Origin of the sequence: Acidovorax sp. WCS2018Noco2-16 (assembly GCF_031843945.1) — a bacterium.
Classification (GTDB): domain Bacteria; phylum Pseudomonadota; class Gammaproteobacteria; order Burkholderiales; family Burkholderiaceae_C; genus Paracidovorax.
The window spans coordinates 170448-401133 of sequence record NZ_JAVTJJ010000001.1 but is presented as its reverse complement, the minus strand read 5'-3'; the positions used below and the strand labels follow the sequence as shown (position 1 = coordinate 401133).

At 64.9% G+C, this 230686-nt stretch carries 198 protein-coding genes, 4 tRNA genes and 5 pseudogenes (2 of these 207 only partly in view); 104 read left to right on the top strand and 103 right to left on the bottom strand.

Annotation, left to right across the window (positions count from 1 at the left end; all coding sequences use genetic code 11):
* The 4 genes from RQI28_RS01800 to RQI28_RS01785 form a co-directional block, all read right to left on the bottom strand.
* Positions 1-154: the 5' end (the start) of a hypothetical protein gene (locus RQI28_RS01800; RefSeq protein WP_311220879.1), read on the bottom strand. Its footprint begins 1133 nt before the window's first position; only the first 154 of its 1287 coding nucleotides appear in the window; the start codon lies at positions 152-154; its stop codon lies beyond the left edge, outside the window.
* An 8-nt stretch (positions 155-162) separates the two neighbouring features.
* Positions 163-1968: a DUF4384 domain-containing protein gene (locus tag RQI28_RS01795; RefSeq protein WP_311220878.1), complete on the bottom strand. Its 1806-nt coding sequence runs from the start codon at positions 1966-1968 to the stop codon at positions 163-165.
* Positions 1969-2125: 157 nt separating this feature from the next.
* Complete coding sequence (locus tag RQI28_RS01790) at positions 2126-2569, bottom strand: hypothetical protein (protein WP_311220877.1); 444 nt, start codon at positions 2567-2569, stop codon at positions 2126-2128.
* A gap of 104 nt (positions 2570-2673) precedes the next feature.
* The gene (locus RQI28_RS01785; RefSeq protein ID WP_311220876.1) at positions 2674-3135 is read right to left on the bottom strand and encodes a hypothetical protein; all 462 of its coding nucleotides are present in this window, start codon (positions 3133-3135) and stop codon (positions 2674-2676) included.
* A 642-nt stretch (positions 3136-3777) separates the two neighbouring features.
* Here RQI28_RS01785 and RQI28_RS01780 point away from each other — a divergent pair.
* Complete coding sequence (locus RQI28_RS01780; protein ID WP_311220875.1) at positions 3778-4590, top strand: response regulator transcription factor; 813 nt, start codon at positions 3778-3780, stop codon at positions 4588-4590.
* A gap of 54 nt (positions 4591-4644) precedes the next feature.
* Positions 4645-5574 (top strand): ATP-binding protein, encoded by a 930-nt coding sequence (locus RQI28_RS01775; RefSeq protein WP_311220874.1) that lies wholly within the window; start codon positions 4645-4647, stop codon positions 5572-5574.
* 81 nt (positions 5575-5655) lie between these two features.
* Here the strand turns inward: RQI28_RS01775 and RQI28_RS01770 are convergent, their stop codons facing one another.
* Positions 5656-8088 (bottom strand): AsmA family protein, encoded by a 2433-nt coding sequence (locus RQI28_RS01770; RefSeq protein WP_311220873.1) that lies wholly within the window; start codon positions 8086-8088, stop codon positions 5656-5658.
* A gap of 277 nt (positions 8089-8365) precedes the next feature.
* Here RQI28_RS01770 and RQI28_RS01765 point away from each other — a divergent pair, with 277 nt between their 5' ends.
* Positions 8366-9286, top strand: a complete 921-nt coding sequence (locus tag RQI28_RS01765; protein WP_311220872.1) for a pseudouridine synthase — start codon at positions 8366-8368, stop codon at positions 9284-9286.
* A 98-nt stretch (positions 9287-9384) separates the two neighbouring features.
* On the opposite strand, the gene RQI28_RS01760 is transcribed toward RQI28_RS01765, so the two are convergent.
* A tRNA-Gly gene (locus tag RQI28_RS01760) sits at positions 9385-9458 on the bottom strand.
* A gap of 265 nt (positions 9459-9723) precedes the next feature.
* Between RQI28_RS01760 and RQI28_RS01755 the strand changes: the two genes are divergently transcribed.
* Entirely contained in the window at positions 9724-10284 is a 561-nt protein-coding gene (locus tag RQI28_RS01755; RefSeq protein ID WP_311220871.1) for a fasciclin domain-containing protein, read from the top strand.
* A 192-nt stretch (positions 10285-10476) separates the two neighbouring features.
* Here the strand turns inward: RQI28_RS01755 and RQI28_RS01750 are convergent, their stop codons facing one another.
* Positions 10477-10707 carry a hypothetical protein gene (locus RQI28_RS01750; RefSeq protein ID WP_311220870.1) on the bottom strand — a complete coding sequence of 77 codons (231 nt, stop codon included), beginning with the start codon at positions 10705-10707 and terminating at the stop codon, positions 10477-10479.
* A 247-nt stretch (positions 10708-10954) separates the two neighbouring features.
* On the opposite strand from RQI28_RS01750, the gene RQI28_RS01745 reads away from it, so the two are divergent.
* Positions 10955-11236 carry a DUF2789 domain-containing protein gene (locus tag RQI28_RS01745; protein ID WP_311220869.1) on the top strand — a complete coding sequence of 94 codons (282 nt, stop codon included), beginning with the start codon at positions 10955-10957 and terminating at the stop codon, positions 11234-11236.
* 338 nt (positions 11237-11574) lie between these two features.
* Positions 11575-11970, top strand: a complete 396-nt coding sequence (locus RQI28_RS01740; RefSeq protein WP_311220868.1) for a hypothetical protein — start codon at positions 11575-11577, stop codon at positions 11968-11970.
* A 63-nt stretch (positions 11971-12033) separates the two neighbouring features.
* Here the strand turns inward: RQI28_RS01740 and RQI28_RS01735 are convergent.
* Positions 12034-12110 (bottom strand) — tRNA-Arg (locus tag RQI28_RS01735).
* A gap of 223 nt (positions 12111-12333) precedes the next feature.
* Here RQI28_RS01735 and ybaL point away from each other — a divergent pair.
* Entirely contained in the window at positions 12334-14079 is a 1746-nt protein-coding gene (ybaL, locus tag RQI28_RS01730; protein WP_311220867.1) for a YbaL family putative K(+) efflux transporter, read from the top strand.
* Between the two features lie 193 nt (positions 14080-14272).
* On the opposite strand, the gene RQI28_RS01725 is transcribed toward ybaL, so the two are convergent.
* A complete protein-coding gene (locus RQI28_RS01725; protein ID WP_311220866.1) occupies positions 14273-16102 on the bottom strand; it encodes a M14 family metallocarboxypeptidase in 1830 nt (609 codons plus the stop codon).
* Between the two features lie 286 nt (positions 16103-16388).
* Here RQI28_RS01725 and RQI28_RS01720 point away from each other — a divergent pair, with 286 nt between their 5' ends.
* Positions 16389-17297: a rhodanese-like domain-containing protein gene (locus tag RQI28_RS01720; protein ID WP_311220865.1), complete on the top strand. Its 909-nt coding sequence runs from the start codon at positions 16389-16391 to the stop codon at positions 17295-17297.
* A gap of 184 nt (positions 17298-17481) precedes the next feature.
* Positions 17482-18609: an ROK family protein gene (locus RQI28_RS01715; RefSeq protein WP_311230407.1), complete on the top strand. Its 1128-nt coding sequence runs from the start codon at positions 17482-17484 to the stop codon at positions 18607-18609.
* A 134-nt stretch (positions 18610-18743) separates the two neighbouring features.
* Here RQI28_RS01715 and RQI28_RS01710 read toward each other — a convergent pair whose 3' ends face one another.
* Complete coding sequence (locus RQI28_RS01710) at positions 18744-19940, bottom strand: amino acid aminotransferase (protein WP_311220863.1); 1197 nt, start codon at positions 19938-19940, stop codon at positions 18744-18746.
* A gap of 108 nt (positions 19941-20048) precedes the next feature.
* Here RQI28_RS01710 and uvrB point away from each other — a divergent pair, with 108 nt between their 5' ends.
* The 15 genes from uvrB to RQI28_RS01635 all read left to right on the top strand — a co-directional run bounded on the left by uvrB (position 20049) and on the right by RQI28_RS01635 (position 31374).
* Positions 20049-22139, top strand: coding sequence for an excinuclease ABC subunit UvrB (gene uvrB / locus RQI28_RS01705; protein ID WP_311220862.1), 2091 nt, complete (start codon positions 20049-20051; stop codon positions 22137-22139).
* 248 nt (positions 22140-22387) lie between these two features.
* Positions 22388-22924 (top strand): Fe-S cluster assembly transcriptional regulator IscR, encoded by a 537-nt coding sequence (gene iscR / locus RQI28_RS01700; protein ID WP_311220861.1) that lies wholly within the window; start codon positions 22388-22390, stop codon positions 22922-22924.
* A 94-nt stretch (positions 22925-23018) separates the two neighbouring features.
* Positions 23019-24239 (top strand): IscS subfamily cysteine desulfurase, encoded by a 1221-nt coding sequence (locus tag RQI28_RS01695; RefSeq protein WP_311220860.1) that lies wholly within the window; start codon positions 23019-23021, stop codon positions 24237-24239.
* An 18-nt stretch (positions 24240-24257) separates the two neighbouring features.
* Positions 24258-24668 carry a Fe-S cluster assembly scaffold IscU gene (iscU, locus tag RQI28_RS01690; protein ID WP_311220859.1) on the top strand — a complete coding sequence of 137 codons (411 nt, stop codon included), beginning with the start codon at positions 24258-24260 and terminating at the stop codon, positions 24666-24668.
* 4 nt (positions 24669-24672) lie between these two features.
* Positions 24673-24996, top strand: a complete 324-nt coding sequence (iscA, locus tag RQI28_RS01685) for an iron-sulfur cluster assembly protein IscA (RefSeq protein ID WP_311220858.1) — start codon at positions 24673-24675, stop codon at positions 24994-24996.
* A 76-nt stretch (positions 24997-25072) separates the two neighbouring features.
* The gene (gene hscB / locus RQI28_RS01680; protein ID WP_311220857.1) at positions 25073-25591 is read left to right on the top strand and encodes a Fe-S protein assembly co-chaperone HscB; all 519 of its coding nucleotides are present in this window, start codon (positions 25073-25075) and stop codon (positions 25589-25591) included.
* 97 nt (positions 25592-25688) lie between these two features.
* Positions 25689-27581, top strand: a complete 1893-nt coding sequence (gene hscA, locus RQI28_RS01675) for a Fe-S protein assembly chaperone HscA (protein WP_311220856.1) — start codon at positions 25689-25691, stop codon at positions 27579-27581.
* Positions 27582-27641: 60 nt separating this feature from the next.
* Positions 27642-27980: an ISC system 2Fe-2S type ferredoxin gene (gene fdx, locus RQI28_RS01670; RefSeq protein ID WP_311220855.1), complete on the top strand. Its 339-nt coding sequence runs from the start codon at positions 27642-27644 to the stop codon at positions 27978-27980.
* Positions 27980-28693: a DNA polymerase III subunit epsilon gene (gene dnaQ / locus RQI28_RS01665; RefSeq protein ID WP_311220854.1), complete on the top strand. Its 714-nt coding sequence runs from the start codon at positions 27980-27982 to the stop codon at positions 28691-28693. Before fdx ends, dnaQ begins: the two co-directional genes overlap by 1 nt.
* A gap of 41 nt (positions 28694-28734) precedes the next feature.
* Positions 28735-28809 (top strand) — tRNA-Val (locus RQI28_RS01660).
* Positions 28810-28843: 34 nt separating this feature from the next.
* Positions 28844-28918: transfer RNA gene (locus RQI28_RS01655), tRNA-Val, on the top strand.
* A 118-nt stretch (positions 28919-29036) separates the two neighbouring features.
* Positions 29037-30152 carry an NAD(P)/FAD-dependent oxidoreductase gene (locus tag RQI28_RS01650; RefSeq protein WP_311220853.1) on the top strand — a complete coding sequence of 372 codons (1116 nt, stop codon included), beginning with the start codon at positions 29037-29039 and terminating at the stop codon, positions 30150-30152.
* A gap of 148 nt (positions 30153-30300) precedes the next feature.
* Positions 30301-30609, top strand: a complete 309-nt coding sequence (locus RQI28_RS01645; protein ID WP_311220852.1) for a YqjD family protein — start codon at positions 30301-30303, stop codon at positions 30607-30609.
* 49 nt (positions 30610-30658) lie between these two features.
* Positions 30659-31054, top strand: coding sequence for a phage holin family protein (locus tag RQI28_RS01640; protein WP_311220851.1), 396 nt, complete (start codon positions 30659-30661; stop codon positions 31052-31054).
* Positions 31055-31056: 2 nt separating this feature from the next.
* A complete protein-coding gene (locus RQI28_RS01635) occupies positions 31057-31374 on the top strand; it encodes a hypothetical protein (protein ID WP_311220850.1) in 318 nt (105 codons plus the stop codon).
* An 84-nt stretch (positions 31375-31458) separates the two neighbouring features.
* Here the strand turns inward: RQI28_RS01635 and RQI28_RS01630 are convergent, their stop codons facing one another.
* Positions 31459-32541 carry a quinone-dependent dihydroorotate dehydrogenase gene (locus RQI28_RS01630; protein ID WP_311220849.1) on the bottom strand — a complete coding sequence of 361 codons (1083 nt, stop codon included), beginning with the start codon at positions 32539-32541 and terminating at the stop codon, positions 31459-31461.
* Positions 32542-32575: 34 nt separating this feature from the next.
* Here RQI28_RS01630 and rpiA point away from each other — a divergent pair, with 34 nt between their 5' ends.
* Positions 32576-33265: a ribose-5-phosphate isomerase RpiA gene (gene rpiA / locus RQI28_RS01625; RefSeq protein ID WP_311220848.1), complete on the top strand. Its 690-nt coding sequence runs from the start codon at positions 32576-32578 to the stop codon at positions 33263-33265.
* Between the two features lie 63 nt (positions 33266-33328).
* On the opposite strand, the gene RQI28_RS01620 is transcribed toward rpiA, so the two are convergent.
* The 5 genes from RQI28_RS01620 to RQI28_RS01600 all read right to left on the bottom strand — a co-directional run bounded on the left by RQI28_RS01620 (position 33329) and on the right by RQI28_RS01600 (position 40308).
* Positions 33329-33982, bottom strand: coding sequence for a glutaredoxin family protein (locus tag RQI28_RS01620; RefSeq protein WP_311220847.1), 654 nt, complete (start codon positions 33980-33982; stop codon positions 33329-33331).
* Between the two features lie 62 nt (positions 33983-34044).
* A complete protein-coding gene (locus RQI28_RS01615; RefSeq protein WP_311220846.1) occupies positions 34045-36087 on the bottom strand; it encodes a M3 family metallopeptidase in 2043 nt (680 codons plus the stop codon).
* 90 nt (positions 36088-36177) lie between these two features.
* Complete coding sequence (gene folD / locus RQI28_RS01610) at positions 36178-37035, bottom strand: bifunctional methylenetetrahydrofolate dehydrogenase/methenyltetrahydrofolate cyclohydrolase FolD (RefSeq protein WP_311220845.1); 858 nt, start codon at positions 37033-37035, stop codon at positions 36178-36180.
* 94 nt (positions 37036-37129) lie between these two features.
* On the bottom strand, positions 37130-37756 hold the full coding sequence (locus tag RQI28_RS01605; protein ID WP_311220844.1) for a response regulator transcription factor: 627 nt from the start codon (positions 37754-37756) through the stop codon (positions 37130-37132).
* A complete protein-coding gene (locus tag RQI28_RS01600) occupies positions 37753-40308 on the bottom strand; it encodes a PAS domain S-box protein (RefSeq protein ID WP_311220843.1) in 2556 nt (851 codons plus the stop codon). Before RQI28_RS01600 ends, RQI28_RS01605 begins: the two co-directional genes overlap by 4 nt.
* 205 nt (positions 40309-40513) lie before the next feature.
* On the opposite strand from RQI28_RS01600, the gene aceE reads away from it, so the two are divergent.
* The 7 genes and pseudogenes from aceE to RQI28_RS01565 all read left to right on the top strand — a co-directional run bounded on the left by aceE (position 40514) and on the right by RQI28_RS01565 (position 54120).
* Complete coding sequence (gene aceE, locus RQI28_RS01595) at positions 40514-43237, top strand: pyruvate dehydrogenase (acetyl-transferring), homodimeric type (protein ID WP_311220842.1); 2724 nt, start codon at positions 40514-40516, stop codon at positions 43235-43237.
* Between the two features lie 21 nt (positions 43238-43258).
* Positions 43259-44932, top strand: a complete 1674-nt coding sequence (aceF, locus tag RQI28_RS01590) for a dihydrolipoyllysine-residue acetyltransferase (RefSeq protein ID WP_311220841.1) — start codon at positions 43259-43261, stop codon at positions 44930-44932.
* Between the two features lie 95 nt (positions 44933-45027).
* Positions 45028-46890 (top strand): dihydrolipoyl dehydrogenase, encoded by a 1863-nt coding sequence (gene lpdA, locus RQI28_RS01585; protein WP_311220840.1) that lies wholly within the window; start codon positions 45028-45030, stop codon positions 46888-46890.
* A gap of 221 nt (positions 46891-47111) precedes the next feature.
* Positions 47112-48533: an aspartate kinase gene (locus RQI28_RS01580; protein ID WP_311220839.1), complete on the top strand. Its 1422-nt coding sequence runs from the start codon at positions 47112-47114 to the stop codon at positions 48531-48533.
* A gap of 275 nt (positions 48534-48808) precedes the next feature.
* A pseudogene (locus tag RQI28_RS01575) lies at positions 48809-49265 on the top strand (substrate-binding domain-containing protein); the annotation flags it as partial.
* A 232-nt stretch (positions 49266-49497) separates the two neighbouring features.
* Positions 49498-52230 (top strand): DEAD/DEAH box helicase family protein, encoded by a 2733-nt coding sequence (locus tag RQI28_RS01570; RefSeq protein ID WP_311220838.1) that lies wholly within the window; start codon positions 49498-49500, stop codon positions 52228-52230.
* A 9-nt stretch (positions 52231-52239) separates the two neighbouring features.
* Positions 52240-54120, top strand: a pseudogene (locus RQI28_RS01565) (site-specific DNA-methyltransferase).
* A gap of 139 nt (positions 54121-54259) precedes the next feature.
* Here the strand turns inward: RQI28_RS01565 and RQI28_RS01560 are convergent.
* Together RQI28_RS01560 and RQI28_RS01555 are read right to left on the bottom strand one after the other, a co-directional pair.
* Positions 54260-55780, bottom strand: a complete 1521-nt coding sequence (locus RQI28_RS01560) for a TIGR01777 family oxidoreductase (protein WP_311220837.1) — start codon at positions 55778-55780, stop codon at positions 54260-54262.
* Between the two features lie 12 nt (positions 55781-55792).
* On the bottom strand, positions 55793-56554 hold the full coding sequence (locus tag RQI28_RS01555) for a DUF4166 domain-containing protein (protein ID WP_311220836.1): 762 nt from the start codon (positions 56552-56554) through the stop codon (positions 55793-55795).
* A 201-nt stretch (positions 56555-56755) separates the two neighbouring features.
* Here RQI28_RS01555 and RQI28_RS01550 point away from each other — a divergent pair, with 201 nt between their 5' ends.
* From RQI28_RS01550 to RQI28_RS01535, 4 genes are all read left to right on the top strand, one after another.
* On the top strand, positions 56756-58636 hold the full coding sequence (locus RQI28_RS01550) for a HAMP domain-containing sensor histidine kinase (protein ID WP_311220835.1): 1881 nt from the start codon (positions 56756-56758) through the stop codon (positions 58634-58636).
* Entirely contained in the window at positions 58633-60096 is a 1464-nt protein-coding gene (locus RQI28_RS01545; protein ID WP_311220834.1) for a sigma-54 dependent transcriptional regulator, read from the top strand. The genes RQI28_RS01550 and RQI28_RS01545 overlap by 4 nt, the downstream gene beginning before the upstream one ends.
* A 449-nt stretch (positions 60097-60545) precedes the next feature.
* On the top strand, positions 60546-61520 hold the full coding sequence (locus tag RQI28_RS01540; RefSeq protein WP_311220833.1) for a class I SAM-dependent methyltransferase: 975 nt from the start codon (positions 60546-60548) through the stop codon (positions 61518-61520).
* Between the two features lie 113 nt (positions 61521-61633).
* On the top strand, positions 61634-62095 hold the full coding sequence (locus RQI28_RS01535) for a carboxypeptidase regulatory-like domain-containing protein (protein ID WP_311220832.1): 462 nt from the start codon (positions 61634-61636) through the stop codon (positions 62093-62095).
* A gap of 10 nt (positions 62096-62105) precedes the next feature.
* Here the strand turns inward: RQI28_RS01535 and RQI28_RS01530 are convergent, their stop codons facing one another.
* Positions 62106-62702, bottom strand: coding sequence for a class I SAM-dependent methyltransferase (locus RQI28_RS01530; RefSeq protein WP_311230721.1), 597 nt, complete (start codon positions 62700-62702; stop codon positions 62106-62108).
* The gene (locus RQI28_RS01525; protein WP_311220830.1) at positions 62699-63232 is read right to left on the bottom strand and encodes an EVE domain-containing protein; all 534 of its coding nucleotides are present in this window, start codon (positions 63230-63232) and stop codon (positions 62699-62701) included. Before RQI28_RS01525 ends, RQI28_RS01530 begins: the two co-directional genes overlap by 4 nt.
* Before the next feature lie 125 nt (positions 63233-63357).
* Between RQI28_RS01525 and RQI28_RS01520 the strand changes: the two genes are divergently transcribed.
* Positions 63358-63975 (top strand): NUDIX domain-containing protein, encoded by a 618-nt coding sequence (locus RQI28_RS01520; RefSeq protein WP_311220829.1) that lies wholly within the window; start codon positions 63358-63360, stop codon positions 63973-63975.
* Positions 63976-64092: 117 nt separating this feature from the next.
* Here RQI28_RS01520 and RQI28_RS01515 read toward each other — a convergent pair whose 3' ends face one another.
* From RQI28_RS01515 to RQI28_RS01490, 6 genes are all read right to left on the bottom strand, one after another.
* Positions 64093-65010, bottom strand: coding sequence for a ZIP family metal transporter (locus tag RQI28_RS01515; protein WP_404976846.1), 918 nt, complete (start codon positions 65008-65010; stop codon positions 64093-64095).
* 100 nt (positions 65011-65110) lie between these two features.
* Entirely contained in the window at positions 65111-66076 is a 966-nt protein-coding gene (locus RQI28_RS01510) for a ferritin-like domain-containing protein (RefSeq protein ID WP_311220828.1), read from the bottom strand.
* A 242-nt stretch (positions 66077-66318) separates the two neighbouring features.
* Positions 66319-68913 carry a DEAD/DEAH box helicase gene (locus RQI28_RS01505; RefSeq protein ID WP_311220827.1) on the bottom strand — a complete coding sequence of 865 codons (2595 nt, stop codon included), beginning with the start codon at positions 68911-68913 and terminating at the stop codon, positions 66319-66321.
* A 100-nt stretch (positions 68914-69013) separates the two neighbouring features.
* Entirely contained in the window at positions 69014-69550 is a 537-nt protein-coding gene (locus RQI28_RS01500) for a hypothetical protein (RefSeq protein ID WP_311220826.1), read from the bottom strand.
* A 23-nt stretch (positions 69551-69573) separates the two neighbouring features.
* Positions 69574-69825 carry a GlsB/YeaQ/YmgE family stress response membrane protein gene (locus tag RQI28_RS01495; RefSeq protein WP_311220825.1) on the bottom strand — a complete coding sequence of 84 codons (252 nt, stop codon included), beginning with the start codon at positions 69823-69825 and terminating at the stop codon, positions 69574-69576.
* A gap of 329 nt (positions 69826-70154) precedes the next feature.
* Positions 70155-70721: a C40 family peptidase gene (locus RQI28_RS01490; protein ID WP_311220824.1), complete on the bottom strand. Its 567-nt coding sequence runs from the start codon at positions 70719-70721 to the stop codon at positions 70155-70157.
* A 278-nt stretch (positions 70722-70999) separates the two neighbouring features.
* Here RQI28_RS01490 and RQI28_RS01485 point away from each other — a divergent pair, with 278 nt between their 5' ends.
* From RQI28_RS01485 to RQI28_RS01475, 3 genes are all read left to right on the top strand, one after another.
* Positions 71000-72103 carry a PQQ-dependent sugar dehydrogenase gene (locus tag RQI28_RS01485; RefSeq protein WP_311221540.1) on the top strand — a complete coding sequence of 368 codons (1104 nt, stop codon included), beginning with the start codon at positions 71000-71002 and terminating at the stop codon, positions 72101-72103.
* A 114-nt stretch (positions 72104-72217) separates the two neighbouring features.
* On the top strand, positions 72218-72832 hold the full coding sequence (locus tag RQI28_RS01480; RefSeq protein ID WP_311220823.1) for an isochorismatase family protein: 615 nt from the start codon (positions 72218-72220) through the stop codon (positions 72830-72832).
* A gap of 114 nt (positions 72833-72946) precedes the next feature.
* A complete protein-coding gene (locus RQI28_RS01475; RefSeq protein ID WP_311220822.1) occupies positions 72947-74848 on the top strand; it encodes a propionate--CoA ligase in 1902 nt (633 codons plus the stop codon).
* A 21-nt stretch (positions 74849-74869) separates the two neighbouring features.
* Here RQI28_RS01475 and RQI28_RS01470 read toward each other — a convergent pair whose 3' ends face one another.
* The 5 genes from RQI28_RS01470 to RQI28_RS01450 all read right to left on the bottom strand — a co-directional run bounded on the left by RQI28_RS01470 (position 74870) and on the right by RQI28_RS01450 (position 84275).
* Positions 74870-77002 carry a PAS domain-containing protein gene (locus RQI28_RS01470; protein WP_311220821.1) on the bottom strand — a complete coding sequence of 711 codons (2133 nt, stop codon included), beginning with the start codon at positions 77000-77002 and terminating at the stop codon, positions 74870-74872.
* A gap of 187 nt (positions 77003-77189) precedes the next feature.
* Positions 77190-81050, bottom strand: a complete 3861-nt coding sequence (locus RQI28_RS01465) for an EAL domain-containing protein (protein ID WP_311220820.1) — start codon at positions 81048-81050, stop codon at positions 77190-77192.
* A 123-nt stretch (positions 81051-81173) separates the two neighbouring features.
* The gene (locus tag RQI28_RS01460) at positions 81174-82094 is read right to left on the bottom strand and encodes a DMT family transporter (RefSeq protein WP_311220819.1); all 921 of its coding nucleotides are present in this window, start codon (positions 82092-82094) and stop codon (positions 81174-81176) included.
* Entirely contained in the window at positions 82091-82666 is a 576-nt protein-coding gene (locus tag RQI28_RS01455) for a methylated-DNA--[protein]-cysteine S-methyltransferase (protein ID WP_311220818.1), read from the bottom strand. Before RQI28_RS01455 ends, RQI28_RS01460 begins: the two co-directional genes overlap by 4 nt.
* Before the next feature lie 55 nt (positions 82667-82721).
* Complete coding sequence (locus RQI28_RS01450) at positions 82722-84275, bottom strand: Ada metal-binding domain-containing protein (RefSeq protein ID WP_311220817.1); 1554 nt, start codon at positions 84273-84275, stop codon at positions 82722-82724.
* A 227-nt stretch (positions 84276-84502) separates the two neighbouring features.
* Between RQI28_RS01450 and RQI28_RS01445 the strand changes: the two genes are divergently transcribed.
* The 3 genes from RQI28_RS01445 to RQI28_RS01435 all read left to right on the top strand — a co-directional run bounded on the left by RQI28_RS01445 (position 84503) and on the right by RQI28_RS01435 (position 90175).
* On the top strand, positions 84503-85891 hold the full coding sequence (locus RQI28_RS01445) for a phosphomannomutase/phosphoglucomutase (protein ID WP_311220816.1): 1389 nt from the start codon (positions 84503-84505) through the stop codon (positions 85889-85891).
* Between the two features lie 42 nt (positions 85892-85933).
* Complete coding sequence (locus RQI28_RS01440) at positions 85934-87316, top strand: 3-deoxy-D-manno-octulosonic acid transferase (RefSeq protein WP_311220815.1); 1383 nt, start codon at positions 85934-85936, stop codon at positions 87314-87316.
* Positions 87317-87481: 165 nt separating this feature from the next.
* Positions 87482-90175: a bifunctional acetate--CoA ligase family protein/GNAT family N-acetyltransferase gene (locus tag RQI28_RS01435; protein ID WP_311220814.1), complete on the top strand. Its 2694-nt coding sequence runs from the start codon at positions 87482-87484 to the stop codon at positions 90173-90175.
* Here the strand turns inward: RQI28_RS01435 and RQI28_RS01430 are convergent.
* Entirely contained in the window at positions 90150-91106 is a 957-nt protein-coding gene (locus RQI28_RS01430; protein ID WP_311220813.1) for a LysR family transcriptional regulator, read from the bottom strand. The genes RQI28_RS01435 and RQI28_RS01430 overlap by 26 nt on opposite strands.
* A gap of 95 nt (positions 91107-91201) precedes the next feature.
* Between RQI28_RS01430 and RQI28_RS01425 the strand changes: the two genes are divergently transcribed.
* The 4 genes from RQI28_RS01425 to RQI28_RS01410 all read left to right on the top strand — a co-directional run bounded on the left by RQI28_RS01425 (position 91202) and on the right by RQI28_RS01410 (position 93498).
* On the top strand, positions 91202-91840 hold the full coding sequence (locus tag RQI28_RS01425) for a DsbA family protein (protein ID WP_311220812.1): 639 nt from the start codon (positions 91202-91204) through the stop codon (positions 91838-91840).
* 75 nt (positions 91841-91915) lie between these two features.
* Positions 91916-92815 carry an MBL fold metallo-hydrolase gene (locus tag RQI28_RS01420; RefSeq protein WP_311221539.1) on the top strand — a complete coding sequence of 300 codons (900 nt, stop codon included), beginning with the start codon at positions 91916-91918 and terminating at the stop codon, positions 92813-92815.
* Between the two features lie 5 nt (positions 92816-92820).
* Complete coding sequence (locus RQI28_RS01415) at positions 92821-93216, top strand: nuclear transport factor 2 family protein (RefSeq protein WP_311220811.1); 396 nt, start codon at positions 92821-92823, stop codon at positions 93214-93216.
* A gap of 21 nt (positions 93217-93237) precedes the next feature.
* Positions 93238-93498: a hypothetical protein gene (locus RQI28_RS01410; RefSeq protein ID WP_311220810.1), complete on the top strand. Its 261-nt coding sequence runs from the start codon at positions 93238-93240 to the stop codon at positions 93496-93498.
* A 54-nt stretch (positions 93499-93552) separates the two neighbouring features.
* Here the strand turns inward: RQI28_RS01410 and RQI28_RS01405 are convergent, their stop codons facing one another.
* The 4 genes from RQI28_RS01405 to RQI28_RS01390 form a co-directional block, all read right to left on the bottom strand.
* Positions 93553-94887 (bottom strand): TolC family outer membrane protein, encoded by a 1335-nt coding sequence (locus RQI28_RS01405; RefSeq protein WP_311220809.1) that lies wholly within the window; start codon positions 94885-94887, stop codon positions 93553-93555.
* A 74-nt stretch (positions 94888-94961) separates the two neighbouring features.
* On the bottom strand, positions 94962-95303 hold the full coding sequence (locus RQI28_RS01400) for a rhodanese-like domain-containing protein (protein WP_311220808.1): 342 nt from the start codon (positions 95301-95303) through the stop codon (positions 94962-94964).
* A 61-nt stretch (positions 95304-95364) separates the two neighbouring features.
* A complete protein-coding gene (locus tag RQI28_RS01395; RefSeq protein WP_311220807.1) occupies positions 95365-96075 on the bottom strand; it encodes a protein-L-isoaspartate O-methyltransferase in 711 nt (236 codons plus the stop codon).
* A gap of 23 nt (positions 96076-96098) precedes the next feature.
* Positions 96099-96800, bottom strand: a complete 702-nt coding sequence (locus tag RQI28_RS01390; protein ID WP_311220806.1) for a TetR/AcrR family transcriptional regulator — start codon at positions 96798-96800, stop codon at positions 96099-96101.
* 108 nt (positions 96801-96908) lie between these two features.
* On the opposite strand from RQI28_RS01390, the gene msrA reads away from it, so the two are divergent.
* The 9 genes from msrA to RQI28_RS01345 all read left to right on the top strand — a co-directional run bounded on the left by msrA (position 96909) and on the right by RQI28_RS01345 (position 104932).
* Positions 96909-97457 (top strand): peptide-methionine (S)-S-oxide reductase MsrA, encoded by a 549-nt coding sequence (gene msrA / locus RQI28_RS01385; RefSeq protein WP_311220805.1) that lies wholly within the window; start codon positions 96909-96911, stop codon positions 97455-97457.
* A gap of 107 nt (positions 97458-97564) precedes the next feature.
* Positions 97565-98041: a transcriptional repressor gene (locus RQI28_RS01380; protein WP_311220804.1), complete on the top strand. Its 477-nt coding sequence runs from the start codon at positions 97565-97567 to the stop codon at positions 98039-98041.
* Positions 98038-98760, top strand: a complete 723-nt coding sequence (locus tag RQI28_RS01375) for an ATP-binding cassette domain-containing protein (RefSeq protein WP_311220803.1) — start codon at positions 98038-98040, stop codon at positions 98758-98760. Before RQI28_RS01380 ends, RQI28_RS01375 begins: the two co-directional genes overlap by 4 nt.
* Before the next feature lie 5 nt (positions 98761-98765).
* Complete coding sequence (locus RQI28_RS01370) at positions 98766-100016, top strand: FtsX-like permease family protein (protein ID WP_311220802.1); 1251 nt, start codon at positions 98766-98768, stop codon at positions 100014-100016.
* A gap of 52 nt (positions 100017-100068) precedes the next feature.
* The gene (locus RQI28_RS01365; RefSeq protein ID WP_311220801.1) at positions 100069-100320 is read left to right on the top strand and encodes a hypothetical protein; all 252 of its coding nucleotides are present in this window, start codon (positions 100069-100071) and stop codon (positions 100318-100320) included.
* Between the two features lie 87 nt (positions 100321-100407).
* On the top strand, positions 100408-100986 hold the full coding sequence (locus tag RQI28_RS01360; RefSeq protein ID WP_311220800.1) for a hypothetical protein: 579 nt from the start codon (positions 100408-100410) through the stop codon (positions 100984-100986).
* 63 nt (positions 100987-101049) lie between these two features.
* Positions 101050-101448: a hypothetical protein gene (locus tag RQI28_RS01355; RefSeq protein WP_311220799.1), complete on the top strand. Its 399-nt coding sequence runs from the start codon at positions 101050-101052 to the stop codon at positions 101446-101448.
* 201 nt (positions 101449-101649) lie between these two features.
* Complete coding sequence (locus RQI28_RS01350; protein WP_311220798.1) at positions 101650-103782, top strand: TonB-dependent receptor domain-containing protein; 2133 nt, start codon at positions 101650-101652, stop codon at positions 103780-103782.
* A gap of 196 nt (positions 103783-103978) precedes the next feature.
* On the top strand, positions 103979-104932 hold the full coding sequence (locus RQI28_RS01345) for an AEC family transporter (protein WP_311220797.1): 954 nt from the start codon (positions 103979-103981) through the stop codon (positions 104930-104932).
* 12 nt (positions 104933-104944) lie between these two features.
* Here the strand turns inward: RQI28_RS01345 and pdxH are convergent, their stop codons facing one another.
* The 3 genes from pdxH to RQI28_RS01330 form a co-directional block, all read right to left on the bottom strand.
* The gene (pdxH, locus tag RQI28_RS01340; protein ID WP_311220796.1) at positions 104945-105637 is read right to left on the bottom strand and encodes a pyridoxamine 5'-phosphate oxidase; all 693 of its coding nucleotides are present in this window, start codon (positions 105635-105637) and stop codon (positions 104945-104947) included.
* A gap of 49 nt (positions 105638-105686) precedes the next feature.
* Positions 105687-106214 carry a superoxide dismutase family protein gene (locus tag RQI28_RS01335; RefSeq protein WP_311220795.1) on the bottom strand — a complete coding sequence of 176 codons (528 nt, stop codon included), beginning with the start codon at positions 106212-106214 and terminating at the stop codon, positions 105687-105689.
* Positions 106215-106309: 95 nt separating this feature from the next.
* A complete protein-coding gene (locus tag RQI28_RS01330; protein WP_311220794.1) occupies positions 106310-106909 on the bottom strand; it encodes a gamma-glutamylcyclotransferase in 600 nt (199 codons plus the stop codon).
* A gap of 69 nt (positions 106910-106978) precedes the next feature.
* Here RQI28_RS01330 and RQI28_RS01325 point away from each other — a divergent pair, with 69 nt between their 5' ends.
* A complete protein-coding gene (locus RQI28_RS01325) occupies positions 106979-107509 on the top strand; it encodes an OmpA family protein (protein WP_311220793.1) in 531 nt (176 codons plus the stop codon).
* A gap of 74 nt (positions 107510-107583) precedes the next feature.
* Here the strand turns inward: RQI28_RS01325 and RQI28_RS01320 are convergent, their stop codons facing one another.
* Positions 107584-108612, bottom strand: coding sequence for a LacI family DNA-binding transcriptional regulator (locus RQI28_RS01320; RefSeq protein WP_311220792.1), 1029 nt, complete (start codon positions 108610-108612; stop codon positions 107584-107586).
* A gap of 174 nt (positions 108613-108786) precedes the next feature.
* Here RQI28_RS01320 and RQI28_RS01315 point away from each other — a divergent pair, with 174 nt between their 5' ends.
* The 6 genes from RQI28_RS01315 to eda all read left to right on the top strand — a co-directional run bounded on the left by RQI28_RS01315 (position 108787) and on the right by eda (position 114902).
* Positions 108787-109365: a gluconokinase gene (locus RQI28_RS01315; protein WP_311220791.1), complete on the top strand. Its 579-nt coding sequence runs from the start codon at positions 108787-108789 to the stop codon at positions 109363-109365.
* Positions 109362-109901, top strand: coding sequence for a TRAP transporter small permease (locus tag RQI28_RS01310; RefSeq protein ID WP_311220790.1), 540 nt, complete (start codon positions 109362-109364; stop codon positions 109899-109901). The genes RQI28_RS01315 and RQI28_RS01310 overlap by 4 nt, the downstream gene beginning before the upstream one ends.
* Positions 109902-109911: 10 nt before the next feature.
* A complete protein-coding gene (locus tag RQI28_RS01305) occupies positions 109912-111192 on the top strand; it encodes a TRAP transporter large permease subunit (protein WP_311220789.1) in 1281 nt (426 codons plus the stop codon).
* Positions 111193-111276: 84 nt separating this feature from the next.
* Positions 111277-112284 (top strand): TRAP transporter substrate-binding protein, encoded by a 1008-nt coding sequence (locus RQI28_RS01300; protein WP_311220788.1) that lies wholly within the window; start codon positions 111277-111279, stop codon positions 112282-112284.
* Positions 112285-112419: 135 nt separating this feature from the next.
* Positions 112420-114228, top strand: coding sequence for a phosphogluconate dehydratase (edd, locus tag RQI28_RS01295; RefSeq protein ID WP_311220787.1), 1809 nt, complete (start codon positions 112420-112422; stop codon positions 114226-114228).
* Positions 114229-114236: 8 nt separating this feature from the next.
* Positions 114237-114902, top strand: a complete 666-nt coding sequence (eda, locus tag RQI28_RS01290; protein WP_311221538.1) for a bifunctional 4-hydroxy-2-oxoglutarate aldolase/2-dehydro-3-deoxy-phosphogluconate aldolase — start codon at positions 114237-114239, stop codon at positions 114900-114902.
* 142 nt (positions 114903-115044) lie between these two features.
* On the opposite strand, the gene phnX is transcribed toward eda, so the two are convergent.
* The 7 genes from phnX to phnC form a co-directional block, all read right to left on the bottom strand.
* Positions 115045-115899, bottom strand: coding sequence for a phosphonoacetaldehyde hydrolase (phnX, locus tag RQI28_RS01285; RefSeq protein WP_311220786.1), 855 nt, complete (start codon positions 115897-115899; stop codon positions 115045-115047).
* A gap of 25 nt (positions 115900-115924) precedes the next feature.
* Positions 115925-117073: a TIGR03364 family FAD-dependent oxidoreductase gene (locus RQI28_RS01280; RefSeq protein WP_311220785.1), complete on the bottom strand. Its 1149-nt coding sequence runs from the start codon at positions 117071-117073 to the stop codon at positions 115925-115927.
* A gap of 70 nt (positions 117074-117143) precedes the next feature.
* Complete coding sequence (gene psrA / locus RQI28_RS01275; protein ID WP_311220784.1) at positions 117144-118250, bottom strand: iron-containing alcohol dehydrogenase PsrA; 1107 nt, start codon at positions 118248-118250, stop codon at positions 117144-117146.
* A 7-nt stretch (positions 118251-118257) separates the two neighbouring features.
* Positions 118258-119505 (bottom strand): phosphonoacetate hydrolase, encoded by a 1248-nt coding sequence (phnA, locus tag RQI28_RS01270; protein WP_311220783.1) that lies wholly within the window; start codon positions 119503-119505, stop codon positions 118258-118260.
* A 90-nt stretch (positions 119506-119595) separates the two neighbouring features.
* A complete protein-coding gene (gene phnE / locus RQI28_RS01265; RefSeq protein ID WP_404976857.1) occupies positions 119596-120381 on the bottom strand; it encodes a phosphonate ABC transporter, permease protein PhnE in 786 nt (261 codons plus the stop codon).
* A 41-nt stretch (positions 120382-120422) separates the two neighbouring features.
* The gene (gene phnD / locus RQI28_RS01260) at positions 120423-121373 is read right to left on the bottom strand and encodes a phosphonate ABC transporter substrate-binding protein (protein WP_311220782.1); all 951 of its coding nucleotides are present in this window, start codon (positions 121371-121373) and stop codon (positions 120423-120425) included.
* 39 nt (positions 121374-121412) lie between these two features.
* Complete coding sequence (phnC, locus tag RQI28_RS01255) at positions 121413-122258, bottom strand: phosphonate ABC transporter ATP-binding protein (protein ID WP_311220781.1); 846 nt, start codon at positions 122256-122258, stop codon at positions 121413-121415.
* A gap of 192 nt (positions 122259-122450) precedes the next feature.
* Between phnC and RQI28_RS01250 the strand changes: the two genes are divergently transcribed.
* From RQI28_RS01250 to RQI28_RS01240, 3 genes are all read left to right on the top strand, one after another.
* Positions 122451-123335, top strand: a complete 885-nt coding sequence (locus tag RQI28_RS01250) for a LysR substrate-binding domain-containing protein (protein WP_311220780.1) — start codon at positions 122451-122453, stop codon at positions 123333-123335.
* Between the two features lie 64 nt (positions 123336-123399).
* Positions 123400-124602, top strand: coding sequence for an MFS transporter (locus RQI28_RS01245; RefSeq protein ID WP_311220779.1), 1203 nt, complete (start codon positions 123400-123402; stop codon positions 124600-124602).
* A 128-nt stretch (positions 124603-124730) separates the two neighbouring features.
* Positions 124731-125222: a GNAT family N-acetyltransferase gene (locus tag RQI28_RS01240; protein ID WP_311220778.1), complete on the top strand. Its 492-nt coding sequence runs from the start codon at positions 124731-124733 to the stop codon at positions 125220-125222.
* Positions 125223-125317: 95 nt separating this feature from the next.
* Here RQI28_RS01240 and gloA read toward each other — a convergent pair whose 3' ends face one another.
* Together gloA and RQI28_RS01230 are read right to left on the bottom strand one after the other, a co-directional pair.
* Positions 125318-125734: a lactoylglutathione lyase gene (gene gloA / locus RQI28_RS01235; protein ID WP_311220777.1), complete on the bottom strand. Its 417-nt coding sequence runs from the start codon at positions 125732-125734 to the stop codon at positions 125318-125320.
* Positions 125731-126282, bottom strand: coding sequence for a PaaI family thioesterase (locus RQI28_RS01230; protein ID WP_311220776.1), 552 nt, complete (start codon positions 126280-126282; stop codon positions 125731-125733). The genes gloA and RQI28_RS01230 overlap by 4 nt, the downstream gene beginning before the upstream one ends.
* Positions 126283-126332: 50 nt before the next feature.
* On the opposite strand from RQI28_RS01230, the gene RQI28_RS01225 reads away from it, so the two are divergent.
* From RQI28_RS01225 to RQI28_RS01210, 4 genes are all read left to right on the top strand, one after another.
* Positions 126333-126788, top strand: coding sequence for a MarR family winged helix-turn-helix transcriptional regulator (locus tag RQI28_RS01225; protein ID WP_311220775.1), 456 nt, complete (start codon positions 126333-126335; stop codon positions 126786-126788).
* Positions 126789-126848: 60 nt separating this feature from the next.
* Positions 126849-128147 (top strand): MFS transporter, encoded by a 1299-nt coding sequence (locus tag RQI28_RS01220; RefSeq protein WP_311220774.1) that lies wholly within the window; start codon positions 126849-126851, stop codon positions 128145-128147.
* Positions 128148-128158: 11 nt separating this feature from the next.
* A complete protein-coding gene (locus RQI28_RS01215; protein WP_311220773.1) occupies positions 128159-129601 on the top strand; it encodes an MATE family efflux transporter in 1443 nt (480 codons plus the stop codon).
* Positions 129602-129913: 312 nt separating this feature from the next.
* A complete protein-coding gene (locus RQI28_RS01210; RefSeq protein WP_311220772.1) occupies positions 129914-130123 on the top strand; it encodes a hypothetical protein in 210 nt (69 codons plus the stop codon).
* A gap of 21 nt (positions 130124-130144) precedes the next feature.
* On the opposite strand, the gene RQI28_RS01205 is transcribed toward RQI28_RS01210, so the two are convergent.
* The 4 genes and pseudogenes from RQI28_RS01205 to RQI28_RS01190 all read right to left on the bottom strand — a co-directional run bounded on the left by RQI28_RS01205 (position 130145) and on the right by RQI28_RS01190 (position 131682).
* The gene (locus tag RQI28_RS01205) at positions 130145-130378 is read right to left on the bottom strand and encodes a hypothetical protein (RefSeq protein WP_311230409.1); all 234 of its coding nucleotides are present in this window, start codon (positions 130376-130378) and stop codon (positions 130145-130147) included.
* 106 nt (positions 130379-130484) lie between these two features.
* Positions 130485-130763 (bottom strand): annotated as a pseudogene (locus tag RQI28_RS01200) (tripartite tricarboxylate transporter substrate-binding protein); the annotation flags it as partial.
* Positions 130764-131160: 397 nt separating this feature from the next.
* Positions 131161-131328 (bottom strand): annotated as a pseudogene (locus RQI28_RS01195) (ATP-binding protein); the annotation flags it as partial.
* A gap of 225 nt (positions 131329-131553) precedes the next feature.
* Positions 131554-131682: a histidine kinase dimerization/phospho-acceptor domain-containing protein gene (locus RQI28_RS01190; RefSeq protein ID WP_311220770.1), complete on the bottom strand. Its 129-nt coding sequence runs from the start codon at positions 131680-131682 to the stop codon at positions 131554-131556.
* 163 nt (positions 131683-131845) lie between these two features.
* Here RQI28_RS01190 and RQI28_RS01185 point away from each other — a divergent pair, with 163 nt between their 5' ends.
* Positions 131846-132868 (top strand): tripartite tricarboxylate transporter substrate binding protein, encoded by a 1023-nt coding sequence (locus tag RQI28_RS01185; protein WP_311220769.1) that lies wholly within the window; start codon positions 131846-131848, stop codon positions 132866-132868.
* Between the two features lie 14 nt (positions 132869-132882).
* Here the strand turns inward: RQI28_RS01185 and RQI28_RS01180 are convergent, their stop codons facing one another.
* The 9 genes and pseudogenes from RQI28_RS01180 to scpA form a co-directional block, all read right to left on the bottom strand.
* The gene (locus RQI28_RS01180) at positions 132883-133137 is read right to left on the bottom strand and encodes a hypothetical protein (protein ID WP_311220768.1); all 255 of its coding nucleotides are present in this window, start codon (positions 133135-133137) and stop codon (positions 132883-132885) included.
* A gap of 108 nt (positions 133138-133245) precedes the next feature.
* The gene (gene bioB, locus RQI28_RS01175) at positions 133246-134313 is read right to left on the bottom strand and encodes a biotin synthase BioB (RefSeq protein ID WP_311220767.1); all 1068 of its coding nucleotides are present in this window, start codon (positions 134311-134313) and stop codon (positions 133246-133248) included.
* Between the two features lie 343 nt (positions 134314-134656).
* On the bottom strand, positions 134657-135130 hold the full coding sequence (locus RQI28_RS01170; RefSeq protein WP_311220766.1) for a VOC family protein: 474 nt from the start codon (positions 135128-135130) through the stop codon (positions 134657-134659).
* A gap of 83 nt (positions 135131-135213) precedes the next feature.
* Positions 135214-137262 carry an acetyl-CoA carboxylase biotin carboxylase subunit gene (accC, locus tag RQI28_RS01165; protein WP_311220765.1) on the bottom strand — a complete coding sequence of 683 codons (2049 nt, stop codon included), beginning with the start codon at positions 137260-137262 and terminating at the stop codon, positions 135214-135216.
* Positions 137263-137315: 53 nt separating this feature from the next.
* Entirely contained in the window at positions 137316-137855 is a 540-nt protein-coding gene (locus RQI28_RS01160; protein ID WP_311220764.1) for an NYN domain-containing protein, read from the bottom strand.
* Positions 137856-137862: 7 nt separating this feature from the next.
* Entirely contained in the window at positions 137863-139395 is a 1533-nt protein-coding gene (locus RQI28_RS01155; protein WP_311220763.1) for an acyl-CoA carboxylase subunit beta, read from the bottom strand.
* Between the two features lie 34 nt (positions 139396-139429).
* Positions 139430-140440 (bottom strand): methylmalonyl Co-A mutase-associated GTPase MeaB, encoded by a 1011-nt coding sequence (gene meaB / locus RQI28_RS01150; RefSeq protein WP_404976858.1) that lies wholly within the window; start codon positions 140438-140440, stop codon positions 139430-139432.
* A 267-nt stretch (positions 140441-140707) separates the two neighbouring features.
* Positions 140708-140917: pseudogene (locus RQI28_RS01145) on the bottom strand (GIY-YIG nuclease family protein); the annotation flags it as partial.
* 161 nt (positions 140918-141078) lie between these two features.
* Positions 141079-143241, bottom strand: a complete 2163-nt coding sequence (scpA, locus tag RQI28_RS01140) for a methylmalonyl-CoA mutase (RefSeq protein ID WP_311220762.1) — start codon at positions 143239-143241, stop codon at positions 141079-141081.
* Between the two features lie 167 nt (positions 143242-143408).
* Between scpA and RQI28_RS01135 the strand changes: the two genes are divergently transcribed.
* From RQI28_RS01135 to RQI28_RS01110, 6 genes are all read left to right on the top strand, one after another.
* A complete protein-coding gene (locus tag RQI28_RS01135; RefSeq protein ID WP_311220761.1) occupies positions 143409-144047 on the top strand; it encodes a GntR family transcriptional regulator in 639 nt (212 codons plus the stop codon).
* Between the two features lie 274 nt (positions 144048-144321).
* Positions 144322-146106: a DUF1963 domain-containing protein gene (locus tag RQI28_RS01130; RefSeq protein ID WP_311230402.1), complete on the top strand. Its 1785-nt coding sequence runs from the start codon at positions 144322-144324 to the stop codon at positions 146104-146106.
* Positions 146107-146520: 414 nt separating this feature from the next.
* A complete protein-coding gene (locus tag RQI28_RS01125) occupies positions 146521-146949 on the top strand; it encodes a hypothetical protein (RefSeq protein ID WP_311220759.1) in 429 nt (142 codons plus the stop codon).
* Positions 146946-147194 (top strand): pyocin activator PrtN family protein, encoded by a 249-nt coding sequence (locus RQI28_RS01120; RefSeq protein ID WP_311220758.1) that lies wholly within the window; start codon positions 146946-146948, stop codon positions 147192-147194. Before RQI28_RS01125 ends, RQI28_RS01120 begins: the two co-directional genes overlap by 4 nt.
* Positions 147195-147212: 18 nt before the next feature.
* Complete coding sequence (locus tag RQI28_RS01115) at positions 147213-147779, top strand: hypothetical protein (protein ID WP_311220757.1); 567 nt, start codon at positions 147213-147215, stop codon at positions 147777-147779.
* Positions 147769-148140, top strand: coding sequence for a hypothetical protein (locus RQI28_RS01110; RefSeq protein WP_311220756.1), 372 nt, complete (start codon positions 147769-147771; stop codon positions 148138-148140). Before RQI28_RS01115 ends, RQI28_RS01110 begins: the two co-directional genes overlap by 11 nt.
* A 71-nt stretch (positions 148141-148211) precedes the next feature.
* Here RQI28_RS01110 and RQI28_RS01105 read toward each other — a convergent pair whose 3' ends face one another.
* Positions 148212-148466 (bottom strand): tyrosine-type recombinase/integrase, encoded by a 255-nt coding sequence (locus RQI28_RS01105; protein WP_311221535.1) that lies wholly within the window; start codon positions 148464-148466, stop codon positions 148212-148214.
* Positions 148463-149191 carry a hypothetical protein gene (locus RQI28_RS01100; RefSeq protein WP_311220755.1) on the bottom strand — a complete coding sequence of 243 codons (729 nt, stop codon included), beginning with the start codon at positions 149189-149191 and terminating at the stop codon, positions 148463-148465. Before RQI28_RS01100 ends, RQI28_RS01105 begins: the two co-directional genes overlap by 4 nt.
* 103 nt (positions 149192-149294) lie before the next feature.
* Between RQI28_RS01100 and dusA the strand changes: the two genes are divergently transcribed.
* Positions 149295-150356 carry a tRNA dihydrouridine(20/20a) synthase DusA gene (gene dusA / locus RQI28_RS01095; RefSeq protein ID WP_311220754.1) on the top strand — a complete coding sequence of 354 codons (1062 nt, stop codon included), beginning with the start codon at positions 149295-149297 and terminating at the stop codon, positions 150354-150356.
* Here the strand turns inward: dusA and RQI28_RS01090 are convergent.
* Positions 150340-153168 carry an EAL domain-containing protein gene (locus RQI28_RS01090; protein ID WP_311220753.1) on the bottom strand — a complete coding sequence of 943 codons (2829 nt, stop codon included), beginning with the start codon at positions 153166-153168 and terminating at the stop codon, positions 150340-150342. The two genes, dusA and RQI28_RS01090, sit on opposite strands and share 17 nt — an antisense overlap.
* Positions 153169-153371: 203 nt before the next feature.
* On the opposite strand from RQI28_RS01090, the gene RQI28_RS01085 reads away from it, so the two are divergent.
* From RQI28_RS01085 to RQI28_RS01075, 3 genes are all read left to right on the top strand, one after another.
* Entirely contained in the window at positions 153372-154493 is a 1122-nt protein-coding gene (locus tag RQI28_RS01085) for a RelA/SpoT domain-containing protein (RefSeq protein WP_311221534.1), read from the top strand.
* A gap of 180 nt (positions 154494-154673) precedes the next feature.
* The gene (locus tag RQI28_RS01080; protein WP_311220752.1) at positions 154674-156065 is read left to right on the top strand and encodes a polyhydroxyalkanoate depolymerase; all 1392 of its coding nucleotides are present in this window, start codon (positions 154674-154676) and stop codon (positions 156063-156065) included.
* Complete coding sequence (locus RQI28_RS01075; protein ID WP_311220751.1) at positions 156065-156742, top strand: RnfABCDGE type electron transport complex subunit B; 678 nt, start codon at positions 156065-156067, stop codon at positions 156740-156742. The genes RQI28_RS01080 and RQI28_RS01075 overlap by 1 nt, the downstream gene beginning before the upstream one ends.
* A gap of 22 nt (positions 156743-156764) precedes the next feature.
* Here the strand turns inward: RQI28_RS01075 and RQI28_RS01070 are convergent, their stop codons facing one another.
* A complete protein-coding gene (locus tag RQI28_RS01070) occupies positions 156765-158273 on the bottom strand; it encodes a methyl-accepting chemotaxis protein (protein ID WP_311220750.1) in 1509 nt (502 codons plus the stop codon).
* A 169-nt stretch (positions 158274-158442) separates the two neighbouring features.
* Here RQI28_RS01070 and dapC point away from each other — a divergent pair, with 169 nt between their 5' ends.
* From dapC to abc-f, 6 genes are all read left to right on the top strand, one after another.
* Positions 158443-159645 (top strand): succinyldiaminopimelate transaminase, encoded by a 1203-nt coding sequence (gene dapC, locus RQI28_RS01065; RefSeq protein WP_311220749.1) that lies wholly within the window; start codon positions 158443-158445, stop codon positions 159643-159645.
* A gap of 22 nt (positions 159646-159667) precedes the next feature.
* Positions 159668-160501: a 2,3,4,5-tetrahydropyridine-2,6-dicarboxylate N-succinyltransferase gene (gene dapD / locus RQI28_RS01060; RefSeq protein ID WP_311220748.1), complete on the top strand. Its 834-nt coding sequence runs from the start codon at positions 159668-159670 to the stop codon at positions 160499-160501.
* 76 nt (positions 160502-160577) lie between these two features.
* Positions 160578-161738, top strand: a complete 1161-nt coding sequence (locus tag RQI28_RS01055) for a PilT/PilU family type 4a pilus ATPase (protein ID WP_311220747.1) — start codon at positions 160578-160580, stop codon at positions 161736-161738.
* 56 nt (positions 161739-161794) lie between these two features.
* Positions 161795-162970 carry a succinyl-diaminopimelate desuccinylase gene (dapE, locus tag RQI28_RS01050; RefSeq protein WP_311220746.1) on the top strand — a complete coding sequence of 392 codons (1176 nt, stop codon included), beginning with the start codon at positions 161795-161797 and terminating at the stop codon, positions 162968-162970.
* Positions 162967-163875, top strand: coding sequence for a 50S ribosomal protein L3 N(5)-glutamine methyltransferase (gene prmB / locus RQI28_RS01045; protein ID WP_311220745.1), 909 nt, complete (start codon positions 162967-162969; stop codon positions 163873-163875). Before dapE ends, prmB begins: the two co-directional genes overlap by 4 nt.
* 243 nt (positions 163876-164118) lie before the next feature.
* A complete protein-coding gene (abc-f, locus tag RQI28_RS01040; RefSeq protein WP_311220744.1) occupies positions 164119-166119 on the top strand; it encodes a ribosomal protection-like ABC-F family protein in 2001 nt (666 codons plus the stop codon).
* A 486-nt stretch (positions 166120-166605) separates the two neighbouring features.
* On the opposite strand, the gene phbB is transcribed toward abc-f, so the two are convergent.
* The 3 genes from phbB to phaC form a co-directional block, all read right to left on the bottom strand.
* Entirely contained in the window at positions 166606-167343 is a 738-nt protein-coding gene (gene phbB / locus RQI28_RS01035; protein WP_311220743.1) for an acetoacetyl-CoA reductase, read from the bottom strand.
* Positions 167344-167547: 204 nt separating this feature from the next.
* Positions 167548-168726, bottom strand: coding sequence for an acetyl-CoA C-acetyltransferase (locus RQI28_RS01030; RefSeq protein ID WP_311220742.1), 1179 nt, complete (start codon positions 168724-168726; stop codon positions 167548-167550).
* Between the two features lie 115 nt (positions 168727-168841).
* The gene (phaC, locus tag RQI28_RS01025; protein ID WP_311220741.1) at positions 168842-170551 is read right to left on the bottom strand and encodes a class I poly(R)-hydroxyalkanoic acid synthase; all 1710 of its coding nucleotides are present in this window, start codon (positions 170549-170551) and stop codon (positions 168842-168844) included.
* Positions 170552-170707: 156 nt separating this feature from the next.
* Between phaC and RQI28_RS01020 the strand changes: the two genes are divergently transcribed.
* A complete protein-coding gene (locus RQI28_RS01020; protein WP_311220740.1) occupies positions 170708-171031 on the top strand; it encodes a hypothetical protein in 324 nt (107 codons plus the stop codon).
* Here the strand turns inward: RQI28_RS01020 and pgeF are convergent.
* A complete protein-coding gene (gene pgeF, locus RQI28_RS01015; RefSeq protein WP_311221533.1) occupies positions 170936-171775 on the bottom strand; it encodes a peptidoglycan editing factor PgeF in 840 nt (279 codons plus the stop codon). The two genes, RQI28_RS01020 and pgeF, sit on opposite strands and share 96 nt — an antisense overlap.
* A 14-nt stretch (positions 171776-171789) precedes the next feature.
* The gene (gene maiA, locus RQI28_RS01010; protein WP_311220739.1) at positions 171790-172458 is read right to left on the bottom strand and encodes a maleylacetoacetate isomerase; all 669 of its coding nucleotides are present in this window, start codon (positions 172456-172458) and stop codon (positions 171790-171792) included.
* A 133-nt stretch (positions 172459-172591) separates the two neighbouring features.
* Here maiA and RQI28_RS01005 point away from each other — a divergent pair, with 133 nt between their 5' ends.
* The 3 genes from RQI28_RS01005 (at position 172592) to RQI28_RS00995 (ending at position 175305) form a co-directional block, all read left to right on the top strand.
* Positions 172592-173287, top strand: a complete 696-nt coding sequence (locus RQI28_RS01005) for a fumarylacetoacetate hydrolase family protein (protein ID WP_311220738.1) — start codon at positions 172592-172594, stop codon at positions 173285-173287.
* A gap of 100 nt (positions 173288-173387) precedes the next feature.
* Positions 173388-173936, top strand: coding sequence for an NUDIX hydrolase (locus RQI28_RS01000; protein ID WP_311220737.1), 549 nt, complete (start codon positions 173388-173390; stop codon positions 173934-173936).
* A 43-nt stretch (positions 173937-173979) separates the two neighbouring features.
* Positions 173980-175305 carry a leucine-rich repeat-containing protein kinase family protein gene (locus RQI28_RS00995; RefSeq protein ID WP_311220736.1) on the top strand — a complete coding sequence of 442 codons (1326 nt, stop codon included), beginning with the start codon at positions 173980-173982 and terminating at the stop codon, positions 175303-175305.
* Positions 175306-175492: 187 nt separating this feature from the next.
* Here the strand turns inward: RQI28_RS00995 and RQI28_RS00990 are convergent, their stop codons facing one another.
* The 17 genes from RQI28_RS00990 to RQI28_RS00915 form a co-directional block, all read right to left on the bottom strand.
* Positions 175493-176287: a transporter substrate-binding domain-containing protein gene (locus RQI28_RS00990; protein ID WP_311220735.1), complete on the bottom strand. Its 795-nt coding sequence runs from the start codon at positions 176285-176287 to the stop codon at positions 175493-175495.
* A 285-nt stretch (positions 176288-176572) separates the two neighbouring features.
* Positions 176573-179209, bottom strand: coding sequence for a transglycosylase domain-containing protein (locus RQI28_RS00985; RefSeq protein WP_311220734.1), 2637 nt, complete (start codon positions 179207-179209; stop codon positions 176573-176575).
* A gap of 255 nt (positions 179210-179464) precedes the next feature.
* Positions 179465-180178: an SDR family NAD(P)-dependent oxidoreductase gene (locus tag RQI28_RS00980; RefSeq protein WP_311220733.1), complete on the bottom strand. Its 714-nt coding sequence runs from the start codon at positions 180176-180178 to the stop codon at positions 179465-179467.
* Positions 180179-180199: 21 nt separating this feature from the next.
* Positions 180200-181756 carry a cryptochrome/photolyase family protein gene (locus RQI28_RS00975; protein ID WP_311220732.1) on the bottom strand — a complete coding sequence of 519 codons (1557 nt, stop codon included), beginning with the start codon at positions 181754-181756 and terminating at the stop codon, positions 180200-180202.
* Positions 181753-183066, bottom strand: a complete 1314-nt coding sequence (locus RQI28_RS00970) for a DASH family cryptochrome (protein WP_311220731.1) — start codon at positions 183064-183066, stop codon at positions 181753-181755. The genes RQI28_RS00975 and RQI28_RS00970 overlap by 4 nt, the downstream gene beginning before the upstream one ends.
* Positions 183067-183285: 219 nt before the next feature.
* A complete protein-coding gene (ligA, locus tag RQI28_RS00965) occupies positions 183286-185502 on the bottom strand; it encodes an NAD-dependent DNA ligase LigA (protein WP_311220730.1) in 2217 nt (738 codons plus the stop codon).
* Between the two features lie 68 nt (positions 185503-185570).
* Positions 185571-186098, bottom strand: a complete 528-nt coding sequence (locus RQI28_RS00960) for a hypothetical protein (RefSeq protein ID WP_311220729.1) — start codon at positions 186096-186098, stop codon at positions 185571-185573.
* Between the two features lie 8 nt (positions 186099-186106).
* Positions 186107-187213 carry a cell division protein FtsZ gene (locus RQI28_RS00955; RefSeq protein ID WP_311220728.1) on the bottom strand — a complete coding sequence of 369 codons (1107 nt, stop codon included), beginning with the start codon at positions 187211-187213 and terminating at the stop codon, positions 186107-186109.
* Positions 187214-187263: 50 nt separating this feature from the next.
* Positions 187264-190797 (bottom strand): chromosome segregation protein SMC, encoded by a 3534-nt coding sequence (gene smc / locus RQI28_RS00950; protein WP_311220727.1) that lies wholly within the window; start codon positions 190795-190797, stop codon positions 187264-187266.
* 209 nt (positions 190798-191006) lie between these two features.
* Complete coding sequence (locus tag RQI28_RS00945) at positions 191007-191339, bottom strand: YnfA family protein (RefSeq protein WP_311221532.1); 333 nt, start codon at positions 191337-191339, stop codon at positions 191007-191009.
* 29 nt (positions 191340-191368) lie between these two features.
* Positions 191369-194512: an EAL domain-containing protein gene (locus tag RQI28_RS00940; RefSeq protein WP_311220726.1), complete on the bottom strand. Its 3144-nt coding sequence runs from the start codon at positions 194510-194512 to the stop codon at positions 191369-191371.
* Between the two features lie 127 nt (positions 194513-194639).
* Positions 194640-194987, bottom strand: coding sequence for a DUF3325 domain-containing protein (locus tag RQI28_RS00935; protein ID WP_311220725.1), 348 nt, complete (start codon positions 194985-194987; stop codon positions 194640-194642).
* Positions 194980-196692: a PepSY-associated TM helix domain-containing protein gene (locus RQI28_RS00930; RefSeq protein ID WP_311220724.1), complete on the bottom strand. Its 1713-nt coding sequence runs from the start codon at positions 196690-196692 to the stop codon at positions 194980-194982. The genes RQI28_RS00935 and RQI28_RS00930 overlap by 8 nt, the downstream gene beginning before the upstream one ends.
* Before the next feature lie 22 nt (positions 196693-196714).
* Complete coding sequence (locus RQI28_RS00925) at positions 196715-197011, bottom strand: iron uptake protein (protein WP_311220723.1); 297 nt, start codon at positions 197009-197011, stop codon at positions 196715-196717.
* A 183-nt stretch (positions 197012-197194) separates the two neighbouring features.
* The gene (locus RQI28_RS19690; RefSeq protein ID WP_404976847.1) at positions 197195-197410 is read right to left on the bottom strand and encodes a hypothetical protein; all 216 of its coding nucleotides are present in this window, start codon (positions 197408-197410) and stop codon (positions 197195-197197) included.
* A 21-nt stretch (positions 197411-197431) separates the two neighbouring features.
* Positions 197432-199573, bottom strand: coding sequence for a TonB-dependent siderophore receptor (locus tag RQI28_RS00920; RefSeq protein ID WP_404976848.1), 2142 nt, complete (start codon positions 199571-199573; stop codon positions 197432-197434).
* Between the two features lie 87 nt (positions 199574-199660).
* Complete coding sequence (locus RQI28_RS00915; RefSeq protein WP_311220722.1) at positions 199661-200998, bottom strand: sigma-70 family RNA polymerase sigma factor; 1338 nt, start codon at positions 200996-200998, stop codon at positions 199661-199663.
* Between the two features lie 161 nt (positions 200999-201159).
* Here RQI28_RS00915 and RQI28_RS00910 point away from each other — a divergent pair, with 161 nt between their 5' ends.
* From RQI28_RS00910 to RQI28_RS00895, 4 genes are all read left to right on the top strand, one after another.
* Entirely contained in the window at positions 201160-201630 is a 471-nt protein-coding gene (locus RQI28_RS00910; protein ID WP_311220721.1) for a CopD family protein, read from the top strand.
* 66 nt (positions 201631-201696) lie between these two features.
* The gene (locus RQI28_RS00905) at positions 201697-202398 is read left to right on the top strand and encodes a hypothetical protein (RefSeq protein ID WP_311220720.1); all 702 of its coding nucleotides are present in this window, start codon (positions 201697-201699) and stop codon (positions 202396-202398) included.
* Between the two features lie 77 nt (positions 202399-202475).
* Positions 202476-204311, top strand: coding sequence for an ABC transporter ATP-binding protein (locus tag RQI28_RS00900; RefSeq protein ID WP_311221531.1), 1836 nt, complete (start codon positions 202476-202478; stop codon positions 204309-204311).
* 318 nt (positions 204312-204629) lie between these two features.
* Positions 204630-204788 (top strand): DUF3309 family protein, encoded by a 159-nt coding sequence (locus tag RQI28_RS00895; RefSeq protein ID WP_092939462.1) that lies wholly within the window; start codon positions 204630-204632, stop codon positions 204786-204788.
* 94 nt (positions 204789-204882) lie between these two features.
* On the opposite strand, the gene RQI28_RS00890 is transcribed toward RQI28_RS00895, so the two are convergent.
* Positions 204883-205416, bottom strand: coding sequence for a hypothetical protein (locus RQI28_RS00890; protein ID WP_311220718.1), 534 nt, complete (start codon positions 205414-205416; stop codon positions 204883-204885).
* Between the two features lie 273 nt (positions 205417-205689).
* Here RQI28_RS00890 and RQI28_RS00885 point away from each other — a divergent pair, with 273 nt between their 5' ends.
* The 6 genes from RQI28_RS00885 to RQI28_RS00860 are packed head-to-tail and all read left to right on the top strand — an operon-like array spanning position 205690 to position 211211.
* Positions 205690-206532, top strand: a complete 843-nt coding sequence (locus tag RQI28_RS00885) for an STAS domain-containing protein (protein WP_311220717.1) — start codon at positions 205690-205692, stop codon at positions 206530-206532.
* A 19-nt stretch (positions 206533-206551) separates the two neighbouring features.
* Positions 206552-206926 carry an STAS domain-containing protein gene (locus RQI28_RS00880; protein ID WP_311220716.1) on the top strand — a complete coding sequence of 125 codons (375 nt, stop codon included), beginning with the start codon at positions 206552-206554 and terminating at the stop codon, positions 206924-206926.
* Positions 206916-207320 carry an anti-sigma regulatory factor gene (locus RQI28_RS00875; protein WP_311220715.1) on the top strand — a complete coding sequence of 135 codons (405 nt, stop codon included), beginning with the start codon at positions 206916-206918 and terminating at the stop codon, positions 207318-207320. The genes RQI28_RS00880 and RQI28_RS00875 overlap by 11 nt, the downstream gene beginning before the upstream one ends.
* The gene (locus tag RQI28_RS00870) at positions 207311-208327 is read left to right on the top strand and encodes an ATP-binding protein (protein WP_311220714.1); all 1017 of its coding nucleotides are present in this window, start codon (positions 207311-207313) and stop codon (positions 208325-208327) included. Before RQI28_RS00875 ends, RQI28_RS00870 begins: the two co-directional genes overlap by 10 nt.
* The gene (locus RQI28_RS00865) at positions 208324-209235 is read left to right on the top strand and encodes a sensor histidine kinase (RefSeq protein WP_404976849.1); all 912 of its coding nucleotides are present in this window, start codon (positions 208324-208326) and stop codon (positions 209233-209235) included. Before RQI28_RS00870 ends, RQI28_RS00865 begins: the two co-directional genes overlap by 4 nt.
* Positions 209236-209255: 20 nt before the next feature.
* Positions 209256-211211: a response regulator gene (locus tag RQI28_RS00860; protein ID WP_311220713.1), complete on the top strand. Its 1956-nt coding sequence runs from the start codon at positions 209256-209258 to the stop codon at positions 211209-211211.
* 166 nt (positions 211212-211377) lie between these two features.
* On the opposite strand, the gene RQI28_RS00855 is transcribed toward RQI28_RS00860, so the two are convergent.
* From RQI28_RS00855 to RQI28_RS00800, 12 genes are all read right to left on the bottom strand, one after another.
* Positions 211378-213015 carry a sigma 54-interacting transcriptional regulator gene (locus RQI28_RS00855; protein WP_311220711.1) on the bottom strand — a complete coding sequence of 546 codons (1638 nt, stop codon included), beginning with the start codon at positions 213013-213015 and terminating at the stop codon, positions 211378-211380.
* 71 nt (positions 213016-213086) lie between these two features.
* Positions 213087-213977: an MBL fold metallo-hydrolase gene (locus RQI28_RS00850; RefSeq protein WP_311220710.1), complete on the bottom strand. Its 891-nt coding sequence runs from the start codon at positions 213975-213977 to the stop codon at positions 213087-213089.
* 14 nt (positions 213978-213991) lie between these two features.
* Positions 213992-214810: a sulfite exporter TauE/SafE family protein gene (locus RQI28_RS00845; protein ID WP_311220709.1), complete on the bottom strand. Its 819-nt coding sequence runs from the start codon at positions 214808-214810 to the stop codon at positions 213992-213994.
* Positions 214811-214829: 19 nt separating this feature from the next.
* On the bottom strand, positions 214830-215273 hold the full coding sequence (gene cynS / locus RQI28_RS00840) for a cyanase (RefSeq protein ID WP_311220708.1): 444 nt from the start codon (positions 215271-215273) through the stop codon (positions 214830-214832).
* 37 nt (positions 215274-215310) lie between these two features.
* Positions 215311-216240 carry an ABC transporter ATP-binding protein gene (locus RQI28_RS00835; protein ID WP_311220707.1) on the bottom strand — a complete coding sequence of 310 codons (930 nt, stop codon included), beginning with the start codon at positions 216238-216240 and terminating at the stop codon, positions 215311-215313.
* On the bottom strand, positions 216230-217102 hold the full coding sequence (gene ntrB, locus RQI28_RS00830) for a nitrate ABC transporter permease (RefSeq protein WP_311220706.1): 873 nt from the start codon (positions 217100-217102) through the stop codon (positions 216230-216232). The genes RQI28_RS00835 and ntrB overlap by 11 nt, the downstream gene beginning before the upstream one ends.
* Positions 217103-217105: 3 nt before the next feature.
* Positions 217106-218503 carry a CmpA/NrtA family ABC transporter substrate-binding protein gene (locus RQI28_RS00825; RefSeq protein WP_311221529.1) on the bottom strand — a complete coding sequence of 466 codons (1398 nt, stop codon included), beginning with the start codon at positions 218501-218503 and terminating at the stop codon, positions 217106-217108.
* 44 nt (positions 218504-218547) lie between these two features.
* On the bottom strand, positions 218548-219804 hold the full coding sequence (locus RQI28_RS00820; RefSeq protein ID WP_311220705.1) for an FAD-dependent oxidoreductase: 1257 nt from the start codon (positions 219802-219804) through the stop codon (positions 218548-218550).
* Entirely contained in the window at positions 219801-220955 is a 1155-nt protein-coding gene (locus tag RQI28_RS00815) for an acyl-CoA dehydrogenase family protein (protein ID WP_311220704.1), read from the bottom strand. The genes RQI28_RS00820 and RQI28_RS00815 overlap by 4 nt, the downstream gene beginning before the upstream one ends.
* 21 nt (positions 220956-220976) lie before the next feature.
* On the bottom strand, positions 220977-221546 hold the full coding sequence (locus RQI28_RS00810) for an OsmC family protein (RefSeq protein ID WP_311220703.1): 570 nt from the start codon (positions 221544-221546) through the stop codon (positions 220977-220979).
* 660 nt (positions 221547-222206) lie between these two features.
* A complete protein-coding gene (locus tag RQI28_RS00805) occupies positions 222207-223034 on the bottom strand; it encodes an MBL fold metallo-hydrolase (protein WP_311220702.1) in 828 nt (275 codons plus the stop codon).
* 277 nt (positions 223035-223311) lie between these two features.
* Complete coding sequence (locus RQI28_RS00800; RefSeq protein WP_311220701.1) at positions 223312-224289, bottom strand: LysR family transcriptional regulator; 978 nt, start codon at positions 224287-224289, stop codon at positions 223312-223314.
* A gap of 46 nt (positions 224290-224335) precedes the next feature.
* Here RQI28_RS00800 and RQI28_RS00795 point away from each other — a divergent pair, with 46 nt between their 5' ends.
* Together RQI28_RS00795 and RQI28_RS00790 are read left to right on the top strand one after the other, a co-directional pair.
* Positions 224336-225331: a Bug family tripartite tricarboxylate transporter substrate binding protein gene (locus RQI28_RS00795; protein WP_404976958.1), complete on the top strand. Its 996-nt coding sequence runs from the start codon at positions 224336-224338 to the stop codon at positions 225329-225331.
* A 17-nt stretch (positions 225332-225348) separates the two neighbouring features.
* Positions 225349-226989 (top strand): FAD-dependent monooxygenase, encoded by a 1641-nt coding sequence (locus RQI28_RS00790; protein ID WP_311230403.1) that lies wholly within the window; start codon positions 225349-225351, stop codon positions 226987-226989.
* Between the two features lie 204 nt (positions 226990-227193).
* Here the strand turns inward: RQI28_RS00790 and RQI28_RS00785 are convergent, their stop codons facing one another.
* Positions 227194-228783, bottom strand: coding sequence for a methyl-accepting chemotaxis protein (locus RQI28_RS00785; protein WP_311220699.1), 1590 nt, complete (start codon positions 228781-228783; stop codon positions 227194-227196).
* Positions 228784-229246: 463 nt separating this feature from the next.
* The gene (locus tag RQI28_RS00780; protein WP_311220698.1) at positions 229247-230152 is read right to left on the bottom strand and encodes a LysR family transcriptional regulator; all 906 of its coding nucleotides are present in this window, start codon (positions 230150-230152) and stop codon (positions 229247-229249) included.
* Between the two features lie 172 nt (positions 230153-230324).
* On the opposite strand from RQI28_RS00780, the gene RQI28_RS00775 reads away from it, so the two are divergent.
* On the top strand, positions 230325-230686 hold the start of the coding sequence (locus tag RQI28_RS00775; protein WP_311220697.1) for a CoA-acylating methylmalonate-semialdehyde dehydrogenase. 1162 nt of this gene lie beyond the right edge of the window; only the first 362 of its 1524 coding nucleotides appear in the window; its start codon is at positions 230325-230327; its stop codon lies off the right edge, out of view.

The following is a 230686-nucleotide window of genomic DNA, read 5'->3' as shown; positions in this document are numbered from 1 at the left end:
AGCCGATGGCGGGCTCGGGTGCGCCGAGCGATGGCGCCGAATGGCTGGCAGCAGCCTGCGTGCCTTGCGATGTGCAAGCCGCCGTCAACAGGCCGACCAGCAGCGCGGCGCGCACAGCGCCTGCGGCCGTTATGGGGGCGGGTCGGCAGCGCATGGCGCGGCTCACTTGGCAGCTGCAGGCGCGGCGGGTGCCGCGGCCCTGGGTGCAGCGGCGGGCGCTGCCGGCGCTGCGGCGGCGCGGCGCGGTGCCACTTCCCAGAAGAGGGCGTTGCCGGTGTAGCTGTCGGCACCCACCGTGGCGGCGATGGCCTGGTTCACGCTTTCAAGCGTGGTGTAGCCGGTGATCGGCTTGAAAGCGGCGCCGCGCAGTGGCTCGGGCAGGCGGGCGGTCACGTCCTCATCGGTGGCAAAGCAGGCCACGCCTTCGTTGCCGGGGCTGCCGGCGTCCATCACGAAGCCGGGCAGCGGGCTCATCCAGTCGGGAATGCGCACGGCCTGGCCGGCGGAAACCCAGCCCGACGTGTTGGTGGCGTTGGGCAGCAGGCGAATCACCGAGCCATCGGCACTGCCCATGTAGCACGACAGATAAGAAGCGCGCGAGACGGTGCCCGAGAGGAAGATTTGCTCGCCCACCTCGAACGCCTTGCGGTCGAGCAGCACGTTCTTGATCTGCAGGTCGATGCGGCGGTCGGGCGCGGCGGCTCCGTAAGTGGCTTGTATCAGCTGGGCCACATCGGTGCCCGCCGCGGCGGCGGCCGGCGCCACCATAGAGGCGGGAATCGGCGCCGTGGCGGCCACGGCCACTGGCGTTCCGCTCTTGGTTTCCCAGCCTACGCGCACCAGCTTGCCGTCCGGCCCCAGGGCCACGAAGCTGCGCATCGCACGTTCGTACGTGGCGAAGTCCACCACGCCGCTCACGACCATGCCCTGGTCGGCCTGAAAACGCGCGAGTGCGTCGCGCAGGCGGGCCAGCTCGGCAGGGCCGTCGCCCGCGTCGGTGGCGGGCAAGTAGCCCTGGCTGCTGAGCGAGCCGCGCACCAGTTGGCGCTGCGAGATGGCATCGCCTTCGTCGTACCAGTCGCGCAGCTGGCGCTGGAAGTCGGGGTGGGTCTGCTCCAGGGTCAGGCATTGCCAGTAGGGCACGCGGGCCCACTTGCCGACCAGCTCGATCATGGAGAGTTCGACCAGCGTGCGCACGGCGGGGCCGGAGCCCTGCGCATAGTCGCGCCCCACGCTGAACTGCACGCCGTAGCTGCCGATGCGGCCGGCCAGATCCAGCCCTTGGCCGCCAGTGCCAATGATGATTTCGTTGGCCGAATCGAGCCCCGGAATGATGGTGCGGGTGCGGAAGTCGCCCAGGTGCATCTCCAGCCCGATGACGGTGGTGTTGCGCGTGCGGCTGTAGCCGGTTTCAAGGCGGCTGGCCGAGGTGCCCACTTCGGCGTTGTTGCGCAGCACGTTCTGGTCCACGAACGCGATGGCGCCCGACACGTAGAGGGCCGGGCGCTGCAGCTGAATCTGGTTGTTGTTCAGCAAGATGGTGGTGAGGTTCTGCACCGTGTCTTGCCGGGCGATGTCCACTTCGTAGTCGACGTAGCGGAAGGCGTTCGACAGGCGCGACATTTGCGAGAGCGCGGTGATCACCATGTCCTTGGTGGCCACTGCCACGCGGCCCGAGTAGTCGGGAATCTGCTTGCTGCTGATGAGCACCGTGGGCATGCGCGTGGCCCGGAACAGGTGGTCCATGCACATCAGCGAGTCGGAAAAGCTCGACAGCGAACGCACGGGCCGCACGGTGGGGCGGTCGGCCGCGTAGCTGTGGGTCTGGAATTCGGCGTCTTCGCGCGCATTCAAGGGCGCGGCGCAGCCGGCGACCAGCGCGGCGGCGGCGCAGGCCAGCGCCATACAGGCCAGCCGAAGGCGCGGCAGGGGGCCGCGCGTGGCGACGGGTTCAGTGGTGGTAGTCATGCGCGTATCCCTCGGCGCCCGTGCGGGAGCCTGCCGCGTAGCCGCGTTCTGGCGGTTTCGGCGTTCTGTGTTCTGGTGTTCGATTCGGTCGCCGCAAAGGCACCCGCGGTGGGGCCTGCTTGAGCGCTGGCAGACCGCTAGATGTGCGTGGTGGTTCTCAACGGCAAGCGTTGATGAGGTCTCCGCGCAGCACGACCACTTGGTCTTGCTTGCCGGGGCCGTAGTTGTTGAACGGCGTTTGGGCGGCCGTGTTGCTGCCGACTTCCTGCACGCAGGTCTTGCGGAATCCGTCGTTGCTGACAGTGGTCACGACGTCGTTGTCCGTGGCGATGCCGCTGGTGTCGGCCGAATAGGCTTTTGCCGTATAGCGGGCGACCTTGGCGCGCAGCGACGATGGCATCTCGCTGAGGGTCTCGAGCCCCTGCGACTTGGCGCCACTGCCCAGAGGCAGCGACAAGTACTGGACTGGGCCTCGCAGCACGACCGGATCTTCGCCCGGCGCTGCCACCGCGGGCGTGAGCCAGCCCACCGTGCAGAGCAGGCCCACCAGGGCATAAGGCTTCGCGCGCAGCGTGCGTGACAGGGTCAAGATGGAGTTCATGGCCTCAGTTCCATTGGAAGCGGCTGTGCAAAAGACCGTCGCGCGGAGTGCTTGCGCACGGGGCGAGGCTCTTTCGCACGAGCCCGTCAAGATCGATCAACCGATCAGTTGCAAGTCTGGCAACCGTTGTTGGTCGACACGTTTTGCACTGCCTTGGAGTAGCCTGCAGCCGAGTTGCCGATGTAGGAGTTTTGAGCGGCAACCACTTGCAGTTGCACGCCTTCCACGTTCACGCGGCCCAGGTTGGTAGCCAGGCTTTGCGTGGCGACAGCGCTTTGACCGGAGGCCAAGTTGGCGATGCCGGCGTTCTGCGTAGCCACGACCTGGATCGAAGCGGCGTCGATCGACACGTTGCCGGCGTTGCTGGCCAGGTTCTGACGGGCTTCGCCGCCGCCGTTGGCCGTGTTGCCCACGGAGCTGTTAGCGACCGAGGTCACTTGGATGCTGGGGGCGTTGATGTTGATTTCAGGGGTGCTGGTGGTGCCACCGTGGTTGCCACTGTAGCCGCCGCCAGCGAAAGCGGATGCAGCGACCAGGCCCAGGGAGATGATTGCAAGCTTCTTCATGACACGTTCCTTGAATGAGAGAAAAATTTGCCGGATACCGACTGATTTCGGAACCCTGGCGGGGTGTGACGCAGACCCGGGTTTTGTTTTCTACGCTCCGTTGTCTGTGTCTGGCTGCAGTGTTCCGCAGCCCCGCCAAGGCGCCTATCTCCCCAATGGGGTACCCCATCTCATGCATTTTTTATATCGTCTTCTGCCACAGATAGCCCATGTTCTCCTCGTAGGAGGAAAGCGGGAGGGCTGTAGGAAAAGCTCCTGAAAGCCACAAAGACGCGGTAGTTTCAAGATGTAAACAAGGTAAACAATTAAATATTTGTGTTTAAACACAGCTTTGGCTTTTGCCGGGCGTTTTACGTGGAAAGAGTTAGTGAAAACCCTGGATTGAAATGGCCGTATTTACAGGTTTTCCAGTAAAAACAGCCGGAAGTACTGACCTGTACGGTAATTAAGCGTCAACGAAGATTCCATCTCTCCCTCAAACTAGGGAGTGTCTGGATGTGTCTTTTGTTGCTGAGCCTTAATTTTCTTGGGGGCAGTAGACCTTTATTTGCATTTCTTTTACCTTTCGCCCACGCCGCGATTTGCGACTGGTTACGGTTGCTTGCGCTGTGCGACGAATAAAAAGCAAAGTGAGGACATTTGATGTTGAGCCTGGACGAAACAAAGAGCCTCGTCCCCCCTGTCGTGCGCGCGGGTGACTCCACGCCCTCCGGCGCAGTGGCGACCGCTTCCAGCCCAGCCAGCGTGTGGCCCGACTTTCTGGCGGGCCAGGTGGAAAAACCCGTTCGCGTGCTGCTGGTGGACGACGACTCCCACATGCGCCGCGTGATCGCTCAAGAGCTGATGTCTGACCCGCGCACCTTGCTGGTGGCGCAGGCGACCAGCGTGCGCGAAGGCCGCAAGGCCATCAAGCAGCATGAGTTCGACGTGATGCTGGTCGACCTGAACCTGGGCGACGGCGAAGGCTTCACGCTCATCGACTACATGAAGAGCACGCGCCCCACGGCCGAGGCGGTGATGATTTCCATCATGGAAAACGACGACCAGGTGCTGCGGGCTTTCGAGCTGGGCGCTACGGGTTATCTGGTCAAGCATTCCTGGTTCGGCAACTATCCGCAGGCCGTGCTGCAGGTGGTCAACGGCGGGGCCTCCATCACGCCCAATCTGGCGCGCAGATTGCTGCAGCGCTTTGACTCGTCCAGCGCAGCGTCGCCCACGGCGCGGCTGCCGCTGCGCCCCGATGTCGATCGCGAGCGCGAGCCTGAGCGGCTGTCGCTGCGCGAAAAGGAAGTGCTGCGCATGGTGGCCAGTGGCTACACCAGTGCAGAGATCGGCACGCGCCTCTTGATCAGCGGCTTGACCGTGAACACCCACATCAAAAACATCTACCGCAAGCTGCAGGTGCGCACCCGCGCGCAGGCCGTGCGATTCGCGTCATTGCGGGGGCTTTTCTGAGCCCGGTCGGCCGCACCGCCAAAGCCCGCGCCCTGCACATGAATTGACCGAACCGTGTTCCGTACCCGCCCGCCAGCCTACGCGCTGGCCTGTATCTTCATCTGGGCCGTGCAATGCGTGCTCGACCTCTTCCTCTACTACTGGCTCGATACCGGTGTTGCGCGCAACCCCATCGATCTACGCACCTGGCAGCTCATTGACCTGGCATGCACGTTCGCCATGGGCGCTTTGCTGCTGCTGCAACTGCCACGCGCACTGCGTTGGCGCCCGCGCCTGAATGCCCGCCCCAGCCCCGAAGTGCAGCACGAGCGCGAGCGCATCGGGCGTGACCTGCACGACCAGGTGGGCTCGCAACTGGTGACCGCCATGGCCCTGCTGGACGCGCGCGACGCCGCCCATCGGCCCGCACTGGCGGCGCTGGAGCAGTGCATGCTGGACGTGCGGCTGCTGGTGGATTCGATGGACGGCTACGACGACACGCTGGCCGATCGGCTGGCGCGCCTGCGCCACCGTATTCAGCCGGTGCTGGACCGGCGGGGCATGCAGCTGGAGTGGGATGTGCACGCCTGGCCACACGTCGGCATGCCGGTGGGTGGCAGCGCACTGGAGCTGACCAACATCGTCAAAGAAGCCATCAGCAATGTGCTGCAGCACTCAGATGCCACGCGTTTGACCGTGTCGCTGCTGCATGAAACCTTGCCTGCGCCTGGCCATGCCGGCGGCGCCTGGCATCTGCGCATTCATGACAACGGGCGGGGTCTGGCAGATGCGGCTGTAGCGGCTGATGCGGTGAACGCGGCCAATGGAGTGATCGCGGCTGCGGCCGTCACGACTGTTCCGTTGCACGCCCTGATCAAGGGCCAAGGCATCGCCGGCATGGATCGGCGTGCGCGCAGCGCTGGCGGCACGTTGGCGTTGGAAGCCGGCGAGGGCGGTCGGGGCCTGTGTGTGCACGTTACCGTGCCGGATCCCGAACGTCGCTGAAGCCTGCCACTGCTATTGCTATAAAAGATATAGCTGCCAACGCTTATGGAATAAGCGCTAGCAGCGTATTTGAATCAAAAATCAACGTGGTGCCGCCTGCCGTGGCGTGGGCGATGCGGCACCCGCCTTGCCTGCCTTGACCGCATCGTTGGCCCGCGCCAGCAACTCAGCGCAATGCGCGTCGTCCTCGGCTGCCGGCACCGTGATCGGCAAAAGCGCCAGCGCGACGGGCGCAACGGCGGCAGCGGCCACCGCCGCGCCGGCACGCAGCAGCAGCGGGCCAGCCTCCAGGCCGACCTTGGGGTCATCGAACGTGCCACGCACATACAGCGGCGTGCGCAGCGACAGGAACTTCCACTTCAGCGATTCCGGCTTGATGCGCAGGTTCATCTGCTCATTGCGCAAATCGACCGTGCCGACGGCTTCCACCAAGGCCTCTTCGGTGCTGAGCTTGACCGAGCGCGTTTCGGCAACGCCCTCGCGCACGGCAAAGTCAGCGACTGCGCAGCGCAGCTTGACTTCTTCGTTCTCGCCGAAGAGCCGCGACACCACCACACTGCCCACGTTCAAAGCAGCCAGGTCCAGCATCTGCTTGCTGAACGTGCCGTCGCGGATGTACAAGCGCGCTTCGCCGGAACTGCTGCCCAGCATGCGCGCAACCGAATTGCCAGTAGCCGACAGCGCCACGGCGCCGTCCAGGCGACCGAAGCTCTTCTCCATCAACTCGACCTTGGGGAAGAGGGCGGACAGCCGCAGGCCTTCGACTGAGCCCCGCAGCTGGGTCTTCAGCGGGCCGTCGCGCGCGTCGAGCACCACACGCGAATCGATCTTGCCTTGGGCCACGCCAAAGCGCAGAGGCGCCAGCGTGAGCTCGGCATTCTGCAGCTTGGCGTGGACGCTCAGGTTTTCGATGGGCAAGCTGTCTGGCCGGACGATGCGTTCGCCAGTGAAGGTCAGATCCAGATCCATCGCGTTCCAGCGGTCGGTGGCAAAGGCCGAGTCGGGCAACACCTTGCCCGGGCGCTTGGAGGTGCCCTTTTCCTGCGCTCCCTCGCCGGTGGGGGCGCCCACGATCGGTCCGAGGTCTGCCAGACGCAGCTGGCGCGACGTCATGGTGCCCTTGAGTTGCGGCCGGGGTTTGGCGGAGGTGTAGGCCAGGCTGCCCTGCAAATCGCTTTCGCCTACTGAGCCGCGAAAGTCGCGGTATTCCCACGTAGCGCTTTCCGGAGCCAGGCTGCCGACCAGGCGGCCGCGGGTCTGGAACGGCGGTGTGTTCGGCAGCACGATGCCCGTCAGCTCATACAGGTCGGCCATGCTGGACGCTTTCAGCGCCACCTGAAAATCCAGGCCCGAGAGCGCGGCCGGGTTGGCCAGAATGCCCTCGGCTTCAGCCTGCACGCTGCCGGCGCGGGCTTTGAATTGCAGTGGGTAATTCACCACCTGCTCGCGCAGCGACAACACCGAGCCGCCCTGGCCCTGGCCTTCGATGCGCGCCTTGCCGTAGCGGCCTTGCAGCGCAACGCGCACGCCGTAGGGACTGGTGGTTGCGCCCTGCGCGGCAACGTCAGCCTTTGGGCTGGCGGCAAGGGTCGCGGCCGGGTCGATGGTGTCGACGCGTGCGCGCAAAGCCAAGTCTTTGGTGCCGTCTACATAGCCCAGCCAACCGCCGCGAATGATGAGCTGCCCCACGCTCAGGTCCCATGGGTTGTCGTTCGCCGGCGTCGCGTCGTCGGCTTTGTCGCGTTTCGTGAAGGTCCAGTTGTTCGTGCCGTCGGCTTTGCGGCCCAAGGCGATGTCCGGCGCGGTCAACACCACCGTGTCGAGCACCACGTTGCGCGCCAGCAGTGGCCACAGGCGCAGTGTGGCGCTGGCACTGCCCAGCGTTGCCATGGTTTGCGATCCGCGCTCGGGTGCTTCGGCCGTGGTGGCGTTCGACTGTTCCAGCGCCAGCGCGCGTGCCGCATCAGACGCGCGTGCTTGGGCAGCTTGCGCGTCTTGTGCTTGCGACGCAGCGGCGCTTGCTGCCACGGCCGGTGCAGGCGCGGAGGCACTGGCTGTGCGAGGTGGTGCCGAAACCGTCTTCTGGCTTTCACTGCCGGCAGGTTGCTTCGGCTCTTGCTTGCGGGGCAGGGCGGGCAGCGCTTTGTCGCCCCGTGCTGGTTCCTGGGCGATGGTGAAGCCCTCGGGGTTGTCCATCACCAGTTGCTGCGCCTGCACCGTCACCCCCGGCACCCACCGGCGCCAGCCAGCCTCCAGCGGCTGCGGCCAATGCCAGTCCACCGACAAATCGCCTTCGATGGCGAAATGCCGGCCGGTGGCCTCGCTCACCTTCGCGTTCACCCAGGGGCGGTGCCGGTTCCAGTCCCAGTGCGTGAGCACCACCAGTGCCAGGACGATCAGGGCGATCAGCGTGGCGATGACTCCCAGAACCCAGCGCAAGATGCGCCAGCGACGCGGCGAGCCGGTGGAGGAGGCCGCAGATGCGGCGGTGTTTTGGGACGTAGGCGTGGACATGAATTCAGCGAGCCGGTGCCCGTGTCGATTTGGCTTGAATTCGATGAAGTAGGCCACACGGTGCCCGGCCTCAGATGAGCGCGAAGCGCGGTGAGTCGATGCTAGTGCGGCAGGCCTTGCCTCGGCCCGGTTTGGTTCGGTTTGCCGCACTTGTCCTACAACAAAGATTGACCGTGAGTCTCGCAAGGCAAATGGCCTTCTAGCGCTTGCCTACCGGACCTTTGGTGCTACGTATTTGATAGTTTTTGAGAGGTGGTGCCGGCCTACAATTGCCGTCATGTTCAACCGCCAGGATCCCAAGGTTTTGCCCGTGCGTGACGGCGTGGGGCCCAGTTGTGTGGTGCTACCCGTCCAAGGCAGCGGCACATTGCTGGACTTTCTGGCGAGCCGCTTGCCCGTCGTGTCCAGAGACGGCTGGCGCCAGCGCATGTTGTCCGGCGATGTGGTGGATGAGCAAGGCGAGCCCGCCACGCCAGACCGCGCCTTCGTGCCGGGCCTGCGCCTCTATTACTATCGCGCGCTGCCGCAGGAAGCAGCCATTCCTTTCGAAGAAGCCGTGCTGTACCAGGACGAGCACCTGGTGGTGGCCGACAAGCCCCACTTCCTTCCGGTGGTGCCTGGCGGCGCATATCTTCAGCACACATTGCTGGTTCGCCTCAAACGTCGCCTTGGCTTGCCAGAGCTGTCGCCCATCCACCGCATCGACCGCGACACGGCCGGCCTGGTGCTGTTTTCGACCCAACGTGCCACGCGGGGCGCTTACCAGGCGCTGTTCAGGGATCGCGCCATCGGCAAGGTGTACGAAGCCACCGCGCCGTGGCGTGACGATGTCCGCTTTCCCCGCACGCACACCAGCCGCATTGAAGAAAGCGCGCAGTTCTTTCGCATGCAGGAAGTACCGGGCGAGCCCAACACATGCACGCACATGGAGTTGATCGAACACGCCGGCGCATGGGCGCGCTACCGCCTGTCGCCTGTCACCGGCAAACGCCACCAGTTGCGCGTGCACATGGCCGCACTGGGCCTGCCGCTCTGGGGCGACGCGTTCTATCCTGAGGTGAATGATCCGCCCCCCGGCGACTATTCGCACCCGCTGCAACTGCTGGCACAGGCGCTGGACTTCACCGACCCTGTGACGGGGACGCTGCGCAGGTTTGAAAGCCAGCGTGCGCTGCTTCCTCTGCAATCACTGACATGACTACGGCTATCCGTGCTGGCTGCGAGGCGGACAAAAGCCATCAACAAAAACGGGAGCGAGGGGGTTGGGATCTGTTGCTGCCAGCAAGCCAAGCATGCTGGAGCGGGTGAAGGGAATCGAACCCTCGTCAGTTGCTTGGGAAGCAACAGCTCTGCCATTGAGCTACACCCGCCAATCACGCGCTGCATATGAGTGTGCGGTGCCTGAAATCGGACTTGCTGTAGGCAGCAAGTTGCGGCGATTCTATCCAGATTTCTGGCGCACCCAGCAGTGTAGGTGCGCGCTCTGCGGCGCTGTAGGCGGACTTCCCGTTGTGAGTTTTCTCCATCATTTGATCTGCAAAGCGGCAATCCATCGCAGCCTATGTGCCGTAAGAGCTTGCAGTCGCCCGGCTTTCGGGTGGCACTGGCTCACAGTCAACACTCAGGAGATTACTCATGACCTATCGTATGACCGCACGCCTGGCCGCAGCTGGCCTGACTCTGGCCCTGTCGGCCGCAGCGATTCCTGCCATGGCGCAGGTCACGGTTGGTGGCGCACCCATGCTCCCCACCAAGGACATCATTGACAACGCAGTGAATTCGAAGGACCACACCACGCTGGTCGCGGCCGTCAAGGCAGCCGGTTTGGTGGAAACGCTCAAGGGCCCCGGTCCATTCACCGTCTTCGCTCCAACCAACGCGGCTTTCGCTGCGCTGCCCGCCGGCACGGTGGACACGTTGCTCAAGCCAGAAAACAAGGCCACCCTGACCAAGGTGCTGACCTACCACGTGGTCGCAGGCAAGTGGGATGCTGCAGCAATCTCCAAGATGATCGCTGACGGCAAGGGCACTGCCTCCATCAAGACGGTGGCTGGTGGCACGCTGACCGCCAAGTCGTCTGGCGGCAAGGTGATGCTGACCGATGAAAAGGGTGGCTCGGCTACCGTGACGATTGCCGACGTGTACCAGTCGAATGGCGTGATCCACGTGGTCGACAAGGTGCTGCTGCCCAACTAAGCCCGGTGACTAATGGCTGCCTGCACGCGGCAGCCACGGTCTGGGTCGTTGTGATTCTGAAGGCCAGTTTTCTAAGGAAGACTGGCCTTTGTTCTTTCGGTCTCGATTCGCAAGAGCGATTCGATGGTGCCTTTTGATCCAGCAAGGCTGCGTTTGCGACGTGGCGCCAGTGCTGGGTCGATAGTGATTAGGCTAAACGGCGCGCTGCTGCGCTTCCACGGTCGACTGCCGGCAAATATTGAGCCCGGTGGCCGTGAGCTTCAGTGCCCCACCGTCCCACTCCATCCAGGAACAGTGCACCAGTTCGTCGATGACGTCGTCACCGATCTGACCGGCTTGGTTGCTGCGAAGCAGACTTTGAATGCGCGGCAGTGCGGCGCGCAATTCGCCCTGGCGGTCTGCGGTGGTGATTGCAATTGCCATAGTGGCCTTCCCAGTGCTGGAACGATTTGACAGCCTAGCACGCGGGTCCTGTGGCCGTACGCAGGTGATGCGCGGCGGCAACGCCTGGCTGACGGCCGGTTTACAGGGGGTTGACTAGCTGAGCCGGGCCGCTGCTGCTGCAGAGACACACTGCCGCACAGGCGCGGAATACGCGATAGCAGCGTTGTCCGACGCGCCTGGCTTTGATTCACAGCTAACTTCAGCGCATATCTTTCACGGAGCCACCATGATCACAAGCGACCCCACCATGACCAACCTGTTTCTTCAACTAGGCTTGGATGAGAGCGCCCCAGCTATCGAAAAATTCATCCAGGAGCACCAGCTCCCGACAGCTGTAGAACTGGCAGACGCACCTTACTGGAACGATTCGCAGCGCCAATTCCTGATCGAGCAGTGGAAGGCCGACGCTCCGTGGGCTCTGACGGTGGATCAGTTGAGCGAGGCACTGCATGCCGAGGCGGTGCGCGCACGCACGGCTGCCGAGATTTCAGACGCACCCGCCAAGTAGCTAGACGGGCCATGCGGCTCGCACTCTGCGGGCGACATCAAAGGCCTATGAGCTTGCATGTCACCCAAGCCCAAGACCCGTACGGTTTGCGCCTTGCGGGTTTTTTCTGCATCGATCAAAACAGCTTTGGTGCAGTTTTTTGAGGGGGCCAACAACAATCAGCGCACTTTTGAAAGTCTCAGGGACTACTTTTTCCTGACTCCAGTCAAGAAAAAAGCCGCGTCCGGGTTTCGTCTTACAGGTAAGGGTTTGATCGGCTTTCGACGTCTCACTGGGTTGCCCATTACAAAAGTCTTGGGGACGCACCTTCATGTCCCCACCCATCCGAGGAGCACGCCATGAACCCGAATCTGACAACCACTCCGGTCACGTTGACACCTGCTGACCCTGATCTGGCCGAACAAGCGAACCCCGGCCACGGCATTCCATCACAGGACCCGGTCCCGGCAGCTCAACAACCGCTATCGTCTGCAGAGGCCGAACGCGAGTCGAAGTCCGTGTTGATGGGCGGCGGCGTCATGGCCGGCGCAGCAGCCGGTGCCGTCATTGGCGTGGCCGCTGCCGGACCGGTTGGCGTGATCGTCGGCGGCATCACTGGAGGACTTGCCGGGGCACTAGGCGGAGCCGCCGTCGGAAGCGCCAGCCGGGCGGATGATTCTGGCGCCGATTCGAATCTGCCACTGTCTAGTGATGAAGACCAGCAGGGCGACGCGAACCGGTTACCTCGTTCGTGATGGACACCCGAGATTGAAGCCGTTCCGCCACTGGACGGAAAACGCTTTTGACGAGTGAATGAATGGCCTGCCCGGAGGGACTCGAACCCCCGACCTATTGCTTAGAAGGCAATTGCTCTATCCGGTTGAGCTACGGGCAGATAGACGTCGTTGACAGCGCGGTGGCCAAACGGCCCCAGGCTCAGACGCCGAGCTCGCAGGAAGCGCGAGGGGGTGAATGATACCCGGGCTGATGGGACGCAATTTTCTCGCTGGCCCCGTTTTTGCGTGGGACTGGGTGTTGCGGTTATAACGACCCCGTCCTGTACCGATCGTGCAGCCGCATCCCGTACCCGTAGTCCGCCTCACACCACCAGTCCGCCCATGCACGACAGCCTGCCGCTCATCAACACCATCGCCGCCGCGTTGGGGCTGGCGCTTTTGCTGGGGTTTGCCGCCACGCGCGTGAAGCTGCCGGCGTTGGTGGGGTATTTGCTGGCGGGTGTGGTGATCGGGCCGTTTACCCCAGGCTTTGTGGCAGACCGCGAAATGGCGAGCCAGTTGGCTGAGATCGGTGTGATGCTGCTGATGTTCGGCGTCGGCCTGCACTTTTCGTTGGGCGATCTGCTGGCGGTGCGGCGCATCGCGCTGCCAGGCGCCGTGGTGCAGATGGCGGTGGCCACTTTGCTGGGCATGGGCTTGGCGACGTGGTGGGGGTGGGGGCTGGGCGGTGCGCTGGTTTTTGGCTTGGCGCTGTCTGTGGCCAGCACGGTGGTACTGCTGCGGGCGCTGGAAACGCAGGGCATTCTGGATTCGTACACCGGCCGCATTGCGGTTGGGTGGCTGGTGGTGGAAGACCTGGCCATGGTGCTGGTGCTGGTGCTGTTGCCACCGCTGGCTGGCTGGCTGGGCGGGCCTGAATCGCAGGCCAATGCGGAGCCTGCCAGCAGCGTGCTGCGCGCGGTTGGCATCACGCTGGCGCAGGTGGGCGCATTCGTGGCCTTGATGCTGGTGGTGGGGCGGCGCGTGTTTCCTTGGGTGCTGTGGCAGGTGGCGCGAACCGGCTCGCGCGAGTTGTTCACCCTGTGCGTGGTGGCGGCGGCCGTGAGCATCGCTTTCGGCTCTGCCGCGCTGTTCGGCGTGTCGTTCGCGCTGGGCGCTTTCTTTGCCGGCATGGTGATGCGCGAGTCGGAGTTCAGCCACCGTGCGGCGCAAGAATCGCTGCCGCTGCGCGATGCTTTCGCGGTGCTGTTCTTCGTGTCGGTGGGCATGCTGTTCAACCCCTGGGTGCTGGTGGAACGCCCGCTGCAAGTGCTGGGCGTGGTGGCCATCATCATCTTTGGCAAGACGCTGGCCGCCGCCGCGCTGGTGCTGGCCTTCCGCTACCCGCTCAACACCGCGTTGACGGTATCGGCCAGCCTGGCGCAGATCGGCGAGTTCTCGTTCATTCTGGTGGGGCTGGGCTCATCGCTGGGCCTGTTGCCACCCGAGGGCGCGAGCCTGGTGCTGGCCGGCGCGCTGATCTCCATCGCCGTGAACCCGGTGTTGTTTCGCGCGATTGCGCCGCTGCAGGACTGGTTGCGCGCACGTTCATCGTGGGCACGCAGCCTGGAGCAGCGCGACGACCCGCTGGCCGAACTGCCCATGACGACCGACCAGAAGTACCTGGCCCGCCAGGTCGTGCTGGTGGGCTACGGCCGCGTGGGGCAGCGCATTGCATCGGCGCTGGCGGCGCAAGACGTTCCCTTTGTGGTGGCCGAGCAGAACCGCGACCTGGTGGAAACGCTGCGCAACCAGGGCATCGCCGCCGTGTACGGCGACGCGGTCGAGCCTTCGGTGTTGATCCAGGCGCACATTGCGCGGGCCCACATGCTGGTGATCGCCACGCCGGACACGCTGAACGTGCGGCAGATCATCGAGACAGCGCGCACCTTGAACCCCGACATTGAAACCGTCGTGCGCAGCCACAACGAGGAAGAGGCCCGCCTGTTGGAGCAAGACGGAGTGGGCAAGGTATTTCTGGGCGAAGAGGCGCTTGCCGTTGCCATGACGGCCCACGTGCTGGACTGCGCAGACCAGCGCCATGCCCAGGCCACGGCGCCCGGGGCGCTGCACGAGCACCGGGCTTGATTTAAGGTGTTTTTGGCCTCTGGCGCTTATGTATCAAGCGCTTATAGCTATTAAATAAATAGCATTCGGTTAGCAAGCCACTCGCCGAAGATCAGCGTGTATCCCGGCCATACCAGCCTTAAATAGCAACGCGGCCCTGAAGTGGGCCGCGTTGCTCATTGCATGGTGACGGCGCGCGGCCGCCGTCTTTGCTTCAGTCTTCTTCAAATACCAGCGATGGCGGCGCCATGACCCGCGCGGTTTCGGTCAAGCCGCCGATCAGCCGGTTGGCGAAATAGCTGTTCTGCGTGTCGGGCTCCAGCGCGGCCACGGCGACGTTGGCCAGCGGCTGGTTCAGCGGCACGTAGAAGCTGCCGGCCGGTACGTCGATGGCGCTGCGGTTGGGCGTGACCTGCACGCGCACGATGTCGCCGCTGCCGGCCACCGTGCCGCGTACATCTTGGCGGGCCGAGGTGTCGCGGCCGGTTTCCTGATAAATGTCGGCCAGCAGCGAGCCTTGCTCTGCCACGCGCATCACCTGCAGGCCCAACAGGCGCAGGCGGTCCACGGCAGGCGCTGCGGTGCCGGCCAGCCAATAGCCGCAGGGGCGGGCGCGGGTCTTGACGGTACGCAGTTCCAGCGCCGAATTCCAGTCCACGCGCACCGATCGGTCGACGCCGGTCTGCGGGTCGAGCATGAGCAGGTCGCGCTGCGTGGCGGTGGGGCCGGCCTCGACGATCACCTGGCCGCGGCAGGCCTGCGCCGATATGTCGCGCGCGACGAACGATCGCACCTGTTCCAGGTTGGCTGCACGCTCCGCCGCACTGCGCAGCGCGCTGGACAGCGCCGTTACCTGCGTGTGCACCCGGCGCTGGATGTGCGTGCGGCCGATGCCCACGCCGCGTGTTTCCACCAGCAGGCTAACGGTGTTCTTCAGCCCGTTCACGTTGCGGCCGGTGTCGGGCTGCGTGCCGCCCATCGACACGCGGCGGTCTTCCAAGTCTGTCGACGTGGTGTAGTACCACTCGCTGGTCAACCCCTGCGCGGTCAGGCCGCTGACCATGGGCTGGTGGAACCATTCCACCGCCGCCTTGTTGATGAATTCAGGAATGTTGGCGGTGGTGGCGTGCTGCAGCAGCGCGTCGTAGCGCTGAATGCCGCCGAACTTCTGCAAAAAGCGGCCCACCACGGTGTATTCATGCGCATCGAGCACGGCCACGGGGCGGTAGTTGCGCACCAGCTTGGCCAGGGCCTGGGCCTCGGGCGTGTTCAGCAGCAAGTGGTCGCGGTTCATGTCGATGCCGTTGGCTGTCACGCGGGTGCCGGCATCGGCGCCGTCGGGGTTGGCACGGGGCACGACGATCACGTTGACGCGATCCAGCAGCGGCTCCAGCAGGCCTTGCGACAGCTCGCGCGCCATCACCAGCATGGCTTCGCCCGCGGCCGGCTCGTCGCCGTGTTGCTGGCCGATCAGCAGCACCGTGGGGCGGCCGCTGCTGTCCAACGCGGCCACATCGGTGCCGCCGGCGCGGGTCAGCACCAGCGCATGCACGGGCACGCCACGCTGCGACGCGCCCAGGTCAAGCAAGGCCGCCCGTGTGGAGCCTTTGACGGACGTGGCCAGGCCGCGCAGCCACTGGGCCAGCTCGGCATTGGTGGTGAAAGCGCGGCGGTCATCCGCCAGGCCGGGCGTTTCATAGCGCACCGATGGCGCGGGGAACCGCGCTGCGACGGCTTCGCTGTACGGCAATGGCTCGCCAGTGGCAACCGGCGCGGCCGCTGGGTCGGGCGCGCCGCCGAGCAGCGGGCTGGAGGCAATCGGCGTGGTGACCACTTCGGCGCGCTGCGTGCCCAGCGGCGGCGGCACGGCGCGTGTGCCGGTGGCCTGTGGCGCTTGCTGCCCAGCTTGCGGGCTGCCGGCGGGCCACGGGGGCAGCGGCGTGGTGGTGCCGCACGCGGCCAGCAGGGCGGCGGTGGCGACAACGCCCAGGCGCCAGGCGCTGCGGTGGAGGTGAGCGGACGAGAAAGCGGCGTGCTGGGGCATGGCTGTAGTGGGAGGTGGAAGTCCCTGGCTGCGGATCTGTACCAGATGTTACCTGCCGTCTCCCTACGATCCGGCGATACCGCACCGGCGTTGGGCGCATTGGTCGCACAGCAAGGTCATCGCTTTGCGCATAAGCAAGCGCGTTTTGCTTGTTTGGGCGGCGGCGATGCGCTGGCTACATTGCGTTGCATCGGCACGGAAACGAAGCCGGTTCCACCACTTCACCATGGATTCATTTCACCCAGGGCACCCGACATGGCAGCATGGCAGCGACACAGCAACCGGCATGGATTCAGCGTTGGGCCCGCGGCCTGCGCACGGGCTTTTGGTCGGCGGCCTGGCGTTTGCGGGTGTCGCCTTCGCCAGCAACACCGCTGCCACCAGCGCGCTGGTCACTACCGACTGGCTGGCGCAGAACCTGGCCAACTCCAAGGTCCGCGTGATCGAGGTGAGCGTGAACCCGGGCCTGTATGAACGCAGCCATGTGCCGGGCGCCGTGAACTTCTCCTGGCACAACGACCTGAACGACAAGGTGCGCCGCGACATCGTGAGCAAGGAAGCGTTCGAATCGCTGCTGTCCAAGGACAACCGCGCACCCGAATTTGCCGCCACCACCTACCGCGTGGGAGCTGTCAACAACCAGCTGCGCGCCCGCCTGTCCGACGCACTGGCCGCCACCGAAGGCAGGAGCGACGCCAAGCTGGTCGACATCCGCTCGGCGGACGAATACAGCGGCAAGGTGTTCGCACCGTCGGGTTTGTCTGAACTGTCGATCCGCGCCGGGCACATTCCCGGCGCCGCCAACGTGCCGTGGGGTCAGGACGTCAAGGAAGACGGCACCTTCAAGTCGGCTGACGATTTGAAGAGGCTGTATGCCGCCGTGGGCATCGATGGCAGCAAGCCGGTCATCACGTACTGCCGCATTGGCGAGCGCTCCAGCCACACCTGGTTCGCACTCAGCAAGATCCTGAGCTACAACGTGAAGAACTACGACGGTTCGTGGACCGACTACGGCAATTCGGTCGGTGGCGTGGTATTGGGCTGGGGTGCCATGACGGGACTGGGCTGCACCATCGGCACGATGCTGTCGGGCGGCATGGTAGGCGCGTTGTCGGGCTGGGTGTTCGGCGCGTCGATGTTCGCCCCCGTGGGGGCCGGGTTGTGGTTGATTCGACGCGGCGCTGCGATTCGGTAATTCTGAGTGTTTTAGGGCTCTAGCGCCCGATGGATAAGCGCAAGTAGCTATAAAAATAGTAGCGATGCGCCGGAGCTGAGCTTTGCCATTCCACGCCAGACAGCGCTTCGGCTGACGCACTCGCGGCGCAATGGGCGTCACCATCCGTCATCGCCCGATTTTGGGTCTGCTGTTGAGGGATGGCATGGTGGCCAAGCACAAAGAATCTGAAGACAAGAACGGAAAAAACGCACCCAGCGAACGTGAACAGCGTGCCCAGCTGGAACTGGCGACGCTGGGCCCTCATGGCGAGCTGGAGCTGCCCTCGGTCACCATCGACGGCTACAGCCTGGAGCTGCGCGAAGGCGAGACCTTCATTGGGGACACGGCCAGCCGCACGGCGTTTCGCAAGATGCTGTCGGAATGGCGCGAGCTCTTTACCGAAATGGCGGGCAAGGACCCGCTGGGCTCCAAGCCCACGCAAGAGATCGGCAAGCAGCGGCTGGACGAGCTGCTGGAAAAGGACGGCCCGGCCGCCGCTGCCATTCGCGCGGCGCAGGAAGACTATGCCCTGCAGCTGTCGCACGTAGTGCAGCGCTTTTTAAAGGAAAAAAGCTGGAAGGGCGTCAAGCGCGTCATCGTCGGCGGCGGTTTTCATCAAAGCGAGGTGGGGCAGGGCGCCATCAAGCGTGCGGCCAAATTGCTGGCGGCAGACAAGGTGGCAGTGGAACTGCGCACCCTGCACCACCACGCCGACGAAGGCGGTTTGATCGGCTGGGTGCACCTGGCGCCCACGGCACTTCTGCAAAGCTACGACGCGATTCTGGCCGTGGACATCGGCGGCACCAACGTGCGCTGCGGCATCGTGCTAACCCATTTGCACAAGACGCCCGACATGTCGCGTGCCGAAGTGGTGCGCCGCGACAAATGGGGCCACGCCGGCGACGCGCCCAAGCGCGATGAATTGGTTGAAGGCATCGCCGGCATGCTGGAAGAGCTGCTGGAATATGCCGAGAAGAAAGACATCCGCGTGGCGCCTTTCATCGGCGTGGCCTGCCCGGGCCTGATCTGCGAAGACGGCTCGATTGCCGGCGGCGCGCAGAACCTGCCGGGCAACTGGGAGAGCACGCGCTTTCACCTGCCGCGCGACCTGTCGGAGCGACTGCCGACCATCAGCGGCGGCCGCACCCAGGTTTGCCTGCACAACGACGCCGCGGTGCAGGGCCTGTCGGAATTGCCGTTTACGCAGGACGTCAAACGCTGGGCGGTGTTGACGGTGGGCACCGGCCTGGGCAATGCGAGCTATACCAATCGCAGTCCGAAGATATCCTGATCTGCTATTAATTTAATAGCTGCTTGCGCTTATCCATCAAGCGCTAGAGGCCAAAAAGGCATAAAAAAACCGCCCGAGGGCGGTTTTTCAATCAGGGCTGAGCCGCGCACCAGAGCGGCTGGCCGTGCCGGCGATCAGACCACCTTGGCGATCGACTGGCAGACGTAGTCGATGTTCTTGCTGTTGAGCGCGGCCACGCACATGCGGCCGGTGTCGGTGCCGTACACGCCGAACTCATTGCGCAGGCGCACCATCTGGTCCTTGGAGAGGCCCGAGTAGCTGAACATGCCGATCTGGTCGGTGATGAACGACATGTCTTGCTTGACGCCGGCAGCCTTCAAACCGTCGACCAGCTTCTGGCGCATGGCCCTGATGCGCACGCGCATCTCGCCCAATTCTTTCTCCCACAGGGCGCGCAGTTCGGGGTTGCCCAGAACAGCAGCCACCACCGCGCCGCCGTGCGTGGGCGGGTTGGAATAGTTGGTGCGAATGACGATCTTCAGCTGGCTCAGCACGCGGCCGGCTTCTTCCTTGTCCTTGCACAGCACCGACAGGCCGCCCACGCGCTCGCCGTACAGGCTGAAGCTCTTGCTGAACGATGTGGACACGAAGAAATTCAGGCCGGCGGCCACGAATTTGCCAATGACGGCGCCGTCCTCCTCGATGCCGTGGCCAAAGCCCTGGTACGCCATGTCGAGGAAAGGCGTCAGGCCTTGGGCCTTGACCGTCGCGATGACTTGGTCCCACTGCTCGGCCGTGATGTCGTAGCCGGTGGGGTTGTGGCAGCAGGCGTGCAGCACGACGATGGTGCCGGGCGCTGCAGCCTTCAGGCTGGCCAGCATGGCGTCGAAGTCGACGCCGCGCTTGGCCGCGTCGTAGTAGGCGTAGGTGTCGACCGTAAAGCCAGCGCTGGTGAAGAGGGCGCGGTGGTTTTCCCAGCTGGGGTCGGAGATCAGCACTTTCGCGTCAGGGCTGATCTTCTTGAGAAAGTCAGCGCCAACCTTCAAGCCGCCCGTGCCGCCGATGGCCTGCACGGTGGCCACGCGGCCGGAGGTGATGGGCTCGCTGCCTTCGCCGAACACCAGCGTCTTTACGGCGCTGTCATAGGCGGCGATGCCGTCGATGGGCAGGTAGCCGCGCGCGGTGGGCTTGTCCATCAGGGCTTTTTCTGCGGCTTGCACGCACTGCAGCAAGGGCAGCTTGCCGTTGTCGTCGAAATACACGCCCACACCCAGGTTGACCTTGTTGGGGTTGGTATCAGCAGCGAACTGATCGTTCAGACCCAGGATCGGGTCGCGCGGTGCCATTTCGACGGCGGTGAAGAGAGACATGAAGTTCTTTCCTAGAGCAATAGCGACAAAGGATGTCAAAGCGAACGGCCGGGCGTGTTGTAGTCTGCCGGGTCGTCCCGATTTTAAGGGCTCCACTTCCGCGACCCTATGCCAAAACCCACTGAAGCCATGCCGCCCGTGAAAGAGGGCACGTTCGTGCGCTTTCCCGACTCGCCGTTCGAACTCTTCCAGCCCTACCCGCCGGCCGGCGACCAGCCCGCAGCCATCGACCAGTTGGTTGAAGGCGTTCGCGACGGCGAGGTCTTTCAGACGCTGCTGGGCGTGACCGGCTCTGGCAAGACCTTTACCATGGCCAACGTGATCGCGCGCCTGGGGCGGCCGGCCATCGTGTTCGCGCCCAACAAGACGCTGGCCGCGCAGCTCTACAGCGAATTCCGCGAGTTCTTTCCCAAGAACGCTGTCGAGTACTTCGTGAGCTACTACGACTACTACCAGCCTGAGGCCTATGTGCCCCAGCGCGATCTTTTTATCGAAAAAGATTCCGCGATCAACGAGCACATCGAGCAGATGCGCCTGTCGGCCACCAAAAGCGTGCTGGAGCGGCGCGACGTCGTGATCGTGGCGACGGTGAGCGCGATCTACGGCATTGGAGCGCCGGAGGATTACACGCAGATGCGGTTCATCTTGCGGGTGGGCGACGAGCTGAGCCAGCGCGACGTGATCGGCCGGCTGATTCGCATGCAGTACACGCGCAACGAGCAGGATTTTTCACGCGGGGCCTTCCGCGTGCGGGGCGACACCATCGACGTGTTTCCGTCGGAACATAGCGAGCTGGCCATACGCATCGAACTGTTCGACGACGAGGTGGAGTCGCTGTCGCTGTTCGACCCGCTCACCGGGCGAGTGCGGCAGAAGATTCCGCGCTTCACCATCTACCCCAGCAGCCACTATGTGACGCCGCGCGACAAGGTGGTTGCGGCGGTGGAGACCATCAAGCTGGAACTGGCCGACCGGCTCAAGCAGTTCGTGTCGGAAGGCAAACTGGTCGAGGCGCAGCGGCTGGAGCAGCGCACCCGGTTCGATCTGGAAATGCTGAGCGAAGTCGGCCACTGCAAGGGCATCGAAAACTACACCCGGCATCTGTCCGGCGCCCAACCGGGCGACCCACCGCCCACGCTGACCAACTACCTGCCGCCCGATTCGCTGATGTTTCTGGACGAGAGCCACCAGATGATCGGCCAGCTGAGCGCCATGTACAACGGCGACCGGGCGCGCAAGACGACGCTGGTGGAATACGGTTTCCGCCTGCCATCTGCCATGGATAACCGGCCGTTGAAGTTCGAAGAGTTCGAAAAGCGGATGCGCCAGGTCGTGTTCGTGTCGGCCACGCCGGCAGACTACGAGAAGACGCATGCGAGCAAGGTGGTCGAACAGTTAGTGCGACCCACTGGCTTGGTCGACCCGTTGGTGGAAGTGCGTCCTGCCACACATCAGGTTGACGACGTGCTGCAGGAAATACGCATTCGCGTGGAAAAGAATGAGCGCGTACTCATTACCACGCTGACCAAGCGCATGGCGGAGCAACTGACCGACTACCTGAGTGACAACGGGGTGAAGGTGCGCTACCTGCATTCCGACATCGACACGGTGGAGCGGGTGGAAATCTTGCGCGACCTGCGGCTGGGCACCTTCGACGTGCTGGTGGGCATCAACTTGCTGCGCGAAGGGCTGGACATTCCCGAGGTATCGCTGGTGGCCATTCTGGACGCCGACAAGGAAGGCTTCTTGCGCGCCGAACGCAGCCTGATCCAGACCATTGGCCGCGCGGCCCGCAATCTGAACGGCAAGGCCATCCTCTATGGCGACCGCATCACCGATTCGATGAAAAAAGCCATCGGCGAGACGGAACGACGCCGCGCCAAGCAGATCGCACATAACGAGGCAGAAGGCATCACGCCGCGCAGCATCGTCAAGCAGGTGCGTGATCTCATCGATGGTGTGTACAGCGAAAAGTCTGGCAAGGAAGCCGAACGGCTTGAGCAGGAGTCGATGCGGCGTGCCGAGGTGGAAGACATGTCTGAAAAAGACGTGGCACGCGAGATCAAGCGGCTGGAAAAACTCATGCTGGAACACGCGCGCAATCTGGAATTCGAGCAAGCGGCCCGAGTGCGCGATCAGCTGACGCGGCTGAAAGACCAGGCTTTTGGTGCACACGGCAACGATCAAGTGTCACTCTGAGTTCACTTGTATCAAGGTAAATACTGGCTGGGTGGAAATGTGACTGCGTGGTCTTGTTACCCGACAAAAACAATAGGGATTTGTGCTATACTCGTGTGAAAGAGTCAACCAATAAAGCCCATGATGAACAAGGGGCTCCGCGAGGTCCAGGTGCCTGTCGGAGTAGGGGGCGGAGACGATGCAGGAATCTGAATTCTCAGGTTCCTGATGTTTCTACAACGAACAAGCCTGAACATAAGGAGCTTGCGATGCGTCTCACTACCAAAGGCCGTTTTGCGGTCACTGCCATGATCGATCTGGCACTGCGCCAGAACAACGGCCCCGTTACTCTGGCTGCCATCAGCCAGCGCCAGCAGATTTCGCTGTCCTACCTGGAACAGCTTTTCGGCAAGCTGCGCCGCCATGAGCTGGTGGAGTCCACCCGCGGCCCGGGCGGCGGCTACACGCTGGCTCGCAAGGCGGCCGACATCACCGTAGCCGACATCATCGTGTCTGTGGATGAGCCTATCGACGCTACGCAATGCGGCGGTAAGGAAAACTGCCTCGGCGAAGCTGGGCGTTGTATGACGCACGAGCTCTGGGCTTCCTTGAATCAGCGCATGGTGGAGTTTCTGGACTCCGTTACTTTGCAGAAGCTGGTGGACGAACAACTCGCCAAGGGTGTTCAGATTGAGGATAAACCGGTGATTCGCCGCGCCATTTCCACGACCCCCGTCGTCAAACCGATTCGCGTCAATGCACCCAATTCGGTTTTTGCCCTGGGCAACGCCTTCGCAAAATCCTGAACGCCCGGCGACGTGGCGGGGAAACCCCCGCCCCTTCAACTGGGCCATTTTTGACCGCTGACCTTGCCAGCCCGAATCCTTGATTGAGCCAGCCATGGACATCACCCCACACTTCCCTATCTATCTCGACTACGGCGCCACCACACCCGTGGATCCGCGCGTTGTTGACGCCATGATTCCCTGGCTGCGCGAGCACTTTGGCAATCCTGCGTCACGCAGCCATGCGTGGGGCTGGGAGGCGGAAGAAGCCGTGGAAAAGGCCCGAGTGCAAGTCGCTGAACTGATTGGTGCCGATCCTCGAGAAATCGTGTGGACGAGTGGGGCCACCGAGTCGAACAACCTGGCACTCAAGGGCGCCGCTCAGTTCTACAAGGGCAAGGGCAAGCACCTCATTACGGTCAAGACTGAACACAAGGCGGTTCTGGACACGATGCGTGAGCTGGAGCGTCAAGGGTTCGAGGTCACTTATCTCGACGTGCTGGAAAACGGCTTGCTCGACTTCGAGGTGCTGAAGGCGGCCATCCGTCCTGACACCATTCTGCTGAGCGTGATGTTCGTGAACAACGAGATCGGCGTAATTCAGGACATTCCCGCCATCGGCGCACTGTGCCGTGAAAAGGGCGTAATCTTTCACGTCGATGCGGCGCAGGCTACCGGCAAGATCGAACTCGATATGGCGTCGCTGCCGATCGATTTGATGAGCCTGGCTTCACACAAGACGTACGGCCCCAAAGGCATTGGCGCCTTGTACGTGCGCCGCAAGCCCCGCGTGCGCCTGGAAGCGCAGATGCACGGTGGCGGTCACGAGCGCGGCATGCGTTCAGGCACGTTGCCCACGCACCAGATCGTCGGCATGGGCGAGGCTTTCCGCATCGCCCGTGAAGAAATGGCGCAAGACCGTGCCAAGGCCACTGCGCTGCAGCAGCGCCTGCTGGATGGTTTCAAGGACATCGAACAAGTCTTCATCAACGGCGATCTTGAACGGCGCGTTCCGCACAACCTGAACATCAGCTTCAACTACGTCGAAGGCGAGTCGTTGATCATGGGCATCAAGGGCCTGGCGGTGTCGTCGGGTTCGGCCTGTACGTCGGCCAGCCTGGAGCCCAGCTATGTTTTGCGTGCGCTCGGTCGCAGCGACGAGTTGGCGCACAGCAGCCTGCGTATGACCATCGGCCGTTTCACTACCGAAGAAGAGATCGACTACGCCGTCTCCACCATTCGCCACAACGTGGCGAAGCTGCGGGAACTCAGCCCGCTGTGGGACATGTACAAGGATGGCATCGACATCAGTGCCATCCAGTGGGCTGCACATTGAATTGACGAGGTAAACATCATGGCTTATTCAGACAAAGTGATCGACCATTACGAAAACCCACGCAATGTGGGCTCGTTCGACAAGGGTGATGATTCCGTGGGCACCGGCATGGTCGGCGCTCCGGCTTGCGGCGACGTGATGAAGCTGCAGATCAAGGTGAATCCGGAAACGGGCGTGATCGAAGACGCACGCTTCAAGACCTACGGCTGCGGCTCCGCCATCGCATCGTCTTCGCTCGTGACCGAATGGGTCAAGGGCAAGACGCTGGACGAAGCGGCCGCGCTGAAGAACAGCGAGATCGCACAGGAACTGGCTCTGCCCCCCGTGAAGATCCATTGCTCCATCCTGGCGGAAGATGCAATCAAGGCCGCTGTGCTGGACTACAAGACCAAGCACGCGGTGGTGACTGCTGACGCTCAGGCCGCCTGACGCCATGGCCATCACCCTGACCGAAGCTGCCGCCCGGCACGTGACCCGCTACCTGTCCCGGCGGGGCAAGGGCGTGGGTGTGCGCCTGGGCGTGAAGACCACGGGGTGTTCTGGGTTGGCTTACAAGCTGGAATACGTCGATTCCGAGGAGCCTGAGGACGTGGTGTTCGAAAACCATGGTGTGAAGGTGCTTATCGACCCCAAGAGCCTGGCCTATATCGACGGCACCGAACTCGACTTCGTGCGTGAAGGCCTCAATGAGGGCTTCAGGTTCAACAATCCCAATGAGCGTGATCGCTGCGGTTGCGGAGAGAGCTTCCGGGTGTGAGAGCGCGAACGCGCCTGCGTGCGCCGTTCACTGCCGCGACCGCCATCGCCCGCCGCGCTGGCGGTTTTTTATTGCCATGAATCTTCAATCCGACGACTTCGAGCTGTTTGATGTGCCTCGCCGTTTTTCGCAGGACCGCGCTGCGCTGGACGAGCGCTGGAAGGTGCTGCAGCGCGAGGCGCATCCTGACCGTTTCGCTGTGCAGGGAGGCGCTGCGCAAAGAGTGGCCATGCAATGGTCGGTGCGCATCAACGAGGCTTACCAGCGGCTGAAAGATCCGTTGCGCCGCGCGGCTTACCTGTGCGAGTTGCACGGTGCACCCATTCGTGCCGAAGACAACACGGCCATGCCATCGGCCTTCCTGATGCAGCAGATGGAATGGCGCGAAGCGCTTGAAGAGGCGACTGGTGATGCGGCGCTCGACAATCTGGACGCTGAAGTCCAGGCCGCCCGAGCAGCGGCCATTGCGCGCTGCGGGCAATTGATCGACGAGCAGGCCGACTATGCCGGCGCCGCGCACGAAGTCAGAGCCCTCATGTTTGTTGCGCGTTTTGCGCAGGACATTGAGGTGCGGCGAGATCAACTGGGACAATAGAGCTACGGCTCTTTACGGGCCAGTAGCCGTTCCAGTCCGCAACGGGTCAATATGCCGCGCAATGCGCACCCCGGCTTTTTCATTATTCAAAGATTCCATGGCGCTTCTGCAGATCTCCGAACCCGGCCAGTCTCCTGACCCACACCAACGGCGCATTGCCGTAGGCATTGATTTGGGAACTACGCATTCGCTGGTAGCGGCCGTACGCAATGGCGTGGCTGAGTGCCTGCCCGATGACAGCGGTCGCGTACTGCTGCCTTCTGTGGTGCGCTATCTGGCAGGCGGTGGCCGGCAGATCGGCTCCGATGCGTTGAGTGCCCAGGCGGAAGATCCAGTCAATACGATTGCGTCGGTAAAGCGCTTCATGGGGCGAGGTTTGCAAGACATCGGCGGGCGTGAAAAGCTCCCCTACACCTTTGTTGCGCCTGAGGCTGCAGAGGGAGCATTAGAACTGGATTTGAATGGGATGGTGGCGCTGGAGACTGCCGGTGGAACGAAGTCGCCCGTGGAGGTGAGCGCTGAGATTCTCGCTACCTTGAGGTACCGGGCCGAAGACACGTTCAACGACGATCTGTACGGCGCCGTCATCACTGTGCCGGCCTACTTCGACGATGCACAGCGCCAAGCCACCAAAGATGCTGCCCGACTGGCCGGTGTGAACCTGCTGCGGCTGATCAACGAGCCGACCGCCGCCGCCATTGCCTACGGGCTCGACAACGGCTCCGAAGGTGTCTATGCCATTTACGACCTGGGCGGAGGAACGTTCGACATTTCCATCCTGCGGCTCACGCAAGGTGTGTTTGAGGTCATTGCCACAGGCGGAGACTCCGCCCTGGGCGGTGATGACTACGACGCTGCCTTGGCCGACTGGGTACTGCAGCAGTTGGGCATCGAAGCCATTACGCCGCAGGACAAGGCCAGTGCCCGCATGGCCGCGCGCGCCTGCAAGGAATCACTGACTGCTATCGAAAATGCAGCATTCAGCGCCCGTATTTCGGGCGCTACAGCCCAATTTGTTGTGAAGCGTGAAGATTTTTATGCCGTCACGGCGCCGCTCACAGCAAGGTCGTTGGCTGCGGTGCGCCGTGCCCTGCGTGATGCCCAGTTGCAGCGGGAAGACGTGCAGGGTGTCGTGCTGGTAGGTGGCTCCACCCGTATGCCGCAGATCCGGCAGGCTGTTGCCGATTACTTTGGTCGCGAGCCGCTCACCAATCTGAATCCCGATGAGGTGGTGGCTTTGGGTGCTGCCATTCAGGCCAATCAGCTGGCGGGTAACAACACCGATGGCGATCTGCTGCTGCTGGATGTCATTCCGCTGTCGCTCGGCATCGAGACCATGGGTGGCCTGGTGGAGCGCATCGTCAGCCGTAACGAGACCATCCCCACCGCCAAGGCGCAAGACTTCACCACCTTCAAGGACGGGCAGACTGCCTTGGCGATCCATGTAGTTCAGGGCGAACGCGACCTGGTGGCGGACTGCCGCAGCTTGGCACGCTTCGAGTTGCGCGGCATTCCGCCCATGGCTGCCGGTGCCGCTCGCATCCGCGTGACGTTCACCGTCGACGCCGATGGGCTGCTCAGCGTGGATGCGAAAGAGCAGGGCAGCGGCGTGGAAGCTCGCATCGACGTGAAACCTTCTTATGGTTTGTCGGACGAGCAGATCGCGCGCATGCTGCAAGACGGGTTCGCCACCGCCCAGCAGGATATGCGTGCCCGTGCGCTGGTCGAGGCGCGCGTGGACGCCGAGCGCATGCTGATGGCGACCGAAACCGCCCTGCAAGCCGATGGCGACGTGCTCAGTGAGGCCGAGCGCTCGGCCATCGATGGCTACCTGCAGGATTTGCGCTCTCTGCACGCGTCATCGCAAGACGCCGCAGCGCTGGAAGCCGGCACGCAGGCGCTGGCCAAGGGCACTGAAGCCTTTGCCGCCCAGCGCATGAATCGCGGTATCCGCGAAGCGCTGGCCGGCAAGAACGTGCAGAACTTCTGATCAGAGCCCGCCCAAGCGAGCTGCGCACCACACAACAACAACGCCCAAAACTTTCGTCCCATGCCTGTCATCAAGATTCTTCCCCACGCCGAATACTGTCCGTCCGGCACCGAGATTTCTGCGCCTGCAGGCACTTCCATCTGTGAAGCGCTGCTGGACAACGGTATCAAGATCGAGCACGCATGCGACATGAGCTGCGCCTGCACGACGTGCCACGTCATCGTTCGCCAGGGGATGGAGTCTTTGAACGAGGCAGAGGAAGAAGAAGAAGATCTGCTTGACAGGGCCTGGGGCCTGGAGCCTCAGTCGCGCCTGTCGTGCCAGGCGATCCTGGCGCAAAAAGATGTGACGGTGGAGATTCCGAAGTACACCATCAACCACGCCAAGGAAAACCACTGATGACGCGCCAGATCGTTCTTGACACGGAAACCACCGGCCTGTCGGCTGAAGGGGGCGACCGCATCATCGAACTGGGCTGTGTCGAGTTGCTGAACCGCAAGCTCACTGGCAATAACCTGCACCTGTACTTCAACCCGGGGCGCGACAGCCATGAAGACGCGTTGAAGGTGCACGGCATCAGCAACGAATTTCTCAGGGACAAGCCCAAGTTCAAAGATGTCGTCAACGACATCCTGCAGTACGTGCAGGGTGCGGAAATCATCATCCACAACGCCGCGTTCGATGTTGGATTCCTGAACAAGGAATTGGAACTCGCAGGGCATACGCCGTTTCGCAGCTTTGTCGCAAGCGTGACGGACACGCTTGCGATGGCAAAGGAGATGTACCCGGGCAAACGCAATTCGCTGGACGCGCTTTGCGACAGGCTAGGCGTAGACAACTCGAGCCGCACGCTGCACGGCGCATTGCTCGATGCAGAACTGCTGGCTGACGTCTACATCAACCTCACACGCGGACAAGATGCGCTGCTGATCGCCGACGATGCGCAAACGCAGGAGGGTGGCGTTCAAATTCCAGCCATCGACCTGAGCCGCATCGCGTTGCAGGTGCTGCGCGCCAGCGACCAGGAACTGGAGGAACATGCCGCCACGCTGACCCAAATCGACAAGGCCAGTGGCGGGAAAACAATCTGGAAGGCCTCATTGGCCCGCTAAAAAGCTGTGCCATAATCGTGGGCTTGTCGACAAGACAACTGGGGTGATTAGCTCAGCGGTAGAGCACTGCCTTCACACGGCAGGGGTCGCAGGTTCAAACCCTGCATCACCCACCAGTTTTTGAATGGGCTGTTTGGCAGCCTGCTCATCGGGTGATTAGCTCAGCGGTAGAGCACTGCCTTCACACGGCAGGGGTCGCAGGTTCAAACCCTGCATCACCCACCAAATTCAACCCTTGCGGGATATTCCTGCAAGGGTTTTTTGTTGTCCAAAGCGTGGCAAAGCCTTGGGCTGCGTCGGGTGACAATCGCCCGTTGTCGATATGCAGTGAAGGGCAGAGGCGATGGATCGATGTGAATGCGTGGTGGTCGGCGCCGGCGTGGTGGGGCTGGCGGTGGCAAGGGCCTTGGCGCTGCAAGGGCGTGAGGTTTTTGTGCTGGAAGCTGCGGCAGCGATTGGCACCGGCATCAGCTCACGCAACAGCGAAGTCATTCATGCAGGTATTTACTACCCAGCCAATTCTCTGAAAGCCGCACTGTGTGTGCGTGGGAAGGAACTGCTCTACGCCTACTGTGCCGAGCGACGGGTGCCGCATCGCCGGTGCGGCAAACTCATCGTTGCCACATCCGCTAGCCAAGTTGATGACCTGCAACGCATTCAGCGGCATGCACTTGCCAATGGCGTGGTCGATTTGCAGTGGCTAAGCAGCAAGCAGGCCCGGGCCTTGGAGCCCGCGTTGGAATGTCAAGCTGCGCTGCTGTCGCCCAGCACCGGCATCCTCGACAGCCATGCGTTCATGCTGTCTCTTCAAGGCGATCTGGAAAACGCGGGCGGCATCGTCGCTTTTCGTTCCAAGCTTGAGTCTATGCAACCTCGAAGCGACGGCATGACGTTGGTGATGCAGGACGGCACTGCCATCTTGGCAGACCTGGTTGTAAACGCCGCTGGCTTGCATGCTCCCGATGTTGCCAGGCGCTGTGCGGGGCTAGATCAGCAGCACATTCCAACTGCCTACTATGCCAAGGGAAGTTACTTCACATTGGCAGGTGCCGCTCCATTTTCTCGGTTGATCTACCCCGTTCCCGAGCGTGCGGGGTTAGGTGTGCACCTCACCCTAGATTTGGGCGGGCAGGCGAAGTTCGGCCCCGACGTCGAGTGGGTTGATGGTCCCGATGATCTGATCGTGGATGGCGCACGTGGTCAGCGGTTTTATGAAGAGGTTCGCAAATACTGGCCGCAACTGCCCGATGGTGCACTGATGCCTGGGTACGCCGGGATTCGACCGAAGATCAGCGGACCCGCAGAGCCAGCGGCCGATTTCCTAGTGCAGGGCGTTGCTCAGCACGGCGTTGCCGGCTTGGTGAATCTGTTCGGCATCGAATCACCCGGACTGACCAGTTCGCTGGCCATTGGCGACTTGGTGGCGAGGGAGCATATTGGCGGGGGCACCCCGGCTTGATATGTTGATGCCCGTCGATTACAGAAGTTTTTCTGTGGAATAACTTGGTCGGGCCTTGACCCCCCATGGCTAAGATAGGACATCCGCCTACACCTTCAAATCGAGGGGCGGTTTACTGTTGACACCTGCTACAAGAAAGGGTTTGTATATGACTTCTGCTTCCGAAACCGTCTCGAATGCTCAGCGTGAACTGGACAAGCTTGTGACCGATTTGAAGGGCCTCTTGTCCAGCAAGGATCTCGACAGCGTTCCTGAAATCAAGCTGTTGCGCCAACGCCTTGATGACGGTATTCATTCCGTTCGTGACTCTGCCGTGCGCGTTGCGCAGGATGCTTCATACCAAGCCAAAGAAGCTGCTCGTGCCGCGGACCGTTATGCCCACGACGAGCCTTGGCGTGTCGCAAGCGCAGCGCTGGCCGTGGGTGCATTGGTGGGCTTCCTGCTGGCTCGCCGCTGATTTGAGATCTATCTGACGTCAGTCGCACGATGATGCAGGAGCTAAGCGCATGAATTGGATTTCCCTTCTGGGAATGGAAGGCTGGATTGCGCGTTGGCGCGCCAATGTGATTGAAGGCGCCATCGCAGCCGAAGACCGACTGGAATTGGCCCGTCTCGAATGGGCCGATGAAAAGCGGCGCTTGGGCCTCATCATTGTGTTCGTCGTGGCCCTCGGTGGTATCACTGTTGTGGCGTTGACAGTGTTGTCCTTGGCATTCATCGTCCAATTTTGGGATTCCCCCAAACGAGCTATGGTGGCTTGGTTGCTGGCCGGCGGCTGGTTGGTTGCGTGGGGTGTTGTACTGGCGACGCTGATCTCGGTGGCTCGCAAGGCAGGCAATGCATTCGCCCTGACGCGCCGTGAAATTGCTCACGACTGGCAGGTCATCAAGGAGCGGCTTTAATCATGGCTTCCAACGACGAAGGTAGTTCGATCAGCTTTCCGCAGCCCAGTGCTGAACAGCGCAAGGTGCTGGACCGCATTGACCAGCAGCGCAAGCGTATTCATGCACGCAGTGCTGCCCACCGGCAAGTGGCTGCATTGCATGAACAGCAGCAGTCAATAGATCCGGACGCGCCTCTGAGCATGCGGTTGTTGGCGTTCGCTCGCATGCATCCGCTGGCTGTAGCCGTAGCTGCGGCAGCGGCAGTGGTTGCAGGTCCATCGCGCTTGGTGCGTTGGGCGGGAATCGTAGTGCCCTTGGTCAGCAGACTCAGGCGCTGACTATTCCCACCTGTTGACGTCGCGACCGTTAGGGAAACGAAAAAGGGGCTAGTAGCCCCTTTTTTGTTTTCCAGCCTTCCGTGGCTAAGCCCGGTGACGGTCCATCGCTTGAATGGCGCGCGCGCAGCGAGCCACCAGCGCAGGCCCTTTGTAGATAAGTCCGGTGTACATTTGCACCACATCTGCACCTGCTTGAATTTTGCTGACTGCGTCTCCCGCACTCAGGATACCGCCCACGCCAATGATGGGAAATCCACTCCCCAGAGTCGCTCGCAATTGCGCAATCACCCGATTGCTGGAGGCGAGCACTGGAGAGCCACTCAGCCCCCCAACTTCCGCCCCATGGGGCAAACCCTGCACAGCATCGCGTGCAATGGTAGTGTTCGTTGCGATCACCCCGTCCATACCGTGCCGTCTCAGCGTCGTCGCAATCACGCCGACTTGGGTTTCATCCAGGTCAGGTGCGATCTTCACGAAGAGTGGCACACGCCGTGAGGCGCCGTTCTCGCGATGGTGTTGTTGCACCAGTGCTTCGCGGCGCTGGGCAATAGCGCCAAGCAGTGAGTCCAGCGCTTCGTCGCTTTGCAGCGCGCGCAGATTCTGGGTGTTCGGCGAACTAATGTTGATGGTCACGTAGTCGGCATGGGGATAGACCGCATCCAGGCACGTCAGGTAATCGTCAGTGGCCTGTTCGATGGGAGTGGTCGCGTTCTTGCCAATGTTGAGGCCAAGCAACATAGGACGCTCGCGCGCTTCATCGCGAAAGCGCGCCTGCTTGACGTTGCGAATGAAAGCATCGAGTCCTTCGTTATTGAACCCCAGTCGGTTGATCAGCCCATGCGCCTCACGCAATCTGAACATGCGCGGTTTGGGATTACCTGGTTGAGCCTTGGGGGTGACCGTGCCGACCTCGACAAACCCGAAGCCCATGGCAGACAGGGCGTCGATGCATCTGGCGTTCTTGTCGAGGCCCGCAGCCATGCCCACTCGATTGGGAAAAGTCAGGCCTGCCAGTTGAACGGGGTCGTTCACCATAGGATTGCTCCAGGCCTTTTGCAGCGGAGTGCGCTGGCCTCGTGCCAGCATGTCCATCGTCAAATCATGGGCGGCTTCTGGGTCGAGGCTGAAAAGAAAGGGGCGGGCGAGGGAGTAGGGAATGAGCGGCATGGAGATAATCCGGGATTCACTCCGATTCTCTCCCATGACGACACCTGCATCACTCTCTCAAGACGAACTCAAGACCCTGGTGGGCCAAGCGGCGCTGCAGTATGTGGTTCCCGGTGAAATCGTGGGCGTGGGCACGGGTTCCACAGTCAATAAGTTCATCGATGCGCTGGCCACCATCAAAGACCAAATTCGCGGGGCGGTGTCCAGCTCCGTGGCCAGCACCGAGCGTTTGCAGAAATTGGGCATTCCGGTGTTCGATGCCAACGAAGTCGAGGCACTGTCGGTCTACATCGATGGTGCGGACGAAATCGACCGCAGCGGCTACATGGTCAAGGGTGGCGGTGCTGCGTTGACCCGCGAAAAGATCGTCGCCGCGCTTGCGACACGCTTTGTCTGTATCGCTGACGCGTCCAAGTTGGTGGACGTTCTGGGTGTGTTCCCGCTGCCGGTGGAAGTGATTCCCATGGCGGCTGAGCACATCAAGCGCCGGTTTGAAGCACAAGGTGCCGAAGTCGCCGTTCGCCTCAAGGATGGACAGCCTCTGGTGACCGATAACGGTCAGCACATTCTGGATGTTCGGGGCTTGGCGATTCGCGATCCGCTCGCGTTCGAGTCGGCCGTGAACCAATGGCCTGGCGTGATTACGGTGGGTGTTTTCGCACACCAGCGCGCCCATATTTGCCTCTTGGGTACACCGGAAGGCGTTCAGACACTCAAGTTCTGATTGCTACCGCGTCACAAGGCCTAAACCGCTGTCCGTCCAAAGGGCACGGTAGTGCCGCGCCGCTCAGAAGGTAATGCCGGCCGGGTTGGCAGGGGTGACTACCGGCGGTGTGGGCGGCGCAACTGGCGTACGTGCCCTAGCTGGATTTGCCGGCTCAGTAGTCCCTGCAGCAGGTGATGCAGCACGCTCCTGCACCACGACCAGGGGCGAGGCTGCGGCACGCCGGTAATTGGCAGGAAGCTGCGACTGCTTGGGGTAACCCGCAGCATCCAGATACTGAGTCCACTCCACATCCGAAAACCCGCTGAGTTGCTGGCCGCCAATGGTGCCGAAAGGCAGACTGGCGGCGCCGCTCAGGCGCTTCAGTGCGTCGATGTCTTCGTTGGAATTGACGGTGCGCTCCGTGAACGGCACGCCCCGGTTCACCAGCAGGTTGCGTGCGCTGGCGCAAGGTGAGCAGTCGTTGCCCGTGTAGAGCGTGACTGGGAATCGCGTAGCTACCTGCGCCAGACCGTAGGGCAGAGTGGAATTGTTCGATGCCGCAACCCCATTGCGCGCCCCTGCCGCCGGCGCGGTCGCTTCGGCCGGCGAACGGTCGGAGAACGTCACGCGACCATCCGGCCCGACGGAGCGGTACACCTGCTGCGCATGAACGGCATTGCCGAGCGAGCCCAGCAGAGTGAGCGACAGTAAAGCAATCGATGACAAGGTGTTCATGCGTGGGTTCTCCTGAGTGACTCGGAAGGACGTCGATTGATCAGTCAGATTGGGCCGTGGTGTCAGGCGGCGACGCTGCTCATGCCCTGGTGGCGCAGCAACGCATCCAGGCTGGGTTCGCGTCCGCGGAATGCCTTGAACGAATCCATGGCTGGACGGCTTCCACCAGCTTCTAGGATCGCCTCGCGATAGCGGCGTCCAACTTCCGGGTCGGGCAGGCCATCTGCGCCAGCCGATTCTTCAAAAGCGGCGTAGGCGTCTGCACTGAGTACCTCGGCCCACTTGTAGCTGTAGTAACCCGCAGCGTAGCCGCCCGCAAAGATATGGCTGAAAGTGTGCGCTGTGCGGCTGAAAGCCGGCGGTTTCAACACCGAGACTTCGGCGCGCACCTGCTCCAGCAGGGGCATGAAGTCGCTGGCAGGGTCGTGATCGGTGTGCAGCAGCATGTCGAACAGCGAGAACTCGATCTGCCGCAGCGTGGCCATGCCGCTCTGGAAGTTCTTGGCCGCAATCATCTTGTCAAAGAGCGCGCGCGGCAGCGGCTCGCCACTGTCGACGTGCGAGGTCATGTGCTTGAGAACGTCCCACTCCCAGCAGAAGTTCTCCATGAACTGGCTGGGCAGCTCGACCGCGTCCCACTCCACACCGCTGATGCCGGACACGTCGCGTTCATTGACGCGGGTCAGCATGTGGTGCAGTCCATGGCCGAACTCGTGGAAAAGCGTGATGACGTCGTCATGCGTGAGCAACGGGGGCTTGCCGTCCACACCTTCGGCGAAGTTGCAGACCAGGTGCGCGACCGGCGTCTGGAGCGTGCCGGTGTCCGGCCGCAGCCAACGTGCACGCACGTCGTCCATCCAGGCGCCACCACGTTTGCCCACGCGTGCGGGCTGGTCCAGATAGAACTGCCCGACCAACTGGCCGCCCCGCTCGATACGGAAGAATTCGACAGCAGGGTTCCACACCGGCGCTTGGTCCTTGCAGATGGCCACGTCGAACAGCGTCTCGATGATCTTGAAAAGGCCCGCCAACACCTTCGGCGCGGTGAAGTATTCCTTCACCTCCTGTTCACTGAATGCGTAGCGTGCTTCTTTGAGTTTTTCAGAAACATAGGGCCAGTCCCAGGCTTGCGGCGCCTGCAAGCCGAGATGTTCGGCCGCGAAGACTCGCAGATCGGCCACGTCTTTTTCAGCATAAGGACGGGCGCGGTGGGCAAGGTCGCGCAGGAAGCTGACGACCTCTGCAGGAGACTGCGCCATCTTCGGCACCACCGACACTTCGCCAAAGTTGGCGTAGCCCAGCAACTGCGCCTCTTCCTTGCGCAACGCGAGGATCTCGCGGATCAGTGCGCTGTTGTCAAAGCGCATGGCGTCGCCACTGGCCTGATCGGATGCGCGGGTGACGTAAGCGCGATAAAGCGCCTCCCGCAATGCACTGCTGCGCGCGAATTGCATCACTGGCAAATAGCAGGGCATCTTCAATGTGAGCTTGTAGCCGTCCTTGCCTTCCGCCTGCGCGGCCGTGCGGGCAGCGTGCTGCACGTCAGCGGGCACGCCGTCCAGTTCCTCGGCCTGAGCGTAATAAGCGAAGGCGTCGGTGGCATCCAGCGCGTTTTCGCTGAACTTCTGGCTCAACTCGGCCTGGCGCTCCTGGATCTGGGCGAAACGTTCCTTGGCGGCATCGTGCAGTTCGGCGCCGGACAGCACGAAGTTGCGAATCGCGTTGTCCCACGCCCTGCGTTGCTCTGGGTTCAGAGTGGCTGCGTCGATGGCCTTGTACTTGGCATACAAGCGTTCGTCGGCGCCCAGGCGCGTCCAGAATTCGGTAACGCGTGGCAGTGCTTCGTTGTAAGCAGCCCGCAATTCGGGCGTATCGGCCACGCTGTTGAGGTGGCTCACGGCGCCCCATGAGCGTCCGAGCTCTTCGGTGGCGACATCCAGCACGCGTGAGATGGCGTCCCAGCTGGCCGGGAAGGCCGACGCGGTCACCGCCTCCAGCGCAGCTTCGGCTCGCTCCAGCAATACATCCATGGCAGGCGAGACGTCGGCAGGAGCGATCCGGTCGAAGAGAGGGAAGTCGGTGAAGTCGAGGAGGGGATTGCTCATGCGAATCATTTTGCGGCCGGGCCGCCGGGTTTCAATGGCGAAGCGATAGAACCTTGCAATGGTGTCGATTGGATGTCGACCACTTCGAGATCAGGCTGCGCCAGCAGCTCGCTCCGCGGCCTCCAGCGTGTTGACGAGCAGCATGGTGATTGTCATGGGGCCGACACCGCCCGGCACCGGGGTGATCCAGCCGGCCACGTCCTTCACACCGGCAAAGTCCACGTCGCCGCAGAGCTTGCCTTCGTCGTTGCGGTTCATGCCCACGTCGATCACCACCGCACCGGGCTTGACCATGTCGGCCGTCAGTACATTGCGCTTGCCCACTGCGGCGACGATCACGTCGGCCTGCAATGTCTGGGACTTGAGGTCTTTGGTGGCGCTGTGGCAGATGGTGACGGTGGCGTTCTGGCCCAGCAGCATCAGCGCCATGGGCTTGCCGACGATGTTGCTGCGCCCGATCACCACGGCGTGCTTGCCGCGCAGGTCGTAGCCGATGGATTCAAGCATCTTCATGCAGCCGTAGGGCGTGCAGGGCCAGAAGCCGGGCATGCCGGTCATCAGCGCGCCGGCGCTGGCGATGTGAAAGCCGTCCACGTCCTTGGCGGGCGAGATGGCTTCGATCACCTTCTGCGCGTCGATGTGCGCTGGCAATGGCAGTTGCACCAGGATGCCGTGGATGGCGGGATCGTTGTTCAGCGCTTCCACGCGGGCCAGCAACTCGGTTTCGGTCAGGGTGGCCTCGTATTTTTCCAGCACCGAGTGCAGGCCGCTGTCTTCGCAGGCCTTGACCTTGTTGCGCACATACACCTGGCTGGCGGCGTTGTCGCCCACCAGCACCACGGCCAGCCCGGGCGTGATGCCGCGCGCTTTCAAGGCAGCGGCGCGCTGGGCGACGTCGGTACGCAGTTGGCGGGAGAGGGCGTTGCCATCGATCAGTTGGGCTGTCATCGTGAAAAGGAATTTATAAGCAAAAAAGCCGTCTAGCGCTTTGTTTATGAGCGCAGACAGCTATCAGAATGAGAGCAAGCGAGGCCGTGGTCGTTCAAGCCTTCGGGGCGTTCTGTCCCAGCGCAATCTTCAGCAGGTCGGCCACGGTATTGGCGCCCAGCTTTTCCATGATGTTGGCGCGGTGCGCCTCGACGGTCTTGATGCTGATGCCCAGGTCGTCGGCAATCTGCTTGTTCAGGCGGCCGGCGACGATGCGTTCGAGCACCTGCGCCTCGCGGCTGGTGAGCTTGGAGAGCAGGGCGTCTCGGCTGGCGGCCTGCTGGTAGCCGGCGAAGGCTTCGCGGGCGTGGTCCAGCATGCGTTCGACCAAGCCAACCAGCTCTTCTTCATTGAAGGGCTTCTGAATGAAGTCGAGCGCACCCTTCTTCATCGTGTTGACGGCCATGGGCACGTCGCCATGGCCGGTGATGAAGACGATGGGCAGGGGCGACTTGCGCTCGAGCAGCCGGTCTTGCAGTTCAAGCCCCGTCATGCCGCCCATGCGGATGTCCACGATCAGGCAGGCGACTTCGCGCGGGTCGTAGCGTGACAGGAAGGATTCGGCCGAATCAAAGCAGCGTACGCGGTAGTCCTTGCCCTCGAGCAACCATTGCAGGGAATCGCGCACGGCTTCGTCGTCATCAACGACGTAGACCGTGCCTTTTTTCGGAATCAAGCTCATGCAGTCGTCCTTGGGTTGGGCGTGTTTGCTACTGAATTCGTAGTGGCATCCGCAGGCTGGGCCAGCGGTAGCCAGAAGGAGAACCGGCAGCCGGTTACATCTGTTCCATTGTAGATGTTCTCAGCCTGCATCCTGCCCTGGTGAGACTCGACGATGCTGCGGCAGAGGTTCAGGCCCATGCCCATGCCTTCTTGCTTGGTCGAATAGAACGCTTCGAACAGATGTTCCAGCACTTCAGGTGCCAAACCCTTGCCGGTGTCCTGCACTGAAAACTCGATCACGTCGCGCCCCTCGATGTTGCGGGGCACTACCCGCAACTCCACGCTGCGACCAGAGGGCGGTCGCTGTGCGTACGCAATGGATTCGGCGCCGTTTTTCATCAGGTTGACCAGCACCTGCTCGATCAGGATGGTGTCGACCATCACCTTGGGCAGCCGAGCGGCAACGTAGTGCGACAGCCGCACGTTGTGGCGGCGCAGTTCGATGTCGGCCAGTTCCACCGCCTCGCTCACCATGCCGGGCACGTCCGCCAGCGCGCGGTTGGGCTCGCTGCGCTTCACGAAGGCGCGAATGCGCTGGATGATCTGCCCGGCCCGCTGGGCCTGGTGCGCCGTCTTCTGCAAGGCAAACAGCAGCGCTTCCTCTGTGATCTGCCCGTTCTGTATGCGCGTGACCATGCCGCTGCAATAGTTGCTGATGGCCGTGAGCGGCTGGTTGAGTTCATGCGCCACGCTGGACGCCATCTCGCCCATGGTGATCAGCCTGCTAACCGACTGCGCGCGCTCGGCCTGGCGGGCGGCCTGTTCCTCTGCCTGGCGGCGGGGCGTGATGTCGGTGGCGATCACCATCTGCGCCAGGCGGCCGTCCACCCAGTTCAGGTAGCGCGAGCGCACTTCCAGCCATTTTCCCAGGTCAGGCAGGTAGATCTCCGCGTTTTCAGACCGGGCGCTGGTCAGCGTGTCGGTAGGCAAACCCATCAGGCCGTCTTCGTCGTCCATGCTCGATGAATGGCTGGCGTCGGTGCTGGGTAGCACGCCCGCCTGCGCCACCAGTTGCAGGTGGCCGGCAGTCTGGGAGCCGAACCACTGCCGGTAAAGCTTGTTCGCAAACAGCAGCTCTTCGCTGCCCAGCGGCGCCACCGACACCGACGCATCCAGCGATTCCAGCACGATGGTGAAACGTTCGTGCGACGCGGAGAGCTGTTCGCGCACGCGGTTGGGCTCGGTGATATCGGTCATCGACGTCATCCAACCGGTCTGCACGCCGTGCGCGTCGATCAGCGGCGACACATAGAGGCGCGCGTCAAACAGCGTGCCGCTGCGGCGTTTGACCCGCACCTGAAACCCGCCCGCAAAGTGCTTGCCCGACATTTCATCGCGCAGCTTGGCGCGCAGCGCCTCGTGGTCCGATTCGGGCCAGTAAATATAGGGCGGCAACTGGCCCACCAGTTCGGCCTCGCTCCACCCTGTCATCTGGCAGAAAGCGGCATTCACATAGGTGATGCGCCCCTGCATGTCCAGCGCCCGCATGCCCGTGAGGATGGAGTTTTCCATCGCGCGGCGGAAGTTGGTTTCGGCCACCACGGCCTGCTGCGCCTGCATGCGGCGGCGCGTGTGACGCCAAGTGGCGATCAGCAGCCAGGCGGTCATGGCACTGAGCGTCCCCACCAGCCAGAAAAGGCCGCTGCCAACCAGGCCGAGTGACGTGCGATAGGCCTGCGCACGCAAGACCAGCCCGTTGCCGACCGGAGACACCGGCACCTCGTATTCGTTGGCCGGCGCTGGCCAGGGCAGCAGGCCAGCGCTGCGCGGCGCCAGCGGTGTACCAGCCAACACTTGGTTCTTGCCATCGAGCAGCGTGACGGCATAGCGCGCCAGCACCTCGGTCGGGGTGCCGTATCGCAGCAGGCTGTCGATGGAATATTCGCTCATCACCACGCCGGTGAACTTGCCTTGCCCGGCCAGCGGCACCTGCAGCTGCAACAGCGGAGCGCTTTCGCCCGTTGCGCTGTTGGGTTGCGAATAAACAGGTTGCTGCAGGTCGCGTGCCAGGCTGAAGGTGTCTGCCGCGTCGCCAGTTTTCAGCACTTCCCCAGCCACGCGCAGTTGGCTGGTAGGCACCGTGGGCGCTGAATGGCTGGCGCGGATGCGGCGGCGCTCGTCCACCCAGGTGATGACCTGCAATTCAGGGTATTGGCTGATCAGTGCCTCTGCGCGGCTGGAGAAATCCGCACGCTCCAAATCCTGATTGGAAAGGTCGCGCGCGATGCGCATGATCTGTTCCTGCCGCTCCAGCAAACGCAGCCGCACCCGCTGCTGCGCATATTCCACGTCACGCTTGAGGGCTTCCTTTTCGCGCTCGACCTCCTCCGTGCGCAAATACCAGAACGCCGCCACGATGGCCGCAAGAAACATCATCACGGCCGCCAGCGGGGCCACGGCGGCGAAACGGTCTTGCCGCGTGGGCGACAAGCTGCGCCACCACTTGCGCCACCAGCGAGCAGGAGATTTGATGACAGCTACGGGAGCAATGCCTGAGTCCGAGGAATCCATGTGCGGAAGTGTAGGGCGCAGCTCCCCTCAAAAAGGGGGTAAATCACATGGCAGGCACAGCGCCATTTCACGACAAGAAAATATGTGCGTTTGCAGCAAAATGCCGCATTATGAAAATGGAAAGCACGATTTGAAATTGCACTAATTTATGAGAAACTTCGCGCCGATCGTTAATCACCGTCGCACCATCTAGAGGAGACAAGGCATGTCAGAACAGACCGAGCAAAAGGCGGCCAGCGCCACTTCGACCGCCCCCGACACGGATCAGCAGGAGACCCGAGAGTGGTTGGACGCGCTGACTGCTGTGATCGACAAGGAAGGCGCAGAGCGCGCGCATTACCTGATCGAGCAATTGCTCGAACATGCCCGCCAAAGCAGCATCGACACGCCTTTCTCTGCCAACACCGGCTATGTGAACACGCTGGAAGCGAGCCAGGAGGCACGCTGCCCCGGCAACCTCGAAATCGAAGCGCGCCTGCGCGCCTATATGCGATGGAACGCGATGGCGATGGTCGTAAAGGCCAACCGCCACCATCCGCCAGAAGGCGGTGACCTGGGCGGCCACATCGGCTCGTTCGCCTCGCTGGCCAACATGTTCGGCGCCGGCTTCAACCACTTCTGGCATGCCGAGAGCGAAAACCACGGCGGTGACCTGCTGTACATCCAAGGCCACGTATCGCCCGGCATCTACGCCCGCGCCTACCTCGAAGGTCGCCTGACCGAAGACCAGTTGCTCAACTTCCGCCAGGAAGTGGACGGCAAGGGGTTGTCGAGCTACCCGCATCCCAAGCTGATGCCCGAGTTCTGGCAGTTCCCTACCGTGTCGATGGGTCTCGGCCCGCTCATGGCGATCTACCAGGCGCGCTTTCTCAAGTACCTGCACGCCCGCGGCATCGCCAACACCGAAAACCGCAAGGTCTGGGTGTTCTGCGGCGACGGCGAAATGGACGAGGTCGAATCGCTGGGCGCCATCGGCCTGGCGGCGCGTGAGAACCTCGATAACCTGATCTTCGTCATCAACTGCAACCTGCAGCGCCTGGACGGCCCGGTGCGCGGCAACGGCAAGATCATCCAGGAGCTGGAAGGCGAATTCCGCGGCTCCGGCTGGAACGTCGTCAAACTGCTCTGGGGCAAGGGTTGGGACGACCTGCTGGCGCGCGACAAGGACGGCGCGCTGCGCAAGATCATGATGGAGTGCAACGACGGGGACTACCAGTCGTTCAAGGCCAATGACGGTGCCTATGTGCGCAAGAACTTCTTCGGCCGCGATCCGCGCACGCTGAAGATGGTCGAGCACATGAGCGACGACGAGATCTGGAACCTGCGCCGTGGCGGCCACGACGCGCAGAAGGTCTACGCGGCCTTCTCTGCAGCCAACGAGCACAAGGGCCAGCCCACCGTGCTGCTGGTCAAGACCGTCAAGGGCTTCGGCATGGGCAAGATCGGTGAAGGCAAGAACACCGTCCACCAGACCAAGAAGCTGGGCGACGAAGACATCAAAGCCTTCCGCGACCGTTTCAACATTCCGATTCCGGACAGCCAGATCGCCGAGCTGCCGTTCTACAAGCCAGCCGACGACACGCCTGAAATGAAGTACCTGCACGAGCGCCGCAAGGCCCTCGGCGGCTATTTGCCCAAGCGCCGCGTGAAGGCTGACGAGAGCTTCACCGTGCCTGCGCTGGAGACCTTCAAAGCCATCACCGATCCGACGCCCGAAGGCCGTGAAATCTCCACCACGCAAGCTTACGTGCGCTTTCTTACGCAGCTGCTGCGCGACCAGGCTCTGGGCCCGCGCGTGGTGCCCATCCTGGTGGACGAGGCGCGTACCTTCGGCATGGAAGGCCTGTTCCGCCAGATCGGCATCTACAACCCCCATGGTCAGCAGTACACCCCGGTCGACAAGGACCAGGTCATGTACTACAAGGAGGACAAGGCCGGCCAGATCCTGCAAGAGGGCATCAACGAAGCCGGCGGCATGAGCAGCTGGATCGCAGCCGCCACGTCCTACAGCACCAACAACCGCATCATGGTGCCGTTCTACGTGTACTACTCGATGTTCGGCTTCCAGCGCATCGGCGATCTGGCCTGGGCTGCGGGCGACATGCAGGCTCGCGGCTTCCTGCTGGGCGGCACGTCCGGCCGCACGACGCTGAACGGCGAAGGCCTGCAGCACGAAGACGGCCACAGCCACATCCTGGCGAACACCATCCCGAACTGCGTGAGCTACGACCCGACCTTCGCCCACGAAGTCGCGGTGATCATGCATGACGGCATGAAGCGCATGGTCGAGCGCCAGGAAAACGTCTTCTACTACCTGACGCTGCTCAACGAGAACTACCCCATGCCCGGCCTGCAGCCCGGCACGGAAGAGCAGATCATCAAGGGCATGTACCTGTGCAAGCAGGCACCGGCCCTCAAGAAGGACGCTCCGACCGTCCAACTGCTGGGCAGCGGCACCATCCTGCGTGAATCGTTCTTCGCGCAAGAGCTGCTGGAAAAGGACTGGGGCGTGGCCGCATCCGTATGGAGCTGCCCGAGCTTCAACGAACTGACCCGCGACGGCCAGGAAGCCGACCGTTGGAACCTGCTGCACCCCACCGACGCACCCCGCGTGTCGTACGTGGAAGAGCAACTGGCCAAGACGACAGGCCCCGTGGTCGCCTCCACCGACTACATGAAGGCGTACGCCGAGCAGATCCGTCCTTTCATTCCCAAGGGCCGCACGTACAAGGTGCTTGGCACCGACGGCTTTGGCCGCAGCGACTTCCGCTCCAAGCTGCGCGAGCACTTCGAGATCAACCGCCACTACATCGTGGTCGCCGCGCTCAAGGGCCTGGCCGAAGACGGCGTGCTGCCAGCGTCGAAGGTGGCCGAGGCCATCAAGAAGTACGGCATCAACGCCGACAAGATCAACCCGCTGTACGCATAACCCACTGCACCGGAGACACACATGGCATTGGTAGATATCAAGGTCCCGGACATCGGGGATTTCGACGAAGTGGGCGTGATCGAATTGCTGGTCAAGCCGGGCGATACGGTCAAGGCCGAGCAGTCGCTCATCACCGTCGAATCGGACAAGGCATCGATGGAGATTCCTTCGAGCCACGCTGGCACCGTCAAGGAGATCAAGGTCGCCATCGGCGACAAGGTCAAGCAGGGCTCGATCATCGTGGTGGTCGAAGCGGCCGAAGCCGGTGGTTCTGATTCAAAAGAGGCTCCAGCGCCCGCTGCACAAGCGCCAGCTGCTAGCAAAACAGAAGCGCCTGCCACCGCAGCAGCACCAGCGCCGGCTGAGGCACCCGCTTCTGCAGGCCCGCTGGAAGTGCGCATTCCCGACATCGGCGACTTCAAGGACGTGGCCGTCATTGAGCTGCTGGTGAAGGTCGGCGACACGGTGAAGGTCGAGCAGTCGCTCTTCACCGTTGAGTCCGACAAGGCTTCTATGGAGATTCCGTCGCCCGCCGCTGGCGTGGTGAAGGAATTGAAAGTGAAGATCGGCGACACGGTCAACGTGGGCGACTTCGTGGCCGTGCTCGAGGCTGCCGCAGGTGCGCCCGCCCCGGCGCCGGCTGCAGCGCCGGCCCCAGCCGCACAGGCCGCCGCTGCTGCGCCCGCACCGGCGCAAGCCTCTGCGCCTGCACCTGTTGCAGCCGCCGTGCCGGCCCACCAGCCGGGCACGCCCACGGCCGGCCTGCCGCATGCCAGCCCGTCGGTGCGCAAGTTCGCCCGCGAACTCGGCGTGCCGATCGAAGAGGTCAAGGGCACCGGCCCCAAGGGCCGCATCACGCAGGACGACGTGCAGGGCTTCACCAAGCAGGTGATGGCCGGCGCCGTGCAGACCAAGGCGCAGGCCGCCAAGGCCCCAGCCGGTGGTGGTGGATCGGGCGTGGGCCTGGACTTGCTGCCCTGGCCGAAGGTGGACTTCACCAAGTTCGGCACGGTGGAGCGCAAGGATCTGTCGCGCATCAAGAAGATCAGCGGCGCCAACCTGCACCGCAACTGGGTGATGATTCCGCACGTCACCAACAACGACGAGGCCGACATCACCGAGCTGGAAGCCTTCCGCGTCTCCACCAACAAGGAGAACGAGAAGTCCGGCGTGAAGGTGACCATGCTCGCCTTCGTCATCAAGGCCGTGGTGGCCGCGCTGAAGAAATTCCCCGAGTTCAACGCCAGCCTGGACGGCGACACGCTCGTCTACAAGCAGTACTACAACGTCGGCTTTGCGGCGGACACGCCCAATGGCCTGGTGGTGCCGGTGCTCAAAGATGCCGACAAGAAGGGCATCATCCAGATCAGCCAGGAAATGGGCGAGCTGGCCAAGAAGGCCCGCGACGGCAAGCTCGGCGGCGCCGACATGCAGGGCGGCTGCATGTCGATCAGCTCGCTGGGCGGCATCGGCGGCACGCACTTCACGCCCATCATCAACGCGCCTGAAGTGGCCATCCTCGGCCTCTCCAAGGGCCAGATGAAGCCGGTGTGGGACGGCAAGCAGTTCGTGCCGCGCCTGGTGCTGCCACTGTCGCTGTCGTATGACCACCGCGTGATCGACGGCGCCAGCGCCGCGCGTTTCAACGCCTTCCTGGGTCAGGTGCTGGCGGATTACCGTCGCATCCTGCTGTAAAGGAGCACGCATGAACCCCCAAGCTCATATTCATTCGCTGCCCCCCAAGGGGGCGCATGCCTCCCTTGAGGCGGCTCGGCAGGAGGCATGACGATATGGCAGTAATTGATATCAAGGTTCCGGACATCGGCGACTTCGCCGAAGTGGGCGTGATCGAAGTGCTGGTAAAGCCCGGCGACACCATCAAGGTGGAGCAAAGCCTTATCACCGTCGAGTCCGACAAGGCATCGATGGAGATTCCCTCCAGCCACGCCGGCGTGGTCAAAGAGGTGAAGGTGAAGATCGGCGACAAGATCGCTGAAGGCGGCGTGGTGCTGACGCTGGAGGCTGCCGACACAGCCGCTGCGCCGGCCCCAGCTGCAGCACCTGCACCTGCACCGGCATCTGCACCAACATCTGAGTCAAAACAGGCTCCAGCGCCCGTTGCACAAGCGCCGGCAGCTCCTAAAATAGAAGCAGCCAGCTTCGGCGGCAGTGCCGACATCGACTGCGATGTGGTGGTGCTGGGCGGTGGCCCTGGCGGCTACAGCGCCGCATTCCGCGCGGCCGACCTGGGCTTGAAGGTCGTCATCGTCGAGCGCTACGCCACGCTGGGCGGCGTGTGCCTGAACGTGGGTTGCATCCCATCGAAGGCGCTGCTGCACGTGGCCGCCGTGATCGACGAAGCCAGCCATCTGAAAGATGCCGGCATTGACTTCGGCACGCCGCAGATCAACGTGGACACGCTGCGCGGCCACAAGGAAAAGGTCATCGGCAAGCTGACCGGCGGCCTGGCCGCCATGGCCAAGATGCGCAAGGTGACCACCGTGCGCGGCTACGGCAGCTTCGTGGGCGCCAACCACCTCGAGGTGGAAGAAACCAGCGGCGGCGCGCAGGAAAAGACCGGTGCCAAGAAGGTCATCGCCTTCAAAAACGCCATCATCGCCGCCGGCTCGCAGGCCGTGCGCCTGCCGTTCATGCCCGACGATCCACGCGTGGTCGACTCCACCGGCGCGCTGGCGCTGCAGGGCGTTCCCAAGCGCATGCTGATTCTGGGCGGCGGAATCATCGGCCTGGAAATGGGCACGGTGTATTCCACGCTGGGCGCGCGCCTCGATGTGGTCGAGATGATGGACGGCCTGATGCAGGGCGCCGACCGCGACCTGGTGAAGATCTGGCAGAAGATGAACGCCAAGCGCTTCGACAACATCATGCTCAAGACCAAGACGGTGGGGGCCAAGGCCACGCCCGAAGGCATCGAGGTGACGTTTGCCGCAGCGGAAGAGGGCGGCACCGCCCCCGCGCCGCAGGTCTACGACCTGGTGCTGCAGGCCGTGGGCCGCACGCCCAACGGCAAGAAGATCGCAGCGGAAAAGGCCGGCGTCTCGGTCACCGACCGTGGCTTCATCAACGTCGACATCCAGATGCGCACCAACGTGCCGCACATCTTCGCCATCGGCGACGTCGTGGGCCAGCCGATGCTGGCGCACAAGGCGGTGCATGAGGCGCACGTGGCGGCCGAGGTCATCGCCGGCGAGATCCAGGGCAACAAGGAGCTGGCATCCGCCGCCTTCAACGCCCGCGTGATCCCGAGCGTCGCGTACACCGACCCCGAAGTGGCATGGGTGGGCCTGACCGAAGACCAGGCCAAGGCGCAGGGCATCAAGGTCAAGAAGGGCTTGTTCCCCTGGAACGCCTCCGGCCGCGCCATCGCCAACGGCCGCGACGAAGGCGTCACCAAGCTGCTTTTCGACGATTCACCCGAGGCCCACGGCCACGGCAAGATCCTGGGCGGCGGCATCGTGGGCACGCACGCCGGCGACATGATCGGCGAGATCGCCCTGGCGATTGAGATGGGCGCGGACGCGGTGGATATCGGCAAGACGATCCACCCGCACCCCACGCTGGGCGAAAGCATCGGCATGGCGGCGGAGATTGCGCACGGCAGTTGCACCGACGTGCCACCGCAGCGCAAGTAACGAGCCCATCGACAACAGGACGCCGGCAACCCCAACAGGACAAGCGCCATAGCAGCCGGCCAGAAGTCGGCGGCGCCAGCCCTGGGGGTGGGCGATCCCGTCGGGCGCCCGCCAAGGTGCTCCCCAAAAAGTAAAGGAAAATACCGGGTTGGCTGCAGTGCTCACTAGAGCAGCGGCTCTTCCCGGCCCTTTCCCTTTTGTTTGCTCCCCTCTGCCTGTCCATGCAAGACGTTCAAAACTCCAAGATCTCTGTCGAGAAGATCGGCGGCACTTCCATGACCGCCTTTGGCGATGTGCTGCGTCACATCGTGCTGCACGATCCCCAGCGCATTAACGGCCGGGTTTACGTCGTGTCTGCGTATTCGGGCGTGACCAACCAACTGCTGGAGCACAAGAAAACGGGCGAGCGAGGCATCTACGCGCTGTTTGCCGAAGGCAACGGCTACCAGGATGCGCTGACCAACCTGGCAGCCAGCCTCAAAAAGATCAACGCCGGCTATGCCGATCTGCGCTTGCCGCTGGACGTGGCCGATGCCTTCATCGACCAGCGTATCGGTCAGGCGCGCGAGTACCTGGGCGCCATGCAGCACGTGCTGGCCAGCGGCTACCTGAGCCGCAAGGATGTGCTGCTGGCCGCGCGCGAAGTGCTGGCCTCCATCGGCGAGTCGCACAGCGCATTCAACTCGGTCGAGATCCTCAAGGCCAACGGCGTCAATGCCGTGCTGATGGACCTGGCCGGCTTTGACGACAACGAGGCCTGGACCATTGACGAGCGCATTGCCCACAGCTTCAAGGGCCTGGACCTGAGCAACAAGGTGGTGGTGGCCACCGGCTACACCAAGGGCACCGAAGGCATCATGCGCGAGTTCGACCGCGGCTACTCCGAGGTCACCTTCAGCAAGATCGCGGTCGAGGTGCGCCCCGTCGAGGCCGTGATCCACAAGGAATTCCATCTGTCGTCCGCCGACCCCAACCTGGTGGGCCTGGAAAACGCCATCGTGGTGGGCGCCACCAACTACGACGTGGCCGACCAGCTGGCCGACGTGGGCATGGAAGCCATCCACCCCAAGGCCGCCAAGCCCATGGAGCTGGCCGGCATCCCCATCCGCTTGAAGAACACGTTCGAGCCCGACCACCCCGGCACGCTGATCACCAAAGACTTTGTGGGCGAGCGTGCCCGCGTGGAGATCGTTACCGGCACCGACAAGGTCACGCTGATCGAGATCCACGACCCCAGCATGGTCGGCACCGTGGGCTTCGACGCTGGACTGATGGACATTTTTTGCAAGCACGGCGTGAGCTACATCCTGAAGGCGACCAACGCCAACTCGATCGCCCACCTGGTGTGGGACAACCAGGCCGCGCGCAATCTGGTGGGTGAATTGCAAGCCCACTACCAACTCGTCACGGTCAAGCCCAGCGCCATCGTCTGCGCCATCGGCTCCAACATCAGCATCCCGGGCGTGCTGGCCAAAGCGGCGCAGGCGCTGGCCGATGCAGAGGTCAACGTCAACTGCGTATCGCAAACCCTGCGGCAGGTGAACATGCAATTCGTGATCGAGCGTGAGGACTACAAGACCGCCATCAAGGCGCTGAACCTGGCGCTGTGCGTGAACTCCGGCGCACCGGTTCCACGCGTGTGACGAGGTCGCGGCAGGCGCGCCGCCCGTCGCCTTAGCGCACACAAGGCGCTTGCGCCAGGCCTGGATGCCAGAACAAGAAGCCCGCCCTGCGCGGGCTTTTTGTCGTCTGGACTAGGTGGACGGATGTGCCGGATCGGCTTGCATGTGTCCACGAAGCAGATTTGCATCAGTTACCAAAGTCCCCAGATTCGCAACCCCCAAAACCGTTCAGGCTGAGCCTGTCGAAGCCCCGCGAGGAGCCGCAACACCATCAGTCGCCGTCAACGCCACGCTCTGTAGGCATGATCGTTGGCTCACAGCACTAACGCGCCTACGCGGAGCGCGAGGCGGGTTTCCTGCTTTTGTTTGAAGAGCCGTTTTCGCTCCTGCAGGCGGTGGGTGTCCCCCGAAGCCCAGAACGACGCCGAACGCAACTACCCCCAAGCCCGCGCGCAGCTGGAGCAGCACGACGACGTGGCGGGCATCTACAACATCGGCGGCGGGACCGAAGGCATTGGCCGGGCGCTGAAAGAGGCCGGGGGAGATCGCAAGATCGTGCTCATCGGCCACGGCCTCACGCCGCATACGCGGTCGCTGCTGATCGACGGGACGATGGACGCGGTCATCACGCAGAACCTGCAGGGCGCGGTGATGAACTGCGTGCGGATTTTTGCCAATCTGAGGGATGGGCGGGAGCCGACCAGCGGGGTGGAGACGACGCGGAGTCAGGTGATATTTCGGGAGAATTTGCCGTACGGTGAGAGCGGGGGCACAGGCTCCTTAGCAGTCCCAAATCCAGGTGGGAAAATGCGTCGATTTACAGGCACCACAGCATTCACCCTGCGTCAGGATTCAGACGCGCACTGCAGGCCTGAAACGCTGCTCAGTACACGGTTGGTGAGCCGAATTTATGGGGAGCGAGGGGGGCCGAAAGAGACCTTTACAAGTGTGATACTCAACTACACGAAGAAAACCTACCAATCGAATGAACCACCTGTTTGAAGCGTTGGCAGTGCATGTCGACGAGTGGCGCAAGACCCGATACGAGTGTCCAGACTTCCCCGCTATCGGTGAAATTCTGGATTTCGCGCTGGAAGACCCGGCTGCCGACCAGTTGCGGTACTTGCGCCGAGCACAGTTCCGGGCGTTGGAAACATATTGGTATCTGCGCTTGCTGTTGAATACTCCGCGCATTCCTGACCTTTATGCCACCCTGTTTCCCAAGCCGAAGGATCGTCGCGAGGCTATGGGCCTGACCTCGCCAGAGTTACTGGAGGCGATGGTTGACGGCGGCGGACTGGAGCCGTTGTTAGAGCGGATCCTTTCTGACAATGCGTTTGTCCGAAAGCACGGGCTTGAAAGCCTGCGAGAGACGATATCACTGGACTACCCCAGCTACATCCTGGCTCTCGCCATGGGCGCGGGCAAGACCATCCTCATGGGCTCCATTGTCGCGACCGAGTTCGCCATGGCGTTGGAGTACCCGGACGGGCCGTTCGTGCAGAACGCACTGGTCTTTGCCCCAGGAAAGACCATCCTCAGTGCCCTGCGGGAACTGGCGGACATCCCGTTTGAGCGTCTGTTGCCTGCCCGCCTGCACAAGCCATTCGCGGCTAGCCTGAAGCTGACCTTTACGCGGGACGGCGACAAGCAAATTCCCATCACCTTGGGCAGCAGCTTTAACGTAATCGTCACCAACACCGAGAAAATCCGCATCCAGAAACCGACTGTGCGCAATGCTGCACAGAGTCGGCTGTTCGCGGGCACGAAGGACGAAGAGGCTACGGCCATGGCTAACCTGCGCCTGCAGGCCATCGCTTCATTGCCGCACCTGGCCGTTTTCTCTGACGAGGCCCACCACACCTACGGCCAGAAGCTGCTGGGCAAGTGGGAGAAGGACAAAGAATCCGGCGAATTGGTATTCAAGGACGACGGCATCAAGAAGGTGCGCCGCACCATCGACTACCTGGCTCAGGAAACCAACCTCATCGTCACCATCAACGCCACCGGCACGCCGTACTTCGAAAGGCAGCCCTTGCGGGACGTGGTGGTCTGGTACGGGCTGGGCGAGGGTATCCGCGATGGTGTGCTGAAAGAGCTGGCCAACGGCATCAAGGTGCTGGAGCTAGGGGACGGTGACGCCGAGCGCATGGTGCAGAGCGTGATTGATGACTTCGTAACGGACTATTGGACCGTTGTGCTGGAGGACGGGGCACCCGCACGCCTGGCCTTGTACTTTCCCAACCTCGAAACCCGCGACGAGTTGCGCCCCAGCATCGAATCCGCACTACTGGCTCACGGCATTGGCCCAGACACTCTGCTGGCAGTGGACAACAAATCCAGCGAGGCGACCCGGCGCAGCTTTGAAGCCGTGGCGCGCGACCCTGCGGCCCCGCATCGCGTGTTGCTGCTGGTCAACATGGGTACAGAGGGGTGGAATTGCCCCAGCCTGTTTGCCTGCGCACTGGTGCGCAAGTTGGCGACCAGCAACAACTTTTTGCTGCAGGCCGCCACCCGATGCCTACGCCAAGTTCCCGGCAATACCAAGCCCGCCCGTGTTTACCTCACTGCCAGCAACAAAAAGACGCTGGAAGACCAGTTGATCGAGACCTACGGCACCAGCCTCAAGGCGCTGGACACCCAGCAGGCCGAGCGGGTTGAAAAGACCATTCACCTGCACAAGCCGCACTTGCCAGCTTTGCTGATCAAGAAGCGCGTGCTTCGCATCCAGCGCAAGGCAGTTCCTGCTGATGTCGCGCCATTGGTATTCACCTTGCCCGATGTGCCTGCACCCGTTGGCCCCGTGGTTCAGACGTGGAGCCCTGTGCTCACCGCCAGCGGCGACACCCGCATGCAACGGCTTGATGCCGCAGACGTGCTGCTGGAGTCGTTCACTCCCTTGCTGGATTGCTACACCGCTGCCGCCCGCCTTGCCGCGTGCCACCACCTGCCCACCACCGAACTGCTGGCCGCACTTCGCCTGGTCTACGAAACGCAGGAAGTGCCCGACCACCACATGGTTGCCCTGGGTCGACAGATTGAGGCGCAGCGCAACCAGTACGAAGAGGCATGGGATGAAATCGAGGTAGCCGTGGCGCTGGTCAAGGCTGATGGCTTTGACCTAACCGAGGTCAACGGCAAGCCGGTCTATACCGCCCGCATCAGCTTTGATAAGAAAAACCAGCACCTCTACAAGACGGCCAACGAGACCGCCGACGCCGCGCACGCCCTGCGTAGCAGCTTCCACTATGAGGGCTACAACTTCGACTCCAACCCCGAAGCCGAGTTTCTGGACTGGACGTTGGGCCTGCTTCAGGCCCACCCCCACCAGATTGAAGGCCTTTGGTTCACGGGCGGCCTCACCGATGCCGGAAAGACCGACCTGCGGGCCGAGTACCTGGGCGACGATCGGCGCTGGCACACCTACACGCCGGACTTCGTGCTGCGCCGTGCAGATGGCAAGCACCTCGTGGTTGAGGTGAAGAACGACAAGCTCAGCCCGGACATTGATGCGGACATGGCCCGCCATGCGTTGGGTGAGGCAGCTCAAACGCTGGAAGGCCGCAAGGCCGTGGCCTTGAAGCGCTGGGAGCAGCTCAACCCTGACCGCCTCAGCTACCACGTCATGTTTGCCGACACCGCCCTGCATGACGCTGGCAAAAAAACCGTGCTGGACTTCATCACAGCCAAAGTAATCGCCGCACCTGCGGCCACCTGATAGACCGTTATGACCGAACAAGACAAGACCAAGAAGAAGCCGACAAATGTAACGGTAGGCCGCGCCAAGGGTCGGCCTATGTTGAGTTGGGTAGGCAAGAAGCCGCTGGGCCATATCACTGCGTTCCCCGCCCAGCATATTGAGCGTTTCAGTGCGGAAGATGCCGCGCACCCGTTGCCCCCGAGTTCAGCCGACTGGTCCAAGTGGCCCAAGGACTTGCCGCAAGGCGGCCTGCTGTATCACGGGGATAACAAGGAGGTTTTGGCGCACCTGCTGGCAAACGGTTTTCGGGGGCAGGTCAAGCTGATCTACATAGACCCGCCGTTTGACAGTGGTGCGGACTACGTGCGGACGGTGAAGTTGCGTGGTGCCAAAGGGACTGTAAAAGTTGAAGGTGAAGACTATGCATTGGGTGAGCAGGTGCAGTACACCGACATCTGGAGCAACGATAACTATCTGCAGTTCATGTACGAGCGGCTATTGATGTTGAAAGAGCTGCTCTCTGACTCTGGGAGTATCTTCCTTCATTGCGACTCCTCAAAGGGGCATTTGCTGCGGCTGCTAATGGAAGAGGTCTTCGGTCAGGACAATGGGGCAAACAAATATTTCAGAAATGAAATCATTTGGTCATATCGTCGCTGGCCATCGAATTCACTCAATTTTCAACAAATGCATGACAGCATTTTTTGGTATACAAAAAGCAATGACAACTCTCATACCTTTCATTAGACCTATGAGGATGCGTCTGAAAGCTACATGAAGCGATTCGGTGGTAAGACTCAAATCTTGGATGAAGGTACTGGTACCCGGAAAATTACCAGCGAAGAAGAAACCAAGGGAATGCCCACAAGAGATGTCTGGGACCTGTCAATAATTGCTGGCTTCAAGGGTGAAAGAACGGGTTATCCAACTCAAAAGCCAATCGAATTACTGGAACGGATTATCAGTAGTTGCAGTAATCCTGGAGACCTGATTTTGGATTGCTTTATTGGTTCGGGAACGACGGCAGATGCAGCCCAAAAGCTCGGCCGACGTTGGATCGGATGCGACATCAATAAGGGCGCAATTCAAACCACTGCCAAACGCCTGCAGGGCGTAATGCAAGAGCAGGGAAGCATCCGTGTCAGTGCATCGCAGGGTGAATTGATCTCCCGAGAGGATGAACCGGCACCGCCCTGCCAGTTGACGTTCGCCACTTGGCGTGTGAACGATTACGACCTGCACATCCAGCACAACGAGGCCGTGGAGCTGGCATGCGAGCACCTGGGCATCACACGCACCCGCACCGACCCGTACTTTGACGGTACGCGCGGCAAGATGCTGGTCAAAATCATCCCCTTGAACCATCCGCTCACGCCGCTGGACTTGGAAGCTCTGCGCACCGAACTCAAGAACCGGCCCGAGGAAGAGCGCGACCTGTTGGTTGTGAGCCTGGGGCAGGAGCACAAGGCACGCGAATGGGTGGAGCACTACAACCACAACCGGCCTATCAACAAAATCCACTTGGTTGAGTTGCGTACTGACCGTAAGGCAGGGGGCTTTATCAAGCACGAGCCGATGTCGGTGCAGGCCAGCGCTCAACGTGAGGGTGACAAGCTGGTAGTGACGATTGCCGACGTGGTTTCGCCAAGCATCATCGCGCGGCTGGACTTGCAAGAAGGCATTTTCCGGGCGCAGATACCGGACTGGCGTGCAGTGGTGGACTGCATTCTCATTGACGCGGATCACGATGGAACCGTTTTCAACGTGACTCTGGCTGATGTGCCCGAGCGGAAGCAAGACCTTGTGGCTGGACGCTATGAGTTGGCAGCACCGCCGGTGGGGTCAGTTGTTGCCGTGAAAGTCCTCGATATGCTGGGTGAGGAGCGGATCGTCGCGCTGACCGCTTAGCGTGCAAAGGTCGTCCGGCTTGGCTGGGCGCCACCCGTTGCTGCAGAGCGTAAAGCCGATATCTAGCGTGGGCTGTACGCCGGGATGTGACAGCTCGATGCTATTACGTTGATAGCAAGCGGCGCTTGATTAATAAGCGCTAGAGCTCTTTTTGCTGATATTCTGCCGCAGCCAAACCTGCTTCACGTCTGTCAGGCTCTGCAAGGTCTGCCAGCGCACCACTCAACTGCGGGTGCACAAACCGATATCCCTGAACCAGCGCTTTACGTGGCACTGCGTTCTGCCCGTCCAGCAGCAGAGTAGCCATTTCCCCCAATAAGGTTCTAAGCGGCAACCCTGGCATGCGCAGCCAAGCACGCCTCCCAAGCGATGCAGCCAGGGCCTGCGCAAACTGGGCCTGCGTCACCGCCTCAGGCGCCACGGCATTGATGGGGCCTTGCACAGCGTTGTGCGCCATTGCAAACCGCACCAGGCTCACCGCGTCAGCCAGATGAATCCACGGAGCAGGCTGGCGCCCATGCCCCAGCGCGGCCCCAAGGCCCAGACGCGCGGCTAGCGCCTGCATTGGGTAAGCGCCACCCCCATGCCCCAGCACCACGCCAAACCGCATCCGCACCACCCGCACCCCCAGGGCTTCGGCCCTCCGCGCTTCGTGTTCGATGGCGGCGCACAGGTCGGACTGGAACTCGCCCGGGCGGGGTGGGGCGGTTTCGTCCAAGGGCTCCATCGACGCGTTGGGCGATGCGCCGTAGAAGCCGACGGCCGATGCGCTGACCAGCACACGCGGGGCCTTGTGCAGGCGCCGCATCAGGCTGACGACGGCCACGGTGGTGTCCACCCGGCTGGCCAGCAGTTGGCGTCTGCGCGCCTGGGTCCATGGCATGCCCAGCACGCGGGCGCCTGCCAGGTTGACCACTGCGTCGATGGTCGTTTCGGACGGGATGGCGTCCAGTGTGTCCACCACCCACACGCTGGAGCCAAAGCTGGCGCGGGCCTGCAGGGCGTCGCGGGTCAGCACGATCACCCGCTGGCCGTCGCGCACCAGGTCGGCCACCAGGGCGCTGCCTACAAAGCCGGTGGCGCCGGTGACCAGCGTGGCGGGCTGGGGTTGCAGGCCGTGGGCGTGCAGGGCGCTGGGCGGTGGGGGCTCGGCAGCCATGCGGTAGAGCTGGATGGCGGCCAGCACGTTGCGCACGCTCCACGCCCACACGCCAATGGCGTAGGCGGTGAACAACCACGACACCCAGCCGTGTGGGGCCAGCACCATCGCGGTGGGTTGCTGCACCCAGGCCCACAGCACGGGGGCGATGAGGCCCAGGAAGAGGCCGTAGCTGATGGTGAGCACGGTGTGCAGCACGCGCTCGAACGGTGGCAGGCGGCGGGTGCGGTCTTCTTCCAGAAAGTCGGCCAGCGTGATGACCAGCTCGATCAGCAGAAGGGCCGCCAGCACGGCGGCGAAGGCGCCGCGCCATTCAAACCAGGCCAGGCCGAAGAAGACCACGCCGTAGATGGCCTCGCGCGCGGCGTGCAGCGAAAGTTCGTAGCGCGCCGAGGTGCGGTGTGGCAGGCGCGCTTCCAGTTCGTGGTGCCACAAGTTGTCGAACGCGCCCAGGGCGGCCTGAAAGGAGAGCAGCAGAAAGATGATGTGCATGGCGGTCATGGTGTGAGGCCCTCAGTGGGTAGAAGAACCGGTGGCGAGTGGGGCGGTGCCAACGGGGTTAGCTGGCTCGTCGGCCAGGGTGTCCACCACGGGATCGGTGAACACGCCGGACTGGTGGAAGGTTTCGCCCCACAGCGGGTGCACCATGCTCAGCGTGAAGCGGAACTGGCCTGCGCCCAGGTCGGTGTGGGCGACGCGGCAGGTGCCAGGTGTCAGCAGGGTCGGCACGGGGATGCGCAGGCCTGCCGCCACCCACCAGAAGCGGCGGCTGCGAAACACCAGCGCGCCGTCTTCTTCCACCACGTCCAGCGACATGGCCAGGCCGCCGTCGGTGCGCTCCAGCAGGGTGCCGTCGGCGCCCAGTTCCTTGGTGGATCGGACCGTGCGGTCTGCGTCGTTGCCGTTGTGGGTGCTGCTACCGCTGCCGTTTTGTGTGTCCACGCCGGTGTGAAAGCGCCGCTCCCACACCACGCCGCCGCGCCCGTTGTGGCTGACGTTCACCGTTGCCGGCATGGCGGTGGTGTTGATGTGGGTCAGCGGGCCTCCCCAGGGCCGGGTGAGCGCGGCGTATAGGTGGCCGATCAGCGAGCAGCGCAGGTTCAGGTGGCCTTGGTAGCTGACGTCGGCATGGGCGGTGCCAAAGCGGCGTTGCACGGCGGCGGGCAAGCGGGCCCAGGCTGCGGCGCCGGCCAGGGCGCGCAGGTCCAACACCGCGTCCAGGTGCGTTGGGTTGGCGGTGCAGTGGCGGGGCGCTGGGCTGAAAAGGGCAAACATGGCGGGCTTTGCAAGAGTGGCAGTTGCACTCTCTATTGCGAAACCCGGGCCAGCCTGTGTGGCCGCTGCAAGTGCTTGATTTCATTGGAAATTGCCTGGCGACCTGCATACTTGGTTTACAGTGCTCGCAGCCCTGGCCGTTAACGCCAGGAACAGGTCACCGCCCGGTGTAGCGCCCTCATCACCTCCACCTTTTCGCGCATGCTGATTCACGCCGTCCTCGGGTTTGCCGTTCTTGAAACGCTGGTGCTCGCGGCCCTTTTGCTGGCCTGGGCCGACCGGGTGGCGGGCGCGCGTCTTTTGGCGGCTTTCCTGATCGGTATTTCGGTGTGGATGGTGGGCAACGAGCTGCCCAACTGGCTGGGCCCGCAGACCGAACCGGTGGCCATACGCCTGCTGGCCACGGCTCCGTTCACCTCTGCGCTGTTCTTCCATTTCTGCACGGTGTTTTGCCGGGTCGACCTGGGGCGCTGGGGCGTTGCGGCAGCCTATGGGCTGGGCGGCAGCGCCACGGCGGTGTCCGTCATCCTGGTGCCGGGGCACCTGGTTGCCCATCCCGACATCGGATGGATTGCAGTGGCAGACCCGGTGGGCACGGTGGCCAGCATGGCCTGGGTCATTCTGGGCATTGGCGGCGTGGCGGTGTTGCTGCTGGCCCTGCTGCGCGCGCACCGGTCGGGCGACGGGCAAAAGTTTCGGCAGATTGCCGCCGTCACCGCGTCGTGCCTGTGGGGTTTGTTGTGCTTGGCGGGCTATGGCATTGCGGTGCTGAACTGGCCGATCTACCCGTTTCCGCTGCTGGGCCTGCCGCTGTATTCGTTGATCTTGGTCTACGGCATCCTGCGCTACGGCGTGTTCGTGGCCAACGCCTGGGCGCGCCGTGCGCTGGTGTGGGCGTTGCTGCTGGCGCTGGGGGCCGTGGTGCTGGCGCTCACGCCGCTGCTGCCGTTCGAGTCGCGCTGGCTGGGCGGGCTGGCGGTGGCGGCCAGCGTGCTGGCGCTCAACGGCCCGGTGCGCCGCGTGGCCGAACGGCTGGTTTACCCGGGGGGCGAGGTGTCGATTGCCGACCTGGGTGCCTGGCGCAGCGCGCTGTTGTCGGCAGAGACGCCCGAGGCGCTGTCGCAGCAGGCTGCCATGCTGCTGAGCTCACGCATCGGCACCCAGGTCGAGGTGCACATTGGCGCCCCGGCCGCTGCCTCACCCTCATCAACCGCTTCGCCCCGCGCAGTCATCACGCCGCAGCTGTTGTGCACGCCGGGCGCTTCAGGCTGGCAGACCACTCTGCACGGCTGGGACGCCGCGCCGCCCGGGCCGCGCCACGTGGCCGAGCTGTTTGGCACCGTGGTGGCCGAGGCGGCAGCGCGTGTCGAGCAAGCCCAGCAGTTCGCCGCCCGCGAGCGCGAACGCCAGTTGCAGGCCCGGCTGGCCGAGCTGGGTGCGCTGGCGGCCACCGTCGCCCACGACATTCGCAACCCGCTCAACATCATCTCGATGGCCGTGGCCACCGCGCCCGCCGACACGCGGCGCGAGGTGGCCGACCAAGTGGCGCGCATTGCCAACCTGACGCACGACCTGCTGGACTTTGCCAAGCCCTGGAAGCTGGTGCCCCGTGAGCTGGACCTGGCCGCCCACGTGCGCAACGCGGCCATGCGCCTGCCCGAAGTGAGCTTGGGCGCGGGCCTGGCTCAGCCGCTGCTGCTGCAGGCCGACCCGCGCCGCGTGGACCAGGCGCTGACCAACTTGCTGGAGAACGCGCGCATCGCGATGGCGTCCGGCGCGGTGGAGAGCGATGGTGTCGGCAATGCCGAAACGGCAGCGACGCACAGCCCGGTGCACATCGACGCAGAACGGGTCGACAACGCCGTGCTGCTGCACATCTGCGACGCCGGCCCCGGTGTGCCGGCTGAAATCCGCAGCCGCCTGTTCGAGCCCTTTGCATCGCGCAGCCCGGGCGGCACGGGGCTGGGTCTGGCCATCGTGGCCCGCATCATGGCGGCGCACGGCGGCTCGGTGGCCCTCACCGAGCGGCCGCCGTGGAGCACCTGCTTCACCCTGCGCTTTCCTTTGACGACCCCACCATGAATGCCATGCCGTCCCACACGCCCGACCCCGCAGAACACACGCCGCCCGATACGAAGCCCCAGGCCGATGAGGCGGGAGCCGCACCGGCAGGCGAGCCGAAAAACGGCCACGTGCTGCTGGTGGATGACGAGGCCGCTTTTCAGCGGCTGGGCGGCGCCTTTTTACGCAACCTGGGCCACACCGTCACGCTGGCGGGCGATGGCGAACAAGCTCTGGCGGCCTTTGCCAAACAGCAGCCCGAGCTGGTGCTGCTGGACCTGGCCATGCCGCCCCATATGGACCCGGAAGTCGGGCTGGAGCTGATCCCCCGGTTTGCCAGCGTGCCCGTGGTGGTGTTGACCGGCCACGGAGACCACGCGCTGGCCCTGCGCGCCACCGAACTGGGCGCGTGGGATTTTCTGACCAAGCCCATCGACCCCGACATGCTGCGGTTTGTAGTGGCCCGCGGGCTGCGCAAGGCGCGACTGGATGCGGAGTTGGCCGCGCTGCGTGCAGGGCAGGCGCTGGACGACATGGGGCTGCTGGGGCAGGCGGCGGCCACCGTGCAACTGCGCGCTCTGGTGCGCCGCGTGGCGCCCACGCATGTCAGCGTGCTGGTGCTGGGGCCCACCGGCACCGGCAAGGAACTGGTCGCCCGCGCCTTGCATGCCTGCAGCGCCCGCTGCAAAGAGCCGTTTGTCGCCATCCACTGCGGCGCGTTGTCGGCAGAGCTGCTGGAGAGCGAGCTCTTCGGGCACATGAAGGGCAGCTTCACCGGCGCCTACCGCGACCAGCCCGGCCTGGTCGAAGCCGCGCACGGCGGCACGCTGTTTCTGGACGAGGTCGGTGAAATGCCGCCGCCCATGCAGGTCAAGCTGCTGCGCTTTCTGCAAGAAGGCTCTTTTGTGCCCGTGGGCGGCCGCGTGCCCCAACGCGCCGACACCCGCGTGGTGGCTGCGACGCACCGCGATCTGGAAGCGATGGTGCGCGACGGTACGTTCCGCGAAGACCTGTTTTATCGCCTCAAGGGCGTGGTGCTGCGCACCCCGTCGCTGGCCGAGCGGCCGGCCGACATCCCGCTGCTGGCCACGCGCTTCCTGCACCGCGTGGCCCAACGCGCCAACCTATCGGCCGGTGCGCTGGCGTGGCTGATGGCGCGCGGGTGGCCCGGCAATGTGCGCGAGCTGAAGGCGGTGGTCGAATCTGCCGGGGCTCTGCTGATGCCCGGCCAGCGCGAGGTGGATGCGGAGTTGCTGCAGTTGGCCAGCGGGGATTTGAGCGATGCGCCTGCGAGCTTGACGACGAGCCCGCCGCCGCCCGGCAGTACCGGCCCGCTGGACGCTGCGCTGATGGAACTCGAAGTGCGCATGGTGCGCGACACCCTGGCAGCGGCCGCCGGTAACCAGTCGGAGGCGGCGCGGCGGCTGGGGATTTCTCGCGTGGGCTTGATCAAGAAGCTGACGCGGCTGGGGTTGAAGTGATTTGACGGCTGGGGCCAGCGCAGCTCGGGGCGTTGTTGCCCAGTGGGTCCGAAAGCCTGGCGCCTGCGGTGTCGCCGGCGCATCGCGCCACCGACGCGTGACATTCAGTGCAGCCTGACCGCTGTGGCCGGGCCACCGCAGCGTAACGGGGAGAATCACCCTGGATGTTTGCTATTAAAAATATAGCTGCTTGCGCTTATCAGATAAGCGCTAGGGCCTGATTTGATGCATTTTTTCCCTGCATGACGCTCGCACGAAGATGCGTTTTGGCCACATGTCGCCGGGTGCATCGCCCGGTATCAGCCCACCGGGCAGGCGTGCCGCAGACCGTGGCATCGCGCGCTCCATAATCCGCCATGCTATTGATTCAGTAGCTTGCAGCGCACGCACCGTCAGCGGTGGCGGCTGTTTTCATTCTTTTCATACCCGTTCTGTTTCGCACCCTCCTCATGCAAGCCCTGCTCGACACCATCGCCTCCATGCCGCTGCCCACCGACGCGCAGCGCATCTTCCATGGCCGGGGCGGGCGGCAACCGGGCTGCGAGCAGTGGTCGTTGGATGCGTACCCGCCGGTCTTTGTGCTGACCAGCTTCGCGCCGGTGACGGAGGACGAGCTCGCCGCCATCGGTGCGGCGCTGCAGGCGCGTTGGGAGCAGGTCGCGCCTGCGGGCCAGCCGCTCAACTGGGTGTTCCAGCATCGTGGCGAAGCGTTGCGGATCGAAGGCCGCAGCGAGACACGCCTGATGGCCGGCGCCGTGCCCGACCCGCACACCGTGACCGAGGCCGGCACGCGCTATCGCGCGCATGTGCTGCGCGGGCAGAACCACGGCCTGTTTCTGGACATGGCCGAGGGCCGGCGCTGGGTGCGCGACTTCGCGGCCGCCCGCAGCGGCGACCGATACGGGCTGAAGGTGCTGAACCTTTTTGCCTACACCTGCGCCTTCTCTGTGGTGGCGCTGCAGGCGGGCGCCAAGCACGTGGTGAATGTGGACATGAGCCACGGCGCCATCGCCATCGGGCAGCAGAACCATCAGCTCAACGGGCTGACGGCTGGGGCCAGCTTTCTGGCGCACGACCTGTTCTCGTCCTGGGGCAAGGTCACGCGCGGCGGCCCGTACGGCCTGGTCATCGTGGACCCGCCCAGCTACCAGAAGGGCAGCTTCGTCGCCACCAAGGACTACGCCCGGCTGATGCGCCGCCTGCCGGATCTGCTGGCGCCGGGCGGCCACGCGTTGCTGTGCCTGAACGCGCCTGAATTGAACACCGCCTTTCTGCAGGACCAGATGCAGGAACTGGCGCCCGACCTCGCCTTCGTCACCCGCGTGGCCAACCCTGCCGAATTTGCCGACGTGGATGAGGAGCGGTCGTTGAAAGTGCTGGTCTACCGCGCGCCCGATCTGGAGCCCAACACGCCGCAGTCCTGAGACGCGAAAGCAGTTCGAGGCGGGCAACGGCTGACAAGCAACGGCCCCAGTGACCGACAGGCTTGTGGGCGCCGCGACACGACCATGTCGCCTTTGCCTATCGGAGATTCGCCATGCCCCGCTTCACATCCATCACGCCCCGCGCTCGCCACGCCGCCGCCATCATTGCCCTGGCGGGCGCAGCACTTGGTTCGGCGGCTTTTGCCCAACAGCCCGCTGCTGCCGCTGCGACCGCAGGCCCACTGCCAGCCGCGCAGACCCAGGGCGCACTGCGCTACGCCTGCGGCGGCATCGGCATCGACGAATCCACTGCCATGCGCGCTGCGATGAAAGACCACCCGCTCTCGCTGCTGTTCGCTGCCGCTGGCGGTGCCTATCAGGCCGACGTGCAGGTCACGCTGCGCCCCGAAGGCCAAGGCGCAGGCCAGCCGCTGACCTTCACCGCCAACGGCCCGATCTGTTTGCTGACAGTGCCGGCGGGCACCTATGCGGTGGAAGCCAGCGCCAATGGGCAGCAAAAGCGCCAGTCGGTGACGGTGGGTCAGGGGGCGAAGACGCTGGACTTCCGGTTCTGAACGTCTTTCGTCAGGCCTGCAACGGCTTTCTTGCAATCACGTCGAACCGGTGCCAGTACTTCGGGCCCTGCATGCTGGGGCCCATGCCTTCCGTTTCTTGAAAGCTCACCATGTCCCAGCCGGCGAAGAGCGTGTGAAGCTCTGCGGTGGAAACAAACGTCATGGTGGGAGAACCAGCCCAGGCATCTTGTGGCCCGAAGAAATGGCCGGCGAAGAGCCCTCTTGGCTCGACCGCCGCGGCAACGATCTGCCAGAAGCGCCTGAAGGCTTCAGGTGCACAAAAAGGCAGCGACAGCCCGGCGTGGACCAAGGCGGCGGCAGGCAGGTGGGTGACGTCTTCGAACGCACGCACTTCGGCGGTTAGCACGCCGGCCTCTGTGGTTTGAGCCAAAGTCCGCACACGTTCGATGGCAGCAGGCTCCCGGTCCAGGGCATGAACGTGCCAGCCGGCGTCCAGCAAGGTGCGGCATTCATTTCCTGCGCCGCAGCCCAAATCCAGCGCCGTTTTTCCTAAAGGGTGATCTGAGCAGGCTTGCAGCGCCCGGGCTAGCAGAGGCGAGCGTGCGCGGCCGGCACTGCGGTCGTAATAGGCTTGCCAGATGGTCATGGCTCGCCCGCTGAGCGGCAGCCCATCATGTGATCGACGATCTCCGCCCATTCGGCTGGCTCGACCGGTGTGATCGACAGACGGTTGCCGCGCTGCAGCACCCGCATGCCGCTTAAAGCGGGCCGCGCTTTCAACTCGCCCAGGCTGACCAGCCGCGTCTTGCGCGTGGTCTGCACGTCCAGCAGCAGCCAGCGCGGCTCGTCGGGCGACGACTTCGGGTCGTAATAAGGCGAATCGGGGTCGAACTGCGTGGGGTCGACCCGCACGCCGGAGGCGATGCGCGCCAGGCCGGCAATGCCCGGTTCTGGGCAACTGGAGTGATAGAACAGCACGCCGTCGCCGACCCGCATGGCGTCGCGCATGAAATTGCGCGCCTGGTAGTTGCGCACGCCCGTCCAGGGCACGGTGCTGCCCAGCGCGGCCAATGCGTCGTCGATGGAGCATTCTTCGGGCTCGGACTTCATCAGCCAGAAACGGGGAGGTTCGCCGTGACTGCGATCAGCAGATGGAGGTTGGGAACGGTCGCTCATGCAGCCATTCTGGCTGACGATTGCCGCGATTGCCGCGATTGCCGCCATGGGCGCGATGGGCGCGATGGGCGCCGGGCCCGGGCTATGCTCAACGTCGACTCCGCACCACCCCAACTGCCAGCGCAATGACCCGTCCCACGTCCGCCGTTCCCATCGCAAGCGCCGAACACGTCAAGCTGCTCGACGTGCAATTGCTCTCCGACAACTGGTACACGCTGCGGAAGATCACCTTTGCGCTGCGGCGCCGTGACGGCCAGTGGCAGACGCTCAGCCGCGAAACCTACGACCGGGGTGACGGCGCAGTGCTGCTGCTGTTCGACCCGCACCGGCGCACGGTGGTGCTCACACGGCAGTTTCGCCTGCCGGCCTTCATCAACGGCAGTGCCGACGGCTTGCTGGTCGAGGCCTGCGCGGGCCTGATCGACAGCGACGAACCGGAAAGCTGCGTTCGCCGCGAGGCCGAGGAAGAAACGGGCTTTCGCGTGCGTCAGCCCCGCAAGGTGTTCGAGGCCTACATGAGCCCCGGCTCGGTCACGGAAAAGCTGCATTTCTTCGTCGCCGAATACGAGCCCCAAGACCGCCTGGGCCATGGCGGCGGGCTGGTGGAGGAGGGTGAAGACATCGAAGTGGTCGAGATGCCGCTGGCCGACGCTCTGGCAAGCATTGGCACCGGAGCGATACAGGACGCGAAGACCATCATGCTGTTGCAGCACGTGGCACTGGCATTGCAGAGCGCTGGCTGATGCACTGACGCACCGGCGTGCCGCAGTGGCAGTGAAAGCGCACCGAGCGCAGTTGGCGGGCTGGAGTGACTCCGCACCCATACGGCCGCGTGCGCCATCAGGGCAGAAGGCGATCAGCTAAGCCAGGGCAGTATCCAGCAGCATCATCAGCACGAACCCCAACATCAAGCCGCCAGTGGCAGCAGCTTCGTGCCCTTTGCGGTGCGACTCGGGAATGATCTCGTGGCTGATGACATAGAGCATGGCGCCTGCCGCAGCCGCCAGGCCCCAGGGCAGGGCGCTGACCGATGCAGTGACCAGCGCCACCCCGGCCACCGCGGCAATGGGCTCGATCAGGCCTGACAGTACGCCCAGGCCCGCCGAGGTCAAGCGCCCGTAGCCCACGCTGCGCAGGGCCAGGGCCACCACCATGCCTTCGGGCACGTCCTGAATGGAGATGCCGGTGGTCAACGCCAGGGCGGATACCGCATCGGTGCCGCCGTAGGCCACGCCGATGGCCAGGCCTTCGGGCAGGTTGTGCAGCGCGATCGCGAACACGAACAGCCAGGCGCGCTTGACGGCCCGCGCCTCGCGGCCTTCCAGCCCTTTGACGAAGTGCTCATGCGGCACGATGCGGTCGATGAACATCAGCAGCAGCGCGCCCAGCAGGATGCCCCCGCCGACGATGCTGCCGGCACCCCATGCGCTCGCGCCGTTCGCCTTCGCCGCCGCCAGGCCGGGAATGATGAGAGAGAAAGAGCAGGCCGCGAGCATGACGCCCGCGCCAAAGCCCAGCATGGCGTCGTGCGTGCGCTGCGAAAAACGTTGCGACAGCAGCACCGGCACCGTGCCCAGCGCTGTCGCCAGCGCCGCCACGCTGCCGCCCATCAGCGCGCCCCGCATGCGCGGGTCTTCCATCGGGAAGGCGCCGATCACATCGCGCAAAAGCAATCCGGCGCCGCACAAAGCGATGGCCCAGCCCACCCAGCGGCGCCATCGGGGCGCCACGCTCCGCATCAGGCCGGAAGAAAGCAGTTCGGAGCGGACTGGGTGCATGACTGACTTTCAGGAGGGTGAACGGCAGAGCCGATTAGAAGGGAGGGTGGCGCTGCAATGCCAGTCGCAGCGCCCGCCGCAGCGCCCGCCGCACCGCCCGTCAGGCCAGCGCGCTGCTGAGCACCAAATTGCCGTTGACGCCGGCCGGGTAGAAGCCACCCTTGTTCACCGCGCCGCTGTTCAGGTAAACGATGTTCAGCACATCGCCCGGCGAGCGGCTGTAGGCGATGCCGTCCGCGTCCAGCGGCACGATATTGGACACATCGCCCGTCGGGCTGATGCCCTGGTCCACGTCGCCGCTGTTGTCCAGGCTGTCGCGGGCGTTCGAGATCGCATCGGCCGCCGTGCGCAGCACCGGGGTCTGCAGGCCCTTCGCGTACAGCACCGTGCGTACCAGCCCAGCGTGATAGGCCTCTGCAGCCAGGATGCCCGCGGCCGCTTCCAGATAGGTCTTGTTCTGCACCAGGGGCGATGCGCCCTTGTACGCCGTCACACCCACGTCTTCAAATAGATAGGCGGCCAGCAGGAAGTTCTCGTCGCTGGCATAGGGGTCGAACGATTCGCCCTGGCCAATCAGTCCCGCTGCACGCGCCGCCGTGGAGAAAGCGCCCGTTGGCGATGCACTGATGTCGATGGCCGGATGCGCCACCGCCGCATTGCCCAGCACGCGGCGCAGGAAGGCGACATGGGCCAGTTCGTCGCCTGCGATTTCCTTGGCGTACTGGCGTACCAGCGGGTCGGTGAAGTTGACAGCGCGACCGCCCGTCACGGCACCTTGCAGGCCCGTGCCCGTCTGCAGGTTGGCGTTCAGGCCGGAGCCGGTAGCGGCGAACACATAGAACTGTGCTTCGAGGTATTCGAGGTTGAGCGCGAAGTTGAGGATGTCCTCGTCCGACGGGCCACTCGACTGGGCGGTGGCGTTGTCGCCCCCGCCACACGCTGCCACCAGCGCACCACCGGCGATACCGGCGGCAAAGCCGCTGCTTCTGCGCATGAAGTTGCGCCGTTCGGCGCGTTTCGCCATCACCTCTGCTGCCTGGGGACGGGTCAAGAAGTTTCCGAGCATGGTTGATTCCTTTGTGTGGCGCCGTCGCGTGCACTGTTCCAGTTGCACGCGCCGCGCCAAAGTGCCGACATGGCCCTTGCGGGATAGGACGATTGACAACGCAACCCCTCACTGCCGGCCGTGCGGGATGAGCCCTCAACCTGATCGTCCTACGCCCCCGCCTTCGTCAACGGATCGCATAGATGTGTAACGCCGTGTGTTGATTCCGCGCCGCGGATTGAACAGATGTCTGGATGCAGGGATTACCCCTGAGCTAAATCGTCCCGGCCAGTGCGTCGGCCCGTGCCACCCCACCGCGCAGCGTCGTCCTCAGGAATGGCCAGCGGGTTGTTCAGCGGCTCAGTCAGCGGAGCCAGCAAGGCATGCAGATCGGCCTCGCTGAACTTGACGGCATCGGCGCTGTCGTGGCCCAGCACGCCGTCTGCCAGCGCCTGCTTGCGCGACTGCAGTTCCAGCAAGCGCTCTTCGATGCTGCCTTCCACCACCAGGCGATAGACGAACACTGGCTGGTCCTGGCCGATGCGGTGCGCTCGGGCGGTGGCCTGCTCTTCCACGGCCGGGTTCCACCACGGGTCGATGTGGATCACCGTGTCGGCAGCCGTCAGGTTCAGGCCCGTGCCGCCGGCCTTGAGGCTGACCAGCAGTACTGGCGCGCTGCCGTCGCCTTGCGCTTGAAAGCGCTGCACCACGCCTGCGCGTTGGCGGGGCGGCGTCTGGCCGGTCAGTTCCAAAAAAGGCCGGCCCAGGGCACCTAGCTGCTCCGCCACCAGCGCGAGCATGGCGGTGAATTGCGAGAACACGAGCACGCGCCGGCCTTCGTCAACCAGCGCCGGCAGCGTGTCGGCCAGCCATTCGAGCTTGGCGCGTTCAGTGCCTGCAGGCAGCTTGGCGCCCTTGACCAGATGCGGGTCGCAGCACACCTGGCGCAGCTTGAGCAGGGCATCCAGCACCGCGATCTGCGCGCCCGCCCAGCCCTGGCGCGCCAGCACCCGCCGCACCTGCTTGTCGGCGCCCGCACGTACCGCTTCGTACAGGTCGCGCTGGCGGCCCTGCAATCGCACGCGCTGCAATATGTCCGTGCGAGGCGGCAGCTCGGCCGCCACGTCGGGCTTGCGGCGCCGCAGGATGAACGGGCGCACCCGTTGCGCCAGCAGTTGCGCCCGCAGCGTCTCTCCGTTCTCTTCGATGGGCTTGCGCCAGCGCTGCGCGAAGTGCCGCGCGTCGCCCAGAAAGCCCGGCATGAGGAAATCGAACTGCGACCACAGCTCGCCCAAGTGGTTTTCCAGCGGCGTGCCGGTCAGGCACAGCCGGTGCGAGGCACGCAGGCTGCGCAGCGCGCGGGCGCTGCGGCTGCCGGCGTTCTTCACCATCTGCGCTTCATCCAATATCAGCAGATGAAAGCGCTGTGCGGCCAGCTGATCCACATCGCGCCACAGCAGCGGGTAGGTGGTCAGCACCAGGTCATGCGACGCGATGGTTGGGTACAGGTATGCACGATCGGGCCCGTGCAGCACCAGCACGCGCAGGCCCGGCGCCATGCGCGTGGCCTCGGCCTGCCAGTTGAACAGCAGCGACGTGGGCATGACCACCAAGGCGGGCTCGCGCAGCCGGCCCGCTTCTTTTTCGGCCAGCACATGTGCCAGCGCCTGCGCGGTCTTGCCCAGCCCCATGTCGTCCGCCAGGATGCCGCCCAGCTGCTGCGCACGCAGGTATTGCAGCCACGCCAGCCCGGCCAATTGGTACGGGCGCAGAGTGATCGCCAGACCTTGCGGCGCGGGTACGGGTTGCGGCGTGCCGACGGCCTTCAGCTGTTCGGCCAGCACGGCCAGGCCGGCGTCGCCCTGCAGCTGCCAGCCGCTGGCACATCCGGCATCCAAAGCCGAGCGCAGTACCTCGAGCCGGCGCGCTTCCCAGGCGCCCAGGCGCAGCGAGTCGCCGTCCTTGCGCTGGCGCCGGCCTGGGTCTGTCAGCAGGTCGACCAGCGCACCGACGATGGCCTTGAGCGGCGCGGCGGGCGCGTCGATGCGCCGGCCACCGGGCGCGCGCAGGCGGATGGTGGCGTCGTCCGCAATGGCGGCCAGATCGGCTGCGTTCAGCCAGCGCGGGTCGCGCTGCAACAGGTCGGCCAGCATGGGCGCCAGGTCCACGGTCTGGCCGTCGATCTCCACGCCCAGGGTGAGCAGCCAGGCGCCCTCGCGCGCTGGCAGCTGCAGCTTTTGCACCGGCCGCTCGCGCTCGGCCAACGGGCCATCGACCTCCCGGCCCAGCACCTCGCCGGTGTCGGGCGCGATCAGCAGCTTCCAGCGCTCGACCGGCACGCTCTCGTGGGCAAAGCCGGGTTGCACGACCACGCTCCAGCCCTCGGCGCGCAGGGCGGGGATCTGGTCGGCCCAGAAGTCGCCGAACTGCGCCTCTTGCGGCAGCGTCCAGACGGGGCCGAGGTGATCACCGAGCGCGCGGTGGCGCCATTGCAGCTTGGTGGGGTCCACGGGAACGAGCCCCAGGTCCCACACCCGGTCCATGGCGTCGGCCTCTGCGCCCAAGTCCCGGCGCAGGCGGATCACCGGGCCGCCCGTGTCGAACAGCTCGACGTCTTCGGCCGGCCGGCTGCCCAGCACACTGGTGGGCGCGAGCGTCTGCCACTCATGGCCATCGGGCGTGCGATAGGTCCATTCGATGCGCGCAAGCGTGACGTTGTCACCGCGCGGGCCCATGCGGCCTTGCGGCTGAAGGCCCAGCAAGCCGTCGCCCCGGCCAAGCGTCATGAGGGTGATACGAGGGCGGAACGCGCCGCAAACGGAGTCGTCAGGGGTGCCGGAAGCGGGGACAGCGGTCATCGGGTTGCGATTGTGCCCAATGCACAGGCTGCAACATTGCTTTGCTATGATTTTTGATGTGCCAGCGCTTGCCAGTCAAGCGCTGCAGGCCGAAAAGGCCTTATTTTCGGGGCGAGGCCTTGAGGTCGCTGGGGGCAGGCAGCGCCAGTTGCGCGCTCTTGACTACCTCGATGCAGTCGCGCACGTGCTGCTCACCCAGAAAACGCAGCGTGGCGTAGCCCAGCACAGCGGACACGGCCTGGCCGGCCAGCGGAACGAATTTGGCTGCCTGCTTGGCCGTCAGCCGCACGCCCACCACGCGGGTGGCGCGAATGACCAACTCGCGGGTCACCAGCTTGCCGATGAGCACCGAGCCCACCATCGACACGGCCTTTTGCACCTGCTCGCGCTTGTGCGGAGTCAGCCGGTCGATCTGGCCGGGTGTCAGGCCGAATTGTTCGTTGATCTGCGGAATGAGGCGCGAGAGCAGGGCGGCGTCCACCGCCCAGTCCAGCCCGGGCAGCGGCACCGTGCCTGCCGCAGCCGCTACCAGTGCGCGGCGGTGCAGCAGGCTTCGGCTGCGTTCGATGGCGGCCTGCAGGGCGGAGTCGCCGCCTGCCAGTTCCTGCGCCGTGGGCGCTTTGGGTCGCAGTGCCATCGTTTTCAGGACGGGGAAGACGCTCAGCCCTTGCGGCGGATCAGGCCGTAGAGCACCAGCAGCACGATGGCACCCACGATGGAAGCGATCCAGCCTGCGGCTTCGCCTTGCGCGTACCAGCCCATCGCCACGCCCACATAGGTGGCCAGGAATGCGCCGGCCACGCCCAGCAGCATGGTCATGATCCAGCCGAGCTTGTCATTGCCGGGCTTTAGCGCACGGGCCAGCAGGCCGACGATCAGGCCGATGAAGAGGGTTCCGAGGATGGACATCATGATGAAGTGGCTTCCAATTTCAATAACAGTGGAGAAAGAGAGGGCGAGACCCAACCGGGCCCGCCCAGCGCCTGCGCATTGTTGGCGAACTGCCGTGCCTGGCTTGCAGGACGGCGCCGCGTGCGTGAACATCCTGTGAACTGAGGGAGGGAGTGTGCGCTAGGGCGCGCGATGGAAGCGCCGCCTTGAGGGGCGCGCAAAGAGTCGCCGAGCAGATGCCCATGGCAGCGGGCAAAAACCGCTACGGCCATTTACATCGGCTTGTTGGGTGGGGTGCGGCCAATGCCGCAAGGGCTTTGCCAGTCAGGCCCGAAGGGCCAGCAGCCGCCTTAGCGGCGCATTGGCGCGTTGGCGACGGCTTCGATCTGGTCGTCGTCGCCTGCCACGCGGCGGGCGCCGTTGAACCGGCGTTGCCAGTACGACCCGCTCATGTCTTCCACCCGTACCTGCGCGCCGCTGCGGGGCGCATGGATGAACTTGCCGTCACCCACGTAGATGCCCACGTGGCTGAATGCGCGGCGCATGGTGTTGAAGAACACCAGGTCGCCCGGTTGCAAATCTTTTTTGTCGATGACTTCGGTGGCGGCCGCCTGCTCGTTGGCGCGGCGGGGCAGGGCGAGGCCCTTGGCCTGCTCGAAGATGGTGCGAACGAAGCCGCTGCAGTCGAACCCGGTGTCGGCGCTGCTGCCGCCCCGGCGGTAAGGCACGCCCAGGAAGCCCATCGCGGTCGACACCAGCGTGGTGGTGCGGTCCGCCACGTCGTGACGCACTTCCTGCAGGTGGGTGAGCAGCCCGCGTTCTTGAAGAATGCGGTCGATGTCGTCAGCGTTGGCATTGCCGGGAGCGGCATGGGCCTGAGCGCAAACAAGTAACAAAAAGCAAAGCCAACGGGACATGGGTCGCGAGAGTACCACGGGTCGAGCGCTCGTCCTACGCCCGAAACCATCGCCAACTGCTTATTTCATGAGCAACCCTTGGCCGATAGTGGTTGCCTTTGGCGGCTAAATCCCCTGAAACGTGCGCTGCCAACCGGCTTCTTCAGCCATCTCGCTTTCACAATGTTTTGTTTTCAGGAGACACGATGATTTTGCAACGAAGTGCACGCCCAGCCATACTCTGGCGGGCGCCCCACGCTATGGTTACCGTAGCAACCACGGTGCTGTTGATGGGTGCCATGGTGGTTTCAACGGCTGCCGATGCGACGGCGCCCGTTCAACCGGCGGCCGCCCGCACGGCGGCATCCACGGACATCGTGGCGACCGGGCTCGCCAATCCGTGGGGGCTGGCCTTCCTGCCCGGAGGCCGCTTTCTGGTCACCGAGCGAGCCGGCCGGCTGCGCGTGGTCGAGGCTGACGGCCGCCTGAATGCGCCATTGGGCGGCCTGCCGGCCATTGCCGCCGGCGGGCAGGGCGGCTTGCTCGACGTGGCGACCGACGCGGCGTTCCAGACCAATCGCCGCATCTTCTTTTGCTTCTCGGAGCCCGCAGCCGACGGCAGCGGTGCCAACAGCACAGCGCTTGCCAGCGCCACGCTGGCCGAAGGCGCCACCGCGCTGCAGAACGTGAAGGTGATCTTCAGCCAGCAACCCAAGGTGCGCAGCACCGCCCACTTCGGCTGCCGCATCGTGCAGGACGCCAAGGGCGACCTGTTCCTGACGCTGGGCGACCGCTTTCAGCGCAAGGACGATGCGCAGACGCGGGACAACCACCACGGCAAGATCGTTCACGTGCGGCCTGAAGGCGGCGCTGCAGCCGGCAACCCCGCCGTGGCGCAAAGCGGCGCGCTGCCCGAAATCTGGAACTGGGGCCACCGCAACGTGCAAGGCGCCACGCTGGCACCCGACGGCCGGCTCTGGACCCACGAGCACGGCCCGCAGGGCGGCGACGAGATCAACATCGCCCAGGCGGGCCGCAACTACGGCTGGCCGGTCATCACCTATGGCGAGAACTACGGCGGCGGCAAGGTGGGTGAAGGCACGGCCAAGGCGGGGCTGGAGCAGCCGCTGCACTACTGGGTGCCGTCGATTGCGCCGTCGGGCATGGCGTTTCTGACCAGCGACCGCTATGGCGCGGCCTGGAAGGGCAGCCTCTTCATCGGCTCGCTGCGGTTCGCGCGGCTGCATCGCCTGCAGGTGGACGCCGCCGGCAAGGTGACGCGCGACGAGTACCTGCTGGACAAGGCCGGCGACCGCATCCGCGACGTGCGCCAGGGCCCGGACGGCTGGCTCTACCTGCTGACCGACAGCCCGGAAGGCAAGCTGCTGCGGCTCAAGCCATGATCCGGGGCGCCTTCATGCCTGCTATATGATTGATAGCTGCCAGCGCTTGTCCATCAAGCGCTAGAGCCCCATTTCGCTTCAAATCGCTGTTTTCTGTTTTCACAAAGACGCACCATGCTCCTCGACGCCCTCGAATCCCAACTCGTTCTGGTGGACTACCAGGAACGCCTGATGCCCGCGATCTTCGAAGGCCCGGCGGTGCTGGCCAATGCGCGCCTGCTGGCGCAGGTGGCGCAGGCGCTGGAGGTGCCGGTGTGGGGCACCGAGCAGAACCCGTCGCGCCTGGGGCCCAATGACGCGGCCCTGCGCGGCGCCTGCCGCAAGACGCTGGCCAAAATGCAGTTCAGCGCAGCCGAAGAGGGCCTGGGCGAATGGCTGCGCCCGCCGGCCAAACCGCAGCAAGGCGGCAACGCCCGCAGCCTGCCGCGCCATCTGCAAAAGCCGGCCCAGCCGCAGGGCGGCGCCGACGCGCGGGGCAGCATCGTCATCGCCGGCTGCGAAGCCCATGTCTGCCTGATGCAGACGGCGTTGGACTTGCTGGACGACGAATTCGAGGTGTGGGTGGTGACCGACGCATGCGGCTCGCGCACCGAGCGCAACCGCGACGCCGCCTTCGACCGCCTGGCCGGCGCTGGTGCCGAGCTGGTGACCACCGAGATGGTCGCCTTCGAATGGCTGCGCGGCTGTGAGCACCCGGCGTTCAAGGACGTGCTGGCGCTGATCAAGTAAAGCGCTTCATTCGTCGATTCGTCGCGAGGGCGGCCGAGCGGCGGGGCTTTGTCAGCCAGACGCAAGGGCATGGTGAATGATGGAGGCCATAACGACCACCAGGAGACATCTGCCATGGGCACCCGCCAAGCCGCCGACGACTTTCACCGCCGCTCCATTGACGAGCGCGACGCGTTCTGGGCCGAACAGGCCCGGCTGATCGACTGGCAGACGCCGCCCCAGCAGATCTGCGACTACAGCCACCCGCCGTTCGCCCGCTGGTTCGCCGGCGGCACCACCAATCTGTGCCATAACGCGGTGGACCGGCACCTGGCCACGCGGGCCGACCAGGCGGCGCTGGTTGCCATCTCGTCGGAGACTGGCACCGAGCGCAGCTACACCTATGCCGAGCTGCACGCCGAGGTGCAGCGCATGGCGGCGGCCCTCAAGGCGCTGGGCGTGCAGCACGGCGACCGGGTGCTGATCTACATGCCCATGGTGGCCGAGGCCGCCTTCGCCATGCTGGCCTGCGTGCGCATCGGCGCGCTGCATTGCGTGGTGTTCGGCGGCTTCGCGGCGGGTTCGCTGGCCTCGCGCATCGACGATGCCGAGCCGGTGGCGGTCATCAGCGCCGATGCGGGCTCGCGCGGCGGCAAGGTGATCGCGTACAAGCCGCTGCTGGACGAAGCCTTGCGCCTTGCGCGCCATCAACCCCAAGCTCTGCTGCTCATCGACCGGGGCCTGGCGCCCATGCCGCTGCAGCCCGGGCGCGATCACCACTGGGCGGCGCTGCGCGAACAGCACTTGAATGACGAGGTGCCATGCGAATGGGTGGACGCCACGCACCCCAGCTACACCCTCTACACCAGTGGCACCACCGGCCGGCCCAAGGGCGTGCAGCGCGACACCGGCGGATACGCGGTGGCGCTGGCCGCCAGCATGCAGCACCTGTTCGATGCGCGCGCGGGCGACGTGTTCTTCGCCACCAGCGACATCGGCTGGGTGGTGGGCCACAGCTACATCGTCTACGGCCCGCTGCTTTCGGGCATGACCACCATCTTCTACGAGGGCCTGCCCACGCGGCCCGATGCAGCGGTGTGGTGGGGCATCGTCGAGAAGTACCGCGTCACACACATGTTCTCGGCCCCCACGGCGGTGCGGGTGCTGAAAAAACACGACGCGGCGCTGCTGGCGCGGCACGATGTGTCGTCGCTGAAGGCGCTGTGGCTGGCCGGCGAGCCGCTGGATGCACCCACCTCGCAGTGGATCGCCGGCGCTTTGGGCGTGCCCATCATCGACAACTACTGGCAGACCGAAACCGGCTGGCCGATCCTCACGCTGACCACCGGCGTGGCGCCGCAGACCCCACGCCTGGGCAGCCCGGGCCGCGCGGTGTACGGCTATGACGTGAAGCTGATCGACGAGCACACGGGTGAGGAGTTGACCGGCGCCGGGCAAAAAGGCGTGGTCGCCATCGCCGGGCCGCTGCCGCCCGGCTGCATGCAGACCGTGTGGCGCGACGACGAGCGCTTCGTCAACACCTACTGGAAGAGCCTGCCGGGCCCACTGCTCTACAGCACGTTCGACTGGGGCATTCGCGACGAAGACGGCTATTACTTCATCCTGGGGCGCACCGACGACGTGATCAACGTGGCCGGGCACCGGCTGGGCACGCGCGAGATCGAGGAAAGCATCGCGGCACACGCCGGCATTGCCGAAGTGGCGGTGGTGGGCGTGGCCGATGCGGTCAAGGGCCAGGTCGCCATGGCCTTTGCCGTGCCGCGCGACGCTGCGGCGCTGACGGATGCCGCCACCGCGCGCCAGTTGGAGGGCGAGGTGATGCAGCAGGTGGACGGCCAGCTGGGCGCCGTCGCGCGGCCGGCGCGGGTGCTCTTCGTGAGCGTGTTGCCCAAGACCCGCAGCGGCAAGCTGCTGCGCCGTGCGCTGCAGGCGGTGGCCGAGCGGCGCGACCCGGGCGACCTGACCACCATGGAGGACCCGGCTGCGCTGCAGCAGGTCAAAGATCTGATCGGCTGACCCGCCTGGCGGGCCGGGCAGTCAGAGGGTGGGCGCCTTCAGCAGTCGCTCCACCCGGCTGACGAACGCGCTCAGCTCGAAGGGTTTCGTCATCACGTGCATGCGCGGGGCCAGGTGCCCGTGGCTCAGCACAGCGTTCTCGGCATAGCCGGTGATGAAGAGAATCTGCAGGTCGGGCTGCGCCACCCGGGCAGCGTCGGCCACCTGTCTGCCGTTCATTCCGCCGGGCAGGCCCACATCGGTGATGAGCAGGTCGAGATGGGCCTGAGTCTGTAGGACCTGCAGGGCCTCGATGCCGTCAGCTGCTTCCAGCACGGTGAAACCCAGCTCGACCAGGATCTCGCGCACGAACAGCCGCACACTGGCTTCGTCATCGACCACCAGGATGACCTGGCCCTTGCCTTGCACCGCTGGCGCGTTGCCCGCCCGGGCGACCACGGTTTCGGTCTCCGCGCCCAGATACCGGGGCAAGTACAGGCACACCATCGTGCCTTCGCCCACTTCGCTGTAGATGCGGGCGTGTCCGCCGGACTGCTTGGCGTAGCCGTAGATCATCGACAGGCCCAGGCCCGTGCCCAGACCGATCGGCTTGGTGGTGAAGAACGGATCGAAGGCCCGCGCCGCCACCTCGGGCGCCATGCCGACGCCGTTGTCGCTGACGCACATCGACACGTACTGCCCGACGTCGATGCCGATGGCCTTGGCAGAGCGCTCGTCCACGCTGCGGTTGGCCGTCTCGATGGTGAGCTTGCCGCCATTGGGCATCGCATCGCGCGCATTGATGCACAGGTTCAGCAATGCGTTTTCTAGCTGGCTGACGTCGGCCATGACGGGCCACAGCGCAATGCCGGCCACCACCTCCAGGTCGATTTGCGGGCCGATGGTGCGGCGAATCAAATCCTCCATTTCGCCGATCAGGCGATTGGTGGCCAGCACCTTGGGCTCCAGCGTCTGGCGCCTGGAGAACGCGAGCAGCCGGTGCGTCAAGGCTGCCGCGCGTTGCGCCGCGCCGAGGCCCACCGTCACATAGCGCTCGATGTCGTCGTAGCGGCCCATGCCCGAGCGGCGCTTGATGAGCTCCAGCGCTCCGGTGATGCCCGCCAGCAGGTTGTTGAAGTCGTGCGCCAAACCGCCGGTCAGCTGGCCAACCGACTCCATCTTCTGCGATTGCCGCAGTGCGTCTTGTGTGGACTGCAGATCCGCCTGGTTGCGCAACTGCTCCGATATGTCCTTGGCATGGTGGAAGGCGCCCATGATGCCTCCCTCGGCATCACGCAGCGGGTAGCAGCTCACCTGCCAGACCGGCGTGCTGAGCGCCGGGTCGCCAAAGGCTTGTTCCACGGTGTAGGACTCGCCGGCCAGCGCACGGTCCATGAGCGCCCGCATGACAGGCGCCTGGTCCGCGGTGAACAGGTCGGGGAAGACCTCCCCGATCTGCACGCGGTGCCCGTAGATGCGAAAGAACTCGTCGCTATGGGCTTTGTTGAACGCGATCAGCTCGTGCTTGAGGTTGAAAGCACAGATGGGCCAGCTGTGCGACTGAACGATGTTTTCATGCAGCAAAAGCGCCGCCGTGCGCTCGGCGATGCGCGTCTCCAGGGTTTGATTGAGTGCACTCAACTCCTGTTGCGCGCGCAGTTGTTCGTTTTCAAGATGCACACGCGTGGTGATCTCGATGCCCTGATTCAAGAGGCCCACGACCGAGCCGTCTTCGCCGCGGATGGGCGTGGCTGTGATATCCCACCAGGTGGTCTGCTGCTGGCCGTCGCGCACCATGGAGATTTCGACGCGTCGCTGCTCAAAGCCCTTGCCCGTCTTCATGGCCTCGATGAACGGGGCAGCCACTTGCTGCCAGGTGGGCCCCCACACATCGGCCACCGGCCGGCCCAGCGCCCCCGGGTGGCGATCCGCCATGGAGGGGATGTAGGCATCGTTGTAGAGCATGACCAGCTCCGGGCCCCACAGCACCGTCCCTAGCAAGGGCGAATTCAGGCAGGCCGCCGCCATGGTGCGCAGGGACTGAGGCCACGATGCCGGTGTCCCCAGCGGTGACGCCGACCAATCGTGGCTGCGCATGCGCGCGCCCATTTCGCCGCCGTCCTGCAAAAAGGGGAACGACGTCGGAGCGCCGGTGGGGTCGTTATGGGGCTTCATAGCGGTGTACGGGCAGGTGTGGGCGCGACTTTAGCCGCTTGCCACTTGGGTGGTAAATGCCGCCCGCTCACAGCAGTGACTGCCGGATGGGGATGCATTTGCTATAGTTATAATAGCTACCAGCGCTTTATCTATAAGCGCTACAGCTATATTTTGCCTTGAATGCAGGGTCCGTGTGCCGCGGCCCTCAATCCACCGGCCGCCCGCGCCACTGCGGCGGGGCACGCCACTGCGCAGCCCAGCCCGCGAAGTCTTCTGCCGGCATGGGCCGCGCAATGCAGTAACCCTGCGCCCATGAGCAACCCAGGTCCAGCAGCAGCTCCCCCTGCTCAATGGTCTCCACGCCTTCCGCGATGATGCGATGGCCGAACGACGCGCCCAGGCCAATGACGCCTTGCACGATGGCGCGGTCGCCCACATTGGTGGTCATGTTGTGCACGAAGCTGCGGTCCAGCTTGATGTGGTCGAGCGGCAGGCGGCGCAGGTAGGCCAGCGACGAATAGCCTGTGCCGAAGTCGTCCAGCGACACCGTCAGTCCCAGCGCGCGCAGGCGCTCCAGCTCGGCGGCGACGTGGTCGATGTCGTAGAGGGCGGCGCTCTCGGTGATCTCCATGTCCAGCAGGTGCGCGGGCGCATCGGGCTGCAGCGCGATGCGGTGCGTCATCCAGTCCGCAAAGCCTTCGTGCTGCAGGTGCTGGGCCGATATGTTGATGCTGACCGGCAAGGCCAGCCCGTGCTGCGCCAGCCGCGCGATCAGCTGCAGGGCGGTGTCGACCACCCATTCGCCGAACCAGGCCTCCAGCTCGGTGTTCTCGATCAAATGCAGGAAGGCGCCGGGTGCCAGCAGGCCGCGTTCGGGGTGGTTCCAGCGTGCCAGCGCCTCGGCGCCGATGACGGTGCCTCGGCGCATGTCCACCTTGGGCTGCAGGTACAGCGCGAACTGGCCCTGCGCCAGCGCGTCGGACAGCTCCGCCACCTGCTGGCGCTGCGCCAGCCTGGCGCGCTCATGGGCCGTGTCGAACGGGTGGTAGCGGTTGCGCCCGGCCTGCTTGGCCAAGTACATGGCCTGGTCGGCGTGGCGCAGCAGGGCGTCGGCATCGGCGTCGTCGTCGGGGTAGAGCGTGTAGCCGATGCTGGCCGTGACGACCACGCGCTCGCCTTCCAGCGTGTAGGGCGCCGACACGCTGGCCATCAGCGTGCGCAGCAGGCGCTCGCATTCGGCGCGCGATTCCAGCCCGGGCAGCAAGATGACGAATTCGTCGCCGCCCAGCCGCGCCACGCAGTCCACCGGCCGCAGCGACCGCGTGAGCCGACCCGACATGACCACCAGCAACCGGTCGCCAGCGCCGTGTCCCAGGCGGTCGTTCACCGGCTTGAAGCCGTCCAGGTCGAGATAGGCCACGCCCAGCAGGCGCGAACGCTGGCGCGCCTCGGTCATGCCGGCCTGCAGCCGTTCGGCCAGCAGCACGCGGTTGGGCAGGCCGGTCAGCGCGTCGTGGTGCGCCAGCAGCTTCAGCGTTTCCTGCTGCTCGCGCTGGTCGGTCACGTCGATGCCCACGCCCACCATGCGCAGTGGCTTGCCTTCGGGGTCGCGGTGCACGATGTTGCCCAAGTTGCGCACCCAGTGGCCGGTACCGTCCGGGAGCAGCACCTGCCAGGTCGCGTCGAAGGGCGTGGCGGGTTCCGCGGCGTGGCGCTGCAGTTCAGCGCCGATGGCGTCCAGGTGAGCCGGGGCCACGCCCGCGGTCCAGGGCACGCCGGCGTCGGCGTCTTCGTTGGGTATCACGCCCTGCAGGTCACGCCAGCGCGCATCACCGGTCACGCGGCCGGACTGCAGATCCCAGTCCCAAAGGCTCAGTGCCGCGGCCGAGATAGTGAGCGAGAGCAGCGCCTCGCGCTCGCGCACCTGCTGCTCGGCCCGTTTGCGCTCGGTGATATCGTGCAGCACGAAGAGCCAGCAGGCTTCGCCGTTCGATTCCACCGGGCTCATGGACTGCAGCACGGTGCGCCGCTCGCCGCTGCGCGTGGTCATTTCCACTTCGTGGCCCAGCAACTCTCCATGTTGCTCCGCCGCGCGTACCAGGTTCGCGCGCACATCCGGCGGGTACAGGCCCAGCGTCACCACGGTGTTCACCAAGGCCGTCTTCCGTGTGAAGCCCACGGCTTGCTCCCACGCCGGGTTCACGTCCACATAACGGCCGTCGCTGCGCCGCGTCAGGCCCATGGGATAGGGCATGGCCTGGAACATTTGGGCAAAACGCGCTTCTGACTGGCGCAGCCGTTGCTCGGAGCGCTTCCATTCGTCGATGTCCTGCACCACGCCGCGCAGGCGCACAAGGCGGCCGTTCTCCATTTCGGGCTCTGCGCTGACGCGAACCCAGACGGAGCGGCCATCGGCGCGCACAATTTCGATCTCCATGCGCCAGGCAACGGGATCGGCCATGGTTCTCCGAAACTGGGCCTGCACGGCATCGCGCCAGGCCGGCGCCACAAAATCGCGCAGATAGACACGCGGTGACGGCAGCTCAGCACCTTGCGGCAAGCCGTGGATGCCATAGCACACGTCCGACCAGTACACCAGTTGGCCGGGCGCGGGATAGTCAAGATACTCATGCACCCAGACGCCCAGCCGCGCCATCCATCCGGCCTGCTGCAGCACGCGATGCGCCGCCACCAATTCGTCGCGCATGCGCATCTCGTCGGTGAGGTCGTGGAACACAAACACCATGCAGGCTTCGCCGTCCATGCGCGTGGTACGGGCGGAAATCCGGCCCCGCAAGGTGCGGCCTTTGGGTGTGACGCTGACCTGCAGGCCGCTGACTTCGCCTTGCAGCCGCAACGCATCCAGCAGCCGCCCGCGCTCTACGGGCGACTTCCACACGTCAAGCTGCGCAGAGGTCTTTCCCAGAATCTCCTGGCTCGGACGGTCGAACATGTCGCAGAACGCCTCGTTCACGTCCAGAAAGCAGCCGTCGCTCAGGCGCGTGATGCCCGCGGGGTCGGGCAGGGTTTGGTAGACGGTGGTGTACTTCGCCTCCGATCGGTGCAGCGCGTCCTGCATCTCACGCTGCGCGGTCACGTCCAGGTCCATGCCCACCAGGCTGATGGCTCGGCCATCGGCATCGCGGTTCAGCACGCGGCCGCGCGAAATCAGCCAGCGCCAGCGGCCTTTCACATCGCGCATCCGGTATTCGGCGTGATAACTCTCCTCGTTGCCCTGCATGGCGCTGTGCAGGTGCGGGCCGATGCGGGCCATGTCCTCCGGATGGCGGCGGGCGTTCCAGTCTTGCCAGACCCGGTGATGATCCAGCCGGGGGGGCGACGCGGGCGGCATGCCGAATTCTTCATACAGCGCGCCATCGTAGGAAAAGCGCTGCTCGCGTACCTGCCAGCTCCAGCGCCCGCCGCCCGAAGCTTCCAGCACCATGCGCAGCTCCTGCTCGCGCTCGGCCAGCCGCTGCGCCGACCGGACGTAGCCGCGCAGCATTTCCAGACCACCCCCCACCACCAGCACGGCCATCGTGTAGCGCCACGGAATGTTCTGCATCCAGGCGTGGATCTGATCCCACTGTGCCGCTGGCCAGCCTGCCGAGCGCGCCAGCCAGGGCAGCAGCACCAGCGGCAGCGACGCAGCCAAGCCCGCCAGTGCCCACCAGATGCGCTTTTCATTCGTGCCCCGGACAAGAAACCACAGGCTGGCGAGGGCCAACACCGCCGTTGCCTGGGCCACCGACGTGGCCCACGGCACTTCGTGCAAACCATGCACCGTCGCCTGCGCCAGTAGTGATAGTGCGGCAGCCACGGCGCCTGCCAGCGGCCCGAAACCGAAGGCGCAGACAGCCGTCATGGTGGGAAGAATCACCACACCGCTCTGGGCTCCTGGGAGGGGCGTGACCTGCGCGGCCAACAGCGTCAGAGCGCCGCCGGCAACCCCGACGGCCAGCTTCGTGCGCAGCGATGGCGCCAGCAATTGCCCTCTCGGCAGCCGGGCCAGAAAGGCCAGCAGCCCGAGATGCAGCAGGCTGACGATGAAGAAATTAAGCGCCACGCCAACCGCCAGATACGCCGGCGCCGCGCGGCGGCACGGGGTGCAAAAATGGGAGCAGTGCAGCGAGCATGGGCGCGAGTGTAGGCGGAGCGCGCAGCCACCGCCTATCCCGACGCACCGGCTTTACCGCACTGTGGCGGCCTCGCGTCGCCGCCCGCTCACCAGACCGGTTGACAGCATGGTGCCGCACACGATCACCACGCCGCAGCCCATCATCCACGGCGTGACGGCCTCGTGCAGAAAGAGCGCTCCGTAGAGCAGCGCGAACACCGGCGCGAGAAAGGTGACGGCCAGCGCCCGGCTGGGCCCGGCGTGGGCGATGAGCCGGAAGTACAGGATGTAGGCGATGCCGGTGCACAGCACTGCGATGGCCACCACCGCGGCCCAGGCGCGCAGCCCGGGCATTTGCGCGGGCCAGAGCCAGATGGTGGGCAATGCCAGGCCCAGCGTGGCGCCCAGCTGGCTGCCCGTGGCAGTGACCAGCGGAGGCACGCCGACCAGGTTGCGCCGCGCAAAGCTGGCCGCCACGGCATAGCAACTGGAAGCCAGCAGGCACGCCGCCATCGCCCAGCCGGCGTGCTCGGTCTTGAAGCCCGTGCCCGCAGGCGCGCGCCAGGCCAGCAGCGCCACGCCGACGAATCCCAGCGCCAGGCCCAGCCATCGCAGCCGGGTGATGCGGTCGCCCAGCCACACCCATGCCACCAGTGCGCCGAAGAGCGGCACCGTGGCGTTCAGTATGGAAGTGAGCCCGGTGGCGATGTGCATGACCGCCCACGAATACAGCGCGAACGGAATCGCCGAATTGATGATTCCGCCCAGCAGCACCGGCCGCCAGTGCTGCTTGAGCGCCGGCCATTGCCCCTGCCGCAGCAAAATGGGCCACAGAAACAGCGTGGCCAGGCCGACCCGCAGGCCGGCGGTGGGCAGCGCCCCGAATTCGGCCGCGCCCAGCCGCATGAACAGGAACGAAGCGCCCCAGAGCGCTGCGAGCAAGACGAATTCGCCCACCCAGCTGGGGGCTGCGCTGGTGCCTTGCTCGCTCATGCGGCGGCTCCGGCCGTCGCGTTGCTGAACAGCGGCAGGTCATCCGCCGCGCCGGCGTGCGCCGCCAGCGCTCCTTCCAGTCGCAGCAGCGCCGCCTTGCGATCGAGTCCGCCGGCATACCCCGTCAGCGCGCCGCCCGAACCCAGCACCCGGTGGCAGGGCACGATCACGCTGATCGGGTTGCGGCCCACGGCTGCGCCCACCGCACGCACCGCCAGCGGCCGGCCCACCTGGCGGCTGAGCGCGGCGTAGCTGACGGTCAACCCATGGTCGATGCCGCACAGCGCCTGCCAGACGGACTGCTGAAACGGCGTGCCCGAGGCCAGGTCCAGCGGCAGATCGAACCCGCTGCGCCGGCCGGCCAGGTAGTCGGTCAGCTGCCGGGCGGCTTCGCGCAGCACGGGGTGGTCGGGCGCCTGGGCCCAGGCGGCGGGCCCGTCCAGCGGCTGCACGGGCAGGTGGCGCTGGCCGTCGAACCACAGGCCCGCCAGGCCCCGCGGCGATGCGGCCAGGCGCACGTCACCCAGGGCGGTGGCGATGCGGCTTTGTACGGTGTCAGGGTGGAAGATCATGGTGTGTTTTTTGAATGAAATCGGCCTCTGGCGCTTGATGGATAAGCGCTGGTAGCTATGTTTTTGATAGTGAATCACCTAATTTGGCCGGTGCTCGCGGCCCCGCGCTCCAGGCCCGTATGACGGCGTAGCTGCGCCAGGGCCGCCAGGCTTCGGCCATTGCGGTGGCGGCCTGCGCCGGCCGCGGCTCGTCGCGAAGGCCCAACGCGGAATGCAAGGCTACGTCGCCGGCCGGAAAGGCGTCGGGCCAGCGCAGCGCGCGCATGGCGATGTACTGCGCTGTCCAGTCGCCAATGCCGGGCAGCGCGCACAGGGCCGCGGTGGTGGCGGCCACGTCAGCGCCCGCATGCAGCGCCAGCTGGCCTCCGTCGACCGCACGCGCCAGCGCCACGATGGCGGCCTGGCGCTGGCGCACGATGCCGAGCGCGCCCAGCGCGTCGCCCTCGGCGGCGGCCAGCACGGCGGGCGCGGGGAAGAGCCGCGACAGTTCGGGCCAGGGCGTCGCCAGCGTCTCGCCGAAGCGCTCCACCAGCCGCTGCGCCAGGGTGCGGGCTGCGGCCACGGTAATCTGCTGGCCCAGCACCGCGCGCACCGCCAGCTCGAAGCCGTCGAACACACCCGGCACGCGCAGGCCGGCACCGTCGGGAAAGGCTGCACCCAGCACCGCATGAATGGCCTGCGGATCTGCGTCCAGATCGAACATGCCGCGCACGCGGGCAATCACCTGCGGCAGCACCGGGTGCAGGCTGTCGCTGACCTGCAGCCAGGCCAGCGGGCGCACCGGGTCGAAGCGCACGTCCAGCCAGCCTGCCAACGTTGCGCCAGCGCCGGTCTGCCAGCGCACGGTGCGGCGCAATGCCAACAGGGCGTCCGTGGCGACGACATGTTCCACCGCGTGAATCTGCCGCTGCGCGAAAAAGCCCAGCAGCGCGGGCACGTCCAGCGGCGGCCTCCAAGGCAGGCGCACGGTGGCGCCGCCGCCCGATCGCGCCGGCCCGCGTTGCCGCAGTTGTGTGGGGTTCAGCCCGTAGTGACCGGAGAAGGCGGCGTTGAACCGCCGCACGCTGCCAAAGCCGCTGGCCAGCGCCACCTGGGTGACGGGCAGATCGGTGTCGGTCAACAGCTGCTTGGCCGTCAGCAGCCGGCGGGTCTGTACATATTGAAGGGGCGACACGCCCAGCGCGGCCTCGAACACGCGTCGCAGATGGCGGTCGCTCACACCCAGGCGCGCAGCCAGCGCGACCAGGCCGCCGGTCTCCGCCATGCCCAGAGCACCTTCGCCGTCGAGCAGGCGCAGGGCTTCGCGCACCAGGATGTCCGGCGCGTCTTGCGTGGACCAGGCCAGGTTGCGCGGTGCCAGTTCGGGCCGGCAGCGCAGGCAGGGGCGAAAGCCCGCCGCCTCGGCCTGGGCGGCCAGGTCGTAGAAGCGGCAGTTTTCGCGCCGGGGCGTGCGCACGGCGCAGACCGGCCGGCAGTAGATGCCGGTGCTGGTGACGCCGGTAAAAAAGCGCCCGTCGAACCGCGCGTCCTTGGCCGACAGCGCCAGGTAACGGGCGTCGGCTTGCGCGTCTTCTTGTCGGTCGGCAGGGCGAGAGAGCAGGCGGGGCATGGGGCAAATCATAGGCGGCACGCAGCCGGGCGCTGGCCGTTTCCGGACGTATGCCTGACTACTCCTCGAGCCGCAGCATTTGCGGCGCCGGCCTACGCGCCGATGGACCCGCCCGGGCTGGTCCCCCGCCTACAATTCGCGCCAACTGCGCCTTCGGACTGCGCGGGCACCGGCACTCGCTGGCCCCCTGCAGCGGCTCACTCCCCTGAAACAGTGAAGGAACCCCTGTGCAATTGACGCCCGCCATCTTCAAGGCCTACGACATTCGCGGCATCGTGCCGAGCACTTTGAATGAGGACGTCGCGCGCGGCCTGGGCCGTGCGTTCGGCACCGTCGCCCGCGCCGAAGGCCAGACAGTGGTGGCCGTCGGCCGCGACGGGCGCATCTCCGGCCCGGCCCTGTCGGCCGCGCTGATCGCCGGCCTGGTCGATGTGGGCATCGAAGTCATCGACGTCGGCGCTGTCACCACGCCCCTGCTGTACTTCGCGGCCCACACGCTGTGCGCCAGCGGCATCCAGGTCACCGGCAGCCACAACCCCAAGGACTACAACGGCTTCAAGATGGTGCTGGCCGGCCGAGCCATCTACGGCGAAGAGATCCAGGCGCTGCGCCGCACCATGGAAGACGAGAGCTGGCAACTGAAAGAGGGCGGCAGCGTGCGCCAGGCCGACGTGCTGCCCGCGTATGCGGAACGCATCACCTCCGACGTGAAGCTGGCGCGCCCCATGAAGATCGTGGTGGACAGCGGCAACGGCATTGCCGGTGCGTCGGCTCCCGGCATCTTCCGCGCGTTGGGTTGCGAGGTGATCGAGCTGTTCTCTGAAGTGGACGGCGACTTTCCCAACCACCACCCCGACCCGAGCAAGCCCGAGAACCTGCGCGATTTGATCGCCAAGCTGCAGACCACCGACGCTGAACTGGGCCTGGCCTTCGACGGCGACGGTGACAGGCTGGGCATCGTCACCAAGGATGGGCAGAACATCTTCCCCGACCGCCAGATGATGCTGTTCGCCCGCGACGTGCTCTCGCGCGTGCCCGGCGGCCACATCCTCTTTGACGTGAAGTGCACCCAGCGCCTGGCGCCGGCCATTGCCGAGGCAGGCGGGCAGCCCGTCATGTACAAGACCGGCCACTCGCTGATCAAGGCACGCATGAAGGAGCTCGACTCGCCCCTGGGCGGCGAGATGAGCGGCCACATCTTCTTCAAGGAACGCTGGTTCGGCTTTGACGACGGCACCTACGCCGGCTGCCGCCTGCTGGAAATTCTGAGCCGCGAATCCGACCCCGGTGCCGTGCTGAACGGCCTGCCGACCAGCCATTCGACGCCCGAGCTGAACGTCAGCTGCGAAGAGGGCGAACCCCACCGCCTGACGGCCGAGTTGCAGGCGCTGGCCGCCGAGAGCTTTTCCGCTCCGGCGCAAATCAACACCATCGACGGGCTGCGCGTGGACTGGCCGGACGGCTTCGGCCTGATCCGCGCCAGCAACACCACGCCGGTGCTGGTGCTGCGCTTCGAAGGCCACACGCCCGAAGCCATGCACCGCATCGAAGGCGAGATGCTGGCGCTGCTGGAGCGCGTCAAACCTGGCGCCAAGGTAGGCAGCGCGGCGCATTGAGCGTGCCGCGCTCCCTTCCCACACTGACGAACTGAACGCCCCGTGAGCCGCGTCGTGCGAGCGCTGTATTCGGCGCTGATGGTCTGCGCCCAGCCGATGCTGCGCGCCAAGCTGCGACGCCGTGGTGAAACCGAGCCAGGCTATCTGGCAGCGGTGGAAGAACGCTTCGGCCATTACGCGCCCGAGCTGGACAGTGTCGCCGGCGCCGGCAGCACGCTGGTGGATTCGGTGGACGATTCCAGCACGCCGCTGGTCTGGCTGCATGCCGTGTCGCTGGGCGAAACCCGCGCTGCCGCCATCTTGCTGGCCGAATTGCGCACGCTGATGCCGCACATGCGCCTGCTGCTGACGCACGGCACCGCCACCGGGCGGGCCGAAGGCCACAAGCTGCTGCGCCCCGGCGACGTGCAGGTCTGGCAGCCGTGGGACACGCCGGGCGCAGTCGGCCGGTTTCTGGATGAGTTTCAGCCCGCCATCGGCGTGCTGATGGAAACGGAGATCTGGCCCAACCTGGTGGCGGGCTGCCAGCGGCGGCGCATTCCGCTGGTGCTGGCCAATGCGCGCCTGAACGAAAAGTCTCTGGCCGGCGCACGCCGCCTGGCCTGGCTGGCGCGCCCGGCCTATGCCGGACTGACGGCGGTGTGGGCACAGACCGAAGTCGACGCCGAGCGCCTGCGCGCGGCGGGTGCGCAGGTCGAGGGCGTGTTCGGCAACGTCAAGTTCGACATGGTTCCGGACCCGGCGCAGCTGGCGCAGGGCCAGGCATGGCGCGACGCCGGCCCGCGGCCAGTGGTGCTGCTGGCGAGCAGCCGCGAAGGCGAAGAGGCGATGTGGATCGAGGCTTTGAGGTCAAATCGGCCTCTAGCGCTTGATGGTCAAGCGCAGGTAGCTATAAAAAATATAGCAAATGGCCCTGGGTCAGTACAGTGGCTGGTCGTGCCACGCCATCCGCAGCGCTTCGAAGAAGTCCGCCAGCTGATCGAAGCCGCGGGCATGACCGTGTCGTGCCGCAGCAGCTGGGCCGCGTCGCCCGGCGCGGCCGATGTCTGGCTGGGCGATTCGCTGGGTGAGATGTCGCTCTATTACGGCCTGGCGCACGCGGCGCTGCTGGGCGGCAGCTTCGCGCCGCTGGGTGGGCAGAACCTGATCGAGGCGGCGGCCTGCGGTTGCCCGGTCGTCACCGGCCCGCACACCTACAACTTTGCCGAGGCCGCGCGCCTGGCCTGCGATGCGGGCGCCGCCCTGCGGGTGGCCGACCTGCAGGAGGGCATCGCCACCGCTGAAAGCTTGGTGCACGACGCCGAGCGCCTGGCCGCAACGCAGGCCAGGGCGCTGGCCTTCACCCGAGCGCACCGCGGCGCGGCGCTGTCCACGGCGATGGCGGTGGTGCAGCGGCTGCGCCAGTACATCGGCACGGCCGACTGAGCGCCACCCGACGGCGCGGCCGGATCTGGCGCAAAGCCCTGCGCCGCCCGCGTAGGCGAGGGCGTGGGCTTGCCGCAAAATGGCGGCTGGAATCTGCACCCGGTTCCGATGCGCTGCCCACTGCGCCGCCTTATCCGCCGTCGCCGTACAAAGGCCGCTTCGTTCATGATCGAAAAACACTACCTCACTCCGCTGTTCGCTCCCACCTCCGTCGCCGTGCTGGCCGGGCGGGCGGACGCACCTGACACGCTGACGCCCTGCGCCCGCGCGCTGCACCAGGCGCTGCGTGCCCAGCGCTTTGCCGGCATGCTGCAGTTTCTCGACATCCACACCAGCGGCACGCTGGCCGATCTGGCGCAGACGCGTGCCGATCTGGCCGTCATCGCGCTGCCGCCGTCCGACACCGTGGCGGCGCTGGAAGTAGCGGGGCGCATTGGTTGCCGCGCGGCCCTGGTGCTTTCGCACGGGCTGGACGGCGAGCAGGCCGCCCGCCTGAAGCAGATCGCGCGGCGCGAAGGCATGCACTTGCTCGGCCCCAATTCGCTGGGCTTGCAGCGGCCGCACCTGCAGCTGAATGCCAGCGCGGCCGGGCCGCTGGCGCGGGAAGGCTCGCTGGCGCTGGTCTGCCAGTCGGGCTCGCTGACGGCGTCGATCCTGGACTGGGCGAGCAAGAACGCGGTGGGCTTTTCCACCGTGGTTTCGCTGGGGCCAAACACCGATGTGGACATCGCCCAGGTGCTCGACTTTCTGGCCAACGACGGGCGCACGCAAAGCATCGTGGTCTATATGGAAGGCATTTCCAGCGCGCGCCGGTTCATGAGCGCGCTGCGCTCGGCGGCCAATGCCAAGCCGGTGGTGGTGCTGAAGGCCGGCCGCAAGCCCGCTGGCAACGCGGCCGCGCAGACGCACAGCGGCGCCATCGTGGGCAGCGACGACGTGTTCGACGCGGCGCTGCGGCGCGCGGGCGCGGTGCGTGTGCGCTCGTTCGTGGAGCTGTTCTCGGCCGCCAAATGCCTGGCCTCGCGCTACCGGCCGGTGGGCAAGCGCCTGGCCATCGTGACGAATGGCGGCGGCCCGGGTGTGCTGGCGGCTGACTGGGTCAACGAGATTCACCTGGATCTGGCACGCCTGTCGCCGGAATCAGTCGCGACGCTGGCGCCGCAGCTACCGCCGCTGGCCTCGCTGGCAGACCTGATCGACGTGTCGGAAGAAGCTGGGCCACAGCACTACCGCGCAGCCATCGAAGCCGCCGCACGCGACCGGCAGGTGGATGGCGTGCTCGCCATCTTCTCGCCCAAGGTCGGTGCCGATTCGGCCGCCGTGGCGGCCGTGCTGGCCGAGGCCAAGCCGTTGATCGGCAAGCCTTTGCTGGCGTGCTGGATGGGCGACGAGTCGGTGGTGCCCGCGCGCGAGCTGCTGCGCGAGGCCGAAATTCCCAGCTTTCGCACGCCGGAGGCTGCGGTGGGCGCCTTCGGCAACATCGCTTCGTTCTACCAAAACCAGCAGTTGCTGCAGCAGACGCCGCCGCCGCTCACCGCACTGGCCAAGCCCGACATCGAAGGCGCGCGCCTGGTGATCGAAAGCGTGCTGGCCGAGCGCCGCAACGTGCTGACCGAGATGGAATCGAAGACGCTGTTGGCGGCGTTTCATATTCCCGTTACCAAGACCATCCTGGCGCGCAGCAGCCACGAGGCCATGATGATCGCCACGCAGCTGGGCTTTCCAGTGGCGCTGAAGATCGACTCGCCCGACGTGACGCACAAGTCGGACGTGGGCGGCGTGGCGCTGAACATTCACAGCGGCACCGGCGCGCGCGATGCCTACACCGACATGGTGCAGCGCGTGGCCCGGCTGCAGCCCGGCGCGCGCATCAACGGCGTGACGGTGCAGAACATGGCGCGCGCCCGGCGCGGCCGCGAGATCTGCATCGGCGTGGTGACCGATGACCCATTCGGCCCCGTCATCACCTTCGGCGCGGGCGGCACCATGGTCGAGCTGATCGACGACCGCGCGATGGAGCTGCCGCCGCTGAACCAATTTCTGGCGCGCCGCCTGATCGACCGATCCCGCGTGGCGGAAACGCTGGGCGAATGGCGCGGTGCCAGCGCGGTGGACCGGGAGGCGCTGGAGCAGGTGCTGCTGCGCGTGTCGGAAATGGTGTGCGCGCTGCCGCAACTGCGCGAGATGGACATCAACCCGTTGATCGCCGACGAACTGGGGGCCGTGGCGGTGGATGCGCGCATCGTCATCGCGAGTGCGGGGCTGGGCGCCAGCGGCCGGGCCGACAGCTATCACCACCTGGCCATCCTGCCGTACCCGGCGCGCTACGAGCAGATCTGGCCCATGCGTGGCGGCGGCGAGTTTCTGGTGCGCCCGATCCGCCCGGACGACGCCCAGATGCTGCAGACGCTGGTCAAGGGCATGTCGCCCGAGAGCCGGTACTTCCGCTTCATCTCGCAACTGGCCGAGTTGCCCGCGAGCATGCTGGCGCGCTTCACGCTGATCGACTACGACCGCGAGATGGCGCTGGTGGCGGTGTATCGCGAGCGATCGGTGGGCGACACGGGCGATGTGGTTGAGAAAGAGCGCGTGGTGGGTGTGTCGCGCTACGTGACCAACCCAGACCAGTCCAGCTGCGAATTCGCGCTGGTGGTGGCCGACGACTTCAATGGCCGCGGGCTCGGGTCACGCTTGATGCTGAGCATCATGGACGTGGCGCGAGACCGGGGCCTGGCGGAAATCAACGGCCTGGTGCTGGCCAACAACCCCAGCATGCTCAAGCTGATGCGGCGCCTGGGCTTCGAGGTGAAGGCGTTCGAGGAAGACCGCGACTTCAAGCTGGTGGTGCACCAGCTGTAGCGCGCAACGCTTCCCGCTCGATCAGCAGGTTCACGAAGGCGCGCACCTTCGCCGGCCGAAAGCGAGCTGCAGGAAAGACGGCATGAATGCCTCCCGAGGGCAACATCCAGCCGGGCAGCACATGGATCAACCGGCCAGCGGCCAAGTCGTCGGCCACCGCGAAGTCGGGCAGCACAGACAGTCCGGCGCCCTGGCGGACTGCCTCGCATACGGCAAGCGTCGCGTTCAGCGCCATCGCGGAATGCACGGTGACGCTTTGCGGCTCCAGCGTGTCGTGCGAGAAGCTCCAGTGCGTCGGGTCGCGCAGCGCGCTGTTGGCGACGAAGGGAAGGGCGCCGATGTCTTGCGGGCTGGCCAGCCGGGCCACTTCGCCATGCCACGATGGAGCCGCTACCAGGCATTGCCGGAAAGTGCCGATCTGCCGCGCCTGCACGTTGATGTCGGTGAGCCAGCCGACGCGGATGGCCAGCTCCGCCTGGCCCGACATCAGGTCGAGCGACTGGTCGCTGAACACCGCATCCACCTTGCATTGCGGATAGCGGCGCGTGAATTCGGTGATGGTGGAGACCACGGCGCTGATGCCGTAGTCGAACGACGCAGTCAGCCGCAAGGTACCCGAGGGCTCCGCTGCGCCTTCGCCTAGCTCATCGAACGCCTCGCCGGCCTCGCGCAATATCACGGCGCAGCGTTGATAAAAGGTTTGGCCGGCCTCGGTCGGCACGACCTTGCGGGTGGTGCGGGTCAGCAGCGTGGTGCGGAATTCTTGTTCCAGCCGGGCGACCTGCTGGCTGACCACCGCCTTGGTGATACCCAGTCGGTCCGCTGCTGCGGTGAAACCGCCGGTCTCCACCACCGCAGCGAAGTAGGCCAGCCGCTTCAGGTTGGCGAAGGTTCCGAACTGGCTCTCGGGGTGATTGTTTTCTTTTGGCATACAGCTTATCCATTTCACCACCCTTTATTCCCCAATGGAGCCGTCCTACTATCGCAGCAGTTCATTTTTTGGCGCCATACGACGCGACCCGCTCCATGTCCAAGACCTTGTATTACGTTTTCGACCCGCTGTGCGGCTGGTGCTACGGTGCCGGCAAGACGGTGGCTGCGCTCGGCACGGTGCCCGGGCTGGAGCTGCGGCTGCTGCCCGGCGGCCTGTTTGCAGATGACGGCTCGCGGCCGATGAACGACGGATTCGCCGCCTTCGCCTGGAGCAACGACCAGCGCATGGAGCGTTTGACGGGGCAGTCTTTCACCGACCGCTACCGCACCGAGGTGCTGGGCAACCACCAGCAGCGCTTCGACAGCGGCCCGGCCACCTTGGCGCTGACCGCTGTGGCGCTGACCGCACCCGAACGCGAAGCCGATGCGTTGCACCCCATTCAGCGCGCCCGCTATGTGGAAGGCCAGGACGTCACGCGCGTCGACACCCTGAGCCGGGTGCTGCAAGGGCTCGGCCTCGGGCCTGCTGCAGCCCGTCTGGCTGAGGCGGATGCCGAACTGCAGGCCTTGTACCGGCAGCGCCAGACAGACGCCCAGGCTTTGCTGGGCCAGTTCGGAGCGCGCGGCGTGCCCACTTTCATTCTGGACACGGGCGGCCAGAAACAGCTGCTGCCTGCAGGCGACGCATTCTCGAATGCCGAAGCATTCACCCAGCAAATTGCAGCCGCCTGACGCATCTTTGCTGCAACGCATTTCTCTGTCGACTGCTCCCTTTCTTTTTTGACCACTCATCACCCAATGACCGCCCTGATGACTCGCCGTACCTTCGTTCAAACCGCCGCTGCTGCCGGCGCCACCACCGCCCTGGCGGGTTGCGCTGCGGTGCCCGCCGCTTCCGCCCCGCTGCGATGGCAACACTTTCCTGCGGGCGACAAAGGCTTCTTCCGCGCGCCGGTGCTGCTGTCGGGCGCAAAGGAAGCCGTCTTGCTCGACGGTGGTTTCTCGCTGCCGGATGGCCGCGCCGTGGCCGAGGCGATCAAGGCGTCCGGCAAGACCCTGACCACCATCTACATCAGCCAGAGCGACCCGGACTATTACTTCAGCCTGGCGCCGATCAAGGCAGCGTTTCCCCAGGCGCGAGTGATCGCGGCCTCGGCAACCGTTGCCGCCATTCGTGCCAACGTGCAAAAGAAGATCGACACCTGGGCGCCCCAGTTGAAGGAAAACGGTCCGCAGAAGCTGGCTGACATCGTGTTTCCCGAGCCCTTCGACGGTCCATCGCTGAACCTGGAAGGCCACACCATCGAGATCGTCACGGCGCAGGGCCTGGACAACCGCCGCTACCTGTGGGTGCCATCCCTCAACGCGGTGTTCGGCGGCGTGCTGATCTTCTCGGGCCTGCATGTCTGGACGGCCGACACGCCTACGCCCGTTGGCCGCGCGGCGTGGGTCAAGAATCTGGAGGCCATCGCCGCACGCAAGCCCGCCGTGGTGGTGCCGGGGCACCTGGCCGCCAATGGCGCGCTCGACGTGTCGGCGGTGAACTACACCCGCGAATACCTTCTGGCCTTTGAAGAGGAAGTGACCAAGGCCGCCAATAGCGACGCACTGATTGCCGCCATGTACCGGCGCTACCCATCGGCCGGCCTTGCCCCTGCATTGCAGATCGGTGCCAAGGTAGCCAAGGGCGAGATGAAGTGGGGTTGAAGCCAGTGCCCGCAAATCTCGGCATCATCCGCACGACCTACGAAGGTTCGTCAGAAGAAAACGGCCGCAACCTGATGGCGGTGCTGGCACCGGATGCCACGTGGACGGAAGCCGCCGGGTTTCCGTATGCGGGCACCTATGTCGGTCCCGAGCAGATCGTCGCTGGCGTCTTTCAGCGGCTGGGGACGGAATGGGAGGGATACACCGCCAAGGTGCACACGTACCTCGCAGACGGCGACCGGGTGGCGGCTTTTGGCGTCTATTCGGGCACCTACCCCAAGACGGGCAAGCCGATGCGTGCCACCTTCGCGCACCTCTACCGTCTGAGAGACGGCAAGATTGTCAGCATGGAGCCGTTCGTAGACAGCCGCTGCGTGCAGCAGGCGATGCAGGCCGACTGACAAAACATGAGCGAGGCAACGATGACCTGCCCAGATGACGAGCTGAGCGGCATCCTCGCGCAGATGAGAGCCGGGCAGTGGAACGCGGCACATGACCTGGTGCAGCGCCACGACGGGCTGCTCGCGGCGTGGCTGCACGGTCTTCTGCACCTGCAAGAGGGTGATCTGGAAGACGCTGAAAACTGGTATGAACGCGCCGGCCAGCGGTTCCGTCAGCGCGGAACGCTGCAGGAAGAGCTGGCGCGGTTCGAGGCTGCGCTACAGGGCAGCACGGCAGCTTGATCGGCTGGTCGTCTGTTCGCCTGGTAGTTACCTCTCGCCCCAGGTGGCTGGCATTCAGCGTTGCGTCAGCGCATCGAGATTACGCAAATCGTCGTCACTGAGCGTACCGGCGGCCTGCCGCAGCCGCAGGCTGCCCATCAGCACGTTGTAGCGCGCTTGCGCCAAGTCACGCCGGGTCTGGAACAGCTGGCTTTGCGCATTCAACACGTCGATGTTGATGCGCACTCCCACCTGGTAGCCCAACTGGTTGGCTTCCAGTGCGCTTTGGCTGGAGGCTTCTGCCGCTTGCAAGGCCGCCACCTGGCCCCGCCCGGACTGCACGCCGTAGAAAGCGGCGCGTGCGCTCTGCGCCACGCTGCGGCGCGCATTGTCCAGGTCGGCGGTAGCCTTTTCTTCCAGCGACAGCGTTTCCTTGACGCGGTTCTGCACCGAGAAGCCGGCGAACAACGGCAGGTTCAGCGCCACACCGACGCTCGCATTGGTGCTGCGTGAACTCAAATGCGGCGCGGTGACGGTGCCGCGCGGGTTGCGCGAGACGGCGTAGCCTGCCTGCAGGTCGACGGTGGGCAGGTGGCCGGTTTCAGCCTTGCGCGTTTCCAGCCGAGCGACGTCCAGGGCAATGGCGGCCTGCCGCACCTGCGGCTGCCACTCTTCAGCGGAGCGGACCCAGGCGGTCACGTCAGCGGGCGCCAAGGCCGGCAACTGCACCGGCTGGGCCAGCGGCAGGGGCACCGTTCCAGCCCGGCCCACCAGCTGGTCGAGCGCCAGCCGTTTGACGAGCAGGTCGTTCTCTGCGGCGATCTCCTGCGCGGCGACCAGGTCGAAGCGCGCCTGCGCCTCACGCGAATCGGTCACGGTGGCCGTGCCGATCTCGAAATTGCGCTGCGCGAAGGCGCGTTGTTCGGTCACGGCAGACTTTTGCGCTTTCACGAAAGCGAGGGTGTCTTGTGCGGCCAGCACGTCGAAGTACGCCTGGCTCACGCGCACCAGCAAGTCCTGGCTGGCAGCATCCAGTTGGGCGCGTGCGATATCCACGCCGCGCTGACCTTGCTCGAATGTGATGCGATTGGCCGGCCGATAGAGCGGCTGCGATGCGTTCAAGCTTGCTTGCTGGGTGGGCGCATTCAGCTCGACCGAGGGCCGGTTCACATCGGTACGCGCATAGCTGGCACCGGCAGACAAGCCCGCGCTGGGCAACAAGCCGGCGCGGGCTTGTTCCGCCCGGCTGCCGGCGGCGTCCAGCTGCGCGCGTGCCGCCTGCCACGGCGCGTCGTAGGAACGCGCCAGCGCGGCCAACTCAGACAGGCTTTGCGCCTGGGCCAGGGGGCCGCAACCCCATGCAGCGCCCACGGCCAGGGCAACGGAGATGAACCGCGTCAACGACGTCATGACAAGTGTCTTCCTCTTTCAGCAAACCAACCACGCGCTGGCACAGGTGACCTGCGCGTCCCTGCAAACCGGGTTCAGTAGCGCGGCACCGCCGTGTCGCGCTCTTGCGACCAGGCGTCGATGCCGCCACTGATGTTTGCCACACGATCAAAACCGTGGTGCTCCAGAAATGCGGCGACCCGCAGGCTGCGCGCACCGTGATGGCACAGGCACGCCACGGACCGGGTGGCGTCGAGTTCGGCCAGGCGGTCAGGCAGCAAGCCCATCGGGATCGTGGCCAGCTCGAAGCCCTCGGGCACGACGCTGGCGGTCTGCAGCTCCCACGGTTCGCGCACATCCAGCACCAGGGGGCGGCCGCCATCAGGGGCGGCGGCGAACCAGGCGGGCAACTGGGCAGGGCGGACGTGGTCGATCATGAGAAGGTCTGAAAGAGGAAGAAATCTGAAGAAGAACCGAAAGCCGTTGCGGTGGTTTTTCTTAGAAGGTGAAGCTCGAAGGCTCCGGAAAGTGCTGCAGGCGCGGAGCGATGGTGTCCCACGGCGTGGTGGTTTCAAACCGCTCGCCCACGCGGCGCACGAAGGTGGCACGCATCATGGGCGCCTGGCCGACGATGGCGCCCAAGCGGCCGCCTTCGCGCAGGTGAGACAGCAACGACTCTGGCACCTGGGCCACCGAGCCGCTCAGCACGATCACGTCGAACGGGCCATCAGGCACCGGGCCCTTGGCACCGTCGGCCTGACGCACTTCGACGTTGGTGACGCCGGCGCTGCGCAGATTCTCACTGGCGAATTCGACCAGGGCGGGGGCAATTTCGATGGAAGTCACATGCTCGGCACGCGCGGCCAGCAGCGCAGCCATATAGCCCGAACCCGTGCCGATCTCCAGCACGCGGTCGGTCGATTTCACTTGCAGGTCTTGCAGGAGGCGCGCTTCCACGCGTGGAGCCAGCATGAACTGTCCCAGGCGCTGGGCTTCTTCATTGGAGCTGTTGAGCGGAATCTCGGTGTCCATGAACGCCATGCCGTAATGGGCGGCGGGCACGAAGTCTTCGCGGCGCACCACAGCCAGCAGACTCAGTACGTCCAGGTCCAGCACGTTCCACGGGCGGATCTGCTGCTCGATCATGTTGTAGCGCGCCTGGGCGATCGGATCGCTGGTGTTGGCGGACGTGTTCAGGGGCATGTTCATGGGGGTACTCCGGGACTCGTGGATCAGGACAAACCCACGATTCTAGGCGGGGCGGGGGCTTCTTCTGCACGCACGCACAGCCCGCGCAGCAGCGTGTCGGCCTGGGTGTCGATGTAGCGCTCGGGCGACAGGCTCGGCGCGTCTGGCACGCAGGCGCCCAGTGAGTGCTTCCACATGGTCAGGAACACCAGCGGCGCCAGCACCAGATAGACGGCGTAGTCGAGGTCGACCGCCCTGAATTCGCCGCGCTCCACACCGCGCTGCAAGATGCGGCGGATCAGCCGATTGCCCGGCTCCACGACTTCCTCGCGGTAGAAGAGGGCGATTTCCGGAAAGTTCTGCGCCTCGCTCAGCATCAGCTTGGTGATGCCCGAGGCCTTGGTAGAGCCGATGCGCGCCCACCAGTCGTGCAGGCAGCAACGCACCAGGTCGCTGGTGGTGCCGGCAAAGCTGTCAACTTCCACATCCCACTCGGCAAAGCGCCCGCCGATGTTTTCTCGCACCACAGCCTTGAAGAGGTCTTCCTTGCTGGAAAAGTAGAGAAACAGCGTGCCCTTGGACACCCCGGCACGCGCGGCGACTTCGTCCACCTTGGTGGCAGCGAAGCCTTTTTCGACGAACAAATCGAGTGCCGCGTCGAGCAGTTCACCCGGGCGGGCTTCCTTGCGGCGGCCACGGCGGGGTGCTTCGTCTGCAGGTGGGGGAGAGGATTGGATCGGACGCATTAATTACTGACTGACTGGTTAGTAATATAGCAAGCCCCTACGGCACCGTCAACGCGGTGCGGCTTTCATAATTGCCCGAACATCATTCTTCGAGCTGGAGCGCAATCGATGACAACCTTGCAGACCATCACCCTCGGCGGCGGGTGTTTCTGGTGCACCGAAGCGGTGTTCGACCGCGTGCGCGGCGTGACCGACGTGGAGAGCGGCTATGCCAACGGCCATGTCAAGGCGCCGACCTATGAGCAGATCTGCACCGGCCAGACCGGCCATGCCGAAGTGGTGAAGCTGACGTTCGATCCGGCCGTCATCAGCGTGCAGGAGATTCTGGAAATCTTCTTCGCCACCCACGATGCGACGACCCTGAACCGACAGGGCAACGACGTAGGCACGCAGTACCGCAGCGGCATCTACACCACCGACCCCGAACACCAGCGCATTGCCAGCGAGCTCGTCGCACAGCTGACGCAAGACCGAGCCTTCGGCGCCCCAGTGGTCACCGAGGTGGAGCCGCTCGCCAGCTATTGGCCCGCCGAGGACTATCACCAGGACTACTTCCTGAACCATCCGGGGCAGGGCTACTGCAGTTTCGTGGTCGGGCCCAAGGTCGAGAAATTCCGCAAGACCTTCACCCGGCATCTCAAGCCCGACGCTGCTTGATGGTTGCAGTGGGGCGGTAGAGCGACCCGCAGGCTTGCCGCATAATGCAACCCGTTTGCGTTATTGGATTGCCGTAAGCCTTTGGGCGAATCGGCATTCACCCTGCCATGCCCCGCGCCGCTGCCTCACCCATCGTTCCCGTTCTGCCGCCAGGCCTGCGTTCCACGCGGGCGACGCGCGCCGTGCTGCGGCTGTTGGGCGACCAGCCTGCCGTCGCGCTGTCTGAGGCCGAGGTCGAAGCCGCACTGAGCCGTGCCGGTGTGGAAGTCAACCGCGTCACCGTGTACCGCCTGCTTGACCGGCTGGCGGCCGCAGGGTTGCTGCGGCGGCAGGTAGACGCCCAGCGCATCGCCCGTTACACGCTGGTTCAGGCGTCGGCAGACGACGCTGCCACGCCGCGCTTCGAATGCGACGACTGCCACCGCCATTTCCGCCTGTCCGAAGGCTCCGTGCGCCTGCAGAACGCCACGCGGCAGATGCTCAAGGCGCTGGCTTCTGCCGGCCATGAAGATCTGGCGGTGGACATTGCCGTGCGCGGCCGTTGCGCCGGCTGCGCCAACCCAGGCGAAGGGGTCGCCGCATGATCGCTACGCAAGGGCTGGCCTTCACCCACGCGGGCGCCGCGCCGCTGGGCTTTCCCGACGTGCAGGTGCCGCAAGGCGGCCGGTTGCTGCTGCATGGCCGCTCGGGCGCCGGCAAATCGACCTGGCTGGCGCTGGTGGGCGGGCTGCGCACACCTTCGGCCGGAACGCTGGAAGTGGCGGGCACACCCCTGCAAGCCCTGGCGGGTGCGCGGCTGGATGCCTGGCGTGCCCGGAATGTCGGCTTTCTGCCGCAACGCCTGCACCTGAGTGCCGCGCTCACCGTCGCTGAAAACCTGGCGCTGCCCTACCTGGCCGCCGGATTGGCGCGTGACGATGCGGCCATTCACACGGTGCTGCAGCAGCTCGACCTGGACGGCCTGGGCCAGCGCCGCCCGCATCAGTTGTCTGGCGGGCAGGCGCAGCGGGTGGCGTTGGCGCGCGCCGTGTTGCTGTCGCCGCGCGTGCTGCTGGCCGACGAGCCCACGGCCAGCCTGGACGATGAATCTGCCGCCGCCGCATTGGCGCTGCTGCACGGCACCGCGCAGGCATGCGGCGCCACGCTGGTGGTGGCCACGCACGATGCCCGCGCGGCCGGCTGGCTGCTGGCACTGGAAGGCGCGCAGTCGCTGGAGCTGCAACCGGGCTCGCACGGCGCTCCAGCGTCGCCCGATCAAAATACAAGCCAAATTGGCCTCCAGCGCTTGATGGTTAAGCGCTAGCAGCTATGAAAAATATAGCATCCATCGCCGCGCTGTCCTGGCGCTACTTGTGGTCCCGGCCGCTGCAGGCGGGCTTGAACCTGCTGCTGCTGGCCTTAGGGCTGGCCGTGGTCACGCTGGTGTTGCTGGTGGGCACGCAGATCGACCGAGGCTTCGAGCGCGACGTGCAGGGTATCGACATGGTGGTCGGGGCCAAGGGCAGCCCGCTGCAACTCATCTTGGCGGGCGTGTTCCATATCGACGTGCCGCCGGGCAACATCGCGCTGGCCGATTTCGAGGCGCTGCAGCGCAACCCGATGGTGGCCGAGGCCATTCCGCTGAGCCTGGGCGACAGCTTCGGCGGCTACCGCATCGTTGGCACCACACCGCAGTACCCAGCGCATTACGGCGCTACGCTGGCCCAGGGCACGCTCTGGCAAGCGCCCATGCAGGCGGTGCTGGGTGCGACGGTCGCGCAAACCATGACCGCCGGTGCGAAGGGTGCCACGCATGAAGAAGGCGGGGCGCTCATCGGCCGCCGCTTCGTGGGCAGCCATGGTTTGGCCGGCGGCGGGCACGAACATGGCGAGCACCCGTACACCGTGTCTGGCGTGCTGGCGCCTTGCGGCTGCGTGCTCGACCGGCTGGTGCTCACCTCGACCGAATCGGTCTGGCAGGTGCATGAATCCGCCCAGGCCGACGACCCCGAAGACCTGGCCGTGCTGCGCGAGGAGCGCGAAATTACCCTGGCCCTGGTGCGCTGGCGCAGCCCGCTCGCAGCCGTGACGCTGCCCCGCGCCATCAATGCCGGCACCCCCATGCAGGCGGCTGTGCCTGCCATAGAAATCACCCGGCTGGTGCGCCTGCTGGGCGTGGGCGCCGACGTGTTGCGCGCACTGGGCGGCGTGCTGCTGGGCGTGGCCGCCCTCAGCGTGTTCATCGCGCTGTGGAATGCTGTGCGCGAGCGCCGCGCCGACCTGGCGCTGCTGCGCCTGCTGGGCGCGCCGCCGTCCCGCGTGGCGGGCCTGCTGCTGTGCGAAGCCCTCTGGCTGGCGCTACTGGCTGCCGCCGTCGGCGTGGCCCTGGGCCATGGTGTGGCGGCCGTGGCGGGGCAAATGCTGCGTGCCGAAGGCTCCATGCCCCTGAGCGGCGCGATCTGGCTGCCGCAGGAATGGGCCGTGCCGGCGCTGGCCGTCGCCGTGGCCTGCCTGGCGGCGCTGCTGCCCGTGCTGCGCGCCTACCGCACCGATGTGGCCGACCTGCTGGCGCGGCCCTGATCCACCTTATTTTTGTATGCCTGTTTCTCAACCTCACTTCAAAGGACTTCTCATGAAACGACTTTTCTCTGCGCTGTTGCTGGCTCCGCTGTTGGCCGTTGCCGCTCTGGCCCACGCCCAAGGCCATTCAGACAAAGAGACCAAGGCCGACATCGAACGCCACCGCGCCATGGCCTCGGCGCATGAAGCCGCCGCCAAGTGCCTGGAGGCGGGCAAGGGACACGATCAGTGCATGAAGGAACTCCAGGCAGCGTGCAAGACTCTCGCCATTGGCAAATACTGCGGTATGAAGCACGTGCACTGATGCGCTGCTGCGCGAGGTGCCGCCACCCGGGCGGCCTCGCGCATTTCTGCGCATTTCTCTTTCTCTCTCTTTTCGCCAGGCAACCCCATGCATTCATCGCGCACTTTCCCCTTTGCCAAGGCCCATGCGTTGCTGGCCGCCGCTGTGGTGGCCTGCGGTCTGCTGGGCGGGGCGGGCGATGCCCGAGCCCAGGCGCCAGCCGATGGCGGCGGCGGCTTGTCATCACCCATGGCGCCGGGCGGCCTGCCGGCCGGGCAGGGGGCTGGCTATCACAGCCCGCAAAGCCCGATCAAACCGCTGCAGCCACGCAGCGACGTGGTGGCCTGGTCTAGCTTGAGCAACCTGACCAAGAAAACCCTGCGCGACCGCATCGAGCCCGTGTTCACCGATGAGCAAAAAGCCATGCACATGACTATCCGCCGCGTGCAGGGCTTCATGGTGCCCATGGACACCAAGCCGGGGCAAAAGCACTTTCTGCTGACCTCGGTGCCGCTCACCTGTGCGTTCTGCATTCCGGGCGGGCCGGAAAGCATGATTGAGGTGAAGGCACGCACGCCGGTGCGCTATTCGTTGACACCTGTCGTCGTGGAAGGCCGCTTCCAGACCTTGCAGGACGACCAGTACGGCCTGTTCTACCGGCTGGTCGAAGCCAAGCAGGTCGAGTGACGGGCGTGCCCTTGCCCCGCTGACCTTTGCGCCGCTTGATTCATTAATTTCATTCGCCACGCCGTGCCTGTGCATGCCCTGAAAGCCCGCGTTGCGCTCTGGTGCCTGGCCGTGTGCCTGGTACTGGGGCCTTCGCTCGGCCGTATGCACCAGGTAGTGCACGGGCGGCTGGCCCATGCGGCAGGTGTGCTGCAAAGCGCGCATGGCGAGCCCGCCCATTCCCATGCCACCCATGGCACCCATGGCACGGTCGTTGTCCAGGCCTTGTTCAACGGCCATGCGGGCAGCGATTGCCAACTGCTCGACCAACTGCTGTTTGGCGGCGCGCTGCTGCCAGCGCCTCTGCCCGTAGCGGCCCTGAGCACCGCGCCAGCGCCGCAAACCCAGCCCTCGGCAGGCATCGACGCGCGGCCCCAGCGCGCCTTTTCAGCACGCGCACCGCCTGCTTCGGCCAGCGCCTGAAGCGCAGGACGCTCTTTGTTTGCACGCTGCGCTGGCGTGCAGCGTCCTCTGTCCCCGTTTTTACCGTGGGCTGACGCCCGTGTGCCGCCTGTTTGAGAGGCGGCGCGCGCGCGTCCGTCCGTGCCTGTGGGCGGCGATGTTGCGTGCCGCACGTGCACGGTCGCTGACTCCTTCTTTTTGATCTTTTTCTTTGGCGTCGCCATGAACTCCACCCTTTCTTTTCTTCTGGGCCACCCAAGCCGCGCCGCGCTGCATCCGCTCGCCTGCGCCGTGCTGGTGCTGCTGGCCTCGGGCGCAAGCGCGCAGACGGCCACGGCAGACGCCGCAGCTGCCGCGCGCCTGCCCGACGTAACGGTCACCGGCAACCCGCTGGGCGCTGACACACAGGTCGCGCCGGCCGCGCAGTTGTCGGGCGACGGCCTGACGCTGCGCACCCAGTCCACGCTGGGCCAGACGCTGGACGGGCTGCCGGGCGTCAGCAGCACCTACTTCGGCCCCAACGCCAGCCGGCCCATCATTCGCGGGCTCGACGGCGACCGCATCCGCGTGCTGCAAAACAGCGGCGCCACGCTGGATGCCTCGGCCCTCAGCTTCGACCACGCCGTGCCCACCGAAGCGCTGGTCACCGAACGCATCGAGGTGCTGCGCGGCCCCGCTGCGCTGCTGTATGGCGGCAGTGCCGTGGGCGGCGTGGTCAACGTGATCGACAACCGCATTCCCCGCGAGCCGGTGAACGGCGTCGACGGCAAAGTGGAAGCTTCGGCCGCCACGGGCAACCGCGAACGCGCGGGCGGCGCCATGATCGAAGGCGGCAACGACCGCTTCGCCTTGCATGCCGACGTGTTCGACCGCGACACCGACGACGTGCGCGCCCCGGCTGATCTGGTGTGCGAAAAGCCAGGCTCGCCCGGCCTCGCCCGGCGCATCTGCAATTCGGCCAGCCACACGCGCGGCGGCGCGGTGGGCGGCACGCTGTTCTTCGACCGCGGCTACCTGGGCGCATCGGCCAGCACCTACCGCAGCGACTACGGCACCGTGGCCGAAGACGAGGTGACCATCGGCATGCGATCAAACCGCTATGCGCTGGACGGCCTCTGGCGCATCGACGCCGGGCCGCTGCAGAGCGTGCGGATGCAGGCCAGCCACACCGACTACCAGCACACCGAATTCGAAGGCGGCGAACCCGGCACCACTTTCCGCAATGGCGGCAACGACCTGCGGCTGGAGGCGCGGCATGCGCCCATCGGCCGCTTGCAGGGCGTGGTCGGCCTGCAGACGGAAGCGACGCGCTTTTCTGCCGTGGGCGAAGAAGCCTTTGCGCCCCGCAGCCGCAGCCGCAGCACCGCGCTGTTCGTGCACGAAGAGCTGGGCACCGACTGGGGCAAGCTGACCTTCGGCGCGCGCACGGAGCGCGCCACGGTCGAATCGTTCGGCAGCCCGGACGTCGATCGCTTCGAGGTCGCCAAGCGGGACTTCAACCCCCACAGCGCTGCCGTGGGCGCGCTGGTGAACCTGACGCCCGCCTGGCAGCTGACCTCCAACCTGTCGTACACCCAGCGCGCGCCCAAGGATTACGAACTGTTCGCGAACGGCCCGCACATCGCCACGGCGGCGTGGGAGACGGGCGACAGCACCCTGGGCGTGGAAAAGTCCACCAGCGTGGACGTGGGCGCCGCCTGGAAGAGCGGGCCGCACCGCTTCGCCGTCACGGCGTTCCACAGCAGTTTCGCCAACTACATCGGCCTCACGCCCACGGGCGCGCTGCTGTCGGAAGAGGGCGAGCCGGTGCCCGCGGGCACGGCAGACGCCCTGCCTGAATACCGCTACCAGGGCGTTCGCGCCCGCTTCTACGGGTTGGAAGCCAGCGGCAGCGTGCGGCTGCTGGGCGAAAGCGGCCTGACGCAGGCGGCCCTGTTCGGCGACGGCGGCTCCACGCTGGACCTGGAACTGCGCGGCGACCTGGTGCGCGCCACCAACAAGGACAGCGGCGAGCCTCTGCCGCGCATCGCCCCGTACCGCTTGGGCAGCACGCTGGCCTGGGCCAACGGCCCATGGCGTGCCGGCGTGGGCTTCGACTATCTGGCCGCACAGAACCGCGTGCCATCGGACGGCACCCGCGCCACCGGCGCCTACACCCTGTGGAACGCGTCGCTGGGCTACCGCACGCAGTGGCAGTTCGGCGCCACGCGCAGCAATGTGCTGTGGTATGCGCGGCTGGACAACATCACCGACAAGCTGGCGTACAGCGCCACGTCCATCCTGACGACGACGGCCTTCCCGAAGGCGCCGCTGCCGGGGCGCAGCCTGAAGGTGGGGGTGAAGGTAGAGTTCTGATGTTGCGCTGAATTGCTATTGAATTGATAGCCAATAGCGCTTATGGATCAAGCGCTAGAGCCCGATTTGGCTTAAATATTTGCCAACGGGCTGTCAAGCCGAGTACGCCATCGGGTGGACGGATAATCGGGACGGTTTGCTGCGGCGCACGCGCGACCGTCCCGCCCCATCTTCCACAGCGCCGGCTGTCCGTCTCTTGAACTCTCCTGTCTTCGCCTCGCTCGTCCCGGTCATTCTCTGCATCGCCGTCGGTTTTCTGGCGGCCCGCATCGGCTGGGTACGTGCCTCCGCCATCAAGGATCTGTCCAACATCGTCTTTCTGGTGCTGACGCCGGCACTGCTGTTTCGCACCATGGCTGGTGTGCGCGTGCAAGACCTGGACTTCCAGCCGGTCGGCCTCTACTTTCTGGCCAGCGGCCTGGTGTTCGTGGTGACGATGGCGGTGCGCGGCTTTTCCACCCGTTCGGCCGCGCGCGGGCTGGCTCACATGTTCAGCAACACGTTGATGATCGGCGCGCCGCTCATCGGGCTGATTTACGGCGACGCGGGCTTGGTGACGCTTTTCACGCTCATCTCGCTGCATTCGCTCATCCTGTTGACATCGGCCACCGTGGTCTTCGAGCTGGCCGAGGCACGCGAGCAGCAGCGCGCTGGCCTGAGCGCGCCGCGCCCGTTGGTGTTCACCGTGCTGCAGGCGGTGCGCAATGGCGTCGTGCATCCGGTTCCTCTGCCTATTCTGGCCGGCCTGTTGCTGGCGCAGACCGGCTTTGTGCTGCCTGAGGTGGTGGACAAACCCCTGCAGGTGCTAGGCACGGCACTGGGGCCACTGGCGCTGCTGCTGGTCGGCATCACCCTGGCCTTCAGCAAGGTGGGGGCGCACTGGCGCGACGCGCTGAGCATCGCGCTGGTCAAGAACCTGGTGCACCCGATGCTGGTGTTCGGCCTGGCCTGGGCGCTGGGCCTCAAGGGCATGCCGGTGGCGGTGATGTTCGCCGTGGCGACGCTGCCGGTGGGTGCCAACGTGTTTCTCTTCACGCAACGCTACGGCGTGATGCAGGACGAGGTGTCGTCCAGCATCGCGATTTCTACCGGCATGGCGTTGATTACGCTGCCGCTGATGCTGTTGTTGGTGCCTTATCTGCCGCGGTAGTCGAGCCTGTTTTCACGGCGCCAGGCGCTCGCGCACCCAGTTGCCGGCCTCTTGCCGGTAGCGCAGCCGGTCGTGCAGGCGGCTCTTGCGGCCCTGCCAGAATTCCCACTGCTCGGCCTTGAGCCGAAAGCCACCCCAGTGCGGTGGCCGTGGCGGTTGCAGCAAGAACTGCGCGCCGTAGCGTGCGGCGTTGGCCACCAACGTGCCGCGCCCGCTGATCACCTGGCTTTGCGGGCTGGCCCAGGCGCCGATGCGTGAATCCAGTGGCCGGCTGGCGAAGTAGGCGTCGCTTTCCTCGTCACTCACCTTTTCCACCACGCCCTCGATGCGCACCACGCGTTCCAGCTCCACCCAATGGAACTGCAGCGCCGCAAAAGGGTTGCCCGCCAACTGGCGGCCCTTGCGGCTTTCGTAATTGGTGTACCAGACGATGCCTCGCTCGTCGTACCCCTTGATGAGCACGATGCGCGTGCTGGGGCGCAAATCTGCGCCCACGGTGGCCAGCGTCATGGCGTTGGGTTCAGGCAGCTGCGCCGAAAGCGCCTCACCCAGCCACAGATCGAACTGGCGCAGCGGGTCGGGCTGAGATGCGTCGTCGCTCAACTCGGCGCGCTCGTAGCTCTTGCGCAGGTCGGCAACGGACGCGGAAAGCGGAGTGGGGGAAGAAGCGGAAGAAGAGGAAGGACTGTGGCTGCTGGCGGTCATGCGGGGATTGTGCCCGCATGCGGTGCCAGCTAAGCGGCGCGCAGGGCGCTTACTTGGCGGCCTGGATCACCGCGCAGGCCAGGCGCGCGCCGGCATTGCCGGTGGGTTGAGTCACGTAGTCGTCAGCCTGTGCGTGCACGATCAAGCCGCGGCCCACGATGTCGGTAGACCCGTCGCCCACGCTGATGCTGCGCGACTCGAAAGAAAAGCGCGCCACGCCGGCCGAGTCGGCCACCAGGCTGGGCAAGTCACCCGTGTGGTGGTCGCCATGCCCGTGCTGGCCATGCGGCTTGGCCAGCGGGTTGAAGTGGCCGCCGGCGCTGTTGCCGTCGCCGCTGGAGCAGTCGCCCTTTTCGTGCACATGAAAGCCATGCTCGGTGCCTGGCTTCAAGCCGCGTACTTCGCCAGTCACGCGCACTTGGTCGCCATGCTGCACGAAGCGCACTTCGCCCGCAGTCAGGTTGCCGCGCGTGGGTTCCAGCCGTGCTACGGCGCTAGGGTTGGACGACAGGCTGGCGCAGCCGGCCAGCGCAACGGCGCCGAGGCTGAGCATCAAGAAGCGTGAAGACGATCGCATGGGAAGCTCCTGGCAAATACTACGGCGGCGATGTTCGCTCAGGCCGTCGCACGCCCGCGTCGGACGGCGCCGTGAGATGCCTGATGAGCGCCGCCTCAACGATGGGGTTGCGCGTTGGCCAAAGCCAGCAACCGCCGCAGCGCTTGGTCTTCGATACCCAGCCGCTGCAGTTCGTCATAAGTTGCCTGGGCGTAGTCGCGCGTGGTGCCGTAGATGCCCGTGGCTTCGCTGAAGATGCGCTGGTATTCGGCGTCGGGCAGCACGCCCGCATGGCTAGGGCTGCGGCGCGACAGCGTGAAGGCGAGGGCGCGCACGGGGCCTTCCGGCGTCTGGCAATCAAGCCAGCGAGGGTCATACACGCCCAGCGACATCTCGCGCTGCCAGAGGTTGATCATGACCTGCCGGGCGTGCAATTGGGGCACCCGAAACACCATGCCCCGGCAACTGCCGCCCGACAGCATGCCAAACACCAAGCCCGGACATTCCGGCGTGCCCCGGTTGAGGCGGCTCCACATCTTGAGCGCCCGGTGCCAGCCGTGCACCTTGGCTGCGCGCCGCTCAGCGAAATCGAATTCCGGCCGCCAGATCAGCGAGCCATAGCCAAAGATCCACAGATCGGACTCGCCGCCCCATTCGGCCAGCGCCTTATCAAGCATCGGGGCGGGGTCGCGCAGGGGAACGGCAAGCGATGGCATGGCGAGACTTTACAATCGGCGGGTTTTGTTCAAAGCATCCTCGGCATCATTATTTACGGAGTTTCGACCATGTCCTTCAGCAGTTCCGACGACGACAGCCAGCAACGTTTTGCCCTCGGGTTCCTTTTCGCGTTGATTGCGCTGGTGGTGTCTTCCGTCGTGGGAGTGACGGTGTACAAGCAGCGCAGCGTGGCGCGTGCGCCAGTCGTCGAGCCCGCAGCCGTGGTGGTCGCACCTGCCGGCACGCTGGTGCTGGCCGAAGATGAAGTCGCCCGCGTGGTGGTCGATGGCGGCGTGGTCCGCTTTTACTTCGCCACCGGCCGCGCCGACCTGGCCCCCGGTGCCCAGCCCGCGCTGGCAGACGTCGCCCGCGCGGTGGCCGAAGGCCGTTCGGTCGTCGTCTCCGGTTTTCACGACGCCACTGGCGACGCTGAGGTGAACGCCCAGCTCGCCAAGGACCGTGCCGTAGCCGTGCGTGAGGCGCTCAAGGCGGCCGGCGTGCCAGAGGCCAAGATCGAGTTGCGCAAGCCTGAAGTCACGCAGGCTGGCGGCAGCAACGCCGAAGCGCGCCGCGTCGAAGTCACGCTGGCACCCGTCTGAAGCGCTAAAGCTGTTCTCACGCCTACATGAAGCCCGGTTCGCCGGGCTTTTTTATTGACGCTGCCGCGTTGCGCTCAGGTGCTGCCGCGAACGATCAACTCGTAACTCAGCTCCACGCAACCTGGCCCGGGCGGTGCGCCACGCATCAGGCCCAGCAGCATGGCCGCACCTGCGCGGCCGACTTCGGCGCGGGGCGTGCGCACGGTGGTCAGCGGCGGCACCATCTGGTCGCTGCCGGCCAGGTCGTTGAAGCCGGCCACGGCGATCTGCGCGGGCACGGCCACGCCCAGGCGGTTGGCGGCCAGCAGCCCGCCTTGGGCAATGTCGTCGTTACAAAAGAAGATCGCATCGACATCGGGCATGCGGCGCACAACGTCTTCAAAAAGCCGCGCGCCCAGGGCCACCGATGACCGCTCCGGGCTCAGAATTTCCAGGGCCGGGTCGTACAAGCCGGCTTCGCGCAGGCAGCGCCGATAGCCCTCGGCGCGCTGCAATGTGCGGGGGTCCAACTGCGCTGCGCAAAAGGCGATGCGGCGGCGGCCCCGATCCAGCAGGTGGCGGGTGATGGCGGCTCCCGCGTCGGTTTGCGAAAAGCCTACGCAGGCGACGTCCGGCGCGGTGCTGGTTTCCATCAAATGCACACACGGCACACCGCTGCGGGCGATGAGCTGTCGGGCGGTTTCGCTGCGGTCGAAGCCGGTGACCAGCAGCCCGGCGGGCCGGTGCGGCAGGTAGGTGCGCAGCAGCAGTTCCTCTTCGGTGGTGTCGTAGTGGGTCACACCGATGAGCGGGTGAAAGCCCTCGGTGAACAGCGTGCGGTGCACGGCTTCGAGCAGATCGACGAAGAGCGTGTTGGACAGCATGGGCACCAGCACCAGCACCTGGGTGCTGCGCTGGGAGGCGAGGGCGCGCGCCGCAGGATCGGGCACGTAGCCCAGCCGGTCCGCCGAGGTGCGCACGCGCTCGGCCATTTGAGAGTCGACCGTGCGTTCGCCACGCAGCACACGCGACACGGTGATGGGGCTCACGGCAGCGTCGCGCGCCACGTCGTTGAGCGTGATGCGGCCGCTGGAGCGGCGTGGGCGGCGGGTGGCGTCGGTCAAGGGTTAATCCGGAGAGGTTTGAGGCGCATTGTTTCCTAAGATAGCGCTATCTTTTACAGGGTAAACAAGCATTTGTGTCTGGCAGACCGTAAACGGCATCTGATCTGCCACCTGTTCTCTATCTCAAAACCTGCGGTGCAGTCTTTCTGGCTACACCGCATTTCTTCAAACGCAATGGATAGCGCTATCTCAAACTTTCGCCCACAGGCCATCGTCGTGATGGGCGTGTCAGGCTGCGGCAAGTCGAGCGTGGGAGAATTCTGCGCTCAGAAGCTGGGCTGGACACTGCATGAAGGCGATGCCTATCACGCACCGGAAAGCATTGCCAAAATGCGCGCCGGCACTCCGCTGACCGATGACGACCGCGCCGGGTGGCTGCAGAGGCTGGCTGAATTGCTGGCCTCCAGCAAGGACGGGCAGAGCGTTGTGCTGACCTGCTCGGCCCTGCGCCGCAAGTACCGCGACCGCCTGCGCGAAGCACATCCGGCGCTGGGCTTCGTCTTCCTGAAGCTCAACTACGAAGAGGCGCTGGACCGGGTGCAGTCGCGCCCCGGCCATTTCTTTTCGCCCGCGCTGGTGGCCAACCAGTTCGCCACGCTCGAATCGCCTGAGGGCGAGCCCGGCGTGCTGACGCTGGACGCCACGCAGCCCATCGCCGCGCTGGTACAGCACGCCGTGGCCTGGGTGCTCGAGGGGCAGATCGCCAACCCCATAAAAACAGGCCGCGACACAGCGGCAGGAGACCTTGCATGACCACCTCGCAGCAGCCGCCGGTTGCGTCTTCCTTGCATGTGCCACCCGTGCGCCCCAAGCCCTTGGTGCAGCGGCTGGCCGAACTATTCATGGTGCTGGCGCTGGCCGGCATGGTCGTGGCAGTCTTCGTCAACGTGGTGCTGCGCTATGTGTTCCACACCAGCATCGTGTCGTACGAGGAGGTCTCGCGCCTGCTGTTCGTATGGCTGGTGGCGGTGGGCTCCATCGTCGCGGCCTTCGAGGGCAAGCACCTGGGCTTTGACATGCTCACCTCGCGCGTAAAGGGCGGGGCGCGCAAGGGCCTGTTCTGGGTCAGCCAGTTGCTGGTGGCGGCCTGCATGTTGCTGCTGCTCAAAGGATCGTGGGAGCAGGTGGTGGCCGGCCTCAGCAGCTACAGCACGGTGCTCGGCTACCCGCTCGCGCTTGCTGCTGCCGCCACGCTGGTACTGGCTGCGGGCCTGCTGGTGGCACTGGTGTTCGACCTGATTCGGGGCGAGCCACCTGTGCCGAGCGGTCCGGTGAGCGACATCGAGTAAGGAGCCTCCCATGATCGTGACCGCAATCTTCTTGCTGGTGCTCATCGGCGGCATGGTGATCGGCATGCCGATTGCCCATTCGCTGGTGTTGACGGGCGTGGCCCTGATGTGGCACCTCGACTTTTTCGACTCGCAGCTGCTGGCGCAGAACCTGCAGGCCGGATTCGATAACTTTCCGCTGCTGGCGGTGCCATTTTTCATTCTTGCGGGCGAGCTGATGAACGCCGGCGGTCTGTCGCGCCGCATCATCGACCTGGCGCGCGCCTTCGTGGGGCACATCCGCGGCGGGCTGGGCTTTGTGGCGATCGGCGCCGCGGTGCTGCTGGCGTCCATGAGCGGCTCGGCCATCGCCGACACGGCGGCCCTGGCCACCATCTTGCTGCCCATGATGCGCCAGCAGAACTATCCGCCCAGCTACAGCGCGGGCCTGTTGGCGTCGGGCGGCATCATCGCGCCGATCATTCCACCGTCGATGCCCTTCGTGATCTACGGGGTGACGACCAACACGTCCATCAGCAAGCTGTTTCTGGCTGGGATCTTTCCCGGCCTGATGATGGGCATCTTCCTGATCCTGGCCTGGTGGTGGATCGCACGCAAGCACCAACTGCCATCGATGGAACGCGTGGAGTGGGGCGCTCGCATGAAAGCGCTGGTCCAGAGTTTCTGGGCCATGATGATGCCGGTGATCATTCTGGGCGGGCTCAAGGGCGGCATCTTCACGCCGACCGAAGCCGCCGTGGTAGCCGCGGTCTACGCACTGTTCGTGTCGATGTTCGTGTACCGCGAACTCACATGGGCGCAGCTGTACGAGGTGTTCCTGGCGGCGGGCAAGACCACCGCCGTGGTGATGTTCCTGTGCGGAGCGGCCACCGTGACGGCCTACATGATCACCCTGGCCGACCTGCCCGCCATGCTGGCCGACAGCTTCGCCGGCGTGATGGGCAACCCTATCGTATTCATGGCGCTGATGATGCTGTTCCTGCTGGTCGTGGGCACCGCCATGGACCTGACGCCCACCATCCTGATCTTCGGCCCGGTGTGCCTGCCGCTGGCGGTCAAGGCCGGTATCGATCCGGTGTACTTCGGCTTCATGTTCATCTACGTCGGGTCGCTCGGCCTCATCACGCCGCCGGTCGGCACGGTGCAGAACGTGGTAGCGGGGGTGGGCCGGCTGCGGATGGAGACCGTCATCAAGGGCACCACGCCGTTCCTGCTGATGTACATGGCGCTGCTGGTGCTGTTCGTGCTGTTCCCGGTGCTCATCACCGGCCCGCTGCGCTGGATGCACTGAGGTCAGCGCCCACCGGTCCCGTTGTGCAGTTTTTGGTTTTTCTTTCCACCTTTTCGTCAGCGCTTTCAACACAAGGAGACAAGCATGCGTATTCGTTTCGCTCTCGCCGGCCTGGTGGCCGCACTCGTGGCCGCCGGAGCCGCCCAGGCCCAGGACTTCAAGCCACGCCTCGTGCGCTTCGGCTATGGCCTGGTCGATGATTCCAACCAGGGCCGCGCGGTACGTCTGTTCGCGCAGGAGGTCGAGAAAGCCTCTGGCGGCAAGATGAAGGTGCGTGCCATCGGCAACGCCGCCCTGGGCTCCGACACGCAGATGCAGCAGGCGCTGATCGGCGGCGCGCAGGAAATGATGGTCGGCTCCACCGCCACGCTGGTGGGCATCGTGCCGGAGATGGCGGTGTGGGACACGCCATTCCTCTTCAACAACGTGAAGGAAGCTGACGCCGTGCTGGACGGCCCGGTGGGCACGCAGGTCAAGGCCAAGCTGGAGCCCAAGGGCATGGTTGGCCTGGTCTATTGGGAGAACGGTTTCCGCAACCTCACCAACAGCAAGCGCCCCGTCAACAAGCTGGAAGACCTGGGCGACATCAAGCTGCGCGTGATGCAGAACAACGTGTTCCTCGACAGCTTCAAGGCCTTGGGCGCCAACGCGGTGCCGCTGCCGTTCTCCGAGCTGTTCACCGCGCTGGAAACGCGTGCGGTCGACGGGCAGGAAAACCCTTTCAACACGGTCGTTTCCAGCAAGTTCTATGAAGTGCAGAAGTACCTCACGGTCACCAACCACGTCTACAGCCCGTGGATCGTCACGGTCAGCAAGAAGTGGTGGGATGGTTTGTCTGCCGCAGAAAAGAAGGTGCTGCAGGACGCCGCCGTCAAGGCCCGCGACTTCGAGCGCCAGGACACCCGTGCCGAAGCCACCAAGGCGCTGGCCGACTTGAAGACCAAGGGCATGCAGGTGAATGAATTGCCCGCGGCCGAAGCCAACCGCATGCGCGAAAAGCTGGCAGCGGTGAACGTGGGCATCGCCAAGTCCGTGGGCCAGGAAACCTGGGACGCCGTCAACGCCGCCGTACAGCAGGCACGCGGCAAGTAATTGGCGTGATCGGCCCATGCGGCCGATTTCCTTGCCCTTGGCAGAGGGTGCCTGCGTGCCCTCTGCCTACACTGCGGCCGGCAGGGCAGGGTTTACGATGAAGCCTTCAGCCAGCCGGCGCAACTTCAGCCCAGCATGCCACTTCACGACACCCTCGACACCGTCACGCGCCGCATCCGCGAGCGCAGCGCACCCACCCGTGCCGCCTACCTTGCCCAGATAGACGCCCATGCGCGCCGCGACCGGGGCGCAGACCGCCTGGGCTGCGCCAACGTGGCACACGCCTTTGCCGGCATGCCTGGCAACGACAAGTTCCGCGTGGTCGCGGAAAAGGCGCCCAACATCGGCATCGTCAATGCCTACAACGACCTGCTGTCGGCCCACGCGCCGCTGCAGCATTACCCCGACCTGATCAAGGACGAAGCCCGCAAGCGCGGCGCCACGGCGCAGGTCGCCGGCGGCGTGCCCGCCATGTGCGATGGCGTCACCCAGGGCACGCCCGGCATGGAACTGAGCCTGTTCAGCCGCGACGTGATCGCCATGGCCACCGCCATATCGCTGAGCCATGACGTGTTCGACGCCGCGCTGATGCTGGGCGTGTGCGACAAGATCGTGCCCGGCCTGCTCATCGGCGCGCTGCAGTTCGGCCACCTGCCCACCGTCTTCGTGCCCGCCGGCCCTATGACGTCGGGCCTGTCGAACAACGCCAAGGCCAAGGTGCGCGAACAGGCCGCGCAAGGCCTGGTCGGCCGCGCTGAACTGCTGGAGGCCGAGTCGGCCGCGTACCACAGCGAAGGCACCTGCACCTTCTACGGCACGGCCAACAGCAACCAGATGCTGCTGGAAGCCATGGGCCTGCACGTGCCCGGCACCGCCTTCATCAACCCCGGCCAGACGCTGCGGCAGGAGCTGACGCGCGAGGCTGCACGCACAGTGCTCGGCCCCGCCTGCCCACCCATCGGCCAACTCATCGACGAGCGCTGCATCGTCAACGCCATGTCGGCGCTGCTGGCTACGGGTGGCTCCACCAACCATTTGATTCACTGGGTGGCGGTGGCGCGCGCGGCGGGCATCGTCATCGACTGGGATGACTTCGCCGAGCTGTCGCACGCCGTGCCTTTGCTGGCACGCGTGTATCCCAACGGCAGCGCGGACGTGAACCAGTTCCAGGCCGCAGGCGGGCCGGGCTACGTGCTGCGCGAGCTGCTCGACGCAGGCTTGATGCACGAAGACGTGCTCACCGTTCGCCCCGGCGGCATTCGCGAATTCACCCGTCTACCCAGCGGCGACGCCGAAGGGCGCCTGGGCTGGACCGACATCGGCATCAGCGGCGACGACAGCGTGCTGCGCACTGCCGCCGAGCCCTTCAGTGCCACCGGCGGCTTGAAGCTGCTGCAGGGCAACCTGGGACGCAGCGTGATCAAGGTGTCCGCCGTGCCGGAAGACCGCCATGTCGTCGAAGCGCCCGCCGCCGTGTTCGGCTCGCAGGCCGAGTTGCAGGCCGCCTTCCAGGCCGGCCAGCTGGACCGCGACGTCATCTGCGTGGTGCGCTGGCAAGGGCCGCAGGCCAACGGCATGCCCGAACTGCACAAGCTGACCCCACCCCTGGCCGTGCTGCAGGGCAAGGGCTACCGCGTGGCGCTGGTGACCGACGGCCGCATGAGCGGCGCGTCGGGCAAGGTGCCCGCCGCCATCCATGTGTCGCCCGAGGCCAACGCCGGCGGCGCGCTGGCGCGGGTGCAGGACGGCGACGTTATCCGCCTGGACGCCGTTGCCGGCACCCTGAATGTGCTGGTCGATGCTGCCACCTGGCAGGCCCGCACGCCCGCCGTGATTCCGCCCACCCAGGCCGAAGACAACGCCCACGGCTGGGGCCGTGAACTGTTTGCCGGGTTCCGGCGCAACGCGCTCAGCGCAGAAGAGGGAGCCTGCTCGTGGCTGTGAACGACAACATGGACAAGAACAACAATCACCACGGCGCAACGACATTCACCGCCATCGAAGTCATGCGCGACGCGCCGGTCATTCCGGTCATCGTGCTGAACGACGTGGCCCACGCCGTGCCCATGGCCCGCGCCCTGGTCGCCGGCGGCATCCGCATGCTGGAAGTGACGCTGCGCACCCCGCAGGCCCTGGCCTGCATGGAAGCCATCGCCCGCGACGTGCCTGAAGCCGTGGTCGGCGCCGGCACCGTGCGCAGCGCGGCCGACGCCCAGGCCGCTGCCCGCGCCGGCGCCCGCTTTGCGGTGAGTCCCGGCTTCACCCCCGCCGTCGGCCGCGCCTGCCGCGACTTGGGGCTACCGCTGCTGCCCGGCGTGGCCACCGGCAGCGAAATCATGATGGCGCAGGAAGAGGGCTTCAACGCGCTGAAGTTCTTCCCCGCCGTTCAGGCCGGTGGCCTGGCGATGCTGAAAGCGTGGCAGGGGCCGTTCGGCGATGTGGTGTTCTGCCCCACGGGCGGCATCCAGCCAGGTAATGCAGCGGAGTTTCTGGCACTCGGCAACGTCGCCTGCGTGGGCGGGTCGTGGCTGGTGCCGGGCGATGCGCTGGCGCAGGGCGATTGGGCTCGAGTGACGGAGCTGGCAAGAGGAGCCGTGGCGCTGCGCGCGAAAGTTTGAGTCGAATTGGCTGCTAGCGCTTATTGGATAAGCGCTGGCAGCTATCAAAAGATGAGCAATTGAGCGCTGTCTGCGGCCTGTCCGGTCAGCGGATGTGACGCACCATCGACATCTGACGCATTGCGCATTCCGCGCTGCTGTCTCAAATTGAAGCCATGCGCTCGCCGCGAGACAGCCGTTGCTGGATATCGTCCAGCACGGGCAGCAGGTCCGCCACCGAGTCGATCACGTAATGCGCTCCGGCGCCATGCAGCTTTGCTGCCGCCGCCGCGCGTCGTGCGGTCTGCTGTTCCTCACTCAGTGCTTGCCAGTCAGCGAGCGAGAGGCCCATCGCGTTTCCGCTGACGCACACCCCCACGGTCCAAGTCCCTGCGTTGAGCCCTTCTTCGATGCCCACTTCCGTGTCATCGACCTTGACGACGGTCGAAGGCCAGCAAATACCCAAGTCCGCAAAGGTGCGCCACATCATCAAGGGCGTGGGGCGGCCCGTGGCCAGATCGCCTGCGCACACCAGGTTGTCAGGTACAAAACCGCCACGGGCGGCGATGGCGGACACCACCTCCATGATGGGCCGGTTGTAGCCGGTGGTGGAGCCGACTTTGAGGCCGCGTGCACGCAGCGCTGCGACGGTATCCAGCGCTCCGGGAATGAAGTCCGAAAAGTCGGGTACCACGGCCGCGTTGAGGGGTGTGAAAACCCCGTAGAGGCGGTCCACGTCAGCATCGCTCATGGGCTGACCATACCGGGCCTGCCATTGCGTCGCGACCTCGGGCAAATGCCCCAGCGCGCGGATGTGGTCCCACTTGGCCATGCCCATGGGGCCTCGGGCCTGTTCGATGCTGAGTGTGATGCCGAACTGCTCGAACAGGCGCACGAAGGCGCCCATGGGCGCACAGGAACCGAAGTCCAGCAAGGTGCCTGCCCAGTCGAAGACGACGGCGCTCAATTGGTCCTGGGCGGTGCAAACGGAAGGGGGCGATTGGGGGGTGGCGTTCATGTGTCGGGTTCAGAGTGAAGGGCGGTCACCAGGCAGCGAACACTTCTTCGGCAATGCCGAAGGCCGTGCTCGCGCCGGTTCCGCTGGTGACGAGGACGAGGCGCGTGGAATCGTTGGGCGCATCAATGAGGCAATCGCGGGTGGCGGACGAGGGGTAGGTGCCGACCCACCGGGCAGTCACGGTTGCCTGCTGCAGCTTGAGCGTCTCGCGCAGGTGGCGCAGGATCAATGCGTCCACGTGCTCTTGCGCAAAAGGCTCGGGTGCCGCGCCGTAGTGATGCGAGTCGCCTACGACCAGCGACCCGTCGGCGCTCTGCACCACGATGAGGTGGATGCCATGCGCCAGCGACTCGGCCTCTTCGCGCTGCAACTGGGCCAGCAGGGGCGCAGATTCGGGCAACTGGCTGTAGCCGTGGTAGCGCACCAGACTGAGATCGCCCATCACCGAGCCCGGCAATCGGAAGCCCGGCTCAGGGGTGACACGCAGCATCTGCAGCTGGCACAGGCGCAAGTCCTGGTGGGCCAGGCGCTCGGCAAAAAGACCGTGCAGTTCGGCGTTGGTGCAGACCACCACGCGCTCTGCACGCAGGACCGCAAGCGAGGTGCGCACGCGCGGCGTGGACACTTCCAGCACGGCTTCGCCGAAGCGGAAAACCACGCCGTGCTGTTCGGCCAGCCAGCGGGCCAGCAGGCCGATGGCCGTGCGCGATTCCACGCGCAGGTCGTGCGGGCTGTAGAGCACGGCTTGCGCGTCATCGAGTTGCATCGCGGGCGCGCGCAGGGCGGCTTCGGCCGGGGTGAGCAGCTCGCAGCCCTCGCCCATCTCGGTGCGCATGAAGGCTTGCAGCACCGCATGGGCCAAAGGCCGCTGCGCACGCACGTACAGCCCGCGATGCAGCACTTCGATGCCCGCCTGCGGCGCCACCGTGTCCCACACTTCGCGCGAGCGGCGCGCCCGGCGCCAGGTGTCGCCTGCTCCCTGGCCCGTGACGGTGACAAAGCCGAAGTTGCGAATCGAAGCGCTGACGCAGGCCGCGTCGCGCTCGACGACGCAGACCTTCAGGCCTCGCAGGGCCGCCGTGTACGCATGGGCCAGGCCCACGATGCCGGCGCCCACGACGATCAGGTCGAAGTGCGAAGCATCGCCCGTGGGCGTGTGAAGGATGTCTGTCATTTCAGGGGGCCATCGGGTGCGGGCTGTTGAGAGGCGCAGCGCCAGAATCCAGATAAGTGGGGCAGGGCGCTCATGCGGCTTCGGCCTCCAGGGCGGAGGCAGAACCAATGAAGTTGCGCCCGCGTGCGCCGGTCAGTGCGTGCGCGACCATCCGCTCGGCCTCGGCGTCCGACACGCCGTAGTCGGCAAAGCGCGTGCCCACGCCCAGGCCTTCGACAAAGGCTGAAAGCCGACCCGGTGCGTCGGTCAGGGGCCCGAGTGCCTGCTGCAGTACGGCATCACGCGCGGCGTCGCGCCCAATGGCTCTTGCCAGCACCAGCGGCAAGGGGAAGGCGCACGCAATGCCGTGCGGCAAGCCGTGGCGCAACGTCATCTCGTACGAGATCGAATGCGCCAGCGCCGTGCGCGTGTTGGAGAAAGCCATGCCTGCCTTCAGGGCCGCCAGCGCCATCTGACCCCGCAACTGCACATCGTTCAGCGCTCCCATCAAAGCGGGCAGTGTGGCAAAGATCTCTTGGACGGCGGCCACAGCGAAGGTGTCGGAGACCGGGTTGGCGTTGACGTTCCAGATCGCTTCCAGCGCATGTGACAGGGCATCGAGGCCACTTTGAAGCGTGACGGACGCCGGCAGCGACAGCATGAGTTCCGGGTCGAGCAACGCGACTGTTGGCCAGGTCTGCGGCAGATGCAGCGAATATTTCTTCTGCGCCGCCTGGTCCCAGATCGTTGCCCAAGGTGTGACCTCGCTGCCGGTGCCTGCTGTAGTGGGAACGGCGATGAGTGGTTTGACACGGGTCGGTATGAAGCCCTTGCCAGCCTCCAACGCCCGAATCAGTTCGCCGAAGCTGCCATCTGCAGTGCCCACCATCAGCGCCTTGGCGGTGTCGATGGCGCTGCCCCCTCCCACGGCGATGAGGAGGTCGGCTTGCTCAGGTGCACCCCAAAAGGATTCGTAGAGCGCGCGCAGTTCGCGCACGTCGGGGTTGGGTCGCACGTCGTCGATCACCTGGACCAGCAATGGCCCCAGAAGCTGTTCGATGCGCTGAACCAGGCCCAGTGCGCTCGCTTCCGGAAAAGTCACCAGTGCCGCCTTGCGGCCGTCCACCAACGCAGGAAGGGAGGCGAGTGAACCGGCTCCGTAAACGCTGCGAACGGGGTTGAAAAAATCGTGGGTCATGGGGGTTCTATGTAGAGGCCAGCGTGTGGTTCAACACGAGGTCGAACACATCGAAGTTGCGCAGGCGGCGGCTGGGGGCCACGCCCTGCAGAGGTCGGCTGAACAGCAGCGGCACCTTCTGTTCCGACAGGCCGCCGTGGGAGCGCAGCGGCACGTCCAAAGCGCTCAGGTCATGATCGGCCGCACGGGTGCCGAACACGGTCAGGTGATCGCCCAGCACCACCCAGTCGCCGATGCGGTCGGCAGGTAGTTCAAAGCGCTGCGCCGCCTCGTCGCGCGGCAGCACCTGTGCCACGCCCGGCAGCGTGGTCAGCAGCTCTCTGATGTTTGAAGCGCACGCAGGGGTTGAATAGACCGTGGCAAACGAGCCCAGCGCGCCGTGGTGCACGACATAGGGGTCGGTGATGGGCAGGATCACGCGCGTGCTGCCCGCGCCCAGGCTGTCATCCAGGATCTGCTGCAGATAGAGCACCTGGGGCTGCCCGGCTGCGTCGGTCTTGGCGCTCATGCCATGGTCGGCCGTCAGGCCGATCACGGCGCCCAGCGCGTCCATGCGGGCGAGGTAGCCGTCCATCATGGCGAAGAAGGCATTGGCCTCGGGCGTGCCGGGCGCGGCCTTGTGCTGCACGTAGTCGGTGGTCGACAGGTACATCAGGTCGGGGCGCCGCGTCTGCAGCAGGGCCACGCCTGCGGCAAAGACGAACTCGCTGAGATCGGCGCTGTAGACCGATGGCAGCGGACGGCCGACCAGCGCAAGGACGTGGTCGATGCCGCACTCCGCCAGCGTCGCCTGGTCCGCCTTTTCTGCCGAAAAGCAGATGCCGCGCAGGCCATGCCCCAGCAGGCGGCGCAACTTGTCCTTCGCCGTGACGGCTGCGACGACGGCGCCTGCGTGCGCAAACGCGGCCAGCAAGGTGGGTGCTCGCAGGTAGGCTGGGTCGTTCATCATCACCTCGCCGCCCGTCGTCACGTCGTAGAAGTAGTTGCCGCAGACGCCGTGCACCGAAGGCGCCGCGCCCGTCACGATGGAGACGTTGTTGGGGTTGGTGAAGCTGGGCACCACGCTGTCGCCAGTTCGCGCACCGCAGCGCGACAGCACGCTGTCCAGCCAGGGCATGACGCCGGCACGGCGGGCCTGCACGAGGTAGTCGGGCTCGCAGCCATCGACACACACCACGACCACGGGCGCTTGCGGCCAGGCGTAGCTGCGCCCGTTCACCTCGATAGCTGGTTGGGAAGGTCGGGAAAGGGTCATCACAGGAATTCTTCAAAAAGGCAGAGAGCGTGCGTGCGCGCATCGGCGTTGCGCAGGCCTGGTCGAAACCAGGCCTGCGGCAAGGCGCTGTCAGATGAAGCGCTTGCGCACCTTGGCCGACACCATGTCGATCAGCGACACCGTGACCACCAGGATCAGCAGCACGGCCGCAGTCTGGCCGTACTCGAAGCTGCGAATCACTTCGTACAGCACCACACCGATGCCGCCCGCACCCACCATGCCGACCACCGAGGCCGAACGCACATTCGACTCGAAGCGGTACAGCGTGAAGCTGAGCCACAGCGGCAGCACTTGCGGAATGACGCCATGGATCACCTCCACCAAACGGTGGCCGCCGGTGGCGCGAATGCCTTCGACCGGGCGTGGGTCGATGGCCTCCACTGACTCGGAAAACAGCTTGGCCAGCGTGCCGGTGGTGTGGATCGCCAGGGCCAGCACACCTGCGAAGGGGCCAAGCCCGACGGCGACGATGAACAGCATCGCGAACACCATCTCGTTGATGGCGCGGCAGGCATCCATGAGGCGGCGCATGGGCTGGTACACCCAGGCCGGCGCTACGTTGGAGGCACACAGCAGGCCTGCAGGCACGGCGGCCACCAAAGCCAGCACCGTGCCCCAGATGGCGATGTGCAGCGTGACCAGCATCTCCTTGGCGTAGATCCGCCAGTCGCGAAAGTCCGGCGGGAAGAAGTCGCTGGCGTAAGTGCGAATGTTGCCCGCGTCGCGGGCCAGGTCCAGCGGCCGGATCTCGGCACCGCGCCAGGCCCAGGCCAGTACGCCCAACACCACGGCCCACACCACGTAGGTCAACACGCCCGGGCGCTCGCTTTCGGCGCGCGCCCGGAGGCGCTCCAGCGCTGCTGCGCTGGGCGCGGCGCGGTCAAAGGTGGCGGTGTTCACAGCTTCAGTGCCGCCAGCTTGGCGTCAATGTCGGCCAGTTGTTTGGCGCGCGTTGCAGCGTCCAGCGCGGTGTCGTTCTCGATCTTGCTGCGGTCCTTGAACAGCTCGAGTTGCCGGATCGGAATCAACTGGTCGTTGCTGGACTCGCGGAAGCCGCCGTAGTTGTAGATGTTCTTGAGGATCGCCTTTTCCTGCTCGTCCGTCTTGGCGTAGTTCAGCACGAAGCCCTTGATCTTGGCTTTTACGGCCGGGTCCAGGTCCTTGCGCCAGACGAAAGGGTCGCTCGGGATCAGCGGGCTTTCCCACAGCACGCGCAGCTGGCTGGCAAGCTCGGGCTTGCTGGCTTTCAGCTTGTCCATCTCTTCGGTGTTGTTGGTGGCCACGTCGATCTGGCGGGCCAACACGGCTTGGATGTTGGCGCCGTGGCTGGCGTTGCGCGCGGTCTTGAAGGCCGTGCGGTAGTCGATCTTGTTCTGGGAGAACAGGTAGAACGTGGGAACGAGAAAGCCCGATGTGGAGTTCGGGTCGCCGATGCCGAAGTTCAGCGACTTGCCGTTCTTCACCACGTCCTCCCACGACTTCAGTGGGCTGTCGTTGCGCGTGATCAGCAGGCTTTTGTAGCCGAAGCTGCCATCGGCAAACATGACCTGCGCGAAGACTTCGCCATTGGCACGGTCCACGGCTTCCATGGCGGACTTGTTGCCATACCAGGCCACCTGGATCTTGTTGAAGCGCATGGCTTCGATCACACCCGCGTAATCAGGTGCGTAGAAGGATTTGACGCTCAGGCCCGTCTTCTTTTCCATGTCCCGGAAGAACGGCTCCCAGCGGTCGCGCTGGGTGGACGCGGAGTCGGTGGCGATGATGCCGAAGTTGATGTCCTGCGCATGGGCGAAAGCCGCTGCGGCAGACAGGGCTGCAATGGCGAGGGTACGGAGCTTGAACATGGAATGTCCTTTGGGGGTTGAAGGGTGGGGGCGCTGGCGTCAGGCCGCCAGCGCGAGTGGGATTACGTTCCTGACAGGTTCTTCAGTGCCGGGTTTTTCGGTACCCGGTTCTTGCAGCAGTTCTGCTGCGGCAGTGCCGTAGAGCTGTTCAAGAAAGCGTGGAGTCAATGCATCGCTGGGGCCGTCATAGACCAAAGCGCCATCGCGCAGAGCCACCACGCGGTCGCAGTAGCGCTGCGCCAGTGCCACGTGGTGCAAGCTCACGACAAGCGTCATGCCTGACTCGCGGTTCAGGGCCGCCAAGTGCTCCATCACGCGGTGGGTGGACTGCGGATCGAGCGATGCAACCGGCTCATCGGCCAGCACCAGTTCGGCGCCCTGCAACAGCACGCGGGCGATGGCTGCACGTTGCTGCTGCCCGCCCGACAGCGTCGATGCGCGCTGGAAGGCCTGTGGCATCAGGCCAATGGCATCGAGCGCGTCCAAGGCCCGGGCCTGGTCGTGCACGTCATATCGGCCGGCGAGTGCGCGCCACAGCGGCGCCTCTGCGGCCAAGCCTGTCATCACGTTGTTCATCACGCTCAGGCGGCCGACCAGGTTGAACTGCTGAAAGATCACGCCGATGCGCCGCCGCAGCGCGCGGATGTTCGGGCTGAGTCGACCCCGTGCCTGCAGCAACTGGCCAAAGGCTTCGATGCTGCCGCCATCCGGGTCGGTGGTTTCGAGCCCGCACAGACAGCGGATCAGTGTCGACTTGCCAGAGCCGGAAGCCCCCAGCAGTGCGACGCGCTCACCGCGCCGTACCTCGATAGAGACATTGCGCAGAGCCTGGTGACCGCCGTAAGTGCGCTTCACGGAGCTTGCGCTCAAGACGATGGGATTCATGAGATGGGAAGCCTTGCGCGCCGGGTTGGCGATGGCCTTGCAACAGGGATGACGGCAGTATTTCGACGCCGTTTGACGATTCCGTGACAGCGGAAGCTCCCCGATCTATTTAGTCCATACAAAAAACCGTCATCAACTATTGATTCAATCTATGGATCCACCCAGATCAACTAAGCCTGCATCCAGACACCCATGCGACTGACCCAATTACGCTCGTTCCACGCCGTAGCGACCACCGGCAGCTTCACAGCAGCGGCCCGAAGCCTGCATGTCAGCCAGCCCACCGTGACGACGCAAGTGGGCCAGCTGGAAGTGCTCTACGGCGTCGAACTCTTCCACCGCGCGGGGCGACGGGTTCAGCCCACGGAGATGGGCGAACGTCTGATGGGCTTGTCTCGGCAGATCTTTGGCTTGGAGGCCGAGGCGGTCCAGCTGCTGCGAGAGTCGGGTGAGCTGCGCACGGGCCACTTGCGCGTGGCAGCGGTGGGGCCGTCACACGTCACGCGCATGCTGGTGGCGTTCAACCAGCACTATCCGGGCGTCAAGGTATCGGTGAGCACGGGCAATTCGCAAGAGGTTCTGGACCGACTGGCGGACTACCGTGCCGATGTCGGTGTGCTCGCGCAGGTGGCCAGCGACGAGCGGTTCGTATCAGTGCCCTACAGCGAGCACGCAGTGACGATCTTTTGTTCGACGCAGCATCCCTTTGCGCAGCGGCGCAGTATTGGCATTGCCGAGTTGCAGGGTGAGAGGCTGATCCTTCGCGAATCGGGTTCCACGACCCGCAAGGCCATCGAAATGGCCATGGAGTCGGCGGGAGTGAAACCTGACGTTGTCATGGAGATCGCCAGCCGGGAGATCATCCGCGAGGCGGTGTTGCAGAACGTCGGTATAGCGGCCGTCTCCGAGGTGGAATATGTGCCAGGCCCGGGCTTGCGCGCAGTGCGGCTGAGCGATGCCAAAGTACGCACCTACGCGCATGTGGTGTGTTTGGCAGAGCGCCAGGCCAGCGCGATGGTGCGTGCCTTTGTGCGGTGCGCGCAGGACGCCCGGCCCTCAGCAGGAGCAGGCATCTAGAAGCGTTGGTTCGAACACGCGCCGTGAATAAGCTGGCTGGTTGACCCCAAAGAAAGCCAAGCCCATGTCAACGCTCGCCACTGAGCCCTCGCACATTGAATTGACCGTCATAAAAGGCGGCACGTCGTCCATCGCCGTTCTGGCTATTGCCGCATTCGTCATCGTGACCACCGAATTCCTGATGGTGGGCCTGCTGCCGGCTTTGGCCAGAGACTTGGGTGTGTCGGTTTCCACCGCCGGGCAACTGGTCACGCTGTTCGCGGTGGTGGTGATGCTGTGCGGCCCGGTGCTGACCGCGTGGCTGGGGCATGTCGAGCGCAAGCGCTTGTTCATGGCGGTGCTGGTGCTGTTTGCCGTGTCGAATGCAATCGCAGCCATGGCGCCGAACATCTGGGTGCTGGCGATTGCGCGCATCGTGCCGGCCCTGGCCTTGCCGGTGTTCTGGGGAACTGCCAGCGAAACCGCCGCACAGTTAGCCGGGCCGCAGCGGGCGGGCAGGGCGGTGTCGATGGTCTACCTGGGCATTTCGGGCGCCATGCTGTTCGGCATTCCGCTGGGCACGCTGGCGGGCGATGCCATCGGCTGGCGCGCCGCCTTCTGGATTCTGGCGGCGCTGTCGTTGCTGGTGGCGGTGCTGCTGCAGTGGGCCATGCCCACGATGAAGGCCGGCCAGCGCGTGGGCTTTGCGACGCAGGCGCGCAATCTGCGCAACCCGGCCTTCGTGGCCAACGTGGTGCTTTCTGTACTCGTTTTCACCGCGATGTTCACCGGCTATACCTATCTGGCCGAGTTGCTGGAGCAAGTGGCGCAGGTGCCGCCTTCGCACGTGGGCTGGTGGCTGATGGGCTTTGGCGCGGTGGGTTTGGTCGGCAACTGGCTGGGCGGGCTGTGGGTGGACCGCCGGCCGCTGGCCACGACCGCCGCTTTCAGCGTGATGTTGGCGCTGGGCATGGTGGCGGTGGTGCTGTTTGCCCAGCAACCGGTCGGCTTGGTGATTGCGCTGGCGGTGTGGGGCGTGGCCAACACGGCGCTTTACCCAATCTGCCAGTTGCGGGTGATGAAGTCTGCGCCGAATGCGCAGGCGCTGGCAGGGACGATCAACGTGTCTGCCGCCAATGGCGGCATCGCGCTGGGTGCCATTTTGGGCGGTGCGAGCATTCCGCTGTGGGGCGTGGGCAGCGTGGGGTGGGCCGGCGCTGCAGTCGCGCTGGTGGCGGCAGCGGCTTGTGGGGTGGTGGGCCGGATGGCGATGAAGCAGCGTGGATAAATATAGCCAAATTGGCCTCTAGCGCTTATCCATCAAGCGCTAGTAGCTATTAAAAATATAGCGTCGAACGATGGCGATGTGCGCGCTATGCTGGCGCAGCCTTTTCTCTATCGTTGCCCACTCGAACCATGAATCGCTTGACCATCCGCCCCGCCACCATCGAAGACACCACCGTCATCCTGCAGTTTGTGCGGGACCTGGCTGCCTACGAAAAGGCGGAGCATGAAGTGCTGGCCACGCGCGAGCATCTGGAGCGCACGCTGTTCTGCGCCAACCCGGCGGTCTTTGGTTTGATCTGCCTGGACAACGACAGGCCGGTGGGCTTTGCCGTGTACTTCTTCAACTTTTCTACCTGGCAGGGCCTGCACGGCCTGTACCTGGAAGATCTGTACGTGTCACCTGAATGCCGAGGCAAGGGCGCCGGCAAGGCGCTGCTGCAGCATCTGGCTGCCATTGCGGTGGATAAGAACTGCGGCCGTTTCGAGTGGAGCGTGCTTGACTGGAACACGCCGTCCATCGAGTTCTACGACAGCCTGAATGCCAAGCCGCAGCCGGAGTGGATTCGCTACCGGCTGACAGGCGAGGCGCTGCAGCAACTGGCAGGGCAGGCGGTCGGCTGATCTGCCGCGGCTGCCAAAATATGAATGAAATTGGCCTCTAGCGCTTATGCATAAAGCGCTAGTAGCTATCAAAAACAGAGCATTGCGCCTCGCCTTCAGCGCAGGCCCGTTCCCGCGCTCACGTCGTTCTTGCGTTCGATCAGCTCAATTTTGTAGCCATCGGGGTCGGTCACAAATGCGATCACCGTCTTGCCGCCCTTGACCGGGCCAGGTTCGCGCGTCACGTTGCCGCCGGCGGCCTTGATCTTGTCGCAGGCCGCGTACACGTCGGGCACGCCCAGGGCGATGTGGCCGTAGGCCGTGCCCAGGTCGTAGCTTTCGGTGCCCCAGTTGTACGTCAGCTCGATCTCCGCCTGGCCGGGGTTGCCACCGTCGAAGCCCAGAAAAGCCAGCGAATACTTGTACTCGGGGTTTTCGGACTGGCGCAGCAGTTGCATGCCCAGGACGTTGGTATAGAAGTCAATCGAGCGCTGGAGGTTGCCAACGCGCAGCATCGTGTGGAGGAATCTCATGCCCGCGATTGTGCCGGCAGTTCAAAGACCAAGCAGGTGGTTGTGGCATGGGCGTACAGCGTGCCGTCCGGCCCGAACAAGCGGGCGTCGGCAGTCGCCAGTTGGCGGCCGCAGTGGATTACGCGGCCCTCGGCGCGCACGCGTGGCACCTTGGGCGTGAGGGCCTTGACGATATTCACGCCCAGCTCGGCCGTGGTGTAGCCGCGCCCGGCCGGCATGCGCGTGTGCACGGCGCAGCCCAGGGCGGAGTCGAGCAGAGTGGCGAACCAGCCGCCGTGCACCGTGCCCATGGGGTTCAGGTGCGCCACGCCCGGCGTGCCCTGAAAGATCGCCGAGCCTTCGGCCACTTCGATGAGCGAAAAGTCCAACGTCTGCGCGATGGGAGGGTAGGGCAGCTCGCCGGCAAGCATGGACTGCATGACTTCCAGCCCGGTTTTGCCGGCGATCTGCGCGGGTGTGGCAACGCCGGCTCCCGGGCCAGCGTCCATTCGTTCCTTTATTGCGCGTTCTTGTGCCATCCACTGCGCCAAGGTTTCTTCCATCGCCATATACCTCTCCTTAGTTGCATGTGCAATTGTTGCAGATACAATCATATGCCATGGACACCCCCACGAAGCCCCGAGGCTGCACCAACCTCAAACTGCGCCAGGTGACGCGTCTGGTCACCCAGCACTACGACGCTGAAGTCGGCAAGACCGGGCTGAAGACCACGCAGTATTCGCTGCTCTCGCACATCCTCAGCCTCGGCCCCGTGCGGCCGGGCGACCTGGCGCGCGCCATGCGCATGGACGCATCCACGCTCACGCGCAATCTGCGGCCGCTGCAGGACGCGGGCTGGGTGGAAGTGGCGGCAGGGGAAGACGCCCGCAGTCGCAGCGTGCAACTGACCGAGTCCGGACGGGCCAAGCGCCAGGAGGCGCAGCGGCACTGGCGCATCGCGCAAGAGGCGCTCAACGAACGGCTGGGTGTGGCGCATGTGGCGGCGCTGCACGCGTTGCTAGACGACACGGTGCGCTTGCTGGACACCGACGCCGCCACTGTCGCACAGCGCTGAGCGGCTTGGCTCGTACGACCCCCGTATTCCTTCACGCTTTTCTACATAAGGGGCCTGCCCATGCTGTCCAACCACGCCGCACGCTTTCTGCAGCCCAAGGGCATCCACTACGGCTGGCTGGTCGCAGGCATCACGTTTCTGACCATGCTGACGATGTCGGCCGCGCTGGGCCTGCCGGGTGCCATGCTGCAGCCGCTGTCCAAGGAGTTCGGCTGGTCAACGGACCAGATCTCCACCGCACTGGCGCTGCGCTTTGCGTTGTTCGGACTGATGGGGCCGTTTGCCGCCGTGCTGATGGAGCGCTGGGGCCTGCGCGCCGTGATGTGCCTGGGCCTGGCACTGGTCGGCACTGGCATGGCTTTGGTCACGCTGGCCAGCCAGTTGTGGCAATTGTTCGTTCTGTGGAGCCTGCTGCTGGGCCTGGGCACCGGCCTGACTGCGTTGGTGCTGGGCGCGGTGGTGGCCAACCGCTGGTTCGTCGCGCGGCGCGGCCTGGTCGTCGGGCTGCTGACGGCCAGCGCGGCGACGGGGCAACTGGCGTTCTTGCCGTTCGCAGCCTGGATGATCGAGCACTGGGGATGGCGATCTGCCATTGCGCCCATCTTCGTCGCCTGCGCGCTGGTCGGCATGCTGGCACTGGCCTTCGTGCGCAATCGCCCGGCGGACGTAGGCCTGGCCGCCTACGGCGACGTTGCTCCAGCTACAGCGGCGGCGCAGCCACCGGCCATGGTGATGACCTTCGCCACGCCGTTCAACGCATTGGCCGAGGCGTCGCACAGCGGCACCTTCTGGATCTTGTTCGCCACGTTTTTCATCTGCGGCCTGTCCACCAACGGGCTGGTGCAGACCCACTTCATCTCTTTGTGCGCAGACAACGGCATGAGCGCTGTGCCGGCCGCGTCCGTGCTGGCGATGATGGGCGCGTTCGACTTCGTCGGCACCGTCCTCTCGGGCTGGCTGTCCGACCGGTACGACAACCGCAAGCTGCTGTTCTGGTACTACGGCCTGCGCGGGCTGTCGCTCTTCTGGCTGCCGCATTCCGAGTTCACCTTCTACGGACTGGGCCTGTTCGCCATGTTCTATGGCCTGGACTGGATCGCCACCGTGCCGCCCACCGTCAAGCTGGCCGGCGCCGCGTTCGGGCCGCAGAAGGTCGGGCTCGTCTTCGGGTGGATTTTTGCCGCCCACCAGATCGGCGCGGCAGTGGCGGCCTGGGGCGCGGGCCTCACACGCACGCTGCTGCTGACCTATACGCCGGCGCTGTACGCCGCGGGCGCGGCCTGCCTGCTGGCTGCAGGGCTGGTGCTGCTGATCCAGCGCCCGGCCCGCCCCGCGAAAGCCGTTGCGCAACCCGCTTGATTAAACGTGCCATGACCAACGCCATATCCGCCTCGGCCCTAGGTTCGGCCCCTTCCGCGCCACAAGCCGAACTCGACCCGCGCACCCGCCGCATGCTGGAGGCTCCGCTGGCGCCGTTGCTGCTGCGCATGGCCGCACCCAACGTGCTGATCATGGTGGCGCAGGCGTCGGCCGGCCTGATCGAAACCTGGTTCATCGGCCGCCTGGGCACTGACGCGCTGGCGGGCATGGCATTGGTCTTTCCCATCGTCATGCTGATGCAGATGACGTCCGCGGGTGCGATGGGTGGCGCGATTGCATCGGCCATTGCCCGCGCATTGGGCCGTCGCGACCGTGCGCAGGCGGAGTCGCTCGCATGGGCCGGGCTGGTAATTTCGCTGGTATTCGGGCTCGTTTTCACCGTAGTGCTGTGGTGGGGTGGGGCGGCGCTGTACCGGTCGATGGGCGGGGAGGGCGCGTCGCTGGACGCAGCGCTGACCTATTCGCACACGGTGTTTGCCGGTGCGGTACTGGTGTGGCTCTTCAATGCGCTGTCGGCGGTGGTGCGCGGTACCGGCAACATGGCGCTTCCGGCCAAAGTCACGACCGCAGGCACGGTGCTGCTGGTGCCGCTGTCGCCCGTGCTGATCTTCGGCTGGGGGCCGATTCCGGGCATGGGCATTGCGGGCGGGGCCTTGGCGCTGGTGCTGTATTACCTGGGCGGCACGCTGGCGCTGTGTGCCTACCTTCGTTCACGGCACAGCTTGCTTCGGCTGACGTGGCAAGGGCTTCAGCTGCGCGGGGCGTTCTTCGGCGGCATCTTGCGCGTGGGTTTGGCCGGTGCCGTCTCTACGGTGGCGACCAATCTCACGATCGGCATCGCCACCGGCCTGGTCGGGCATTTCGGGCCGGCCGCCATTGCAGGTTATGGCACCGCATCGCGGCTGGAATACATCCTCGTCCCGTTGGTGTTCGGGCTGGGTGCGCCATTGGTGACGCTGGTCGGCACCTGCCTGGGCGCCGGCGACCGCGAGCGCGCAATGCGCGCCACCTGGATCGGCGCAAGCGTCGCCTTTGCGTTGACAGAAACCATCGGCCTGGCTGCCGCGCTGTTTCCGCGGGCTTGGCTCGGCCTGTTTGGATCCGACCCGGCCATGCTGGAAGCCGGCGCCCAATATCTGCGCGTTGTAGGGCCTGTCTACGGATTCTTTGGGCTGGGCTTGGCGCTGTATTTCGCATCGCAAGGCGCTGGCCGGCTGGCATGGCCGGTCGGCGGCAACGTCGCCCGATTGATGATCGCGGCCATCGGCGGCTGGTGGGCGCTGGAATCCGAAGGCACGCTGACCCAGGTGTTCTCAGCCCAGGCCGTGGCGCTGGTGGTCTACGGTTCGATGAACGCGATGGCCATTGCAGGCGGCGCATGGTTCGGTCGCGTGGGTTGGCCGACGATAAAGCCTAGCGAAGAGGGACTGTAGGCCGCGTATTGATGCGGTGTATTGGTTGGAGGCTCGGTGTGGCAAGCGTCCCATACGACGAACAACTGCCGCATGACTAGATACGATGTATATTATGTAAAATAACAAAAGCGTGGGTAAATGTGTATCCAATAATTCTTGCGTTCCAGCCCCTCAATACTTGGGTCTTTCAACGCATGCGTTGGTGCACCATGACCCGCACCGACGCGCGCAAAACCACATAAGCCATTGGATGACAACCTGTTGAGGCACTGTGACCTCTCCCGTCGAGCCAGGCGCTGCGACGATCCCACGAAATCAACGTTAATCACCATGCCCCAAACAAAACCTCCCGCTGTCGAGAAGGCAGAGAAAAAGGTGGCCGCCGTATTGGACGACCTGGAACAGTCCACCAACTCTGACGTGCAGAAGCTGCAGCTTGAAGACGTCGTGGCGTCCGATGCGGTGACTGGCAAGCCGCTGGTCCAGAAAGCCGTCGACATCACGATCACGCCCCGGCCTGATCGCAAGTGGTCGCGCTGACTGCGTCGTAGCCTGGCCCGATCAGCGTGTCAGGCCGAACTCTTTAGCCAGCGCCCTGTAGGTCGACATCTGGGTCGAGATGCGGGCCTGCAACTCGCTGGAGCTGAGCACCATGCCTTCCAAGCCGACCCGCTTGAGCTCTTGCTGGGCCGCCGAACTGGCCATGCCAGTGGCGATCACGGCCTGCCAGCGCACGATGTGGGCGGCTTGCACCTCTGGCCCGGCGTACACGCCGCGCAAAATAGGCCATTGCACGTCGTAGCCTTGTTCCCGGGCGGTGGGAACTGAAAGCCCAGCGCCTACCTCTGCGGGTGGGCGCAAGGATCGCCAGCACTTTGACGGGCGCTCCCTGGTCCATCTGCACACTGACTTCTGCGGCATCGCCGGCGACGACTTGAACATGGCCTCCGGCCAAGGCGCCCAGCGCCTCTCCTCCGCGCTCATAAGCAACGAATCGCATGTTTTTGTGGTTCAGCCCTGCGACGCGGTTCAGCAGAGCGGCCTTCATCCAGCCTTGGCTTCCGATGGAGCCGCCAGCGCCGAACACCAGCCGGCCGGGCTGATCGCGCATCGCCCGCGCCAGATCTGCCAGGGACTGATAGGGCGCATCCTTGTGCACCGCCAGTACGCCCCAGCCCATCGCGACACCGGCAACCCATTGCACATCGCGTTCGCTGTAAGGGCCAAAACGCCCCTGCGCCAGATTCAGCAGCGACCCTGATGAAAACGCCATCAGCATGCCCGCATCGGCCGGGCGCTGCATCAGCGTATTGCGAAAGGCCAGCGCACCGATGCCGCCCGGTTGGTACACCGTGCGCAATGCCGAGGCAGGCGATTCGCCGGCCCGGCCGCACAATGCTTCCACCAGCAGGCGACATGTCAGATCGAACCCGCCGCCGGGCTTGGCCGGAGCGATGCAGCGCGCGTCTGCGGCCAATTGGGCCGTGGGCATGGGCTGTGTCGCCGATGCAGGTGTGCCGGTGGCAAAACTGAGCATCAGCCCAACGCCCGCAAGGCAACACGGCACGGTCAACTAGTTGGGGCGGAAGGCCTGGGCCGTCATCGGTCACCGTGATGCTGTGGCCTAACCCGTCTGCGGCCACCAACAGGGTGACCACGCCCTGCTCTCTTCCGTGCTGTACGGCGTTGTGCACGATGTTCTGCAGCGCCTGGTAAAGCAGTTCTCGGTCGCCCGTGGCGGGCACGGGTGTGGCCGGTGCATCGACACCCAGATCGACCTGGCGGGTGCGTGCGACGGGCAGCAACGCCAACGCCACGTCGCGCGCCAGTTGTGCAGCGTCCAATGGTTCCCGCGCAGGCCGCGCCGCGTCGCTGCGACCCAGCGTCAGCAGCTGGGTCGTGGCCCGCACCGCGTCGCCCAACGCAATCGACAATGCCTGCAGCGCTTCGGTGCGGCGCTGCTCGTCGGGCTAGCGCAAGGCGTAGTCCAACTGGGCGCGCAGCGTGGCCAGCGGTGTGCGCAACTGGTGCGACGCATCATCGACGAACGCCTGGCGCTGATCCATCAATTGCCCAGTGCGCTCCAGCAAGATGCGCATGGCGCGGATTATGGAGGGCGCGCCGCCGCTCGCTGTAAGGCATTTGATAGGTTGGGGGGCGCACGATGGCACGCGTTGGTTCAGTGCCAAACCGATACGGCACCGGGGCGATGCCCTTGAAATGCCGTTGAGATGACGATCTACAAAAAGGAGACAACACACCATGCACAAAATCAATTTTCCGGCCCTGCCGCCGCTGGCAGAACGCCGAGCCTTTCTGGGCGCCGGGCTGGCCGCTACCGCCGGCTGGATGCTGCCCGCGTCATCGCGTGCCCAGGCCACCTGGCCCAGCCGGCCGCTGCGGCTGGTGGTGCCGTTCGCGCCCGGGGGCAGTTCGGAGATCGTGGCGCGCGCTGCGGCCGGCGAGCTCTCCAAGACCATCGGCCAGAACGTGTTCGTGGACAACAAGCCGGGCGCAGCCGGCAACATCGCAATGCAGGAGGTTGCAGGCAACACCGATGAACACACGCTGATCCTGGGCCACATCGGCACGCTGGCCGTGAACCCGTTCATCTTTCCCAAACTGCCCTACGACGCCAACCGCGATTTCGCGCCCATCACGCTGCTGTCCAAGGTGCCCAGCCTCTATGTGGTGCATCCCGACCTGCCTATTCGCAACCTGACCGAATTCATCGCCTACGCGCGCAGCAAGCCGGGCCAGCTGAACTACGGCTCGGCGGGCAACGGCAGCGCGGGCCACCTGGCGTTCGAATATCTGAAGATGGCGACCAACACCTTCATGGTGCACGTGCCCTACCGCGGCACCGGCCCCATGTTGACCGACCTGATGGCCGGGCGGCTTCAGGCGGCTGCCGTAGGTGCGCCCGCCCTGCTGCCTTTCATCAAGGCTGGCAAGCTGCGCTGCATTGCCACCGGCACGGCGCAGCGACTGCCGCAAATGCCCGACGTGCCCACGGTGGCCGAGCAAGGTTTCAAGGGATTCGAGATGACGCAGTGGTACGGCCTGCTGGCGCCATCGAAATGGCCCAAGGCGAACCTGGCCAAGCTGGAAGCCGAATCCATCAAGGCCGCCCGCAGCGCGGCGGTGAAAGACAAGCTGGCGCAGGAAACCGCCTTGGCGGTAGGCAACACCAGCGTTGAGTTCGAGGTGTTCATCAAACAGGAACAGGCGCGCTGGAAGCCGGTGATCGACCGCGCACAGATCAAGCCCGAGGGAATGGGCTGATCGACGCTCGCCTTTCAAGCCGCAGGCGGCTGGGTGGACTGCGCTGCGATGGAGCCGGACGCCATGCCGGCGAGCGCGCTCACTGCCTCGTCGCGGGACGACCACTGCTGGTCGGGCATGGGCAGATTGTGGCCATCGACCTGCGCTTGCGAGAAGTAGTAATGGCCGTCATCACGCAGGCACAGCAGGCCTGAATACGTGGCGCCATCCGCCACGCCGAACACGGTTTCCTGCTGATGGGCGGCGGAGGTGGAGGTGGTGGGGTTCATGGCGCTGGCTCCTGGTATGTCAGTGATTTCGAAGAAGCCCTGATTGTGGGAAGCACGCGCCTTCTCAGGCGTAGGCCGAAGGCGCGGCCCGGCAGGGCCGCTTCGCTATCAATGCTCTGGTGCCTGCGCCGTCGTGCGGTGCCCTGGCAGCCCGAGCTTGGACAGCAGTTGCACGTCAGCCTCCACATCAGGGTTGCCGGTGACCAGCAGCTTGTCGCCGTAGAAGATCGAATTGGCACCGGCCATGAAGCACAGCGCCTGCACGGCATCGCCCATTTGCTGGCGGCCGGCAGACAGCCGCACGCGGGCGCGGGGCATGGTGATGCGCGCCACGGCGATCACGCGGACGAAGTCGAACGGGTCCACCGGCTCGCTGTCGGCCAGCGGCGTGCCGGGCACGCGTACCAGGCTGTTGATGGGCACCGATTCGGGGTACGGGTTCAGGTTCGCCAGCTGCGCGATCAACCCCGCGCGGTGCACCGGCGCTTCGCCCATGCCGATGATGCCGCCGCAGCACACGCTGATGCCGGCAGCCCGCACGTGCGACAGCGTGTCGAGCCGATCCTGGTACTGGCGGGTGCTGACCACGTCGGTGTAGTACTCGGGCGCGGTGTCCAGGTTGTGGTTGTAGTAGTCCAGGCCCGCGTCTTTCAGCGTGTGCGCCTGGTGGGATTCGAGCATGCCCAGCGTGGCGCAGGTCTGCATGCCCAGCCCTTTCACGGCGCCGATCAGCTCGCTCATCTTTTCGATATCGCGGTCCTTGGGCGCGCGCCAGGCGGCGCCCATGCAAAAACGGGTAGCGCCGGCGTCCTTGGCGGCCTGGGCGGCGGCGGTCACTTCCTGCACGCTCATCAGCTTTTGCGCCTTCACGCCGGTGTCGAACTCGGCCGACTGAGGGCAGTAGCCGCAATTTTCAGGGCAGCCACCGGTCTTGACCGACAGCAGCGTGGCCAGTTCGATGTCGCCGGCAGGCCAGTGCTGCCGGTGCACCGTTTGCGCTTGGAACAGCAGGTCCATGAAAGGCCTGTCCAGCAACGCCTGAATGGCTTCGATGGACCAGGGGCCGGTGGGCGTCGCGGCAGTCGGGCGACGGTGCAGTTGAACCGCATGGGTCAGCGCATGTGTGCGGGCTTCAACGGCATCGTCATGGACAGGAGGATTGGCGACGGTACTCATGGTGGGCCTTTCGTGGGTACGGTGGTCGGATGCAATTCAGGTGGTGCATTGGCAGGTGCCATGCGGCCCAGCGTTGCTCCGGGGCGAATTCTGTGGGAGAAAAAGCCACCGGTGCAGCGCCAAAGCTCACAAAAGCCGCCAGATTGGGGTGTTGCCATCTGCCGTCATCTGCGCAAAACAAATAGCGGGTTTTGCCGGCGTTTTGATGGCGCTTTAGAGGGATTTGGCAACATCAAAAAATCTCGCGCGTCATTGGCTGCCAAAAGGCAGTGTTCCGCAGTCATCTCAAGCTCAGAGGCTCACACACTCGCTGAAAATTGCGCGAAGTTAGCGCGCTTTTTTTTCAGCCCAATGCCGCGATCACGTCGGGCGGAGCCTGAACGAGCTCGATCAACACCCCTTCGCCCGCGATCGGAAACTCATCGTTGCTTTTGGGGTGCAGAAACGTGATGTCGTGGCCGGCAGCACCTTTGCGGATGCCACCCGGTGCGAATCGAACGCCCTGAGCCGTCAGCCATTGCACGGCTGCGGGCAGGTCGTCGATCCACAAGCCGACGTGGTTGAGCGGCGTGGCGTGCACGGCAGGTTTTTTGTCGATGTCCAGTGGCTGCATCAAATCTACTTCCACCGCGTGGGCGCCCTGCCCCATCGCCAGAATGTCTTCGTCGACGTTCTCGCGCTCGCTGCGGAAGGTGCCCGTCTGGGCCAGCCCGAGCATGTCCACCCACAGCGTTTTCAGGCGCTCTTTGTCGGTGCCGCCGATGGCGATTTGCTGAATGCCCAGAACCTTGAACGGGCGCGGTGTAGTGGTGGCCATGTCGTCAAATCCTTAATGCTATTATTGTTATAGCAACTAACGCTTGATAGATAAGCGCCAGAGGCCAAAAACACCTTAAACCTTCACTGGAACTCGACGATCACCTGATCGACCGCCAGCGACTCGCCCTGGCTGGCCAGCACCTTGGACACCACGCCGTCCTGCGCGGCGAAGAGGATGTTTTCCATCTTCATCGCCTCGATCACCGCCAGCTTTTCGCCGGCCTGCACCGTCTGGCCGGGCTGCACCGCCACCTGCACCAGCAGGCCCGGCATGGGCGACAGCAGAAACTTGCTCAGGTCTGGCGGCGCCTTGAACGGCATCAGCTGGTGCAGGCGCGCGCCCAGCGGCGACAGCACCACGGCGTCGATCTGTGTGCCGTTGTGCGCGATGCGCAATGCCAGCGGGTTGCGCGGCGTGCCGCGTTCGACCTGGGCGGTGAAGCCCGAGCCGTTGCACTGGCCCTGAACACGGATCTGCCCCAGCGTGGCGGCGCTACTGATTTGATAGCTTCTACCGCCCACAGATACAGCGCTGGAGCCCGATTTGTCTTGAAAGTCGGTGACCGAAACTTCGTGGTGGTGATGCTGCCCATCCGCACCCAGCACCACCACCACGAACTGCTCGCCCACCTTCACGTGGTGGCCGGCCAGTTGCCCGGTGATGCCTGACGCCCGAGCGCGGTAGCGGCGGTTCATGAACGCGGCCAGTGCGACGAGAAACAGCGGGTCTTCGTGCGGCACGTCTTCCGCATGGAAGCCGTGGGCGTAGTGCTCGGCGATGAAGCCGGTGTTGAACTCGCCCGACACGAACTTCGGGTGCGCCAACAGCGCCGCCTGGAACGGAATGTTGCTGCTGATGCCGCGAATGACGAAGCCGTTGAGCGCCGCGCGCATCTTGTGGATGGCGTCTTCGCGGTCGGTGCCGTGCACGATGAGCTTGGCGATCATCGAGTCGTAGTACATCGGGATCTCTCCGCCCTCGTACACGCCCGTGTCCACCCGCACGCCCAGCTTGCGGCTGGTGTCGGACTGGAACATCGATTCGACCGGCGGCTGAAAGCGCACCAGCCGGCCGGTGCTTGGCAAAAAATTGCGGAAAGGGTCTTCGGCGTTGATGCGGCACTCGATGGCCCAGCCGTCGCGCTTCACTTCCGATTGCGTCAGCGGCAGCGCCTCGCCGGCGGCCACGCGAATCATCAGCTCCACCAGGTCCAGGCCCGTGATGCACTCGGTCACCGGGTGCTCCACCTGCAAACGGGTGTTCATCTCCAGAAAGTAGAAGTCCTGGTCCTTGCCGACGACGAACTCCACCGTGCCGGCCGACTGGTACTTGACGGCCTTGGCCAATTGCACGGCCTGCTCGCCCATGGCCTTGCGGGTCGCATCGCTGATGAAAGGCGACGGCGCTTCTTCGATCACCTTCTGGTGCCGGCGCTGGATGGAGCATTCGCGCTCGTTCAGGTAGATGACGTTGCCGTGGCTGTCGCCCAGCACCTGGATCTCGATGTGGCGCGGCTGCTGCACGAACTTCTCGATGAAGATGCGGTCGTCGCCGAAGCTGTTGCGGGCCTCGTTCTGGCAGGCGGTGAAGCCTTCCAGCGCTTCCTTGTCGTCATGGGCCACGCGCAGGCCTTTGCCCCCGCCGCCAGCGGATGCCTTGATCATCACCGGATAGCCGATGTCCCGGGCGATCTGCACCGCCCGCTCGGCCGACTCGATGGCGTCGTTCCAGCCCGGAATGGTGTTGACCTTCGCCTCGTTCGCCAGCTTCTTGGAGGCGATCTTGTCGCCCATGGCCGCAATCGAATGCGCCTTGGGGCCGATGAAAGCGATGCCTTCGTCTTCGCAGCGCTGGGCGAAGGCTTCGTTCTCCGAAAGGAACCCGTAGCCCGGGTGAATGGCCTGCGCGCCGGTCTGCTTGGCGGCAGCGATGATCTTGTCGGCAAGCAGGTACGACTCGCGGCTGGGCGCAGCGCCGATGTGCACGGCTTCATCCGCCAGCTTGACGTGGCGCGCTTCCTTGTCGGCGTCGGAATAGACGGCTACCGTGGCAATGCCCATCTTCTTGGCGGTGGCGATGACGCGGCAGGCGATTTCGCCTCGGTTGGCAATCAGGATTTTGGTGAACATAGTGCGTTGAGAAGAAGTGGCAACGATGGATTGCGAAGGCAGTGGCGAAGGACTCAGAAAGTCCTGTCGATGGCCGGGCTCATGTCTTCCATCCAGAGCACGTTGTCGGAATACGACTGCAGATCAGGTGACAGGCTGGCGGTGGATCCCGACATCCACACTTCCTTGTGCAGCTCGGACTTCACATAGGAGATGGCATCCTCGAAGTCGCCGTCGCCGGCCGACAGGATCAGCCGGTCGTAGACGTTCTGCGCCGCCAGTTTGATGATCAGCGTGGCGATGCCCACGTCCACGCCTTTTTGGACCCACCGATCGAACGAGTGGCCGCACTGGGGGCAGCTCATGTGCATCTTCTTGAGCTTGTACAGCTGCACCCGGAATTTCGGCCCGACGGGCGGTGCGCTCTTGATCCACGAGTGGAACGAGTTCTGCGCATCGGTAGACGGGTCGGTCTCGGAGTTCAGGTAATAGCTCTCGTAGATCGGCCCGCCGTTCAGGCGCGTGATCTCGTTCTTGAGCTTCAGGTAGTCGAACGGGCGGTTCTTGCCGTAGTTGAAGAGGTAGGCGCCATCGACGATCCAGACGGTTTTCATGCGCGGCTCACAGCGGAATGTTCCCGTGCTTGCGCCACGGGTTCTCCAGCTTCTTGTTCTGCAGCATCACCAGGCTGCGGCAGATGCGCTTGCGTGTCTCGTGCGGCAGGATCACGTCGTCGATGAAACCGCGCGCACTGGCCACGAACGGGTTGGCGAAGCGCTTCTTGTATTCCGCTTCCTTTGCGGCCAGCTTGGCGGGGTCGTTCTTGTCTTCGCGGAAGATGATCTCCACCGCGCCCTTGGCGCCCATCACGGCGATCTCGGCGTTGGGCCAAGCCAGGTTGACGTCGCCGCGCAAGTGCTTGGAGCTCATCACGTCGTAGGCGCCGCCATAGGCCTTGCGGGTGATGACGGTGATCTTCGGCACGGTGCACTCGGCATACGCGTAGAGCAGCTTGGCGCCGTGCTTGATGATGCCGCCGTACTCCTGGCTGGTGCCGGGCATGAAGCCGGGCACGTCCACAAAGGTGACGACCGGAATGTTGAACGCATCGCAGAACCGCACGAAGCGCGCCGCCTTGATGCTCGACTTGATGTCCAGGCAGCCGGCCAGCACCAGCGGCTGGTTGGCGACGATGCCCACGGTCTGCCCTTCCATGCGCGCCAGGCCGATGACGATGTTCTTGGCGTAGTCGGGCTGCAGCTCGAAGAAATCGCCGTCGTCCACCACTTTGACGATCAGCTCCTTCATGTCGTAGGGCTTGTTGGGGTTTTCAGGCACGAGCGTGTCCAGGCTCATGTCCATGCGGTCGGCCGGATCGTTGCTGGGGCGAACGGGTGGCTTTTCGCGGTTGTTGAGCGGCAGGTAGTTGTACAGCCGGCGCAGCATCATCAGCGCCTCGACATCGTTCTCGAACGCCATGTCGGCCACGCCGCTGCGCGTGGTGTGCGTGCCGGCGCCGCCCAGTTCCTCGGCGGTCACCTCTTCATGCGTGACGGTCTTCACCACCTCAGGGCCGGTGACGAACATGTAGCTCGAATCCTTGACCATGAAGATGAAGTCGGTCATGGCGGGCGAATACACGGCGCCGCCGGCGCAGGGGCCCATGATCATGCTGATCTGCGGCACCACGCCGCTGGCCAGCACGTTCTTCTGGAACACGTCGGCGTAACCGCCGAGCGATGCCACGCCTTCCTGGATGCGCGCACCGCCGGAGTCGTTGATGCCGATGACGGGTGCGCCGACCTTCATGGCCTGGTCCATCACCTTGCAGATCTTCTCGGCATGCGTTTCGCTCAACGCGCCGCCGAACACGGTGAAGTCCTGGCTGAAGACGAACACCAGCCGGCCGTTGATCATTCCGTAGCCGGTCACCACGCCATCGCCCGGCGGGCGGTTGTCCTGCATGCCGAAGTCGGTACAGCGGTGCTCGACGAACATGTCCCACTCTTCGAAGGTGCCGTCGTCCAGCAGCAGCTCGATGCGCTCGCGTGCGGTGAGCTTGCCCTTCTTGTGCTGCGCGTCGATGCGCTTTTGCCCACCACCCAGGCGGGCCAGTTCGCGCTTTTGCTCCAGTTGCTCCAGGATGTCTTGCATGGTCGATCGCTCTCTCAAAGAAATGAACTGCTATTTAATCGATAGCTGGCAGCGCTGGCCCAGATTGCGCTGCAAGCAGATTTCGTGCTGCGGTCGATGCCGCAATGCGCCCTGCCGCCACGTCGGCCCGCAAGGTGGGCAGCAGCGCCTGCACCTGCGGGTGCTGGCGAAAAGCCTGCTTCAAGCCCGCGTCGATGCGCTCCCACATCCACGCCAATGACTGCTTTTCGCGGCGCATCGCCAGGCGGCCGTTGTCGGCCTGCTGGGTGCGGAACTGCTCTACGGCCGCCCAGAACCCATCGACGCCATGCCCCAGCAGCGCGCTGATCTGCACCACGCGCGGCTGCCACAGCGCGCCGTGCGTGGCGTGGTCAGGATTGCCGTGCATGCCAAGCAGGCGCAGCGAAGATGTGATCTGCGCCTCGGCCCGCGTGGCGGCATGCTTGTCGATGTCGGCCTTGTTGATGACCACCAGGTCGGCGATCTCCATCACGCCCTTCTTGATGGCCTGCAGGTCGTCGCCGGCGTTGGGCAGCTGCAGCAGCACGAACATGTCTGTCATGCCGGCCGCAGCGATCTCGCTCTGGCCCACGCCCACGGTCTCGACGATGACGATGTCGTAGCCGGCCGCCTCGCAGACCAGCATCGCCTCGCGCGTTTTTTCGGCCACGCCGCCCAATGTGCCGCTGGACGGACTGGGCCGGATGTACGCCTGCTCGTGCATGGACAGCCGCTCCATGCGCGTCTTGTCGCCCAGGATGGAGCCGCCCGACACGGTGGAAGACGGGTCGATGGTGAGCACGGCGACGCGGTGGCCGCGCTCGATCAGGAACAGGCCCAGCACTTCGATGAAGGTGGACTTGCCCACGCCCGGCACGCCGCTGATGCCCAGGCGAAACGACTGGCCGGTGTGCGGCAGCAGTGCGGTGAGCAACTCGTCGCCTTGGGCGCGGTGGTCGGCGCGGGTGGATTCGAGCAGGGTGATGGATTTGGCGATGGCGCGGCGCTGGATGGGGCCGGGGTTGCCGGTGATGCTGGGAAGCAAGTCCTGCGAAAGCTTGGGCAGGCCTTCGACAGGCTCAGGCTGAACGGGTGGGGGTATGTGGGCTTCCACGGTTCCGGGTATGCGGGCTTCCACTATCTGGGGTTTTCGGACTTCGTCAGCGGGTTTATTACCCCGTTCTGCTTCCTCCCCCGTCCGTTCGGGCTGAGCTTGTCGAAGCCGGGGCACTCCCACCACTTTGCCGTGCGACCGAGCCAGCACTTGAACGCGCTCCCAGTCGCCAGCCATCAGTGCCTCCTTCTTGGCCCGCGACCAGCCCTTGATCTGCTGCTCGAAAGCGATGGCTCCTTCACGGGTTTCAAACTCGCCGCTCCAAAGAAGCTCCACAGGCTTTCGCAATGACGTGTAGCCGGTGCCGCCGCTGTCGTGCTGCTGCATGCGCAGCGCCATGTCATCCGTATGGCCGACATAGTAGGACCTGTCAGAGCAACGCAGGATATAGACGTAGAAGGAGCGCATGCGTCAGTCGTTGATTTGGGCAGGCACGCGCGCCACTGCGCACCGCTCGCTCTGAGCCACCCCGACCGGTTCAGCCTGAGCCCGTCCAAGGCTGCATCGGAGTCGCGCCCAGGCTTCGTCAGGATCAGCCCGAACGGTTCTGGTTGTGCCGTGCTTCCCAGTCACGCCACCGCCTTGCGAATCTGCTCCAACACGTCCTTGGCGCTGGCCGGAATCGGCGTGCCGGGGCCATAGATGCCTTTCACGCCCGCTTCGTATAGGTGCTCGTAGTCCTGCGCGGGTATCACCCCGCCCACGAACACGATGATGTCGTCGGCCCCCTGGTCTTTCAGCGACTGGATGATGGCGGGCACCAACGTCTTGTGTCCCGCCGCCAGAGTGCTCACGCCCACAGCGTGCACGTCGTTCTCGATGGCCTGGCGAGCGCACTCCTCAGGCGTCTGGAAGAGCGGGCCCATGTCCACGTCGAACCCCAGGTCGGCAAACGCGGTGGCCACCACCTTGGCGCCCCGGTCGTGCCCGTCCTGGCCGAGCTTGGCGATCATCACGCGCGGGCGGCGGCCTTCGGCTTCGGCGAAGGCGTTGATCTCGGACTTGAGCTTGTCCCAGCCCTCGGCTGAGTCGTAGGCGGCTGCGTACACACCGGTCACCTTTTGTGTGTCGGCGCGGTGGCGGCCGAAGACTTTTTCAAGCGCGTCACTCACTTCGCCTACCGTGGCACGCAGGCGCATCGCCTGGATGGCCAGCTCCAGCAGGTTGCCGCTGCCGTCTTCTGCTGCAGAAGTGAGAGCATCCAGCGCTTGACTGACAAGTGCTGGGTCACGTTTTGCCCTGATGTTTTTCAGCCGCTCGATTTGGCCGTCGCGTACCTTCACGTTGTCGATCTGCAGGATGTCGACCGGGTCTTCCTTGGCCAGCTTGTATTTGTTCACGCCGACGATCACGTCTTTGCCTGAATCGATGCGCGCTTGCTTTTCGGCGGCGGCGGCCTCGATCTTCAACTTGGCCCAGCCGCTGTCCACCGCCTGCGTCATGCCGCCCATGGCTTCGACTTCTTCGATGATGGTCCACGCCGCATCCATCATGTCCTGCGTGAGCTTTTCCATCATGTAGCTGCCGGCCCACGGGTCGACCACGTTGGTGATGTGCGTTTCTTCCTGAATGATGAGCTGGGTGTTGCGGGCGATGCGCGAGGAAAACTCGGTCGGCAGCGCGATCGCTTCGTCCAGCGCGTTGGTGTGCAGACTCTGCGTGCCGCCGAAGACCGCCGCCATTGCTTCGATGGTCGTGCGTACGATGTTGTTGTACGGGTCTTGTTCGGTCAGGCTCCAGCCGCTGGTCTGGCAATGCGTGCGCAGCATCAGGCTCTTGGGGTTCTTGGCGCCCGTCTCTTTCATGATGCGGCACCACAAGAGGCGCGCGGCGCGCATCTTGGCGATCTCCAGGTAGAAGTTCATGCCCACGGCCCAGAAGAACGACAGGCGGCCTGCGAAGGCGTCCACGTCCAGGCCCGAGGCGATGGCGGTCTTCACGTATTCCTTGCCGTCGGCCAGCGTGAAGGCCAGTTCGAGCGCCTGGTTGGCGCCTGCCTCCTGCATGTGGTAACCGCTGATCGAGATCGAATTGAACTTCGGCATGTTCCTGGCCGTGTAGCCAATGATGTCGCCGATGATCCGCATGCTGGGCTTGGGCGGATAGATGTAGGTGTTGCGCACCATGAACTCTTTCAGAATGTCGTTCTGAATCGTTCCTGAGAGCTGGTCTTGCGGCACGCCCTGCTCTTCCGCCGCCACCACGTAGCCGGCCAGCACTGGCAGCACAGCGCCGTTCATGGTCATCGACACGCTCACCTTGTCCAGCGGGATCTGGTCGAAGAGGATCTTCATGTCCTCCACCGAATCGATCGCCACCCCGGCCTTGCCCACGTCGCCCGTCACACGCGGATGGTCGCTGTCGTAGCCGCGGTGGGTGGCCAAGTCGAACGCGACCGACACGCCCTGCCCGCCGGCGGCCAGCGCCTTGCGGTAGAAGGCGTTGGATTCTTCCGCGGTCGAAAAGCCCGCGTACTGGCGAATGGTCCAGGGCCGCACGGCGTACATCGTCGCCTGCGGCCCGCGCAGATAGGGCTCGAACCCTGGCAGTGTGTCGGCATAAGGCAAGCCGGCCGTGTCGGCAGCGGTATAGAGCGGTTTGACGGTGATGCCGTCGGGCGTGACCCAGTTCAACGCGGAGACGTCGCCGCCCGGCGCCGATTTGGCGGCGGCCTGGGCCCATGCGGCCATATCGGCCGGCTTCGAAAGAGGGTCGGGTTTGCTTTGGCTCATGTCTTTGGCGGTGGTCTGGGGTTCCCGAAAGGCGATCCGGCGGCACTCCATGGTCGTCAATTACCCACTGCGCAAGGCAACGGGCATTGACGTCCACGTCAATTCTGGTGGCATTCTACGCCTGCCGTAATTATTAATTTATAGTTTTTTTCAAGTACATTGCGGCCATGTCTGCCCTCACGCTTACGCCCCGCGCCCTCTATGAAGAGGTGGCGGAGCAACTGCGCCAGCGCATCTTCAAGCGCGAGCTGGAGCCCGGAAGCTGGATCGACGAGCTGAAGATCGCCGAAGAATTCGGCATCAGCCGCACCCCGCTGCGCGAGGCGCTGAAGGTGCTGGCGGCTGAGGGCCTGGTCACCATGAAGCTGCGCCGCGGCGCCTATGTGACCGAGGTGTCCGACAAGGACCTGCGCGACGTGTACCACCTGCTGTCGCTGCTGGAAAGTGATGCGGCCGGGGTGGTCGCCGCGCAGGCCTCCGATGCACAGCTGCAGGAATTGCAGGCCCTGCACGAAGGGCTTGCCGCCGCCGTGGAAGACCGCGACCGCTTCTTCGCGCTCAACGAACGCTTTCACATGCGCCTGCTAGAGCTGGCAGGCAACCGCTGGCGCAACCAGATGGTGGCCGATCTGCGCAAGGTGATGAAGCTCAACCGCCACAACTCGCTGCTCAAGGCCGGGCGCATTGAGGAATCGCTGGCCGAACACCGGGCCGTGATGGCAGCCATCGAGGGGCGCGACCCTGCCGCCGCCATTTCACAGATGCAGGCGCACTTCAGCCACGGGTTGCAGGCTGCCGGCGACTGAGAGTGCGGGAATAAACCCGCCATGCCTGCTGATCCCGACCCAAGTAAGGTGCTCGCGCTAACCCGGCATTAACCCGGCGCTAGCCAGGTCAGCCCGCTGCTTCGTCGTCGCCTGCACCGCCCAGGCTCACTGCGCAGCGGGCTGGAATGAACTTGATAGGATTTCAGCGTCGCCATCCACGGAGATTGCAAACATGTCCACCTCTTTTTGGCGCATTGGCCAGACAGACTTCGAGTTCACGCCGGACAGCACCGCCAGCTTTCAGGAGGGCGGCATGCGCTTCGACTTGCGTGCTCAACCCGTGCGCTTTGATGCGGCCGCGGGGCACGCTCGGGTGTTCTCTGCCGAGGGCTCGGACACTGCTGAGCCCGGATGGATCGCACCGGGCATCTGGAGTAGCACCTTTTTTTTCGACGACATGACGGGCTCGCCCCGGCAACAGTTCGTCCATCCGGGACCGGAGGGACACGACTGCGGCTTCTACCTGTGGGAAAAGGGCACGCGCTTTGGCGCCTGCTTCTTTGGCCAGGTCGATCTGCGGCCCGATCGGATCGAGCTGCGAGGGGTTTTGCGCTCCGAACACGAGAGCGACGCGGAAGGCCTGCCCATGCATCTGGTGTACTTGTGCGATTCCGGGGAGGTCACGCTCAAGCCGCACCTCTACCGCAGCCTGAAAGCAGCGTCGCGTGTACCGCCACAGCACGTGCGCGAGCTGCTGCTGGCCGACTGGGACGGCCAATGGCCCGAAGAACTGCGCGCGTTCACCCGGCTCGAATTTCTGTCGCTGCAGCAGCACTGGGCCTCTGCCGGTGCGCCCCAGTCCGTCGTGCCCGATTGGCTGGGCGAAATGCGTTCACTGCGCCGCCTGTACATCCGCAGCCCGCACGTTCAGACGCTGCCAGACACGCTGGGACAATTGCAGGCGCTGGAAGAGCTCTCGATCACTTACGGGACGGTGGAAGTGCTCCCCAACAGCATCGGCGAACTCGCCCAACTCAAACTTCTGACGCTGACCGGCAACCGCCTGCGCACGCTGCCCGAGAGCATTGGCCACCTCCCTGCCATCACCCATCTGAACATCGAGGGCAACCCCTTCGAGTCGCTGTCCGCATCGCTCAAGAACGTGCCGAAGGTGAATGTCGAGAAGAAAAGCGAGGCGCTGTTTCGTGACATCCAATACCGGCCCGAGGTCGAAGTCACCGTCGACCGCACGTCGTTCATGGCCCACAGCAGCCCGGAACATGTCGCTTTGCTGGGGGCTGCGCTGTCGCGACACAAGCTCAAACGCTATGAAAAAGCCCTGCTGCGCCACGCGCGGCAGGCACTGCGCCTTGTCACGACCTTGCCTGACGACTACGCGGTACTCGGGCGCAGTCGCATCGGCGGCGCACCTGATCTTGCGCCGGGCACCGACTATCCGGTCACCGATGGCAAGCTCTGGCGTTTCTACGCCCAACTCGACCTTCAGGCGTTGGCACCCCTGCAAACCTGGCTGCCCCGCATCGGCTACCTCTACTTCTTTGGTGAGGGACAGGAGCTCGGTGACAGCGTGCGTGTATTGCACAGCATCGCGCCGGCCCACACCTTGCGCACCTTCGCGTGGCCGCAGGACGCCGAGTTCGTCGACGGCATGGATGCAGCCGACGCGTACCGCGGCTTTCAGGTCCGGATCGACAGCACTGTTTCGGTACCCAGTCTCTACAGTGCCGCGAGTCGCCTGACCGGCAAGGATGCGGTGCTGCTCAAGCTGAATGAGGACGAGAAATTGCAGCAGGCTTACTGGGCGCTGGAAGAAGAGCTGACCGGCAACACAGACCCGCGGTGCGGCGCCCACACGATGAACGCCGAAGTCTTCACCCAACACGAGAACCCGCAGGAGCAGGCCTCGCGCCATCAGGGCGGCCTGCCTGAAGAATGGGTCAACCTGCTGAAACTGGATTCGGACGGCAACCCAGGATTCAATTTCTGGGACGCCGGCACGCTGACCTACTGCATCCACGAGAAAGATTTGGCGCTGGGCGACTTCTCGCGCGTGCACTGGAGTCTGGAAAGCAGCTAGGGATGCCCTGCACGAATCCAGCGGAACGTTCGCGCTGCGGATCAGGATGGGCTGCAAGGCGCAAACCACAGGCATAGCCATTGCTATCGCGAGAATATGCAACACAGCAGACCGCCCGAGTCAGCAGATGCACACGTCGGGGTGGTTCGTGCAGAGGATCCCTAGACCCCACGCTGGACGCCGGGCTGCCACCGGGTTGCACTACCTGAGCCTGCCTGGGGGTGCCGTGAGCATCGAAGTTGCCAGCCTTTTGCTATTTTATTTATAGCGCATCACGCTTTGCAGGCGAGCGCTAGCGGCATAAAACACTAAAAAAACCTGCTGCGCCAGATCAGTTCCGGCGACACCTGCTCAGGCGTCGGCAAGGTGGAACTGGGACAATGTCTGCCCTCCCCGCCTTTCAAAGAACGTTCCGTGGATACCGCATCCCCCGCCGCCCTCGCCCACCACCCCTGGCGCATGTCCGTCGCGCCCTTGATGGACTGGCTGGTCGCTGCCCTGCGCGACATCGAGGCCTGGCTGCCCGCCCACCTAGGCGTGCGCCTGAACGCATCGAAGACCATCATCCAGCCCGTGGATCGCGGCGTCGACTTCGTCGGCCAGGTCATTAAGCCCTGGCGCCGCACCACCCGCCGCCGCACCCTGACCAGCGCTCTGCAGCGCCTGGAAACCCTGCCCGCCAGCAGCGCTGTGCGCACCACCGGCAACAGCTACCTGGGCCTGGTGCGCCAAGCCAGCCACAGCCACCAAGAGCGAGCGCAGATCTGCTGTGCGCTGCTCAAGCGTGGGCATGCGGTGGAGGGGTTGCACCTCAGCAAGACATTCAGAAAGGCAGAGCGATGAACACGTTTTTCGCCCTCATGGCTGAGTACGGCACCGCCCAGATCCCGGTGGGAAAGTGCGCCGGGTTGTTCGGCTTATCACCCAAGAAGGCCGAAGAGTATGCCGGCAGGCAACAGCTACCCGTTCCGGCTTTTCTTCTTGGCTCTCAGACGAGCCCATGGTTGGTGGATGCGGCTAAACTCGCGCTGTTTCTGGACCAAGCCAAGGAAAAAGCACAACACGATTGGGAACGGTTAAGACAATAACTTCGGAGATAAAAAATCTTGTCCGCGAGCCCTCCCTCTACACAAGCCTCATCAGTTCCCAATAACACTTTGGTCGAGCAGGTTCCAACTATCAAGACCGATGGCTGGGGAAGTTTGGGCCCTGTACTTACAGAGTATCATTTTGGAGATCTATTAGGCATTCTTGGGCTCATCATCAGTGTATTAACGTTCTTTCAAGCAAAATCTGCGAGGAAAGCCGCTACCAGTGCAGCAGCCACGGCCATTAAGGCGCGTAATGACTTAGAGACTGCAAGCCTTCTCTCAGAACTGGTCGGTATATTACGAACGATCCGCGACTTATATCATGCCGACAATGTGGCCCTACTTGATCTCCTGAAAGATAGAGCTGTTGATATTTCGGTCAATACCAAAGCCACTCTTTCAGACGACGAAAACGCTGTAGAGCTGATGAGTAACATTGAAAAGCATCTTCGACAAAATACCAAAATCCACAAGGATGAAGTTAAACGAAAAGCGCAATTTCAACGTGCTGCAAACATGATTATCAAGCTTGCTGACAACGTGGAATTACTGAAATCCAAGAGGTTGAAGAATGGAATATGAAAAAGTCGTTCGCCTGTTAAGGGCATTGTCTGATAAAACGGGCGAAGGAAAGATTAAATGGATCGAAAGAACATCCAACTGTTACGAAGCGACAGTTGGAAAGGCAACAGTTTCCATCGCGGAGTATTACGACTCCGATATCGATCCTGATTTCGAAGAGCCAGACTACACCTTAGCTTTTTCAAAAGGCTATGGTAGTGAGTGGATTGACTCATTTTCCGATTCTGAGTTGCGAGAAGTCATGTCGGACTCTTTTGCCACTATGCGCTCCTTGTATAAAAACGCCAAACGATCAGCCAAAGGAGTCTCTAAACTTATTGACGATATGCTGGACGAGCTTGACGACGATATTCCCTTTTAGCGCTCAGGCACGTTTTCAGGCCTGAGGTGCGTATACCTTTTTAACGTAGCCCAACTTTCGTGCAATGTGAATTAAGCGACCTCCTGAATGGAATAGCCGCGCTCAAATAGCCTACTAGTCGCCTCGTGCCGCAGGTCGTGAAAGTGCAGATCGGCAATCTCCAGCACCTTGCACGCCCGGGTGAATGCCGCACCCACCGATCGCGGGTTGTACGGAAAAACGAACTCCTGCCCTTCCGCCCTGGGCTGGCGCTTGATGATTTCCATAGCCGGCGTCAGCAATCGGAAACACCGCCGATTGCCCTTTTTGAGGCGTGGGTGCTTCACATCGTCCAACCAGCCGCCCCCTTGGCCTCATCCACGTCCGCCCAGCGCAGCCGGCAAATCTCCTCCTGCCGCCGTGCAGTCAGCAGCGCGAACTGCACGATGTCCACCATGGGGATCAGCGAGCGTGCATGGCGGCCTGCGAAGTGCTCGAGCAGTTGCGCCTCTTCGGCCGCCGACAGTCGCCGCGTGCGCTGCCCCGCCTTGGCTACGGCCCGTGATCGCAGCAGTTCACCCCGCGCCCTGTCCAGCACCTCCAGCGGTTCACCCAGGTTGCGTACCGCAGCCGCCCGCATGAACACCTGACGCAGCCACACCAGGTCATTGAGGATGGTGGCTGGCCCGGCGCCATCGGTCTTGCGGCGCTTGTCCACGTGGTCGACCACGTCCTGCACCGTCAGCCGCATCGCATCGGGCTTGGCCAGCGTCGTCGTGCGCAGCTTGGCAATGTCTGCCGTCTTGCTGCGCCCCCACGGCTGCGCGCCCTCAGACGCGCTGACATAATCCCCGATCAATTCGTCCACCGACACGCCCTTGACCAAGGGCCTCCCGCTGGCCATCGCCTGTTCCAGCTCCACCTCGCGCCGGCGCATCCACTGGCTGGCCAGCGCCCGCCGGCTGTACGTTTGAGCCTCGCTGTGCATCACAGCACCATCTCTCAAGATGCGGATCTGCGCCGTGTACGAAAGCGAGCCGTCGCGCTTGCGGCGCTGTGAGATGGTGCCCATGGGTCAGTTGCTACACGGTGGTTTTTGTAGCAACGACTGTAGCAGCGCCAGCCGGGAAACGATGGAAAACGGGGCCGAAAGCGGCTTTTCAGGGAATTTAAGAATGAGCGAAATCAGCGTGCAAGCTGCTGATCCCCAAGGAAAACCAGCGAAATCAAGCCGTTGGCGCATGTCCGTCGCGCCCATGATGGACTGGACCGACAGGCACTGCCGCTACCTGCATCGCCTGCTGACGCGCTACACGCTGCTCTATACCGAGATGGTGACGACCGGCGCGCTGATCCACGGCGACGTGGATCGCCACCTGCGCTTCAACGAGCAAGAGCATCCCATCGCACTGCAGCTGGGCGGCAGCGAGCCGGCCGACCTGGCGCAGGCGGCGCGGCTGGGCGAGCAATGGGGTTACAACGAGATCAACCTGAACTGCGGCTGCCCCAGCGAGCGGGTGCAGCGCGGTGCGTTCGGCGCCTGCCTGATGAACGAGCCGCAACTGGTGGCCGATGGCGTGAAGGCCATGGTGGACGTGGTGAGCGTGCCGGTCACCGTGAAGCACCGCATCGGCATCGACAAGAGTGAAGACTACGGCTTCGTGCGCGACTTCATCGGTACGGTGGCCGAAGCCGGCTGCGAAGTCTTCATCGTGCACGCACGCAATGCCTGGCTCAAAGGCCTGAGCCCGAAGGAAAACCGCGAGATTCCGCCGCTGCGCTACGACGTGGTGTCGCAGCTGAAAGCGGACTTTCCGCACCTCACGCTCGCCATCAACGGCGGCTTCACCACCGACGACGCCGTGTTGTCGCAGCTGGCTGCGGTCGATGGCGTGATGGTGGGGCGCGAGGCCTATCACAACCCGTGGTGGCTGGCCCGTTGGGATGCTGCGTTCTACGGCGACAGCGCGGCTCCTGAACTGACCCGTGACTCCGTCGAGGCGTTGATGGTGGACTATATGGAACGCGAGTCGGCGCAACACGGCACGCACTGGTACTCGATTGCCCGCCACATGCTGGGCCTGCGCCACGGCCAGCCGGGCGCGCGGCGCTGGCGCCAGGTGTGGAGCGACCATCGCCTCAAAACCCTGCCCGCTCGGGAAGTGGCCGCTCTGGCCGCTGCCGCCCTGTACATGCCTGCACGGGCCGAGGCGGCTGACGTCACGCCAGCTGTTTGACGAGCCAGTCCGCCAGCGGCTCGGGCCGGCCGAACCAGTAGCCCTGCAGCCCTTCGCAGCCGTGGGCGCGTAAGAAGTCGGCCTGCGCCTGCGTCTCGACCCCTTCGGCGACCACGCGCAGACCGAGATGGTTCGCCATCGACAAAATGGCTTGCACGATCGCGGCGTCGTTGGGGTCGGTGGGCGCATCCTGCACAAAGCTCTTGTCGATCTTCAGTTCGTGCAGGGGGAGCTTCTTCAGATACGCCAAGCTAGAGTAGCCTGTGCCGAAGTCGTCGATGGAAAATCGCACGCCCAGTTGAACCAGGTCCGACATACGTTGCACGGCGTCTTCCCAGTTGTCGACCAGCAGGCTTTCAGTCACCTCCAGAATCAGCAGCGATGCGGGTGCGCCGGTGGCCTGCAAGGCATCGCGCACGCTGGCGACGAAATCGTCCTGCCTGAACTGGCGCTGGCTCACATTGACCGAAATCGACAGCGCGTGCCCCTGGCCATGCAATGCCGACAACGACTCGCACGCGCGGCGGATCACGCGGTGGCCCATGCGCAGGATCAGGCCGGAGTCTTCCGCCAACGGAATGAAGCGCGCTGGCGACACCACGCCCTGTTGCGGGTGGGTCCAGCGCAGCAGCAGTTCGCCCCCCATCAGCGCACCAGCTGCGTCGAACTGCGGCTGGATATGAATTTGCAGCGCGTCGTCTGCCACGGCCTGCTTCAAGTCCTGCTCCAGCGCCAGCCGCTCCTGGGCCTCGGCATGCATGCCGGGCTCGAAGAAGCAGACGCGGTTGCGGCCTAGCCGCTTGGCGCGGTACATGGCGGTGTCGGCCTCGCGCAGCAGGTCTTCGGCACCTTCGCCGCTGCGCGGAAAAAGCGTGACGCCTATGCTGCCCGTGCTGCCGTACAACGTGCCGCCCAGGCTGTAGGGTTCGTCCAGCCTGTCACGCAGCCGCACCGACAGCGCCTGCGCTGCCTGGCGGGCAGAGGCTTCGTCGGGCCCGAGTTGCGGCGCCATCAACACGAACTCGTCGCCACCCAGCCGGGCCACCACCTCACCGGGGCAGGCCAGGCTTGCCAGGCGCTGCCCCACCTGCAGCAACAGGCTGTCGCCCACCGTGTGTCCACGGGCGTCGTTGATCTGTTTGAAGTTGTCGAGGTCAATGTAGAACAGCCCGCCCACCGCAAGCCCCGCACCGGCGGCACTGGCCTGCGAAGCGCCGCGCAGGGCCTCGAGCAGCATGCGGCGATTGGGCAGGCCGGTCAGCGCATCGAAGTGCGCCAGCTGGTGCATGGCGTTCTCGGCTTCGCGCCGGCTGGTGACGTCGCGCGACAAGGCAATGAATCGGGGACCGTCGCCCGAAGGCTGGGGCGTTTTGCGGGGGGCGCCTGAAGTTGCCTGGCCCTCCTTGCGGGCCACCGATAGTTCAAACCAACGCGTGCCTCCCGCCACTTCCAGTGCATACTGCCGGCCGGCCGAATAGCCCGTGGCATGGGCCTCTTGCAACGCGGCCAGGCAGGCTGCGGCAGCGCTGGGGGGCAGTACGTCCGTGACCCGCTTGCCGACAAAGTGCTCGGAAGATTCGGCGAGCAGATCGGTGCGAGAGGATCGGTAGTGGTGGATGTGGCCGTCCAGGCCGAACTCGAAGAGCAGATCAGGCACGGCGTTCAGCGTGCTTTCGAGCGCATCCCGGGTGGAACGCAGCTCGCGGGTCATGTCCCGCGCCAGCGCCAACGCCCGCTGGTGGGCGCTGGCCTGGGTGCTAACGAACCAGCCGGCCAGCAGGCTCAGCAGCGCGCCCAACAACGCGATGGCGTGGTGGTTGCTGCGCTCAAAGCGACGCTCGAACGCGGGAAGGGAGCTGAGCGCAATTGTCCAGCGACGGCCCCCCACGTCCATCGAGCGCACAGCGCTGGACAGCGCCACGGAAAAACCGGGCCCCTTCTGGGAGTCTTCCAGCCTGCCGTACACCAGGCTACCGCCCACCAGGGATGGGCCGTCCATGATGACGATGGCGACATCGGGGTCGAGCTGGTCCTTCAGTCCTCCAACGATGTCGGCTGCGCGAAAAGGCGCCGCCACCCAGCCATGCACGCTGGTGCGGCGCTCGGCTACGGCGGTCGGGTCGGCCTCCAGGCCGGGCTGGTAAAGCGGCAGATACATCGCCAGGGTTGCCGTTCCGTCCAGGTCATAGGTAATCGGGCCTGTCAAAGCGAGCCGACCGCTGTCGCGTGCGCGGTCCATCGCCTCCCGGATGGGCGGGCGCGTTCCGTCTTCCATACCCAACAGCTCCAGATTGCCGGCGACAAGGAGCTGAAGGTGGGTTACCGGCGCCGGGACGTTGCCGGGCCCTGCGAGCTCGCGATCCGGCATGAGCGTGTCATCGACAGGCAATGGCGGATCGATCGGCAAGAGATTGGGTTGTACGGGTGGAAGCACTGGCTGCGCGACCATCGGAGGAACGCGCTCAAGCAGCGCGATGCCTTGTAGGCCAGGCCGGGTGTGTCGCAGCTGTAGCGCTTCCACATACGCACGAAACTCGGTGTGGGTGATCTGGTCCGACGCGTCGAAGAAACCCTTCACACCGCGCAACACCATCTCGTAGGCGCCCATGCGGTCCGACAGCGTGGTCAGCGTGCGATCGACCGCCCGCTCGAACGCCTGGCTGCGTCGCACGTCCAGCGCCGCTTGCTGCTCCCGCCAATACAGGTAGTTGAAACTAAGGAGCACCAGCACCAGAACGGGCGCGATGAACAGGCGTGCATGCCACTGCCCGGTCTGGTTGCGTAGTGGGCGAAGGCTGAAAGCAAAGTTCATCTGAGGACTAGCGTCGCACGCTCAGACACCACGGGCAAGAGCGTCTCGTCCGACAAGTGGGCAAGCCTTGTCCTACTCTCAGCGGACCCAATCGACCATGGCTTTCATCTACCATGGCAGGGGCGCCGCCCGCCTTCGCAGATGCCTAAGCGCCGTATGCGCGGCGCCTCTCTTTCATCTCGCTCTATCGCCAAGCCATGTCGATGCCTCACCTCACTCGCGAAGAAGCCTCTTTTCATCAGTACTACGCCAGGGAACGCCCCGTGCTGGAGCACGCCTGCGCGTTTTATGTAGCGCTGCTGCAATCGATTCTGTCGAAGAACCAGGACATCGATATTTCCAAGGTGGAGGGCCGCATCAAGGACCGTGACGAGTGCATTCGCAAGTTCTCGCGCAAGTACCGCGCGGCGCTGGAGGAAAGCAATGAATCGTTCGAGATTCAGCATTACCTGACCGACATCGTGGGCGTGCGCGTGGTGTGCCTGTACGAAGACGAGCTGGAAAAGGTGGCGCAGATCGTGCGCTCGCATTTCGACGTCATCGATGTGACCGACAAGGTGACGGCGGTGGAAAGTACCGAGGCGTCATTTGGCTACAAGGGCCTGCACCTCGATCTGCGCCTGAACGCGGCCCAGGCCGCCCTGCCCGAACATGCGGCGTACGCGCACCAGACCTTTGAATTGCAGGTGCGCACCATCATCCAGGACTCCTGGAGCGTGCTGGATCACCAGATCAAATACAAGAAGTCGATTCCGGGGGACCTGAAGCGCCGAATCAATGTGCTCTCGGCGCTGTTCGAGCTCGCTGACCGGGAGTTTCGTCAGATCCGCGATGCGACCGATGCAGAGCTTCGCCGCACGACGGACGAACCCGAGGAGGCAGAAGGCCTGCCGGAGGCGGGCCAGCTTCGTGCCGAGCGCCCGGCCGCAGCGGGCAGCGAACTCAACGCATTCACCTTCCTGAAAATCGCCAACCACTTCTTCAAGGACACAGAGTTTGAGCCGCACAAGGTCGATATCTTTGTGGAAGATATCCGCGCCTGGTCGCCAGAAATGAATCGGTCGCGGCTGAACACGCTCTTGCGCGCCACCATCGGCATCGTCAAGCGCTACAAGCAGCACTATGAAGACCTTCACCCGGAGGGCAGCTTCAACCCCTACACCGTCATCCGTCACTGCCTTTATCTGGGCGACAGGCTGACCTTTCGCCGGGCGCTGCGCAACAGTTCGCGCGAGGCGTTCGAGAGCTGGCTGCAGGAAAATGGCCTCACGGCGCCTGTCATGTATTTGAATGCGCCTGCGCAACCGGTCAGCCTGATCAGTTAAGAGTGGGATCGCGGGTTCAAGATCTAAATCGAATGCTTTTTGCTGTAGCGCCAGCGAAACATGTTCACCCAGGCGGTCCTACTATGTCGCCAAGGCGACGTTGAGTCGGTAGTTTCACGCCATGCGTCTTCCGTTTTCTGCTGCTATATTGCACTGCAACAAAAGTGAACGGGTCTCCCCATGCTGTACAACCTCTACGAAACCCAGCGCTCCCTGATGGAGCCGTTCGCCGAGATGGCGCAAACGGCGGCCAAGTTCCTCCATAACCCCCTATCGCCCTTCAGCCAAACGGTCTACGCCCAGCGCATGTCCGCGGGCTACGACCTGCTGTACAGGCTGGGCAAGGACTATGAAAAGCCCGAATTCAACATCCGCTCGGTGGATGTGGACGGCAAGCCCGTCGCTGTTGATGAGCGTGTGGTTCTCGACAAGCCATTTTGCGAGCTCCGGCGTTTCAAGCGGTTTTCGGACGACATCGAAACGCTGACCAAAACCAAGGACCAGCCTGTCGTGCTGGTGGTAGCGCCCCTTTCGGGCCACTACGCGACGCTGCTACGCGACACTGTGCGCACGCTGCTGCAGGGCCACAAGGTCTACGTCACCGACTGGAAAAACGCACGTCTGGTGCCGCTGTCCGACGGCGCCTTCCACCTCGACGACTACGTCAACTACGTGCAGGACTTCATTCGCCACCTGCAGCAATTGCACGGCAACTGCCATGTGATGAGCGTGTGCCAGCCTACGGTGCCCGTGCTGGCTGCCGTGTCGTTGATGGCCAGCCGGGGCGAAACGACGCCGCTGTCCATGGTGATGATGGGCGGCCCCATCGATGCCAGCAAGTCCCCCACGGCAGTGAACAATCTGGCCACGCAGCGCAGCTTCGAGTGGTTCGAGAACAACGTGATCTACCGCGTGCCTGACAACTTCCCCGGCGCTGGCCGTCGGGTGTACCCGGGCTTTTTGCAGCACACCGGCTTCGTGGCCATGAACCCGGACCGGCATGCTACCAGCCACTGGGATTACTTCAAGGATCTGGTCAAGGGCGACGACGCCAGCGCCGAAGTGCACCGCAAGTTCTACGACGAGTACAACGCCGTGCTGGACATGGATGCGGACTATTACCTTGAAACCATCAAGACGGTGTTCCAGGACTACAGCCTCGTCAACGGCACCTGGGACGTGCGTTCGCCCGAAGGCACGCCCGAGCGTGTGAGCCCGCAGGACATCACCGATACGGCACTGCTGACCATCGAAGGAGAGCTGGACGACATTTCGGGTTCGGGACAGACCCGTGCCGCGCACGGCCTGTGCACGGGCATCGCAGAGCGCAATCAAAAGCACTACGAGGTCAAGGGCGCGGGCCACTATGGCATCTTCAGCGGTCGCCGCTGGCGTGACCTGGTCTACCCGCAGGTGCGCGACTTCTTCCTGGCACATCAGCCAGCCACCGCCGCACGCCCTGCTCGCAGCGGAGCGGCGTCGGCTGAGTCCGCAGCGATTGAGCTGGCTGCCCTGCCCGCCGCCAGCGCCGCACCCACTCCACGCAAGCGGCGCAGCTCCCGCAAGGCTTGATGACCGGCGTGGAAGTGCGCGCCAGTGCCGCCGTGGCGCGGCTGGCGTCCCGAATCGACGCCGCACTGCCGCAAACGCAATGCACCCGCTGCGCAGAGCCTGACTGCGCCTCCTACGCGCTGGCAGTGGCCTCGGGCCGTGCAGGCATCAATCAGTGTCCCCCCGGCGGTGCAGAGGGCGTTGTGCGGCTGGCTGCGCTAACCGGGCAGCCCATTACCGCGCTAAGTGCCGAGCACGGGCTGGAGGGCCCGAGGGCGCTGGCTGTGATCGACGAAGCGTGGTGCATTGGCTGCACTCTCTGCCTCGACGCCTGCCCAACAGACGCCATCATTGGCGCCAACAAACGCATGCACACGGTGATTGCCGCGCACTGTACGGGGTGCGAGCTGTGCATTCCGGTTTGCCCAGTGGACTGCATCGAACTCGTCAACGACAGCGATACGCGCACTGGCTGGGCTGCCTGGTCTGCTGCGCAGGCCGAACATGCGCGCCAGCGTTACGCTACGCGGCAGCTAAGGCGCCAGCGTGATAGCCGCGAGACGAACGAAAAATCTGTCGCACCACAGGTCGCATACCTCGATTCGGCGGCAGTGCAGACCCCGGCGCAGTCCCGGCAGGCCGTCATCGCAGCGGCGCTGGCACGCGCCCGCGAAAAGCGCACGCCGTCCAGTTCTTAGCAAGCCAAGCCGAGCCTGTGCCTCAAGCCCGCGCAGCGAGCGATTTGTAGACGCCGCATCCCAGATACAGGTCATCCACCTGCTGCACGAACGACATTTTCGTTTGAACCTGACCGGTCGCCGGATTGGTGATGTCGTACTCCACCCAGCCCGGCCCGCGCGCGGCTTGCTCAACGATGTCGCGCACCAGTTGGTCGCCCGCGATGCCCGGGATGTCCTGCACCCGCGTGCCTACCTTCGCGGGGTTGCCGCCGAAAGCACGGTAGGTGCCTTGCGCATCCAGCGCAAAGACATACATGTCACGGTCGTGAAAGGATTGGGCTGGCTCGGTGATGGTGCGCAGCAGCCCGTCCAGCGAGGTGCTGCGTCGCAGAGCACTGGCGCGGCCGACCAGGGCCACCGCCTCTTCGGCCGTGCCTTGCTGCAGCTTGAAGGTCAGCACCGCGCGGGACAAGGTCGCAGCGCGGCTTTCCAGCGCTTCTGCTTGCCGCACAGCCAGGCCGACCATCTGCGCGTTGCGCTGCGTGATCTGGTCGAGCTGCTGCACTGCGGCGCTGATCTCACGCAGCCCCACGCTCTGTTCGGCGCCGGAATGGGAAATTTCGTGCACGCTCGTTGCGACGGCCCGAATGCCGCTGGTGACGCCGGCAATGCTTTCGCCCGCGCTGCGGATCAAGCCGGCGCTGGCCTCCACCTGCCTGACTGAGTCGCTGATAAGTTGCCTGATTTCTTTGGCCGCCTCGCCAGACCGTCCCGCCAAGCTGCGCACCTCAGATGCCACCACCGCAAACCCACGCCCTTGTTCGCCCGCACGTGCCGCCTCCACGGCCGCGTTGAGCGCCAGAATATTGGTCTGGAAAGCAATTCCGTCGATCACGCCAATGATCTCGTTCATGCGGCGAGCGCCCTGCTGAATGGCCTGTACCGATTCCACGGCCTGCTCCATGGCAGCCGCTCCCACATCCGCTGCTTCGCGCACCTGCGCGGCGCGCCCGTCGGCGCCGCTGGCGGTTTGGGCGTTGCTGTTCACGGCGGCAGATAGCTGCTCGACGCTGGCGGCCGTCTGTTCGAGGTTGGCAGCCTGTTGCTCGGTGCGCTCGGCCAGTGCGCGGTTGTCGGCCGCCAGGCTCTCGCCAGCGTGGGAGACCAGCGCTGCGTTGCTGCGGATGTCCGCCACCATCGACGACAGCGTCAGCACCATGCGGTCGAGCTGCACTGCCAATTGGGCGAGTTCGTCGCGCCCCACGATGTCTGACCGCGCGCACAAATCACCTTGCGCGGTGCGTTCGGTCAGCCGCAGCAGCCGAGCCAGATCCGACGACAGGCTCGACTGCAGACACCAGGCCAGATAGAAAACCACCAGCGCGCCCAGTCCGGCTGCGGTGAAAGAACCGGCCGTGACCTGCCCTGGCACGGCGGCCACCGTCAACAAGGCGGTCGTAGCCGCCAGCGCCAAGATAGCAACCTTGGTGGGCAGACGGCAACGCCGAAACAGTGCGATGCCAGGACGCAGAAAAAAGGACTGAGACATGACCACCCTTAATGGGCCACCGGAGTGGAGCCCGAAGTGCTTCTATATGTAACCGCAAGCAGCATCCTCGGCTAGAGGGGAACACCGGGGCGCTGTATTGCCTGCTGCGGCGATTGCGCGAGGCGTAGCGATGACCCGGCGTGCGCGCCATCCACCATAATCGCGGCCCATGAATCCCCTGCTCTCCCAATTGCAGCCTTACCCGTTCGAGCGGCTGCGCCAGTTGTTCGCTGGCGTTGCGCTGCCCTCGGACTACAGCCCCATCAGCCTGGGCATGGGCGAGCCTCGCCATCCCACGCCCGTCTTCATCAAAGAGGCGCTCACCACCAGTCTGGACGGCCTGGCCAACTACCCCGCAACCGCGGGCGATCCGCGCTTGCGCGAGGTTTGCGCCGCCTGGCTACAACGCCGCTATGGTGTAGCGGTAGAGCCCACGGTCCACGTGTTGCCGGTGAACGGCTCGCGCGAAGCGCTCTTTGCCTTCGCACAGACCGTGCTGGATCCCTCCCGCGGCGACGCTGTGGTCGTCTGCCCCAATCCGTTCTATCAGATCTACGAAGGCGCAGCGCTGTTGGCTGGGGCCACGCCCTACTACGCTCCCAGCGATCCCGCCCGCAACTTCGCGGTGAATTGGGACGGCGTGCCCGAGGACGTCTGGCAGAAGACGCAGCTGATCTTCGTCTGTTCACCCGGCAACCCCACCGGCGCAGTCATGCCGCTGGCCGAATGGAAGAAACTGTTTGCGCTGAGCGACCGCTACGGCTTCGTCATTGCCTCTGACGAGTGCTATAGCGAGATCTACTTTCAAGGCGAGCCGCCACTGGGCGGCCTGGAAGCGGCAGCCAAGCTGGGCCGTACCGACTTCCGCAATCTTGTCGCTTTCACCAGCCTGTCCAAGCGCAGCAACGTGCCTGGCCTGCGCAGCGGCTTCGTCGCGGGCGATGCAGCGCTCATCAAGGCCTTTTTGCTCTACCGCACCTACCACGGCAGCGCCATGGGCCTGGCCGTGCAGGGTGCGAGCGTAGCCGCCTGGAGCGACGAGCAGCACGTGACCGAGAACCGCGCGCTCTACCGCAAGAAGTTTGCCCAGGTCACCCCTTTGCTGGCTGGCGTGATGGAAGTCAAGCTGCCCGACGCCGGTTTCTACCTCTGGGCCAAGGTGCCCGATGCGCTGGGCATGACCGATGCCGAGTTCGCCCGCGCCCTGTTGGCTCAATACAATGTCACCGTGCTGCCGGGCAGCTACCTGGCCCGTGAGGCTGGTGGAGTGAACCCTGGCGCCCAACGCGTGCGCATGGCCCTGGTGGCCGAAACCGAAGAATGCGTCGAAGCAGCGCTGCGCATCGTGCAATTCATCCAATCCCGTACCTGATCCATTCCGATCCGACCGACCCATGACACAACAACTGCAGACCCTGATCGACAACGCCTGGGACAACCGCACCAGCCTTTCGCCTTCATCGGCGCCCAAGGAAGTGGTCGATGCCGTGGAACACGTCATTGCCGAGCTGAACAACGGCAAGCTGCGCGTGGCCACGCGTGAGGGCGTGGGCCAGTGGACGGTGCACCAGTGGATCAAGAAGGCTGTGCTGCTGTCTTTCCGCCTCAAGGACAACGAACTGATGAAGGCCGGTGACCTGGGCTTCTTCGACAAGGTGCAGACCAAGTTCGCCCATCTGTCGGCTGAGGAAATGGCCGCCACCGGCGTGCGAGTGGTGCCCCCGGCCGTGGCCCGGCGCGGCAGCTACATCGCCCGTGGCGCGATCCTGATGCCCAGTTACGTGAACATCGGCGCCTATGTCGATGAAGGCACCATGGTCGACACCTGGGCCACCGTGGGTTCCTGCGCGCAAGTGGGCAAGAACGTGCACCTCTCGGGCGGTGTCGGCCTGGGCGGCGTGCTCGAGCCCCTGCAAGCCAACCCAACGATCATCGAAGACAACTGCTTCATCGGCGCGCGCTCCGAAGTGGTCGAAGGCGTGATCGTCGAAGAGAACTCCGTGCTGGGCATGGGCGTGTACCTCGGCCAGAGCACCCCCATTTTCAACCGCGACACGGGCGAGATCAGCTTTGGTCGCGTGCCTTCGGGCAGCGTGGTCATCAGCGGCAGCCTGCCCAAGAAGACCAAGTCGGGCCAGGACTATTCCACCTATGCAGCCGTGATCGTCAAGACCGTGGACGCGCAGACCCGGTCCAAGACCAGCCTGAACGATCTGCTGCGCGACTAAAGACCGTCCCATACGTTCTACCGCGCGGCCCCAGGGCCCGCTTTGCCGACCTCAACCTGGCACAAAGGCAATCACCATGAGCACGATGGAACGGATTCTGCGGCTGATGGCCGAGAAGCGGGCGTCCGACATATACCTGGCGGCGAACGCGCCGGCCCTCATTCGCATCAACGGCGAGTGCGTGCCGATCAACGGCCAGATCCTGCCGCCCGACGCGCCGCGCAACCTGCTGGCAGAAATCGTTCCGCCGCAGCGCATCGAAGAGCTGGAAGAAACCGGCGAGCTGAACATGGGCGTGCCCTTGTCTGGCGTGGGCCGCTTTCGGATCAGCGCCATGCGCCAGCGCGGCAGCTACGCGGTGGTGATCCGCTTCATTGCGCAGCAGATTCCCGAGCTGTCCACACTCAACCTGCCGCCCGTGTTGGGCGATCTGATTCTGGAAAAGCGCGGCCTCATTCTGGTCGTCGGCGCGACCGGCTCGGGCAAAAGCACTACGCTGGCGTCAATGATCGACAGTCGTAACGCGCAGCAGACCGGCCACATCCTGACCGTGGAAGACCCGGTCGAATACCAGTTCAAGAACAAGAAATCCATCGTCAACCAGCGCGAGATCGGTGGCGATACGCAGTCGCTGCAGACCGCGCTGAAGAACGCGCTGCGCCAGGCGCCCGACGTGATCCTGATCGGCGAAATCCGCGACCGGGAGACCATGTCCGCCGCCATAGCCTATGCGCAGTCGGGCCACCTGTGCCTTGCCACCCTGCACGGCAACAACAGCTACCACGCGCTCAACCGCATCCTGTCGTTCTACCCGGTCGAAGTGCGCGAGACCATGCTGGGCGACCTGGCGTCGGCGCTGAAGGCCATCGTCTCGCAGCGCCTGGTGCGCACGCCCGAGGGCGAACGCCTGCCGGCCACCGAGGTCCTGCTGAACACCAAGCTGATATCCGAGCTGATCGAAAGCGGTGATTTCTCCGGCGTGCGCGAAGCGATGGAAAAATCCATGGCCGAAGGCTCGCAGACGTTCGAGGAAGCCCTGTCGCAGATGATCCTGAGCAACCGCATCGACCGCAAGGAAGGCATGGCGAATGCCGATTCGCCGACCAACCTGATGTGGCGCCTGCAGAACGACTTCAACATGAATTCCAAAACCGCCCTGGCCCGCCAGGAAGCGCCACCGCCCGAAGACGACGAGCCCTCGTTCACCGAGATCGTGCTCGACGTCAAGGCCGGCTGACAGCACCCCGAACGACACACCCTGCCCACGCGCTGCCGCGCTTTTTTGTCCCTCCGATGTCCCGCACCCTGACCCTGGCCGAACAGCTCATCTCCCGCCCCTCCGTCACCCCAGAAGACGCCGGCTGCCTCGACCTGCTGGCCGCACGCCTGGCGCCGCTGGGCTTCGTCTGCGAGCGGCTGGACAGCGGGCCCGACAGCTTCCGTGTCAGCAATTTATGGGCAAAACGGCCTGCAGCGCTTGATACACAAGCGCAAGCAGCTATCAAAACGATAGTGTTTGCCGGCCATACCGATGTGGTGCCTACCGGCCCCGTCGAGCAGTGGAGCAGCGCACCGTTCACGCCTACGCATCGCGAAGGCCGCCTGTACGGGCGCGGTGCCAGTGACATGAAGACCTCCATCGCGGCCTTCGTCGTTGCGGTGGAAGAATTTCTCGGCGCTACGCCCGATCCGAGCATCGCCATCGCCTTGCTGCTGACCAGCGACGAGGAAGGCCCCTCGCTCGACGGCACCAAGGTCGTGGTCGAGCAGCTCAAGGCGCGCGGCGAAGCGATCGACTGGTGCATCGTGGGCGAGCCCACTTCCGTGCGCCAGACCGGTGACATGGTCAAGAACGGCCGACGCGGCACGCTCAGCGGCCGGCTCACGGTGCGCGGCGTCCAGGGCCACATCGCCTACCCGCAGCTGGCGCGCAACCCGATCCACCAGGCCGTGCCCGCGCTGGCTGAACTCGCCGCCACGGTGTGGGACGAAGGCAATGCGTTCTTTCCGCCCACCAGCTGGCAGATGAGCAACATCCACGGCGGCACGGGCGCCACCAACGTCATTCCTGGCGCTGTGGTCATCGACTTCAATTTCCGCTTTAGCACCGAAAGCACGGCCGACGGACTGAAGCAGCGCGTGCACGCCCTGCTCGACCGGCACGACCTTGAATACGACCTGGTCTGGACGCTGGGCGGCCAGCCCTTCCTGACCACGCCGGGCGAGCTGATGGTCGCAGTGCAGCAGGCCATCGCGGACGAAACGGGTTTAACGACCGAGCTGTCCACCACCGGCGGCACCAGCGACGGCCGGTTCATCGCGCAGATCTGCCCGCAGGTGATCGAAGTCGGCCCACCCAATGCCACCATCCACAAGATCGACGAGCACATCGTGGTCGCCGACATCGAGCCGCTCAAGAACATCTACCGCCGCACGCTGGAAAACCTGAACACGCAGGTTCGGGCATGACCGGCACCGTGCACGGCGCCACTCTGGGCGCGCTCGTCGCATCCGGGGCCCAGCGCCTTGAAGCGGCCGGCGTCGCCTTCGGCCACGGCACCGCCAATGCGCACGACGAGGCCGCATGGCTGGTGCTTTGGCGCCTGGGCCTGCCGCTCGACACGCCCCTGGATGACGGCGAAGAATCTCAGTCAAATCACCCTGTAGCGCAGGCGGATCAAGCGCGGGTAGCTATGCTTTTTGAAGAACGCATTGCTACGCGCAAGCCCGCCGCCTATCTGACGCAAGAAGCCTGGCTGCAGGGCGTGCCGTTCTACGTGGACGAGCGCGCCATCGTGCCGCGCAGCTTCATCGCCGAGTTGCTGGCCGACGGCAGCATCGACGATTTTCTGGGCGATCACACGCGCCAGGTGCTGGACCTGTGCACCGGCAACGGCAGCCTGGCCGTGCTGGCCGCCATGGCCTACCCCGATGTCGTGGTGACCGGCGCCGACCTGTCCCCCGACGCGCTGGCCGTCGCCCGCATCAATGTGGACAAGCATGGCCTGCAGGATCGTATCGCCCTGCAACTGTCTGACGGCCTGGCGGAACTGCCCGGCCCGTGGGACTTGATCTTGTGCAACCCGCCCTACGTGAATGCGCAAAGCATGGCCGCGCTGCCCGCTGAATACCGCGCCGAACCCGAACTCGCATTGGCCGGCGGTGACGACGGCATGGACTTCGTGCGCCGCCTGCTGGCCGACGTGCCCGCGCGCATGACCGAGCACGCCGTGCTGGTGCTGGAAATCGGCAACGAGCGCGAGCACTTCGAGGCCGCCTTCCCACGCTTGCCGGTGTTCTGGCTGGACACCAGCGCAGGCGACGACCAAGTGCTGCTGATCACTCGCGAGGCGCTGGTGGCGCTGCCGATGTGACCGTGGGCTCCGTCACCCAGCCCGCCCGCGGAACGCCGCAACCACGCGACGAGTGGTGCCGGCTTCTCGCGATGGCGTAGCTTCGCAAAAGCTGCGTTCATACAGCCCGTCCGTGCGTTGACGCATCGACGCGCTGACCGGGCCTGCTGCGCCCTCTTTTCCTCGCGTGCCGATGTGCGCACGCGTCTCCTGCATGCGGGTGCCCTGGTTCCAAGGCGCCCTCCGTTTTCCTTTGGTATTTTCATGATCACTCTCAGAAACCTCACCCTGCGCCGCAGCGCCAAGGTCTTGCTCGACAACGTCTCGGCCACCATCAACCCCGGCGAAAACGTCGGCCTGGTGGGCCGCAACGGCGCGGGCAAATCCACGCTGTTTGCGCTGCTCAACCGCACGCTGCACGAAGACGGTGGCGAATTCTTCATTCCGGCCCAGTGGCGCATGGCGCAGGTGGCGCAGAACATGCCCGAGACGTCGGAGACCGCGACCGAGTTCGTGCTGTCCGGCGACACCCGGCTGGTCGAGCTGCGCGCCCAGCTGGCTGCGGCCGAAGCGGCCGACGACGGCATGGCCATCGCCCATGCCTACACCGACCTGGCCGATGCGGGCGATTACGACGCCGTCTCCCGCGCCCAGGCGCTGATCCTGGGCCTGGGCTTCAAATCGAGCGAACTCGACAGCCCGGTGGACAGCTTTTCCGGCGGCTGGCGCATGCGGCTGCAGCTGGCCCGCGCGCTGATGTGCCCCAGCGACCTGTTGCTGCTGGACGAGCCCACCAACCACTTGGACTTGGATGCCCTCGTCTGGCTCGAAGCCTGGCTCAAGACCTATGCCGGCACCATGATCGTCATCAGCCATGACCGCGAGTTTCTGGACGCCGTGACCAACGTCACGCTGCACATCGAGAGCGCCAAGCTGGTGCGCTACGGCGGCAACTACAGCAAGTTCGAGGAAATGCGCTCGCTGCAGATGGAGCAGCAGCAGTCGGCTTTCAGCAAGCAGCAGGACAAGATCGCCCACCTGCAAAAGTTCATCGATCGCTTCAAGGCCAAAGCCAGCAAGGCCAAGCAGGCGCAGAGCCGGGTCAAGGCGCTCGAGCGCATGGAAAAGGTGGCGCCGCTGCTGGCCGAGGCCGAATTCACGTTCGAATTCAAGGAGCCGGGCCATATCCCCAACCCGATGATGTCCATCGACAACGCCTCGTTCGGCTACACCTTCGAGGACGAGAGCGAGTCGCCGAAGATCATCCTGACAGGCGTCAGCAAGTCGGTGATGGCCGGCCAGCGCATCGGCATTCTGGGCGCCAACGGCCAGGGCAAATCGACCTTCGTGAAGACGGTGGCGCACGACATGAAGCCACTCGCCGGCCAGATCATCGAAGGCAAGGGCCTGCGCATCGGCTACTTCGCCCAGCAGGAACTGGACGTGCTGCGCCCGCAAGATAACCCGCTGGAGCACATGATTCGTCTGGCCAAGGAAATGGGTGCCGACGCCAAACAGCCCTCGCGCGAGCAGGATCTGCGCAGCTACCTGGGCACCTTCAATTTCTCCGGCGACATGGTCAAGCAAGCCGTGGGCACCATGAGCGGCGGCGAAAAGGCCCGCTTGGTACTGGCCATGATGGTCTGGCAGCGCCCCAACCTGCTTCTGCTGGACGAGCCGACAAACCACCTGGACTTGGCCACGCGCGAAGCGCTCGCCATGGCGCTCAACGAATTCGAAGGCACGCTCATGCTCGTCAGCCACGACCGAGCGCTGCTGCGTTCGGTGTGCGATGAGTTCTGGCTGGTGGGCCGGGGCGTGGTCGGCCCGTTCGACGGCGACCTGGACGACTACCAGCGCTACCTGCTGGAAGAGGCCAAGCGCCTGCGCGAAGTGGCCAAGACCGCCGATGCCCAGGCGTCGCGAGCCGCTGCTGCGCCCGCCCCTGCCGCAGCAGCACCCATTCAGGCGGCGGCGCCGGCTCCTGAGCAGCGCAAACTCGGCGCTCAGGCGCGCCAGCAGTTGGCCGAGAAAAGCCGACCCCTGAAGAAGGAACTGGAACGCATCGACCAGCGACTCGCGGCACTCGCGCAGGAAAAGGTGGCGCTGGAAGCCAGACTGAGCCAGAGCCTGCCCCCGGCTGAAATCGCCGAGGGCGGCCGCAAGCTCAAAGCCGGTGCAGACGAAACGGCCGCGCTGGAAGAAAAGTGGCTGGATGTATCCGGACAGCTGGAAGCGCTGCAAAGTGGTCCGGTTGAAGCCTGATACACATTGATGGTGTTTTTGGCCTCCAGCGCTTGATGCTCAAGCGCTTGTAGCTATTTATTCAATAGCAAAAAGAGCCTGCACCAACTTGGATGAACAACGCTGCATTTTCTTGCATCGGGTTGTCAACGCAGCCCCAGGGAGGTGCGTTGTTCATGCATCCAAGGAGTTTTTTCAACATGAACACCACGATCCTGTCAGCCTGGCCCGAAGACGAACGCGACCGCAAGCGCGCACCGGCCCGCCTGTGAACGGCGGTTGCGCCGGCCGGAACCATCCCTCACACTGACCGTTCCCGCCCTCGCGCCGTCTTTCCTAGCATCCTTCATTCACCAGCCCACCTTATTTCCCCCCAAAAACCCCGTCCGTCGGGGTTTTTTGTTGCCTGCTTAAAAAACACTGCAGTGCGACAGGCCAAAAGAAAACCCCGCCGCAGCGGGGTTGGATGCAGAGCCGGCAGGCCCGAAGACCTGCCTGGCAGGGCCATCAGCCCATGTGCAGGCCGCCATTGACCGAGAAATCGGCACCCGTGGCGTAGCCGCCTTCATCCGATGCCAGCCACGCAATGATGGATGCGATCTCGCTGGGCTCTCCCAGGCGCTTGACCGGAACGGTGCCGACGATCTTTTCCAGCACGTCAGGGCGAATCGCCTTGACCATGTCGGTGCCGATGTAGCCAGGGCTCACGGTGTTCACCGTGACGCCCTTGGTGGCCAGCTCTTGCGCCAGCGCCATCGAAAAACCATGCATGCCGGCTTTGGCCGCCGAATAGTTGGTCTGCCCCGCCTGGCCCTTGGCACCGTTCACGCTGCTGATGTTGATGATGCGACCCCAGCCCTTTTCCACCATGTCACCCACGACCTGCTTGGTCACGTTGAACATGCTGTTCAGGTTGGTTTCGATCACGGCGTCCCAGTCTTCGCGCGACATCTTGATGAACATGCGGTCGCGCGTGATGCCGGCGTTGTTCACCAGCACGTCGATGCTGCCGTGCTCGGTCTTGGACGCCGTGAAGGCCTCCACGGTCGAATCCCAATCGCCCACATTGCCCACCGACGCGTAGAACGTATAGCCCAGCGCCTTTTGCTCACCCAACCACTTGGCATGGTCGCGCGTGGGACCGCAGCCGGCGATGACCTTGAAACCCTCTTTGTGCAAACGCTGGCAGATGGCGGTGCCGATGCCCCCCATGCCCCCGGTCACGTATGCGATTTTCTGGCTCATTCGATATCCCTTCGATTCATTGAACTCCGGCACCACTCTAACCCGAGAAAAAGCACCGCTCCGCCTAGGAAAACACCGAGCGGCGCGATTTAGGCCCGATTCATGATGGCGATTGGCCACCACGGTCGCGGCCGGTCAGCCTGATGCGCCGGCGCTGTAAAAAGCCGCGCAGTGCGCGGCTTCCAGACTAAGCGCCTGAACGTCTCAGCGCTCCACCGCCAGAGACACACCCATGCCGCCGCCGATGCACAGCGCAGCCAGCCCCTTTTTGGCGTCGCGGCGCTGCATTTCGTGCAGCAGCGACACCAGAATGCGGCAACCGGAGGCACCGATCGGGTGACCAATGGCGATGGCGCCGCCGTTCACGTTGACCTTGGCAGCGTCGATGCCCAGTTCCTTGTTGACGGCGCAGGCCTGGGCCGCGAAAGCTTCGTTCAGCTCGAACAGGTCCACGTCCTTGGCGTCCCAGCCCGCGCGCTTCAACGCCTTGCGCGAAGCAGGCACCGGTCCCATGCCCATGGTGGCGGGGTCCAGGCCGCTGGTGCCGAAGGCGGCGATGCGTGCCAGGGGTTTCAGGCCCAACTCGGCCGCCTTCTTGGCACTCATCAGCACCACGGCAGCTGCGCCATCGTTCAAGCCCGAGGCGTTGCCGGCCGTAACCGAGCCGGCCTTGTCGAACGCGGGGCGCAGGCCTGCCAGCGCGTCGGCATTCGTCTTGCGGTTCAGGTATTCGTCGGCCGAGAAGACGATGGGGTCGCCCTTCTTCTGCGGCAGGCTGACGGGCACGATCTCATCCTGAAAACGCCCTGCATCTTGCGCAGCAGCGGCTTTTTGCTGGCTGCCCAGCGCCAGCGCGTCCTGCTGCTCGCGGGTGATGCCGTGTTCCTTGGCCACGTTCTCGGCGGTGATGCCCATGTGGTACTGGTTGTACACGTCCCACAGGCCGTCCACGATCATCGTGTCCGTCATCTTCCAGTCGCCCATGCGCTGGCCGTCGCGCGAACCATTCAGCACGTGGGGCGACAGGCTCATGTTCTCCTGGCCGCCGGCCACCACGATCTCGGCATCGCCCGTGGCGATGGCCTGGGCGCCCAGCATGACGGCCTTCAGGCCCGAGCCGCAGACGGCGTTGATGGTGAGCGCCGGAGTTTCCTTGGCCACGCCGGCTTTCATCATGGCCTGGCGGGCCGGGTTCTGGCCGACGCCTGCCGTCAGCACCTGGCCCATGATGACTTCACTGACCTGGTCCAGCGGCACCTTGGCGCGTGCGAGCGCCTCCTTGATGACGAGTGCGCCCAGCTCGGTGGCAGGGATTTTGGCGAGTGAGCCGCCGAACTTGCCCACGGGCGTGCGAACGGCGGAAACGATGACGATGTCTTCCATGGCGATCCTTTCTGGGGAGTCTGAGGTGCGAAATTTTGAGAGTTACGGTGCAGCGGCGAGGGTCATCGCCGCGCGTTGGCCGGGCGGTGTCGCTGGGTGATGCGAAGCGCCAGTGTTACGCCTTTTGCCGCACGTAGCGGCCGGGCGCGGGTTCGATCGCCTTGAAACGCGTGCCCCGGCCATAGGCCTTGGGCACAGCGACCTGTCGGCCGGCATGGCCGCGCAGCCAGGCGGACCAGTCGGTCCACCAACTGCCAGGGTGCTCTTTGGCGCCGGCCAGCCAGTCGTCCAGGCGGGCGGGCAGTTTGCCGTCGTCGCGCGTCCAGTGGCTGCGCTTTTTCTTGGCCGGCGGGTTGATGACGCCGGCGATATGGCCGGACGCGCCCATCACGAACCGCTTGGGGCCGGGCAGCACCTGGGTGGACGCATACGCCGCGCCGATCGGCACGATGTGGTCCTCGCGAGAGCCGTAGATGTAGGTGGGCACGTCGACCAGATTCAGGTCGATGGCTTCGCCGCAGACCGTGAGCTTGCCAGGCTGCACAAGGTTGTTTTCCAGGTAGAAGTTGCGCAGGTACCAGGCGTAGTAAGGCCCGGGAAGGTTGGTGGCGTCGCTGTTCCAGTACAGCAGATCGAACGGCGGCGGTGTTTCGCCCTTCAGGTAGTTGCCCACCACGTAGTTCCAGACCAGGTCGTTGGGCCGCAAGAAGCTGAAGGTGGAGGCCAGATCCTGCCCCTTCATCATCCCGCCCTGGCCCATCTGCATCTCGCGGAACTTCACGAAGGCGTCGTCGATGAACACATCGAGGATGCCGGTGTCGCTGAAGTCGATCAGCGTGGTGAGGAAGGTGGCGCTGGCCACGGCGTCTTCACCACGTGCGGCCAGCACGGCCAGCGCGTTGGACAGCATGGTGCCACCCACGCAAAAACCCAGCGCGTTGATCTGCTCGGCCCCGCTGATGTCCTGCACCGTGTGGATGGCGGTGATGACGGCCTGCTCAATGTAGTCATCCCAGGTGGACTGGGCGAGCGACGCATCGGGGTTGCGCCAGCTGACCACGAAGGTGCGATGCCCTTCGGCCACCGCGTGGCGGATGAGCGAGTTCTCGGGCTGCAGATCGAGGATGTAGTACTTGTTGATGCAGGGCGGCACCATCAGGAAGGGGCGCTCATACACCTTGGGCGTCAGCGGCTTGTATTCGATGAGCTGGAAGTAGTCGTTCTCGAACACCACCGCGCCTTCGGTGGTGGCCACGTTGCGGCCGACTTCGAACAGGCTTTCGTCGGTCATCGACACATGGCCCTGGCGCAGGTCGTGCAGCAGGTTGGCGATGCCCTTGGCGATGCTCTCGCCCTGCGTGTCGATGGCCTTCTTCTGCGCTTCGGCGTTGAACGCCAGGAAGTTGCTGGGCGCAACCGCCGCCATCCACTGCTCCACACCAAAGCGGATGCGCGCGCGGGCCTTCTCGTCGCCTTCCACCGCATCAGCCAGGCCCATCAGGGTGCGGGCGTTGAGCAAATAGTTGGCCGCCGAGAAGCTCGACAGCGGGTTCGTTGTCCAGGCCTCGCTGGTGAAGCGCCGGTCCGCTACCGCAGGCGGGGCTTTCAAGCCGTCGCTCCAGAGCGCCTTGGCTTCTTCCAGGTACTGCTTTTGCAAAGCGGCCAACTTGTCGGCTGCGAACTTGATCGGCGCCTGTGGCTGGGTGGTGGCGGCAAATGCGCCGCCATCAGCGGGCTGGAAGCCTTTCAGCGCCTGAGCCCAGCCGTCTCCAAACATGCGCTGGAATTGCCGGGCGCCCTCGGTCCACTGTGCGTCAGAATCCATGGTCTTTGCCTCCTGTAATCGCCGCAGGCTCTTGCGGCCTTGGCGTGCATTGTCCGGCCATTGTTGCCGAGCCCCGGCGCGGGTGGCAACGCTTGTTAGTTTTTTTACGATTCACCCTGGCTCAGCGCCGTCCGCTCAAGCACCCACACGCGCATCATGTACCTCGTCATCATCGGGTGGCTATATGTCACCGTGCTCATGGCCGTGGCAGAAGCCAATGCCGCCAACGGCACGCTGCTGGGCGCCATCGTCACCTTCGTGCTGTATGGCCTGCTTCCGATGGGGATTCTGGGCTACATCCTTGGCACGCCCGGGCGCAAGCGTGCGCTGCGGGCGCGCCAGCTGGCCGAGCAGCAAGCGCATGACCGGGCGCAGGCGGACGGCTCAGCCGCCGAGGGCGCCGTCGAGCCAGACGCAAGCAGCGAAGCGCCCGCTGCCGCCGAGCCGGGCCGTGTCCCGCCGGTGCGAAAAGAACCGTGATGCATTGCCGACGGTGCACCAGGACGGCGTGCCGTCGTTGCCGCTGATGTCGGTCACGCCCAGCGCATGCAGCCGCTGGCGGGCCAGCCCGGCCAGGTCAGCGATGAATTTGCCCGGCGCCTGCTGCGGCGTGAAATGGCGAGCCGCCCGCTCGTCCATATCGCAAAACGCTGCACGTACTTCAGCGCCCACTTCAAAGGCCTGCGGGCCGATGCAAGGGCCCAGCCAAGCCAACACATCGCCAGCTTGACGAGTCGGTGCTATGTTTTTTATAGCTGCTTGCGCTTGCTGAATGGGCGCTAGAGCCTGAAAAGACTCCAACACCGCTTCCAGCACACCCCGCCCGCCCTCGCCCACCAGACCGCGCCAGCCCGCGTGCGCAGCGGCCACCCAGGTGCCCTCGCGGTCGGTGAACAGCACCGGCAGGCAGTCGGCCACCATGATGGTGCAGGCCACGCCCGGTGCGGTGGCGCTGCAGGCGTCGGCCGTGGTTCCGTCGGGCGTGGCGGGCGACAGCGCTGCGACGTGGCTGCCGTGCACTTGCTTCAAAAAGACGGGCCGCGTGCCGATGGCAGCCTGCAGCACGCTGCGGTTGGCTTGCACGTCGGCTGGTCGGTCGCCCACGTGGTCGCCCAGGTTCAGCGCATCGAAAGGCGACGCGCTGACACCGCCCACCCGCGTGGTGCACACGGCGCGCACGTGGGCCGGGGCCGGCCAGTCAGGGCGCAGCCAGTCTGGCGGCATGGCGATGGCAGCCGTCACGCTTCGTTGTCCGGGCAGGCCGACGGGTGCGCGCGCTGAAAGGCCGGCAGCGCGCTGGCCGCCTCATGGGCGGCGAGGGTCAGCGGCAGTCCATCCAGCGGCACCTTGAAGCGCTTCGCATTGAAGATCTGCGGCACCAGGCAGCAATCGGCCAGCGTAGGCGTGTCGCCCCAGCACAGCTGCGATGGCGGCAAGCCGGCCTCGACGCGGCTGGTGGCCAGCAGGGCCAGTTGGCGCTCGAAAGCCTCCAGGCCGCCGCGCGTCCAGTGGTGGTACCAGGTGGTCTTGGCGTCGTCCGAGAGGTGCAACTCCTGCGTCAGCATGCGCAGCACGCGCAGATTGTTCAACGGATGGATCTCGCAGGCCACCATCTGCGCCAATGCCCGCACCCGCGCGCGGCCCAGCGCGTCGGCGGGCAGCAGCGGTGGCTCGGGGTGCGTTTCTTCCAGGTATTCGATGATCGCCATCGACTGCACCAGGGTCTGCCCGTCGTCGGTTTCCAGCGCGGGCAGCAGCGCGTCGCCGCTGCGCGCGGCATGCTCCGCCGTCAGGTGCTCGGCACGCACCAGATGCACGGGCACGTAGTCGTAAGGCAGGCCCTTCACCTCCAGCGCGATGCGCACGCGGTACGACGCCGAGGAGCGGAAATAGTTGAAGAGTTTCATGGTGCGACGAGCATAACGGCCCGCCTGCCAGCCAGCGGCGCGCACTGGCGCATGGCACACTGCGGCGCTGGCCGCGCGTTGCTGTTTTCCAGCCCGCCGGCTGCGCATCGCATTCGAATCAGGAAAGGCAGACATGAGCTATGTGATCACTCCCGCGCCGCAGGCCAGCGTCCCCGTCGTGGGCACTTCGGACCGCTTTCCGGTGCACCGCATCTACTGCGTGGGCCGCAATTACGAAGAACACGCCAAGGAGATGGGCTTTACCGGCCGCGAGCCGCCGTTCTTCTTCATGAAGCCGGCCGACGCCGTGCTGCCGGTGAACGCGGGCGAAACGGGCTCTCTGCCCTACCCCAGCCTGACGGCCAACTTCCACCACGAGATCGAGCTGGTGGTGGCGATTGGCAAAGGCGGCAAGAACATCCAGGCGGCCGACGCGCTGCAGCACATCTGGGGCTACGCCGTGGGCCTGGACATGACGCGCCGCGACCTGCAGAACGACATGAAAAAGCAAGGCCGGCCGTGGTCCATCGGCAAGGGCTTCGACGCCAGCGCGCCCATCGGCCCGATCACGCCGGCCGCACAAGCCGGCGACGTGGCCAACGCGCCCATCTGGCTGCAGGTGAACGGCACCGACCGCCAGCGCAGCACGGTCTCGCAGCTGATCTGGAACATCGCCGAGACCATCGAGCACCTGTCCGCCGCGTGGGAGCTGCAGCCCGGCGACCTGATCTTCACCGGCACGCCCGAAGGTGTGGCTGCGGTGGTGAGCGGCGACACGCTCGAAGGCGGCATCGACGGCCTGGGCACGCTGCGGGTGACAGTGGCGTGACGACGCCGTAAGCCTGCAACCCAATTGCTATTGAAATAGTAGCTACCAGCGCTTGACCATCAAGCGCTGCAGCCACTTCTGACTCATAAAAAACCCACGCATGACCCTCCGCAGCCCCATCAAGCACTGCCGCGAATGCGGCGCCGCCGTGGTCTACCGCCTGCCCGACGACGGCGACACCAAGCTGCGGGCCGTGTGCCCTGCCTGCGGCACGGTGCATTACGAGAACCCGCTGAACGTGGTGGGCACGGTGCCGGTGCTGGGCGAGCGCGTGCTGCTGTGCCTGCGCAACATCGAGCCGCGCCGAGGCAAGTGGACGCTGCCGGCCGGCTTCATGGAGCTGAACGAGACCAGCGCCGAGGGTGCCGCGCGCGAAACCGACGAGGAAGCCGGCGCGCAGATCCAGATGGGGCCGCTGTTTTCTGTGGTGAACGTGCCGCGCGTGGGGCAGGTGCATTTCTTCTACCTGGCCACGCTGCAAAGCGACGTCTTCAACCCAGGCTTCGAGACCATCGAGGCGCGGCTTTTCGCCGAAGACGAGATCCCCTGGGACGAGATCGCCTTTCGCACGGTGAAGGTGACGCTGGAGAAGTTCTTCGCCGACCGGCGTGCCGGCGCGTTCGGCATGCATTGCGTCGATATCGATTGAGTGACGCGGTCGCCCACCGTTCGCCCCCAAAACACCGCCACTGATGACCGATGACCTGCAACGGCTGCGCGACGGCGAACTGGTGGGCGGGCGCGTGCTGCGCATCGCCGCCGGCCTGGACACCTTTCCCCGCGAGGTGTTCGAGCTGGCCGACACGCTGGAGGTGCTGGACCTCTCCGGCAACCGCCTGAGCACTCTGCCCGATGACCTGCACCGGTTGCATCGGTTGCGCGTGTTCTTCGCGTCGAACAACTGCTTCACCGAGTTGCCCGCCGCACTGGGCGCCTGCCCGCAGTTGGAAATGGTGGGCTTGAAGGCCAACCGCATCATCCAGGTGCCGGCCGAGGCGCTGCCCGCGCGGCTGCGCTGGCTGATCCTGACCGACAACGCCATCGCCGATCTGCCCGACGCCCTGGGCGAGCGGCCCCGCCTGCAAAAGCTGATGCTGGCCGGCAACCGCTTGCAAACGCTGCCCGAGACACTGCGGCACTGCGAGGCGCTGGAGTTGCTACGCATCTCCGCCAACCGGCTCCATGCCCTGCCCGGCTGGCTGGCCGAACTGCCGCGTCTGGCCTGGCTCGCCATCGGCGGCAATGCCTTCAACGAGGCCGTCGAAGCGCAGGCCCGGGCCGACATGGCCGCGAGCGTCATTGCCTGGCACCGCCTGCAGTGCGGCGAACTGCTGGGCGAAGGCGCCTCCGGCCGCATCCATGCGGCACTGCTGGGCGACGGGCCCGGCGCAAGGGAAGTGGCCATCAAACTGTTCAAGGGCGAAGTCACCAGCGACGGCTGGCCGCTGACCGAACTGGCGGCCAGCCTGGCTGCCGGGCGGCATGCTCGGCTCATTCCCGTGCTGGGCCAGCTGCATGGCCACCCGGCCGGAACGGAGGGTTTGGTGATGGAGCGCATCGCGCCCGCCTACCGGATGCTCGCCGGCCCGCCCAGCTTTGAGACCTGCACCCGCGACGTCTACCCGGACGGCCTGCGGCTGCCCGCTCGCGTGGCCCTGTGCATCGCCGCCGATGTGGCCTGTGCCCTGGCGCACCTGCACGGCAAGGGGCTGGTGCATGGCGATTTGTACGCGCACAACCTGCTGTGGCGCCCGGATGCATCCGAGGGCGAGGCCAGCGGACTGCTGGGCGACTTTGGCGCGGCGGCGTTTGCGCCGCCAGGCACGATGGGCAACGCACTGCGGCGCATGGACGTGCGCGCGTTCGGCGTGATGCTGGCCGAACTGTGCGCCCAGGCCGACGGAGCAATTCCCGACTCTGTGCGTGAACTAGCCCAAGCCTGCCAGCAGGCAGACGCTTCGGCGCGCCCGGATGCCGAGGAACTGGCGGCCAGCACGGCGCTGTGGGCCGCCGGCTGAACCTGCGCCACGGCTGTGTTCGGACCGATGCCCGGCTGCCTTATGGCAGATGCCGGTCAGTTAAACCCGGTCGCATTGAGCTTGCCGAAAGGCTTTAGCAACCACCTGCCCTGGCTTCGACAAGCTCAGCCCGAACGGGCCTTCCGGCACTGACTGGCACGGGCCAGCGGACGATTTTTCACAAAAATCACTTGAGCCATTTGTCCGCAGCCTGCTTCACACCGCCCCGGCTGTCCACCAGGCCCCAGACGAACTCCATCACGCGCGAATAGTCCGCGTCGTCCTTGGGCAGCATGAAGCCCAGCGTGTTGGGCGGCGTCAGCGGCTGCTGAATGAAGGCCGCGGTCAGGCGCGGGTCGGCCTTGGCGTAGTGCAGCGCTTCGTAGGTCTCGGTAATCATCACGTCGCCCTTGCCTTCGGCTATCAGCGCGGGAATCTCGGCGTTCTTTTCGTGCGTGCTGACCTGGGCGGCCTTCAGGTTCTCCAGCACGAAGGTTTCGTTGGTGCCGCCGGGGTTCTTGATGACGCGCACGCCGGGCTGGTTCAAATCGGCCACAGTATTGAAGCGCGCCTTGTCGGCCGTGCGCACCAGCGCCACCTTGCCGAAGGGCGCATAGCCCGGGAGCATCTCCACCTGGCGGATGCGCGTCACGTTGCGGGTGATGCCGCCCACGGCCACGTCGAACTGGTCGGCCTGCAGGTCTTTCAGCAACTGCGGCCAGGTGGTGGGAACGTATTGCACCTTCACGCCCAGTTCGCGAGCGATCTGCTCGATCAGGTCGATGTCGTGGCCCGAATAGCCCGCGTCGGTCTTGATGGCGAAGGGCCGGTAGTCGCCCGGCGTGCCCACGCGCAGCACCTTGGTGTCCATGATGCGATCCAGCCGCGGGCCGGCGTGGGCGAAGGCAGGAGCCAGGGCCGCGCAGGCGAGTGCGGCGGCGGCGATCAAGGGGGCGAGAGCGGAGCGGCGCAAAGAGATCATGGAAACAACCCAGAAAGAGTGAAAACAGGGAACGAAAGCACGCCCGTCCAGCACGGCACGGGCGGCGAAGCATAGCCCGCACATCCCGTGCCAGCCGCTCGGGAAAGCCCGGTCCTGTGCGATGCCAGCCAGTTAGCTAATCCCGTTCGCCCTGAGCCTGTCGAAGGGCCTCCGCCCCTGCCTGCCCTGGCTTCGACAGGCTCAGCCCGAACGGGCTTGTCTTCGCCGACCGGCACGGGCCTGCGCGCCGTTCACGACTGGTGCGGCATCGTCTCGAAGGCGCCATCAGCGCTGCTGCTGTGCTGGCTGCGGTGTTTCAACAAAGAACGGCGCGCCGCTCTGCCCTGGCACCACCACACCGCGCTGCACCGGTGCGGGCACCACCACGCCGGGCACTGGTTGCGCAACTCCACCGCCAAACGAAGGCGTCTGGGGTGACTGCGGTGCAGGGGCAGCCGATTCACGCGCAGGCGTCGTGGCCCAGGACGGAACCACTTCGCCAGGCTGCGGCGCTGGTGTGGATGGCGTGGACGGCACGGGTGCAGGCTGCAGCGGCTGCAATTCCTGAACCGGTGGCGGCAAGGCCTCTGGCGCGGCGGGCGTGGCGTTCTGCAGCGGCGTCAGCGGGGCCTCGATGATCTCGGGCGCCTCGGCCGCCGTTGGCGCAGATGCAGGCGACATCGGCAGACCTGGCAGCGGCGCGTTGCCCGCATCACCCGCTTCGGTGCGCGGCGTGGCGGCCACGCCAGTGCGCTGGCCGAACAGGTCATACACCCAGTCGCGCACACCGCCGATCGCGTCCTGCGTCCAGCTGGTTTCCTGCTCGTCGACGAAACGCTCGCGCGCATCGATCACCTTGGTGCGCAGCGCCTGCTGGAACACGTCGCCCACCATGGGCAGCGCGCTGTGGGCGCCCTGGCCCCAGTAGTCGCTGCGCAGCGTGATGCGCCCGTCGTTGAAGCCCACCCAGGCGCCTGCCACCAGTTGCGGATGCATCATGATGAACCAGCCGTCGGTGTTGTCCTGCGTGGTGCCGGTCTTGCCCCCCACGTCGGCGCTGATGCCCCAGCGGCTGCGAATGGCCACGCCCGTGCCCTTGTCGATCACGCCGCGCATGGCGTTGCGCAGCGCCTGCACGGCGGCCAGGCCGATGGCTTTTTCGGGCGGCGCGGGCGCGAAGTCTTCCAGCACCTTGCCGTTCTTGTCTTCGATGCGGGTGATGACGATGGGCGCGCGGTAGCGCCCGCCGCTGGCGATGGTGCCGTAGGCGGCCACCATTTCCTTGAGGCTGACCGGGCTGGTGCCCAGCGCCAGCGCCGGCACCGCATCCAGCTTGGATTCACGCACGCCCATGTCGCGCGCCAGCTGCGCCACGCGCGCCGGGCCGACCTGCTGCATCACCTGCGCGGTGATGGTGTTCTTCGAATACGCCAAGCCGTCTGCCAGCGACATGGGCTGGTCGCTGGGCGCGCCGCCGTCGGACGGGCGCCAGACTTTGCTGCCGCCCAGCGGAATTTCGACCGCCTGATCCATCAGCAGGGCATCGGGCCGCAGGCCGCCGGCAAAGGCGGCGCCGTACACGAAGGGCTTGAAGGTGGAGCCGGGTTGCCGCCTGGTCGCTTGCACATGGTCGAGCGGGTCTTGCGCAAAGTCGCGGCTGCCGACCCAGGCGCGCACCTCGCCGCTGCGCGGGTCCAGCGCCAGGAAGCCGGCCTGCACGCGTGTTTTTTGCTGCCGCAGCGCGCGCAGAAAGTCGGGGTCGTCCAGCAACGCCTTTTCGGCATCCTCGGGCGTTGCGCCCTTGGCCACCGCGGCCTGGTACTGCGCCGACTCACGCACCAGATCGCGCACCAGCGGGCTCTTGGGGTTCCAGACGCGGGCGGACCAGGCGCTGTCAGCCACGCCCTGCAGCGCGCGGCCCTGTTTACCCACGGCCTGGTTGGCTAGGGTTTGCAGGCGACCATCGATGGTGGTGCGCACCACCAGCCCGTCGGCATACAGGCTGTAGCCGTTGCGGTCGGCCCAGTCGATGAGCTGCTTGCGCAACTGCTGTGCCAGGTGCGGCGCCAGGCCGCCCACTTCGGGCTGGCGCTCGAAGCGGATGCGCAGCGGCCGCTGGGTGAGCGTGTCGTAGTCCGCCGCGGAGAGCTTGTCGCGCTTTTTCATCTGCGCCAGCACCGTGTTGCGCCGGGCCTGCGCGCGCTCGGGGTTGAGCACCGGGTTGTAGTAGGCCGTGCCCTTGAGCATGCCGATGAGCGTGGCGCTCTCCAGCACCGTGAGCTTGTCGGCCGACTTGTCGAAATACGTGCGCGCGGCCATCTCGATGCCGTAGGCGTTGTAGAGAAACGGCACGGTGTTCAGGTACGTCTCCAGGATCTCGTCCTTGGAATACAGCGCCTCGATCTTCAGCGCCGTGATCGCCTCCTTGAGCTTGCGCGTGAGCGTGGGCGCGCGGCCGATGTCTTCGGGGTACAGGTTTCGCGCCAGTTGCTGCGTGATGGTCGAGCCGCCCTGCTTGTCGCCAGAGAGCGTCAGCACCACGGCCGACAGCGTGCGCCGCCAGTCCAGCCCGAAGTGGTCATAGAAGCGGTGGTCTTCGGTGGCGATCAGCGCCTCCACCACCGGCTTGGCGATCTCGGCCAGCGGCACCCATTCGCGGTTGACCCACTTGTATTCGGCCAGCAGCCGACCGTCGGCCGACACCAGCTGCGCGGGCTGGTCTGCCTTGGCCTTGCGGATGTCGCTGATGCCCGGAGTGAACGGCACGAGTGCCAGCACGTAGAGCAGCAGCGCCAGCGGCAGCGCGGCCAGCAGCCACACCAGGCTGCGCAGGGACCACAGGCGCCGGGGCCAGCCGGGCAGCCGCGCCAGCGCCAGTTGCAGCGCGGCCCAGCGCGTGCGCAAAAAATCAGGAATCGACATGGAAATATGAGGAAAAAGTGCCTCTAGCGCTTGATGGATAAGCGCTAGCAGCTATCAATTTAGGAGTAATGCAGGAGGTGGCTGTGCGGGCTAACCCAAGTAGTGCAGCCATCGCCAGCGCTCGGCTGGAGGGCTGGGGCGGCAGCCCGGAAGTCGCCGCTCAGGGCTGCTAAAAACGCAACGGCCCCTGTCCAAAGTGCGCAGTTATACCGCCAATCGCTGGGCGCAGATTGACCGGCAGGCCGCACCCGTCGCTCACCAGGGCAGCAGCTCGCCTTTGTATGAATAGAAGCCGCCCGTCTCCTGAGCGGGCAGCCCGTCCAGCACGCGCAGCAGGTCCGCCGCGGCCTCCTCGGCCGGCCGGCCGATCTCTGCGCCGCCGAAGGGCTGGGACAGCGCCGAACGCACGGTGCCGGGATGCAGCGCCGCCAGCACGGCCTGGGAATGGGTGCGTGCCACCTCGATGGCCGCCGTTTTCAGCAGCATGTTCAGCGCCGCTTTCGACGCCCGATAGCTGTACCAGCCGCCCAGCCGGTTGTCGCCGATGCTGCCGACCTTGGCGGACAGTACCGCCAGCAGGCCGCGTTCCTTCCGCGGCAGCAGCGGCGCAAAGTGCGCCAGCACCAAGGCCGGGCCGAAGGTGTTGGCGCGGAAGGTAGTTTCCATCTGGGCGTAGTTCAACTGGCCCAGGCGCTTTTCAGGCAGGCCGTGGGCGCCGTGCAGCACCCCGGCAGCGTGGATGATGCAGTGCCACGGGCCCTGCTCCGCCAACACCCGGGCGGCTTGGGCGATGGTGGCTTCGTCGTCCAGGTCTATGGCTGGGCTGGTGTGGCGGCCCAGGCCCACGGCCTGGGCGCAACGCGGGTCGGCCTGCAGGTGGGCCAGCAACGCGCCGCCGATGGCACCGGTGGCGCCGATGACCAAGGCGCGGTAACCCTGGTGAAGTGACTGCAGGCTGGGGATGGTCATGCGGGCTCCAGGCCAAGAAAGCTACAAAGTATCCAGCCGCGAACGCAGCTGGGCGGCGTGTTCGCGCAGGGCATTCAGCTGCGGCCCCTGCATTTTTTGCAGCTGGCGGTACACCATGCCCAGCCGGTGGTTGCTGCCCAACGTGCCTTCGTTGCGGGCAAAGAAGTCCCAGTACAGCGCGTTGTACGGGCATGCGCGCTCGCCCACCTTGCGCTTCTTGTCGTAGTGGCAACCGCTGCAGTAGTCGCTCATGCGGTCGATGTAGGCGGCGCTGCTCACGTAAGGCTTGGTGGCCAGCAGGCCGCCGTCGGCGAACTGGCTCATGCCCACGGTGTTGGGCACTTCCACCCATTCAAAGGCGTCGATGTAGACGCCTAGATACCAGCGATGCACGGCAGCCGGGTCAAGCCCGGCCAGCAGTGCGAAGTTGCCGATGACCATCAGCCGCTGAATATGGTGGGCATAGGCGTGTTCCAGTGATTGCCCCACCGCGTGCTGCAGGCAGCGCATGCGGGTGTCGCCCGACCAGAACCATTGCGGCAACGGCGCCGTGTGGCCCAGGGCGTTGCGCTCTTCATAGCCGGGCATGTGCGCCCAGTAAATGCCGCGCACATATTCACGCCAGCCCAGGATCTGCCGGATGAAGCCCTCCACCGCTGGCAGCGGCGCCCGGCCGGCGCGGTAGGCCGCCTGGGCATGCTGCACCAGCTCGTGCGGGCGCAGCATCTTGGTGTTGAGCGCAAAGGACAGCAACGAATGAAACAGCCGCGTGCTGTGGCTGCTCATGGCGTCTTCATAAGCGCCGAACTGCGGCAGCGTGGTGGCTATGAAGTGATTGAGCCAGCCCAGCGCCTCGGCCCGGTTCAGCGGCCAGCGCAGCCGATCGGCCTGCGGGTTGCCGAAGCTCTTGACGCCTGCCGCCTGAATGGTGGCCCAGAGGGCGCTGTGGTCGTGCGTGGGCCGGGCGTCGGGCGGCAGCCCGGGCGTGCCGGGCCAGGGCTTGCGATTGTCGTGGTCGTAGTTCCACTCGCCGCCCTCGGGGTCGCCCGCCTCGTCCATCAGCACCTGGTGGCGCTGGCGCATGCGGCGGTAGAAATGCTCCATGAGCCACTGCTTGCGGCCCTCGAACGTCTCGGCCACCTCCGTGCGGGCGGTGTAGAAGTGTTCGCTGCCGACGGCCTGCACATCGAAAGCCTGCTGCTCTGCACCCCAGGCGCGCATTTGCTCGTCCAGCCGCCATTCGTCGGGGTGCTGATACTGCAAGGTGCGTGCACCGTAGTGCGCCATCAGCGCGGCGAGGTTCGCCGGAATGGACTGCCGGTTGCTGGCATCGTCGATGGCGACATGGCGCACGCGGTGTCCGGCCTGCTTCAGCTGGCTCGCCAGGTCGCGCATGGCCGCGAAAATCGCCAGGATCTTCTGCGCGTGGTGCAGCACGTAATCGGTCTCTTGCCGCACCTCCATCAGCACGTAGACCACGCCGTCGTCCTGCGTGGCAAACCATGAATGCTCTGGGTTGAGCTGGTCGCCCAGCAGCAGCCGCAGGGTGTGGGTGCGGGGCGCGGCTGGGTGGTTCATGCAGCACCCCACAGGCGGCGGTAGCTGCCGTCGGCATCGTGGTCCTGCGTCTGCTTGGCGGGGTTGAAGCGCCGGCCGCCGCGCGGGTCGGTGCCACGCCCGGCGATGTAGAGCCAATTGCCCTGGTTGCTGTAGACGTCGTAGTCCACCAATTGCGATTCAAACCACGCCGCGCCCGCGCGCCAGTCGCCCTGCAGGTCATGGATGAGGTAGCTGGCAGCCACCTGGCGCAGCCGGTTGCTCAGGTAACCGGTGGCAGCCAGTTCACGCAGGGCGGCATCCACCAGCGGCTCGCCCGTGCGGCCCTGGCACCAGCGCTCGAAGCCCTGGGCGTCGTGCCGGGCCAGCGGCTGCGCCGAAAGCCCCCGGGCGCGGTAGAGCGCAGCACCGTGCTGCAGGTGCAGCAGCCGGAAATAGTCGCGCCACAGCAACTCGAACCACAGCCAGTACGTGCCCTCGTTGGCGCCATGCTCGCGCTCGAAAGACTTCAGGTCGGCCAGCACCCTGCGTGGCGACAGCGCGCCTGTGGCCAGCCAGGGCGACAGCTTGGCGGAATAGTCCAGGCCCGTCAGCCCATTGCGGGTGGCCTTGTAGCTGTGCGGCAGCTTGCGCGCCAGATACTGCGCCAGATGGGCCAAAGCGGCCGTCTCGCCGCCCTGGCAGGCGGGCGTGCCGTAGGGAAAGGATGAGCGCGGGTCGTGTCCACCCGCGCTGGCGTGATGATCCGGCTCCCCGCCCGGCTCCGCCCCAACGGCTTGCAACACCGCAGCGGACACATCGGGGGGCGGCGGCAGTTGCAAGGGTGCGGGCAGCGGCGCAGCAGGCGCGATGCCGGCGCGTTCCACCGACTGGCGGAAGGCGGTGAACACGCCCGGCAGACCGTCTGCCGGCCATGGCAGCGCGGCAGGGTCCAGCAGGCTGCTGTGCCACAAGGTCTGCACGCGCAGGCCGGCAGCGCGCAGCGCGTCCACTTCGGCCTGCTCTTCGGGGGCGGCAATCTCTTCGCACACCAACGCATCTGCCCCTACCGCGCGGGCCAGCGCAGGCAGGGCCTGTGCAGGCGCTGCGCGGCAGACGATGAGCGGGCTGCCCAGCGCGGCCAGGCGGTCCCCCAGGTCACGCAGCGTGTCGGCCATGAAATCCCGGCGATGCGGCCCGACGCGGGCGAATCCCCAAGGCGTCATGGCATTGGCAGCGGGCAGGCAGACCACCGGCAGCAGGCGCTGATGGCCATCGCGCAGCGCCGCCTGCAATGCCGGCTGGTCGTGCAGGCGCAGGTCGCTGCGAAACCAGAACAGCGCGGTGCTCATGCTGATCCCTGGTGGATCGAACCCGTTCGTGCTCCCGGGACACAGTCGCGGTGCAGGCTCGTTGCCTGCCGAGATTCAAGGTGCTCAAACATGCAAGGACACCGTTGTGGGCTGGTAAGAATGTGCGCGAACGAAACGTCCGCTGCTCGGCAGCTCTTCCTACGCGCTTGGCGCTGCCCTGGTTCACCCGGCAAGGGCAGACAACGGCTGCGGCGCCTGTCAGCCAGCGCCACCCACGCCGGCCGGGCCGCGCTGCAGCAGCGCCCGCAGGCCGTCTTCGTCCAGCACGGGCACACCCAGCTCCTGCGCCTTGGTCAGCTTGCTGCCGGCCTCTTCACCTGCCACCACGTAGCTGGTCTTCTTGCTGACCGACCCTGCTACCTTGGCACCGGCAGCTTCCAGCAAGTCCTTGGCTTCGTCGCGGCTCAAGGTGGGCAGCGTGCCGGTGATGACCACCGTCAGGCCCGCCAGCAGCAGCGTGGCGCGCTCGGCGGGGGCGCCCTCTTCCCAGGTCACTCCGCAAGCGCGCAACTGCTCGACCACCTCGCGGTTATGCGGCTGCGCGAAGAAGGTGTGCAGGGCTTCGGCCACGATGGGGCCCACGTCGTTGACTTCCAGCAGTTGCTCCACGCTGGCGTCCATGATGGCGTGCAGGCTGCCGAAATGGCGTGCCAGGTCTTTGGCGGTGGCCTCGCCGATGTGGCGAATGCCCAGGCCGAACAGAAAGCGCGGCAGCGTGGTCTGCTTGGATTTCTCCAGCGCGGCGATCACGTTCTGCGCCGACTTCTCCGCCATGCGGTCCAGCGCGGCCAACGCGGTCAGGCCCAGCCGGTACAGGTCGGGCAGCGTGCGGATGACGTTGCCCTCCACCAATTGGTCCACCAGCTTGTCGCCCAGGCCCTCGATGTCCATGGCGCGGCGCGCGGCAAAGTGCAGGATGGCTTCCTTGCGCTGAGCGGGGCAGAACAGCCCGCCGGTGCAGCGGTGGTTGGCCTCGCCCTTTTCGCGCACCACGGCGCTGCCGCAGATGGGGCACTGGCGCGGCATGCGGAAGTTGGGCACGTAAGGCGAACGTGGCGCAGCGCGAGCGGCATCGGGCGCGGTGCCATCGGCAGCCGACGCGGCATCGGCCAGCGCGTCGGAGCCTTGCAGCGCCCCGGCAATCGGCAGCAACGCGGCGGGCACCGTGCCCACCACTTCCGGGATCACATCACCCGCGCGGCGCACGATGACCTGGTCGCCCAGGCGCACGCCTTTCTTGCGAATCTCGAACAGGTTGTGCAGCGTGGCGTTGGTGACGGTGACGCCGCCCACGAACACCGGCGCCAGCCGCGCCACGGGCGTCAGCTTGCCGGTGCGGCCAACCTGCACGTCGATGCCTTCGACGCGCGTGACCATCTCCTGCGCCGGATATTTGTGCGCCACGGCCCAGCGCGGCTCACGCGTGACGAAGCCCAGCTGCCTTTGCAGCGCCAGGCTGTTGACCTTGTAGACCACGCCGTCGATGTCGTAGGGCAACTGGTCGCGGCTGGTACCGATCTCTTCGTGGAACGCTACCAATTCCGTAGCGCCCTGCGCAGTGCGCACCTGCGCTGCGACCGGAAAACGCCATGATTTCAGCGTCTGCAGCATGTCGAAATGCGTGGCGAAATTAGGCCCGCCGTCTTCGGTCGGCGTGATGTCGCCCAGCCCGTAGGCAAAGAACGACAGCGGCCGCTGCAGCGTGATGCCCGAATCGAGCTGCCGCACCGCACCGGCCGCCGCGTTACGCGGGTTGACGAAGGTTTTGCCGCCGGCCTCGCGCTGGCGCTCGTTGAGCTGGTCGAAGTCGGCCCGGCGCATGTAGACCTCGCCGCGCACTTCCAGCACCGCAGGCACTGGCGTCTCGGCATCGGTGGGCAGGTTCTTGGGAATCTGCCGGATGGTGCGGATGTTGTGCGTGACGTCCTCGCCCACCTCGCCGTCGCCGCGCGTGGCAGCCTGCACCAGGCGGCCGTTTTCATAGCGCAGGCTCATGGCCAGGCCATCGAACTTGGGCTCGGCCACGTATTCGATGGGCGGCGCGTCGGCGGGCAGCTTCAGCTCGCGCCGCACGCGGGCATCGAAGGTGGCTGCGCCGCTGGCTTCCGTGTCGGTTTCGGTGCGAATGCTGAGCATGGGCACGCGGTGGCGCACGGGCGATAGGCCCTCCATCACCGCGCCGATCACTCGCTGCGTGGGCGAATCGGGGGTGACGAGGTCGGGGTGCGCGGCTTCCAGCGCCTGCAGGGCCTGGAAGACGCGGTCGTACTCGGCGTCGGGCACCGTGGGCGCATCCAGCACGTAATACTGGTGCGCCCAATGGGTGAGCTGCTTTCGCAGTGCTTCTATTTTGATAGCTACCTGCGCACTACCGTCGGGCGCTGGAGCGGAAAAAAGATCGGGTGTATCGGCCATGGCTTTGGCTTGTCCTTTGGCTGCTGCGCCCTTTCACGGCACAGCAAAAGCGGGCTAACGCGCTGAAGTCAACGGGCGCTGCCGTGCAGCGAACCCGAAGCCGCAGGCGGCTCCTTGATCGTCACGGGAACGCGCGCCGGCATCTGCCGCTGCACGAATTCCAGCACGCGGCTATCGTGCCGCCCATAGCTGATGTCGAAGCGGATCGACTCGCCATGCCGGCGCTCGAACACGAAGTTGCGCCGCAACGCGTCGCCCAGCACGGTGAGCGCCTTGACCTCGCGCAGCGGCACATCCACGTGCTTCGGAATCAACCGCGAGGGCAACGCAAAGAAGGCCGCGCCTTCCTGAATGCGCACCAGCGGGCGGCCGGCGTCGCCGAAGGCGCGGTAGTCCGCCCATTCGCGCCACCCTAGCCAGCCGGCAATCGCCAAATACACGCAGCCCATGATGTAGAGCTGACCGAATGCGATCACTCCCACGCCTGCCACGGCCAGCACGGCGGCCTTGGTCACGTTCCAGCGGCGCTGGCCCGAGCGGTACAGGCCGCCGTTGTGTTCCACCAGTGGCGGCAGAAAGATGTCACGCATTGCCATGGCCGCGCTCAACTGAACAGGCGCCGCGCCAGCACCGAGCCGGCCGACAGGTCGCGGCTGTCCAGCTTGTCGTAGAGCAGTTCCAGGTCGGTGGCGATCGGGTCCATGGTCATCGCGGGCAGCGGCGTGCCGTTCTGGTCGCACAGCACGCCGTCCATGGCCTGGCCCAGGGCGGCGGCCACGTCGCGCAGCCGCTGGAAGGGCTGCTCGGTGCGGTGCACCTGCGCCACGTCCAGGCTCAGCGTGATCTCGCGGATGGCGGACTGCTCGGGGTCGTCCGACAGGGCGGCCTGGGTGTCGTAGGCCAGCGTCAGCGCGGGCGGCAGGCCCGGGCCGCTGGTGGCGGGCAGGACCAGCCGGCCGGGAATGGCGCCGGGCGTGAAGCCTTCGCGCACCGCGTTCTGCTGCACGTAGCCGGGGCTCCAGGCGGCCTGGCGCGCGCGCAGGGCAAAGGTCAGCTGCGCGTCGTGGTCACTGGCGAACTGGTCGAGTTCGCGGGCGCGGGCCACCTCGTGCAGCATGTCGGGAAAGTCCGGCGCCGCGTTGATGGCATCGGCAAAGCCCTGGGCCTTGACGACGAACTCCGAAAACTCGATCTCGTTGAGTGCGCCCAGCCGGTTGGCCAGTTGCACGCCCGCCTGAAAGTGCGTGTAGCGCTGGCCGGCCACCGGGGTTTCCCACTGCTGGACGGCTTCGTTGAAGCCTTCGATGGCAAAGGGCTTGCTGCCGGCGCGGCGCGTGGGCGGCAGCGCGGCCAGGGCTGCATCACCCGAGACAACCTGTTCGGCCACCAGCGGCGCGATGGCATCGATCAGCGGGTCGAGCCCGCCACGGCGCTCGGCCGGAGGCACGGGCATCTGCAGCGCGTCTTGCAGATCGACGGCGTGGCTGTCCATCGATGGTTCGGTGTCACCCTGCCCGTCCGCGCCTGGCACCACACTGCCCAGGCCGTCGAAGGCCGGGTCCTGGCGCAGCGCGGGTTCGGCAGCGCCGTCCACCTCGGGCGGGCGGGCTCGCTTGGGCGCATTGCGCTGGGTGACCCAGGCGTTGTAGGCGACGATGGCCGCCAGCACGACGCCGCCGGCAATGATGAGACCGAGTTGGAAATTGCTCATGGTGGAAATGCGGTCTTCGAGATACGGGGAAGGACGGTCTGTACAGGCAATCAGGAATCGGCCATGGACAGCGCGGACTCCATGTCCACCGCCACGATGCGCGACACGCCCTGCTCCTGCATGGTCACGCCAATGAGTTGTTCGGCCATTTCCATCGCGATCTTGTTGTGACTGATGAACAGGAACTGCGTTCCCTTGGCCATGCTGGACACCAGCTTGGCATAGCGCTCGGTGTTGGCGTCATCCAGCGGCGCGTCCACCTCGTCCAGCAGGCAGAACGGCGCCGGGTTCAGCTGGAAGATGGCAAACACGAGCGCGATGGCCGTCAGCGCTTTCTCGCCACCCGACAGCAAATGGATGGTCTGGTTCTTCTTGCCCGGCGGCTGCGCCATCACCTGCACGCCCGAGTCGAGGATTTCGTCGCCCGTGATGATGAGCCGGGCCTGCCCGCCACCGAACAACTCGGGGAACATGCGGCCGAAATGGCCGTTCACGATGTCGAAGGTGCCCGACAGCAACTGGCGCGTTTCGCCATCGATCTTGCGGATGGCGTCTTCCAGCGTGGTCATGGCCTCGGTCAGGTCGGCCACCTGCGCGTCGAGGAAAATCTTGCGCTCGCTGGCGAGCTTCAACTCGTCCAGCGCGGCCAGATTCACGGCGCCCAGGGCCGCGATCTCGCGGTGCAGCCGGTCGATCTCGCCCTGCAGGCCGGTGGCGCGCACGTTGCCTTCGGCAATCGACTGGGCGACGGCCGCCAGGTCGGCCTGCGCGTCGGCCAGCAGCGTGGTGTATTGCTCCAGGCCTAAGCGCGCGGCCTGTTCCTTGAGCTGGAAGTCGGTGATGCGCTGGCGCAGCGGGTCGAGCGCGCGCTCCAACTGCATGCGGCGCTCGTCGCTCGCGCGCAGGCGGGCCGTCAGGTCGTCGTATTCGCTGCGCTGGGCGCCCAGGGCTTTCTCCCGCTCCATCTTCACGTCCAGCGCCTGCTGCAAACCGCCTTGTGCGGCGGCGGCCGACAGGCGCGCCATTTCGTCACGTGCGCGCTGCTCTTCATCGGCCAGGGCGGTGGCCTGCTGGCGGGCGGTGTCAATGGTGCGGGCCAGCTCGGCGCGGCGCGCCTCCAGGCTGCGCTGCGAGAAGGTGGCTTCCTGCGCCTGCCGCTCCAATGCGCGCTGCTGCTCGCGGCATTCGGCCAGCTTGCGTTCGGCGTCGATGACGCGCTCGTCGAGTTGGGCATGGCGCTCCTGGCTGTCGGCCAGTTGCAGGTCCAGCTCTTCAAAGCGGGCCTCGGCAGTCACGCGGCGTTCCTGCAGGTCGGCCAGTTGCGCCTGCACTTCGGACAAATCTGTGCCGATCTGCTCGCTGCGCGCACGCGTCTGCTCAGCCAGTTGCGACAGGCGAAGGGTTTCCACCTGCAGCGTGTGCGCGCGGGTCTGCGTGTCGGCGGCTTCGCGGCGCGCGGCGACCAGGCGCTGCGACGCGTCGGCGTAAGCGGATTCGGCACGCACCAGAGCGGTTCGCGATTCCTCGGCAATCAGGTGCTGAGCACGCACCTCCTTTTCGAGGTGCTCGATTTCCTGAGCGCGGGCCAGCAGGCCGGACTGCTCGGAATCGGGCGCGTAGAAGGTCACGCCGTGGGCGCCGACGGCGTGGCCGCTGGGCACGTAGACCATCTCGCCCGGCTGCAGTTGCGCATGAGCGCGGCGTTGCAACGCGTCTTCCAGTGAGGGTGCAGTGCTGCAGCCTTGCAGCCAGTCGACCAGCACGGCGCGCAGGCCGGCGTCCTGCACGCGCAGCAGGTCGGACAGCCTCGATGACAAGCTGCTGGCAACGGGAGCAGCGGCAGCTCCGGCAGGGCTGTAGAACGCGAGCCGGGCCGGCGGCGCATCGGTGCCGCCCGCGCCAAGAAAACCGCGCACCATCTCCAGCCGGCCGACCTCGAGCGCGCCCAAGCGCTCGCGCAGCGCGGCTTCCAGGGCGTTCTCCCAGCCGGGTTCGATGTGGATGCGGCTCCACAGGCCCTGCAGGCCATCCAGGCCGTGGCGGGCGAGCCAGGGTTGCAGCTTTCCGTCGGTCTTGACCTTTTCCTGCAGCGCCTTCAAGGCTTCCAGCCGCGCGGACAGGTCGGCCTGGCGGGCGCTTTCGCTGTTCACGGCCTGCTGGCGCGTGCGGCGGTCGTCGTCCAGCTGCGGCACCGCATCTTGCAGCTCGGCATGGCGGGCTTCGGCCATCTCGGCAGCTTCCTGCGCCGCTTCCAGCTCTTCACGCAGCTGCGTCAGACGAGTTTCGTCGGGGGCGGCCAGCGCATTGCGGTCGGTCAGCAGGCGTTCTTCGCGCACGTCCAGCTGGCGGCTTTGTTCGTCGATGCTGCGCTGCTCGGCTGCGAGCACGCCGATCTGCTGCTGCACCTGCACCACCGCGCCGCGTTGGTCAGTGGCGGCCTGCTGGGCCCGGCGCAGGGCGTCTTCCAGGTCGGGCATCAGCTGGGCTTGTTCTTCGACCTGGGCGGCCAGCAGCTCGGCGCGCTCTTCGGCGTCCACGCCGCCGGCGGCCAAATTTTCCATTTCGGCTTCGGCGTCGTCCTTGCGGGCGGACCATTGCGCGATCTGCTCGGCCAGTTGGACGAGGCGCGTTTCCACGCGCTGGCGGCCTTCGACCACGTAGCGGATCTCGGCTTCGAGCTTGCCGACTTCGGCCGTGGCTTCATACAGCCGGCCCTGTGCTTGATTGACCAGGTCACCCGCGCTGTAGTGCGCCTGGCGGATGCTTTCCAGGTCGGCTTCCACCGAACGCAGGTCGGCCATGCGCGATTCGAGGTCGTTCACGGCCTGCAGGCCGTCGGTGCGCACGCGGGCCTGCTCGGCCTCGGCGTCGGCCCGTTTCAGAAACCACAGCTGCTGCTGCTTGAGCGTCACATCCGACTGCAGCGCGTTGTACTTGGCGGCGACCTCGGCCTGCTTTTCCAGCCGCTCGAGGTTGGCGTTGAGTTCGCGCAGGATGTCTTCCACCCGCGTCAGGTTCTCGGCCGTGCCCGACAGGCGGTTTTCGGTCTCGCGCCGGCGTTCCTTGTATTTCGAAACGCCCGCGGCCTCTTCCAGAAAGAGCCGCAGCTCTTCGGGGCGCGACTCGATGATGCGGCTGATCGTGCCCTGGCCGATGATGGCGTAGGCGCGCGGCCCCAGGCCGGTGCCCAGGAACACGTCCTGAACGTCGCGGCGGCGCACCGCCTGGTTGTTGATGTAGTAGCTGCTGTTGCCGTCGCGCGTGAGCACGCGCTTGACAGCAATCTCGCCGTACTGGCTCCACTGCCCGCCTGCCCGGTGGTCTGCGTTGTCGAACACCAGTTCCACGCTAGCGCGGCTGGCCTGCTTGCGGCTGGTGGTGCCGCTGAAGATAACGTCCTGCATCGACTCGCCGCGCAGCTCGCTGGCCTTGCTCTCGCCCAGCACCCAGCGCACCGCGTCCATGATGTTGGACTTGCCGCAGCCGTTCGGCCCCACCACGCCGACCAGTTGCCCGGGCAGCAGAAAGTTGGTGGGCTCGGCAAACGACTTGAAGCCGGCGAGTTTGATGGAATTGAGACGCACGGGTAGATGAAGGGGCGGAGGAGACGGGTCGGGTGGGTGATCGGCTCGCCGCACCTTGGCGGACAAGCTGCCGATGATACCGTGGCGCCGCCCGCAGGCCTGCATTCCCCTGCCAAGGCCAGAATGGCCTGCAGCGCTTGCCCATCAAGCGCGGGTAGCTATGAAATCAATAGTCAGGAGCGAGGGCCGCGTGCGGGCCGGCATCACGGTCAGCCCGGCCGCGGCGCGAACGCGATGATCGCCATGCCCGCCAGCGTGACGGCCACGCCCAGCCAGTCCCAGACGCTGGGGCGAATGCCGTCGACCGCCCAGAGCCATGCCAGCGCCACGGCCACATACACGCCACCGTAGGCGGCATACACCCGGCCTGCCGCGGCGGGGTGCAGCGTGAGCAGCCAGGCAAACAGCGCCAGGCTGAGCGCAGCCGGCACCAGCAGCCACGCGCTGCGGCCCTGGCGCAGCCACAGCCACGGCAAATAGCAGCCGATGATTTCGGCCAGCGCGGTGACGATGAAAAGCGAGAGGGTTCGCACCTCTGGCATGAATTGAAGAGCGGGCATGGTGGTGGATCTCAGACCAGCGTATCGCCGCGCTTGAGCACCAGATCCTCGAACGCAGTGAACACCAGCGGCGGGCTGAGCAGGTAGCCCTGCCAGGCATGGCAATGCGCGCGCTGCAGGAAGGCACGCTGCTCCTCGGTTTCCACCCCCTCGGCAATCACGCGCAGGCCCAGGCTGGTGCCTAAAGCGACGATGGTGCGGGCGATGGCTGCGTCGTTGGGGTCGGTCAGCACGTCGCGCACGAAGCTCTGGTCGATCTTGAGCTCGTCGAGCGGCAAGCGCTTCAGGTAAGCCAGCGAGGAATAGCCTGTGCCGAAGTCGTCCAGAGAGAACCCCACGCCATACGCCCGCAGTTGCGCCATCTTGTCAATTGTGTCCTGCACGTCCTGCAGCAGCAGGCTTTCGGTCAACTCGAGCTTCAGTCGCCGGCCGTCGGCGCCGGTGCTGGCCAGTGCAGCCAGCACCTGGGCGACGAAGCCGCTCTGGTGGAATTCCCGCGGGCTCACGTTCACAGCCAGGCCCAGTTGCGCCAAGCCGGGCTGCTGCGCCCATTGCGCCAGGCGCTCGCAAGCCTCGCGCAGTACCCAACCGCCCAGCGGCAGGATCAGGCCGCAGTCTTCCGCCAGCGGAATGAACTCGGCCGGTGACACGAAGCCGCGCTGCGGGTGCTTCCAGCGCAGCAGCGCCTCGGCGCCCGTGATGCGGCCATGCACCACCTGTGGCTGGTAGAACAATTCGAACTGGCCTTGCTGCAGGCCGGTGCGCATATCGGCCTCCAGCGCGGCGCGGGCCGCCACCAGCGCCTGCATCTGGGGGTCGTAGAACTGCAAGGTGTTGCGCCCGGCTGCCTTGGCTTGGTACATGGCCAGGTCGCCGCGCTTGATGAGCTCGTCCGCCGATTCGCGCTGCCCTTCGAACACCGTCACGCCCATGCTGAGGGTGCTGTGGTGCGCTTCGCCGTCCAGCATGAAGGGCTGGCGCAACGCAGCCAGAATGCGCTGGCCGGCTTCTTCTGCGCGGGCTGCGGCCTCTTGCGGGTTGTCGTCGAGATCTTCCAGTACCACCACGAATTCGTCGCCGCCATGGCGCGCCACCGTGTCTTCACCCTTCACGCAGCCGCGCAGGCGCAGCGCTACTTCGCGCAGCAGCATGTCGCCCTTGTCGTGGCCCCGGGTTTCGTTCAGCGTCTTGAAGTTGTCCAGATCGACCATCAGCAGCGCGCCGCAGCGCTGGCGTTGCGCACTCAAGGCCAGGGCTTGCTGCAGGCGGTCCACCAGCAGGCGCCGATTGGGCAGGCTGGTCAGCGGGTCGTAATACGCCAGATAGCGGATCTCTTCCTCATCAGCCTTGCGCTGGCTCAGGTCCACCATGGTGACAAGATGGGCGTCTTCCAGCACCACGCCGGCGGTCTCCACCGTGCGCATCTGCCCGTCCTTGCTGGTGATGACGTATTCAGCAGCGCGAATGGATCCGTCGTTCTTCGCTGCATCCGCCTGTGCGGCACGCCAGCGGGCGCGCGCGTCGGCGCGGCGGTCGGCATCGGGAAACAGTTGTCGCCACCAGGTTTCGACGTCGGGAGTCTCGTGCTCGTCGTAGCCGCAGATCTGGGTGTAGTGCTGGTTGCGAAACGCGATGGCGCCATTGCGCTGGACCAGACAGACCCCCACGGGCATGCGGTTCAAGATGCCGCGCAGCCGCTGCTCGCTGTTGCGCAGCGCCTCTTCCATTTCCTTGCGCGCCGTGATGTCCTGCACCACGGCAGTATGAATTTCTGCGCCGCTGGCCGGCGACCGCATCATGGAGACGGTCACGTCCACCCAGACGATGCTGCCGTCCTTGCGCACATAGCGCTTTTCTAGCCTGAATTCGGGCAACTCGCCCGCTTTCATGCGGCGCGTCAGCGCCAGATCATTGTCCAGGTCATCCGGGTGGGTGATGTCCTGAAAACGCATGCGCTGTAGCTCGTCGACGCTATAGCCGACGAGGTCGCTCAGTTTCTGATTCACGCGCAACAGCTCGCCAGTATTGGCATTCGCCTGCGAAACTCCTACCGCTGCCTGGCTGAACACGGTGCGAAAGCGCTCTTCGCTGTCGCTGCGTTCGTTGTTGGCGGCCTGTGCCTGATCCAGGGCCTGCACGCGCCTGCGTACCAGCAAAGTGACCAGCGCGGTCAGCAGCCCGGTCACCAGCAGGCCGCCCAGGCCCACGAGCCAGGGCAGTTGCCGCTCGGAGCTGGAAAGGAAATCGCGTTCCGGATAGAAACCCAACTGCCAGAGGCGGCCGCCCACCTGCACCTCGCGCTCGTAATGGGGGGCCGATGCTGCCAGCGTCCCATCCAGCGCCAGCAGCGGGAGCGGATTGGCGTGCTGCGGGTCCCCGACCAGCCCGATGTCGTAAATGCCGAGCCGCACGCCGTTCAGATAGCCTTCGCGGCGCATGCTCTCCACTAGTGCCGAGATGCGCACGGTGGCACCCAGCGCACCGAGGAAGCGGTGCCCGTCGGCGCCGCCATCGCTGCCCTGCCCGCTCACAAACACCGGCACTCGCAGCGTGATGCCGGTGCGCTTTTCCTGCAACTGGATCAGATCGAAAGGGGCCGATGCCACGGGGCCGCCGGTGCCGCGGCTACGCAAGAAAGCCTCGGCGTTTGGCTGCTGCGATGCGATGTCCAGGCCCAGAACCTGCGCGTTGCCATCTACCGGCCACAGAAATTCGACCACGTAGTACGCAGGGCGCACGCCCGGCGGGTGAATGGCGAAGGTGGAAGGCGCGCTCTCTGCGCGGGCGCGTGCCTCGAAAGCGGCGCGTTCTTCGCCCGGAACGTAGCGCACGAAAGTGATGTTGCGCACCCCGGCGTGGTAGCGCGACAGGTCCATGTCGCGAGCCACGCGCTCGAACTCGCGGCGACTGAGCTGCGGGTTCATCGAAAACAGGCCGCGCAAGCCGTTGAGCAATTCGACGTGTGCGCCCAGCCGCAGCTCCAGTGCTTCGGCAAAAGAGCGGGCCTCCTGGCCGATGCGCACTTCGGCAATGGACTTGATCGATGCAGACTGCTGATGCCACAGCGCTCCACTGGCCAGCAGCCCCGCCAGCGCAACGAGCGCGCCTGGCAACCAGTGCCGGGGCGAAGCGCGCTGTAGAGCAGGAACCGTCATTAATGGGTTGCCGTAGGGCCAGTGCATCGAAATGTACGAAGGCACCAAGGATAGCGGCATTTACATCGCCAGCTGACGAGTCACCCTGCCCACGCGGAAAAACCACGCAGGCATTCGCCAGCAGGGATCAGGCGCTGCGGTCTTGCTGCCGCCCGGCTCCGGCCACCCAGGCCACCAGGGGCCGCAGCCAATGCGCGCGCCACGTCAGCGTGAAAGCAGTGGCCAGCGCGCCACCGGCCAGCGACATGAACCAGACCAGGGACGCCATCGACGGATGGTCCACGGCGATGCACAGGGCGAACGATGCCACGAGTGCCACCGCCCCCAGCCAACGCAGGACGACCGCCGTGCGACGCGGCAGCGCTGCGCCAGCTCCGCGCACCTGCTCCCAATGCACTTCCATCGACAAGGCCAGCCACGCAAGGCCAAGGGTGCTGGCGATCAGCGCCAGGGTAAGCAGCAACGCGTCAGGCACGGACAGTCTCCGGTGGGCAGCCGGCAGCGCTCTGGCGCCCGGCGCCTGGCCGGGAATCGGTCAGGGGTGCGGCATCGGCTCGGCGCTTGAGCCTGCGCGCCGCGAGCACGGCGATGGCGGCGCTGGTCAGAATCGCCAGGTCCAGGCCGGCCACGGGCCAGTAACCCGCGCCGATGGTGCGCAGCAGATGGTCTCCCGTGGTCACCCAATTCAGCAGCACGGCCGCGACTGCCAACACGGCGATGGCCCAGCACTGCTCATGCCATGCAGGCGCCATGCGCGCCTGGGCCACCGGCGCCGTGCGCCAGATGCCGTGCAGGAAGGCGAGCACCCAGGCCGCCCAGAAGGTGTACTGCTCCCACGTGCCCTTGCCGGCCCAGCCAGTGGGCATTTCAGCGGGCAGCAGCCGGTTGGCGATCAGCATGGACAGCGTGGCCAACAGCATGCCGGTGACGGTGGCGACAGCGAAGGCATCGACCCAGCGCGCGCCGCTGCTGCCCTGCTTGGCATGCTGGCGCTTGCGCTTTTCCACAAAGAAGATGAACCCGGTGGCAATGCAGATGCAGCCCGCCAGTCCGCCCAGCACATACAACCAGCGCAGCAGCCAGTGGCGGAAGTGCTGCAGGTGCAGGCCGGTGAGGAAGGTGTTCACGCTGGCTACGGCCGTCTGCGGTGGATCAACGCGCAGCACGTCACCGGTCGACGCCTTGAAATGGATGCCGTCGCCCACCAACGCGATGCGGTCGGTGCCGGCGCGGTAGATGCTGACGTAGCCGTTGGCGTCGCCCACGTGGCGCACGTTCAGAAAGCCCACGTCACCCGCCTTGCCCGATGCGGCCCAGCGGCGCTGCGCCTCGGCCACCATCGCATCGACCGACGCCAGCGGTGCGGCGAAGCCCGCGCGGTCGTGCGGCAGGCCGGTTTCTGCGGCTTCGTGCTTTTCGTGCAGCTCATGCAGCGGCTCCAGCTGCGTGTGCGTGATCGGAAAGTAGGTGCCGCCGAAGATCACCAGGCCCGAGAACGCGAAGATGAAGTGAAACGGCAGCGCCACCACGCCCGTCAGGTTGTGCAGGTCGAGCGCGCTGCGCTGCATGTGCTTCTTCGGACGGAAGGTGAACAGTTCGCGGAAGATCTTGCGGTGCATGACTACGCCGCTCACCAGCGCCACCAGCATGATCAGCGCGGCGAAGCCGACGATCCAGGTGCCCAGGTTCTTCCAGTTGAAATTCAGGCTGTAGTGCAGCGGGTAGAAGAACTGGCTGCCGATCTTCAGGTGGTCGTTGGGCAGCAACTGCCCGTTGCGCGGGTCGATGGTGCGCGAACCCCAGACGACGTCCTCCGGATCCTTCGCGTGGGGCAGCTCATAGCTGGCGAAGATGCCCAGCACCGGATCGCGGTGGGTGGTGTAGGCACCCCAGCTACTCACCACCGGAAACTCTTTGGCGATGGCGCCGTTCACACGGCTCTTCGCTTGTTCGATGTTGTCCGGATCGGGCTGCATCCCCTGTAAGATGGGCTGCAGCATGCGGTCGAACGACGGCATGGGTTGCGGCTCGAAGCGGGTTTGCGGGATGGCCCAGCGGTCGATCTCGCGGTCGAACACCGACAGCGCGCCGAAGAAGAACACCACCATCAGCACAAAGCCCATCACCAGGCCGAACCAGGTGTGCAGCCAGGCCATGGACAGCCGGAAATTACTGAACATCGAAAGCTTTCCTAAAGCCGGTTCAAAGAATCGCGCGCTGCACGAGCCACGCTGCGCAGGTCATCAGCGCGCCCCCGCCTGCCAGCACCAGCCATACGCGAGCCACGCTGGCCGCACAAAAGGCCCACAGAAACGCCACCAGGAAGACGAGAAACCCCACGATCACGCCCAGCGCCTCGGCGTCATGGAACTCCATGCGCGCGGCGAACAGCAGGCCGATCGACAGCGCGATGAAGCCCCAGGTGAAGGCATAGCCGCCCAACACGCCTGCGGCGATGCGCGAGACGATCTGAAGGCGCGGGACTGCACTCGTAGCCATGAAAAATTCCGGGAAGATGGGATTGATTTGCATTATGCCTACCGGGGTCCATTCACCCAGCGGGCCACGGGGGTTCGCTGCAGCGGCCAGAAATATGAGTGAAATAGCCATCCAGCGCTTATCCCATAAGCGCTGGAAGCTATTAATTACATAGCATCTCAAACACCCGGCTCGCCGGGAGGGTCAGAACTTGTAGGTCAGGCTCACGTTAACGCTGCGCGGCTCGCCCCAGGTGTAGGTGCCGTACCAGTTGAAGATCGTGTAGTACTTCTTGTCCAGCAGGTTCCTGATGTTGAGCGTGGCCGACAGCTGCTTGCTGAACTCATAGCGGGCCATCGCATCCAGCATCCAGTAGCTCTTGACCGTGTGCACCGTCGTTCCGCCGGCCGGCAGCCCCACGTCGCCCCAGGTCTTGTCCTGCTAGCGCGCGCCGCCGCCCAGCGTCAAGCCCGACAGGCCACCACCGAGCTTGTGGCTGGTGTATAGGTTGACCTGATTGGACGGGGTCAGCGTGGAAACACGCGTGCCGTCCTGCCTTGAGACGTTGTGCGAGTAGCCAGCCTGCACCTGCCATGCCGGCGTGATCTGCCCAGAGACCTCAGCCTCCCAGCCTTTGGTCTTCACGCCCTGAATAGCGCGGTAGGCGTCGTTGCCGCTGGGTGTTTTCCCGCCGCTCGCGACGGCGTAGTTGTCCTGCACCATCTGGAAGACGGCGGCGCTGGCGTTCAGGCGACCGTCGAGGAACGAGGCCTTGACGCCCAGCTCGTGGTTCTTGCCTTCCAGCGGGTCGAGCGTGCGGCCCTGCTCGTCCTGGTTGGACTGGGGCCGGAAGATGCCGGAATAGCTGCCATAGACCGAATAGTGCTTGTCGATGTCGTACACCGCGCCCAGGTACGGCGTGAACACGTTCTTTTCGTCCTGCTGCTGCACTCTGTTCTTGTAGTTGGAGATGCGGCCGCCCGTGATGAGCTTCAGGTCGTCGCGGAGGTTCCAGCGCGCGGTGGTGTAGACCCCATTCTCGTGCGTGGTTTCGTCATCGGCCCAGCCGGGTTCGCTGCCCCAGTAAGGCTGTGGCGAATCGCCGTTCCATCGATAGTAGTTGCCGACAGCGCCATCGGAATTGTCACTGACGTTGTAACCCGTGTTCTTCCAGCGGCGCTTTGCCAGGCTGCCACCCACCACCAGCTCATGCTCGCGGCCCAGCAGCGAAAACGGGCCACTGGCATACAGGTCGCCCGCGTCGCTGGTGGTGCGTCCCACGTACTTGCCGCGCCACAGGCTGGCACCGCCGCCGGTCACCGGGTTGGGGTAACCGCCCGCGGCCGCGCCCAGGGCCGCGTCATACCCGTTGATCTGGTGATTGAGCTGCAGCTTGGTCACCCAGCCGCTGTCGAAGTTGTGCTCCAGCGTGGCGAAGGTGGTGCGGGTGTACTGGTCCCAGTGGCTCCAATCGGCACCGTTGTTGAACGAGCGCGGCATGGGGTTGAAGTTGCCGTTCGAGTCGAGCAGCGAGATGCCGCCCCAGGTCGATGCAGTGGGCTTGTTGTCCTGCCTGTCGGCACCCACTGTCAGCAGCGTGCGGGGCGTCAGGTCGGCCTCGACAATGCCGTACAGCACGCCGGTCTGGCGCTCGTAGCGGTCCATGTGCGACTGCCTGTCCTGGTAGGTGGCCACGCCGCGCGCGCGGATGCTGCCGGACTCGTTCAGCGCGCCGCCCAGGTCCAGCTCACCTCGGTAGTTGCTCCAGCTGCCCGCGCTGGCCGTCACGTGGCCTTCAAAGTTGCGCGTGGGCTTCTTGCGGATCAGGTTGATCGTCGCGCTGGGGTCGCCGCTGCCGGTCAGCAGGCCGGTGGCACCGCGCAGCACCTCCACGCGGTCATAGATGGCCATGTCGGTCAGCGTGTTGCCGGCCGAATAGGCAGAGTCCCGCATCATCGGAATGCCGTCGTACTGGAAGTTCTGGATGGCGAAGCCGCGCGAGTAGTACTGCGTCCGCTCGCTGTCGTAGGTGACGATGCTCACGCCCGTCGTCTGTTCCATCACCTGGTCGATGCTGGTGAGGTTGAAGTCGTCCATCTTCTGGCGCGTGATGACGCTGATGGACTGCGGCGTCTCGCGCGGCGTCAGCACCAGCCGCGTGGCGGTGGCGATGGCGCCGGGCGTGTACGAGCCGCTCTTTTCTGTGATCTCGCCCAGTTGGTTGGACCGCACCGTCACTTCAGACAGCGTGCGCTGGCCCGCTGCGATGGGCTGCACCGTCAGCGTGCCGTTGTGCACCCGGCCGCTCAGTCCGCTGCCCTGCAGCAGCGCGTCCAGCGCTTGGCGCACGTCCTGCTCGCCCTGCACGGCGGGGGCCTGCCGGCCGGCCGCCACCGAGGGCGTGAACACAAGTTGCAGGCCCGCTTGCCGGGCGAACTGGTCAAGCGCGGTTGCCAGCGGCTGGGCAGCGATGTCAAAGCGCGCGGGCTGGGCCATGACGGCCTGCATTGGCAGGGCCAGGCCGACACAGAGGACGGCTCGAGCGACATGGCTGCGGCGGAAAGAGAGGGCAAGGGGTTGCATGGAGTGATGTCCTGAGAAATTCCAAAGGTCCAAGCAATGGACGATTGGCCCCGCAAAACCCTGAAAAAAAGAGGAGGAACTGTGGAATCAGCCCAACCGGGCGACACGCCAGCCGCCCTCTGCGCGCGGCTCCACCCGCACAGGCAGCGCATGCGGCAGGGCCTGCAGCCACGCGCTGGCACGGGCGATGCGCACGCGGCCGCTTACCGGCAGCGCAGCTGCGGCCGGCGTGGCCTCCAGCGTGAAGGGCGCGTAGCGCGACAGGCGCGCCAGTGCCTCGCCCAGCGGTTGCCCGGTAAATACCAGTTCGCCCTGACGCCAGGGCGCGGCGTCGGCAACGGCTTTCATGGGGAGCACGGTGTCGCCCTGCAGCCGCACGCCTTCGCCCGCCCCCAATTCCCGGGGCGCTCCGCCTTGCGGTTGCACCCTCACGCGGCCCGATTCCACCTGTACCGACACGATGGGCGCCGGCGCGGCGGCGTCCAGCAGATCCACGCTGAAGCGCGTGCCCAGCACGGTCACCTGCGCGCCCGCCGCATTGACGGAAAAAGGCCGGCTCTCGTCGCGCGCCACCTCAAAGAACGCAGCGCCGCGCAGCAGCTGCACCGTGCGCCGCCCGGCAAAGTAAGCCACCCGCGCCTCGCTGTCGGCGTCCAGATGCAGCAAAGAGCCATCGGGCAGCACGTGCCGCGTCTGCTGGCCGCGCGGGTTGCGCCATTGCGCCTGCCACTGCACGTGGCTGTGCTGCCACGCCTGCCACTGGTGCCAGCCGACCGTCCCGGCAACGCCCATGCCCGCCAGCCCGAGCAAGGCGCCCAGGCTACGCCGGCGGCCGGTGCGAATGGCGCCATGGCCGCCTGCAGGGCCGCCGCGCCAGCGCAACAACGCATCCTCGATGCAGGCGCCGGCCTGAATCAAATCCCGCTCCACGGTGTTGAGCGACACGCCCAGCTGCTGCGCGATGTCGGGTTGCTTTTCGCCATGCACGCGGTGCGCGACGAAGGCCGAACGCGTGCGCTCGGGCAGGTCGGCCAGCGTGGATTCGAGCACCGCCAACGCCTGCCGGTACATCACGGCGTCGGCCACGTCGGGCGTGTGCGACGGGGTAATCTGCTCTTGCACCTTCGCGCTGTCGGCAAACTGCAGGTGCCTCTGGCGCCGGCGCTGTGCGTCCACCGCCATGTGCTGCGCCATGACGGCCAGGTACGCCGTCACGTCGCGCGGGCTGGTTTCGCCTTCTTGCGCCAAAACCTCCACAGCCGCCGTGCCCTGTTCATGCTCGGCCAGCCGCAGCCAGGTGTCGTGCACCAGCTCGCGCGCCTCGTCGCGGCTGCCGGTGCTGCGCGTAGCAATGCGCAGCAAATCGGGGTAGGCGTGGCCGAAGCCCGAGAGCAGCGCGCGGGTGAAGGGGGCAGACAGTTGCATGGCCGCCGAATGATACGCCCGATAAAGAGAATCATTCTCAATTGATGGATGTTGCTAGACAGGCATGGGCTGCTGTTATCGTCGCCAGAATCCGGGTGGGCCTGGCCGGCACGCACTCTTCAACCCACCCCACACCCATCCCACGACAACGAGACCATCCCATGCTGTACGCCCTGCTCAAGCTCGCCCACCTGTTCGCCGCCATCGTCTGGATCGGCGGCATGGTCTTTGCGCATTTCTTTCTGCGGCCGGCCGCGCTGGCCCTGGAGCCTGCTGCCCGCGTGCCCTTGATGCAGGCGGTGCTGCAGCGCTTTTTCAGCGCGGTGACGGTGGCCGCGGCGGTGATGCTGGCGTCGGGCCTGTGGATGGTCGGGCGCGTGGCCAAGGCCACGGTGCAGGCAGGCGGCTCGTTCGCCATGCCGCTGTCGTGGACGGTGATGGCCACGCTCGGGCTGGTGATGATCGCGATCTTCGGGCACATCCGCTTTGCGCTGTACAAGCGGCTGCGCGTGGCGACGCAAGCGGGCGACTGGGCGGCGGGCGGCAAGGCGCTGGCGTCCATTCGCACCTGGGTGGGTGTGAACCTGGCGCTGGGCGTGGCGACCGTGGCGGTCGCCGTCATCCCTCTTTAAGCCAAAATGGCCTCTAGCGCTTATCCATCAAGCGCTAACAGCTATTAAAACAGTAGCATAACGACGATGAGACCCCGTTACGCATCCGCCCTGGTCGTTGCCTTGGCGCTGGCCCTGCTCGCCGCTTTGGCGGGCGGCTGGTGGGTGCAGTCGCGGCTGCGGGCGGCGCAGGGCGAGGTGACGGCGCTGCAGCGGCAGGTGGTAACCACCAGCGACCAGTTGCTGGGCTACACCCGCTACACCACCTACCTGACCGCCGGCCAGAACACGCTGGCCGAGCAGATGAAACTGCTGACGGCCACCGTGGTGCGCGAAGAAGGCGCCACGCAGATCGTGGAAAAGTCGGTGCTGGGCCTGGCTTCCACCGGCGTGGTTGCGGTTTGGTACACCGCCGAATACGCCTTTGGCTACGACCTGCGCCCGGGCAGCTACGCGCTGAAAGACACGCCCCAGGGCCTGGAAGTACACCTGGCCCGGCCCGCGCTGGTTGCCACGCCGGCCGTGAGCCAGCTACGCCACCGCGTTTTGTCCGGCGGCCTGCTGACCGATGAAAAATCCGCCGTCATCCGCCTGCAGGAAGAAGCCGCCCGCCGCGCCCAGGCGCAAGGCATTGCCATGGCGGCCGAGCCCGCCGTGGTGGCGCTGTGCGAGAAAAGCCTGACGGGCTTTCTGGCCGACTTTCTGGCGCGCCAGCCGGGCGTGAAGGCCGTGCCGCGCATCACCGTGGTGTACCCGGCGCAGGCCAGCGGACCTGCTGCCATGCCATAGGGCTTTCGCTCAAGCAGCGGGCAAGGCGCGGCAGCGGGCCGTAACATCGCCGGTTGCCCAGGAGTTCTCGCACCGTGCTGTTCCGCTTCTTCGAAAACCGCGTTCCCCCCTACCCCGCTGGCGAGCCCGCCGTGCCGCCCAAAGACTTCATGGCCTTCGTGTGGGCCGGCACGCGCGGCGTGCGCGGGCATGTGGCGACCATGGCCGGGCTGTCGGCCGCCATCGCGGTGTACGAGGCGCTGCTGTTCGCAGTGCTGGGCCAGTTGGTGGACTGGATCAGCGACACGCCGCCCGCGCAGTTCTGGCAAGAGCGCGGCCCGCTGCTGACCTGGATCGTCGGCATGCTGATCGCCAGCATCCTGCTGGTGGCCGTGCAGACCAGCGTGAAGCACCAAACGCTGGCCATCAACTTTCCGCTGCGCCTGCGCTGGAACTACCACCGGCTGATGCTGGGCCAGAGCATGGCGTTCTACGCCGACGAATTCGCCGGCCGCATCACCACCAAGATCATGCAGACGGCGCTGGCCGTGCGCGACATGATCTTCACCACCACCGACGTGATGATCGGCATGGGCGTGTACCTGTTCACCATCTTGCTGCTGGCGGCCGGCTTTGAAGTGCGGCTGCTGCTGCCGTTTCTGGTGTGGATCGTCTGCTATGGCCTCGCCTGCTGGTACTTCGTGCCCCGGCTGGGCAAGGTGGGCAAGGCGCAGGCCGATGCCCGTTCGGTGATGACCGGGCGCATCACCGACGCGTACACCAACATCGCCACCGTCAAGCTCTTCTCGCACACGCGGCGCGAGGCGGAATTCGCCCGCTCGGCCATGGACGCTTTCAAGGTCACGGGCTACGCGCAGATGCGGCTGGTGAGCCACTTCGAGATCGTCAACCACATCCTGGTGGTGGGCATGATTCTGGGCGCCTGTGGCACCGCGCTGTGGCTGTGGTCGCAGGGCCAGGTGGGCGCCGGCGCGGTGGCGGCCGTCACGGCCATGGCGCTGCGCGTGTCGGGTCACGCACACTGGGTGATGTGGGAGATGACGACACTGTTCGAGAGCGTGGGCACCATTCAGGACGGCATCAACACGCTGACCAAGCCCCGCACGGTGCTGGACGCGCCCGATGCGCGCCCGCTGCAGGTCACGCGCGGCGAGGTGCGCTTTGACAACGTGCGCTTCGGCTACCAGGACAGCCGCCCGGTCATCGACAACCTGAACCTGACCATCCAACCTGGCGAGAAGATCGGGCTCATCGGCCGATCCGGCGCAGGCAAGTCCACGCTGGTGAACCTGCTGCTGCGCTTTCACGACGTGCAAGCCGGCCGCGTGCTGATCGACGGGCAGGACATCGCCCACGTCACGCAGGACAGCCTGCGCCAGCACATCGGCATGGTCACGCAAGATACGTCTTTGCTGCACCGCTCCATGCGCGACAACATCCTCTACGGCCGCCCCGATGCCAACGAAGCCGATCTGCACACCGCCGCCCGACGCGCGGAGGCCACGGACTTCATCGACACGCTGACCGACCTGCAAGGCCGCAGCGGCTACGACGCCCAGGTGGGCGAGCGCGGCGTGAAGCTGTCGGGCGGCCAGCGTCAGCGCGTGGCCATCGCCCGCGTGATGCTGAAGGACGCGCCCATCCTGCTGCTGGACGAAGCGACCAGCGCGCTCGACTCTGAAGTGGAGGCCGCCATCCAGCAAAGCCTGGACGGCCTGATGCAGGGCAAGACGGTGATCGCCATCGCCCACCGACTCTCCACCATCGCGGCAATGGACCGGCTGATCGTGCTGGACGCCGGCCGCATCATCGAAGAAGGCACGCACGCGCAACTGCTGGCCAGCGGCGGCGTGTATGCGCGCCTGTGGGGCCACCAGAGCGGCGGCTTTCTGGGCGAGACGGAAGACGACTGAGACGCGGCGGGTCTGGCACCGGGGACCAGCGCGCCGCCCCGCCCCGGCCGGCTACTGCCGCTGCCGCTGCGCACAGATTCATAAAAAAGGCCTCTAGCGCTTACCCATCAAGCGCTATCAGCTATCAATTAGATAGCACTCGATGGCTTACAACATCAAATGCAAGCCCGCGCGCTGTCGGCAATGGATGACACGCGCGTCGGTGCGCCGCCTGCGAACCGACGGCTACCCCCCTTCAACAATGCACCCAGGCATGTCGCCACCCCGCACTGGTCAAACCGGCAGCGGGCTCAATCACAACAACGAAGGAAACCAACCATGTCGATTTCTCTGCTGCTGCTCATCATCTTGATCCTCATCCTGGTGGGTGTGCTGCCGACTTGGGGACACAGCCGTTCGTGGGGTTACGGTCCCAGCGGCGGCATCGGCCTGGTAGTGGTGATCCTGCTGGTTCTGCTGCTGATGGGCAGGATCTGATGCAACTTCTGCGGGGCGGCCTTGGCCGCACCGACAGCAGTCAAGCGGCGCCGTCGGCGCCGTTTTTGCGTTGGGCGCCCGCTGCGAGTGGGCGTTATGCCCGCCGCATCGCCTGCGCACCGGCGAACGCCGTGGTGAGCCCGGCCAGTTCGGACTGGCTCACGACGCCGTTCGCCTCACCTTTGCGATCGACCAGCTTCAATAACGACTGCGTGAATGCCTCGCCTTGCGGCCCGCCCTGCGCGCCAGCCGGGCCGGTAGCGCGCGCCAAGCCTTGCAAGAATTCATTGGCGCTGACGCTGCCGTTGCTATCCGCATCGAAGCTCGCCGTGAGGGCGGCCTGCTCCTCCTCGGTCGCACCGAATTCGCTCAACAGTTTGCGAAAGTCCTGCGTGGACACCGACCGCTGCGCATCGGCCGCCGTGATGCCGGCTGGCAGCGCGTCGGCACGCACGCCCTGCCCGGCTGCACGCAGCGTGGCCTGCGCCTGGGCGCTCAAGGTGACCCGGGCGGAAGGTACTGGTTGGGCCGGAGGGGGCTCGGCGGCCGATGCTGCCCGTGCCGACGCGTTTCTGGCGTTGAACAGCATGGAAGCCACTGAGGCGATGCCGGAAATCAAAGGTGTCATGGCGCTGGGTCTCCCCCAAAAGCGGTGGGGCGCTTCGCACCGAAATCGGCGCATGCGCATCAGAGCCAGCTTAGGAGATTGCGCGGTTTCCACTCTGGAGAACAGAAAGGGTTTGTCCGCCCATTTTTGCGTGCCCAGCAGCTCTGAAACGCCTGGTTACGCGCCCTACAATAATCTGGCGCATCTCGATAGGCAAGGCAAGCCCCGCTCCAGCGTCGCCCAGACGCGGTCTTGACGGAGCCGCCGGCCCCCACTTTTTCTCATTTTTTGCTTATGACCACCCCTATTCAAGACATCCTGCGCGACGAGGACTCCGCCGCATTGCTGCAGCTGTGGCTCGACGAAGCCCGCGCCGGCGACCCGAGCCTGGGCCGCACCGCACAGACCGAAGGAGCGCAAATCCTTACCGCGCTCAGCGCCGCGCTGCAGGCTGGCGCCAATCCTGGTCAGTTCGGTGGTCGCGAATGGGCGGCGGTGCAGCAGGTGTTGAGCGATTTCTCCCGCTCGCGGGCCGCACAGGGCCAGAGCGCTGGCTCCACCAGCGTGTTCGTGCTGGCGCTCAAGCGACCGCTTTTCACCGCGCTGCAAAAACGATTGCTGGCCGATCCGCCGGCGCTGATCGAGGCGATCTGGTCCGCGACGGTGCTGGTGGACAGCATGGCCCAGCACACGATCACCAGCTTTCAACAGGTGCGTGAAGCAATCATCATCCGCCAGCAAGAAGAATTGCTGGAGCTGTCCACCCCCGTGGTCAAGCTCTGGGACGGCGTGCTGGCCGTGCCCATGATCGGCACGCTGGACAGCAACCGCACCCAGGTGGTGATGGAAACGCTGCTGCAGCGCATCGTCGAAACCGAGGCAGAGCTCGCCATCATCGACATCACCGGCGTGCCCACCGTGGACACGCTGGTCGCGCAGCATCTGCTGAAAACCGTCACCGCCATTCGCCTGATGGGCGCGGACTGCATCATCAGCGGCATCCGCCCGCAGATCGCGCAGACCATCGTGCACCTGGGCATCGACCTGGACGGCATTGGCACCAAGGCCACGCTGGCCGACGCACTGCGCCTGGCGCTGCACCGCACCGGCTGGCAAGTGGCCCGCCGTGTCGACTGACGCCAGGAACGGACACACGATGGACCGCATTCCCATTCTGCGCATGGGCCAGACCCTGCTGGTGACCATTCAGGTCGACATGCAGGACCAGACCGCCATGGCGCTGCAAGACGACTTGGCCGAGCGCATCGCCAAGACTGGCGCCAGCGGCGTGATGATCGACATCTCGGCGCTGGAGATCGTCGATTCCTTCGTGGGCCGCATGCTGGCCAGCATTTCGGGCATCGCCCGCATCCTGTCGGCCACCACGGTGGTGGTGGGCATGCAGCCGGCTGTTGCCATCACGCTGGTCGAACTGGGGCTTTCACTCGACGGCGTGAAGACCGCCCTGAACGTGGAGCGCGGCATGGCGCTTCTTCGCCGCAGCGAGGCGGAGGCCAGCGGTGTCCGCTGACCGCACCGGGACGCTGCCCCTCGAATCCGAGCAGCACATCGTCATCAGCCGACAGACGGTGCGCACCCTGTGCCAGTCGCTCAAGCTCTCTCTGGTGGATCAGACCAAGATGGTCACGGCCGCCAGCGAGCTGTCGCGCAACACCTTGATCCACGGCGGCGGTGGCCGCATGCGCTGGGAGCTGGTCGAAGCCGGCGCGCGCCAGGGGCTGCGCCTGCATTTCGAAGACGACGGCCCCGGCATTACCGATATCGGCATGGCCATGACCGACGGCTACACCTCCAAATCCGGCATGGGCCTGGGTCTGCCCGGCAGCAAGCGGCTGGTGAATGAATTTGCCATCGACTCCGCCCCCGGCAAGGGCACCTGCGTGAGCATTACCAAGTGGAAGTGATCACTGGCTGGACGCACCGCAGCATCCCCGTCACCGACGCCAGCTGCGTAGGCGAGGCGCGCCGCTACTGCGCGCAGTCCATCGCGGACTGGGGTTGGAGCGACGTGGACGCGGGGCGCCTGTCGCTCATCGTCACCGAACTCGGCTCCAACCTGACGCGGCACGCCCAGCAGGGCCAGCTGTGGATCGCCTTCAAGCCTGTGTGGCAAGAGGTGGAAGTGATCGCGCTGGACAAGGGCCCCGGCATGTCTGACGTGCAGCGATCGCTGACCGACGGCGTATCCACCGGTTCCGGCTCGCCCGGCACCGGCCTGGGCGCCGTGCGCCGCATGGCCAGCGACTTCGACGTGCATTCCACGCCTGCCGGCACGCTGGTGCTGGCACGCATTCGCCCCGCCGCCGCGGCGCAGTCGCCCATCACCAGACGGCTGGGTGCCGTGCAGCTGGCTGCCCCGGGCGAGACCGTATGCGGCGATGGATGGGCACTGGCCATCGACGGCGCGCACGACATTGCCTTGCTCGTCAGTGATGGGCTGGGTCACGGCCCTGACGCTGCAGCCGCATCGAACGCGGCCCTGGGGGCTTTCGCCAAGGAACCTTTCACCGCGTTGCCGACGCTGGTGCAAAAGCTGCACCAGAGCCTGCAGGGCACGCGCGGTGCCGCCATTTTCATGCTGCTCGCTATGCAGGGCGAAGCGCTGCAGTATGCCGGCGCCGGCAACATCCTAGGCCGCGTGATGTCGGGTGTGTTCGACAAGAGCATGCTCACTCCGCACGGCACGGCCGGGGTGCAGTTGCGCCGCGCCGAAGCCAGCAAGCAGGAATGGCCCCCCCACGCCCTGGCGCTGGTGCATACCGACGGAATCGCGTCTCGATGGCCCGCCGCGGCGCTGGCCTCACTGATGCCACGCGACCCTACCCTGCTGGCTGCGGCCCTGGCCTGGACTTACCTGCGCGGGCGCGACGACGCCACCGTGGTGGTGCTGAAACAAGAGGAGCCGGAGTGACCGACACCGATGTGAACGACCTGCACGAGCTGCGCGCCCAGTTAGCGCAAAGCCGTGCCGATGCCGACGCCCTGCGCGCCGAGCTGGAAGAAACCAACCGGGGCGTGGTTGCGCTGTATGCCGAACTTGACGAGCAGGCCTTGCAGCTGAAGCAGGCCACCGAGCTCAAGAGCCGGTTCCTGTCGTACATGAGCCATGAGTTCCGCACGCCCATTGGCGCCATCCGCAGCATCACGCGGCTGTTGATCGACCGGGTGGACGGCCCGCTGACCCATGAGCAGGAAGTGCAGGTGCGCTTCGTGCAGAGCACAGCCGAAGAATTCGCCGACATGGTGGACGACCTGCTGGACCTGGCCCGCATTGAGGCCGGAAGGCTGGAAATCTCGCCCGAATGGTTCGAGATGGTCGATCTTTTTTCCGCACTGCGCGGCATGTTCAAGCCGGTGCTCGACAACGACCGCCTGAACCTGGTGTTCGAAGAGGCCGAGGGGCTGCCGCGCCTGTACACCGATGACCGCAAGCTCTCGCAGATCCTGCGCAACTTCATCTCCAATGCGCTCAAGTTCACGCCGCAAGGCGAAGTGCGCGTGTCGGTGCGGCTGGAGGGCAGCGACCAAGTGCGCTTTGGCGTGACGGACACCGGTATCGGCATTGCCCCGGAACATCTGAACTCGCTGTTCAGCGACTTCTCGCAGGTAGGCTCGCCCATCCAGAAGCGGCTGCGCGGCTCGGGCCTGGGCCTGGCGCTGTCGCGGCAGCTTGCCACGCTGCTGGGCGGCACCGTCACAGTGACCAGCACGGTGGGACAGGGATCGGAATTCGCGGTAACGGTGCCCGTGCGCGTGGTGCCCGCCGACAGCGAAGCGGAACCCGCGCCTGCTGCCCACGGCCCCCAAGAAGGCGCGTGACGCCCACAGGAACTGAACGCATGCCGCTTTCTGGAATCATCGCTCCCACCATCGACCGCAGTCGGCATACCGTGCTGATCGTGGACGACAACCCGGCCACGCGCTACTCCACCACACGGGTCGTACGTGCTGCAGGCTTCCTCACCGAGGAGGCCGACAGCGGCGGCACAGCCATCGCCAAGGCTTCCGGCGGCGTGGCCGCCGTGGTGCTGGACGTGCACTTGCCCGACATGAGCGGTTTCGACGTCTGCCGTGCGCTGCGCGGTAACGCCCGTACCAGCCTGATTCCCATCGTTCACCTGTCGGCCGCCTACGTGCAAAGCGAACACCGCGTGGCCGGGCTGAACGCCGGCGCCGACGCATACATGGTGCATCCAGTCGAGCCGCCCTTGCTCATCGCCACGCTGCAGGCGCTGATCCGCGCACGCATGGCCGAAGACCGGCTGCGCAGCAGCCAGACCCGCTTCAGCGCCATCTACGACCACGCGCCGGTTGCCATGATGCTGATCGACGAGCGTGGCCAGTTCACCGACGTGAACCCCGCAGCCGCCGCCCTGTTTCAGCGCTCGCGCAACGCGCTTATCGGCACGGCGATCGCCGAGCTTGCCTCACCCGCCTGGCAAGAATTCGTGCGCGAGCGCACCACCGCACCCACAGCCAGCGCCTGGCATGGCGAGTTGCCCCTGCTGCGCGCCGACGGACAAGAGCTGCTGCTGGACTGGAGCATGTCCGACCACGTGGAGCCGGGTGTACGCATCGGCATCGCCAAGGACTTGTCAGAACGCATCGAATTCGAGCGCCGCCGCGAGGAAGTGCTGGAGCGCGAGCAAGCCGCCCGTGTGCTGGCCGAGCGCCACAGCCGCACCAAGGACGACTTCGTCGCCGTGCTGTCGCACGAGCTGCGCACGCCGCTGACGCTCATCACCGGCTGGGCGCACATGCTCAAGCGCCCGGGCGTCAGCGCCGACATGCTGGCGCGCGGCATCAGCGCCATCGAGCGCGGCGTGCAGGCGCAAAGCCGCATCATCTCGGACATCCTCGACGTGTCGCGCCTTGCATCGGGCAAGCTGCGCCTGCATCGCGAATGGGCCGACCCGGTGGAGCTGGCGCTAATCTCGCTGGACGCCGTGCGCGAAACAGCCGACGCCAAGAAGGTGTCTATCGTTCTGGAACGCCACAACGCGGGTACCCCCGCCTGGCTGGACGTCACGCGCTTTCAGCAGATCATCTGGAACCTGGTCACCAATTCCATCAAGTTTTCTGAAGCCGGCAGCACCGTGCGCATCGCCCTCGCGCGTGAAGGCGACGACCTCTCGGTGATCGTGCAGGACGAGGGCATGGGCATCGCCCCGGAGTTCTTGCCTCACCTCTTCGGGCGCTTTACCCAGAGCGGACCGCCCAACAACCGCACTCATGGTGGCTTGGGCCTGGGGTTGTCCATCGTCAAGCACCTGGTCGAGCTGCACGGCGGCTCCATCCAGGCGACCAGCGCAGGGCTGGGCCACGGCACCACCATGACCGCCCACCTGCATGTCGCCCCTGACGAGCAACTACTGACCGCAGGCACCGACCCCGCAGCGGTCCCGGAAAGCACCGCTGGCCCACGCCTCCAAGGCAAGGACATCCTGGTGGTGGAAGACAACGCCGACACCAGCGAGATGCTGGGCATCGTCCTCACCGACCAGGGCGCCCGCGTGCGCGCGGTGGACAACTACGACGCAGCGCTGCAAGAGATCGACCGCCAGTGGCCCGATTTGCTGGTGAGCGACATCGGCCTGCCGGGCAAGGACGGCTACCAGCTGATCGCCGCCATTCGGGAGCGGGAGTCGGCCGCTGGGCGTGCGCCGCGCCTGCGCTCGGTAGCGCTTACCGCCTTCGCCAGGCCGCAAGACCGGGCGCGCGCGCTGGCGGCGGGGTTCGATGCGCATCTGGGCAAACCGCTGCAGCCACATTTGCTGCTGCAATTGCTGGCCTGAGGGCGCGGCGGATGGTGCCGCGCGATGCCGGTCTGGAACAGGCGCCGGAGCAGGCGCTGGAGCCAAAGCGGGTCAATTTTAAGCATGAAATATGGCCTTAGCGCCCGTGTATAAAGCGCTGTTAGCTATAATATTTATAGCAAACAATACTGTCTGAAGTCGATGCCTAGCGATCAGCCAGGCGCTTCCAGCGATACGCAAACTGCCTGGGCGTGAGCCCGAGTGACAGTGCCGCCCGCGTCTGGTTTCCGCCGTGCAGGTGCATGGCCTGGCGCAGTTCGCTTTCGTCATGGGAGCTGCGCGACAGGTACTCCCGGACGAGTGGCATGCCGTGCATGCGAGGCGCCTGCGCAGGCACACTTTTTTCAACAGCGTCCGGCATCACTTTCTTGGCGTCGGGCAGCCAGTTTTCCAACTCCTTGCGGGACACCGTTGTCTGGTCGGTCAGCAGCACGGTTCGCTCGATGACATTTGCCAATTCCCGGATATTGCCCGGCCAGGCCTGCTGCTCCAGGGCTTCCAGCGCCTGCGCCGTGAAATGCACGTTGCGCTGGTTCTGCTGGTTGGTCTTGTTGAGAAAATGCATGGCCAGCGGACGTATGTCTTCCCGCCGCTCCGACAACGACGGCAGGCGGATGGGAATCACGTTCAAGCGATAAAACAAGTCCTGGCGAAAGTTCTTTTTCTCGACCTCGGTCGCCAGATCGCGATTCGTTGCCGCCACCACCCGGACGTTGATGAAGATCTCTCGCTGGCCGCCCAGGCGAATGATCGTGCCCTCCTGCAGGGTACGCAGCAGTTTGACCTGCATGGCCAGCGGCATTTCTCCGATCTCGTCGAGGAAGATGGTGCCCTGGTGAGCCTGCTCGAACCAACCGGCGCGGGAAGAAGACGCACCACTGAATGCGCCCTTCTCGTAGCCGAAGAGTTCAGACTCGAAAAGCGTCTCGGGAATGGCGGCGCAGTTCACCTTGATGAAGGGGCCATCATGACGGTCGCTGGCCAGGTGAAGCGCACGGGCGAACAGTTCCTTGCCCGTGCCCGATTCACCCAGCAGCAGCACGCTGGCCGTGGCTCGCGATACCCGCTCCAATTCCTGCAGCGCCCGCAACAAGACCGGCGATCGGCCGATGATGCCGTAGCGCGCCGTCGCAGATTCCAGCGCCCTGCTCAGCATTTCGTTCTGGCTCTCGAGCGCTTGTGTCTGCGCTGCCACCAATTGGCGCAATTGCAGAATCTGGCCTGCCAGCGTGGCCAGCAGCTTCATGACCGCGACGTCCTCGCTGATCGCACGATTGCGGCGACGGATGCGATGCGCAGCGAGCACACCGACCGTCTTGCGCCCAAGATCGATGGGCACCGCAATGAAGGCCACCGTCTCCTGAGGCAACTGGGCGCGCTCGACTGATCTGACGAGAAAACGGGTGTCAGCGTCGATGTCCTGCACGATGCTGGGCTGACCTGTGGCCAATACAGCGCCGGTAATGCCCTCCCCGGCGGCATAGGTGCCGCGAGCCATCTCGGCCTGGGTCAGACCGTAGGCATACCGGATGGAGGCGCCCTCTCCTGCATCGACCGGCCGCTCCATGCCGTCATCGAGCGCATTGGACAGAACGATCCGGCCACGATTGAGCCCGAGGAGCTCTGACATCAAGTGGAGCATTTCACGCAGCACCACATGCGGCGCAAGACTCTTTCCCACCAGGCGCATGACCTCGCCCAGCAGCAGCTGTTCCTGTTCGCGCCAGGTCGGCTCGTCTCGGTTGCTCGCGCCCGGTTGTACGGATAGAGGTACTTGTGCCATCTCGGGGTCAACGTCGGGGAGCAGGGCTGTGGATGCGGCCAGGAATGGCCCCAACCCAGGACGAAAGCAGGCTACCAGATATTGAGGGGAACCTTCAGATAACGCACCCCGTTCGCCTCGGGCTCGGGAAGCTCCCCAGCCTGGATGTTGACCTGGATGGCCGGCAAGATCAGTGCAGGCATCCCCAGCGTGGCGTCGCGCTTCTCACGCATGTCGACAAACTGCTGCTCGGAAATGGCATCCCGCAAATGGATATTGGCCAGTCGCTGCTCAGCCACTGTGGTTTTGAATGAAGGCATGCGACCGGCAGGTGGGTAGTCGTGGCAGAGCAGCAGAACGGTCTCGGGGGGCAGCGCCAGGATGCGCTGGACGGACTGGTAGAGGGTGTGCGCATTGCCGCCCGGAAAGTCGCAGCGGGCGCTGCCGACATCCGGCATGAAAAGGGTGTCGCCAACGAACGCCATCGAAGGGTGGCCATCGCTGCCGGCAACGACGTACGCGATATCTGCCGGCGTATGCCCTGGAACGTGCATCGCACGCAACTGCAGCGGGCCGACGGAGAAGGCTTCGTCCGCCTCGAAGAGATGCCCGAACTGCGAACCGTCGAGCGGAACGTTGGGCGCGAGGTGGAAAACTCTTTGAAATGCCTGCTGAACCTTGCGAATACCCGAGCCAATCGCAATGGTGCCGCCCAGGATGCCCTGGATGTAAGGCGCGGCGGACAGATGGTCTGCGTGCGCGTGGGTTTCCAGCAACCACCGCAACCTGAGTCGGTGCTCGCGAACGAAGGCGATGACGGCATCAGCTGAACGGGTGTGGGTTCTGGCTGCACTGGGGTCGAAGTCCAGCACCGAGTCGATGATCGCGCATTCGCTGTCTGCGCCCGTGTGCAGCACATAGGTGAAGGTCGAAGTCACGGTGTCGAAAAAAGACTCGACGAGAGGTGTGGCAGACAGGGTCATAAGGCACGCAAAAATCAATGCATCCAGGTTCGGTAGAGCAGCGCCAGGGCCACAAAAACAGACAGAACAGCAAATCCCGCCTGGAGAATTTCGCTGCGAATGCTGACGGAGAAATGCCGTCCCGCCAGCATTCCAGCCATCGCGGACGCGACGAATGCCACGCCTTCCGTCCCCATTCTTGCACCGGCCTGCAGGGCGCTGACCGTGGCGCCCAGCGATACGAGCGCGATGACCAGCAGCGAGGTGGCGACGATGGCCTGCATGCCGACATCGGTCCACTGGCGAAAAGCGGGAACGATGAGAAAACCGCCGCCCACGCCCAGCATCCCGGTCAGCAGGCCGGCGCATCCGCCGATGCAAGACAGCGTCACCGCGCATCGTGATGTCCAGCGAAACCGCCCCGAGCTGCGATCGATGACGCAACGCTTGCCCGCGGTCGGCAGCACCAGCGCTGGCGAACTTTCGGCGACATGCGCGCCCGTCGCGGCCTGCCTCAAGAGGCGTGCGGCGACCAGGAGCATGGCCAGGGCAAACAGCGTCATGAGCACCGTCTGCGGCAGCGCATGGGCGGCCTTCACCCCCAGCGGAGAAAAGCAGATGCCCAGCGACGCCATCAACAAGGCAGCCCGCCAGCGGACAAGGCCCCGGCGAAGCCCGCCGCAGGCGCCCAGACCGGCCGACAGTCCCACGGCCAGCAAGGCCACCGGCGTTGCCGCCTGCGGCTGCCAGCCCAAGCCGAGCACCAGGGCGGGCACAGCCAGAATGCCCCCGCCTGCGCCCGTGAGCCCGAGGATGAGCCCCACCGTGGCGCCGTAGGCCGCTGCAAGCATCACGGGGCGTCCGACGTCAGTCTCAGTACTGCTTGTAGGGCAAGAACTTGCCGCTCATGACGATGCGCACGCGGTCACCGTTGGGGTCGTTCTCGCGTTGCAGGTCCATCTTGAAGTCGATCGCGCTCATGATGCCGTCGCCGAACTCCTCGTGGATCAGGGCCTTGAAGGTGGTGCCGTAGACGTTCACCATTTCATAGAAGCGGTAGATGAGCGGGTCGGTTGGCACCGAGGTGGGCAGCGATCCCTTGTAGGGTGTCACGGTCAGCCACTTGGCGTCTTCTTCGCTCAGATCGAATATCTCGGCCAGGATGGCTGCCTGAGGCTTGCTCAGGGTCATCTGGCCCAGGCAGGCGGACGTCACCCACTCTTTGCTGAGGCCGACTTTGGCGGCGACCTCCGACCACTTCAGCTCCTTGGACACTTTGGCGGCAATGATTTTTTCGGTGACTTCGAGACGGCTCATGGGTTCTCCTGTAGTTAAGGTGTGGAAATTCAAAAATTCAGACGACGCGTTGCAACTGAAACGGCGTCACTTGATGGGGTTCTTCGGCGGGAGCTTGCGGCGCCACAGCAGCGTCCATGCCAGGCCGCACGAACACAGGCTTGGCAGGCGCCCGGCCGTTCGACAGGTCCTTGGAACGGGCCACCAGGAAATCCACCAAGTGGTTGCGAATCCGGTAGTACTGGGGGTCGTGATGCAGCGTGGCGCGCTGGCGATCCTGCGGCATGGTGTTGACCACGATTTCAGCGATCCGGGCCTGCGGGCCGTTGCTCATCAGCAAGATCTTGTCGGCCAGCAGAATCGCTTCATCCACGTCGTGCGTGATCATGAACACGGTCTGGTTGGTTTCCCGGCAGATGCGCAGCAACTCGTCCTGGATGGTGCCGCGTGTCAAGGCATCGAGGGCGCCGAAGGGCTCGTCCAGCAGCAGCATCTTGGGCTGGATGGCAAAGGCCCGGGCAATGCCCACGCGCTGCTTCATGCCGCCTGACAAGGCAGAAGGCGTCTTGTCGATGGCATGGTTCAAGCCCACCAGCTCCACGTACTTTTCCACGTGCTCATTGACCTGCGCGGCGCTCCATTGCGGCCACTTGCTGCGCACCGCGAACGCAATGTTCTTGCGCACCGTCAGCCAGGGCATCAGCGCGTGGCCTTGGAAGACCACGCCGCGCTCCAGACTGGGGCCCGAGATTTCGCGGCCGTTCATGATGACCACTCCACCGCTCGCCACTTCGAGGCCCGCCAGCACGTTCAGGATGGTGGTCTTGCCGCAGCCGGAGTGGCCGATGATGCAGGCGAACTCGCCCTTGGCCAGGTCGAAGTTCACGCTGTCGAAGACCGGTTCTGCGCCAGCGACGTAGGACTTGGTCAGCCCTTCGACCTTCAGAAAAGCCTCCGCACTGCCCGTATTTCTTTTTTCAGTCTGCATAGGTCACCGCCTTTTGCGCTTTGGCAAACACCATGTCCAGGGCCATGCCCACCAGACCGATGGCGAGAATCGCGAAGATCACGTTGGTGAGCGAAAGGTTGTTCCACTCGTTCCAGACGAAGTAGCCGATGCCGGTGCCGCCCACCAGCATCTCCGCGGCGACGATGACCAGCCAGGCAATGCCCATGCTGATGCGCATGCCGGTGAGAATGGTCGGGGCTGCCGCGGGCAGGATGACCTGGAGTGCCTTGCGCACAGGCCGCACCTCCAGGGTTCTGGCCACGTTCAGCCATTCGCGCCGTACCCCTGCGACACCGAAGGCGGTATTGGTCAGCATGGGCCAGATGGAGCAGATGAAAATCACGAAGATGCCCGATATGGATGAGTCCTTGATGGTGTAGAGCGCTATGGGCATCCAGGCCAGCGGCGAAATCGGTTTGAGCACCTGGATGAAAGGATCCAGCGCTCGATACGCCAGCGGACTCATGCCGATGAGAAACCCCATCGGAACGGCGAACAAGGCCGCCAGTCCAAAGCCCAGCGCGACCCGGCCCAGCGAATAGGCGATCTGAATGCCGACGCCCTTGTCGTTCGGGCCGTTGTCGTAGAAGGGACTGGCCAGATGCTTGGCAATGGTCGATCCCATGTCGGCCAAGGTCGGGAAAGACGACTTGGCGTCCGCGCTGCTTGTCCTGGCGGGATCCTTGCCCATCAGCTTGGCATATTCCAGCTGCTCCGCAGTCAGCGTGGGCTGAACGGTTTTGGTGGGCAGCGTGGCGACATGCCATATGGTGAGAAGAACCGCGAGCAGCAGGGCTGACAAGAGGCCTGCCCTAAGTCGGAGTGTTTTGGAGGGCGTCATCGCTCAGACCTTCTTGATGGCAAAACTGTCCGCGTAGGCCCGGGCCTTGGCAGGGTCGAAGGTCTTGCCCATGATTTCGTATTTGGGATACGCACTGCCATCCGAGAACGGCTGACCCAGCTCGCGCATCGTCTTTTTTGCATCGGTCAGAAGAAACACCTTCTCTGCGATCTGCTTGTAGTCGACCTCGCCTTTGATGTAGCCCCACCGCTTCATCTGCGTCAGCATCCAGACGGCCATGCCTTGCCACGGCATGGGATCGAAGTCGACCCGGGCCGGCACGTTGACGATGTTGCCCAGGCCGTCGGCGAACTTGCCCGTCAACACCTGCCTGACGACCGCTTCCGGCTGGTTGAGGTAGGCCTGCGGCGCTATCACCTTGGCGATCAGCTCACGGTTGTTGGCGTCCCGCGCCATGGCAGCCGCCGTCAGCACGGCGCGGTACAGCGCAGCGAATGTGTTCGGGTTTTTCTGGATGAATTCGGCCGAGGTGCCGAATGCGCAGCAAGGGTGGCCATTCCAGATGTCGCGGGTCAGGATGTGGATGAAACCGACCTCCTCCACGACGGCGCGCTGGTTGAAAGGATCCGGCCCCAGAAAGCCGTCGATGTTGCCGGCACGCAGGTTGGCCACCATCTCTGCCGGCGGAACCACCCGCAACTGCACGTCACGGTCCGGGTCCAGGCCTGCCTCGGCCAGGTAGTACCGCAGCAGGAAGTTGTGCATGGAGTACTCGAAAGGAATGGCGAATTTGAAGCCCTTCCAGTTCTTCGGATCCCGATTGTTTTTGTGCTTGATGGCCAGCGTGATGGCCTGGCCGTTCACGTTCTGAATGGTGGCGACCTCCATGGCCTGAGCGTTCGAGCCCAGGCCCATGGTGATGGCCAGCGGCATCGGCGACAGGAAATGCGAGGCGTCGTACTCGCGGTTGAGCATCTTGTCTCGCACCAGCGCCCAGCCGGCGGTCTTGACCAGTGAGACATCCAGGCCCTGCTTGCTGTAGAAGCCCAGGGGCTCCGCCATGATGAGCGGGGTGGCGCAAGTGATCGGTATGAAGCCGATCTTCAAGCTCTTCTTTTCAATCGCGCCGCGCTCCTGGGCCATGGCCTGCAGGCTGGCGACGGGCAGCACGCTGGAGATGGCGGCCATGGCAGTCCCTTTGCCGACCGCCCGCAGGAAGCGACGGCGGACCTCGTCCTGCGGGAAGATGGCCTTCACGAGGGTGGCCTCGATGTACTGGTTCGAGTAGTCCTCGAACTCGGCCGTCTGGCTGCGGCGGATAAGTTCCTTGGTAGCGGAGGCAGCGCTGTCGGCTTCATGCTCGTGCTGCGACGAGTGGCGTCCACACGCGCAATTCATCATGAGCGGTTTGTCGGCGTCGTACGGGTCGAAGTAGCTCATAAGGTCTTTCGGCAAGGGTGGGCGAAATGGAATGGGTCGAAACGTCAGACGGTGAAGCCGCGAGAGGCTGTCTTCACCCGGATCACTGGCCGGACATGGGCATAGGCAATGGGCTCGCTGCCCGTCAGATGGGCTGCGATGACCTTGGCCTGCCGGCCAATCGGCTCGATGTAGCGCATCGCCTGTCCATCGATGCTGATGCAGTCGCCCAGGGCATGGATATTGGGAACGCTGGTACGCAAATCCTGTGCCTGCACCGCAATACCGTTGTTCCACTGCAGCCCAGCACTCTGGGCCAGGCGAGTCGGCGTCTGCAGACCGGTGGCCGACAGCACATGGTCGGCCAGGTAGGCCCCACCGCCCTCGGTGACCACCGTCAATTGGTGGTCTTGCTTCGTGACCGACTTGACCTTCGTGCCACCGACGAACTCGATGGACAGTGGCGCCCATGCCTCAAGCAGTTCCTGCGAGGCACTCGCTGGCAGCAGGTTGGCGAGCGGTCGATCCGCAACGTCGAGCAGCACGATGTGGTGCCCGGCCATCGCCAGGTCGTTGGCCAGCTCGGAGCCCACCAGTCCGGCGCCGGCGACCACGATGCGTTGAGGCTGGTTCGACGCAGCAATGGCCTCCCGGAACCGGGCGTAGCACCGCAGGTCGTTGATAGCCCAGCAGAGGCTCGAAGGCAAGGCCGCATCCGTTCTGGGCGACGCACCATGAGCGAGCACCAGGTGCCTGTATTTGATGGTGCCTCGCGTGGTGCGTAGCGCGTTCACGCCGGAGCACACGCTGATCGCATGGGTGTGCGCCAGCAAGCGCACCTTCATGCGTTCGGCGGCTTCTTGCCCCGTTTCCTTGATCAGCGCGGGCAGGCCAATGGCCTTGGCCAATGCCACGGACAACAAGGGCTTGTCATAGACATCACCGCTGCAGTCGGTGACCAAGGTGATCGGTACACAGGCGTCCTGCTCGCGCACGGCACGTGCCATCTGCCAGCCTGCGGTGCCGGCCCCGACGATGACGATGCCTGCATCATTGCGACTGCCCGCGACTGCACTGGGCGAAGCACGGTGCTCGGTGATCGCCATCACCACATAGATTTCGAAATCGGATTTCGTGACACCGCACAGCGGGCACTCCCAGTCATCGGGAATGTCTTCAAAGCGCGTTCCCGGCGCGAGCCCGCTGTCGGGATCGCCCTGGGCCTCGTCGTAGACCAGGCCGCAGGCGCGGCAGATGTACTGCCGGAACGCCAGCGTGCATTCGTCCAGCGGCTCCGGTGCCGTCAGGCCGAGGGCGCTCATGACGGCGTCACCGGGTTGCTGAGCTTGGCCATCTCGCGGCGAAGATGCTTGAGCGCAGGGGTCACGATCGCGACGAAATGGGACTCGCGGACACGGCGCTGCACCGAAGACGACAGCAAATAGCCGCGGGCCCCCTGATGCAGCAGGGCCGACTGCGCCGAGCGCAGCGCCAGTTCCGAGGCATGCGCCCGGACGTCCAGAACGTCCAGCAAAGACACCTTGTCTCCCGCCTCGATCTGCCGGGCCAGGGCGAAGGTGCGCTCCGTCAGCGCGTCCAGCTCGGCCTGCAGGTCTGCCGGGCGCTCATCCAGAAACTGATTGACATGGCCCAATTGCTGCTCGACGTCCCACATCGTTCCAATGGCCCCTTGCGTGACCCCCAGACCCATGCCAACCTGCAGCAGAATGAAACTCGCGCGTACCTTCTCAAGGAAGGGCCGCACCGGGTCTGCGATCACGCGATCTGCACTGACAAAGAAGTCGCAAAAACGCACGCCCCACGTTCCCGTGCCTTCCATGCCTGCAAACGAGGGGCACTCGCGCAGTTCAATGGCGCTGTCGTCGCATGGCACCATGAACATGATTTCGTGGGTTGGACCGTCAGGATCGACTACGGTGGCGGCACCGCCGAAGTAGTGACCGCGCCCGAGGTTGCTGACCCATGGGAGGGTTCCGTTCACGACGTAGCCCCCCGCCACCTTCTCAGCCTTGAGGAGCATCTGCTCGATGCCCGTCATGGCTTTCATGGGATTGCTCAGGGCGGTGCCGCCCAGGGAGTCGCCGCTGACGTGGCGCTCAAGGGCCTCGCCCGACAGCGCGGGATTGCCGCTTTGCTCCATGTAGAGCGTGCAGGCCGCCTGGCACCACATCATGAATCCGGTCGCCCCGCAAACGCGCGAGACTTCGGAGATGGCCTGAATGGCGGCAACGAAATCAGGCTTGCCGTCGAGTGACGTCTGCGCCCGGTAGGCACCCGCCTTGCCCAGGGCCCGCATGACGGCCTCCGGATAGGTGCCGACCCGGTCGATCTCCTCGACCATCGCCGCCAGGGGGCCATTCGCGATCATGCGAACGGCATCCAGCATCGCTGCACGGCTTTCGCCGATGGGGGTTTCCGTGTCCGTCTCGGGCATCTGAAGTACCGCTGACATGGTGTGATCCTGACTCGCTCGTTACGCGAGATCGATAGCGAAGGCGATCGGATTGCGCATCGTGTTGGCAACAGGCGAATACATGTTTGCGTGTTGAACGATTTCGTCCAGAACTTCGCGCGGCGCATCACCTTCGATGACCACCTTCACACGGATGTCCTGGAACCCCATCTCCAGCGGCTGCTTGGGCGCGCCACCCGCACCCCAGGCGGCCGGATTGCCAATATCGCCTTCCAGAAATATTTCCAACTTGGACAACTTCACGTTGCGGTGCGTGGCAACGGCCGTGATGCCGACGCACAGGCAACCACCGAGGCCGGACAGCACGATTTCGCCAGGTGCTGGCGCGGTGTCTTGACCGAACAAGTGAGGCGGCTCGTCAACGACGACCGGCGTGTGGTCGCCGACGTAGCTCAGCGTACGGAACTTGCCATCCACCACCGTGTGGACTTTGTTCGTGCCCCTGGAGCCCGGATTGTTGCGACCCTTCTCCGCAAAGGCTTCCAGGCCCGCACGATCTATGCTGCGGAGATAGGTCTTGACAGTGGACTGCGCCGCTTCGGCAGCACGTTCAGTGGTGGTAATGGTCATTGGTGATTCCATGGGTTGCAAGGTTGAACCCTAGTTAAGCAATCACCGTGCCATATCTATCAAAATTCCTAACCTCCTGTTTTTAAAAGATTTTTTCCCTTTATCGATGTCTACACAACTCTTAGTCAATGCGCATCGACAAATTGTCTTCAGTAAATGTAGACAATTTGTCATGTCTTATACGGCACATTCTGTGGGCTCGTTATCGCGCGCGCTTGTTGAAACCCAGGTGTTGTGGGGAGGCGCTTGAATCGGTAAGTCGATGCACAGGCTCCTCGGTGCACGGGGCGGTGAGCAGAGACCGTGGCCGAAGGTTCGGCGTGCAACCAGGGCGGCAGCTACGACAGCACCTTGGCCGAGCCATCGGGTGGTTCTACGAAACCGCGTTGATCCCACCCCGAGGTGCCATGAGAGACCAATGAGGCAGCGGAACTGCGACGAGCAAAAGGACTGTGGTTCAACCGCGGCATGATCCCATGCGCTTCCACGTCACCCATGGCGATTCGATCCGGCGCCAAATTCACAGCGGCGCCCCGCGGACTGGCCATTGAAAACGTTCCATGAGCTTTCGCCGGATCTTCAACGCCGACAGCACACCCAATGGGCGGGCTGTCGGCGGCTGGGATGATGCGGGTGGAGATAGCTTGAAACGGATGCCTGTTAGAACCTCAGCTTTTCGCCATCGTTGGGCACAAGGGCGCGCTGTTTGTCCATGCCGTTTTGATTGATGAAGTCGCGCAGTTCGGTGCGAGACAGCGTGGCGTGGTTCACCGCTTCCATGTGAATGGCAACCAGCTTCGCCTGAGGCGCGAATTTGTAGGCGCGCAACATGTCTTGCTTGCCCATGATGATGGAGCCTTCAAACCCGATCACCTGTGCGTAGCCCGTGTTGAGGATCACCACATCAGGCTTGAACTGCGTGAGGGCTTGCTCGACCTCGGGCCGCCAAATGGTGTCTCCGACCACATAGGTCGTTGCATAGCCGGTGCGTTGAAACACGACACCCATCGCCTCACCCAGCAACTGCCCCAGTGAGGGTACGGCGTACATGGCGTCGGTGCCATGCTGGCCGCCTGTCTTGTACAGCCGCGTGCCATTGAATTCGGTGCCTGCTTCGGTGAGCACGCGCACATTGGTGAAGCCATCCTTGCGCACGGCAGCCGCATCTTTCTCGTCCTGCGTGAAGATGGGCATGCTGGATGGCACCAGCTTCTTGGCGGCCGCGTCCCAATGATCGTCATGCAAGTGCGTCAGGATCACGGCATCGGCCTTGAGCACCTCATTGACAGGCACTGGCAGATCAATCAAAGGATTGCGCAGTTCGCTGCGGGCAGTCCCCGGAAAGCCACTGTATGCACCCCTGGGCGCGAGCATGGGATCCACCAGAAAGTGGGCGCCTGCGTAGTTCAGCTTGATGGTCGCGTTGCGAACCAGCTGAAAATCCACGGCACTCGTCGACGCCGATGCCTTGTCGGTGCCGGAACTCATGGGATGCACGCCTGAGCACGCAGCAAGCGCTGCAATGCTGGTGACGGCGAAAACATTTCTGAATACTTGAATTGGGTTCATGAATCGATCTTTCTGATGGAATGCAATGTCAACGGCCACGAAGGATGTGCTTCAGAGCCTCGCTCCCGCAGAGATGCCGGAGATAGGGATCAATGAAGCACGGACGCCCCATTGTTCCGTGGTGCAGCCCATCCGGCTATTGGCTCAAATTCCATTTATGGAAAGATTCCGGCCAATTGCAACACTCCACCATTCGTCAATCGACTTTTGCAGATTCAGCGACCTCACTGGGCAAGCGCGATGCCGCGCGCGTCAGTGCCTCTGCAAACGCGAGCGCCGCCGCCCTGGGCTCTGTGCCCCGTTTTGAGATCAGGTACAGATCGAGGTGCGCCAAGGGCTCCTGCAACATGGCCACCCCCAGGCCTTGGCGTCGGCACTCCTCAATCGCGAACGAGGGGATGATGGCGTGACCTCTGCCGGCCCGCACCATGCCGATGATGGTGCCCAGCAGATTCATGCGCGAGCGTTCCTCATGGGGGCGACCCAAGCGGGACAGATGCTTTTCGATCACGACCTGGATCGGATTGTCCGAGGGCAGGCTGACCAGGGGCCAACCTGCGACGCTGCTCCAGGGCAGGCTTTCCACGCGGCCTGGGGTCTGCGTGTCAGGCGGGCTGATGCACATGAGCTGGAACTTGCAAAGCGGCTGACGCGACAGCCCTACGGCCGGTTTGACGAAGAAGCCGAAGCCGATATCCACCTCTCCCTCCAGTACCTTCTGGCGCACGGTGCCGATATCCGCATCGATCAGATGCACGTGCACTTCGGGATGGCTCTCGGCAAAGTTGCGCACCACGTCGGGCAGCAGGCTGGCCGAAATCATGGGCGTGGCAGCTACCAGCAAGCGAGAGCGCACGGCCGCCTCGCTGCCATCAAGCACCGCACCGAGCGCCTGCAACTCGCCCACTACGCGCTCCGCGACCGGCTGTAGCCGCCGACCCGCGTCGGTCAGCGTCAGCGATCGCGTCGTTCGGTTGAACAGGCGGGCTCCGACCTGGTCCTCCAGCTCCTTGATCAGCATGCTCATGCCGGAGGCTGACAGGTGCACTTGCTCTGCCGCACGGGCAAAGCTGTGCAGACGCGTCACTTCTAAGAAGGCATAGAGCTGGCGACTGCTCACATTCATCAGCTTTGTTGATGAATTCATCAGAATTTTCCGTTTGATCAATGTCAAGACTGTCGCTGTAATTGTGATTCAACTTCTCCAAGAGACAAGCAACATGACAAATTCAGCCCGGTTGCAACCGCACTCCCCTCGCCGCAGACGCATGATCTTGGGCGGTCTTGCATTGGCAGCCGCGCCACTGAGCCATGCGCAAGGTGGCAATGAAGCGCCTGTGCGCCTGGTCGTGCCGTTCACGCCGGGCACGGGCATCGACCTGATCGCTCGCCAGATTGCGGCACCGCTCTCGGGGCGTCTCAAACGGCCCTTCTTCGTGGACAACAAAGCCGGGGCCTCGGGAATCATCGGCACACAGGAGGTCGTGCGTGCACCTGCCGATGGCTCCACTCTGCTGGTCAGCGTCAACACGCTGGTCATGAACATGGCGCTCTATCCCAAGCAGGGCTTCAACCCACTGACCGATCTGCAGCCCGTGAGCCAGACCAGTTGGGGGCAACTGCTGCTCGTGGCCAGCTCCGGATCGAAGATCGAATCGCTCAAGGATCTGATGGATCGGGCCAAGGCCAAGCCCGGCGCGCTCGACTACGGCTCGCCCGGTGCGGGCACGCCGCATCACCTGGCCATGGAGCTGCTCAAGAGCCGCGCCAAGGTTTCGCTCACGCACATCAGTTACCGCGGCACGGCGCCCGCCGTGATCGACCTGCTGGGCGGGCAGATCGACGCCATGTTCCTGCCGATCCACGTCGCGCTACAGCACGTGAAGGCAGGCAAGCTCAAGGCGCTGGCCATCAGCTCCGACACGCCGCACCCCCTGCTGCCCGAAGTGCCCTCGCTGGGCAGCCTCAAGCTGGGCAATCTGAATGTCGACATGTGGTACGGCGTATTTGCCCCTGCAGGCACGCCCCGCGCGTTCGTGGATCGGCTCAACACGGAGCTGCGCGACGTGCTGGCCCAGCCTTCGGTCGCCAAGTCTTTCGAGACCCAGGGCATGACGCCGACCCACAGCACGCCCGATGCCTTCCGCAAGCTGGTGACGGCGGACGCCAAGCGCTGGGCCGACCTGATCAAGTCGCAGGGCATCACGGCAGAGTAAAGAAAGCAATCAACACAATGAACAACGAACAAGCCATGGCAGCTCAACAAGACGCGGAAGTGGTCATCGTCGGCGGTGGGCCGGTCGGCATGGGATTGGCCATCGAACTAGGCCAGCGCGGCGTGCGGGTGGTGGTCGTGGAGCGCTATCCCACGCCGCAGCCCATCCCCAAAGGCCAGAACCTGACCCAGCGAACCATGGAGCATTTCCACTTCTGGGGTGCAGAAAAGCAGTTGCGTGCCGCGCGCACCATCCCCGTGGAATATGGCATTGGCGGGCTGACTGCGCATGGCACGCTCCTGGGTCCGCATACCTATGACTGGCTGCAGCGCGACCTGGTCAAGCCTTACTACTTCACCGGCAACGAACGGCTGCCGCAGTACGCGACCGAGGCCGTACTGCGCGCCCGCGTGGCCGAGCTGCCTTGTGTCGAGACGATATACGGCTGGGAAGCGAAGAGCGTGACGCAGGATGCCGATGGCGTATCGGTCACCATCGCCGAGCGCGGCGCAGCAGGTGGCGAGCGCGTGCTGCGCTGCTCCTACGCGGTCGGCTCGGACGGTGCCCGCTCCGTCGTGCGCGAGCATGCTGGCATCACGCAAACCCGCACCGACCATGATCGCATGATGGTATTGCTCGTGTTCCGCTCGCATGGGCTGCACGAGTTACTGCAACGCTATCCCGGCAAGTCCTACTACAACGTGCTGCAGCCCGAACTCAAGGGCTATTGGAAGTTCTTCGGCCGCGTGGATCTGGGCAGCACCTGGTTCTTTCACGCCCCCGTGCCGCCGGGCACCACCAAGGACAACTTCGACTTCGCGGCCTATCTGCACGAAGCGGTGGGCGCAGAGTTCGATGTCGATTTCGAGCACGTCGGCTTCTGGGATCTGCGTTTCATGCTGGCTGACAGCTACCGCCAGGGCCGGGTTTTCGTGGCCGGCGATGCAGCGCACAGCCACCCTCCTTACGGCGGCTACGGCGTCAACTCAGGGCTCGAAGATGCGCGCAATCTGGGCTGGAAACTGGCTGCCACCGTGCAAGGCTGGGGCGGCGAGCACCTGCTCGACTCGTATGACGCAGAGCGCCGCCCCGTGTTCGCTTCGACGATGCGGGATTTCATCGCCAAGTCCATCGACACCGACCGCGAATTCCTGGACACCCACGACCCGGCTCGTGACCTTGCCGCCTTCGAGGCCGCCTGGAAGGCTCGGGCGCAAGGAGCTGTCGGCGAAGTGCATGCATTCGAGCCTCACTATGAAGGCTCAGCCGTGGTCTGGGGCAGTGATGGCTGCAACAGCAGCGCCAAAGGATCGCACAGATTTGACGCCAAGCCCGGTCACCACCTGGCCCCGGCCGTGCTTCCCTCGGGCCGCAATGTGTTTGAAGAGATGGGCCATGGTTTCTCTCTGCTGGCGTTCGGCGCCACCAGCGAGGCGGTGCAGGCCTTCCGTGATGCGGCCGCCGACAGAGCCCTTCCTCTGACTGTCGTGGAAGCCAAGGGCACTGGTGAGCACGAACGCTACGAAGCCAAACTGGTGCTGGTGCGCCCGGATCAGTTCGTCGCCTGGACAAGCAACGACGCCGATGTGCCGGCGGATCAGGCCCGTCGGGCGCTGGACACGGCCGTGGGATCCGTGCAGGAGAAGGCTGTCGCCTGATGCATCACCACCTGGGCCGGACTGCGGCTCAGGTGGTGCGGCGCCCCAGCCGCAGGCTGGCCCTGCCTCACCATCGCAAGAGAGCGGGTGGCCCGATCTGATGAATCTCAAAAAAACCTTTGTGCGAATCACCGCGCCGTAGGCATCTGCGGGCTCAAGCGGTCTGATGCGCACCACCTTCCGCTCGATGGGCGAAGGGACTTCCTAGCGCCCGGACCACTCGGGCAGCGCGACAAGCTCGTTGGCATCTGCATCGAGCTTGAACACAGAAACCGCCAGGACCAACTGCTGCGCCTGCATTTTCAGGCTCTCCGCCGCCGCAGCGCCTTCTTCCACGAGCGCGGCGTTTTGCTGCGTGAACTGGTCCAGTTGCCCGACCGCGTTGACCACCTGCTGGATGCCGTTGCTTTGCTCTACCGTGGCCGCTGTGATTTGCGAGACGATGTCGCTGACCTCGCGAATCGAGGACACGATCTCATCCATGGTCTTGCCGGCGCTATCGACCAGCGCAGTCCCCTGCCCCACCTGGTCGACGTTGCGCTGGATCAGCCCCTTGATCTCCTTGGCCGCCTGTGCGCTGCGCTGCGCGAGGGTGCGAACCTCTCCGGCCACCACCGCGAAACCGCGCCCTTGCTCGCCCGCCCGCGCGGCTTCCACCGCTGCGTTGAGCGCCAGGATGTTGGTCTGGAAGGCAATGCCGTCGATCACGCCGATGATGTCGCCAATGGTTCGGCCGCTCTCGCTGATGCCCTGCATCGTGGTCACGACTTGCCCGACCACCTCACCACCCCGCGTTGCAATCACCGCAGCGCTCTGGGCCAGGTGATTGGCGCGCTGGGCATTGTCGGCATTGGTCTGCACCGTCGCGCCCAGCTGCTCCAGCGTGGCCGCCGTTTCCTGCAATGCGCTCGCTTGCTGTTCGGTGCGTTGACTCAGGTCGGCATTGCCCGTCGCGATCTGGTTGGAACCCGTCGCAATGCTGTCGCTGCTGGAACGTACGCGCTGGATGATGTCCACCAGGCTGGTCGTCATCCGGCTCAATGCGAGCAAAAGCCGGCTGAATTCGTCGCGCCCTGTTGGCGGTTCTGCGGCGTTGCTGAGCTGACCGCTTGCCACCGACTCGGCCATTCCCACCGCCTGGGCGAGCGGGCCCTTCATGCCTCGCACGATCAGGGCGCCGTAGAGCAGCGTCAGGAAGACGGCCACAGCGCATGCGCTCACCACCACCAGGCTGGTCGTGCGAATGGTGGCCGCCGTTTCTTCGGCGGTGGTCCGCACGCGCGCCTGGCTGGTCTCTACTGCCTTGGTCACGGCACCGATCAGTTGCGTCGCCAGCTTCGCACCTTCCGAGCGGGTGCGTTCGGCCGCTTCGCTGTCGCGCCCCTCGCGCATCAACTGCACCGTGTCCCGGCGAAATTTCTGCCAGGCGTCCAGCGAGCGCCGAACTTCGTCGAGCTGCTCACTGGGCACGCCCTCCGTCTGGCGCACGTCGGCCAGATCCTTGTCGATGGAGGCCTCCAGGCTTGGGATTGATGCAGTAGCGGCATCCAGCATCTGGGGAGACTTGGCCAGCGCAACGTCCTTCATCGCCCGGTGAATGCGTATGACCTTGCCATCGATCGACTGCATTTTGCTGCTGGCCAGAAAATCGCGCTCCACCATGGAGTTGACGACATTGGTAATCAGGTTTCCCTGAAAAACCGCCACCCCGGTCAGCACCACCAGCAGCACTGCCGAGAGAACAAAACCAGAAATAACCCTCGATGCAATCGGAAGTCTATTGATTACAAACATTCAGACTCCTAGTCTTCAGTTTTAAAATGTATTTACTGGTGCAAATGGTATCCCACCGAAGAAGTTACGACCATGATGCGATCAAGGACCAGCACCGCTTGCAAAGGCGTTGAACTTCAACCTACTTCCGAGCTATCAAAGACAAACCAGCATTGCGCCAGCGAATTCCACAGGGCGGATTCTCACGAAAGATTTAAATTAACCGTCTGAATCGTCTGTTTTTAGTAACAATCAATTGAAATTCAGGCGACACCGGCATAAATGCAGATGAATCAGCACCAAATCCCACGATTGAAAAGTGCCATATCGAGTCAAATCATGGGCGCGGCTATTAAATTTAAATGCATCCGATAAATATGTTTTCACTCAAGCAATATACGCATTATTAGTATATTCTATGAATAGATTTTTATTCAAACCGGATTATCATTGCGCATTAATCGTGCAGACCAGCCCGCACGAATCACGACGTCTTATGGCGCGATGAGCCAGCGGTGCCATCGACTGCAGGCAGCCCTGACTTCAGCAGTTCCCATACCGCTCGAATCCGAGTCTGGTGCTGGGCCTCTGCGGCCATGCTCATCCAGAAAGTCCGCATGAAGCGCGCCTCCTGCGGCAAGACCCTGTCCAGCACGGGATCCCGGTCGGCGATGAAAGCGGGCAGCACCGCCAGTCCGGAGCCTACTTTGACTGCCTCGTACTGCGCGGTAACGCTGGTGCTGCGGAACGCAAATCTTGCGGGCTTGTGCAGTGCATCCAGAAACTGCAGTTCCTTGGTGAAGAGTAGATCGTCCACATAGCTCACGAAGGCGTGGTGCCGCAGATCTTCCCGCGTGCGGATCAGCGGGCGGCGGGCCAGGTATTCGCGCTGGCCGTAGAGGTACAGGCTGTAGTCCGTGAGTTTGGTAACGATCACCGAGCCGCGCGTCGGGCGCTCCAGCGAAATCACGATATCGGCCTCTCGGCGGCTCAGGTGCAGCAAGCGCGGCAGGGCCAGCAGGTCGATGGTGAGCCCGGGGTGTTTCTGCGTCAGCTTTGCCAGGTGCGGCGCCAGGACCAACGTGCCGAAGCCTTCCGTGGCGCCCACCCGCACCAGGCCCGTCGGGCCGCCTCCTTGAGCGGGCACTGCGCGCTCGACGCCCAGCACGGCGGCTTCCATGGCTTCGACGGCGGGCAGCAGCTGTCGCCCGGCTTCCGTCAGTCGGTGGCCGCCGGCATCACGGGCGAACAGGGCGGCGCCCATCTGCTTTTCCAGCGCCTGAATGCGGCGCGCGACCGTGGTGTGCTCCACACCGGCGCGGCGCGCGGCGGCGGCCAGCGTGCCGCAGCGGGCCAGTTCCAGAAAGTAACGCAGGTTGTCCCAGTCCATGAATGCAGGTCTCCGGTCAATGGCGGCGCGTAGAGAAATGCAAATGTTTGAATGTGCAAATTTGCAGAGCCAAGGTGCACGATTGTCTATTGCCCCAGCAATTTCGCACAGATACGATGCACCGTTGCTGGCACAGCGCCACCTACACCCAGAACCATCAGGAGACAAAGCAATGAACGCACCCCAGTCCACCGCCGTGCTGGCACCCACCGTCAAGCTGCTGATCGGCGGCCAATTTGTCGAATCGAAGACCACGCAGTGGCGCGACGTGGTGAACCCCGCCACGCAGGAGGTGCTGGCGCGCGTGCCGTTCGCCACGCCTGAGGAGATCGACGCGGCCGTTGCCTCGGGCAAGGAGGCGTTCAAGACCTGGAAGAAGACCCCCATCGGCGCGCGTGCCCGCATCTTCCTTAAGTACCAACAGCTGATTCGCGAAAACATGGCCGAGCTGGCCGCGATCCTGACGGCCGAGCAAGGCAAGACGCTGCCCGACGCCGAGGGCGATGTGTTCAGGGGGCTGGAGGTGGTGGAACA

Bases quoted from the DNA above. Each gene is read 5' to 3' on its own strand.
- RQI28_RS01795 (WP_311220878.1), bottom strand. From the start codon at position 1,968: ATGACTACCACCACTGAACCCGTCGCCACGCGCGGCCCCCTGCCGCGC.
- RQI28_RS01790 (WP_311220877.1), bottom strand. From the start codon at position 2,569: ATGAACTCCATCTTGACCCTGTCACGCACGCTGCGCGCGAAGCCTTAT.
- RQI28_RS01785 (WP_311220876.1), bottom strand. From the start codon at position 3,135: ATGAAGAAGCTTGCAATCATCTCCCTGGGCCTGGTCGCTGCATCCGCT.
- RQI28_RS01780 (WP_311220875.1), top strand. From the start codon at position 3,778: ATGTTGAGCCTGGACGAAACAAAGAGCCTCGTCCCCCCTGTCGTGCGC.
- RQI28_RS01770 (WP_311220873.1), bottom strand. From the start codon at position 8,088: ATGTCCACGCCTACGTCCCAAAACACCGCCGCATCTGCGGCCTCCTCC.
- RQI28_RS01765 (WP_311220872.1), top strand. From the start codon at position 8,366: ATGTTCAACCGCCAGGATCCCAAGGTTTTGCCCGTGCGTGACGGCGTG.
- RQI28_RS01755 (WP_311220871.1), top strand. From the start codon at position 9,724: ATGACCTATCGTATGACCGCACGCCTGGCCGCAGCTGGCCTGACTCTG.
- RQI28_RS01750 (WP_311220870.1), bottom strand. From the start codon at position 10,707: ATGGCAATTGCAATCACCACCGCAGACCGCCAGGGCGAATTGCGCGCC.
- RQI28_RS01745 (WP_311220869.1), top strand. From the start codon at position 10,955: ATGATCACAAGCGACCCCACCATGACCAACCTGTTTCTTCAACTAGGC.
- RQI28_RS01740 (WP_311220868.1), top strand. From the start codon at position 11,575: ATGAACCCGAATCTGACAACCACTCCGGTCACGTTGACACCTGCTGAC.
- ybaL (WP_311220867.1), top strand. From the start codon at position 12,334: ATGCACGACAGCCTGCCGCTCATCAACACCATCGCCGCCGCGTTGGGG.
- RQI28_RS01725 (WP_311220866.1), bottom strand. From the start codon at position 16,102: ATGCCCCAGCACGCCGCTTTCTCGTCCGCTCACCTCCACCGCAGCGCC.
- RQI28_RS01720 (WP_311220865.1), top strand. From the start codon at position 16,389: ATGGATTCAGCGTTGGGCCCGCGGCCTGCGCACGGGCTTTTGGTCGGC.
- RQI28_RS01715 (WP_311230407.1), top strand. From the start codon at position 17,482: ATGGTGGCCAAGCACAAAGAATCTGAAGACAAGAACGGAAAAAACGCA.
- RQI28_RS01710 (WP_311220863.1), bottom strand. From the start codon at position 19,940: ATGTCTCTCTTCACCGCCGTCGAAATGGCACCGCGCGACCCGATCCTG.
- uvrB (WP_311220862.1), top strand. From the start codon at position 20,049: ATGCCAAAACCCACTGAAGCCATGCCGCCCGTGAAAGAGGGCACGTTC.
- iscR (WP_311220861.1), top strand. From the start codon at position 22,388: ATGCGTCTCACTACCAAAGGCCGTTTTGCGGTCACTGCCATGATCGAT.
- RQI28_RS01695 (WP_311220860.1), top strand. From the start codon at position 23,019: ATGGACATCACCCCACACTTCCCTATCTATCTCGACTACGGCGCCACC.
- iscU (WP_311220859.1), top strand. From the start codon at position 24,258: ATGGCTTATTCAGACAAAGTGATCGACCATTACGAAAACCCACGCAAT.
- iscA (WP_311220858.1), top strand. From the start codon at position 24,673: ATGGCCATCACCCTGACCGAAGCTGCCGCCCGGCACGTGACCCGCTAC.
- hscB (WP_311220857.1), top strand. From the start codon at position 25,073: ATGAATCTTCAATCCGACGACTTCGAGCTGTTTGATGTGCCTCGCCGT.
- hscA (WP_311220856.1), top strand. From the start codon at position 25,689: ATGGCGCTTCTGCAGATCTCCGAACCCGGCCAGTCTCCTGACCCACAC.
- fdx (WP_311220855.1), top strand. From the start codon at position 27,642: ATGCCTGTCATCAAGATTCTTCCCCACGCCGAATACTGTCCGTCCGGC.
- dnaQ (WP_311220854.1), top strand. From the start codon at position 27,980: ATGACGCGCCAGATCGTTCTTGACACGGAAACCACCGGCCTGTCGGCT.
- RQI28_RS01650 (WP_311220853.1), top strand. From the start codon at position 29,037: ATGGATCGATGTGAATGCGTGGTGGTCGGCGCCGGCGTGGTGGGGCTG.
- RQI28_RS01645 (WP_311220852.1), top strand. From the start codon at position 30,301: ATGACTTCTGCTTCCGAAACCGTCTCGAATGCTCAGCGTGAACTGGAC.
- RQI28_RS01640 (WP_311220851.1), top strand. From the start codon at position 30,659: ATGAATTGGATTTCCCTTCTGGGAATGGAAGGCTGGATTGCGCGTTGG.
- RQI28_RS01635 (WP_311220850.1), top strand. From the start codon at position 31,057: ATGGCTTCCAACGACGAAGGTAGTTCGATCAGCTTTCCGCAGCCCAGT.
- RQI28_RS01630 (WP_311220849.1), bottom strand. From the start codon at position 32,541: ATGCCGCTCATTCCCTACTCCCTCGCCCGCCCCTTTCTTTTCAGCCTC.
- rpiA (WP_311220848.1), top strand. From the start codon at position 32,576: ATGACGACACCTGCATCACTCTCTCAAGACGAACTCAAGACCCTGGTG.
- RQI28_RS01620 (WP_311220847.1), bottom strand. From the start codon at position 33,982: ATGAACACCTTGTCATCGATTGCTTTACTGTCGCTCACTCTGCTGGGC.
- RQI28_RS01615 (WP_311220846.1), bottom strand. From the start codon at position 36,087: ATGAGCAATCCCCTCCTCGACTTCACCGACTTCCCTCTCTTCGACCGG.
- folD (WP_311220845.1), bottom strand. From the start codon at position 37,035: ATGACAGCCCAACTGATCGATGGCAACGCCCTCTCCCGCCAACTGCGT.
- RQI28_RS01605 (WP_311220844.1), bottom strand. From the start codon at position 37,756: ATGAGCTTGATTCCGAAAAAAGGCACGGTCTACGTCGTTGATGACGAC.
- RQI28_RS01600 (WP_311220843.1), bottom strand. From the start codon at position 40,308: ATGGATTCCTCGGACTCAGGCATTGCTCCCGTAGCTGTCATCAAATCT.
- aceE (WP_311220842.1), top strand. From the start codon at position 40,514: ATGTCAGAACAGACCGAGCAAAAGGCGGCCAGCGCCACTTCGACCGCC.
- aceF (WP_311220841.1), top strand. From the start codon at position 43,259: ATGGCATTGGTAGATATCAAGGTCCCGGACATCGGGGATTTCGACGAA.
- lpdA (WP_311220840.1), top strand. From the start codon at position 45,028: ATGGCAGTAATTGATATCAAGGTTCCGGACATCGGCGACTTCGCCGAA.
- RQI28_RS01580 (WP_311220839.1), top strand. From the start codon at position 47,112: ATGCAAGACGTTCAAAACTCCAAGATCTCTGTCGAGAAGATCGGCGGC.
- RQI28_RS01570 (WP_311220838.1), top strand. From the start codon at position 49,498: ATGAACCACCTGTTTGAAGCGTTGGCAGTGCATGTCGACGAGTGGCGC.
- RQI28_RS01560 (WP_311220837.1), bottom strand. From the start codon at position 55,780: ATGACCGCCATGCACATCATCTTTCTGCTGCTCTCCTTTCAGGCCGCC.
- RQI28_RS01555 (WP_311220836.1), bottom strand. From the start codon at position 56,554: ATGTTTGCCCTTTTCAGCCCAGCGCCCCGCCACTGCACCGCCAACCCA.
- RQI28_RS01550 (WP_311220835.1), top strand. From the start codon at position 56,756: ATGCTGATTCACGCCGTCCTCGGGTTTGCCGTTCTTGAAACGCTGGTG.
- RQI28_RS01545 (WP_311220834.1), top strand. From the start codon at position 58,633: ATGAATGCCATGCCGTCCCACACGCCCGACCCCGCAGAACACACGCCG.
- RQI28_RS01540 (WP_311220833.1), top strand. From the start codon at position 60,546: ATGCAAGCCCTGCTCGACACCATCGCCTCCATGCCGCTGCCCACCGAC.
- RQI28_RS01535 (WP_311220832.1), top strand. From the start codon at position 61,634: ATGCCCCGCTTCACATCCATCACGCCCCGCGCTCGCCACGCCGCCGCC.
- RQI28_RS01530 (WP_311230721.1), bottom strand. From the start codon at position 62,702: ATGACCATCTGGCAAGCCTATTACGACCGCAGTGCCGGCCGCGCACGC.
- RQI28_RS01525 (WP_311220830.1), bottom strand. From the start codon at position 63,232: ATGAGCGACCGTTCCCAACCTCCATCTGCTGATCGCAGTCACGGCGAA.
- RQI28_RS01520 (WP_311220829.1), top strand. From the start codon at position 63,358: ATGACCCGTCCCACGTCCGCCGTTCCCATCGCAAGCGCCGAACACGTC.
- RQI28_RS01515 (WP_404976846.1), bottom strand. From the start codon at position 65,010: ATGCACCCAGTCCGCTCCGAACTGCTTTCTTCCGGCCTGATGCGGAGC.
- RQI28_RS01510 (WP_311220828.1), bottom strand. From the start codon at position 66,076: ATGCTCGGAAACTTCTTGACCCGTCCCCAGGCAGCAGAGGTGATGGCG.
- RQI28_RS01505 (WP_311220827.1), bottom strand. From the start codon at position 68,913: ATGACCGCTGTCCCCGCTTCCGGCACCCCTGACGACTCCGTTTGCGGC.
- RQI28_RS01500 (WP_311220826.1), bottom strand. From the start codon at position 69,550: ATGGCACTGCGACCCAAAGCGCCCACGGCGCAGGAACTGGCAGGCGGC.
- RQI28_RS01495 (WP_311220825.1), bottom strand. From the start codon at position 69,825: ATGATGTCCATCCTCGGAACCCTCTTCATCGGCCTGATCGTCGGCCTG.
- RQI28_RS01490 (WP_311220824.1), bottom strand. From the start codon at position 70,721: ATGTCCCGTTGGCTTTGCTTTTTGTTACTTGTTTGCGCTCAGGCCCAT.
- RQI28_RS01485 (WP_311221540.1), top strand. From the start codon at position 71,000: ATGGTGGTTTCAACGGCTGCCGATGCGACGGCGCCCGTTCAACCGGCG.
- RQI28_RS01480 (WP_311220823.1), top strand. From the start codon at position 72,218: ATGCTCCTCGACGCCCTCGAATCCCAACTCGTTCTGGTGGACTACCAG.
- RQI28_RS01475 (WP_311220822.1), top strand. From the start codon at position 72,947: ATGGGCACCCGCCAAGCCGCCGACGACTTTCACCGCCGCTCCATTGAC.
- RQI28_RS01470 (WP_311220821.1), bottom strand. From the start codon at position 77,002: ATGAAGCCCCATAACGACCCCACCGGCGCTCCGACGTCGTTCCCCTTT.
- RQI28_RS01460 (WP_311220819.1), bottom strand. From the start codon at position 82,094: ATGAGCGAGCAAGGCACCAGCGCAGCCCCCAGCTGGGTGGGCGAATTC.
- RQI28_RS01455 (WP_311220818.1), bottom strand. From the start codon at position 82,666: ATGATCTTCCACCCTGACACCGTACAAAGCCGCATCGCCACCGCCCTG.
- RQI28_RS01450 (WP_311220817.1), bottom strand. From the start codon at position 84,275: ATGCCCCGCCTGCTCTCTCGCCCTGCCGACCGACAAGAAGACGCGCAA.
- RQI28_RS01435 (WP_311220814.1), top strand. From the start codon at position 87,482: ATGATCGAAAAACACTACCTCACTCCGCTGTTCGCTCCCACCTCCGTC.
- RQI28_RS01430 (WP_311220813.1), bottom strand. From the start codon at position 91,106: ATGCCAAAAGAAAACAATCACCCCGAGAGCCAGTTCGGAACCTTCGCC.
- RQI28_RS01425 (WP_311220812.1), top strand. From the start codon at position 91,202: ATGTCCAAGACCTTGTATTACGTTTTCGACCCGCTGTGCGGCTGGTGC.
- RQI28_RS01410 (WP_311220810.1), top strand. From the start codon at position 93,238: ATGACCTGCCCAGATGACGAGCTGAGCGGCATCCTCGCGCAGATGAGA.
- RQI28_RS01405 (WP_311220809.1), bottom strand. From the start codon at position 94,887: ATGACGTCGTTGACGCGGTTCATCTCCGTTGCCCTGGCCGTGGGCGCT.
- RQI28_RS01400 (WP_311220808.1), bottom strand. From the start codon at position 95,303: ATGATCGACCACGTCCGCCCTGCCCAGTTGCCCGCCTGGTTCGCCGCC.
- RQI28_RS01395 (WP_311220807.1), bottom strand. From the start codon at position 96,075: ATGAACATGCCCCTGAACACGTCCGCCAACACCAGCGATCCGATCGCC.
- RQI28_RS01390 (WP_311220806.1), bottom strand. From the start codon at position 96,800: ATGCGTCCGATCCAATCCTCTCCCCCACCTGCAGACGAAGCACCCCGC.
- msrA (WP_311220805.1), top strand. From the start codon at position 96,909: ATGACAACCTTGCAGACCATCACCCTCGGCGGCGGGTGTTTCTGGTGC.
- RQI28_RS01380 (WP_311220804.1), top strand. From the start codon at position 97,565: ATGCCCCGCGCCGCTGCCTCACCCATCGTTCCCGTTCTGCCGCCAGGC.
- RQI28_RS01375 (WP_311220803.1), top strand. From the start codon at position 98,038: ATGATCGCTACGCAAGGGCTGGCCTTCACCCACGCGGGCGCCGCGCCG.
- RQI28_RS01370 (WP_311220802.1), top strand. From the start codon at position 98,766: ATGAAAAATATAGCATCCATCGCCGCGCTGTCCTGGCGCTACTTGTGG.
- RQI28_RS01365 (WP_311220801.1), top strand. From the start codon at position 100,069: ATGAAACGACTTTTCTCTGCGCTGTTGCTGGCTCCGCTGTTGGCCGTT.
- RQI28_RS01360 (WP_311220800.1), top strand. From the start codon at position 100,408: ATGCATTCATCGCGCACTTTCCCCTTTGCCAAGGCCCATGCGTTGCTG.
- RQI28_RS01350 (WP_311220798.1), top strand. From the start codon at position 101,650: ATGAACTCCACCCTTTCTTTTCTTCTGGGCCACCCAAGCCGCGCCGCG.
- pdxH (WP_311220796.1), bottom strand. From the start codon at position 105,637: ATGACCGCCAGCAGCCACAGTCCTTCCTCTTCTTCCGCTTCTTCCCCC.
- RQI28_RS01335 (WP_311220795.1), bottom strand. From the start codon at position 106,214: ATGCGATCGTCTTCACGCTTCTTGATGCTCAGCCTCGGCGCCGTTGCG.
- RQI28_RS01330 (WP_311220794.1), bottom strand. From the start codon at position 106,909: ATGCCATCGCTTGCCGTTCCCCTGCGCGACCCCGCCCCGATGCTTGAT.
- RQI28_RS01325 (WP_311220793.1), top strand. From the start codon at position 106,979: ATGTCCTTCAGCAGTTCCGACGACGACAGCCAGCAACGTTTTGCCCTC.
- RQI28_RS01315 (WP_311220791.1), top strand. From the start codon at position 108,787: ATGGATAGCGCTATCTCAAACTTTCGCCCACAGGCCATCGTCGTGATG.
- RQI28_RS01310 (WP_311220790.1), top strand. From the start codon at position 109,362: ATGACCACCTCGCAGCAGCCGCCGGTTGCGTCTTCCTTGCATGTGCCA.
- RQI28_RS01305 (WP_311220789.1), top strand. From the start codon at position 109,912: ATGATCGTGACCGCAATCTTCTTGCTGGTGCTCATCGGCGGCATGGTG.
- RQI28_RS01300 (WP_311220788.1), top strand. From the start codon at position 111,277: ATGCGTATTCGTTTCGCTCTCGCCGGCCTGGTGGCCGCACTCGTGGCC.
- edd (WP_311220787.1), top strand. From the start codon at position 112,420: ATGCCACTTCACGACACCCTCGACACCGTCACGCGCCGCATCCGCGAG.
- eda (WP_311221538.1), top strand. From the start codon at position 114,237: ATGGACAAGAACAACAATCACCACGGCGCAACGACATTCACCGCCATC.
- phnX (WP_311220786.1), bottom strand. From the start codon at position 115,899: ATGAACGCCACCCCCCAATCGCCCCCTTCCGTTTGCACCGCCCAGGAC.
- RQI28_RS01280 (WP_311220785.1), bottom strand. From the start codon at position 117,073: ATGACAGACATCCTTCACACGCCCACGGGCGATGCTTCGCACTTCGAC.
- psrA (WP_311220784.1), bottom strand. From the start codon at position 118,250: ATGACCCACGATTTTTTCAACCCCGTTCGCAGCGTTTACGGAGCCGGT.
- phnA (WP_311220783.1), bottom strand. From the start codon at position 119,505: ATGACCCTTTCCCGACCTTCCCAACCAGCTATCGAGGTGAACGGGCGC.
- phnD (WP_311220782.1), bottom strand. From the start codon at position 121,373: ATGTTCAAGCTCCGTACCCTCGCCATTGCAGCCCTGTCTGCCGCAGCG.
- phnC (WP_311220781.1), bottom strand. From the start codon at position 122,258: ATGAATCCCATCGTCTTGAGCGCAAGCTCCGTGAAGCGCACTTACGGC.
- RQI28_RS01250 (WP_311220780.1), top strand. From the start codon at position 122,451: ATGCGACTGACCCAATTACGCTCGTTCCACGCCGTAGCGACCACCGGC.
- RQI28_RS01245 (WP_311220779.1), top strand. From the start codon at position 123,400: ATGTCAACGCTCGCCACTGAGCCCTCGCACATTGAATTGACCGTCATA.
- RQI28_RS01240 (WP_311220778.1), top strand. From the start codon at position 124,731: ATGAATCGCTTGACCATCCGCCCCGCCACCATCGAAGACACCACCGTC.
- gloA (WP_311220777.1), bottom strand. From the start codon at position 125,734: ATGAGATTCCTCCACACGATGCTGCGCGTTGGCAACCTCCAGCGCTCG.
- RQI28_RS01230 (WP_311220776.1), bottom strand. From the start codon at position 126,282: ATGGCGATGGAAGAAACCTTGGCGCAGTGGATGGCACAAGAACGCGCA.
- RQI28_RS01225 (WP_311220775.1), top strand. From the start codon at position 126,333: ATGGACACCCCCACGAAGCCCCGAGGCTGCACCAACCTCAAACTGCGC.
- RQI28_RS01220 (WP_311220774.1), top strand. From the start codon at position 126,849: ATGCTGTCCAACCACGCCGCACGCTTTCTGCAGCCCAAGGGCATCCAC.
- RQI28_RS01215 (WP_311220773.1), top strand. From the start codon at position 128,159: ATGACCAACGCCATATCCGCCTCGGCCCTAGGTTCGGCCCCTTCCGCG.
- RQI28_RS01210 (WP_311220772.1), top strand. From the start codon at position 129,914: ATGCCCCAAACAAAACCTCCCGCTGTCGAGAAGGCAGAGAAAAAGGTG.
- RQI28_RS01190 (WP_311220770.1), bottom strand. From the start codon at position 131,682: ATGCGCATCTTGCTGGAGCGCACTGGGCAATTGATGGATCAGCGCCAG.
- RQI28_RS01185 (WP_311220769.1), top strand. From the start codon at position 131,846: ATGCACAAAATCAATTTTCCGGCCCTGCCGCCGCTGGCAGAACGCCGA.
- RQI28_RS01180 (WP_311220768.1), bottom strand. From the start codon at position 133,137: ATGAACCCCACCACCTCCACCTCCGCCGCCCATCAGCAGGAAACCGTG.
- bioB (WP_311220767.1), bottom strand. From the start codon at position 134,313: ATGAGTACCGTCGCCAATCCTCCTGTCCATGACGATGCCGTTGAAGCC.
- RQI28_RS01170 (WP_311220766.1), bottom strand. From the start codon at position 135,130: ATGGCCACCACTACACCGCGCCCGTTCAAGGTTCTGGGCATTCAGCAA.
- accC (WP_311220765.1), bottom strand. From the start codon at position 137,262: ATGTTCACCAAAATCCTGATTGCCAACCGAGGCGAAATCGCCTGCCGC.
- RQI28_RS01160 (WP_311220764.1), bottom strand. From the start codon at position 137,855: ATGAAAACCGTCTGGATCGTCGATGGCGCCTACCTCTTCAACTACGGC.
- RQI28_RS01155 (WP_311220763.1), bottom strand. From the start codon at position 139,395: ATGCAAGACATCCTGGAGCAACTGGAGCAAAAGCGCGAACTGGCCCGC.
- scpA (WP_311220762.1), bottom strand. From the start codon at position 143,241: ATGAGCCAAAGCAAACCCGACCCTCTTTCGAAGCCGGCCGATATGGCC.
- RQI28_RS01135 (WP_311220761.1), top strand. From the start codon at position 143,409: ATGTCTGCCCTCACGCTTACGCCCCGCGCCCTCTATGAAGAGGTGGCG.
- RQI28_RS01130 (WP_311230402.1), top strand. From the start codon at position 144,322: ATGCGCTTCGACTTGCGTGCTCAACCCGTGCGCTTTGATGCGGCCGCG.
- RQI28_RS01120 (WP_311220758.1), top strand. From the start codon at position 146,946: ATGAACACGTTTTTCGCCCTCATGGCTGAGTACGGCACCGCCCAGATC.
- RQI28_RS01110 (WP_311220756.1), top strand. From the start codon at position 147,769: ATGGAATATGAAAAAGTCGTTCGCCTGTTAAGGGCATTGTCTGATAAA.
- RQI28_RS01100 (WP_311220755.1), bottom strand. From the start codon at position 149,191: ATGGGCACCATCTCACAGCGCCGCAAGCGCGACGGCTCGCTTTCGTAC.
- dusA (WP_311220754.1), top strand. From the start codon at position 149,295: ATGAGCGAAATCAGCGTGCAAGCTGCTGATCCCCAAGGAAAACCAGCG.
- RQI28_RS01090 (WP_311220753.1), bottom strand. From the start codon at position 153,168: ATGAACTTTGCTTTCAGCCTTCGCCCACTACGCAACCAGACCGGGCAG.
- RQI28_RS01085 (WP_311221534.1), top strand. From the start codon at position 153,372: ATGCCTCACCTCACTCGCGAAGAAGCCTCTTTTCATCAGTACTACGCC.
- RQI28_RS01080 (WP_311220752.1), top strand. From the start codon at position 154,674: ATGCTGTACAACCTCTACGAAACCCAGCGCTCCCTGATGGAGCCGTTC.
- RQI28_RS01075 (WP_311220751.1), top strand. From the start codon at position 156,065: ATGACCGGCGTGGAAGTGCGCGCCAGTGCCGCCGTGGCGCGGCTGGCG.
- RQI28_RS01070 (WP_311220750.1), bottom strand. From the start codon at position 158,273: ATGTCTCAGTCCTTTTTTCTGCGTCCTGGCATCGCACTGTTTCGGCGT.
- dapC (WP_311220749.1), top strand. From the start codon at position 158,443: ATGAATCCCCTGCTCTCCCAATTGCAGCCTTACCCGTTCGAGCGGCTG.
- dapD (WP_311220748.1), top strand. From the start codon at position 159,668: ATGACACAACAACTGCAGACCCTGATCGACAACGCCTGGGACAACCGC.
- RQI28_RS01055 (WP_311220747.1), top strand. From the start codon at position 160,578: ATGAGCACGATGGAACGGATTCTGCGGCTGATGGCCGAGAAGCGGGCG.
- dapE (WP_311220746.1), top strand. From the start codon at position 161,795: ATGTCCCGCACCCTGACCCTGGCCGAACAGCTCATCTCCCGCCCCTCC.
- prmB (WP_311220745.1), top strand. From the start codon at position 162,967: ATGACCGGCACCGTGCACGGCGCCACTCTGGGCGCGCTCGTCGCATCC.
- abc-f (WP_311220744.1), top strand. From the start codon at position 164,119: ATGATCACTCTCAGAAACCTCACCCTGCGCCGCAGCGCCAAGGTCTTG.
- phbB (WP_311220743.1), bottom strand. From the start codon at position 167,343: ATGAGCCAGAAAATCGCATACGTGACCGGGGGCATGGGGGGCATCGGC.
- RQI28_RS01030 (WP_311220742.1), bottom strand. From the start codon at position 168,726: ATGGAAGACATCGTCATCGTTTCCGCCGTTCGCACGCCCGTGGGCAAG.
- phaC (WP_311220741.1), bottom strand. From the start codon at position 170,551: ATGGATTCTGACGCACAGTGGACCGAGGGCGCCCGGCAATTCCAGCGC.
- RQI28_RS01020 (WP_311220740.1), top strand. From the start codon at position 170,708: ATGTACCTCGTCATCATCGGGTGGCTATATGTCACCGTGCTCATGGCC.
- pgeF (WP_311221533.1), bottom strand. From the start codon at position 171,775: ATGCCGCCAGACTGGCTGCGCCCTGACTGGCCGGCCCCGGCCCACGTG.
- maiA (WP_311220739.1), bottom strand. From the start codon at position 172,458: ATGAAACTCTTCAACTATTTCCGCTCCTCGGCGTCGTACCGCGTGCGC.
- RQI28_RS01005 (WP_311220738.1), top strand. From the start codon at position 172,592: ATGAGCTATGTGATCACTCCCGCGCCGCAGGCCAGCGTCCCCGTCGTG.
- RQI28_RS01000 (WP_311220737.1), top strand. From the start codon at position 173,388: ATGACCCTCCGCAGCCCCATCAAGCACTGCCGCGAATGCGGCGCCGCC.
- RQI28_RS00995 (WP_311220736.1), top strand. From the start codon at position 173,980: ATGACCGATGACCTGCAACGGCTGCGCGACGGCGAACTGGTGGGCGGG.
- RQI28_RS00990 (WP_311220735.1), bottom strand. From the start codon at position 176,287: ATGATCTCTTTGCGCCGCTCCGCTCTCGCCCCCTTGATCGCCGCCGCC.
- RQI28_RS00985 (WP_311220734.1), bottom strand. From the start codon at position 179,209: ATGTCGATTCCTGATTTTTTGCGCACGCGCTGGGCCGCGCTGCAACTG.
- RQI28_RS00980 (WP_311220733.1), bottom strand. From the start codon at position 180,178: ATGACCATCCCCAGCCTGCAGTCACTTCACCAGGGTTACCGCGCCTTG.
- RQI28_RS00975 (WP_311220732.1), bottom strand. From the start codon at position 181,756: ATGAACCACCCAGCCGCGCCCCGCACCCACACCCTGCGGCTGCTGCTG.
- RQI28_RS00970 (WP_311220731.1), bottom strand. From the start codon at position 183,066: ATGAGCACCGCGCTGTTCTGGTTTCGCAGCGACCTGCGCCTGCACGAC.
- ligA (WP_311220730.1), bottom strand. From the start codon at position 185,502: ATGGCCGATACACCCGATCTTTTTTCCGCTCCAGCGCCCGACGGTAGT.
- RQI28_RS00960 (WP_311220729.1), bottom strand. From the start codon at position 186,098: ATGGCAATGCGTGACATCTTTCTGCCGCCACTGGTGGAACACAACGGC.
- RQI28_RS00955 (WP_311220728.1), bottom strand. From the start codon at position 187,213: ATGAGCAATTTCCAACTCGGTCTCATCATTGCCGGCGGCGTCGTGCTG.
- RQI28_RS00945 (WP_311221532.1), bottom strand. From the start codon at position 191,339: ATGCCAGAGGTGCGAACCCTCTCGCTTTTCATCGTCACCGCGCTGGCC.
- RQI28_RS00940 (WP_311220726.1), bottom strand. From the start codon at position 194,512: ATGACGGTTCCTGCTCTACAGCGCGCTTCGCCCCGGCACTGGTTGCCA.
- RQI28_RS00930 (WP_311220724.1), bottom strand. From the start codon at position 196,692: ATGTTCAGTAATTTCCGGCTGTCCATGGCCTGGCTGCACACCTGGTTC.
- RQI28_RS00925 (WP_311220723.1), bottom strand. From the start codon at position 197,011: ATGGCTACGAGTGCAGTCCCGCGCCTTCAGATCGTCTCGCGCATCGCC.
- RQI28_RS00920 (WP_404976848.1), bottom strand. From the start codon at position 199,573: ATGCAACCCCTTGCCCTCTCTTTCCGCCGCAGCCATGTCGCTCGAGCC.
- RQI28_RS00915 (WP_311220722.1), bottom strand. From the start codon at position 200,998: ATGCAACTGTCTGCCCCCTTCACCCGCGCGCTGCTCTCGGGCTTCGGC.
- RQI28_RS00910 (WP_311220721.1), top strand. From the start codon at position 201,160: ATGCTGTACGCCCTGCTCAAGCTCGCCCACCTGTTCGCCGCCATCGTC.
- RQI28_RS00905 (WP_311220720.1), top strand. From the start codon at position 201,697: ATGAGACCCCGTTACGCATCCGCCCTGGTCGTTGCCTTGGCGCTGGCC.
- RQI28_RS00895 (WP_092939462.1), top strand. From the start codon at position 204,630: ATGTCGATTTCTCTGCTGCTGCTCATCATCTTGATCCTCATCCTGGTG.
- RQI28_RS00890 (WP_311220718.1), bottom strand. From the start codon at position 205,416: ATGACACCTTTGATTTCCGGCATCGCCTCAGTGGCTTCCATGCTGTTC.
- RQI28_RS00885 (WP_311220717.1), top strand. From the start codon at position 205,690: ATGACCACCCCTATTCAAGACATCCTGCGCGACGAGGACTCCGCCGCA.
- RQI28_RS00880 (WP_311220716.1), top strand. From the start codon at position 206,552: ATGGACCGCATTCCCATTCTGCGCATGGGCCAGACCCTGCTGGTGACC.
- RQI28_RS00860 (WP_311220713.1), top strand. From the start codon at position 209,256: ATGCCGCTTTCTGGAATCATCGCTCCCACCATCGACCGCAGTCGGCAT.
- RQI28_RS00855 (WP_311220711.1), bottom strand. From the start codon at position 213,015: ATGGCACAAGTACCTCTATCCGTACAACCGGGCGCGAGCAACCGAGAC.
- RQI28_RS00850 (WP_311220710.1), bottom strand. From the start codon at position 213,977: ATGACCCTGTCTGCCACACCTCTCGTCGAGTCTTTTTTCGACACCGTG.
- cynS (WP_311220708.1), bottom strand. From the start codon at position 215,273: ATGAGCCGTCTCGAAGTCACCGAAAAAATCATTGCCGCCAAAGTGTCC.
- RQI28_RS00835 (WP_311220707.1), bottom strand. From the start codon at position 216,240: ATGCAGACTGAAAAAAGAAATACGGGCAGTGCGGAGGCTTTTCTGAAG.
- ntrB (WP_311220706.1), bottom strand. From the start codon at position 217,102: ATGACGCCCTCCAAAACACTCCGACTTAGGGCAGGCCTCTTGTCAGCC.
- RQI28_RS00825 (WP_311221529.1), bottom strand. From the start codon at position 218,503: ATGAGCTACTTCGACCCGTACGACGCCGACAAACCGCTCATGATGAAT.
- RQI28_RS00820 (WP_311220705.1), bottom strand. From the start codon at position 219,804: ATGAGCGCCCTCGGCCTGACGGCACCGGAGCCGCTGGACGAATGCACG.
- RQI28_RS00815 (WP_311220704.1), bottom strand. From the start codon at position 220,955: ATGTCAGCGGTACTTCAGATGCCCGAGACGGACACGGAAACCCCCATC.
- RQI28_RS00810 (WP_311220703.1), bottom strand. From the start codon at position 221,546: ATGACCATTACCACCACTGAACGTGCTGCCGAAGCGGCGCAGTCCACT.
- RQI28_RS00805 (WP_311220702.1), bottom strand. From the start codon at position 223,034: ATGAGTTCCGGCACCGACAAGGCATCGGCGTCGACGAGTGCCGTGGAT.
- RQI28_RS00795 (WP_404976958.1), top strand. From the start codon at position 224,336: ATGACAAATTCAGCCCGGTTGCAACCGCACTCCCCTCGCCGCAGACGC.
- RQI28_RS00790 (WP_311230403.1), top strand. From the start codon at position 225,349: ATGAACAACGAACAAGCCATGGCAGCTCAACAAGACGCGGAAGTGGTC.
- RQI28_RS00785 (WP_311220699.1), bottom strand. From the start codon at position 228,783: ATGTTTGTAATCAATAGACTTCCGATTGCATCGAGGGTTATTTCTGGT.
- RQI28_RS00780 (WP_311220698.1), bottom strand. From the start codon at position 230,152: ATGGACTGGGACAACCTGCGTTACTTTCTGGAACTGGCCCGCTGCGGC.